This window comes from Geobacillus thermocatenulatus (assembly GCF_002217655.1).
GTDB classification, from domain to species: Bacteria; Bacillota; Bacilli; order Bacillales; family Anoxybacillaceae; genus Geobacillus; species Geobacillus thermocatenulatus.
This window is the reverse complement of sequence record NZ_NEWK01000002.1, coordinates 57672-288357: the sequence shown is the minus strand read 5'-3', so window position 1 is coordinate 288357 and position 230686 is coordinate 57672. Positions and strand designations below refer to the sequence as shown.

General features: G+C 52.7%; 217 protein-coding genes, 11 tRNA genes, 1 rRNA gene, 18 pseudogenes and 2 riboswitches (1 of these 249 running past the window's edge). Of the genes and pseudogenes, 102 read left to right on the top strand and 145 right to left on the bottom strand.

The genetic code is table 11. The annotated features are described in order from the left end of the window. Positions 1-130 carry the 3' portion of an ABC transporter ATP-binding protein gene (locus B9L19_RS10320; RefSeq protein WP_047753161.1) on the top strand. 770 nt of this gene lie to the left of the window's left edge, so only the last 130 of its 900 coding nucleotides appear in the window; its start codon lies off the left edge, out of view; its stop codon occupies positions 128-130. Further along, entirely contained in the window at positions 105-1805 is a 1701-nt protein-coding gene (locus B9L19_RS10315) for a DUF6449 domain-containing protein (RefSeq protein WP_047753160.1), read from the top strand. Before B9L19_RS10320 ends, B9L19_RS10315 begins: the two co-directional genes overlap by 26 nt. A 38-nt stretch (positions 1806-1843) precedes the next feature. Here the strand turns inward: B9L19_RS10315 and B9L19_RS19040 are convergent, their stop codons facing one another. Beyond that, a complete protein-coding gene (locus B9L19_RS19040) occupies positions 1844-2071 on the bottom strand; it encodes a YczF family membrane protein (protein WP_047753159.1) in 228 nt (75 codons plus the stop codon). Positions 2072-2198: 127 nt separating this feature from the next. On the opposite strand from B9L19_RS19040, the gene B9L19_RS10305 reads away from it, so the two are divergent. The 11 genes and pseudogenes from B9L19_RS10305 (at position 2199) to B9L19_RS19035 (ending at position 14078) form a co-directional block, all read left to right on the top strand. After that, a complete protein-coding gene (locus B9L19_RS10305; protein ID WP_047753158.1) occupies positions 2199-3818 on the top strand; it encodes a spore germination protein in 1620 nt (539 codons plus the stop codon). Next, complete coding sequence (locus B9L19_RS10300; protein ID WP_025950266.1) at positions 3815-5020, top strand: Ger(x)C family spore germination protein; 1206 nt, start codon at positions 3815-3817, stop codon at positions 5018-5020. Before B9L19_RS10305 ends, B9L19_RS10300 begins: the two co-directional genes overlap by 4 nt. 54 nt (positions 5021-5074) lie before the next feature. Next, complete coding sequence (locus B9L19_RS10295; protein ID WP_025950265.1) at positions 5075-6178, top strand: GerAB/ArcD/ProY family transporter; 1104 nt, start codon at positions 5075-5077, stop codon at positions 6176-6178. Positions 6179-6406: 228 nt separating this feature from the next. Beyond that, complete coding sequence (locus tag B9L19_RS10290) at positions 6407-7852, top strand: SpoIIE family protein phosphatase (protein WP_047753157.1); 1446 nt, start codon at positions 6407-6409, stop codon at positions 7850-7852. 12 nt (positions 7853-7864) lie between these two features. Then, positions 7865-8290 (top strand): ATP-binding protein, encoded by a 426-nt coding sequence (locus B9L19_RS10285; protein WP_025950263.1) that lies wholly within the window; start codon positions 7865-7867, stop codon positions 8288-8290. Positions 8291-8383: 93 nt separating this feature from the next. After that, on the top strand, positions 8384-8809 hold the full coding sequence (locus B9L19_RS10280) for an STAS domain-containing protein (RefSeq protein WP_047753156.1): 426 nt from the start codon (positions 8384-8386) through the stop codon (positions 8807-8809). A gap of 509 nt (positions 8810-9318) precedes the next feature. Next, positions 9319-11055 carry an ABC transporter ATP-binding protein gene (locus B9L19_RS10275; protein ID WP_047753155.1) on the top strand — a complete coding sequence of 579 codons (1737 nt, stop codon included), beginning with the start codon at positions 9319-9321 and terminating at the stop codon, positions 11053-11055. Next, positions 11039-12841 (top strand): ABC transporter ATP-binding protein, encoded by a 1803-nt coding sequence (locus B9L19_RS10270; protein WP_089113934.1) that lies wholly within the window; start codon positions 11039-11041, stop codon positions 12839-12841. The genes B9L19_RS10275 and B9L19_RS10270 overlap by 17 nt, the downstream gene beginning before the upstream one ends. A gap of 4 nt (positions 12842-12845) precedes the next feature. Further along, a pseudogene (locus B9L19_RS10265) lies at positions 12846-13157 on the top strand (IS982 family transposase); the annotation flags it as partial. Positions 13158-13493: 336 nt separating this feature from the next. After that, positions 13494-13842 (top strand): annotated as a pseudogene (locus tag B9L19_RS10255) (IS110 family RNA-guided transposase); the annotation flags it as partial. Positions 13843-13904: 62 nt separating this feature from the next. Beyond that, on the top strand, positions 13905-14078 hold the full coding sequence (locus B9L19_RS19035) for a hypothetical protein (protein WP_167372776.1): 174 nt from the start codon (positions 13905-13907) through the stop codon (positions 14076-14078). 271 nt (positions 14079-14349) lie between these two features. Here B9L19_RS19035 and B9L19_RS10250 read toward each other — a convergent pair whose 3' ends face one another. The 3 genes from B9L19_RS10250 to B9L19_RS10240 form a co-directional block, all read right to left on the bottom strand. Continuing rightward, positions 14350-14997, bottom strand: coding sequence for an MOSC domain-containing protein (locus B9L19_RS10250; RefSeq protein WP_025950257.1), 648 nt, complete (start codon positions 14995-14997; stop codon positions 14350-14352). Positions 14998-15001: 4 nt separating this feature from the next. Next, the gene (locus B9L19_RS10245) at positions 15002-16006 is read right to left on the bottom strand and encodes an LLM class flavin-dependent oxidoreductase (protein WP_025950256.1); all 1005 of its coding nucleotides are present in this window, start codon (positions 16004-16006) and stop codon (positions 15002-15004) included. Positions 16007-16266: 260 nt separating this feature from the next. Beyond that, entirely contained in the window at positions 16267-17253 is a 987-nt protein-coding gene (locus B9L19_RS10240; RefSeq protein WP_047753150.1) for a coiled-coil domain-containing protein, read from the bottom strand. Positions 17254-17388: 135 nt separating this feature from the next. Here B9L19_RS10240 and B9L19_RS10235 point away from each other — a divergent pair, with 135 nt between their 5' ends. The 9 genes from B9L19_RS10235 (at position 17389) to B9L19_RS10185 (ending at position 25845) form a co-directional block, all read left to right on the top strand. Then, positions 17389-17952, top strand: coding sequence for a thioredoxin family protein (locus B9L19_RS10235; RefSeq protein WP_013145386.1), 564 nt, complete (start codon positions 17389-17391; stop codon positions 17950-17952). 265 nt (positions 17953-18217) lie between these two features. Continuing rightward, entirely contained in the window at positions 18218-18607 is a 390-nt protein-coding gene (locus tag B9L19_RS10225) for a gamma-glutamylcyclotransferase family protein (protein WP_047753149.1), read from the top strand. Between the two features lie 214 nt (positions 18608-18821). Continuing rightward, a complete protein-coding gene (glnA, locus tag B9L19_RS10220; protein ID WP_047753148.1) occupies positions 18822-20180 on the top strand; it encodes a type I glutamate--ammonia ligase in 1359 nt (452 codons plus the stop codon). Between the two features lie 241 nt (positions 20181-20421). Next, a complete protein-coding gene (locus tag B9L19_RS10215; RefSeq protein ID WP_025950252.1) occupies positions 20422-21309 on the top strand; it encodes a sulfite exporter TauE/SafE family protein in 888 nt (295 codons plus the stop codon). A 286-nt stretch (positions 21310-21595) separates the two neighbouring features. Further along, positions 21596-22552 (top strand): MBL fold metallo-hydrolase, encoded by a 957-nt coding sequence (locus tag B9L19_RS10205; RefSeq protein WP_047753146.1) that lies wholly within the window; start codon positions 21596-21598, stop codon positions 22550-22552. 285 nt (positions 22553-22837) lie between these two features. After that, on the top strand, positions 22838-23146 hold the full coding sequence (locus tag B9L19_RS10200) for a transporter suffix domain-containing protein (RefSeq protein ID WP_425268979.1): 309 nt from the start codon (positions 22838-22840) through the stop codon (positions 23144-23146). Between the two features lie 17 nt (positions 23147-23163). Beyond that, a complete protein-coding gene (locus tag B9L19_RS10195) occupies positions 23164-23961 on the top strand; it encodes an SGNH/GDSL hydrolase family protein (protein ID WP_025950249.1) in 798 nt (265 codons plus the stop codon). After that, positions 23958-24872: an ABC transporter ATP-binding protein gene (locus tag B9L19_RS10190; protein ID WP_047753145.1), complete on the top strand. Its 915-nt coding sequence runs from the start codon at positions 23958-23960 to the stop codon at positions 24870-24872. Before B9L19_RS10195 ends, B9L19_RS10190 begins: the two co-directional genes overlap by 4 nt. Then, entirely contained in the window at positions 24865-25845 is a 981-nt protein-coding gene (locus B9L19_RS10185) for an ABC transporter permease (RefSeq protein WP_047753144.1), read from the top strand. The genes B9L19_RS10190 and B9L19_RS10185 overlap by 8 nt, the downstream gene beginning before the upstream one ends. Before the next feature lie 68 nt (positions 25846-25913). Here B9L19_RS10185 and B9L19_RS10180 read toward each other — a convergent pair whose 3' ends face one another. Then, the gene (locus tag B9L19_RS10180; RefSeq protein WP_025950246.1) at positions 25914-26381 is read right to left on the bottom strand and encodes a hypothetical protein; all 468 of its coding nucleotides are present in this window, start codon (positions 26379-26381) and stop codon (positions 25914-25916) included. A gap of 13 nt (positions 26382-26394) precedes the next feature. After that, positions 26395-27159 (bottom strand): hypothetical protein, encoded by a 765-nt coding sequence (locus tag B9L19_RS10175; RefSeq protein ID WP_025950245.1) that lies wholly within the window; start codon positions 27157-27159, stop codon positions 26395-26397. 190 nt (positions 27160-27349) lie between these two features. Here B9L19_RS10175 and B9L19_RS10170 point away from each other — a divergent pair. The 19 genes and pseudogenes from B9L19_RS10170 to B9L19_RS10080 all read left to right on the top strand — a co-directional run bounded on the left by B9L19_RS10170 (position 27350) and on the right by B9L19_RS10080 (position 41532). Beyond that, positions 27350-27423: transfer RNA gene (locus B9L19_RS10170), tRNA-Pro, on the top strand. A gap of 10 nt (positions 27424-27433) precedes the next feature. After that, positions 27434-27506: transfer RNA gene (locus B9L19_RS10165), tRNA-Ala, on the top strand. A 9-nt stretch (positions 27507-27515) separates the two neighbouring features. After that, positions 27516-27605: transfer RNA gene (locus B9L19_RS10160), tRNA-Ser, on the top strand. 109 nt (positions 27606-27714) lie between these two features. After that, positions 27715-27846, top strand: a pseudogene (locus tag B9L19_RS10155) (type II toxin-antitoxin system PemK/MazF family toxin); the annotation flags it as partial. A gap of 271 nt (positions 27847-28117) precedes the next feature. Next, positions 28118-28951 carry a pirin family protein gene (locus tag B9L19_RS10150; protein ID WP_047753143.1) on the top strand — a complete coding sequence of 278 codons (834 nt, stop codon included), beginning with the start codon at positions 28118-28120 and terminating at the stop codon, positions 28949-28951. Positions 28952-29045: 94 nt separating this feature from the next. Then, entirely contained in the window at positions 29046-29795 is a 750-nt protein-coding gene (gene nfsA / locus B9L19_RS10145; RefSeq protein WP_025950242.1) for an oxygen-insensitive NADPH nitroreductase, read from the top strand. Positions 29796-29817: 22 nt separating this feature from the next. Continuing rightward, positions 29818-31026: an MFS transporter gene (locus B9L19_RS10140; RefSeq protein ID WP_025950241.1), complete on the top strand. Its 1209-nt coding sequence runs from the start codon at positions 29818-29820 to the stop codon at positions 31024-31026. Positions 31027-31130: 104 nt separating this feature from the next. Further along, positions 31131-31874, top strand: coding sequence for an NAD-dependent protein deacylase (locus B9L19_RS10135; RefSeq protein ID WP_025950240.1), 744 nt, complete (start codon positions 31131-31133; stop codon positions 31872-31874). 179 nt (positions 31875-32053) lie between these two features. Beyond that, positions 32054-33232, top strand: a complete 1179-nt coding sequence (locus tag B9L19_RS10130) for an acyl-CoA dehydrogenase family protein (protein WP_025950239.1) — start codon at positions 32054-32056, stop codon at positions 33230-33232. Between the two features lie 35 nt (positions 33233-33267). Further along, positions 33268-34032, top strand: a complete 765-nt coding sequence (gene fabG, locus B9L19_RS10125; RefSeq protein WP_025950238.1) for a 3-oxoacyl-ACP reductase FabG — start codon at positions 33268-33270, stop codon at positions 34030-34032. A gap of 14 nt (positions 34033-34046) precedes the next feature. Continuing rightward, positions 34047-34496, top strand: a complete 450-nt coding sequence (locus B9L19_RS10120; RefSeq protein WP_025950237.1) for a MaoC family dehydratase N-terminal domain-containing protein — start codon at positions 34047-34049, stop codon at positions 34494-34496. After that, positions 34493-34897 (top strand): MaoC family dehydratase, encoded by a 405-nt coding sequence (locus B9L19_RS10115; RefSeq protein ID WP_033024253.1) that lies wholly within the window; start codon positions 34493-34495, stop codon positions 34895-34897. The genes B9L19_RS10120 and B9L19_RS10115 overlap by 4 nt, the downstream gene beginning before the upstream one ends. Positions 34898-34992: 95 nt before the next feature. After that, positions 34993-36162 (top strand): thiolase family protein, encoded by a 1170-nt coding sequence (locus tag B9L19_RS10110; RefSeq protein ID WP_025950236.1) that lies wholly within the window; start codon positions 34993-34995, stop codon positions 36160-36162. Between the two features lie 20 nt (positions 36163-36182). Continuing rightward, on the top strand, positions 36183-36791 hold the full coding sequence (locus tag B9L19_RS10105) for a TetR/AcrR family transcriptional regulator (protein ID WP_047753141.1): 609 nt from the start codon (positions 36183-36185) through the stop codon (positions 36789-36791). A gap of 27 nt (positions 36792-36818) precedes the next feature. Continuing rightward, the gene (locus tag B9L19_RS10100) at positions 36819-37682 is read left to right on the top strand and encodes a branched-chain amino acid ABC transporter permease (protein ID WP_025950234.1); all 864 of its coding nucleotides are present in this window, start codon (positions 36819-36821) and stop codon (positions 37680-37682) included. Next, positions 37682-38722 (top strand): branched-chain amino acid ABC transporter permease, encoded by a 1041-nt coding sequence (locus B9L19_RS10095; protein ID WP_047753140.1) that lies wholly within the window; start codon positions 37682-37684, stop codon positions 38720-38722. Before B9L19_RS10100 ends, B9L19_RS10095 begins: the two co-directional genes overlap by 1 nt. A gap of 2 nt (positions 38723-38724) precedes the next feature. Next, positions 38725-39489, top strand: coding sequence for an ABC transporter ATP-binding protein (locus tag B9L19_RS10090; RefSeq protein ID WP_047753139.1), 765 nt, complete (start codon positions 38725-38727; stop codon positions 39487-39489). Then, a complete protein-coding gene (locus tag B9L19_RS10085; protein ID WP_047753138.1) occupies positions 39482-40189 on the top strand; it encodes an ABC transporter ATP-binding protein in 708 nt (235 codons plus the stop codon). The genes B9L19_RS10090 and B9L19_RS10085 overlap by 8 nt, the downstream gene beginning before the upstream one ends. 122 nt (positions 40190-40311) lie before the next feature. Further along, complete coding sequence (locus tag B9L19_RS10080; protein WP_047753137.1) at positions 40312-41532, top strand: ABC transporter substrate-binding protein; 1221 nt, start codon at positions 40312-40314, stop codon at positions 41530-41532. Between the two features lie 149 nt (positions 41533-41681). Here B9L19_RS10080 and B9L19_RS10075 read toward each other — a convergent pair whose 3' ends face one another. After that, complete coding sequence (locus tag B9L19_RS10075; RefSeq protein WP_025950229.1) at positions 41682-42125, bottom strand: OsmC family protein; 444 nt, start codon at positions 42123-42125, stop codon at positions 41682-41684. A gap of 560 nt (positions 42126-42685) precedes the next feature. On the opposite strand from B9L19_RS10075, the gene B9L19_RS10070 reads away from it, so the two are divergent. Both B9L19_RS10070 and B9L19_RS10065 read left to right on the top strand, forming a co-directional pair. Next, complete coding sequence (locus B9L19_RS10070) at positions 42686-43687, top strand: DMT family transporter (protein ID WP_025950228.1); 1002 nt, start codon at positions 42686-42688, stop codon at positions 43685-43687. A gap of 2 nt (positions 43688-43689) precedes the next feature. Then, positions 43690-43941 (top strand): hypothetical protein, encoded by a 252-nt coding sequence (locus B9L19_RS10065; RefSeq protein WP_241771991.1) that lies wholly within the window; start codon positions 43690-43692, stop codon positions 43939-43941. Between the two features lie 10 nt (positions 43942-43951). Here B9L19_RS10065 and B9L19_RS10060 read toward each other — a convergent pair whose 3' ends face one another. Further along, positions 43952-44458: a QueT transporter family protein gene (locus B9L19_RS10060; protein ID WP_047753136.1), complete on the bottom strand. Its 507-nt coding sequence runs from the start codon at positions 44456-44458 to the stop codon at positions 43952-43954. A 72-nt stretch (positions 44459-44530) separates the two neighbouring features. Between B9L19_RS10060 and chrA the strand changes: the two genes are divergently transcribed. The 5 genes from chrA (at position 44531) to B9L19_RS10035 (ending at position 50736) form a co-directional block, all read left to right on the top strand. After that, entirely contained in the window at positions 44531-45739 is a 1209-nt protein-coding gene (chrA, locus tag B9L19_RS10055) for a chromate efflux transporter (protein ID WP_047753135.1), read from the top strand. 170 nt (positions 45740-45909) lie between these two features. Then, the gene (locus B9L19_RS10050) at positions 45910-46344 is read left to right on the top strand and encodes a DMT family transporter (protein WP_047753134.1); all 435 of its coding nucleotides are present in this window, start codon (positions 45910-45912) and stop codon (positions 46342-46344) included. An 87-nt stretch (positions 46345-46431) separates the two neighbouring features. After that, positions 46432-48549 (top strand): YhgE/Pip domain-containing protein, encoded by a 2118-nt coding sequence (locus B9L19_RS10045; protein ID WP_047753133.1) that lies wholly within the window; start codon positions 46432-46434, stop codon positions 48547-48549. A gap of 280 nt (positions 48550-48829) precedes the next feature. Next, positions 48830-49957 carry a nitric oxide synthase oxygenase gene (locus B9L19_RS10040; RefSeq protein WP_208615373.1) on the top strand — a complete coding sequence of 376 codons (1128 nt, stop codon included), beginning with the start codon at positions 48830-48832 and terminating at the stop codon, positions 49955-49957. After that, on the top strand, positions 49954-50736 hold the full coding sequence (locus B9L19_RS10035; RefSeq protein WP_047753129.1) for an ABC transporter ATP-binding protein: 783 nt from the start codon (positions 49954-49956) through the stop codon (positions 50734-50736). Before B9L19_RS10040 ends, B9L19_RS10035 begins: the two co-directional genes overlap by 4 nt. 35 nt (positions 50737-50771) lie before the next feature. Here the strand turns inward: B9L19_RS10035 and B9L19_RS10030 are convergent, their stop codons facing one another. Further along, complete coding sequence (locus tag B9L19_RS10030; protein ID WP_241771989.1) at positions 50772-51587, bottom strand: trehalase family glycosidase; 816 nt, start codon at positions 51585-51587, stop codon at positions 50772-50774. A gap of 113 nt (positions 51588-51700) precedes the next feature. Between B9L19_RS10030 and B9L19_RS10025 the strand changes: the two genes are divergently transcribed. After that, positions 51701-52708 (top strand): ArdC family protein, encoded by a 1008-nt coding sequence (locus B9L19_RS10025; RefSeq protein ID WP_047753128.1) that lies wholly within the window; start codon positions 51701-51703, stop codon positions 52706-52708. Here B9L19_RS10025 and B9L19_RS19160 read toward each other — a convergent pair. Beyond that, positions 52638-52856, bottom strand: a pseudogene (locus B9L19_RS19160) (transposase); the annotation flags it as partial. The gene B9L19_RS10025 and the pseudogene B9L19_RS19160 sit on opposite strands and share 71 nt — an antisense overlap. 113 nt (positions 52857-52969) lie before the next feature. Between B9L19_RS19160 and B9L19_RS10015 the strand changes: the two are divergent. Together B9L19_RS10015 and B9L19_RS10010 are read left to right on the top strand one after the other, a co-directional pair. Next, positions 52970-54220 carry an MFS transporter gene (locus tag B9L19_RS10015; RefSeq protein WP_025950219.1) on the top strand — a complete coding sequence of 417 codons (1251 nt, stop codon included), beginning with the start codon at positions 52970-52972 and terminating at the stop codon, positions 54218-54220. Between the two features lie 822 nt (positions 54221-55042). Then, positions 55043-55611 (top strand): annotated as a pseudogene (locus B9L19_RS10010) (ExeA family protein); the annotation flags it as partial. A gap of 144 nt (positions 55612-55755) precedes the next feature. Here the strand turns inward: B9L19_RS10010 and B9L19_RS10000 are convergent. After that, on the bottom strand, positions 55756-56187 hold the full coding sequence (locus B9L19_RS10000) for a trehalase family glycosidase (RefSeq protein ID WP_025950580.1): 432 nt from the start codon (positions 56185-56187) through the stop codon (positions 55756-55758). 154 nt (positions 56188-56341) lie between these two features. Next, a complete protein-coding gene (locus B9L19_RS09995; RefSeq protein ID WP_025950581.1) occupies positions 56342-56548 on the bottom strand; it encodes a hypothetical protein in 207 nt (68 codons plus the stop codon). A gap of 153 nt (positions 56549-56701) precedes the next feature. On the opposite strand from B9L19_RS09995, the gene B9L19_RS09990 reads away from it, so the two are divergent. The 5 genes from B9L19_RS09990 (at position 56702) to B9L19_RS09970 (ending at position 59986) form a co-directional block, all read left to right on the top strand. Then, on the top strand, positions 56702-56968 hold the full coding sequence (locus B9L19_RS09990) for a hypothetical protein (protein WP_025950582.1): 267 nt from the start codon (positions 56702-56704) through the stop codon (positions 56966-56968). Positions 56969-56998: 30 nt separating this feature from the next. Then, positions 56999-57253 (top strand): hypothetical protein, encoded by a 255-nt coding sequence (locus tag B9L19_RS09985; protein WP_025950583.1) that lies wholly within the window; start codon positions 56999-57001, stop codon positions 57251-57253. Between the two features lie 316 nt (positions 57254-57569). Beyond that, on the top strand, positions 57570-58322 hold the full coding sequence (locus B9L19_RS09980; protein WP_025950584.1) for an SDR family NAD(P)-dependent oxidoreductase: 753 nt from the start codon (positions 57570-57572) through the stop codon (positions 58320-58322). 74 nt (positions 58323-58396) lie between these two features. Then, positions 58397-59167: an SDR family NAD(P)-dependent oxidoreductase gene (locus B9L19_RS09975; RefSeq protein ID WP_025950585.1), complete on the top strand. Its 771-nt coding sequence runs from the start codon at positions 58397-58399 to the stop codon at positions 59165-59167. Between the two features lie 39 nt (positions 59168-59206). After that, positions 59207-59986, top strand: coding sequence for an enoyl-CoA hydratase/isomerase family protein (locus tag B9L19_RS09970; protein ID WP_025950586.1), 780 nt, complete (start codon positions 59207-59209; stop codon positions 59984-59986). 149 nt (positions 59987-60135) lie between these two features. Here the strand turns inward: B9L19_RS09970 and B9L19_RS09965 are convergent. Then, a pseudogene (locus B9L19_RS09965) lies at positions 60136-60567 on the bottom strand (protein kinase domain-containing protein); the annotation flags it as partial. 353 nt (positions 60568-60920) lie between these two features. On the opposite strand from B9L19_RS09965, the pseudogene B9L19_RS09960 reads away from it, so the two are divergent. Next, positions 60921-61169: pseudogene (locus tag B9L19_RS09960) on the top strand (IS481 family transposase); the annotation flags it as partial. Positions 61170-61370: 201 nt separating this feature from the next. On the opposite strand, the gene B9L19_RS09955 reads toward B9L19_RS09960, so the two are convergent. Continuing rightward, a complete protein-coding gene (locus tag B9L19_RS09955; protein WP_021321442.1) occupies positions 61371-61703 on the bottom strand; it encodes a DUF3967 domain-containing protein in 333 nt (110 codons plus the stop codon). Positions 61704-62181: 478 nt separating this feature from the next. On the opposite strand from B9L19_RS09955, the gene B9L19_RS09950 reads away from it, so the two are divergent. From B9L19_RS09950 to B9L19_RS09935, 4 genes are all read left to right on the top strand, one after another. Beyond that, positions 62182-62580 (top strand): hypothetical protein, encoded by a 399-nt coding sequence (locus B9L19_RS09950; RefSeq protein ID WP_021321441.1) that lies wholly within the window; start codon positions 62182-62184, stop codon positions 62578-62580. 657 nt (positions 62581-63237) lie between these two features. Further along, on the top strand, positions 63238-63801 hold the full coding sequence (locus tag B9L19_RS19380) for a DUF6431 domain-containing protein (RefSeq protein WP_011229674.1): 564 nt from the start codon (positions 63238-63240) through the stop codon (positions 63799-63801). A gap of 142 nt (positions 63802-63943) precedes the next feature. After that, a complete protein-coding gene (locus B9L19_RS09940) occupies positions 63944-65191 on the top strand; it encodes an IS481 family transposase (protein ID WP_011229853.1) in 1248 nt (415 codons plus the stop codon). Then, positions 65184-65984 carry an ExeA family protein gene (locus B9L19_RS09935; RefSeq protein WP_014196900.1) on the top strand — a complete coding sequence of 267 codons (801 nt, stop codon included), beginning with the start codon at positions 65184-65186 and terminating at the stop codon, positions 65982-65984. The genes B9L19_RS09940 and B9L19_RS09935 overlap by 8 nt, the downstream gene beginning before the upstream one ends. A gap of 458 nt (positions 65985-66442) precedes the next feature. On the opposite strand, the gene B9L19_RS09930 is transcribed toward B9L19_RS09935, so the two are convergent. From B9L19_RS09930 to B9L19_RS09915, 4 genes and pseudogenes are all read right to left on the bottom strand, one after another. Further along, positions 66443-66613, bottom strand: a complete 171-nt coding sequence (locus B9L19_RS09930; RefSeq protein WP_249044218.1) for a hypothetical protein — start codon at positions 66611-66613, stop codon at positions 66443-66445. 109 nt (positions 66614-66722) lie between these two features. Next, a pseudogene (locus tag B9L19_RS09925) lies at positions 66723-67124 on the bottom strand (serine/threonine protein kinase); the annotation flags it as partial. Beyond that, positions 67124-67321 (bottom strand): hypothetical protein, encoded by a 198-nt coding sequence (locus B9L19_RS09920; RefSeq protein WP_047753127.1) that lies wholly within the window; start codon positions 67319-67321, stop codon positions 67124-67126. The pseudogene B9L19_RS09925 and the gene B9L19_RS09920, both read right to left, overlap by 1 nt. Positions 67322-67441: 120 nt before the next feature. Beyond that, entirely contained in the window at positions 67442-69535 is a 2094-nt protein-coding gene (locus B9L19_RS09915; RefSeq protein WP_025950588.1) for a DNA topoisomerase III, read from the bottom strand. A 214-nt stretch (positions 69536-69749) separates the two neighbouring features. Here B9L19_RS09915 and B9L19_RS09910 point away from each other — a divergent pair, with 214 nt between their 5' ends. The 4 genes from B9L19_RS09910 (at position 69750) to B9L19_RS09895 (ending at position 73153) form a co-directional block, all read left to right on the top strand. Further along, the gene (locus tag B9L19_RS09910; protein WP_025950589.1) at positions 69750-71123 is read left to right on the top strand and encodes a sensor histidine kinase; all 1374 of its coding nucleotides are present in this window, start codon (positions 69750-69752) and stop codon (positions 71121-71123) included. A 2-nt stretch (positions 71124-71125) separates the two neighbouring features. Further along, positions 71126-71806 (top strand): response regulator transcription factor, encoded by a 681-nt coding sequence (locus B9L19_RS09905; RefSeq protein ID WP_025950590.1) that lies wholly within the window; start codon positions 71126-71128, stop codon positions 71804-71806. Between the two features lie 31 nt (positions 71807-71837). Then, entirely contained in the window at positions 71838-72395 is a 558-nt protein-coding gene (locus B9L19_RS09900) for a TVP38/TMEM64 family protein (RefSeq protein WP_047753126.1), read from the top strand. 191 nt (positions 72396-72586) lie between these two features. Beyond that, on the top strand, positions 72587-73153 hold the full coding sequence (locus B9L19_RS09895; protein WP_025950592.1) for a YdhK family protein: 567 nt from the start codon (positions 72587-72589) through the stop codon (positions 73151-73153). A 130-nt stretch (positions 73154-73283) separates the two neighbouring features. Here the strand turns inward: B9L19_RS09895 and B9L19_RS09890 are convergent, their stop codons facing one another. Beyond that, a complete protein-coding gene (locus B9L19_RS09890) occupies positions 73284-74648 on the bottom strand; it encodes an amino acid permease (protein ID WP_047753125.1) in 1365 nt (454 codons plus the stop codon). Positions 74649-74919: 271 nt separating this feature from the next. Here B9L19_RS09890 and B9L19_RS09885 point away from each other — a divergent pair, with 271 nt between their 5' ends. The 3 genes and pseudogenes from B9L19_RS09885 to B9L19_RS19855 all read left to right on the top strand — a co-directional run. Then, positions 74920-75402, top strand: coding sequence for a PH domain-containing protein (locus B9L19_RS09885; RefSeq protein ID WP_025950594.1), 483 nt, complete (start codon positions 74920-74922; stop codon positions 75400-75402). Beyond that, the gene (locus B9L19_RS09880) at positions 75392-76834 is read left to right on the top strand and encodes a PH domain-containing protein (RefSeq protein WP_047753124.1); all 1443 of its coding nucleotides are present in this window, start codon (positions 75392-75394) and stop codon (positions 76832-76834) included. Before B9L19_RS09885 ends, B9L19_RS09880 begins: the two co-directional genes overlap by 11 nt. 34 nt (positions 76835-76868) lie before the next feature. Beyond that, positions 76869-77009, top strand: a pseudogene (locus B9L19_RS19855) (Y-family DNA polymerase); the annotation flags it as partial. Positions 77010-77072: 63 nt separating this feature from the next. Here B9L19_RS19855 and B9L19_RS09870 read toward each other — a convergent pair. Further along, entirely contained in the window at positions 77073-78734 is a 1662-nt protein-coding gene (locus tag B9L19_RS09870; protein ID WP_025950596.1) for a coiled-coil domain-containing protein, read from the bottom strand. Positions 78735-78935: 201 nt separating this feature from the next. On the opposite strand from B9L19_RS09870, the gene B9L19_RS09865 reads away from it, so the two are divergent. After that, a complete protein-coding gene (locus B9L19_RS09865) occupies positions 78936-79571 on the top strand; it encodes a BMQ_0737 family morphogenetic spore coat protein (RefSeq protein ID WP_053915156.1) in 636 nt (211 codons plus the stop codon). Between the two features lie 95 nt (positions 79572-79666). Beyond that, entirely contained in the window at positions 79667-80242 is a 576-nt protein-coding gene (locus tag B9L19_RS09860; protein ID WP_081804141.1) for a hypothetical protein, read from the top strand. Positions 80243-80323: 81 nt separating this feature from the next. Here the strand turns inward: B9L19_RS09860 and B9L19_RS09855 are convergent, their stop codons facing one another. Continuing rightward, entirely contained in the window at positions 80324-80806 is a 483-nt protein-coding gene (locus tag B9L19_RS09855; RefSeq protein ID WP_025950598.1) for a hypothetical protein, read from the bottom strand. A 243-nt stretch (positions 80807-81049) separates the two neighbouring features. On the opposite strand from B9L19_RS09855, the gene katG reads away from it, so the two are divergent. The 3 genes and pseudogenes from katG to B9L19_RS09840 all read left to right on the top strand — a co-directional run bounded on the left by katG (position 81050) and on the right by B9L19_RS09840 (position 85296). Next, positions 81050-83254 carry a catalase/peroxidase HPI gene (katG, locus tag B9L19_RS09850; RefSeq protein ID WP_025950599.1) on the top strand — a complete coding sequence of 735 codons (2205 nt, stop codon included), beginning with the start codon at positions 81050-81052 and terminating at the stop codon, positions 83252-83254. Positions 83255-83751: 497 nt separating this feature from the next. Then, on the top strand, positions 83752-84708 hold the full coding sequence (locus B9L19_RS09845; RefSeq protein ID WP_089113931.1) for a DUF3800 domain-containing protein: 957 nt from the start codon (positions 83752-83754) through the stop codon (positions 84706-84708). 162 nt (positions 84709-84870) lie between these two features. After that, a pseudogene (locus B9L19_RS09840) lies at positions 84871-85296 on the top strand (NUDIX hydrolase). Between the two features lie 310 nt (positions 85297-85606). On the opposite strand, the gene B9L19_RS09835 reads toward B9L19_RS09840, so the two are convergent. The 8 genes from B9L19_RS09835 to hmpA form a co-directional block, all read right to left on the bottom strand. Continuing rightward, positions 85607-85801 carry a hypothetical protein gene (locus B9L19_RS09835; protein WP_011231223.1) on the bottom strand — a complete coding sequence of 65 codons (195 nt, stop codon included), beginning with the start codon at positions 85799-85801 and terminating at the stop codon, positions 85607-85609. A gap of 202 nt (positions 85802-86003) precedes the next feature. After that, positions 86004-86309, bottom strand: a complete 306-nt coding sequence (locus tag B9L19_RS09830; protein WP_025950601.1) for a M23 family metallopeptidase — start codon at positions 86307-86309, stop codon at positions 86004-86006. 10 nt (positions 86310-86319) lie between these two features. Continuing rightward, the gene (locus B9L19_RS09825) at positions 86320-87561 is read right to left on the bottom strand and encodes a DHH family phosphoesterase (RefSeq protein ID WP_025950602.1); all 1242 of its coding nucleotides are present in this window, start codon (positions 87559-87561) and stop codon (positions 86320-86322) included. A 17-nt stretch (positions 87562-87578) separates the two neighbouring features. Beyond that, on the bottom strand, positions 87579-89483 hold the full coding sequence (locus B9L19_RS09820; RefSeq protein ID WP_047753118.1) for a nitric oxide reductase activation protein NorD: 1905 nt from the start codon (positions 89481-89483) through the stop codon (positions 87579-87581). Between the two features lie 10 nt (positions 89484-89493). Continuing rightward, positions 89494-90336, bottom strand: a complete 843-nt coding sequence (locus B9L19_RS09815) for an ATP-binding protein (RefSeq protein ID WP_425268998.1) — start codon at positions 90334-90336, stop codon at positions 89494-89496. A gap of 159 nt (positions 90337-90495) precedes the next feature. After that, entirely contained in the window at positions 90496-90870 is a 375-nt protein-coding gene (locus B9L19_RS09810; protein ID WP_011231227.1) for a replication termination protein, read from the bottom strand. A gap of 109 nt (positions 90871-90979) precedes the next feature. After that, positions 90980-91882, bottom strand: a complete 903-nt coding sequence (gene purU, locus B9L19_RS09805; RefSeq protein ID WP_025950605.1) for a formyltetrahydrofolate deformylase — start codon at positions 91880-91882, stop codon at positions 90980-90982. 223 nt (positions 91883-92105) lie between these two features. Further along, on the bottom strand, positions 92106-93341 hold the full coding sequence (gene hmpA, locus B9L19_RS09800; protein WP_047753116.1) for an NO-inducible flavohemoprotein: 1236 nt from the start codon (positions 93339-93341) through the stop codon (positions 92106-92108). 171 nt (positions 93342-93512) lie between these two features. Here hmpA and nsrR point away from each other — a divergent pair, with 171 nt between their 5' ends. Further along, positions 93513-93956 carry a nitric oxide-sensing transcriptional repressor NsrR gene (nsrR, locus tag B9L19_RS09795; RefSeq protein WP_044731355.1) on the top strand — a complete coding sequence of 148 codons (444 nt, stop codon included), beginning with the start codon at positions 93513-93515 and terminating at the stop codon, positions 93954-93956. A 331-nt stretch (positions 93957-94287) separates the two neighbouring features. After that, complete coding sequence (gene speE, locus B9L19_RS09785; protein WP_025950608.1) at positions 94288-95163, top strand: polyamine aminopropyltransferase; 876 nt, start codon at positions 94288-94290, stop codon at positions 95161-95163. Between the two features lie 72 nt (positions 95164-95235). On the opposite strand, the gene B9L19_RS09780 is transcribed toward speE, so the two are convergent. From B9L19_RS09780 to treP, 7 genes are all read right to left on the bottom strand, one after another. Next, positions 95236-96414 (bottom strand): acyl-CoA dehydrogenase family protein, encoded by a 1179-nt coding sequence (locus B9L19_RS09780; protein WP_047753114.1) that lies wholly within the window; start codon positions 96412-96414, stop codon positions 95236-95238. A 104-nt stretch (positions 96415-96518) separates the two neighbouring features. Beyond that, complete coding sequence (locus B9L19_RS09775; RefSeq protein WP_047753113.1) at positions 96519-98018, bottom strand: aminotransferase class V-fold PLP-dependent enzyme; 1500 nt, start codon at positions 98016-98018, stop codon at positions 96519-96521. 117 nt (positions 98019-98135) lie between these two features. After that, entirely contained in the window at positions 98136-98585 is a 450-nt protein-coding gene (locus B9L19_RS09770) for an acyl-CoA thioesterase (RefSeq protein WP_025950611.1), read from the bottom strand. Between the two features lie 267 nt (positions 98586-98852). After that, entirely contained in the window at positions 98853-100265 is a 1413-nt protein-coding gene (locus tag B9L19_RS09765; protein ID WP_047753112.1) for a Na+/H+ antiporter NhaC family protein, read from the bottom strand. Positions 100266-100478: 213 nt separating this feature from the next. Next, complete coding sequence (gene treR, locus B9L19_RS09760) at positions 100479-101192, bottom strand: trehalose operon repressor (protein ID WP_025950613.1); 714 nt, start codon at positions 101190-101192, stop codon at positions 100479-100481. A 22-nt stretch (positions 101193-101214) separates the two neighbouring features. After that, positions 101215-102906: an alpha,alpha-phosphotrehalase gene (gene treC, locus B9L19_RS09755; protein ID WP_047753111.1), complete on the bottom strand. Its 1692-nt coding sequence runs from the start codon at positions 102904-102906 to the stop codon at positions 101215-101217. A 112-nt stretch (positions 102907-103018) separates the two neighbouring features. Beyond that, positions 103019-104437 carry a PTS system trehalose-specific EIIBC component gene (gene treP, locus B9L19_RS09750; protein ID WP_025950615.1) on the bottom strand — a complete coding sequence of 473 codons (1419 nt, stop codon included), beginning with the start codon at positions 104435-104437 and terminating at the stop codon, positions 103019-103021. 291 nt (positions 104438-104728) lie between these two features. Between treP and B9L19_RS09745 the strand changes: the two genes are divergently transcribed. Further along, positions 104729-105460 carry a MerR family transcriptional regulator gene (locus B9L19_RS09745; RefSeq protein ID WP_025950616.1) on the top strand — a complete coding sequence of 244 codons (732 nt, stop codon included), beginning with the start codon at positions 104729-104731 and terminating at the stop codon, positions 105458-105460. A gap of 106 nt (positions 105461-105566) precedes the next feature. Here the strand turns inward: B9L19_RS09745 and B9L19_RS09740 are convergent, their stop codons facing one another. From B9L19_RS09740 to B9L19_RS09710, 7 genes are all read right to left on the bottom strand, one after another. Beyond that, positions 105567-105911, bottom strand: a complete 345-nt coding sequence (locus B9L19_RS09740; RefSeq protein ID WP_047753110.1) for a PilZ domain-containing protein — start codon at positions 105909-105911, stop codon at positions 105567-105569. Beyond that, positions 105908-108352 carry a DNA topoisomerase IV subunit A gene (gene parC / locus B9L19_RS09735; protein WP_047753109.1) on the bottom strand — a complete coding sequence of 815 codons (2445 nt, stop codon included), beginning with the start codon at positions 108350-108352 and terminating at the stop codon, positions 105908-105910. The genes B9L19_RS09740 and parC overlap by 4 nt, the downstream gene beginning before the upstream one ends. A gap of 61 nt (positions 108353-108413) precedes the next feature. Continuing rightward, entirely contained in the window at positions 108414-110351 is a 1938-nt protein-coding gene (gene parE, locus B9L19_RS09730; protein ID WP_025950619.1) for a DNA topoisomerase IV subunit B, read from the bottom strand. A 154-nt stretch (positions 110352-110505) separates the two neighbouring features. Continuing rightward, a complete protein-coding gene (locus B9L19_RS09725) occupies positions 110506-110925 on the bottom strand; it encodes a CoA-binding protein (RefSeq protein WP_025950620.1) in 420 nt (139 codons plus the stop codon). 256 nt (positions 110926-111181) lie between these two features. Continuing rightward, positions 111182-111769, bottom strand: coding sequence for a CBO0543 family protein (locus B9L19_RS09720; protein WP_025950621.1), 588 nt, complete (start codon positions 111767-111769; stop codon positions 111182-111184). A 169-nt stretch (positions 111770-111938) separates the two neighbouring features. Further along, a complete protein-coding gene (locus B9L19_RS09715) occupies positions 111939-113615 on the bottom strand; it encodes an ABC1 kinase family protein (RefSeq protein WP_025950622.1) in 1677 nt (558 codons plus the stop codon). A 51-nt stretch (positions 113616-113666) separates the two neighbouring features. After that, positions 113667-113966 carry a phasin family protein gene (locus B9L19_RS09710; protein ID WP_025950623.1) on the bottom strand — a complete coding sequence of 100 codons (300 nt, stop codon included), beginning with the start codon at positions 113964-113966 and terminating at the stop codon, positions 113667-113669. Between the two features lie 374 nt (positions 113967-114340). Between B9L19_RS09710 and B9L19_RS09700 the strand changes: the two are divergent. Beyond that, positions 114341-114928: pseudogene (locus tag B9L19_RS09700) on the top strand (MBL fold metallo-hydrolase); the annotation flags it as partial. A 115-nt stretch (positions 114929-115043) separates the two neighbouring features. Here B9L19_RS09700 and B9L19_RS09695 read toward each other — a convergent pair. The 10 genes from B9L19_RS09695 to B9L19_RS19370 form a co-directional block, all read right to left on the bottom strand. Next, positions 115044-115250 (bottom strand): heavy-metal-associated domain-containing protein, encoded by a 207-nt coding sequence (locus B9L19_RS09695; protein WP_025950625.1) that lies wholly within the window; start codon positions 115248-115250, stop codon positions 115044-115046. A gap of 144 nt (positions 115251-115394) precedes the next feature. Beyond that, a tRNA-Ile gene (locus tag B9L19_RS09690) sits at positions 115395-115468 on the bottom strand. 16 nt (positions 115469-115484) lie between these two features. Continuing rightward, positions 115485-115566: transfer RNA gene (locus B9L19_RS09685), tRNA-Tyr, on the bottom strand. 17 nt (positions 115567-115583) lie between these two features. Beyond that, a tRNA-Thr gene (locus B9L19_RS09680) sits at positions 115584-115656 on the bottom strand. Between the two features lie 294 nt (positions 115657-115950). Further along, positions 115951-116043: transfer RNA gene (locus B9L19_RS09675), tRNA-Ser, on the bottom strand. Positions 116044-116060: 17 nt separating this feature from the next. Further along, positions 116061-116143 (bottom strand) — tRNA-Leu (locus tag B9L19_RS09670). Between the two features lie 11 nt (positions 116144-116154). After that, positions 116155-116226 (bottom strand) — tRNA-Ala (locus tag B9L19_RS09665). 4 nt (positions 116227-116230) lie between these two features. Beyond that, positions 116231-116305, bottom strand: a tRNA-Val gene (locus B9L19_RS09660). A gap of 8 nt (positions 116306-116313) precedes the next feature. Next, positions 116314-116430, bottom strand: a 5S ribosomal RNA gene (gene rrf / locus B9L19_RS09655). Between the two features lie 336 nt (positions 116431-116766). Beyond that, the gene (locus tag B9L19_RS19370) at positions 116767-116856 is read right to left on the bottom strand and encodes a putative holin-like toxin (protein ID WP_021322622.1); all 90 of its coding nucleotides are present in this window, start codon (positions 116854-116856) and stop codon (positions 116767-116769) included. 364 nt (positions 116857-117220) lie between these two features. On the opposite strand from B9L19_RS19370, the gene B9L19_RS09650 reads away from it, so the two are divergent. Continuing rightward, on the top strand, positions 117221-117853 hold the full coding sequence (locus B9L19_RS09650; RefSeq protein WP_025950626.1) for a DUF2238 domain-containing protein: 633 nt from the start codon (positions 117221-117223) through the stop codon (positions 117851-117853). Positions 117854-117897: 44 nt separating this feature from the next. Here B9L19_RS09650 and B9L19_RS19800 read toward each other — a convergent pair whose 3' ends face one another. From B9L19_RS19800 to B9L19_RS09625, 6 genes and pseudogenes are all read right to left on the bottom strand, one after another. Then, positions 117898-118137, bottom strand: coding sequence for a DUF6044 family protein (locus B9L19_RS19800; protein ID WP_368664520.1), 240 nt, complete (start codon positions 118135-118137; stop codon positions 117898-117900). A gap of 50 nt (positions 118138-118187) precedes the next feature. Beyond that, a pseudogene (locus B9L19_RS09645) lies at positions 118188-119567 on the bottom strand (DUF6044 family protein); the annotation flags it as partial. Between the two features lie 279 nt (positions 119568-119846). Then, positions 119847-120084: pseudogene (locus tag B9L19_RS19565) on the bottom strand (transporter, sodium/bile acid symporter family protein); the annotation flags it as partial. Between the two features lie 41 nt (positions 120085-120125). Beyond that, positions 120126-120773, bottom strand: coding sequence for a pyroglutamyl-peptidase I (pcp, locus tag B9L19_RS09635; RefSeq protein WP_025950647.1), 648 nt, complete (start codon positions 120771-120773; stop codon positions 120126-120128). A 29-nt stretch (positions 120774-120802) separates the two neighbouring features. Continuing rightward, on the bottom strand, positions 120803-121765 hold the full coding sequence (locus tag B9L19_RS09630) for a DUF979 domain-containing protein (protein WP_025950648.1): 963 nt from the start codon (positions 121763-121765) through the stop codon (positions 120803-120805). Further along, on the bottom strand, positions 121766-122452 hold the full coding sequence (locus B9L19_RS09625) for a DUF969 domain-containing protein (protein WP_025950649.1): 687 nt from the start codon (positions 122450-122452) through the stop codon (positions 121766-121768). A gap of 310 nt (positions 122453-122762) precedes the next feature. On the opposite strand from B9L19_RS09625, the gene B9L19_RS09620 reads away from it, so the two are divergent. Next, positions 122763-123377 carry a sulfite oxidase-like oxidoreductase gene (locus tag B9L19_RS09620; protein ID WP_047753108.1) on the top strand — a complete coding sequence of 205 codons (615 nt, stop codon included), beginning with the start codon at positions 122763-122765 and terminating at the stop codon, positions 123375-123377. Positions 123378-123419: 42 nt separating this feature from the next. Here the strand turns inward: B9L19_RS09620 and B9L19_RS09615 are convergent, their stop codons facing one another. Continuing rightward, a complete protein-coding gene (locus B9L19_RS09615; RefSeq protein ID WP_025950651.1) occupies positions 123420-124004 on the bottom strand; it encodes an ECF transporter S component in 585 nt (194 codons plus the stop codon). Between the two features lie 156 nt (positions 124005-124160). Then, a riboswitch (FMN riboswitch) is annotated at positions 124161-124293 on the bottom strand. 83 nt (positions 124294-124376) lie between these two features. Next, positions 124377-125594, bottom strand: a complete 1218-nt coding sequence (locus tag B9L19_RS09610) for a threonine synthase (protein WP_047753107.1) — start codon at positions 125592-125594, stop codon at positions 124377-124379. A 530-nt stretch (positions 125595-126124) separates the two neighbouring features. On the opposite strand from B9L19_RS09610, the gene pepT reads away from it, so the two are divergent. Continuing rightward, a complete protein-coding gene (gene pepT, locus B9L19_RS09605; RefSeq protein WP_047753106.1) occupies positions 126125-127360 on the top strand; it encodes a peptidase T in 1236 nt (411 codons plus the stop codon). Positions 127361-127528: 168 nt separating this feature from the next. Here pepT and B9L19_RS09600 read toward each other — a convergent pair whose 3' ends face one another. The 3 genes and pseudogenes from B9L19_RS09600 to B9L19_RS09590 form a co-directional block, all read right to left on the bottom strand. Beyond that, entirely contained in the window at positions 127529-129151 is a 1623-nt protein-coding gene (locus B9L19_RS09600) for a bifunctional metallophosphatase/5'-nucleotidase (RefSeq protein WP_047753105.1), read from the bottom strand. Between the two features lie 268 nt (positions 129152-129419). Next, positions 129420-129971 (bottom strand): annotated as a pseudogene (locus tag B9L19_RS09595) (ammonium transporter); the annotation flags it as partial. A 110-nt stretch (positions 129972-130081) separates the two neighbouring features. Then, positions 130082-130507 carry an OsmC family protein gene (locus tag B9L19_RS09590; RefSeq protein WP_025950657.1) on the bottom strand — a complete coding sequence of 142 codons (426 nt, stop codon included), beginning with the start codon at positions 130505-130507 and terminating at the stop codon, positions 130082-130084. A 176-nt stretch (positions 130508-130683) separates the two neighbouring features. Between B9L19_RS09590 and plsY the strand changes: the two genes are divergently transcribed. Then, positions 130684-131277 carry a glycerol-3-phosphate 1-O-acyltransferase PlsY gene (gene plsY, locus B9L19_RS09585; protein WP_025950658.1) on the top strand — a complete coding sequence of 198 codons (594 nt, stop codon included), beginning with the start codon at positions 130684-130686 and terminating at the stop codon, positions 131275-131277. A gap of 28 nt (positions 131278-131305) precedes the next feature. After that, a complete protein-coding gene (locus B9L19_RS09580) occupies positions 131306-132670 on the top strand; it encodes an RsmF rRNA methyltransferase first C-terminal domain-containing protein (protein ID WP_047753104.1) in 1365 nt (454 codons plus the stop codon). An 88-nt stretch (positions 132671-132758) separates the two neighbouring features. Here the strand turns inward: B9L19_RS09580 and B9L19_RS09575 are convergent, their stop codons facing one another. From B9L19_RS09575 to B9L19_RS09510, 14 genes are all read right to left on the bottom strand, one after another. Beyond that, complete coding sequence (locus tag B9L19_RS09575) at positions 132759-133334, bottom strand: YpmS family protein (protein WP_047753103.1); 576 nt, start codon at positions 133332-133334, stop codon at positions 132759-132761. Continuing rightward, on the bottom strand, positions 133331-134113 hold the full coding sequence (locus B9L19_RS09570; RefSeq protein WP_025950661.1) for an SGNH/GDSL hydrolase family protein: 783 nt from the start codon (positions 134111-134113) through the stop codon (positions 133331-133333). Before B9L19_RS09570 ends, B9L19_RS09575 begins: the two co-directional genes overlap by 4 nt. A 75-nt stretch (positions 134114-134188) precedes the next feature. Then, positions 134189-134761, bottom strand: coding sequence for an SCO family protein (locus B9L19_RS09565; protein WP_025950662.1), 573 nt, complete (start codon positions 134759-134761; stop codon positions 134189-134191). Positions 134762-135064: 303 nt separating this feature from the next. Further along, entirely contained in the window at positions 135065-135244 is a 180-nt protein-coding gene (locus B9L19_RS09560; RefSeq protein WP_025950663.1) for a DegV family protein, read from the bottom strand. Positions 135245-135349: 105 nt separating this feature from the next. Next, on the bottom strand, positions 135350-135601 hold the full coding sequence (locus B9L19_RS09555) for a YpmP family protein (protein ID WP_025950664.1): 252 nt from the start codon (positions 135599-135601) through the stop codon (positions 135350-135352). 96 nt (positions 135602-135697) lie between these two features. After that, positions 135698-136969: a threonine ammonia-lyase IlvA gene (gene ilvA / locus B9L19_RS09550; protein WP_047753094.1), complete on the bottom strand. Its 1272-nt coding sequence runs from the start codon at positions 136967-136969 to the stop codon at positions 135698-135700. Between the two features lie 304 nt (positions 136970-137273). Further along, positions 137274-137717, bottom strand: a complete 444-nt coding sequence (locus B9L19_RS09545) for a YndM family protein (protein ID WP_047753093.1) — start codon at positions 137715-137717, stop codon at positions 137274-137276. A 169-nt stretch (positions 137718-137886) separates the two neighbouring features. Next, the gene (locus tag B9L19_RS09540) at positions 137887-138381 is read right to left on the bottom strand and encodes a dihydrofolate reductase (RefSeq protein WP_025950667.1); all 495 of its coding nucleotides are present in this window, start codon (positions 138379-138381) and stop codon (positions 137887-137889) included. A 13-nt stretch (positions 138382-138394) separates the two neighbouring features. Then, entirely contained in the window at positions 138395-139189 is a 795-nt protein-coding gene (thyA, locus tag B9L19_RS09535) for a thymidylate synthase (RefSeq protein ID WP_025950668.1), read from the bottom strand. Positions 139190-139263: 74 nt separating this feature from the next. After that, positions 139264-139968, bottom strand: a complete 705-nt coding sequence (locus B9L19_RS09530) for an anthrax toxin lethal factor-related metalloendopeptidase (protein ID WP_025950669.1) — start codon at positions 139966-139968, stop codon at positions 139264-139266. A gap of 91 nt (positions 139969-140059) precedes the next feature. Next, positions 140060-140638, bottom strand: a complete 579-nt coding sequence (locus tag B9L19_RS09525) for a YpjP family protein (protein ID WP_025950670.1) — start codon at positions 140636-140638, stop codon at positions 140060-140062. Between the two features lie 21 nt (positions 140639-140659). Beyond that, positions 140660-141844, bottom strand: coding sequence for an LL-diaminopimelate aminotransferase (locus B9L19_RS09520; protein WP_025950671.1), 1185 nt, complete (start codon positions 141842-141844; stop codon positions 140660-140662). Between the two features lie 309 nt (positions 141845-142153). Further along, positions 142154-142285 (bottom strand): YuzL family protein, encoded by a 132-nt coding sequence (locus tag B9L19_RS09515; protein WP_011231272.1) that lies wholly within the window; start codon positions 142283-142285, stop codon positions 142154-142156. Between the two features lie 98 nt (positions 142286-142383). Continuing rightward, a complete protein-coding gene (locus B9L19_RS09510; protein ID WP_025950672.1) occupies positions 142384-142821 on the bottom strand; it encodes a BrxA/BrxB family bacilliredoxin in 438 nt (145 codons plus the stop codon). Between the two features lie 277 nt (positions 142822-143098). Here B9L19_RS09510 and B9L19_RS09505 point away from each other — a divergent pair, with 277 nt between their 5' ends. After that, positions 143099-143545 (top strand): NUDIX hydrolase, encoded by a 447-nt coding sequence (locus B9L19_RS09505; protein WP_025950673.1) that lies wholly within the window; start codon positions 143099-143101, stop codon positions 143543-143545. 222 nt (positions 143546-143767) lie between these two features. Here B9L19_RS09505 and B9L19_RS09500 read toward each other — a convergent pair whose 3' ends face one another. The 3 genes from B9L19_RS09500 to B9L19_RS09490 form a co-directional block, all read right to left on the bottom strand. After that, complete coding sequence (locus tag B9L19_RS09500; RefSeq protein WP_025950674.1) at positions 143768-144913, bottom strand: conserved virulence factor C family protein; 1146 nt, start codon at positions 144911-144913, stop codon at positions 143768-143770. Between the two features lie 18 nt (positions 144914-144931). Further along, complete coding sequence (locus B9L19_RS09495; RefSeq protein WP_025950675.1) at positions 144932-145408, bottom strand: glutathione peroxidase; 477 nt, start codon at positions 145406-145408, stop codon at positions 144932-144934. A gap of 61 nt (positions 145409-145469) precedes the next feature. Further along, complete coding sequence (locus B9L19_RS09490; protein ID WP_025950676.1) at positions 145470-145985, bottom strand: hypothetical protein; 516 nt, start codon at positions 145983-145985, stop codon at positions 145470-145472. Between the two features lie 119 nt (positions 145986-146104). On the opposite strand from B9L19_RS09490, the gene metA reads away from it, so the two are divergent. The 3 genes from metA (at position 146105) to B9L19_RS19030 (ending at position 147578) form a co-directional block, all read left to right on the top strand. Continuing rightward, a complete protein-coding gene (gene metA / locus B9L19_RS09485; protein ID WP_025950677.1) occupies positions 146105-147013 on the top strand; it encodes a homoserine O-acetyltransferase MetA in 909 nt (302 codons plus the stop codon). Between the two features lie 142 nt (positions 147014-147155). Beyond that, positions 147156-147251: a YjcZ family sporulation protein gene (locus tag B9L19_RS09480; RefSeq protein WP_020959919.1), complete on the top strand. Its 96-nt coding sequence runs from the start codon at positions 147156-147158 to the stop codon at positions 147249-147251. Positions 147252-147428: 177 nt separating this feature from the next. After that, a complete protein-coding gene (locus B9L19_RS19030; protein WP_167372774.1) occupies positions 147429-147578 on the top strand; it encodes a hypothetical protein in 150 nt (49 codons plus the stop codon). A gap of 40 nt (positions 147579-147618) precedes the next feature. Here the strand turns inward: B9L19_RS19030 and cobO are convergent, their stop codons facing one another. From cobO to B9L19_RS09360, 24 genes and pseudogenes are all read right to left on the bottom strand, one after another. After that, positions 147619-148164 (bottom strand): cob(I)yrinic acid a,c-diamide adenosyltransferase, encoded by a 546-nt coding sequence (gene cobO / locus B9L19_RS09475; protein WP_047753091.1) that lies wholly within the window; start codon positions 148162-148164, stop codon positions 147619-147621. Beyond that, complete coding sequence (gene cobA, locus B9L19_RS09470; RefSeq protein ID WP_025950679.1) at positions 148145-148915, bottom strand: uroporphyrinogen-III C-methyltransferase; 771 nt, start codon at positions 148913-148915, stop codon at positions 148145-148147. Before cobA ends, cobO begins: the two co-directional genes overlap by 20 nt. Beyond that, complete coding sequence (gene cobT / locus B9L19_RS09465; protein ID WP_081804146.1) at positions 148912-149970, bottom strand: nicotinate-nucleotide--dimethylbenzimidazole phosphoribosyltransferase; 1059 nt, start codon at positions 149968-149970, stop codon at positions 148912-148914. Before cobT ends, cobA begins: the two co-directional genes overlap by 4 nt. A 217-nt stretch (positions 149971-150187) precedes the next feature. Next, positions 150188-151684 (bottom strand): cobyric acid synthase, encoded by a 1497-nt coding sequence (locus tag B9L19_RS09460; RefSeq protein WP_047753090.1) that lies wholly within the window; start codon positions 151682-151684, stop codon positions 150188-150190. After that, positions 151677-153044, bottom strand: coding sequence for a cobyrinic acid a,c-diamide synthase CobB (locus B9L19_RS09455; RefSeq protein ID WP_033024304.1), 1368 nt, complete (start codon positions 153042-153044; stop codon positions 151677-151679). The genes B9L19_RS09460 and B9L19_RS09455 overlap by 8 nt, the downstream gene beginning before the upstream one ends. After that, entirely contained in the window at positions 152990-154189 is a 1200-nt protein-coding gene (locus B9L19_RS09450; RefSeq protein ID WP_025950683.1) for a cobalt-precorrin 5A hydrolase, read from the bottom strand. Before B9L19_RS09450 ends, B9L19_RS09455 begins: the two co-directional genes overlap by 55 nt. A gap of 1 nt (position 154190) precedes the next feature. Then, entirely contained in the window at positions 154191-154964 is a 774-nt protein-coding gene (cobM, locus tag B9L19_RS09445; protein WP_025950684.1) for a precorrin-4 C(11)-methyltransferase, read from the bottom strand. Next, on the bottom strand, positions 154961-155662 hold the full coding sequence (cobI, locus tag B9L19_RS09440) for a precorrin-2 C(20)-methyltransferase (protein WP_025950685.1): 702 nt from the start codon (positions 155660-155662) through the stop codon (positions 154961-154963). The genes cobM and cobI overlap by 4 nt, the downstream gene beginning before the upstream one ends. Next, positions 155659-156864 carry a bifunctional cobalt-precorrin-7 (C(5))-methyltransferase/cobalt-precorrin-6B (C(15))-methyltransferase gene (locus tag B9L19_RS09435; protein WP_047753089.1) on the bottom strand — a complete coding sequence of 402 codons (1206 nt, stop codon included), beginning with the start codon at positions 156862-156864 and terminating at the stop codon, positions 155659-155661. Before B9L19_RS09435 ends, cobI begins: the two co-directional genes overlap by 4 nt. Further along, positions 156830-157948, bottom strand: coding sequence for a cobalt-precorrin-5B (C(1))-methyltransferase (locus B9L19_RS09430; protein ID WP_025950687.1), 1119 nt, complete (start codon positions 157946-157948; stop codon positions 156830-156832). The genes B9L19_RS09435 and B9L19_RS09430 overlap by 35 nt, the downstream gene beginning before the upstream one ends. A gap of 6 nt (positions 157949-157954) precedes the next feature. Then, positions 157955-158602 carry a precorrin-8X methylmutase gene (locus tag B9L19_RS09425; RefSeq protein ID WP_013145276.1) on the bottom strand — a complete coding sequence of 216 codons (648 nt, stop codon included), beginning with the start codon at positions 158600-158602 and terminating at the stop codon, positions 157955-157957. 53 nt (positions 158603-158655) lie between these two features. Then, positions 158656-159483, bottom strand: coding sequence for a precorrin-6A reductase (cobK, locus tag B9L19_RS09420; protein ID WP_047753088.1), 828 nt, complete (start codon positions 159481-159483; stop codon positions 158656-158658). 22 nt (positions 159484-159505) lie between these two features. After that, positions 159506-160336 (bottom strand): sirohydrochlorin chelatase, encoded by an 831-nt coding sequence (locus B9L19_RS09415; RefSeq protein ID WP_047753087.1) that lies wholly within the window; start codon positions 160334-160336, stop codon positions 159506-159508. Positions 160337-160371: 35 nt separating this feature from the next. Next, positions 160372-162153: a precorrin-3B C(17)-methyltransferase gene (cobJ, locus tag B9L19_RS09410; protein WP_198527163.1), complete on the bottom strand. Its 1782-nt coding sequence runs from the start codon at positions 162151-162153 to the stop codon at positions 160372-160374. A 64-nt stretch (positions 162154-162217) separates the two neighbouring features. Next, positions 162218-163006, bottom strand: a complete 789-nt coding sequence (locus B9L19_RS09405; RefSeq protein WP_341864940.1) for an energy-coupling factor ABC transporter ATP-binding protein — start codon at positions 163004-163006, stop codon at positions 162218-162220. A 5-nt stretch (positions 163007-163011) separates the two neighbouring features. Next, positions 163012-163737: an energy-coupling factor transporter transmembrane component T family protein gene (locus tag B9L19_RS09400; RefSeq protein ID WP_047753084.1), complete on the bottom strand. Its 726-nt coding sequence runs from the start codon at positions 163735-163737 to the stop codon at positions 163012-163014. Further along, a complete protein-coding gene (locus B9L19_RS09395) occupies positions 163721-164014 on the bottom strand; it encodes an energy-coupling factor ABC transporter substrate-binding protein (protein ID WP_025950694.1) in 294 nt (97 codons plus the stop codon). Before B9L19_RS09395 ends, B9L19_RS09400 begins: the two co-directional genes overlap by 17 nt. Before the next feature lie 4 nt (positions 164015-164018). After that, positions 164019-164762, bottom strand: a complete 744-nt coding sequence (locus B9L19_RS09390) for an energy-coupling factor ABC transporter permease (RefSeq protein ID WP_025950695.1) — start codon at positions 164760-164762, stop codon at positions 164019-164021. Further along, positions 164763-165161: a (2Fe-2S) ferredoxin domain-containing protein gene (locus tag B9L19_RS09385; protein ID WP_025950696.1), complete on the bottom strand. Its 399-nt coding sequence runs from the start codon at positions 165159-165161 to the stop codon at positions 164763-164765. Positions 165162-165346: 185 nt separating this feature from the next. Next, a riboswitch (cobalamin riboswitch) is annotated at positions 165347-165540 on the bottom strand. A gap of 58 nt (positions 165541-165598) precedes the next feature. Beyond that, positions 165599-165715, bottom strand: a pseudogene (locus B9L19_RS09380) (RraA family protein); the annotation flags it as partial. Positions 165716-165723: 8 nt separating this feature from the next. Further along, entirely contained in the window at positions 165724-166104 is a 381-nt protein-coding gene (locus tag B9L19_RS09375; RefSeq protein WP_025950698.1) for a retropepsin-like aspartic protease, read from the bottom strand. After that, positions 166094-166348, bottom strand: a complete 255-nt coding sequence (locus tag B9L19_RS09370; protein WP_025950699.1) for a hypothetical protein — start codon at positions 166346-166348, stop codon at positions 166094-166096. Before B9L19_RS09370 ends, B9L19_RS09375 begins: the two co-directional genes overlap by 11 nt. Before the next feature lie 99 nt (positions 166349-166447). Beyond that, positions 166448-166933 carry a ribonuclease E activity regulator RraA gene (gene rraA, locus B9L19_RS09365; protein ID WP_025950700.1) on the bottom strand — a complete coding sequence of 162 codons (486 nt, stop codon included), beginning with the start codon at positions 166931-166933 and terminating at the stop codon, positions 166448-166450. Between the two features lie 236 nt (positions 166934-167169). Continuing rightward, positions 167170-167241, bottom strand: a tRNA-Gln gene (locus tag B9L19_RS09360). A 173-nt stretch (positions 167242-167414) separates the two neighbouring features. Between B9L19_RS09360 and B9L19_RS09355 the strand changes: the two genes are divergently transcribed. Beyond that, positions 167415-168296: a glycerophosphodiester phosphodiesterase family protein gene (locus B9L19_RS09355; RefSeq protein ID WP_025950701.1), complete on the top strand. Its 882-nt coding sequence runs from the start codon at positions 167415-167417 to the stop codon at positions 168294-168296. Between the two features lie 178 nt (positions 168297-168474). On the opposite strand, the gene B9L19_RS09350 is transcribed toward B9L19_RS09355, so the two are convergent. Together B9L19_RS09350 and B9L19_RS09345 are read right to left on the bottom strand one after the other, a co-directional pair. Beyond that, a complete protein-coding gene (locus B9L19_RS09350) occupies positions 168475-170631 on the bottom strand; it encodes a DNA topoisomerase III (protein ID WP_047753083.1) in 2157 nt (718 codons plus the stop codon). Positions 170632-170643: 12 nt separating this feature from the next. Next, positions 170644-171534 (bottom strand): aldo/keto reductase, encoded by an 891-nt coding sequence (locus tag B9L19_RS09345; RefSeq protein WP_047753082.1) that lies wholly within the window; start codon positions 171532-171534, stop codon positions 170644-170646. 93 nt (positions 171535-171627) lie between these two features. Here B9L19_RS09345 and pepF point away from each other — a divergent pair, with 93 nt between their 5' ends. Further along, a complete protein-coding gene (gene pepF / locus B9L19_RS09340; RefSeq protein ID WP_047753081.1) occupies positions 171628-173484 on the top strand; it encodes an oligoendopeptidase F in 1857 nt (618 codons plus the stop codon). Positions 173485-173627: 143 nt separating this feature from the next. Here pepF and B9L19_RS09335 read toward each other — a convergent pair whose 3' ends face one another. The 7 genes from B9L19_RS09335 to B9L19_RS09305 all read right to left on the bottom strand — a co-directional run bounded on the left by B9L19_RS09335 (position 173628) and on the right by B9L19_RS09305 (position 182681). Next, the gene (locus tag B9L19_RS09335; RefSeq protein ID WP_015374911.1) at positions 173628-175097 is read right to left on the bottom strand and encodes a nicotinate phosphoribosyltransferase; all 1470 of its coding nucleotides are present in this window, start codon (positions 175095-175097) and stop codon (positions 173628-173630) included. An 81-nt stretch (positions 175098-175178) separates the two neighbouring features. Then, on the bottom strand, positions 175179-175730 hold the full coding sequence (locus B9L19_RS09330) for a cysteine hydrolase family protein (RefSeq protein ID WP_025950705.1): 552 nt from the start codon (positions 175728-175730) through the stop codon (positions 175179-175181). 166 nt (positions 175731-175896) lie between these two features. Continuing rightward, positions 175897-176646 carry a membrane protein insertase YidC gene (yidC, locus tag B9L19_RS09325; RefSeq protein ID WP_047753080.1) on the bottom strand — a complete coding sequence of 250 codons (750 nt, stop codon included), beginning with the start codon at positions 176644-176646 and terminating at the stop codon, positions 175897-175899. A 40-nt stretch (positions 176647-176686) separates the two neighbouring features. After that, positions 176687-176956 carry a hypothetical protein gene (locus B9L19_RS09320; RefSeq protein WP_015374914.1) on the bottom strand — a complete coding sequence of 90 codons (270 nt, stop codon included), beginning with the start codon at positions 176954-176956 and terminating at the stop codon, positions 176687-176689. 81 nt (positions 176957-177037) lie between these two features. After that, entirely contained in the window at positions 177038-181195 is a 4158-nt protein-coding gene (locus tag B9L19_RS09315; protein WP_047753079.1) for a bacteriocin-processing peptidase family protein, read from the bottom strand. Between the two features lie 144 nt (positions 181196-181339). Further along, complete coding sequence (locus tag B9L19_RS09310) at positions 181340-182092, bottom strand: alpha/beta hydrolase (RefSeq protein ID WP_047753078.1); 753 nt, start codon at positions 182090-182092, stop codon at positions 181340-181342. Positions 182093-182177: 85 nt separating this feature from the next. After that, a complete protein-coding gene (locus tag B9L19_RS09305) occupies positions 182178-182681 on the bottom strand; it encodes a metal-dependent hydrolase (RefSeq protein ID WP_047753077.1) in 504 nt (167 codons plus the stop codon). A 173-nt stretch (positions 182682-182854) separates the two neighbouring features. Here B9L19_RS09305 and B9L19_RS09300 point away from each other — a divergent pair. From B9L19_RS09300 to narI, 4 genes and pseudogenes are all read left to right on the top strand, one after another. After that, a pseudogene (locus B9L19_RS09300) lies at positions 182855-186538 on the top strand (nitrate reductase subunit alpha); the annotation flags it as partial. After that, positions 186531-188000: a nitrate reductase subunit beta gene (narH, locus tag B9L19_RS09295; protein ID WP_047753076.1), complete on the top strand. Its 1470-nt coding sequence runs from the start codon at positions 186531-186533 to the stop codon at positions 187998-188000. The pseudogene B9L19_RS09300 and the gene narH, both read left to right, overlap by 8 nt. Before the next feature lie 59 nt (positions 188001-188059). Beyond that, positions 188060-188635 carry a nitrate reductase molybdenum cofactor assembly chaperone gene (gene narJ / locus B9L19_RS09290; RefSeq protein WP_047753075.1) on the top strand — a complete coding sequence of 192 codons (576 nt, stop codon included), beginning with the start codon at positions 188060-188062 and terminating at the stop codon, positions 188633-188635. Then, positions 188611-189315 carry a respiratory nitrate reductase subunit gamma gene (gene narI / locus B9L19_RS09285; RefSeq protein ID WP_047753074.1) on the top strand — a complete coding sequence of 235 codons (705 nt, stop codon included), beginning with the start codon at positions 188611-188613 and terminating at the stop codon, positions 189313-189315. Before narJ ends, narI begins: the two co-directional genes overlap by 25 nt. Before the next feature lie 172 nt (positions 189316-189487). Here narI and B9L19_RS09280 read toward each other — a convergent pair. The 3 genes and pseudogenes from B9L19_RS09280 to B9L19_RS09270 form a co-directional block, all read right to left on the bottom strand. Continuing rightward, positions 189488-189610 (bottom strand): annotated as a pseudogene (locus tag B9L19_RS09280) (hemerythrin domain-containing protein); the annotation flags it as partial. Between the two features lie 4 nt (positions 189611-189614). After that, positions 189615-190418, bottom strand: a complete 804-nt coding sequence (locus tag B9L19_RS09275) for a uroporphyrinogen-III synthase (protein ID WP_025950715.1) — start codon at positions 190416-190418, stop codon at positions 189615-189617. A gap of 208 nt (positions 190419-190626) precedes the next feature. After that, a complete protein-coding gene (locus B9L19_RS09270) occupies positions 190627-190875 on the bottom strand; it encodes a hypothetical protein (protein WP_025950716.1) in 249 nt (82 codons plus the stop codon). 398 nt (positions 190876-191273) lie between these two features. On the opposite strand from B9L19_RS09270, the gene B9L19_RS09265 reads away from it, so the two are divergent. Together B9L19_RS09265 and map are read left to right on the top strand one after the other, a co-directional pair. Continuing rightward, positions 191274-192581: an ATP-binding protein gene (locus tag B9L19_RS09265; RefSeq protein WP_025950717.1), complete on the top strand. Its 1308-nt coding sequence runs from the start codon at positions 191274-191276 to the stop codon at positions 192579-192581. 239 nt (positions 192582-192820) lie between these two features. Then, positions 192821-193570 carry a type I methionyl aminopeptidase gene (gene map / locus B9L19_RS09260; RefSeq protein WP_047753073.1) on the top strand — a complete coding sequence of 250 codons (750 nt, stop codon included), beginning with the start codon at positions 192821-192823 and terminating at the stop codon, positions 193568-193570. A gap of 174 nt (positions 193571-193744) precedes the next feature. Here map and B9L19_RS09255 read toward each other — a convergent pair whose 3' ends face one another. Beyond that, complete coding sequence (locus B9L19_RS09255) at positions 193745-194146, bottom strand: secondary thiamine-phosphate synthase enzyme YjbQ (RefSeq protein WP_025950719.1); 402 nt, start codon at positions 194144-194146, stop codon at positions 193745-193747. Positions 194147-194293: 147 nt separating this feature from the next. On the opposite strand from B9L19_RS09255, the gene B9L19_RS09250 reads away from it, so the two are divergent. Continuing rightward, entirely contained in the window at positions 194294-195304 is a 1011-nt protein-coding gene (locus tag B9L19_RS09250; protein WP_047753101.1) for an MBL fold metallo-hydrolase, read from the top strand. Between the two features lie 43 nt (positions 195305-195347). Here the strand turns inward: B9L19_RS09250 and B9L19_RS09245 are convergent, their stop codons facing one another. From B9L19_RS09245 to B9L19_RS09210, 8 genes are all read right to left on the bottom strand, one after another. After that, entirely contained in the window at positions 195348-196196 is an 849-nt protein-coding gene (locus B9L19_RS09245) for a TIGR03943 family putative permease subunit (protein WP_025950721.1), read from the bottom strand. Positions 196197-196211: 15 nt separating this feature from the next. Next, on the bottom strand, positions 196212-197075 hold the full coding sequence (locus tag B9L19_RS09240) for a permease (RefSeq protein ID WP_047753072.1): 864 nt from the start codon (positions 197073-197075) through the stop codon (positions 196212-196214). 215 nt (positions 197076-197290) lie between these two features. Beyond that, positions 197291-199159, bottom strand: coding sequence for a PTS fructose transporter subunit IIABC (locus B9L19_RS09235; protein WP_047753071.1), 1869 nt, complete (start codon positions 199157-199159; stop codon positions 197291-197293). A 26-nt stretch (positions 199160-199185) separates the two neighbouring features. After that, the gene (gene pfkB, locus B9L19_RS09230) at positions 199186-200097 is read right to left on the bottom strand and encodes a 1-phosphofructokinase (RefSeq protein ID WP_025950724.1); all 912 of its coding nucleotides are present in this window, start codon (positions 200095-200097) and stop codon (positions 199186-199188) included. After that, positions 200094-200846 (bottom strand): DeoR/GlpR family DNA-binding transcription regulator, encoded by a 753-nt coding sequence (locus B9L19_RS09225; RefSeq protein WP_025950725.1) that lies wholly within the window; start codon positions 200844-200846, stop codon positions 200094-200096. The genes pfkB and B9L19_RS09225 overlap by 4 nt, the downstream gene beginning before the upstream one ends. Before the next feature lie 179 nt (positions 200847-201025). Beyond that, on the bottom strand, positions 201026-202792 hold the full coding sequence (locus B9L19_RS09220) for a bifunctional diguanylate cyclase/phosphohydrolase (RefSeq protein WP_425268997.1): 1767 nt from the start codon (positions 202790-202792) through the stop codon (positions 201026-201028). Positions 202793-203386: 594 nt separating this feature from the next. Then, the gene (locus B9L19_RS09215) at positions 203387-204463 is read right to left on the bottom strand and encodes a hypothetical protein (protein WP_047753070.1); all 1077 of its coding nucleotides are present in this window, start codon (positions 204461-204463) and stop codon (positions 203387-203389) included. Continuing rightward, positions 204445-205200 (bottom strand): septal ring lytic transglycosylase RlpA family protein, encoded by a 756-nt coding sequence (locus B9L19_RS09210; RefSeq protein WP_053004397.1) that lies wholly within the window; start codon positions 205198-205200, stop codon positions 204445-204447. The genes B9L19_RS09215 and B9L19_RS09210 overlap by 19 nt, the downstream gene beginning before the upstream one ends. 106 nt (positions 205201-205306) lie before the next feature. Here B9L19_RS09210 and B9L19_RS09205 point away from each other — a divergent pair. Continuing rightward, a pseudogene (locus B9L19_RS09205) lies at positions 205307-206272 on the top strand (transposase family protein). Between the two features lie 916 nt (positions 206273-207188). Here the strand turns inward: B9L19_RS09205 and B9L19_RS09195 are convergent. After that, positions 207189-207785 (bottom strand): DUF5317 domain-containing protein, encoded by a 597-nt coding sequence (locus B9L19_RS09195; protein WP_047753068.1) that lies wholly within the window; start codon positions 207783-207785, stop codon positions 207189-207191. Positions 207786-208571: 786 nt separating this feature from the next. On the opposite strand from B9L19_RS09195, the gene B9L19_RS19360 reads away from it, so the two are divergent. After that, positions 208572-208853 (top strand): AbrB/MazE/SpoVT family DNA-binding domain-containing protein, encoded by a 282-nt coding sequence (locus B9L19_RS19360; protein ID WP_025950728.1) that lies wholly within the window; start codon positions 208572-208574, stop codon positions 208851-208853. Between the two features lie 20 nt (positions 208854-208873). Beyond that, the gene (locus B9L19_RS09175) at positions 208874-209296 is read left to right on the top strand and encodes a type II toxin-antitoxin system death-on-curing family toxin (RefSeq protein ID WP_021321483.1); all 423 of its coding nucleotides are present in this window, start codon (positions 208874-208876) and stop codon (positions 209294-209296) included. A gap of 173 nt (positions 209297-209469) precedes the next feature. Here the strand turns inward: B9L19_RS09175 and B9L19_RS18675 are convergent, their stop codons facing one another. The 4 genes from B9L19_RS18675 to B9L19_RS09160 all read right to left on the bottom strand — a co-directional run bounded on the left by B9L19_RS18675 (position 209470) and on the right by B9L19_RS09160 (position 212167). Beyond that, entirely contained in the window at positions 209470-209679 is a 210-nt protein-coding gene (locus tag B9L19_RS18675) for a hypothetical protein (protein WP_141104718.1), read from the bottom strand. Positions 209680-209792: 113 nt separating this feature from the next. Beyond that, positions 209793-209939: a FeoB-associated Cys-rich membrane protein gene (locus B9L19_RS09170; RefSeq protein WP_075261408.1), complete on the bottom strand. Its 147-nt coding sequence runs from the start codon at positions 209937-209939 to the stop codon at positions 209793-209795. Positions 209940-209953: 14 nt separating this feature from the next. Next, positions 209954-211945: a ferrous iron transport protein B gene (gene feoB / locus B9L19_RS09165; protein WP_089113928.1), complete on the bottom strand. Its 1992-nt coding sequence runs from the start codon at positions 211943-211945 to the stop codon at positions 209954-209956. Further along, positions 211946-212167 (bottom strand): FeoA family protein, encoded by a 222-nt coding sequence (locus B9L19_RS09160; RefSeq protein WP_025950730.1) that lies wholly within the window; start codon positions 212165-212167, stop codon positions 211946-211948. It lies immediately after the preceding gene. A gap of 226 nt (positions 212168-212393) precedes the next feature. Between B9L19_RS09160 and B9L19_RS09155 the strand changes: the two genes are divergently transcribed. Continuing rightward, positions 212394-213353 carry a bile acid:sodium symporter family protein gene (locus B9L19_RS09155; protein ID WP_047753067.1) on the top strand — a complete coding sequence of 320 codons (960 nt, stop codon included), beginning with the start codon at positions 212394-212396 and terminating at the stop codon, positions 213351-213353. A gap of 163 nt (positions 213354-213516) precedes the next feature. Here B9L19_RS09155 and B9L19_RS09150 read toward each other — a convergent pair whose 3' ends face one another. The 4 genes from B9L19_RS09150 to B9L19_RS09135 form a co-directional block, all read right to left on the bottom strand. Continuing rightward, positions 213517-214443, bottom strand: a complete 927-nt coding sequence (locus tag B9L19_RS09150) for an endonuclease I family protein (RefSeq protein ID WP_025950732.1) — start codon at positions 214441-214443, stop codon at positions 213517-213519. 63 nt (positions 214444-214506) lie between these two features. Further along, entirely contained in the window at positions 214507-216012 is a 1506-nt protein-coding gene (locus tag B9L19_RS09145) for a Na+/H+ antiporter NhaC family protein (protein WP_047753066.1), read from the bottom strand. A 171-nt stretch (positions 216013-216183) separates the two neighbouring features. Next, positions 216184-217032 carry a metallophosphoesterase gene (locus tag B9L19_RS09140; protein WP_047753065.1) on the bottom strand — a complete coding sequence of 283 codons (849 nt, stop codon included), beginning with the start codon at positions 217030-217032 and terminating at the stop codon, positions 216184-216186. Between the two features lie 60 nt (positions 217033-217092). After that, positions 217093-217668 (bottom strand): YkoP family protein, encoded by a 576-nt coding sequence (locus tag B9L19_RS09135; protein WP_047753097.1) that lies wholly within the window; start codon positions 217666-217668, stop codon positions 217093-217095. Positions 217669-217895: 227 nt separating this feature from the next. Between B9L19_RS09135 and B9L19_RS09130 the strand changes: the two genes are divergently transcribed. After that, entirely contained in the window at positions 217896-219020 is a 1125-nt protein-coding gene (locus tag B9L19_RS09130; RefSeq protein ID WP_047753064.1) for an MGDG synthase family glycosyltransferase, read from the top strand. 339 nt (positions 219021-219359) lie between these two features. Here B9L19_RS09130 and B9L19_RS09125 read toward each other — a convergent pair whose 3' ends face one another. Continuing rightward, positions 219360-219665, bottom strand: coding sequence for a MerR family transcriptional regulator (locus tag B9L19_RS09125; protein ID WP_015374948.1), 306 nt, complete (start codon positions 219663-219665; stop codon positions 219360-219362). A 180-nt stretch (positions 219666-219845) separates the two neighbouring features. Here B9L19_RS09125 and B9L19_RS09120 point away from each other — a divergent pair, with 180 nt between their 5' ends. Further along, positions 219846-220061: a Fur-regulated basic protein FbpA gene (locus B9L19_RS09120; RefSeq protein ID WP_047753063.1), complete on the top strand. Its 216-nt coding sequence runs from the start codon at positions 219846-219848 to the stop codon at positions 220059-220061. After that, a complete protein-coding gene (locus B9L19_RS19025) occupies positions 220021-220158 on the top strand; it encodes a hypothetical protein (protein ID WP_011231352.1) in 138 nt (45 codons plus the stop codon). The genes B9L19_RS09120 and B9L19_RS19025 overlap by 41 nt, the downstream gene beginning before the upstream one ends. Before the next feature lie 52 nt (positions 220159-220210). Here B9L19_RS19025 and B9L19_RS09115 read toward each other — a convergent pair whose 3' ends face one another. The 9 genes from B9L19_RS09115 to B9L19_RS09075 all read right to left on the bottom strand — a co-directional run bounded on the left by B9L19_RS09115 (position 220211) and on the right by B9L19_RS09075 (position 230678). Next, a complete protein-coding gene (locus tag B9L19_RS09115; RefSeq protein ID WP_025950741.1) occupies positions 220211-220630 on the bottom strand; it encodes an organic hydroperoxide resistance protein in 420 nt (139 codons plus the stop codon). Between the two features lie 73 nt (positions 220631-220703). Continuing rightward, on the bottom strand, positions 220704-221177 hold the full coding sequence (locus tag B9L19_RS09110) for a MarR family winged helix-turn-helix transcriptional regulator (protein ID WP_047753062.1): 474 nt from the start codon (positions 221175-221177) through the stop codon (positions 220704-220706). Between the two features lie 423 nt (positions 221178-221600). Then, positions 221601-222803, bottom strand: coding sequence for a nitrate/nitrite transporter (locus tag B9L19_RS09105; protein ID WP_025950743.1), 1203 nt, complete (start codon positions 222801-222803; stop codon positions 221601-221603). 198 nt (positions 222804-223001) lie between these two features. After that, complete coding sequence (gene nasC, locus B9L19_RS09100; RefSeq protein ID WP_033024316.1) at positions 223002-225149, bottom strand: assimilatory nitrate reductase catalytic subunit NasC; 2148 nt, start codon at positions 225147-225149, stop codon at positions 223002-223004. Positions 225150-225160: 11 nt separating this feature from the next. Beyond that, positions 225161-225463 carry a nitrite reductase small subunit NirD gene (gene nirD / locus B9L19_RS09095; protein ID WP_025950745.1) on the bottom strand — a complete coding sequence of 101 codons (303 nt, stop codon included), beginning with the start codon at positions 225461-225463 and terminating at the stop codon, positions 225161-225163. Positions 225464-225673: 210 nt separating this feature from the next. After that, positions 225674-228100 (bottom strand): nitrite reductase large subunit NirB, encoded by a 2427-nt coding sequence (gene nirB, locus B9L19_RS09090; protein WP_089113927.1) that lies wholly within the window; start codon positions 228098-228100, stop codon positions 225674-225676. Positions 228101-228445: 345 nt separating this feature from the next. Beyond that, on the bottom strand, positions 228446-228850 hold the full coding sequence (locus B9L19_RS09085) for a DnaA N-terminal domain-containing protein (RefSeq protein WP_025950747.1): 405 nt from the start codon (positions 228848-228850) through the stop codon (positions 228446-228448). A gap of 18 nt (positions 228851-228868) precedes the next feature. Then, the gene (locus tag B9L19_RS09080; RefSeq protein WP_089113926.1) at positions 228869-229270 is read right to left on the bottom strand and encodes an acyl-CoA thioesterase; all 402 of its coding nucleotides are present in this window, start codon (positions 229268-229270) and stop codon (positions 228869-228871) included. A 220-nt stretch (positions 229271-229490) separates the two neighbouring features. After that, positions 229491-230678, bottom strand: a complete 1188-nt coding sequence (locus B9L19_RS09075) for an iron-containing alcohol dehydrogenase (RefSeq protein ID WP_089113925.1) — start codon at positions 230676-230678, stop codon at positions 229491-229493. Between the last annotated feature and the right edge of the window lie 8 nt (positions 230679-230686).

Below are 230686 nucleotides of genomic sequence, written 5' to 3'. Positions count from 1 at the left end.
GCGGCGCGTAGAGGAGACGGTCCGCGCATTTCATCCTCTTATCCTTGATGTGCTGCCGCTGTCGTTGGAAGAAATTTTTATGTACGAAATGGGGGGAGATGCTCATGTCCGCGAAACGGTTGTCAGCTAACCGCGCCATGTGGACGCAAAATGTTCGCCAAATCGGCTGGATTGCCATCATTCATCTGCTGTTATGGCTGGCGGCGATCGTACTGCCGATTGGGCTTTCGTACTCGCAATATGATCCAAAAGTCGGAAATGTGCCGCAATGGAAGAACGTATACTATATATCCAACGGGTTTGAGACGCTGATTGCTTGGCTTGTTCCGATCTTGGCGGCGGCCGGTGTGGTTCGCTACATGCACGAGAAACGGTCAGCTGATTTCATCCATAGCTTGCCCATCCGCCGCACCGAATTGCTTGTGGGGCAAATGGTCTTTGGCTGGCTTATGCTCGTGGGACCGCTGGTTGTGGCAGCGATCGCCGCCATCGGCTGCCTATTGGGGCTTGATCTTCCGTGGCCGATTGGGGCCTCTGACGTATGGCGTTGGTTCGGTGAGACGTTGGTGGTGGAAACGGTCATTTTTGCCCTCGGCATTGTGGTCGGTGTCCTCGTCGGCCAATCGGTCATTCATGTCGTCTTGACCAACATTGCCCTCTTTTTTCCGACAGGCATCATGGTGTTGCTGTTTAGCAACATGCCGTTATGGTTGTATGGATTTCCGGATGGGTACTATTTATCGGAAAAGCTGATGGATTGGGCGTTGCCGATTCGTTATGCGATGCTGACGGATCAAGCGATGAGTGCGGGAGAAATCGGGATGTTGTTGCTGTTGTCGCTTCTATTTTTCAGTTTGTCCATTTGGCTGTACGAGCGGCGGCCGACGGAAGCGGCCGGGCAGGCGCTTGCCTTTACAGTGCTTCGTCCGCTGTTTGTGTATGGAGTGGCGTTTTGTATGTGCTTAACCGGCGGTTTTTACTTTGGACAAGTTGGAGATGGATGGGGATGGACGATTTTCGGATATGTCGCGTTTTCGTTTGTCGGGTATGTCATTGCGCAAATGGTTGTGATGAAAACATGGCGCGTTTTTCATAAGTGGAAAGGGTATGTCGCCTTTGCCGCTGCGATGACAGTCTTATTTTTGGCCGTGCGCCTTGACCCAATCGGATATGTAAGCCGTGTTCCTGAGCTTGCCGACATTGAGAAAGTGTATTTCGGTCAGTCGGTGATGAATTGGCAAAGCCCCAACATGATGGAAAGAGAGTTTGAAGCATTTGACCAATTTTTGCACACGAAGGACAACATCAAGGCTGTCAGAGCGCTCCATGCGCAGCTTGTGCACGATCAGCCGATCCCGTCTCGTTTTGGCAACATCCAGCCGATTGTGATCGGGTATGTTCTCAAAGACGGTACGCGCCTCATCCGCCGCTACCAAGTCCCGATCGAGGCGTACATGCCATATTTTCAACGCATCATGGGCTCAAAAGAATATAAGCAGCAATATTATTTGCTGCTTCGCCCAGGCTATTCCCCGATCCGCCAAGTGACGATCCGGAATGTCGAAACGGGGCGTCCGGTGGTCGTGCTGGCTGATCCGAAAGAGATCGAGTCATTTCTTGAGGCGATAAAACAAGACTTATGGCAGAAACCGGTTGAAAGTTTGTTAGGCGGACAAGTATGGAACGGGGAAATCGAATTTTTGCAAAGCGACGGGGATCAGTTCAGCCTTCCGATCGATCAATACAGCTCTCATGTGCGGAACTGGTTGGAAGATCGGCGTTTATGGGAGAAAATCCAAAAATAACGAACACAACGGGCAGACGGCGAGCTGCCCGTTTTCGTTTAAGAGGGCATCTTTTTCCGCCGCCAAAGCCATGCGGCGAGCAAATCGAGCACCCACAAAAGAAGGAACAGAAATAAGATGAACAGCTCAGGAGTCTCCATGACGCGGAACGGATTGAAGATGTTATGAAGCGATTGGGTCAGCGCCAATCCCATCAGCCAATCCATTCCGACAGCCGTGGTGATCAATAGCAGCGCAAAGGCGAGGGAGAGGAATATGACGTTCAATGTTAGTCACCTACCGCTTTTTCTGTTAGTGTTCACCTGTTCATCGGAGACAATGCGCCGCCGTATACGTTTTTCGCCGCTTGTCTATAATGGAGAATAACATCATGTGGAGCGAGGAGGAGGAGGCATGCTGTTTCAATGGGGGATGCGCCAGCAGAAAAAGCGAATGGACGTCAAGCAAGAAGGATCGGACTATAGCGGCGAGGCGTCGGATGTCCCGCAAGAGCCGCTTTCTGCTGAACTGGCCGTCAATATTGACATCATTCGCCAAAAGACCGGAGAGAGCAGCGATGTCATCATCCGCCGTTTTGCGTTGGGCCAGAAATGGCAAATCAAGGCAGCCATTATTTTTGTCGACGGCCTTGTCGATGAGAAAAATGTGTACGAATTTGTCCTGACACCATTGCTTCAAGCGTCGTTTCCGCTAGCGCTTGAGGAAAAAGAACGGTTTCAATGGATCGAAAAAAAACTCGCTGCGGTCGGCGGTGTGAAACATATTTCTGACTGGGGGAAGCTCTTTTTTGAGCTGTTTTCCGGAGCAACGGTCATGCTCATTGACGGGACGCCGTTTGCTGTCAGCGCGAGCACAAAAGGCGGGGAATATCGTTCGATTGAAGAGCCGCAGACGCAAATCGCCGTCCGCGGTCCGCGCGAGGGATTTACGGAGTCGTTGCGCGCGAACACCGCGATGATCCGCCGCCGCATTAGAAATCCGAATCTTTGGCTTGAGACAATGCAAATTGGAACGGTGACGCAGACGGACGTTGCGATCATGTACATTAAGGGTATTGTCAATGACGGAATTGTGAAAGAAGTTAGGGAGCGCCTGCGCCGCATTGACATTGATAGCGTGCTTGAGTCTGGTTATATCGAGCAGTTGATCGAAGACCAGACGTTCACGACTTTCCCGACAACCTATCATACAGAACGGCCGGATATTGTCGCCGCCAATTTGCTTGAGGGGCGGGTGGCTGTGTTCGTGGAAGGAACGCCGTTTGTTTTATTGGCGCCGGCGGTGTTCATTCAATTTTTTCAAGCAGTGGAAGACTATTATGCTCGCTTTGACATCGCCACCGCTCTTCGCTTTTTGCGCGTGTTGATTTTCTTTATTTCTCTTGTCGCTCCAGCCATTTATATCGCGGCGACGACGTTTCATCAAGAAATGATCCCGACCCAGCTTGTCATCGCCATCGCCGCCCAGCGCGAGGCGGTGCCGTTTCCGGGATTCGTCGAAGCGCTCGTCATGGAAGTGACGTTTGAAATTTTGCGTGAAGCCGGGGTCCGCCTGCCGCGCGCTGTCGGACAGGCGGTGTCAATCGTCGGCGCTTTGGTCATCGGCCAAGCAGCGGTAGAAGCAGGATTTGTATCGTCGGCGATGGTCATTGTCGTTTCCATTACCGCCATCGCCAGCTTTGCGACGCCGTCGTTTGCCATTGCCATTTCTGCGCGGCTCATTCGTTTCGGGCTGATGTTTTTGGCGGCGATGTTCGGTTTTTATGGCATTATGATGGGGATTTTGGCGATGATTCTTCACTTGTGCAGCTTGCGTTCGTTCGGTGTGCCGTACATGTCGCCGCTTGCGCCGTTTATCCCATCCAATGCGGGCGATACATTATTTCGGGTTCCAACATGGATGTTCCGCGAGCGTCCGCGGTTGATTAACCAGAAGAACATTGTCCGTCAGTCGGGCGATCAAAAACCGGAACCGCCAGCACCGTCGCGTCAAGAAAAAGGGGATGGGGCATGAAGAGGAGGATTGCCATCTTTGTTCTTCTTGTCGTCTGCACTGGGATGCTGGCTGGATGTTGGAGCAAAAAAGAATTGACCGATTTGGCGTTTATTATTGCCGTCGGTCTGGATAAAACGAAAGACGGCAAGTATTTGGCTTCATTTCAAGTTGTCAACCCCGGCAACGTCGCCGGCGCGACGCAACGTGGAGGTGGAGCGGCGGGTGTTCCGGTGTCCATTTACGCGTCGACGGGCGACAGTTTAGTAGAAGCAAGCCGAAAGGCATCGCAAAAGTTGTCACGGCTTCCTTACTACGCCCATACGAATTTGGTTGTCATCGGGGAAGAGGTGGCGCGTGAAGGGCTCGATGGCGTGTTTGACGCTTTAGAGCGCAACAATCAATTTCGGACGACGGCACGCCTCGTCATTGCTCACGGGCATTCAGCCCAAGACGTGCTCACAGTCTTAACGCCAGTGGACAAAATCTCTGCAAATCAGATTATCAAAACGCTCGAATTTTCGGAAATGGCGTGGGGCCAGACGATGAATGTCGACGTTTGGCAGGTGATCCGTGATCTCTCTTCTCCCGGACGCAATCCGGTTGTCACTGGCGTCAAAATCGAAGGAAACCCGACGCGCGGCAAACGGCAAACAAACGTTCAATCGTCTGTTCCAGACGCGCGCGTCAGTTTGGACGGTTTGGCATTGTTTAAAAATGGACGCCTCGTCAAGTGGGTGAATGGACCAACAGCGCGCGGTGTCGTTTGGGTGCTTGATCGCATCAAACAAACGAATGTTACGATTCCTTGGAACGGGAAGCAGGAGGCGATTGGATTTCGAACCGTGCGGGCCAAAACAGACGTTGAAGCCGAATTCAAAGGCGGGCGTCCCTCTATTTCCGTCCATATTGGAGCAGAAGGGGATATAAGTGAGGTTTTAACGATGGTGCATTTGAATGATCCCGCTGTGTTGCTTCGATTGGAAAAAGAACTGGACCGCCATATTGAAAACGAAGTAAAGCAAGCCATTGTCTCAGCCCAGCGTGTGCGAACTGATGTTTTTGGATTCGGCGACGCCGTTCACCGCGCCGCCCCGCGTTTGTGGAAGAAAATCCAAAACGAGTGGCATGACCGGTACTTTCCGGAGCTTGACGTTACGGTGACGGCAGACATTTATATCCGCCGCACCGGTTTGCGGAACAAACCGTACATGGAGAAATAGAGAGTTGGATACGAACGGAACGAAGTGGAAGGAAGCAAAGGCGGTGAGGCCTAGTTGGAGCCGATTCAGATCAATATACGTCAGCTGTTCGTTTTGATTGTGCTGTTTGAGCATGGCAGCGCCATTGTGATTCCGCTCGGCGTGAGTGCCAAACAGGACGTGTGGATTGCCATTTTGCTTGGATTGGCGCTCGGACTGCTTGTATTCTCCGTTTATGGGCGCTTGTTCCGCTGCTATCCCGATCAGCCGCTGGTCGGTTATATACAGCACATTGTTGGGGCGCCTCTTGGCAAATTGTTAGGAATCGTATATGTGACGTATTTTCTTTATATTGCTGCTCGCGTGCTGCGCGATTTTGGAGAGCTGTTGCTCACGTTTGCCTACCCGGAAACGCCATTGTTTGTCTTAAACGCCATTATGGCGTTGGTTGTCATGTACGGCGCCTATAAAGGGCTGGAAGTATTGGCGCGCACTGGCGAGCTGTTTTTGGCAATGCTGTATGTGATGGCGTTGGCTGGATTTGTGCTTGTGTTCGTTTCCGGGGTGATGGATCTTTCACAGTTGGAGCCTGTTTTGGAAGAAGGATGGGGGCGGGTGTGGAAAACGGTGTTTACGGAAACGTTGTACGTTCCGTTTGGTGAGATGATCGTGTTTACGATGTTGTTTCCATATGTAAATAATCCCGCTAAAGTGAGTCGCGCCGCCGTGATTGGCATGGCGCTCACGGGATTGAATTTAGCTGTTATTGCGGCGATTAATATGATTGTGCTTGGTCCTGATGGGGCTTCCCGCTCTTCGTTCCCGTTGCTTGATACGATTCGCCGCATACAGGTTGCCCACTTTTTCGAACGACTTGATGTGTTGTTTATGATTGCGCTCATTATCGGCGGGTTTTTTAAAATCTCAATCTTTTTTTATGCCGGAGTCGTCGGAGCGGCTCATTTATTCGGCATTTCAAAACATCAACGAATCGTTTATCCGCTCGGGCTGCTTGTGCTGCTTTTGTCTATCGCCATCGCCAGCAACTATGCAGAGCACATTTACGAGGGGTTGAAGATCGTCACCTTTTACTTGCACATCCCGCTGCAAATCATCATTCCGGTGCTTTTGCTAGTGATTGCGGCGATTCGCCGGCGGTTTGGGCCATCAACAAAATAAGAAAAACGGACTAGAAGATTTATGCGGCAGCAAGCAGGAAAAACTGCAAAAAAACACGAATACAACAATAACCTGTTCCTACGAGGAACAATGGGGCGAAAAGTGGTGCTGAACATGCAACCCGAAGGCGGGGTGGAAACAACCCGGCGCCGACGCGCGTTTTTGTTTCGGGAAGCCGGTGTCAGCTGAAAACGATGGATTTTGATTATAACGAAAAAGGGTTGAACGATGGTGAAGGCGAATGTACAGGCGATCGATCAGCTAGATGCGGAACAGTTGGGCAGCGGCATGGTGATTACCGACCGTCAACTTTCGATTGTTGCGGTCAGCGAGCCGACGCCAAGATGGCTCGGATTTGCCAAAAACGAATTAGTCGGGCGGCCGGTCGGCGTTCTGTTTTCAGCCGAATGGTCAGCCGCGTTGTTGGACGGCATCGCCGAGTTGGTAAAAAAGGACGGATGTTGGCAAGGGGAAGCGCGCCATGTGGCGAAAAGCGGGAAAACCTATACGAGCTGGATGAACGTCTATCGGTTGTCAGGCAGCGAGGGAGAATGGCTCGTTTGGCATTTTGTTGAACAAACGGCTATGCCTTCGGCTGATCGACCGACGCCGTCTGAGTTGCTCGAGGTCATTTACGATTCCGCCCCGTTTGCGGTTGTTCCGGTGGCGGCGGACGGAACCGTGCAAGATTGGGGGCTGAGTGCCGAGCGGCTGTTTGGGCGCCGAAAAGAAGAGGCGGTCGGCCGCCCGATATGGTCGCTCTTTCGTTGCGGCAGTCAAACATGGCTTCCGTTTCCTCCCAAAGAGCAGCGATGCGGCGAAGGGATGGTGCAGCGCCGGGACGGCACGGCCGCCAATGTCGCCTATACGGTCATTCCCGTGCTTCAGGCGGACGGATATATCGTCCTTGTCCAAGACGAGACGAAGCAAAAGCAAAAAGAGGCGGAGCGGCGGCGCCAAGTCGAGCTGGCCAAAAAAATTCAGCAAAATTTGCTGACGCCGCTCATTCAAAACGAGGCGGTGACGATGGATGCCGTCTATATTCCGTCGGATGATTTGTCAGGCGATATTTACGCTTGCTATCAAATCGACCTGTACCGCTATGGGGTGATCGTCATCGACGTGATGGGCCACGGCATTTCGTCGGCCTTGGTGAGCATGTTGCTCCGCTCGCTTTTGCGCGGGTTGATCGTGCGCGTCATCGACCCGGTCTCGGTGGCGAGCGAGCTGGAAAAGCATGTGCAAACGTTGTTTCCTGATGGCGCCAATGACATCCGTCACCTGTTTTCCATGATTTATTTAGTGATTGACACGAAAGAGCGAAAAATTGAATATACGAACGCCGGCCATCCGGCTGGGCTGCTCGTGTTTGACGATGGAAGCGTCCATGAGTTGGACAAAGGCGGTTTGGCGATCGGCAGCCCGTTTTCCTTGCCGTTTGAAAAAGGGGTGATTCATTACGACAGGCGGGCCCGCCTCCTTTTGTATACAGACGGCATTTTAGAGGAGATCGATCCGTCGATTTTGCAAAGCATTGAAAAAATTCGCTTATGCACGCAAATGTGCCGCCATTTGCCGGATAAACGCTTCCTTGAACGTTTAATCAGCCAAGGTCCGCCGCTCGTCAGCCCTTCCGACGACATTTGCTTGTTGTCCATCACGGTTCATGGATAGGCGGGACGCTTTGTGGTGTGTGAATGGATCGTGCGCTGCCGAGCGGACGAGGAAGCGATTTTGTTTTGCCATCTTCTTGCAGAGCAGGCTGCTTCGTTGTTTGCGGTCCGTGATGCGGAATTGTTTGTGTTGGCGGTGCATGAAGCGGTCGTCAATGCCGTCAAAGCTATTCAACGGTCGGGGATGGAGGCGGGGACGATTTCGCTCTCCTTTTTCGTCACAAGCGCTGATGTGGTCGTGGCGGTTGAAGATGAGGGCGGCGGCGTTCCGGCGGACGTGATCGAGCAGCTCGATCAAATGACGCTCTCTGATGTATTGCTCGCCGAATCGGGACGAGGGCTGCTATTCATCCGAGAAATTATGGATGACGTTATGTGGGTTGAGCGGAAGGTCGGCCGTCGGATGCTGGTCATGAAAATGAGTCGGAATGCAACATAACGGGCTTTGGTGCCATGATGCACCCATGTGATCGGAACGAATGCGGGTGGTGGCCGAGGGCAGGGCATGGCTGGTCAACGATAGGGGGATACAATGAAACAGCATCGGTTGTCGTTTGAATTGGAAATGGTTGTAGAACGCGCATACGAATGCATCAAGCTAACGGGACGGCTCGCCTATGACACGCAGCTCGCGGCGGAACAAAAATTGGCGACGGCCATGGCTGCTATCAAGCGCCGCCTTGTCGTTGTCGATGTAAGCGGACTCCAATTTTTGGATAGTACAGGACTTTCACTCCTTGTCCGCTTTTTTAAGCAAATCGTCAGCGAAAGCCGCGCCATGGCGATCGTCGTCCGGGATAACGCGGTTATTGAAAAGATTTTGCTGATGGCCAAGCTCGACCGGCTGCTGCCGATCGTTGGCGATGAACAACAGCTGTTGTCCCTTGCATTGCCAAGCTCTTTCGACCATATGAGCCAGGAGGTGCTTTATTCGGCATGGCGTCAGCGTTCGTCATAAACATGGCTCTTATGCCGAATCAACTGGAAGATTTCACGTTTCGCTGGCCCAAAAGCGTGTCGTCTATTTTTTCGACTGCTGAAGGCAAGCCACAGGCTTGCCTTCGTCGCGCCAAGGTGTGACGGGAGACGGAATAACCCCCTGCTTCACAGACCCGTGCATGGATCTGGAAGCAATATATTTAGTGAAAGAGAGGTGAGGCAAATACTTCTGGGGAGTGGCAAGCCCCCACTTCAAGCGTTAGCGAAGTGGGGGTAGTTGACCATCCGCGAATCGGGCATCCCGCTCGAAACGACTGAACAGACCCGTTGTTCCCCTATTGCCGCCGATGGCCCTCGAGCGACGAGACATCCGCTCGGGGGTTTTGCGCCTTTTAGCCGGGAGCATCTCCGCTTCTGCCAATGCATTCTCATTGTCAAATAAATATTTCGGGTTTAGAATAAAATTATACACAACGATGAACGGCGGCTGGGCCCCGCGATCGGAATGGAGAGGAGAGTGGCGCAGACATGGGGCGGGTGCTGATCTATTTGCGGCCATATGGGAAGTGGATGGCGTTAGCTTGGTTGTTTATGTTGACCGAGCTCATCATCGAGCTTTGGCAGCCGCTGTTGATGGGGAAAATCATCGATGAAGGCATCATGAAACAGGATGTTGCGGCCATTTTCACGTGGGGAGCAGTGATGCTCGGGGCGTCTCTGTTGGCGTTTGCCTCGGGCATCGCCAACTCATTTGCCGCTGCCTACGTCGGTCAGGAGTACGGATTTGCGCTGCGGACGGCGCTGTTTGCCAAAATCCAATCGTTTTCGCTTGCGCGCATCGAGCAGCTGTCGCCGGCTTCGCTCGTCACCCGGATGACGAACGATGTAACGCAAGTGCAAAACATGTTGTTTATGAGTTTGCGCATCGCCTTGCGTGCACCGCTTCTCGTCGTTTTCGGCGTCGCGATGGCGTTTGTCGTTCATGCGCGCCTGGCGCTTGTCTTGGCGGTGGCCGTTCCTCTGTCCGCCGCTTTTTTATTGTGGGTTGTACAAAAAGCGGCGGCGTCCTTTTCCGCCGTTCAACGAGCGCTTGACCGCGTCAACGGTGTGATGCGCGAAAATTTGGCCGGCATGCGCCTCATCAAAGCGTGGATGAGAAAAGAATACGAAGAGGAGCGATTTGCGGCGGCGAATGATGCGCTCATGGAGCGGACGATGGGCGTGCTGCGCCTCGTTGAAACGATCACCCCAACATTGCTGGTGGTAATGAACACCGCCATCATTGCACTGTTGTTTTTCGGCCGTCTGGATGTTGAGTCTGGGACGGCGAGCGCAGGGCAAGTCGTGGCCGTCATCAATTACGCCACAAGGGCCACGGCGGCGTTGTCGATGTTTACATTTATTACGATGGCGTTTTCACGGGCGCGCGCCTCGGCCGCCCGCCTCGCTGAACTGCTTGAGGAGCGGGAAGAGCAAAGCGGGGGGCACGGAGCCGATGGGCCGATCATCCAGCGCGGGGAAATTCGCTTTGAGCACGTTTCGTTCCGCTATCCAGACAGTGAACTTGACGCGCTTTCTGACGTATCGTTTGTCATCCGCGCCCAAGAAACAGCGGCGATTTTAGGGGCGACTGGGGCCGGCAAATCGACGCTTCTTCAGCTCATCCCCCGGCTGTATGAACCAAGTTCCGGACGAGTGTTGATCGATGGCGTCGACGTGCGCGAGTTTTCCGTGGAGAAGTTGCGCTCCTATGTTCGTTTTGTCCCGCAGGAAGTGCTGCTATTTTCCGGAACGGTTGCTGACAACCTCCGCTTCGGCAAGATCACTGCGTCGATGGAAGAGATTGTGCAGGCGGCTTGTGATGCGCAAATTCACGAAACGATCACCCAGTTTCCGGATGGATACGGCGCAAGGATCGGTCAAAAGGGCGTCAATTTATCAGGCGGGCAAAAGCAGCGGCTGTCGGTCGCCCGCGCCTTGGTGGGGCAGCCGCGCATTTTGCTTTTGGATGACAGCACAAGCGCGCTCGATGCAGAGACGGAAGCAAAGCTGCTCGCAGCGTTGCGGCGGTATGCGTGCACGACGGTGATGGTGACGCAAAAGGTGAGCACAGCGATGGCGGCGGATACCATTTTGCTTTTGGAAGACGGCCGCCTGATCGCGCAAGGAAGCCATGAACAACTGCTGGCGACAAGCGAACTGTATCGACGCATCGTCGCCACGCAGGAAGGAAAGAAGGGATCGGTGGATGTCACTACGGCATAGCCCGCACGGAGCGCGTGTTGGCGCAAGTGCGCAACGGGCGAAAAACAGCGTCGGCACGTTGCGTCGGCTTTGGGTGTTCATCTCCCCGCAAAAACGAAAGTTGTTTGCGTCGGTTGTGATGGTTGTCGTCAGCTCAGCGCTGGCGCTCGCCGGTCCGTACGTCATCGGCAGGGCGGTCGATGTGTACATCGTCGAGCGGAAGACGGACGGTTTTTTCGCGACGCTTGTTTTGCTTCTTGCCATTTATATGTCTCTTGGCGCGGCGACGTTTTGGCAAAACTATTGGATGATCGATGTCGGCCAGCGGACGGTGCGGGGGATTCGCGAGCGGTTGTTTCGCCATTTTCATGAGCTGCCGATTTCGTTTTTTGACCGCCGCCAGCAAGGGGAGCTGATGAGCCGGATTACAAACGACATCGACAATATGAGCCAGACATTTAACAGTACGGTTGTCCAGGTCGTCTCGAGCACGTTGACGTTGATGGGCGCGATCGTGGTCATGCTTTCACAGAGTGTGGTGTTGACGATCGTAACGCTTGTTGTCGTGCCGCTGATGTATGTGGGCATGCGCTGGATCACCAACCGGACGCGGGTGCGTTTCCGTGAGCAGCAACGGGCGCTCGGTGAGATGAACGGCTTTATCGAAGAGGTCATTTCCGGACAGAAAGTCGTGAAGCTGTTTTCCCAAGAAGAGCGGATGGAGTCTGAATTGGCGCGCAAAAATGCCGAGCTGAAACAAGCCGGGTTTTGGGCGCAAACGTATTCTGGCTTCATCCCGAAGCTGATGAACTTTTTAAACAACGTAAGCTTCGCCCTCATCGCCGGCGTCGGCGGATGGCTGGCGGCCAAAGGAGCGATATCGGTCGGGACGATCGTCGTGTTTGTCGAATACGCCCGCCAGTTTACCCGACCGCTTAATGATCTGGCCAATCAATGGAACACACTGCTGTCGGCGTTGGCTGGCGCCGAGCGGGTGTTGGAAATTTTAGATTTGCCGAAGGAAGAGGAAGACGAGCGGGAAGCGGTGGTCTTGGACCGGCTTGATGGACGCATCGAGTTTCGCCAAGTCGCCTTTTCTTACGACAAACAGCGTCCGGCGCTTGATGGCGTTACGTTTTCTGTCGCCCCAGGGGAGACGATCGCGCTTGTCGGCCCGACTGGAGCGGGCAAAACGACCGTATTGCAGCTGTTGACCCGCTTTTACGATCCAGATCGAGGCGTGATTTTGATCGACGGGCGCGACAGCCGGACGATCAAGCGAGCGAGTTTGCGCCGGCATATGGCGTTTGTGCTTCAAGATACGTTTTTGTTCGCGGGAACGATCCGCGACAACATTCGTTACGGCCGGCTTGAGGCGACCGATGAAGAAGTCGAGGAGGCGGCCCGCCAGGCGAACGCCCACTCGTTTATTATGAAGCTGCCGAACGGCTATGACACCGTGCTGTCCCCCGGAGGCGGCGGAATCAGCCAAGGGCAGCGACAGCTGTTGGCCATCGCCCGGGCGATGATCGCCGACCCGGCCATTTTGATTTTGGACGAAGCGACGAGCAACATTGATACGGTGACCGAAGTGCGCATTCAAGAAGCGCTCGCCCGGCTCATGAACGGCCGGACGTGCTTGGTCATCGCGCACCGGCTGAACACGATTCAACAGGCTGATCGCATCGTTGTGCTCAACGAAGGCAAGGTGATCGAACAAGGAACGCATGAAGAGCTGTTGGCCGTAAAAGGATTTTATTTTCAATTGTATCAACGCTATTGGTTGTGCGGTGTGCAACAGGCATAACTGTATGGAGTCCATCAAGACTTTGTGGAGAACATTTTTTCGGTTCACTACGGGTTTGGTTTCTGCCCAACTTTCATCGATTCAGATGTGCCCGCAACGCCGCAACCGCCGCCGTGGTCATCGCGATTCATCTTTGAGGAAAGTGGATCGGTTTTCCATCCGAACGGACATGGCATCGTTTTGTCACGGGAAATTTGTTCACAAACGGCTCGTTTCTCGAACGTTCCTAGTACAACCGCCGTTGCCGGGTGCTTGACTTGGCTATCAAATGGATCCGCTGTCGTGAGCCAAATGCGGCCAACATCATGCCTATGCCAAAGAAGAGGCTGGATTCAAAAGGTTGGTTAGCGACCTTTTGAGACAGCCTCTTTTTCAGCAAACTATTCAGTGCAAGCAGAAACAATGGAAGCAATTCCAAAGAAACTCAATAAAGCATCTTTTAAATCTGGAGCAACATTAGAAGCGGCGGCATTCACTGCACGTTCCCAAGCAACAGTCCGAGAATATTTTAGTTTTCTGTAATTTTGATAGTAATTGATAGCGGTAGAGACAAATTTGGCTGTTCCTCCAAGAGCTTTTAATGCTGACTTAACTTTTAGAATTTTGGATGGCGCCCAAGCTAACGAGACAAGCGCAACTCCTACAGCAGAGCAAGGAACAGACGGCGGTGAAAAACGCGCTCGTCCGCTGGACCGACCGGTATTTTCCGGAGCTTTGGACGGTGTTTCGCGACTTGGGAAAAATGGCGCTTTCAGTGCTGGAGTGGACGCCGCTTCCGGCCGATATGGCAGGCCGATCCGCCCAAGAGCTCATCGAGGTGCACCGGCAAAGCGAAGGGCTGAAATGCCCGCAGAAAGCCAAAATTCAGGCGTTGATCGACGCCGCGAAGGACTCCATTGGGGTGACGGAAGGGACGACGATGGCCCGGTTTGAGTGAGATCGCCGCGCTCGTCCGCCGATACCGCCAATTGGAGGCCATCGCGTCGCTGGATGCAGTGTTGAACCGGAGAAGATCCGTGATCTCCTCCATACGAACTCAAGTGCTTAAGAAAGGAAGAATGCGATGAAAAAAACAATTAAACAAAAATATAAAGATATTTTATTAGTCATTTTCTTTCTTGTTTGGTTGTTCAATGTGTTTGTTGACAAGGAACAGATTACTGTGGCGGTTAATATCATTGCCATCGTTTTCATTTCATTTGTAAGTTTTATAAAGTATTACACCAAAGAAAATTAAGAAGGTTATTGGTGTTTTCCTGAATAGAAAAATTTTTACTATAAGGCTATGGAATAGGATGTCCCAAGATACGTGGCGCCGTTTCGCTCGGCCAAGGTAAAGGGGGGCGCTCCACGGGATGTGAGGCGAATCGGCCTCCGCGAGCGCCTGTTTTACGATGTGTAACGACGTCCAAGCAAAAGGGCGCCTTTTTGATGGTTGCTTTCCGCGCCAAAGCCTTGCCCGTTCGTCCATCGGCCACTCCAAACAGACGGGACCATCGCTTTGTGCTTTACGGCCGGGACCGAGCGGTGAGGCGCTTTTGAAACGTTTCGCGCCAGCTTGCGGATAAGGCGGGATGGCTGGCGATTTGCGCCATGGCTGCTACATTGCCGCGGTCATGATAGTAAATGCGGTTGATATAGGCGATCGATAGCGCCCCGGCCCCGCGCTCCATGAGGATAAGCGGTGCGCCCGGCTCGACGACGCCTTCTTGCAAGACGCGGAAATAAAACCCGCTTTTTCCTGTCTGGCAGACGGCTTTCGGCAAATCGGGCAGCTGGTGCTTAAACGCTAGTTTCGAACACGGCTGGCGCGGCTGCGACACTTGCACGAGCGCCGTGCCGGCGGCATACATGTCGCCAAGACATACATCGTCTTCCGTCAACCCGAGAAGCGTCCAGTTTTCGCCAAACGCCCCCGCCGTAAATGGGCGGCCGTATCGCTCTTCCCAATAGGCGAAATGCTCAGACGGATAGGCGCAAATCGCTTTATCTTCTCCTCCATGATGGACCAGATCGGCTTGTCCGTCGCCGGCCAAGTTGAGCTTGCCGACGGCGGCCGGCCCTTCCACGGGCGTTTTGTCAATGCCGGTCGCAATCGGACGGCCGTCCATGTTGAGGATTTTCGGCTTTCCAACGTTGATGGAAATGATCTTCATGCTTTCACCCCCACATCGCCTCGGCGATGAGCCGGAAGCTTGCGAGTTTATCGTTGAAGTCGTATGTAATGGTCACGAGCATGATTTCTTCGGTTTCATATGCTTCACTCAGCCGGTGCAGCTCATCTTTGACGCGCGCCGGACTGCCGACGATCATCCGCCGCCGGTTGTCTTCCACCCGTTTGCGCTCATACGGGCTGTATGGATACGCAGCCGCTTTTTCCGGGCTTGGCGTGCCGTTCAGCGCCATCCCTTGCTCGATCATGAGCAGCGTCAAGTCAAGGCTTCCCGCGATCCATTCCGCTTTTTCATCCGTTTCGGCGCAAATCGCAAACACCGCGACCATTCCGCGCGGCTCGTGCAAATACGGCGATGGAACAAACCGTTCGCGGTACAGCCGCATATAATGTTCGCCGCCTTCCCCGTTGATAAACTGGGCGAACACGTACGGCAACCCTTTATCGGCAGCCAGCTTCGCTGTTTCCGAACTGGATCCGAGCAGCCAAACGTCCGGAGGCGATTGCACCATCGGCGTCGCCTTGACGCCATATAGCGGGTGGACGGGCGGAAGCGTATCATGCAAATACCCAAGCAAGTCATCGATTTGTTGCGGATAGCGGTCAACTGGACGCGGTCGGCCGTCTTGGAGAGCCATCGTCGCCCGCGGCATGCCGCCAGGCGCGCGGCCGATGCCGAGATCGACGCGGCCGGGAGCTAGACCCGCCAACACGCGGAAATTTTCCGCCACTTTATAGGCGCTGTAGTGCGGCAGCATCACGCCGCCTGAGCCGATGCGAATGCGCGACGTTTTCGCCCCGATGTGTCCAAGCAGCACTTCTGGAGATGAGCCGGCGAGGCTGTTCGCATCGTGATGTTCGGACACCCAAAAACGCTTGTAGCCGAGCTCTTCGACAAACTGGGCGAGCCGGACGGTATTTTGAAGGGCTTCTTCCGCGGTCATGCCTTCGGCGATCGGCGATTGGTCAAGAACGCTGAGCTGTAGCGGCATGATGATTTCTCCCTCTCTCTCGAAATGTTGATGTATCAAGGCTTTCTTTTCCTTGCGGTTGAATGCTCTCCCACCTGCGTTCACATGTGGAAGTGGGGGGCTTCTCGGTGCGAGATAGTCAAAATGGTTAGTTCTTATTATGGGATGTTTCGTTTCTTGTTGTCCATTGATTTGCTTCGGCCTCTAACCGCTGGCAACAAAAAATGTCCGCCGTTTCAACCGGCGGATGGCGGCAGACGCCGAAAGACCATGAACGTTTTCTACAAGTGGATCAAGTCTTTTGGTTCAGCGGCTTGGCGGTCGATTTTTTGGCTGCGCCCCCGCCCGGAAAAGAACGAGGAAAACAGTTGTTTGACGCTGTCAACGATAAAGGAGCATCGTTCATACAGTGCTTCTTTTAAGCTGTCGAGCTGGCGGGTCACTTTGTATTGCGCCGCCTCTTGCGCTTCAAGCCGCTCGATGACCGTCTGATGGAAGAAATGTTGCAGTTCCAGTTGTTCCAAAACTTTTTGATGCAGCTTTTCTTGCCCTTCGAGGCGGACGGACATTCCTTCCACCCGTTGTTCGCGTTCGGCTGCTTGCCGCTCAAGCCGGTGCATCGCTTCACTTTGCATCGTCAGCGCTTCGATGACCGTTTGGCGCGCTGCTTCTTCTTTTGCGAACTGCTCCTCCCATGCGCGCCGCTGTTCGTACTCTATCTGCTCATGAGCGTGGATCGATCGTTCAAGGCGGGCCAGTGTTTCGGCGAGCTCCGCTTGTTCTCGTTGTCCGGCAGCGAGCCATTGCTCGAGCCGGTCGAACGCTGCGGCCCATTGCTTGCTTTGCTCCGCCTGCAGGTTTTGTCCGGCATTCGAGGCATCCATGAAGCGCGAAACGGTTTCCGTTAGTTCGCGATATCGTTCCGTTTGCTCGGTTTGGCTTGCCGCCACCATCCCCTTGAGGTGGTCCAGCGCCTTGACGAGACGCCCGCTATGCTCGGCTTGTTCCGTTTGCCCGGCAGCAAGCGAACGCTCAAGCCGAGTCAAGGCATCGGCGATTTTCTCACGATCATCGGTCTGTTGCTTTCGTCCTTCCTCCACCGCCAGCTTGAGGCGAAGGAACGCCTCGTTCAATTGTTCAAGCAGCTGGATTTGCTCTTCCATCATTTGTTCCGTTTTTGCGCGTCGGTAATAAAACACCGAATGCGAGGAGGGAAGCGGAGTTGCACCGTACACGCGCGGGGTCATCTGTTTGTTCATGTAAATCAATGGAAAAAGCCTCCTTTCCGTTCGTCTATGTGGCATCATATGCCGGGCTGTGCAGTTCGGTTTGGGCGCTGTATTTGTGACATCCGCCTTCCTTTTGATATAATGAAAGAAAATATTGGAGAAAGGGTGTTGTTGATGCCAGCTGTCGAATCGAACATGTTTCCGCTTGGCAAACAAGCGCCGCCGTTTGCCCTCACGAATGTCATCGATGGCAACGTCGTTCGTCTTGAGGATGTGAAATCGGACGTAGCGACTGTCATTATGTTCATTTGCAATCATTGCCCGTTTGTCAAGCATGTACAGCACGAGCTTGTTCGCCTCGCAAACGATTATATGCCCAAAGGGGTGTCGTTTGTCGCCATCAACTCCAACGATGCTGAACAATATCCGGAAGATTCGCCCGAAAACATGAAAAAAGTGGCGAAAGAGCTTGGCTACCCGTTCCCATACTTGTACGACGAAACGCAAGAAGTGGCGAAGGCGTACGACGCCGCCTGCACCCCGGATTTTTATATTTTCGACCGTGAGCTGAAATGCGTTTACCGCGGCCAGCTTGATGATTCGCGGCCGAACAACGGCATTCCGGTGACCGGGGAATCGATCCGCGCCGCGCTGGATGCTTTGTTGGAGGGCCGTCCGGTGCCGGAAAAGCAAAAGCCGAGCATCGGCTGCAGCATTAAATGGAAGCCATCCGCGTAAACGGTTGCTTGACTTCTCGTTGTCGAATGGATATGATGAAGAAAGCGTCATTCGTTTGCTGCGGGATCATCGCAAGCCGTGCCGTTGCCGCTCATGGAGCTGGCGCGGCTTTTTCGTTGTCCGCTGTCCGCTGTCCGCTTGACAAATTCACACTGGCGCCGCCACGGAGCGGCAAGGATGGATGAGAGGCAGGGCTTCCATTGTTTTTGTTTTCTTCTTCGAGTTTTCATAATCTTTGTTATGCAAACAAAAGGAGAAACGTGAGATGGCGGAAAGACGATATCGAGTGTTTGTGTATGGAACGTTGCTGACCGGCGAGGACAACCATTGTGTTGCAGCTCCTTATGTTCGCGCCGTATGCCCAGGGAAGGTGAACGGCCGTTTGTACAGCGTCGGCCCGTACCCTGCGCTTGTGCTCGGAGAAGAAGGGGAAGTGGAAGGGGAATGGTTGACGGTGACGGAGGAAGGGCTCAAAGCGATGGATGAGCTTGAAGACTACGCCGAAGGACGGGACGATAACGAATATGAGCGGATATGGGTCCACGACGCCCACCAGCCGATCGAAGGGTACGTCTACGTTTATTTGCCGGAAAAAGCCACCGGCCTGCCGATCATTTCGTCCGGCTCGTGGCGTCGGCGTGAGGAGAAAACGTAACATCCATAGCGGATAGAAAAAGTCGGCCGAGGAGACGATTATCTCCTCGGCTGGCTTCTTTTGTATAAATATTCGTCTCATTTGAAACCGTTTGCAAAAAAATTCATTATAAAAATACAGAAAAATTGATAAAAAAGTGTTGCCAAACGGCTTCTCTTTTTCTATAATAAAAGCATGTTAGAAAAATAAACGTACGAATGTGAGGTAATGTAACATGTCAAAAACGTTCGTTTCCTCTACACAAACGGAGTTGTTGGAACAAATTAAAGAGAAGATCAAAGAAAAAAACGTGGAGCTTCTTCATTTGCAGTTTGTCGACATTGAAGGGATCTTAAAGCACGTGACCGTGACGGCTGAACAGCTTGATGATGTTGTCGAAGGGAAAATCATGTTTGATGGTTCGTCGATCAAAGGCTTCTCGCCGATCAACCGTTCCGACTTGTATCTTCTTCCGGATTTGAATACGTTTGCTGTTTTGCCGTGGACGGTCGAGGAAGGCTATGCGGAAGCGCGCTTTCTCTGCTCGGTGACCAATCCGGACGGCACGCTGTTTGAAGGCGACCCGCGCAACGTGCTGAAAAAAACGATCGAGCGGGCGGCGGAAAAAGGATATACGATCTCGGTCGGTCCGGAGCTGGAGTTTTTCCTGTTCAAAGCCGATGAAAACGGCAATCCGACGCTCGAGCTCCATGATGGCGGCGGTTATTTCGAACCGTCTCCGAAAGACTTGGGCGAACGCGTTCGCCTTGAAATTTACCGCACCTTAAAAGCGATGGGCTTTACGATTGAAGCGTCGCACCATGAAGTGGCGGAAGGCCAGCATGAGATCAACTTCAAATATGCCGATGCGCTCGGTGCGGCGGACAATGCGACGACGTACAAATGGGTTGTCAAAACGATTGCCAGCAAGTTCGGTCTCCATGCGACGTTTATGCCAAAACCGGTGTTTGGCATCAACGGTTCAGGCATGCATGTCAACATTTCCCTCTTCAAAGACGGGGAAAATGCGTTCTTTGATCCGAACGATGCGAACCAGTTGTCAGAAACAGCGTACCAATTCATCGCGGGCTTGCTGAAAAACGTAAAACACTTCGCGGCGGTTACGAACCCGCTTGTCAACTCGTACAAACGGCTTGTGCCAGGGTATGAAGCGCCTTGCTATATCGCTTGGTCTGCTTCCAACCGTTCGGCGCTCATCCGCATTCCGGCCAAACGCGGTGTCGCGACGCGCGTTGAGCTCCGTTGCCCGGATCCGTCGGCCAATCCGTATTTGGCGTATGCCATCATCGCTGCCGCTGGCCTTGACGGTGTCGAAAAAGGGTTAACCGCTCCGGCGCCGATTGATGAAGACATCTTCCATATGTCGGAAGAACGCCGTGCGGAGCTTGGAATTGACAACTTGCCGGAAAACTTAGGCGAAGCCATCGCAGCGCTGGAAAGCGGAGAAATCGGCCGCGCGACGCTTGGCGAGCACGTATTCAACGAATACGTCGCGATGAAAAAAGACGAATGGAACAGCTACCGCACGGAAGTCCACGCTTGGGAAATCGAGCGGTATCAAGGGAAGTTCTGATCGAAAGCCAGCATCCAAAAGGTGCCCCGTCGCCATATTCGGGGCGCTTTTTTCTGCAGGCGGCTGTTTGTCTTTATTTATTTTAAGGGGGATCCTCATGCAAGGGCTGTTTTTATGCTTGTTTACGTTTATCTAGCACCACGGGTATTTTTTATTTTTTAAAATTCATAGTTGACATCTATGAATAATGAGATTTAAATTATAAGTAACGCGCTCAACCATTGCAAACGGAGGGAAACCAATGAAAAAACTGATCGTTTTTGTGTTTGTAGGATTTATCGCCCAGCTGATTGACGGCTCGCTTGGGATGGCGTATGGCGTCACGTCGTCGACGCTGCTGTTGACGTTCGGCATTGCTCCGGCTGTTGCCTCGGCGTCCGTTCATTTGGCGGAAGTGGTGACGACGGCGGCATCTGGCGCTTCCCATTGGAAGTTCGGCAACGTCGACCGCAGCATGGCCTTTAGGCTCATCATTCCCGGGTCGGTCGGCGCGTTTGTCGGGGCTTGCTTTTTAAGCAACTTGCCGGGCGATTTGATTAAGCCGTATGTATCCTTATTTTTGTTGGCGCTTGGCTTTTACATTATTTATCGATTTTTAGTGTTGAACGGCCGAACGCCGTCTTCGCCCGGAAAACAGTGGTCCAATAAGCAGCTCGTCCCTCTCGGATTGGCGGCTGGCTTCCTTGATGCGACCGGCGGTGGGGGATGGGGGCCGATTGCGACGCCGGTGTTGCTGGCCAATAAAAGCATGGAAGCGCGCAAGGTGGTCGGCACCGTCGACACGTCCGAATTTGCCGTCGCGCTGTCGGCGACGCTCGGATTCGTCATTTCGCTTGGTTGGGAGCAAGTGAACTGGTACTGGGTGCTGACGCTCATGGCCGGCGGGGTCGTTGCTGCGCCGATCGCCGCTTGGCTTGTGCGCAAACTGCCGTCCCATTTGCTTGGAGTGTTGGTCGGCGGGTTGATTATTTTGACGAACGTCCGCACGCTCCTGCACGCTTGGGAGGCGCCTGCGCCGGTGTATCCGACCGTTTATGGCCTCATCGTCATCGGCTGGGCCGCGGCGGTATGGCTAGCGATCAGAAACGGACGGAAAGGAAAGGCGACTAGCAGGGAGTTGGCGTCGTAAGCATTGGGCGCGCTTGGCAAACGACGGTGTCTTTCCGTTGGCGGCAGCGTTGGATGCGATCGGGTTGAGCATCAGGGAGCTTGTTCGTGCTGCGGAGGGCAACGGTCGACAGCGCCTGCCCTCAAAAATAGCGCGCGTAGCAGTTGTTGCCCCGTTGACGACAGTTGAAACGAGAAGGCGGCTCTTGCCCTCTGGGCAGGGGCTGCTTTTTTATCAGCCCCTGTAGCGGGAAGCCAGTTTCTATGTTAAAATATTCTGCATCATCAACCAAAGGGGGAGAGGGAATATGGCACAGCCGCTTGATCTCGGCCGCCGCATTTCACTCATCGATTTGTATGATTTGCACATGCCGCAGCGCACCGGTACATACGTGCTTCACGAAGAGAACTTGGCGATCGTGGAAACAGGGCCAAGCCCGTCGGTGCCGCATTTGCTTGCTGGGTTGAAAGCGCTTCATATTGACCCGGGCGAGATCCGCTATATTATCGTTACCCATATTCATTTGGATCATGCGGGCGGCGTGGGGCTGCTTCTTCAGCATTGCCCGAATGCGATGGTTGTCGTCCATCCGAAAGGGAAGCGGCATTTGGCTGATCCATCGCGCCTCATCGCCGGGGCGAAGGCGGTGTACGGCGCGCAGTTTGAGTCGCTCTTTGATCCGATTCTTCCGGTGCCAGAAGAGCGATTGATTGTGAAAGAGGACGGGGAAACGTTGGCGTTGAGTGCGGAGCGGACGCTTGTGTTTTATGATACGCCGGGGCATGCGAACCATCACGTTTCGATTTATGATTCGTACAGCCGCGGCGTGTTCACCGGCGATACGATCGGCGTTTTTTATCCGCAGCTGCAAGAAGCGGGGCTTGCGTTTTGCCTGCCTTCAACGTCCCCGAACCAATTTGATCCCGAGGCCATGGAGCAGTCGGCGGCAAGACTTGAGGAGCTGAGACCGGAACGCATGTATTTTGGTCATTTTGGTATGCTCGATGACCCGCAGGAAGCGTTCCGTCAGCTTCGCGTTTGGCTGCCAAAGTTTGTCGCGGCCGGGAAGGAAGCGGTCGAACGAAATCCGGAAGCATCGCCCGCAGAGCAGGCGAAAATCGCTGCACAACGGTTGCGCCGCGATGTAGAGGCTTTTTTGAACGAACATGGCGTTCCGCCTTCGTCGCCGGCGCATGCGGCGATCGAGCTTGATCTGCAAGTGTGCGCGATGGGGTTGATCGATTACTGGCATAAGCGACGGTGATGGGAGTGAATGAACGGTGTCCCGAGCATAAAAGGGACACCTTTTCTTTGTCAATACGTATAACGATGATGACGAATCCGTCTGCTTGGTTTCGTGCCATGAGGCCGGCTTTTTTCTTTTTCAAAACGGTGCTCCTTGTGTTTTGGGAACAAGATAGGCGTTTGTTGGCAGCGAAGCGCACGGCTTCAGGCGCGCCGTTTCGTGAAAGGGAGGTGGATATGGTAGAGTGGAAGTGCATGATCCCGATCTTTGTTCGCAACCACGACGCCATAAGGAGGTGGGGACGTGAAGCAAGAGAAACCGGTTTTGTATCGCATTGGCATTGGCCTCATCATCGCCTCGTTCGTCGTTTGGGTGGCGGTGCCCATCGCGCCGTTTCTGCCGTTTTCAGCCGCCGTCAAGGCAACGATTGTCGCCGCGGTCATTGCGGCGGCGGAAGTCATGTTTTGGCTTGGGGTGCTGCTGGCTGGAAAAGAAGCGGCGATGAAGCTGAAAGGGTATTGGAATCCGAAGCATTGGCGCATAAATCGGCAACGGTTGGATCAAACCAATGATGTTAAGCAAAAAGAGGAACGGTTGGAAGAAACCCAATGAAGAGATGAGGTGGTGGCATGGGCCGGAGAGTTGTTTCGTTTCTCATCGTTGTTGCCGCTCTGTCTGGAGCGCTTTGGCTTGGCGGCCTGGCATTGGCGGTGCAAGACCAGTTTTTTTCGGTCGCCAAGCCGCCGACAAAAGAACAACGGCCGCCGACGGCTGAAACAAGGCAACATGACGAGAAAATGGATATTGTTGCTCTTGGCGATTCGTTGACGAGAGGAACGGGCGATGAAAGCGGCAAAGGGTATGTTGGCTATATGGTCGATGCGCTTCGCCGGCAAACGGATCGGCCGATCCGTGTGACGAATTTGGCCATCCGCGGCCTTCGCTCCGACGGGCTGCTTCGCCAGCTTGGCCAGCCTGAGATTCAACGGCAAGTCGCCATGGCGGATTTGATCGTGATGACGATCGGCGGCAACGACTTGTTTCAAGGGGGGGAAGCGCTTCGGTTGAACGCCAAGCAGCTGGATGAAGCGAAGCGCCGGTATGCAGCCAACCTAGACCACATTTTCGCCGCGCTGCGCCGCTTCAACAGCGAAGCGGTCATTTTTGCAATCGGTTTGTACAACCCGTTTGGCGATTTAAACGATGCCAAACGGACGTCGGCCGTTGTGCGCGATTGGAATTTTGCATCAGCGGAAGTGGCGGCCCGCTATCCGAACATCGTCGCGGTGCCGACGTTTGATTTGTTTGCCCTCCATGTCAATGACTATTTGTACAGCGACCATTTTCATCCAAACGCGGCAGGCTACAAGCGGATTGGAGAGCGCGTCGCCTCGCTCATCACGTTGACGGAGGAGGGTGAACAATGACCAAACAGGTGACGTTAGCGGTCAAAGAGCTGCGGAAAACGATTCGCGGCAAGGAAATTATTAAAGGCATTTCGTTTGAGTTGCATGAGGGGGAAGTATTCGGTTTTTTAGGGCCAAACGGCGCGGGAAAAACGACGACGATCCGCATGCTCGTCGGGCTCATTCGGCCGACGTCGGGGACGGTGGCGATTGGCGGGTATGATCTTCACCGCCAGTTTATCGACGCGATCCGCCAGATCGGCTGCATCGTCGAAAACCCAGAAATGTATCCGTATTTAACAGGCTGGGAAAACCTTGAACATTTCGCCCGCATGATGCCGGGAATTGGTGCAGATCGGATCATGGAAGTGGCGAAGCTCGTCGGGCTGGAACAGCGCATCCATGACCGTGTGGGCACGTATTCGCTCGGCATGCGGCAGCGGCTCGGCATCGCGCAGGCGCTGCTTGGAAAGCCGAAGGTGCTCATTTTGGACGAGCCGACCAACGGCCTTGACCCGGCCGGCATTCGCGAAATGCGCGCCTTCATCCGCTTTTTGGCGGAAACGGAAGGGTTGAGCGTCCTTGTTTCGTCGCATTTGTTAAGTGAAATTCAATTAATGTGCGACCGCGTTGCCATTATGGCGAAAGGACGGCTCTTGGCTGTGGACACGGTGGAGCGGCTGTTAAACCAACAGGCGCGCGTCGTTTGGAAAGCCGTCCCGATCGAGCGGGCGCGGGCGCTGTTAGCGGAGGAAACCGAGGTGTTGCGCGCCGATGAAGAGACGATCGTCACGCCATATGAGCCGTCGAGACTAGCCGCTTGGAACGCCAAGCTTGTCCAAGCTGGCGTCTCCGTTTCCAAAATTGAGCCGCGGCTGCCGACGCTCGAAGATTTGTTTATCGAGCTGACAGGGGGCGAAACGATTGAGTAAGCTCGTGTATAATGAAATGTTGAAAATTGTCCGCAAAAAGCGGCTATGGGTGATCGCCGCCATCATTGCGGTGCTCGTCGCCTTGTTTACATACGCTCAATACCGCGAGACGGAAGAGCTGAGAAAACGGCTTGGCACGACCGACTGGCGGACGCAGCTGCAGCAGCAAATCGTCGATTTGCAAAACCGCTTGCAGTCGCCGAGCATGTCGGAGGAATGGCGGAAATACTTGCAAATCCGCCTCAAGCAGCAGCAGTACTACTTAGAGCACAACATTAATCCGTCCGCCCCTGGAGCGCCGACGTTTATGCGGACGTTTATCGAAAACGCCATCGACTTGTTTTTGCCGCTTTTGGTGATGGTGGTGGCGGCCGATTTAGTGTCGTCCGAGGCAAGCGCTGGAACGATCAAGCTGCTTCTCGTTCGGCCGGTGAAGCGATGGAAAATTTTGTTAAGTAAATATATCGCGTTGCTCCTGTCGGTGTCGCTCATTATGCTGATGGCGGCGGTGCTGTCGTATGCCATCTCCGGACTCGTGTTTGGATATGGCGGCTTCCGTCTGCCGCTATTGACCGGATTTGTCCAGCAAGGAGAGGATCTCAATACAGCGAATGTCCACATGATTCCGCAATGGAAGTACATTTTGATCGAGCTCGGGCTGGCCGCGTTTGTGAGTGTTGTCGTCGGCACGCTGACGTTTATGTGTTCCGTGCTGCTTCGAAGCACGGCGGCGGTGATGGGCATTATGCTCGCAGCATTGATTTCTGGCGCGATTTTGTCGAACATGGTGTCGTCGTGGCATTCGGCAAAATATTTGTTTATGGTCAATTTGCGGCTGACGGATTACATAAAAGGAGCGGCTCCGCCGATTGAGGGGATGACGCTTGGCTTTTCGATGGCCGTGCTGGCTGTCTGGGGGCTTGCAGGGCTTCTTGTTGCTTTTTTTGTCTTTATGCGGCGAGATGTCTATTGAAAACGGCAGAGCGGCGAAAACCCGAGGGGGTGTTCCCTCGGGTTTTTCAGTGAAAGGGGATGAAATGCCTATCTATTCGGCTGCTTGTCGTGAACGCCGGCGAGTCCAAGTGCGTGATGGCTCCGCAGCAACTGCTCCACGGCCGGCCATTGCTGTTCATCGCAACGGATGAGAAGCACGATATCAGCGCCTGTGCGGCTTTGACGGTGCGTGGATTTTCGGTTTACCCACCATTTGAGCAAAATGCCGATTCCGATGCCTAAAACAGCCCCGATAATCCCCCAAATGATCGGACCCCATGCCAACACATAGCCGTAAATCGCCCCTAGCAGCATCAAGCACGTTCCTAAAATCGCCGCCAAGTCAAGGAAGCTGAACCCGTTGGCGTGATGGAGCGTATCAAGCAGGCGCGGCGGTTCGGCAGAGCGGTTGAGCGGGACTGCAAAAATCTGATGTTCAGCAATCCCTTTTTCTTGAAGCGCTGAAATCGCCAGTTCAACGAATAGGTGGCTCTCGAAAGTGGCAATGACAATCATGAAACGCCTCCCATCAAATCGGCCATGCGAACCGTTTCGGCTGAAAGCGGCGCCGCAAATAGTGGGCTAGTTCTTTTTCAAACAACTTGTTGTATTCGACCGCTGATACGTAAGCATCGTAAAAGATGAACGAATAAATCGATGGCAGATAAAGCGCCCACTGCATATCGATGATCTTCGTTGCACAATCCAATCGGCCCGTCAGCGTGTACGTAATCGCTTCGGGCAAGTGGGCGAAATACGATACCAAAATGGTAAAGGTGAAGATAAACAGGCCTGTGATCACTTTATGGACATACAAATGGCCAAGGCCCGGGGCGAGCACCGACCAGACCAGCGCCAGCCAAGGCTCGCGCTTGTCCAAATAATTAATATCCCATATTCCCATTCGGATGGAAGAGATCGGCGCATCTTCGCGGTCGGCGAGCAAATACAGCTTATTCATGTCGACGGAGCCGCGGTAACTGTCCCAAATGCTGTACATATAGATGGCGACGTAAAACATGAGCCATCGCTCGTCGAGCGCCGCTTTGGCCTTTTCAAAATCGCCGAGGAGCGAGTATAATATACCTGTATTGATATGGGCTTTTGTGTTGATAAACAACTCCCAGAGGATTAACATAAAGGCTGTGGCATAGCGTTGCTGCATCAAATTGCCGAAACCCGGAAACGAAAAGGAAAAAAAGGCGACGACAAGCGGATGACGCAAATGGAAATGGGTGGTTGTCAATTGCGACAAATGCGCCCGCTTGCGCCGCGCCGGCGGAATAAGTTTCACAAAGCGCCCCCTTTCCTTTACACGGTTGCTGTGTTTTTAGTATAGGAAAAAAGGAGCGACAGCTATGCAGGCCGTTTCAGAAAAAAGATGAATTTTCATCCGTTATGACGAAAAAAAGATAAAAAAACTATTGACTTTCCTTTGAGGTTTATATAGAATATGAATTGTCGCAAGGTAAACCAGCCTATATCGGGAAGTAGCTCAGCTTGGTAGAGCACACGGTTCGGGTCCGTGAGGTCGCAGGTTCAAATCCTGTCTTCCCGATCATGAATCTGGGGCCTTAGCTCAGCTGGGAGAGCGCCTGCCCCGCACGCAGGAGGTCATCGGTTCGAATCCGATAGGCTCCATTTTTACACGGAGGAATACCCAAGTCTGGCTGAAGGGGGCGGTTTCGAAAACCGCTAGGGGTGTCACAGCCTGCGGGGGTTCGAATCCCTCTTCCTCCATTTCTAACATCCGATCCTGTCAAATTATCAATCATGAAACCCTTGATGCGACTGCGTTGGCAGTCGTTTTTCATTTTTTGGGAATCCTATTGACTTTCTTCAAATGTAATTCAATCCACAAGCAGGGCATGAGCAGGCAGGAAAAAGGCCCGGCATCGTTCTATCACCAAAGCGGTTCAATCAATTGACAGGGTTTGCGGTGCTTTGCCCGATCACCCGGCAACAAAAAGGATATCCATTTTTGCACGTGGTGAACGAGCATGTCCATTCGTCCTTGAAATATCAATCGTTTTATGGTGGGGTTGGAATTCTTCTTCCACATACAAACGTCCACCTGCCGATTGTCGGCAGATTTTTTTGTTTTTTGCGAGCGGTATGGCAGCCATTTTTCAGGCAGATGACTTGCCTGTTTTTCGTTGAATTCGGTACGATGAAGGGGGAAGCGGTTTGCTGATTGAGCCGCACTCCTTCCGGCAACGGCCGGGATTGCGCAACATAAGGGAGGAGAGGTTATGGTCATTCAACGCCGCATTCGCCGCGTGAAAACCGTGCAAATGACCACCAACAGTCCGATTCATCGCAGCGGTCCGGTGCTTGAGCCTGGGAACTGGCAAGAGTATGATCCGTTTTTGCTGCTGATGGAAGACATTTTTGAGCGCGGAACATTTGACGTCCATCCGCACCGCGGCATTGAGACGGTCACGTATGTGATCAGCGGCGAGCTTGAACATTTCGACAGCAAAGCCGGCCACGGCGCGCTCGGGCCCGGGGATGTGCAATGGATGACGGCCGGCCGCGGCGTCGTCCATAAAGAAGATCCGGCGCCCGGTTCGACGGTGCACAGTCTTCAGTTATGGGTCAATTTGCCGAGCACGCATAAAATGACCGAGCCGCGATACCAAAACTTGCGCGCTGAAGAGATGCCGGTGCGAAAAGAGGAAGGAGCGATGATCCGCGTCTTTTCCGGCTCATCCAAAGGCGTCAAAGCGCCGACGAAGAACATCGTTCCGGTGACGATGGTGGAAATGACGGTGGAGCCGGGAGCGACGGTCGCCCAAGACTTGCCGGGGCATTACAACGGCTTTTTGTACATTTTAGAAGGGAGCGGCACGTTCGGGGCTGACCATACGGAAGGAAAAGCCGGGCAAGCGCTGTTTTTCAGCCGCCACGACCGCGGCGAAAAAACGGAGCTAAACGTGACCGCCCGTGAAAAACTGCGCCTCCTTCTTTACGCCGGCGAGCCAGTGAACGAACCGGTCGCCGCCTACGGGCCGTTCGTCATGAACACGCCCGAACAAATCCGCGAGGCGATTCGCGACTATCAAGAAGGGCGGTTTGGGCAATAACGGAAGGGAAAGAGCTGATTCATTGTATGGCTCTTTCTTTTTTGCTATCATGTTCACAAAAAGAAGCCGTTCGGCTGTTAAGGAGGACATAGGCATGAACCAAGTCATCGAAACGATTCTCCAGCACCGTTCGATCCGCCGGTTTGAAGACAGGCCGCTCACGGATGAACAAATCCGCACGATTGTTGAATGCGCCCAAGCGGCGTCGACTTCAAGCTATGTTCAAGCGTACTCGATCATGGGGGTGAAAGATCCGGAGAAAAAACGGAAGCTCGCCGAGCTGGCCGGAAATCAATCCTATGTCGAGCATAACGGCCATTTCTTTGTGTTTTGCGCCGATTTTCACCGCCATGAGCTCATCGGTGAAATCGAGGAAAAAGACGTGATTCCGTCGCTTGAAAGCACGGAAAAGTTTATGGTCGCGCTGATTGACACGGCGCTTGCAGCGCAAAACGCCGCCATTGCCGCGGAGTCGATGGGGCTTGGCATCTGCTACATCGGCGGGCTGCGCAACCATTTGCCGGAAGTATGTGCGCTGCTAAATGTGCCGAAGCGGGTCATTCCGCTGTTTGGGCTTGCCGTCGGCTATCCTGCGCAAACGCCGGATCAAAAGCCGCGGTTGCCCTTTGAACACGTTTATCACGAGGACGAATACGACCAAGACCGCGCACGATTCATCGAGCAGCTGCAGCGCTACAATGAAACCGTTTCTACCTATTATGAACAACGGACAAACGGCCGCCGCCGCGACACATGGACCGGGCAGATGGCTGATACGCTCAGCCGCCAAGTTCGGATGTACATGAAGGAGTTTGTAGAAGAGAAAGGGTTCAATTTGCGTTAGCTTCTTGCTTAGGAGGATAAACATGCAACTGCTGTTTAAAAAGCGCGGAGCCTTGTTTATTTTGATGTGCAATTTATTGCTCGTGTTCATCGGAGTCGGCTTGATGATTCCGGTTATGCCGGCGTTTATCGAGCAATTAGGCATTTCAGGAGGAACGGTCGGATGGCTTGTGGCCGTTTTTTCTTTGACACAGTTTCTTTGTTCGCCGGCAGCGGGCAAACTTGCGGATGTGGTCGGACGAAAAAAGTTGATGTTTTGGGGGATGCTTCTGTTTGCCTTTTCTGAATGGATGTTCGGTTATGCTGATCATGTTTTTGAGCTGTTTTTCTCAAGGGTGATCGGCGGGATAAGCGCCTCCCTCACCATGCCAGCCGTGATGGCGTATGCTGCAGATGTCACCACAAATGAAGAAAGAGCGACAGGAATTGGATATATTAATGCGGCGATTACAATGGGGTTTATGATTGGTCCGGGCATAGGGGGATACATGGCGGAGTGGGGGGTTCGCGTTCCTTTCGCGTTTGCAGCTGTAGCAGGAGTGACGGCTGCTGTCGTGACGGCATTGTTTCTTCCAGAATCTCATTCGCCTGAATCGGTTGGAACAGGTCAAAAGGAGCATGCGCTGTTTTGGGCTCAACTTTCTCAAGTTCACCGCCAGCCGTACTTTTTTAGTTTGCTGATTCTATTTGCGCTGTCATTTGGACTGGCCAATTTCGAAACGATTTTCAGCTTATTTGTTGATCATCGATTTGGATTCTCCCCAAAAGAGATCGCTTTCATCGTGACAGTTGGTTCGATTGCTGGTCCGATCGTCCAATTGACCACATTTAGCTGGTTGTTGAGACGTTTTGGTGAACAGCGAGTCGTTTCTGCCTGCTTGTTGTTGTCTGCATTGTTCATTATGACAACGTTGCTTGCGTCCACATGGGGAATGCTTTTAGCTGCTACAGTTCTTGTTTTTTTAGCGATTGATATTTTGCGCCCTGCGGTCAGCACGCAGATGTCCAAAATCGATGACAGTCAACAAGGCTATATGGCCGGGTTGAATTCTGCATTTACAAGTCTTGGAATGATTGTAGGACCGATTGTGGCGGGTGTCCTCTTTGATGTGGATATGCGCCTGCCTTACATCGTCGCCAGTGCTGTCCTCTTTCTGTGCTTTTGCATGTCGTTATGGCAGGAAAAATCTGTGATGCGCAAAGCGAGCGGCCAGGCTTCACGCGTGCCGTGAAAAAACGAAAACAAAAAGTGGATGTCATGCTTGCAAATGTTCGGTAATACACTATGGAGACAAATCATGTTCTTATTATGCCGTCAAATGGAAGGTGGAAAAACGTGGGTTCCGTCAAACGATTGGCTGAGTGGATCAAAGAAGCCGATACAATCGCCGTCCTGACCGGGGCCGGGATGAGCACGGAGTCCGGCATTCCTGATTTCCGCAGCGAAAACGGTCTTTACGCCCAAGAGGACCATGTCGAATATTATTTGTCAGAGCATTACTACAAGAAAGATCCGGTTGATTTTTGGCGTCGATTTAAGCGGTTGTTTTCATTAAAAATGATGGGCGGCTTTGCCCCGAATGACGGACATCGGTTTCTCCGCTGGCTTGAGGACATTGGCAAAACGGTGACGATTTTGACGCAAAATATTGATGGGCTGCATACGAAAGCAGGAAGCACGAATGTCATTGAGCTGCACGGCACGCTGCAGACGGCGACATGCCCGTCATGCGGCAACAAATATGATCTGTCGTTTATCAACCGTCACGAGGTGCCGCGCTGTGAAAAGTGCCAGACGATTGTCAAACCGGATGTCGTGTTGTTTGGCGGGCTTGTGCCGCATATCGAAGAAGCGTTTGCCAAGGCGGCGCAAAGCGATTTGTTTTTGGCGATGGGAACGAGCTTGGAAGTGACGCCCGTCAACCAAATCCCGTTTTACGTGGCCGCCGAATCGCCGGCGACAAAGAAAGTGTTGATCAACAAAACAGCGACAAGAATGGACGGAATCTTTGACCTTGTCATTTATGACGGAATCGGGGAAACGGTCGCTAGCGTGCGCAAGCAAATACAGGCGGAATAGATTGATAGATTCCATGCCAACGGGAGAACGCATATAGCGTTTGCCCGTTGGACAAAAATCGAAAAAGGTATTGTACTTTTCAGAACATTCTAATATAATAAAGATAACATACCAACCGGTTGGTATTTTGATGGGTGGAGTCGAACATAAAGGCGTAACGGAAAACGGAGGGGACAATCATGTATTTGCGCTTAACGGACGAGCAGCGCATGGTGCAAAAAGCGATCCGCAAGTTTGTCGAAAAAGAGTTAATGCCGCTTGAAAACGAAGTGTTGCGCAACGAGCGGGAAGGGAAGCCCGGGCTTGCGCCGGAGAAATTGAAAGAATTGCAATTAAAAGCGAAAGAAGCGGGTTTTTGGGGGATCAACACGCCGGAGGAATACGGCGGCGCGAACTTGGGCCACGTCATGCAGGCGATCGTTCTAATGGAAGTGTCGAAAACGCTCGTTCCGTTCCAGTTCGGCGGGTCGGCGGACAACATTTTGTATTATGCCAATGAGGAGCAGAAGAAAAAATATTTGATCCCGACGATCAACGGCGAGAAAAAATCGTGTTTCGCCATGACCGAGCCAGGGGCGGGGTCCGATACACGCAACATCAAAATGACGGCGGTCAAAGATGGGGATGAATGGGTGCTGAACGGGGAAAAAACGTTCATCACCGGCGGCAATGACGCCGATTTTGTCATGGTGATCGCCATCACTGACAAAGAGCGTCACCAAGCCTCGAACGGGCGTGAAGGGGTGACATGTTTTATCGTCGACCGCGAGATGGGCTGGCGCTCCGAACCGATCTATACAATGGGGCCGTCGACGCCAGCCAGCTTGATTTTCGAAAACGTGCGCGTGCCGGAAGAAAACATTTTAGGCGAGCTGCATCACGGCTATAAGCTTGGGCTTGAGTGGATCGGCTACGCCCGCTGGGTCGTCGGCGCCCGTGCGGTCGGAGCGGCCGAGCGGCTGCTGCAGATGGCGATCGATTATGCGAAAGAGCGCGTCACGTTTGGCAAGCCGATCGCCGAGCGGCAAGCAATCCAATGGATGATCGCCGATTCGGCGGTGGAAATTGAGGCGGCCAAATGGCTCGTCTTAAATGCCGCGTTTACGCTCGACCAAGGCGAGGACAACCGCCACTTGGCGTCGATGGCGAAACTGTTTGGCGCCAACATGGGCAATCGCGTCGTCGACCGCGTCATGCAAATCCACGGCGGCATGGGCTATACGAAGGAAATGCCGATCGAGCGTTGGTATCGCGAAGCGAGATTGTGGCGCATTTACGACGGCACGGACGAAATTCAGCGCCTCATTATCGCCCGCAATTTGATCAAAGGGCACGTGAAGCTTGGACAGTTCATCTAAAAAATGAAAGCGTTATCGAAAGGGAGGAGAACACGATGAGCCAACGGTTTGCAGGAAGAGTGGCGTTTGTGACCGGAGGAAGCCGCGGCATTGGCAAGGCGATTGTCACCCGCTTCGCGGAAGAAGGAGCGAAAGTGGCGTTCATTGATTTAAACGCAGAAGCCCTTGAAGCGACGGCTGCGGAGCTGCGGGAAAAAGGGTATGACGTTTACGCCAAGGTGGCGAGCGTCACCGACCGTGAACAAGTGGAAACGACGATGCAAGAAGTGGTCGAACGATTCGGCTCGCTCGATATTCTCGTCAACAACGCCGGCATCATCCGCGACAATTTGCTGTTTAAAATGACCGATGACGACTGGCAAACGGTGATGGACGTCCATTTAAAAGGCGCGTTTTACTGCGCCCGCGCCGCGCAAAAATATATGGTCGAAAAAGGGTACGGGCGCATCATCAACATTTCGTCGACCTCCGCGCTCGGCAACCGCGGCCAGGCGAACTATTCGGCGGCGAAAGCCGGCATTCAAGGCTTTACGAAAACGTTGGCGATCGAGCTCGGCAAGTTCGGCATTACGACAAACGCCGTCGCCCCGGGATTCATTGAAACCGATATGACAAAAGCAACCGCCGAGCGGCTCGGCATTTCGTTTGAGCAGCTCATCCAAGCGAGCGTCGCCAACATCCCGGTCGGGCGCAGCGGCCGTCCGGAAGACATCGCTCATGCGGTTGCGTTTTTCGCCGACGAACGGTCGTCGTTTGTCAACGGCCAAGTGCTGTATGTGGCCGGCGGCCCGAAATGTTGAAGGGGGGGCGGAGCGTGTATCAACATGACATTGGCAAACGGTCGGCGAAAGTGAAAAATGTCGTTGAGCGCGGGGCGGTAAAAAAGTTTGCCGAGGCGATCGGCGACCCAAACCCGATTTATTGGGACGAAGAGACGGGGAAACGGTCGCGCTACGGGCGCAACATTGCCCCGCCGACGTTTCCGCGCGTGTTTGACTACGGCGTCATTGAAGGGTTGAAATTGCCAGCCAAAGGGCTCATTCACGGCGAGCAGCGCTTCCATTATGAACGTCCGTTGTTTGTCGGCGAAGAGCTGTACTGCTACGCGGAAGTGAAAGATTATTACGAAAAACAAAGCAGCATGGGCCTGCTTGGCTTTTTGGTCATCGCCAACAACGGCGAAGACCCTGATGGGAATCTCGTTTTTACTTCGACCTCGACGATTATCATCAACGAGGCGGTTAGAAAGGCGATGAGCGTATGACGACGATCCGCGATTGGCAAGTAGGGCAGTCGCTTCCTGACGTAACGCTTCCCCCGGTGTCCCGGCTCGATTTGATCAAATATGCCGGCGCATCAGGCGACTACAATCCGATTCATACGATCGACGACGAGGCGAAAAAGGCAGGACTTCCAGGCATTATCGCCCACGGCATGTGGACGATGGGCAACCTCGCAAAGCTGTTTACGCCGTATTACGAAGAAGGGTTTGTGCAAAATTATTTTGTCCGCTTTCAGTCGATGGTGTTTTTACACGATGTCATCACTTTAAAAGCAACGGTGAAAGAAAAAGACGGCAAGACGATTCGGTTTGATGTCGCTGCCGTCAACCAACATGGCAAGGAAGTTGTCAAAGGCGAAGCCATTTTTGCGCTTTACGATTGAAAAAGACGGGCGGCCCCAGAGCTGAAGCCGTAAGCGGGGCAAGGGGGTCGGCCCGTTTGCGGGGATGTGTTCACAAAGAGCAAGGGGGAATGATGATGAAACGGGATGCTGTCATTGTGTCCGCAGTGCGGACGGCCATTGCCCGCCAAGGAGGCGCTTTGGCGACGCTGCCGGCGCATATTTACGGCGCGGAAGTGATCAAAGAAGCGATGCGGCGGGCGAACATCGGCCCGGAGCACGTTGATGATGTCATCATGGGCAATGTCTTAAGCGGCGGCGGCAACATCGCCCGGCTGACGGCGTTGCAAACCGGGTTGTCCTTGGAGCTGACGGGCTTGACCGTTGACCGCCAATGCGGTTCGGGCATTAACGCTGTGACGTTGGCGGCGCAAGCCATTTGGGCTGGCGACGGGGACGTCTATATCGCCGGCGGCGTGGAAAGCATGAGCCGCGCGCCGTATTTGATGGACCGCCCAGAAAAACCGTACAGCTCAACACCGCCCAGCTTCCGCAAGTCGCAGCTGTCGCCAAAAGAGATCGGCGACCCGCCGATGGGGATTACGGCGGAAAACTTAGCGAAAAAGTACGGCATCAGCCGTGAAGAACAGGACACGTTTGCTTTGCGGAGCCAGCAGCGCATGGCGCGTGCCATGCAGGAAGGACGGTTTGACGAACAAATCGTGCCGATCACCGTTCCGGTGAAAAAAGGCGAGCCATTCGTCTTCGATACGGATGAACATCCGCGTCCGAACACGACGATGGAAGCGCTCGCCAAACTGCCGCCGGCGTTTTTGGAAGGCGGAACGGTGACAGCCGGGAACAGCTCGGGGCTAAACGATGCCGCCTCCGCGCTCGTCATCATGTCAAGGGAAAAAGCAGAGGAGCTTGGCGTAAAGCCGCTTGCCGTCATCCGCGCCCATGCGGTCGCCGGGGTCGACCCGAACATCATGGGCATCGGTCCGGTGCCGGCGACAAGAAAAGTGCTGGAAAAAGTGGGGTTGACGCTTGATGAGATGGACATCATCGAAATCAACGAAGCGTTTGCCGCGCAAGTGATCGCCTGCGACCGAGAGCTTGAAATGGATCCGGAAAAAGTGAATATCAACGGCGGCGCCATTGCCCACGGCCATCCGCTTGGCGCGACCGGGGCGATTTTGATCACGAAAGCGGTGTATGAATTGAAACGTCGCGGCGGAAAGTATGCGCTGATTACGGCGTGCATCGGCGGCGGCCAAGGCATCGCGACGATTATTGAACGAGAATGAGGCAACGGAGATCATAGGGAATGAAAGATAAGTTAAGAGAAGCCGCCATTGAGTTGTTTGAACGGAAAGGATTCAAAGAAACGTCGGTGCAGGAAATCGTGGAAGCGGTTGGGGCAACGAAGGGGGCATTCTATTACTATTACAAAAGCAAAGAAGAGCTGCTTTCTGATATTTGCCTTTCTTATATGGATGATTTGCTGCGGCAGCAGGAGCGCATCCTTGAAGATGCAGGGGCGAGCTGCACGGAAAAACTGTGGGAGATCGTCTATATGGTCATTTGCAACATTCGCACGCGGAAGAAAAGCGCCCGCATTTTCTTCCGCGAAATGCGGCATTTGGCTGATGGCCACTTGGAGGAGATCCGCGCCAAGCGGCGGTTGTTTCGCAAGCGGTATGAACAGCTTATTCGGGACGGAATGGCGCGCGGCGAGTTCAAGGCGTCCCTCAACGCGGAAATGATCACCTTTGGCCTGCTTGGGATCACGAACTGGAGCTATTATTGGTTTCAGCCGGATGGGAGCATTTCAGAAAGAGAGCTGACCGAGATTTACGTCGATTTTATTTTACATGGCATTCGGACGCCTGATGGGACGGAGATAAACAAAGAGACGGATAGGCCGCTGAACTGATCTGGCGGCAAGACAGGGGGGATCGGGATGGAGTTGTTCATTCAGCAGCTGTTAAACGGGCTGACTGTTGGAAGCGTTTACAGCCTCGTGGCGTTAGGGTTGACGCTCGTTTACGGCATTTTGCACATTCCAAACTTCGCCCACGGCGCGCTGTATATGATGGGCGGTTATGTCACATTGACGGCCATGACAAAGCTCGGGATGCCGTATGGGCTCGCGATCGTCGCATCGATGGCGGCGGTCGGGCTGCTTGGCGTCTTGATGGAGCGGCTCGTGTTTTATCCGCTTCGCAATGCGCCGCCGCTCCATGATAAAATCGCGGCGATCGGCATCTTGCTCTTTTTGGAAGCGTTTGCCCAGTTTGTCTGGGGGGCGGACTATCAGACGATGCCGACCCCGTATGGCGATGTCGTCACGGTGTTCGGATTCACATTGACCATTCAACGCATCCTCATCATCGCATCCGCTGTCATCATCATGATCTTGCTTTACCTCTTCTTGAAAAAAACGTTCATCGGCGCCTCGATCATCGCGATGGCGCAAAACCGCGAAGGGGCGAATTTGGTCGGCATTAACACGAATAAAGTCGCCATGCTGACGTTTTTCCTTTCCGGCAGTTTGGCCGCACTGGCTGCGTCGCTCGCTTCGCCGATCAACCTTGTGTTTCCCGGCATGGGGCATCTCGTCATCTTGAAAGCGTTTGTCATCATCATTCTCGGCGGCATGGGAAGCATTCCCGGCGCCATTGTCGGCGGCTATATTTTAGGATTCAGCGAGAGTTTGGGGGCGACATATGTTTCGAATGACTACAAGGATATTATCGCCTTCGCCATTCTCGTCATCATTTTAACAGTCAAACCGAACGGACTGTTTGCCAAGGAGGGACGTTGATGGCCATTTTGGAAAAACGGCGCCTATGGCTTGCTGCCCTCATCGCTGCGGCGATTCTCTTTCCGCTTTTCGTTGCCAACGGCTATTACGTGCATATGATGACTATTTCCTTTATTTGGATGATTGCGGTGTACGGATTGAACTTGTTTGCCGGCTATACGGGGTATTTGTCGCTTGCCCACGCTGGATTTTTTGCGATCGGCGCGTATGCGCTCGGCATTTTGACGGTAAAAGCCGGCTGGCCGTTTTGGCTTGCTTTTGCCGCAGCGTGTTTGCTGACGACGTTGATCGGCGTTTTCGTCGGACTTGTCGCCTTGCGAACGAAAGAACACTTTTTCGCCATTTATACGCTTTGCGTCGGCTACATCATCTATTTGATCATTGACAAATGGGACAGTTTAACCGGTGGAGTGCGCGGTTTCATTGGCATCCCGGCGCCGGCTGACATCGGGCCGCTCTCGTTTCAAACGCCCGCCGCGCAATATTATTTGGTGTTGTTTTTCTTGCTTGTCGTTGTTTGGATCATGCATCGCCTTGTTTATTCGCTGACGGGGAGGACGTACATTGCCATTCGCAACAGCGAGGAGCTCGCCTTGACGCTTGGCATTTCGACGATGAAAAACAAGCTCGCCTCGTTTGTTCTCTCGGTCTTTTTTACATCGCTGGCCGGGGCGCTGTATGCATCGTTCATCCGTTTTCTCGGCCCAGACATTGCGTACGTCAGCGTTATGTTTGACTTTTTAACGTATTTGCTTGTCGGCGGGATTGGCACGCTCGCCGGACCGGTTGTCGGCACGCTCTTGGTTACATTTTTGTCCCAGCAGCTGCAGTTTTTGCAAGATTATCGGATGTTGATTTTCGGGCCTGTATTGACGTTGCTCATCATTTTTTACCCTCATGGCATTGCTGGGGGGATCATCCGTTTGAAAGCGAAGCGGGGCGAAGCGCGCCGCCTTCAGCTGGAAGCAAGACAAGCGTCCGCGGAACTGGCTGCTGCCTCGCGCCAAGAGCGGAGCGAACGATATGCCAAGGAGGGATGACGATGTTTTTGCGCGTCGAGCGATTGACGAAGCGATTTGGCGGGCTTCTGGCGGTCAACGATGTCACCTTTTCCATCGAGCAAGGGAAGATCAACGCCATCATCGGTCCAAACGGCGCCGGCAAGTCGACGTTTTTCAATCTCATCAGCGGCTTGCATCGGCCGACGTCGGGGACGATTACGTTCAAAGGGCGCGATATTACCCGCCTGCCGGCAAACGAACGGGCGAAGCTCGGCATCGCCCGCACGTTTCAAACGACTCACTTGTTTGAACAGGCGACGGTGATGGATAACGTTATCATCGGCCATCGCCTCCGCACGTCATCCAACTTATTTGATGCCATTTTGCGCACGAAACGGCATCGCCGCGAGGAACAGGCATGCAAAGAAAAGGCGATGGAAGTGCTTGACTTTGTCGGGTTGACCGATGTGGCGGATCGGATGGTGGCCAATTTGTCGCAGGAACAGAAAAAGCGGGCGGCGTTTGCGCTCGCCTTGGCGACCGATCCGGAGCTCGTTTTGCTTGATGAACCGGCAGCCGGCATCAACCCGGATGAAACGGAAGGGCTTGAGGAATTGATCGTCAACATGGTGCAAAGGGGCCTGACCGTTTGCCTAATTGAGCACAAAATGTCGATGATCATGAAAATTGCCGACCGCATTATGGTGTTGAACTATGGAGAGAAAATTGCAGAAGGAACGCCGGAGGAAGTGAAAAACAACGAGGCGGTCATTCAAGCGTACTTAGGAGGGAGCGCCATTGCTTGAAGTTGCGAACATATCGGTCCGCTATGGGAGTTTTGCCGCCATTCGCGATGTGACGTTTTCCGTCAAGCGAGGAGAGATTGCGGTTTTGCTCGGCGCCAATGGAGCAGGAAAAAGTACATTGTTCCGCACGATCAGCGGACTGCACAAACCTGTGCAAGGGGAAATCCGCCTCAACGGTGAGCGCATCGACTCGCTTCCGCCTGACCGCATCGTCGGGCGCGGCGTCGTGCAATGCGCGGAAGGGCGCAAACTGTTTCCGCGCATGAGCGTATACGAAAATTTGCTGATGGGCGCTTACGTTCATCGAAAGGATAAAGATGGCATCCGCCGATCGTTGGAACACGTATATGAATTATTTCCCATCCTGCGGGAAAAGCGCAATGAGCCGGCCGGATCGCTAAGCGGCGGCCAGCAGCAAATGCTCGCCATCGGCCGCGCCTTAATGTCGCGTCCCGCGGTGCTCTTGCTTGATGAACCGTCGGTTGGACTCGCTCCGCTCATTGTCGAGCAAATGTTTGCCACGATTAAACAAATCAATCAAGAGGGGACGACGATTTTGCTCGCTGAACAAAACGCTCATGCGGCGCTGTCCATCGCCCATCGAGGCTATGTGTTTGAAAATGGAACGATCGTTGCCTCAGGAACAGCGGAGGAGCTGCTCGCCAACGACGATGTCCGCAAGGCATACATTGGCGGATAATATCCATATTCTCCAGCAACGAAAGCAAGGAGAAGAAGATGGCACTGAAAGGGGGTGAATACCGGGCGTATCAAATATTATCTGAACATTGAAAAAATAAATCATCAATAGGGGGGAGTAGAATGAAAAAAAGAAAATGGTCCATCGTGGCGATGATGGCAGCGATCATGATGTTGATGCTGGCTGCCTGCAACAGCTCAACGACTAACAACAACGCGGGCGGCGGAAACAACAACAATGGAGGTGGAGGCGGCGCTGAAACGGGCACAGTCAACATCGGATACAGCGGTCCGCTGAGCGGTCCTGCCGCTTATTATGGCCAACGGACGCTGAACGGTCTGAAGATGGCGGCTGAGGAAATCAACAACAGCGGCGGTTTTGAGGTCAAAGGAAAGAAATACAAAATCAACCTTGTTCCGCTGGATGACAAATATTTGCCAAACGAAACGGCGGCAAACGCCAAGCGCCTTGTGCAGGAACATCATACGCCGATCATTTTCACGCCGCACAGCGGCGGCGTCATGGCACTGCAAGTGTTCAACCAAACGGACAATTTCATCATCGCGGCGTACACAAGCGAACCGAAAATTACGCAGACCGGCAACAAGCTAACCGTGCGCATTCCGCCGCGCTATGACGGCTACATCCCGACTTTTACCGATTATGCCATGAAGCGTTTCGGCAAGAAACTGGCCGCCTTGCCGACGGCGACGCAATACGGGAAAGACTGGACAGAAAAACTGTTGCCGTATTGGGAAAAACAAGGCGGAAAAGTCGTCTACAAATCATCGATTGACTTTACGAAAGACACCGACTTCTTTACGATCGTGACGAACGCCTTGAAAGAAAAACCAGATGTGCTGTTTATCGGGGGCGCTTCGGAACCGACGGCAAAAGTGGCGAAACAAGCGCGCGAACTTGGATTTAAAGGCGGCTTTATCATTATGGATCAGGCGAAACTCGATGAGATGAAACGGGTGACAGGCTCTTATGACATGCTGGAAGGCTCGATCGGCGTCATGCCGCTTGTCGAGTCGGATGAACCCGCGGTTCCCGAGTTTGTGAAAAACTACCGGGCGAAGTTCAACGAAGATCCGGGGTCAGAAGCCGCTTACAACTATTTGGCGCTTTATGCTTTCGTTGAAGCGATGAAAGCGGCAGGCACCGTCGATGATCCGCAAGCCATCCGCGAACATATGAACGATGGTTTAAAAAACATTCCAGCAGAAAAGAAAGTGTATAACGTCCCGAGCATCGGCGACGATGGCGGTTTTGAATCAGAAATCGTTGTGGCTGCGGTGGAAAATGGAAAAATTGTGCCGATTGAGTTAATTGACAAATAATCCGTCCGCCACGCAAGGAAGACAAACGAAGAAGCCCTTTCATCAGCACGGTTGTCATGCATAGCGTCTCGAAGGAAACAACACCCTCGAAAGGCTGTCTGAAAAGGTCATCGCTCGACTTTTTTCAGACAGCCTTTTCCATTTTCACCTTATGACGTTTTTTGATTCGTTATAGACACCGTAGGTACGCCCCTTAGGGTGTCTTTTACCGGGCAGACACGTTCAACGTGTTCAATCAAAGCTTGGACGTTTTTTGGATCGGAAGGAGAGTCGATATCAATATGGTAACGAATTTCTAAGAATCCAGGCCGAACGTCCGCTTTCTCCATAAAGCCATTGGGATCTAAATCCCCTTCTACGTGTACTTGAACTCCTTTCAGTTCGACCCCGTGATGGCTGGCAAACAGAGAGACCAGTACATTGATGCAACCGCCTAGTGCGGCTAGGACCAACTCTACGGGATTCGGCCCCTGATCGGTGCCTCCCAAGGCTGGAGGTTCGTCAATGATGACTTGTTTGCCGTTAATGTCAGCCACCGAGCGTACTCCTTCACCAGACCATTTGACATCAGAGGAAAAGGTAAGCTTAGGCATAAAAAACCTCCTGATAACTCACATTTCGCACCCCAGCAGTGCAGAAACAAAGGATTTTTTATTCATTTTTTTAAAATATTTTTTGAGCCAACACAACAAGCGATGGCAATCCTTTTTTTACCATCGCTCATCATTCCTTATGAGATAAATAGCATGAATTCGAACGTCCATGGTGTGGAAACTCCTTTGCTTTCCTTGTGTACCAAGGACCTATTCGACATCGGGATGAAAAAATCCTCCCGATTTTCGTCGGGAGGGTGCGAAATGTGAGTGATAAATAGGAATAATAGATAAATTAAGAATAATAAATAAATACCTATTTGACAAGTAAGAATTTAACGAAAACGGAGGTGACGGAAAGAAGAATGGATGCGGTAATGATAGGATTGCCGCCTGGCAGAACTGTTTCGGGTTGATCAATTCTTATTGTGTACTTCTTATCATAAAAAACTATGTTCTAAATAATCAAAAAAAACAAATAGAAAAATTTTCAATAATGCGATAAAATAAAACTGCTCTGCCATATGATGAATCTAATCACAAAAGGGGAGAGACCGACCATGCGGGAAATGGCCCTCGGCCTTGCCGCCTCGTTCTTTTTTGCCGTTACGTTCATCTTGAACCGGTCTATGGAGCTAGCTGGCGGAAGTTGGACATGGAGCTCGTCACTTCGTTTTTTCTTTATGGTTCCGTTGCTGTTTGCCATTCTTCTGGCACGCCGCAGCCTCGGTCCGATTTGGCGCGACATGAAACGCTATCCGTGGACATGGATCGTCTGGGGGACGGTCGGTTTCGGTTTGTTTTACGCGCCGCTCACCTACGCGGCCGCCTACGGGCCCGGATGGCTGGTGGCCGGCACATGGCAGTGCACGATTGTGGCCGGCGTTCTGCTTAGCCCGCTGTTTATAGAACGAAGAGAAACGAAAAATGGAACGGTATTGGTGCGCCGTCCGATTGAAAAACGGGCGCTCTTCATTTCATTTTTTATTTTGCTCGGCGTCGTGCTTATCCAGTTCCAGCAAGCAAGCCGCCTCACCTGGAAAGAAATCGCGTTGGGGGTCTTTCCTGTGCTGATTGCCGCGTTTGCGTATCCGCTTGGCAATCGGAAAATGATCGAACATTGCGCCGGGCGTCTTGATGCGTTTCAACGCGTATTCGGGATGACGATGGCCAGCCTGCCGTTTTGGTTCGTCGTGGCGCTGATTGGATGGGTGACAGCCGGAGTTCCTTCGGCTGGGCAAACGGCGCAGTCGCTCATTGTCGCTATCAGCTCGGGCGTTATCGCGACGACGCTTTTTTTCATCGCCACTGACCGGGCGAAAGGAAATGAGCGGAAGCTGGCCGCTGTAGAAGCGACGCAATCCGGAGAAGTGATTTTTGCCGTTATCGGCGAAGTGCTGTTATTATCGGCTCCGTTTCCGAACGGCTTGGCGTTTGTCGGCTTAGCGGTCATTGTGGCGGGGATTTGCTGGCATAGTTTTGAGTCTGCAAAGACGGTGAACCGGCAGGCCCCACCGGTTTCAGCAGCCTCGCGTTCCTATCGCGTGGGGGAAGAGCAGTGAGGATGATCCTATATGCGCTGCTGGCCTGCCATGCGGCTGTGATTTATTTCTGGATTAGCGACTGGGACGTGCTTATGACGCCCGTGGGTCTTGTCGTATGGATCGGAGGGGTTGCTGTCAGTCTCGCCATCCTTCACTTTCGCCCCAATATTCATCCCCAGTTGCGGTCTATGCTAACCACCATGACGGCGGCCTCGGCGCTCGCCGCCGTCTGTTCATTGATCATCGAATGGGCGGTTCGCTCGATGCCGTAGGAACACTTGGTCAGTCGTTGCGTCCGTCAGCAGCCCGGAAGGCTTCTAGAGCGATCCGGCGGCCGACGGCATACATGATCGGCGCGCCGATGGCCATGACGACAAACTCGCCGATGGCCGTCGTCAGCCATGTGAGCCAAAACGGAAAGCCGAGCGCTAGTTTCAGCTCGAGGGCGATGATGGCCATCGTTGCGGTAAACGACAACGTATTGACCACCATGCGCGCCCAAACGTTTTTCACGCGCCGCATGGAAAAGATCGTGATCAGCAGCGCCAGCACCGACTGGCCGACGCCGAATACAAGATCATATGCGACAATCGGCGAGAAAAACAAATTGGCAAAAAAGACGCCAAGCACGATGCCAACGGCGTATGTTCGGCGGAATACGACTAGGTGGTTTAACATTTCTGAGACGCGAAACTGAATGTTCGTAAAGCCAAACGGCTGGATGAACGCCGTCACAGCGATATACACGGCGGCGATCAAACCGTTTGTCGCCATCGTTCGAACGTTCATGGTATTCTCTCCTCTCGTGCATGATGATATGATTGTAGCATGACACTCTCGTGAACGAAAGGAGCGGGATCCATGGCTGCAAAGAAACAAGCAGCAAACCGACACGGCTCCGTCTGGGAAGTCGGAATCACGGCGCTTCGCCTTGGCTTGACGTCGTTTGGCGGACCCGTGGCCCATCTTGGCTATTTTTATGAAGAGTATGTGAAACGAAAAAAATGGATTGACGACAAAACGTATGCCGATCTTGTTGCTCTTTGCCAATTTCTTCCCGGTCCAGCGAGCAGCCAGGTTGGCATTGGCATCGGACTGATGCGCGCCGGCGTTTGGGGAGCGTTGGCAGCTTGGCTTGGGTTTACGTTGCCGTCAGCGGTCGCCCTCAGCCTGGTTGCTGTTTGGCTACAACACCATTCTTGGGGTGACGCCGGCTGGATGCACGGCTTGCTGATGGCAGCCGTGGCGGTCGTAGCCCAAGCCGTATGGGAGATGGCGCACAAATTCGCTGTCGGCCGCCTTGAGGCGACAATTGCGACCATAGCAGCCGTCGCCGTGCTTCTTGTGCCGGGCGCGTGGAGCCAAGTCGCCGTCATCGCCGCAGCAGGAGGCATTGGCGCTTTTGGATTGCGAAGCAAAAACGTCGCCCTTTCCTCATCTGTGGCAGGCATTCCGCCTTTTATTCGCCGTTCCATTGGTGCAACGCTGCTTTTGCTGTTTGCTGTGCTGCTTGTCGCGCTGCCGCTTGTTCGCGCTTCGATTTCTTCACCGCTTTGGGCGCTGTTTGACAGCTTTTACCGCGCAGGGGCGCTCGTGTTTGGCGGTGGGCATGTCGTGCTGCCGCTTTTGGAAGCGGAAGTGGTGCCGCAAGGGTGGATCACCGCCAGCCAGTTTTTAGCCGGCTACAGCGCCGCGCAAGCTGTTCCGGGGCCGCTGTTCACGTTTGCCGCCTATATTGGGATGGCCAGCTTTGGCTGGAAAGGGGCGCTCGTTGCCACCATAGCCATTTTTCTTCCCTCGTTTTTGCTTGTGCTTGGCGCGTTTCCGTTTTGGCACTGGCTTCGCCATCAGCCGCGCTTCCAAGCGGCGCTTGTCGGCATGAACGCCGCTGTCGTCGGGATTTTGCTCGCGGCGCTGTACGACCCGATTTGGACGAAAGCGGTGAACGAGCCGGCCGATTTCGCGTTTGTTCTTGGCGCTTTTCTTCTCCTTGCCGTTTGGAAGTGGCCGGCCTGGGCGGTTGTTCTCGTTTCGTTCGCCGGGGGGCTTTGGCATTCTTTTGTTCAATGAATCCGATGGCCGACTACGGCAGAACAGCTAGGAATAGAGCCTTCTCATCTGGTTTTTATTGGTTAACCAACATGCCTGGGTTTTTCGGCTGCTATGGCCAATATCTTGACAAGTTTTTTTGAACTGAATCATGATAAAGAGGAATGTTGGCGCCTTAGGGGGAATGGGACGTGAAATGGTTATGGATGCTGCTGGCCTTGGCTGCCGGAATGGCTGTTTCCGTACAGGCCGGAGTCAACGGCGGCCTGGGCAAGCGGATCGGTGTGTTTGAAGGAGCGTTCGTTTCGTTTTTGATCGGGACGGTTGTCCTCTTTTTAGTGCAATTGTTTTTGGGCAAAGGAGAATTGCTTGCCATGTTTTCCGTGCCGAAATGGCAACTGACCGGAGGTGTTCTTGGCGCCTTTTATGTATTTGTGATGGTGCTCATCGTCCCGAAAATCGGTGTTGCCAATTCATTGATGGCGGTGATTGTTGGTCAGCTTGTCATGAGTTCAATTGTTGACCATTTTGGTCTGTTCGGCGGACAGCGTATTCCATTTGACATGATGCGCCTAGCCGCTATGGGCTTTCTATTTTTGGCGCTTTGGCTCTTTTTTCGCAAATGAACAACAGGGCTGGCCAAGTTGGTTTAGTTTTCCCTGATCCGCTCATACTAACAACAGCATGATCGACTTGAAAGGAAGCGGATCAAAGTGAAACAGGCATGGCGCATTTACACAAACGATTTAAGACATCTCACAACCAACTGGGCTGCCGCTACATTGGCCCTTGGCTTGATTGTTCTTCCTTCGCTTTACGCTTGGATCAATGTAGAGGCTTCGATCGACCCTTATGCCCATACAGAGGATTTACCGGTCGGCGTCGTGAACGAAGACCGAGGGGCGGAGTTGGCCGGTCGCCGATTTCACGCCGGCGATGAGATCGTCAAGGCCTTAAAACACAACCACCAGTTGGGATGGCGATTTGTCACGCAGAAAAAAGGAATAGAAGGCGTTCGAAAGGGAGACTACTTCGCGACCATTGTCATTCCGGCTGATTTCTCGGCCAAATTAGCCACTGTAGTGCAGAAACGTCCGAAGAGGGCGGTTATTTACTATTATGAAAACGATAAACGAAACGCGATCGCTCCCAAAATCACGGAGCGCGGAGCAAGCACATTGTCAGCTCAAGTCAGCGATGAGTTTGCAAGGACCGTCAATACCGCGTTGTTTTCCTTGTTCCACCAAGCGGGAGTGACGCTCGAACAGCAGCTTCCTGCCATTCGCCGCGTGGAAGCGTTCGTGTTTCGTTTGGAAAACGAATTGCCAACGATTCAACGACAACTGAAAGCTCTCAATCGCGATGTGGAAGAGGCAAGATCACTAGTTCATACAGCCCGCGAGCTTCTGCCGGCTGCCAAAGCAACGGTGCAGCGCGGTTTAGAATGGACAGACCGCGTTGAGACGTTGTTCATGCAAGTCAATGCTTCATCGCACTTATGGGAAAAGCCGGTGGAAATGGTGGTTCATGCGCTCTATTCCGTTGCAGAGCAGCCCCCACAGTCTCTCGATACACTGGAAAAGCAAGCGCGTTGGGCGGCTCTTATCCAACAGGCGGCAACGGACGTGAACCCGTTGGTTCAGCAAGTGAGTCGAACATTGAGAACATGGGAGGGGGCGATTGATTCCTCTTCGCTTCAACCTGTGCAGCGCACCATCAGCCGTATCGAGCAGACGCTAGCGTCTATTCAAGAAACAGCGGCGCTAGTGAAACAACATCCAACAGACGTCGAAGAGAAGATCACTCACCTGCGTGAACAAATGGCCTTATTGGACGCACAGACGCAGCAACTTGATCAAGCATATCGCCAACGGCTGCTGCCTATGCTGCGGGCAAAATGGAATCAAACAGGGGAACAGGTGCGACAAGCGAAACAAACGCTTCTTCACATGAATCAAGCGTTGCATGAGGCAGAGCAATGGTTGTCAAACACAGACCGTGATTTAGCGGCTGCGCAACAATCGCTAAAGACCGCGCTGGCGCAATATCCCTTTCTTGCCCGCCAGGTTCGCGAGCTGGCCGCCTTTCTAGCGACAATCAAAAAAGAAACGAACATCGACGAGCTGATTCGCTTGTTGAAACAAGATCCACAGGCGAAAGGCGCCTTTTTGGCCCACCCGATTGACGTCAAAACGTTCCGCCTTTTCCCGCTTCCAAACTATGGTTCGGGCATGAATCCTTTTTACACGGTGCTGGCCATATGGGTAGGATGTTTGTTGCTTGTTTCCGTCTTGTCGACGGATTCTTCTTCGTTTTCGGACGCGAATGAGCGGGAACGATATGCCGGACGGCTGTTGACCTTTTGGACGCTGAATGCTTTGCAGGCGATGGTCGTGACGGCTGGAGCGGCTTTTTTCTTGCCGAATATTTTCGTCCGTGAACCGGGATGGTTCATGGCGTTTGGCCTTTTGTGCAGCTTTGTCTTTATGGCAGTGGTTTTTTCGCTTGTTTCTTTGTTCGGCAATGTCGGAAAAGCGATGGCGATTGTGCTGCTTGTCTTGCAAATTGCCGGAGCGGGAGGCACGTATCCGATTGAGCTGATCCCTCCGTTCTTTCAGCAATTAAACCCTTGGCTGCCGTTCACCTACGCCATTGACATCATGCGCGAGGCGGTCGGCGGGATCGTATGGGAACGTGTTGAGCATGATGTCAAGCGGCTTCTCTTGTTTGCCGTTTCCGCCCTTTTGGCCGGGCTTGTGTTGAAAGGCCCGTTAAGCCCATGGATGCGCGTGCTGAAAGAGAAAGCCGCCCTAAGCGGGTTGTTTCATTGAAACATTTGCTCTATTTTCTTTTGGAAGCATCTGCTACAATAAGGACGAGAGCGTTGCTTCCTGTTCAATGGCCCCGTAGGATGCATGCTTCTCGTTTTGCGAGATGAGAGAACGAATGGCGGGGAAAAGGGGAGAGAATTGTGTCGATCCGTCGACTGCTTGGTGTTGCATTCCTTTTTTTGGCGATTTCGATGTTTATCGAGCAAATGTGGTGGGTCGGGGGCATTTGCCTCTTGATTGGAATTGGAATGACGGCGAAGTGGAGGAAAAAGAAGCATATATGGTAACGATCGAGAGCGATAAGCTCAGACAGCAAGATGAGCAGTTGATGACAAAAGCGAAACAGTTTATCATGGCCAGCTATCGGGAGCTTGGAAAAAGTGAGCAAGAAATGAGGCGGCGGTTGAACGAAATCCGTTGGGAAGTGGAACAAACCGGCACGTACCGCCATACGTACGAAGAGTTAAGCTATGGGGCGAAGATGGCTTGGCGCCACAGCAACCGTTGCATCGGCCGCTTGTTTTGGCAATCGCTCCATGTCATCGATGCGAGAGAGGCGGTTACCGTAGACGAGGTTTTTTCTTATCTATTCCATCATATTGAGTTTGCGACCAATGGCGGGAAAATCCGGCCGACGATCACGATCTTCCGTCCCAATGGGGAAGTGCGCATTTGGAATCATCAACTGATTCGTTATGCGGGCTATGAAACCGAAGAAGGGATCATCGGCGACTCCTCCTCCCTCACGTTTACCCGCGCCTGCGAACAGCTTGGGTGGAAGGGGGAGAAAACGCCTTTTGACGTGTTGCCCTTGGTGATCCAGGTAGGCGGCCAGAAGCCTGTTTGGACGCCGATCCCGAAAGAATTGGTGCTTGAGGTGCCAATTGAACATCCAGAGTTTCCGTGGTTTCGCGATCTGCAGTTAAAATGGTATGCGGTCCCGATTATTTCCGATATGTGCCTCGAAATCGGCGGCATTCGCTATATGGCAGCACCGTTTAACGGGTGGTACATGGGTACGGAGATTGGAGCCCGCAATTTTGCCGATGATTATCGCTACAACATGCTTCCGAAAGTGGCCTCTTGCATGGGGCTTGACACCACCTCCAACGCATCATTATGGAAAGACAAGGCGTTGGTCGAATTGAATATCGCGGTTTTGTATTCCTACAAAAAGGCGGGCGTCAGCATCGTTGACCATCATACCGCCGCGCGCCAATTTCAGTTGTTTGAACAGCAAGAGAAAGCAGCCGGCCGCCATGTCACCGGCGATTGGACATGGCTGATTCCGCCTCTTTCTCCGGCGACAACCCACATTTTTCATCGGTCGTATGACAACACGATGATGCTGCCCAACTTTTTCTATCAGGACCGTCCATACGAACCACAAAGGGGAGGGGAACAATGACCGTCATCATCCGCATGCGCGATGTGTCATGGGCAAGAGGAGAGCGCATAATTTTGCGTGATATAAACTGGGAGATGAATGAAGGGGAGCAATGGGCCATTCTCGGTTTAAACGGCTCGGGGAAAACATCGCTTCTCAATATCGTCACCGGCTATCAGTACCCGACGCGCGGCGAGGTCGAGGTGTTGGGGTATCGGTTTGGGCAAGCGAGTTTGCCGGAGATGCGCCGGCACATCGGATTTGTCAGCAGCGCGCTCGATCAGTTTCACGACACGCTGCAAACCGAGACGGTCGAAGATGTGATCGTAAGCGGCAAGTTTGCGACGATTGGCCTGTATGATGCGGTAACCCGCGAGGACCGGGATCAAGCGGAGGCATTGATGGAATCGTTCCGCCTGCAAGCGGTGAAAGGGAAGCGATACGCGACGCTGTCGCAAGGGGAAAAGCGAAAAACGTTGATCGCCCGGGCGCTGATGGCGAATCCGAAGCTGCTGATCTTGGATGAGCCGACCGTTGGCCTAGACTTATTGGCGCGTGAAGAAGTGCTTTCCTTGATCGAACAGGTCGTGTCCCGTCCGTGCCATGTATTATACGTCACCCACTATATTGAAGAGATTGTGGGATCGATCACCCATGTGCTGCTCTTGCAAGACGGACGCATTGCCGCCGCTGGGCGAAAAGAGGATGTGCTGACCGATGAGCGGCTTTCAGCGGCGTTTCGCCTCCATATGCGCGTTCATTGGGAGAACGGACGGCCGTGGGCGTCCGTCCATCGGTAGGGCGGCCGTTGGCAGCCGTTCCTAGGCCGACTGCCTCAACATACCGTGCACCCAAGAAGGTCAACCGCTATTTTTTGATAGACCGCATTGGTCCAGCCGAACCCTTTTTGCGAAGGGTAGCGGCCGACGGTGCGGATGCTCATGTCGACCACATTATATTTTTCGTACATGTTGCCAGTTTCCAAATACACTTTGGTGCAAAGCCGAATCCATCGCCGGGCGATCTTCTGCGCCTCCTGGTGATATCTATAATTTTCCAGACCTTTAATGACGATCCAGTGAAGCGGAGCCCAGCCGTTAGGAAAGTCCCATTGAAATCCGGTTTGGATATTGGAGGCGGCCAATCCGCCGGGTTGAAGGAACAAAGGTAAATGCCGGACGACTTTCGCTGCTTGCTGTTTAGAGGCCGCCCGAGCCCATAACGGATAAAAAGCAGCCAACGAATAATAGCAGTGCTGCCGCCCGTTGAGGAAATGAAAATCAAAATACATGCCAAACGGCTCGTTCCATAAATATTGATTCATCAAGTCTTTTCGCCGCTTAGCCGCCTGCTCCCATTGTTCCGCTTCGCCGTTTAAAGCTAAAAGGCGGGCAAACGCCGCTAAATCGGTTTCGTACTTATAAAGCAAAGCGTTGAGATCCACCGGAATGAAATAGCCGCATTGCCGGTGAAAACGGCCTGTATAGTCCCAACCGGACTCCGCCTCGACCCTTTCATGCCAAAACGCAGGCGGGATATACATTTCGTCAAAATGGAGATACGCCTCCCCCTTTACCCGCAGCATCGACTCAAGTCGATCGTAATATTTATTGAGGCCGATCTGGGGATGATAGTGAGTGGTTTCGTCCATCCAGACTTCTTTGTATTCGATTTTGGCCCATTCGTAAGCGGAGCGGAGCCACTCTTTGTCTCCGCGCCATACTGTAAATTATCACTTTATTTCGGAACAAAAGAGACATTTTTTTGCATACTCCTTCAGAAAGCCCTCTCCCCTTTTCTGAAAAAAAGCTGAACAAAATCCAAAAAGAAGTTGATCGAGCCATTGAGCGCATTTTCAAGAATGGAGAGTTTCAACGATACCTAGAGGTGGTTGCGAGGTTTCCAAAGTACAGCCTTCACAATGTCATGATGATTTTATCACAGAAACCCAATGCCACGTTGGTTATGGGATACAAAGCGTGGCAGGAGCTTGGTAGGCACGTTCAAAAAGGCGAAAAGGCCATTAAGATTTTTGCGCCGATCTTCGAGAAGAAGTTGCAACCCAAAATTGACCCTGAAACGAACAAGCCTGTCCGTGATGAAAAGGGGCGAACAGTGATGGAAAAGAAAGAAATTCTAAAAGGCTTTCGCTTTGTCAACGTCTTTGATATTAGCCAAACCCAAGGAAAAGAGATGTTTGATATCCGAAAATTGATTCGTGAAGATTTAAAGGAAAGTGAACGCATTCAGTCGCTTTACAAGCATTTTCTGGCTCACTTGAATAAAAACAGAATTGAAGTGAAAGAAGAGGTATTAGACGACCCGAATATAAAGGGGTACTATGATCGAGCAAAGCACCTTATTCGTATTAATGCGTCTGTTGAAAATACTTCATTGAAATTCAAAACGCTCATTCACGAATACGCCCACGCTCAATTGCATCATAAAGACAGTGACATGCAAAAATTGCCTAGAGGACACAAAGAAGCACAAGCTGAAGCTGTTGCATTTATCGTCTCCAAATATTACGGATTGGACACAGAACCATACAGCGCTGGATATATTGCGACCTGGGCTAAAGACATTCAGTTGGCGAAACAGGCCATGAAAGAGATTCAGCATGTCGCCCAGGGCATTATCCAAGAAATCGACGAGTTGATGAAAGAACGAATCAAAGAATTGCGTCAGATACATGAGTCATCTAAAGATCAAGACAAAAACAATAAAAATGAAAAAGATAAAGATTTCGATACCCATATCCTCGCCTTTTGATCAATTTTATTTTGTTGTTGATTCCTTCCATTGAACCATTTGAGTAAGAAAAAACGATGCAAGAAAGCACTGCGTCTCTTCGGGTGATGAGTGCCTTGGCAATACTGCGTACGGCGGCACAGTCGCTAAAAAGGTACCGGTCAAACCATTGGGTCAAACGAGTTTCGGCTTGCTCTAACCAATAATTTTAATCTCTTAACAAGATTGCGGTACGATAGGTTCTATTAATATTGCAAAAAGATTCTTGAAGGAGAAAGCAAAATGATCGATAAGAAATGGTTCGTATTATATTTTATTTCTAATATATTTTCTAGATTTGGTGAGAACATATATGCGCTTGCGCTTGCATTTATTGTACTAGAAAAAGGTGAGAGTATAACTACGTTCGCATCTGTATTCGCAGTCGAGTATTTACCCTACATAATTATTGGTCCATTTATTGGAAATTTACTAGATAACATGAACAGAAGACTTTTGTTGGTATTATCTGACTCACTTAGGCTTGTTCTTTTACTTATAATACCATTATTAGATATATTTGATTTTTTTCGCATTGGAGTTATTTATGTTGTTGCTTTTATGATTACGACAGTAATCATGGTGAATAGAATATTATCTGAACATTCGATTTTGCCATATTTGGTCGAAAAAGAACAGTTAAATAAGATAAATGCATATTATACAGGTACAATACAGATCGCTCAGGCAATGGGACAAATATTAAGTGGTACGATGATTGGATTATGGGGAGCAAGTTTCACATTACTATTCAATTCGTTTTTATACGTAATACCTATATTAGTATTTTTATTTATACCAATTAAATTCCCGAATTATAAAAATAAAAAGGGAAACTCAGAAAAAGGTGTGCTATTGGATTATTTAAGTGAACTAAAAGAAGGTCTAACTCTTCTTCGTACTAATAAAACCTTGTTAGAAGTAACATCTATTAATTGGTTTACAAATCTTGCAAGAGCTTCATTTTATACCTTTTTATTTTATTATCTGGCATCGGAAAATAATTTAAGCTCGATATATATTGGAGTTATTTACAGCGCTGTAATACTACTTGGAATCATATCTTCTGTAATTGCGCCTCGAATAATCAATAAATATGAAGATTTTAAGCTACGTTTATATTCTTTTATGGTCATTTTAGCATCGTTTACTTTCATCGGAATGTTTTTTGTTCCTTGGTACTTTGTAATAGTTCTCTTTTTTATCGAATTCATGCTGACTAATATACGTTCGATGATCGGATTGAAAATCCGTCAAATAGAAATCCCAGATAATTTAATTGGTAGAACAAATGGTTTTATTAATTGTATTATTGCAATTTCATATCCATTATCTGCGCTATTATTCGGTTTTGTTGGAGATTTGTGGGGGACTAAATTCGTATTTTTGTTTATGGGGATAATACATTTTGTAGTAGGTTCCTTATATGCATATAAACATTATATCCATACGCCTAATAAAGTAAAAAGGATTGAAAATACACAGACTCACTAGTATTCCTTATTTTGCTCTAAATCATATTTATTATAGATTTAGAGGAATTTATATGTAAGGAGGTGAGAAAAATGGAAGTAAATAACAAAGAAACGCTCAAGCCACAACCACTTAAGCCAAAAGGTGTTGCAGCAATTTGTAATCACCCAACAGGTAGAATTATGGAATCAAAGATTCAGTAATTTAAAAATGGGCAAGCAGACGTATACTGTCTGCTTGTCTATTTATAGAGGGAGGATAACAATAGTAAGTAAAGGATTTCGTATTAAATGGGAACCAAATCTTAATGCTTATATTTTTGGAAATAAATATGGAATTGAGATATTAAAATTAGATGAAATCGATGACGAATACAGAGATAAATCTGAAGTTGAAAAAGTAAGACACTTAATAAAAAAGCATTTAGACTTTTTAAATATAAACCCGAGTTCGACAGTTTTGAGGCCATTTTAGGCAAATGAAAATGGTTAAAATGCTGTAATATCAAGGATTTCACGATGCGGATCCTAGAAAAAAACGCTGAATTCCATAGGCACACGAATCATTTATTTTAACTTTTAAAAAAGCTGAATATCGGTTATAATATAGGCATGTACATACGGCGAGTCACACGCAAAAACAAAGATGGAACGACCGTGGCGTATCTCCAGCTTGCTCACAACGAATGGGATCCGAAGGCCAAATATGCGAAAGGCGATAAGGAACGACGAGCGATGGTAAAAAAAGGATTGCCATCGCTTATCGTGTTGGGCCGGAAATTATTTTTGAAAAGTAAATAAAAAATCCTTTATCTTGGGATGGTCTGGATGCGAAATGTGAGCGTTATCCACCGGAGGCGTGATGGATTTTTACCGTGGACTGGCCTTGGGATTAGGAGAGGAACCGAAGTACCGCAAGGTAGACCTCTTCCGCCAAATCCAGCAGGCGATCGAGCGATTGTATCATGAACGACGGATCACGCCGGTGTTCATTTTGGACGAGATGCATTTCGCAAAGGATGCCTTTTTACAGGACATCGCCATCTTGTTCAACTTTGAGATGGATTCGACCAACCCATTTGTCTTGATTTTGGCCGGGCTGCCCCATTTACAGGGGAAGCTGCGGCTCCATCAGCACCGCCCTCTCGATCAGCGAATCATCATGCGATACCGGATGGGCCGCTGGAGAAGGAAGAGGTGGCGGGCTACATCGAGCATCGGATGAAACAGGCCGGGGCGAAGCATCCGATCTTCACTCCATCGGCGTTAGAGGCGATTGCCCTGCAGTCGCGGGGATGGCCTCGGGTGATCAACACGTTGGCCACGACGTGCCTGTTATACGGGCATCAGCTGAAAAAGGACGCCATTGACGAAGAAGTGGTGCGCATGGCCGCAGAGGAAATGAGGTATTAGCACGAAAGGGGCCGAATCGGCCTCTTTTGTGCTTTCTCTTTTCCATCGGTCCATCAGGCGCGTTGGAAATCTTCATCTGAAAGAGCGTGCAAACGTCCCGAAAGAATGTGCAAAATCTAAAACAATCCGCAAAAATTTTGCACATTATTTCCGAATCCGTCTGAAATAATTTGAAAAAGGGACTCTGAAATAATGTGCTAATTTACACCATACCTCCTCGATCATCGACGTCAATAACGGAGGCTGGGAACGGCTTAAGTGGGCCAGTTCGGAACTGTTTGGAATGATTCCAAACGTTTTCAACTCGTAAAAGAAGTTGTTGACGATGCTGCGGGCGAGTTCGTGCAGCCTTGAAATGTTCAGTCCCAATATAATGAAATAGCTGTCCCAGTAAAAGAGCTGCTGGTACACCCCGCCGGGAACGACGTATGGAAACGGAAGGGAAAACAGTTCTCCTTTGGAGTAAGGCGGGCTTGTTTTGACCAATTGTTCCCACCGTTGGTGAATGGAAGAAAACACATGCTCTACGGCTGGATCCGGGCAAATGACCGTGATGTCCGGAAGCTCAATCGGCAACGGCTGTCCCTCCATGGGAATGGTCTATATGGCTATGTATATGGCCAAAACGACCCGGTCATGCCGCCAATCGAGTGCACGGCGATGGCAGAGGAAGAAAACGGAAGCCGAGCAACAAGGGCCACCGAACAAGGACGCCCTTGTTGCCACTTTTTCAAAACGCGCGGTCAACCGACGGAAAATCGATATCATCCGTCGTTTGGCGGCTGTCAGCTGGCGTCACTTCGATCACCGGCGGCCGACCGTTTTCAAAACCGCGGGCGATGTCGCGAATCGGGCTCATTTCATCGGGAACGCCAATTCCCGGGGTATAGCGCGGCAGGCTGGAAGTGGCGCCGCGTTCTTCCCAAGGCTCTCTCATGAATCAACACCTCCATATTCTCAGTATGGCCATTGATGGATGCCGTACAAATGGAAATAAAATCCTTTTCTGCCAATTTCTTTTGTGGGGCCCTGTCATCTGTTGTAGGCATACTATGGATGACAATATGGGCAACAGGAGGGAAGGAACTCAATGCAGTTTGGGAAAGATGCGATCGAAGCGATTTGGCGCCGCCAGTGCGGAGCGTGGGAGCGGAGCGATGCGGCATGTGTCCAATCATTTTTGGTGGAATGTTTACAACATAACCTTGATCCGCAAGACGGGCTCAATTGGATCATTGAGCACCGCACCCAGCTTTCTGACGCCGATGCAGTGGTGGACGCGGCACTCCGTTGGGTGAATGAACATACGTCCACTGGCTCCCCGGTGTCAGGAATCGGAGCGGAACAACAAGAGTGAGGCGGCGAACAGGAAAGGGCGGAACAAAGGATGGTATGGGTCATCAAAACAAAACACGAAAATGACCAAGGGGAGACGGTCGGGCTGGAGCTCGAGAGCGAAGATGGCTGGCTTGACGCCAACGTTCGCTGGGACGGATGCATGGAAATTCACTTGCACTTGGTGACGGAGGAAGGCCGCGAACTGAGCGATACGCTCCATACGTGCGATTTGCAGGGGCTGATCGAGCGGTTGCAGTCATTGGATTCCGTGTGTCGATCGTTCTTTTTCCAAATTTCAAGATAGGGGAGATGATGAAGGCCGAACCGCCAGCAGCGCCGCTGACCTTATCGATGGATGAACGAGGAGCCAAAACTGCGGCTCCTCTTTTTTCCTTAACAGCATGGTGTTCATTGAAGGGAGGAGACGCGTCAGGAGGGGAAGCATGCTCGATTGCCGTTGGCTTTGTCTTTGTTTGGAAGTGCAGGCTTTTCCGATTAGAGGTATAAAAATGTTTAAAATATTCTAAATGTGATGTATAATAAAAGAAACAACATACTAACCGGTTGGTATATCATCTGTTGAAAACGGATTCAGAAGCGGATCGAAAGGCGGGAAGATCATGAGGCTAAAAGGAAAAGCGGCGATTGTCACCGGCGGCGCGAGCGGCATCGGCCGGGCGACGGCAATCCGCTTTGCGGAAGAAGGCGCCAAAGTGGCGGTGAGCGACATTGACGAGGCGGGAGGGGAAGAGACGGTCCGCCTGATTCGGGAAAAAGGAGGGGAGGCGATTTTTGTCCAGACGGATGTCGCCGATTCCAAGCAAGTGAGCCGCCTTGTCCAAACGGCGGTTGATGCCTTTGGCGGCCTCCATATTCTCTTCAACAATGCCGGCATCGGCCATTCGGAAGTGCGGAGCACCGACTTGTCTGAAGAAGAGTGGGACCGGGTCATTAACGTCAACTTAAAGGGCGTGTTTCTTGGCATCAAATACGCGGTGCCGGCACTGAAAGCATCCGGGGGTGGGGCGATTGTCAACACGGCCAGCCTGCTCGGGCTGAAGGGAAAAAAATATCAAGCCGCCTACAACGCATCAAAAGCAGGTGTCATTTTGTTAACTCAAAATGCCGCATTGGAATATGGGAAATTTAACATTCGCGTCAACGCCATTGCGCCGGGGGTCATTGATACGAACATCATCACGCCGTGGAAACAAGATGAGCGCAAATGGCCGATCATCTCGAAGGCGAACGCCCTCGGCCGCATCGGGACGCCAGAGGAAGTGGCAAACGCGGTGTTGTTTTTGGCGTCCGATGAAGCGTCGTTTATCACCGGCGCAACATTATCGGTTGACGGTGGCGGGCTGACGTTTTAGCGGCCGAAGTTTGAAAAAAGAAGGGCACGCCCTAACCGCTAGGCTAGCAACAGAAATGAGGGGAGAGGAAAACGATGCGTTTTTTGAATACCGTGGCCGTGGTCACAGGAGGAGGCAGCGGCATCGGCAAGGCGGCGGCTCTCCGTTTGGCGAAAGAAGGCGCCGCTGTCGTGCTTGTCGGCCGTACAGCAGCGAAACTGGAGGAGGCTGCAGAAGAAATCGCACGTCTCGGGACGCCGGGGGGCGTTGACCGGTTTGCGGCGGATGTCACCGACCGCGAACAAGTGCAAGCATTGGCCGAGTATGTCCGACAGCGGTACGGCGACTTGCATGTGCTTGTCAATAACGCCGGCATCTCCACTCATGCGAGATGGCTTGAGTTGACGGAACAAGAGTGGGATGACGTCCAACGCATCAACATCAAAAGCGTGTTTCTTGTGTCGCAGGCGTTCGCTTCGCTGATGATCGAAGGGGCAAAACGCGAGCGCGCCAATCGGGCGATTGTGAACGTAGCGTCATTGTCCGGCCATCAGGCCGGGGCGGAAATTCCGCACTACAGCGCGGCGAAAGCAGGGGTCATCAACTTGACCAAATCGCTCGCTTTGGAGCTGGCGCCGTATGGTATCCGCGTCAATTCCGTCTCGCCCGGTTTTGTCGAGACGCCGCTTACCGAGCGCGGACTGCAAAACGAGCGGTTTGTGAAAGCCATCGAGCGCAACACTGCCTTGGGGCGAGTTGGGCAACCGGAAGAAGTTGCGAACGTCATTGCGTTTCTTGCCTCACCGGAAGCGTCGTACATGACCGGCTCTGATGTGTTGGTGGATGGCGGATGGCTCATCAAATGAAACGGAAAAGTCCAAAATGGAAAGGGAGAGCAAAGGAATATGGAAACCTCGCATTTGCTTGTGGAACAATCCGGTTCTGTATTATGGTTGACGCTGAATCGCCCGGAGCGGCTCAATGCCTTCAGCCCGGAGATGATTGCCGGACTGACGGATGAAATCGAACGCGCCGCGGCGGATGATGCCGTCCGCGTCATCGTCTTATCCGGCGCTGGGCGGGCGTTTTGCGCCGGCGGGGATGTAAAAACGATGGGGCAATCAAGCGCCTCGCAGGCGTATGAGCATATCGGCCGACTTAATCGGCTCATTCTGACTATGCAACGATGCGAAAAACCGATCATGGCCGCGGTGCACGGATTCGCTGCCGGGGCGGGATTTAACCTCGCGCTGGCGTGTGATTTGATCCTCGCGGCCGAAGACAGTCAATTCATTTTGAGCTTTGCGAAAGTCGGCCTTGTCTCCGACGGTGGCGGGTCGTATTGGCTCCCGCGGCTTGTCGGTCCGCATTTGGCGAAACAGTTTTTCTTCACCGCCGATCCGATTCCAGCCCGTCGCCTGTATGAATTGGGCGTCCTAAGCGAGGTCGTCCCAGCTGAGAAACTGCGCGAGGCGACAGAATCGCTCGCCTCGAAGCTGGCGTGCGGGCCCACGAAAGCCATCGGAAAACAAAAACGGCTGATTGAGCACGCGCTGACCGCGACACTCGAGGAGATTCTCGAAGAAGAGCGTCTCGTTCAAGGGCTGATGGTGGAAACCGAAGACCATCGCGAAGGGGTGGCGGCGTTTAAAGAGAAACGGAGCCCGGTGTTCCAAGGAAAATAAGCGAGCGGCAGTGCCAAAAGAGCGCTGCGCCCTGTTTCTCCATCAGCGAGAAACGGGGCGTATTTTGTTTTCACTTCGCCTCAAATGAAACAGCCCCCTTTCCAAATGGGGAAAAGGGGTGGCTGGTCGGGGAACGGTGCGATCAAACGTCAAAGCGCCCCTGCTTGATTCCGGATGGGTTCTGCGAGCAACTGATCCACGTCGTCGATCAACTCGTCAACATGGTCATACGGCGCATCCAGCTGCAGCATTTTCCGCAAGATCCGACGAGCGTTTGGCGATAAATCGAGCTCTTCTTCCCAGCTTTTTTCCTCGTCACTTGTCGGTTCATAGGTAGAATACAATAAAAACAAGGTGAAGTGTCCAAGGGCATAGAAATCGCTCCGTGGATGCGGTTCGCGCCGCAGCCGCTTCTCAAGCGGGTCGTCATCGTGGAAATCCACTGGCTCGCCGATGCGGCAGGCCAAGCCGAAATCGATGATCACCGCCGCTCCATCGCGCCAAATGATGTTCGGGATGCGCAAATCGCGGTGGACGATGCCGAAAGCATGGACGTTCCGGACGACCTCAAGCACCTCCCTCTAGAAATGTTGATCTATCAAGGCTTTTCGGCCTCTCAGGGGTGTCCAAAAAATATTTTTCGACAAAATCCCTTACATCCTTTTTCAGTTTTGTGGATATCTTACAGACCTAGGGTGCGTTTGCATGACATTTGCTTTTTTCTACCGCGCTTCGCTTGGTGGCCCCGACGAGTGTCGCGAACAAAAGTTCGCAACCCTCGTCGGGGATCATTTCGGAATGTCACCCACAAATATTTTACTCACACATAATAATGATTGAGCAATAGATGATGTATAAAATTTTGTGTGAAGCATTTTACTTAGAGCTGATTATGCGAGAAGAAATAAAAAATTTCCTCTAAATAAAAAGGTCGGAAGGAAAACATTTCGCGTACTATCAGGTCAATGAGCTCTGGCAAGATGATTTGTCCCATGGCCCGTTGATTCGTGTGAATGGCAAAACACAAAAAACGCTTTTAATTGCCTATATCGATGACTGCTCGCGGGTCGTGCCGTACGCTCAGTTTTTCTCTTCCGAGAAATTTGACGGGTTGCGGATCGTGACCAAAGAAGCGTTGCTTCGATACGGAAAGCCGAAGCGAATTTACTCGGATAACGGCAAACATTGGATACTACGATAATCGGGCGATATTCGCCTTACTCTGCTCCGATATTTTCTCCTAAATTTTAAGGGTGTCCTCAACTTTGGGGACACCCTCTTTAATTGTGTCGCTTATAGCGTTATATCGCCGTTATGGTATTTGATGCGAGTCCGCAATTTGCGGATTCCAGACCCTAACTATTCATCAATTTGATGAACAGACTTATTTACCAAACAGACGGGCCCAAAACCCTTTCTTTTTCCCTTCTTCCTCTTTGGCCGCCGCGATCATTTTGCGTGTCTCCATGGACTCCTTTAGGGACTGCATAAGAAGTTCATCCCTTTTCTTTAGGTTTTCCTCTATGTATTTTTGTTGCTGATCCAGCCTCATCATGAGTTCTTTTAGCAACTCGTTCTGTTTGGCGACCATTTCTTTTAGCGCTTGTATATCATCGTTATAACGCTCCGATTCCGTTTTTTTCTCTATAACGCTGACCGCCATATTAGATTGCCGAACCCATGCCATTACTGCTTCCGCCGCTTGTTCGAGCGTCATATCTAAAATGATACGCCCTGTCAGGTCAGAAAGGACGGGGACAAACGGATCCCTCTTTGTCGGATCAAGGCTAATCGCTCTTTGACATAGGAGAAAATCATTGGGATCGTGTATTGGAAATAGGGAAGGAGAAAGGGGGGAGTACCGTCCCTGGCATTCGGAACACCAATAACGGGGGAGCCAAATGCAATACGTTTGATCTCTTACAACGGCATTCTTCTCGTAATATCCATGGCGATGAAGGAGTTCGTTCACACCGTTTATGCTATAGGATTTTCCTCACTTTTTTCAATAAGAGTAAATATGATCGACAATTTTAAGTTATGCTTGGCTTCAAATCCTATATCGATAGAGAATTGGTATCTAATAGTAAAATATTACTATTTTTCGACATAATACAAATTGTAACAAATTTCGACATAGTTTCCATTGTATAATTATTTAAAAAATAATAAAAAAAGAAAGGGGATTTGGCAAAATGACATTTAGCAAGAAGAAAAAGAATCTACTAATTATCTTAGCTTCATTAGTTCTTTCGATCATTACAATTACTAGTGCCTATGCCGCAGTTTTAGTTGAACAATCAGGACTTAATTTACGCGTAGGGGAAAGTAGCGCAACTACTTCTCGAGTAACAGTTGAAAGTGGACAAGAGTTACATGTGGGCATTTATTATTACTATAATGCTCCTCGTAAAAGTACGACTTATAAGATATTTAAAAACGGTGTCGAATGGTATAAGGGGACAATTAGTGGAAGTGAGCGGTATGTTGAGAAAGTATTTAAGCCTGGACCAGGTGAATATTCTGTCAGACACTATAATACGCCTGAAAAAGATGTAAGTTCATATGGTGGAATTCAAGTTTATAAACCATAATTTCCATTTTATAAAATCGCAGTTGTTTAATTTTACAACTGCGATTTTTATTGTGTGCCGGGTAGGTCGATGAACTAGGCGGTGAAAGTCCTCTATGGGCGTCGGGGGATGTTGGGATATGTGAATCATCAGTCAAAGGCAAGGGTGTCCATGGAGAAGCGAAATCTGAAAGAAACCCTAGACAAACCCTTGAATCCAACGAAATACATTCGAGGTTGCGATTTCAGGATGGGGTTGCAAGACAAAACGAAGTCCCCAATTGATCGATCGTTGCCTATTACTCCATGTAAAGTTGGTGCAAACTAAATTCTCTGTAAATCTCTGTGCTTTTATTTCTCAATAAACATTGGAACTATTCTAAGCTGATTTCATGTGGATGAATCGATCGGAAAGATAAGACTGAAGAAGCCCTTATTGCTTCCTCGATTTTATATGCTAATGGAACGAGCTTGCGAGTGAATCATATTAATAAGGATTAATTTGGTAAAACGTATGCCTATGAAAGTGTAAATTATCACTTTATTTCCGCACAAAAAAGACTCTTTTTTGCACATTCCTTCGGAATATCCCTCTCCCCCTTTCCGAAAGAATGTGCTAAATTTTTTGTGAATTATTTCGGAATGGGACATGGGTGATTTCCAGAGGGGGGACGAGGACGTGATTCGGTTTCATGACTTTCAGGTCGATGTCCAGACATATGCCCAGCGGGGAAAACAAAACGACTTTCCCCTTCTTAAGCGGTGCCCTCATTGCCAGGCAAAACGCCCTCTTTATCGCCATGGGTACTACGAACGAAATGCCGTGACGTCGCATCAGTCTTATCGCATTTGGATCGCTCGGTATCGCTGCCCGGAGTGCAGGAGGACGGTGGCCGTGTTGCCTTCATTTCTTCTCCCTTATTTTCAGTATACGTTGCCCACCATATGGAGAGTGGTGAAAGAACGGTTGGGCCTGACTCCGAAACGGGGGATGGAGGAGGCTCCACTCCTTCCTACGGATGAAGGGGTTTTATTTTATGTCCGACGTTTATTCCGAAATTTGAACCACCTTCATTGGTTTTTTGCGGAGCGCTGGAGAAAAATTGGTCCTGCCATCGCCCAAGCGAGAGAACGAGCCCTATGGTGGATCCAGACGATGGAGGAGATCGGCCTCTTTTTCGTCATCCAAGAGATATGGGAGCACCGATCGACGCATCTTTTTGCACGTACATTCAGTTCCTGATTTTACTTATATCCCCTTATATGGAATCATTTATAGATTCCACAAACCTTTCCTCTCGACGGTCGGGGGAATGATCCGATAGGATAGAGACAGGATGGACCGATAAGGTCCTAGAATGGGATGAACGAAGGAGGAGATCGAAATGAATGAGTCGATGAGACAGGAGATCGCTTTATTTCGGTATGGATTGATCGCTCCATTGGTGAATGGACAAGTCGATCCAAAAACGTACTTGAAGGAAGTAGCGGAACGGATCCATCAAGTTCCCCACCATGGAGAGAAACGCATCGCCGCCAAAACGATCCTCGACTGGTGCACGCAGTACAAAAAAGGGGGCTTTGAGGCACTGAAGCCGAAACGACGGTCGGACCGTGGCCATTCCCGGAGGCTGTCACCTGAAGAAGAGGATCACATTTTAGCCCTGAGAAAAAAACACCCCCACATGCCCGTGACGGTGTTTTACCAACACCTTATCGAGCAGGGGGAAATCCAATCCATCTCTTATTTCACTATATACCGACTTTTAAAAAAATACAACCTCGTGGGGAAAGAAATTTTACCGATTCCTGAACGAAAACGATTCGCGTACGATCAGGTCAATGAGCTCTGGCAAGGTGATTTGTCCCATGGCCCGTTGATTCGCGTGAATGGCAAAACGCAAAAAACGTTTTTGATTGCCTATATCGATGACTGCTCGCGGGTCGTGCCGTACGCTCAGTTTTTCTCTTCCGAGAAATTTGACGGGTTGCGGATCGTAACCAAGGAAGCGCTGCTTCGATACGGAAAGCCGAAGCGAATTTACTCGGATAACGGCAAGATTTATCGGGCGGAACCCTTGCAGTACGCCTGCGCGGAGTTAGGGATCACCTTGATCCATACCCAGCCGTACGATCCGCAAAGCAAAGGGAAAATCGAACGATTTTTCCGCACCGTACAGACGCGGTTTTACCCGTTGCTCGAAATGAATTCACCGAAGTCGCTCGAAGAGCTAAACGAGCGATTTTGGAAGTGGTTGGAGGAAGATTACCATCGAAAACCGCATGCCTCGTTGAACGGGAAGACGCCACATGAAGTGTTTCAATCGCAAGTCCATTTGGTGTCGTTCGTCGAGGATTCGGATTGGCTCGACTCGATCTTTTTGAAACGCGAATACCGTAAAGTGAAGGCCGATGGTACGGTCACGTTGAACAAGCAGCTGTATGAAGTTCCGCCCCGGTTCATCGGACAATCGATCGAACTCCGTTATGATGAACAAGGCGTGTATGTGTACGAAGACGGTCAACGGGTCGCCGAAGCGGTCCTTGTTCGCTTCGAGGACAATGCCTATGTGAAACGCCATCGGTCACCGTTTGCGGCGGTCCCGGTAGAGGGAGGCGAAAACGATGTATAAAACGTTTTATTCCCTTTCCCGAGAGCCGTTTTCGAAGGAGACGAATCCACCAGAGGCTTATCAAGGGGCCTCGTATCAAGAGGCCCTCGCCGCTTTGGACTACGTGAAACGAACAAGAGGGATCGGGCTATTGATCGGTGAACCAGGGGCCGGCAAGACATTCGCCCTTCGGGCGTTTAAGGAATCCCTGAATCCGTCACTGTATCACGTCGTTTATTTTCCATTGTCAACGGGAAGCGTGATGGACTTTTATCGCGGCCTTGCCTTCGGGCTCGGGGAAGAGCCGAAATACCGCAAGGTCGACTTGTTTTATCAAATCCAACAAGGGATCGAGCGCTTGTATCTTGAACAACGGGTAACGTCAGTGTTCATCCTCGATGAAATGCATTTAGCGAAGGATGCCTTTCTGCAGGATATCGCGATCCTGTTCAACTTTCACATGGACTCAACAAATCCGTTTGTCTTGATTTTGGCGGGGCTGCCCCATTTACAGGCAAAACTACGGTTGAATCAACACCGTCCGCTTCACCAACGAATCATCATGCGATACCAGATGGGGCCTCTTGATAAGGAAGAAGTGGTAGGATATATCGAACACCGCCTGAAACAGGCGGGGGCGAAACACCCGATTTTTACCCCAGCTGCCTTAGAAGCGATCGCCCTGCAGTCGCAGGGGTGGCCGCGGATCATCAACAACCTCGCCACCACTTGCCTGTTATACGGCGCTCAATTAAAAAAACATATGATTGACGAAGACATTGTGCGTATGGCAGCCGAAGAAATGGGGTACTGACACAGCAGGGGCTGATCGGCCCCTGTTATGTTTCATCCCGATCCATCCTCATTCTAGTTAATCATCCGAAATAATGTGCAAATGTTCGGAAATAATCTGCAAAACCTGGAATAATTCGCAAAGATTTTGCACATTATTTCCGAATCCGTCCGAAATAATTTGAAAAAGGGATTCTGAAATAATGTGCTAATTTACATTCTAGACTAGTAATTTTCAAACCCTCAATAGAACAGGATTTTTCAAATTTTGTTTTCCTAAAATGGACTTCAAACTGTTGAACTCGGGAGAAAAAAATTAATGAAACACTCGAAAATAAAAATCGTAGCTATCCTCACATTTCGCACCCTAACAAGGTCAAAACAAAGGATTTTTTATTTAGTTTTTCAGAATAACTTTTTGACCAACACAACGAGCGATGGCAATCCTTTTTTTACCATCGCTGGTCGTTCCGTATGACGTTACACGTAAATGCTCTCATCCAGCCCCAACCCCTGCAGAATCCTTCGCTGATCAGGGGTAAGGGAGCGATCCAGTGAGCGTTGGATGCGCCCATCCGGCAGCTTGAACAGGACGACGTTCACATATTGAAACAGCTGAAAAATCGCCTGTCCCGTCGGTTTTGTGTACAATTCATCTGAAGTCCTCCTTGGCATGATGGTAGGTGTTGTTTGACACCCCTGCATCATACCAAGAGGGCTTTTTTTGATCAAGTCCCCGGAAAAGCTCCTAACGGGAATGCTCCTTTAACAATCGAAACGCCTCTTGTTCCGTGTACTTGGCTTCCAGTTTGAAAATCCGGTCTTCCACCGTTTCTCCGTCGATATACTCCATCACGAGATGCGGCTGTCCACGCTCCACAAACCGATCATACAGCCTCGGAATTTGCGGGTGGCGCAGGAGGGCGAGCACGTCAGCTTCGCGCTGAAGCAAGCGGCGGCCGTCTTCGCCTTTTGTCCGCCGCGCTTGTTTGATGACGACAGGACGGCCTGTCAGGTGATCGCGCCCTTTGTAGACGATGCCGTAACTTCCCATCCCGAGCTCTTCGATGACTTCATAGCGGCCATGAAGTATAGTTCCGTTCCGATGCGGCCGGTCAAACCAGCGGGCGATGAGCGGATGGCGTTCGAACAAACGTTTCATCAGCTGCCGAAGAAGCTTGAGAAGAGGCTGCCGCTATGATGTTTCTTTTTGTAGTGATGGTGTCCGTACTGGGACGGGTGATGGTGCGAATGATACGTCGGGTTGTAATAATGGTGGTCGCTGCTGCTGTAATGTTTATGGTAGTGCGACGGATGATGGGGATGGCCGAAAAGTGCTTTTAGCCATTTTTTCAACATCGTGATCGCTCCTTTGCGATAGATTTATCTATATATACGAGGCAATGAGAGGGAGGTTTCAGATTCAAAGATGAAAAAGAAACCGCCAGGGGCATTAGCCCCTAGCGCGGTGTGGCAACCTCATTCCTTTTTTTCGTTCAACGCCTGCTTGAGCAGCTCCCCTAAACTCGTGCCAAACGATTCGTTGGTCGGACTGTATTTTTTGAGAAGCGCCCGTTCGCTTCCTTTTGCGGCGATGCGTTTGGTCTCGTCCGCTTTTTCGACAATATTGCACGGGCGGCATTGGAAATAAAGTCCTGCTTTTCCTTCATGCATTTCCATACGCCGGTGGCATTGCGGACAACGGCGGTTCGACAGTTTCGGGTCGCGCCGGCGGCGGTAGCGGCACGCTAAGTTCGAGCAGACAAGCATCCGTCCGTCTTTCGTTTTCCGCTCTTTTAAAAGCGCACCGCATTCTGGGCATGTGAGATTCGTGAGGTTTGGCGCTTTGTATACCTGCTCGCTTTGCTTGATTTCGGCAACGAGCTGCTGCGTTTGCCGGCGGATGTTGGCCAAAAATTGTTGTGGATTTCCTTTCCCGCGGGCGATCGCCTCCAGCTCCCGCTCCCAGCGGGCGGTCAATTCCGGCGATTTCAGCTCTTCATTGACGAGCTCAATCAGCTGTTTTCCTTTTTTCGTCGGATAAAACCGTCCGTCTTTTCGCTCGACCACTTCGGTTTCGACCAGCCGTTCGATGATGTCCGCTCTTGTCGCCGGCGTGCCGAGCCCGTATTTCTCCATTTGCGCGAGCAAATCAGCTTCCGAATAACGGGCGGGCGGTTCGGTGAACGATTGTTCCTTCTCAAGCTGCACCGATGGGAGCGTCTGACCTTCTGCGAGGTGTGACAACGTCGGTTTGGCATCCGTTTCTTCTTTGCCGAGAACCGCTTTAAATCCGAAGTTCACAACCGCCGTCTCCTTGGCGACAAACGTCTCGCCGCCCACCTCTAAAACGGCGGTCACGGCTTCGTATTCGTACGGTGGGTAAAAAAGCGCCAAAAAACGGCGGGCGATGAGATCATACAGCTTACGCTCATCGGTCGACAGCCTGCTAAGGTTGAGCCGCTCATCCGTTGGAACGATGGCGTGATGATCGGTCACTTTGTCATCGTTAAATACCCGCTTGGCTGCTTTGGCTTTGCCTTTGGCGAGAAGCGGAGCGATGACGTCCTCATAACCGGATTTCATCGCCAACAACCGCTCGGTCATCGTCGCTTCCATATCGCTTGGCAAATAACGCGAATCGGTGCGCGGGTACGTGACGAGTTTGTGTTGTTCATACAGCCGCTGCAACACCGAGAGCGTCTTTTTCGCCGAAAAGCCAAACCGCTTGTTCGCGTCCCGCTGCAGCTCGGTCAAGTCATACGGCAGCGGGGCGGGCTCGCTTTTCCGCTTCCGCTTGATCGATGTGACGCGCGCCGGCTGGCCTTTGAGACGAGCCATCAGCCCGCTGGCCTCGTCTTGGTCAAACAGACGATGTCCGCCATGCCGCTCCCATACGGCCGTGATGGAACCGATCTTGGCCCGAATCGTCCAATATGGCACGGGAACGAACGATTGGATCTCGCGTTCGCGCTCGATGATCATCGCAAGCGTCGGCGTCTGCACCCGCCCGGCCGAAAGCGGATCGTTGTATTTGGTCGTCAAAGCGCGCGAGACGTTTAACCCGATCAGCCAGTCGGCTTCGGCGCGGCAGACGGCCGATTGATACAGGCGTTCAAACTGCACCCCGGGCTTGAGTTGGCGGAAGCCGTCGCGGATGGCGCGGTCGGTTTGCGACGAAATCCATAGACGCCAAATCGGCTTCGTCCAACCGATCATCTCTAAAATCCAGCGCGCCACCAGTTCCCCCTCGCGGCCCGCGTCGGTCGCGATGATGACATCTTTCACATCCGGTCGTTTTGCCAACCGTTCAATGGCGCGAAACTGGTGGCTTGTTTGCCGGATCACTTTCAAACCCATTCGCTTGGGAATGATCGGCAAGTCCTCCAGCCGCCATGTTTCGTATTTCCGGTCGTAGTCTTCCGGCATCTTCAGCTCAACTAAATGGCCGAGCGCCCAGGTGATAATATGCTGCTTTCCTTCAAAATAATGTTTATGCGCTTGCTTGCAACCGAGCACGCGGGCGATGTCGCGGGCGACGCTCGGCTTTTCCGCTAACACGAGCGATTTCATCGATAAACCCCTTTCTGTCGTCTCCACATGAGCACAGTCTGCTTCTTAGTATAAAGGAAGAATGAAAAAGACGCATCCGCCAAGGTTTGTCTCCTTGGCGGGTAAGACACTTTGGCGCGGCGCAAAGCCGCATCTCCACACTTTCTGCACATTTGCCAAATAAAATAGTAAAATTGAAATGACACTCGGGCTTGATGGATGAGGAGAGGAATCCGTGCGAAAACTGTCATGGAAACTCGGAATGCTGTTTTTTGCCTTTGTCTTGGCCATTGAAATGGTGCTGTTCGTTTCCCTCTACGCTACGCTCGTCCATGCGCGCATCGAGGAAGAATTCGCGCAACTGATAGCGCGGGGAAACAGCCACCGCAACGTCTTGGAGAAAAATAACGATCGAACGACGTTGGCGCATGTCGTGATGATGGAATCGGAGGCGGAAACCGATGTCGCCATCACTGACGCCCGGCGCCGAATTGTATCGGCATCTAGCGGCATTGTTCCGTTTGCCAAGCGCATCATTCCTTTAACGAACGGCCGTCATATTCCCCGCCGGGGAATGATGGTCGAAACCGACTGGAAGCGGGCGTCGCATATCGCTGCCGTCAGCCCGATTCAAATCGGGGGGGAAACAAGGGGATATGTGTATATGTTTCAAGACACCCGCTCGATCCGGACGATGGTGTATAAACTGAAGCATCATTTTATTGTCGTTGGCGTGCTGTCGGTGGCGATCACCGTGTTGACCATCGCCTTTTTCTCCCGCGCCATCACGATGCCGCTCCTTCGCATGAAACAGGCGACCGAGGCGCTCAGCCGGGGGGATTTTTCCGTCCGCCTCGAGATGAAAGGCAACGACGAGCTGGCGCAACTCGGGAGAGCGATTCAAACGCTGGCCAACGATTTGGCGTATTTGAAACAAGAGCGGAGCGAATTTCTAGCGAGCATCTCTCATGAATTGCGCACGCCGCTGACGTATGTGAAAGGATACGCGGACATTGCCCGACGTCCGCATCTGTCTGAGGAGCAACGGGCGAACTATATGGCGATCATTTACGAAGAAGCGGAAAAGATCGAAAAGATGGTCAAAGATTTGTTTGAATTAGCCAAACTGGAGCAACACTCGTTCCAGATTGAAAAGCAGCCGACGAATCTTTGTTCGTTTTTGACAAAATTGTGTGAAAAACTGCGCCCCGCGTTTCAGGAAAAATCGCTGTCGCTTGTGTGCCAGTGCCCCGGTTCGGTCATGGCTGCGATCGATCGGCAGCGGTTCGAGCAAGTGATGATCAATGTGCTTGACAATGCACGAAAGTACGCGTTTTCCGGCACGACGGTGGCCGTCGCCGTTCACCTTCAAAAGCAAGGAATCGTCATTGCCATATCCGATGAAGGAACCGGTATTCCACCGGAAGATGTGCCCCGGATTTTCGAGCGGTTTTACCGGGTTGACAAATCGCGGTCGCGGACAAGCGGTGGGACCGGACTCGGTTTGGCGATTGCCAAAGAAATCGTCGAGGCGCACGGGGGAACGATCGCCGCTCGAAGCGAACAAGGAAAAGGAACGACCATCCTCATTACGCTGCCGGAGGGATAACGATGTATACCTTGCTGTTGGTTGATGATGAAGAGCGGATGCTTGATTTATTGGAATTGTATTTAGCGCCGAACGGCTACCGTTGCGTGAAACGGCGTTCAGGGGCGGAAGCCATTGACTATTTGCGGCGCCATCACGCCGATTTGGTGTTGCTTGATGTCATGATGCCAGAACTCGACGGATGGGAAACGTGCCGCCGCATCCGATCGTTTTCGAATGTGCCGATCATGATGGTCACCGCTCGCGATGAGACGGCGGATATTGTCCAAGGATTGAAAATCGGAGCGGACGATTATGTGACGAAACCGTTTGACGAGGCGGAACTGCTTGCTCGCATTGAAGCGGTGCTGCGCCGTACAGTCGGCGGTCGTTCCGCCATTCGCGCGGCCGGGCTTGTATGGGACGAAGAGGAACATACGGTCCGCTACGAAGATAAGCCGATTGCGTTGACGCCGAAAGAATTTGCCATTTTGGGGCTGCTGTTAAAGCACCCGAATCAGGTGTTCAGCCGCGGGCAAATCATCGCATCGCTATGGGGCTATCTCGCTGATACGGAAGAGAGGACCGTTGATTCCCACATGAAAAACATCCGCGAAAAATTGCGGAAAGCGGGGTTCCCAGCGGACGAATATTTGCAGACGGTCTGGGGCGTCGGCTACAAATGGGAAGGGCGCAAGTCATAACCATTTTCGGAAAGAGAGGCGTTTGGGCCAAATGGAAGAACGGATGATTGAGTTCCTTCAAGCATACGGCGGAGCGGCGTACTTCTTGAGTCTAGCCTGCAATGTGGCGATCAGCGTGCTCGGGGTCGTCCCAAGCGCCTTTTTAACTGCCGCCAATTTGACCGTTTTCGGATTTTGGCCCGGCTTTTGGGTGTCGTTTGCCGGCGAAGCGATCGGAGCGGTCGTCTCGTTTGTCTTGTATCGAAAAGGACTTCGCCGATGGAGCGAGACGACATGGCTTTCCCATCCCAAGGTGAAGCCGTTGCTTCATGCAAGTGGCAAGGAGGCATTTGGACTTATTTTCGCGCTTCGACTGTTGCCGTTTGTGCCATCAGGCGCGGTGACGTTCGTTGCTGCCATCGGCCGCACGTCTCTTCCTGTGTTTGCAACGGCTAGCTCGCTCGGCAAGCTCCCAGCTTTATGGATGGAAGCGTATGCCGTCCATCAATTCCTCGAGGCCGCCTGGCCGGGTAAACTGATGCTCGCTGTTGCATCGATCGTTCTTTTGTGGTTCGTCTGGAGAAAGATAGGGCAAAAAGCAGCGGGGTGAAACAGCCCCGCCCAAAAGGGAGTTCAGCCTAGGCGCCATACGGCCTTTAGCGGCAAATGGCCGGACGCCGTCGGCATGATCGTCACGACTTGTGCGCCCGCCGCGATGGCGGGGAATGGAAACAAAAGCGGTTTCTCCACAAAATCTGCACAAATGTCGGGTATGCTAACAAAGCAAGGAGGGTGAAAACGATGAAAAACTGGAAAATGTTGTTAGGTACAACTTCGGTCATGGCAGCGCTCTTGTTATCGGCCTGCACCGGTGCAAACGACAACAAAGCGCCAAAGGAACATACGGCTTCTCACACCGGGCATGAAGGAATGAATCACTCGGGCTCCAAAGAGGTGCCGGCCGGATTGAAGGAAGCGAAACATCCAAAGTATCCGGTCGGAAGCCAAGTCATCATCCACGCCGACCATATGCCGGGGATGGATGGAGCCAAGGCGACTGTCACTGGTGCCTTTGACACGATCGTCTATACGGTCACATATACCCCAACCACAGGCGGGAAACCAGTGAAAAACCATAAATGGGTCATCCACGAGGAAATCGAAAACGCCGGTGACAAACCGTTCCAGCCGGGCGACGAAGTTGTCTTGAATGCCGATCACATGGAAGGGATGAAAGGCGCCAAAGCAATCATTGATTCGGCGAAACAAACGACGGTGTATATGGTCGATTACGTCGATACGGAAACTGGTCAAAAAGTGACCAACCATAAGTGGGTGACCGAAGATGAGCTGTCGCCGGCCAACTAACGAATCATCATCGGTGTTTCCGCAAAACGCACAGCCATTTCCCTTGGAGCGGAAAAAGGAAGACGGGCGCCATCCATGATGAAAGAGCGCCCGTCTCTAGCCGTCGCCCGAGCGAAAAGAGGCGGTTTGGTTACGCCGTTCGCCCGGGCGCTTTTGTTGCTTGATGTTGCTTTTCTTTGACAGTGGAATAGATGGATAAGAGAATCAAGACGGCCACGCAGAGAAGCGAACCGATCCGATGCTCTCCTTGAAGCAAAAAGCCAAGCCAAATTGCCCCGAGCGCCCCGACCGCCGCCATCGTTGTGTACGGAAATCCTTTCGTTTGGAAAAACGGCTTCGTTTTGTAGTGCGGCCGCAGCTTCAGCTGAGCGGCGCCGATCATCATCCAAACGATGAGCACCGTAAATCCAGGGATCGTCATCAATTCTCCGATGATCCGCCCCGGCGCCAAGTAGGCGCCGGCCACACCAGCGGCGATGCAGACGGCAACCATGCCCATCCCGTACAGCGGAACCCCGTGTTTCGTCGTCCGCTGCAAGCGGCGGTTCGCTTCTCCTTGTTCAGCCATGGTGTAAAGCAGCCGAGAAGTCGCATAGACGCCCGTATTGGCGGCTGATAAGACGGCAATAAGCAACACCGCGTTCATGACATGGGCCGCTCCGGGCAACCCGACGGCTTCCAACACTTGGACAAATGGGCTGTTCGTTTCCGAAACGGTGTTCCACGGCATGATGCCGCAAATGATGGCCATCGGCAGCACATAAAAGCCGATGACCCGCCAAATCGTTGTGCGGATGACGCGCGGCATCACCTGCTCGGCGTCTTTCATCTCCGTCACCGCTACCCCCATCAGCTCCGCCCCTCCATAGGAAAACATGACGACAAGCAAGGCGCTGAGCGTTCCGGCAAACCCGTGCGGAAACCATCCGCCGTTGCCCGCGGATGGAAACGAACCGCCTATGCCGTTTGGGATCACGCCAATCCATACGCCCGCTCCGAGCACGATAAACACCACTAGCGCCGCCACTTTCAGGCCGGCCAGCCAAAATTCCGCCTCCCCGTAATACTTCACAGGGAAAAGATTCAACCCCATGATCAAACACGCGCATAGGAGGGCAAGCAGCCATAACGGCGCAGACGGAAACCAATAGCTTAGGAAACTGCCGGCAGCCAGCAGTTCGACCACGGTGACCAACGTCCAGTTGAGCCAATACAGCCAGCCGACGATCCATGACAGGCGAAAGCCAAACGCCCGGCGGATCAAGTGCTGAACGTTCGATCCCGGGTACGCGATTGCCATCTCGGCCAGTGCAGCCATAATCCAAAACAACAGCGCGCCGCCGATCAAGTACGTGAGCACGACGCTTGGTCCAGCGATATGAATGGCCTCGGCGCTTCCTTTAAAAATGCCGGTGCCGATCATCCCCCCTAACGCGATCAGCTGAACGTGGCGGGGCAATAGTCCTTTTTGCAGCTGGGGACGGGATTGTTCCATGTTGACAACAACCTTTCTGTTCTGATGTTGATTCATAGATGTGCTTTTTCGCTTTTATGCGGTTAAGCAAAAAAGATAGTTTCAGAATATAATAGTTTGGTCGTTCTGTCAACGATTTGCGAAAAACGACTTCGTCAACATGGAAAACCTTTGTTATACTGGAAATGAAGTTGATCTCAAAAAAAAGTCTTCATGAGCAAACCTTGTTCCTCGCCCTTCAAGTATAAGACTGAGCAAGGCGCGTATTTTCACAGAAAAGGAGATTGGAAGAATGTTTCATGACAGCGGAAAACCTATTTCGGCCAAAGCGGTCACCGTGTGGCGCTTGACTGGAACGCTTGGGGCATTGGCTTCCGGTGTGGCGATCGGGGGAGTCATGTGGCTGCTCTCGCAGTTCCATGCTCCTCCTTGGTTATTGATCGTGTTGGTCGGCGTTTGGGTGGTGCAAGCCATTGTATGGGTCGTCTGGCTCCCGCCGTTGCGCCAAAGACGTTGGCGCTATGACATTCGCGAAGAAGAGATTGACATTCAGCGAGGAGTCTGGTCCACGAGACGGACTTTGATCCCGATGGCTCGCGTTCAGTACGTCGATGTGCGGCAAGGTCCGCTTCTCAAGCGGTACGGGTTGGCTTCCATCGCGGTGTTCACAGCGGCGGCTGCCCATGAAATTCCCGCTCTTCCGATGGAAGAAGCAGAGCAGCTTTGCCGCTTGATTGCCGAGTGGGCGAAGGTGGTGGATGAAGATGACGCCTAGACGCCGCCTTCATCCCGTTGCGATTATGGCGGGAGTCGGAAAAGAACTGAAAAACATGGTCGTTCCACTCCTTTTGATCATGGTGGCTGGCAGCCTGAACCGCTTCTCTTGGCAGGATTTCATCGTGCCGCTGGCGGCTGTCGTATACACGGTGGTGATGGGGGTTCTGTCTTGGCTCCGTTTTACGTACGCTTGGGATGAAGACCGCTTGCTCGTGGAAGAAGGCGTGTTTGTCCGCAAAAGACGTTCGATTCCGCTCGAGCGCATCCATGGGATTTCAGTGACAGAGGGGATATGGCAGCGGATGGCGGGGGTGGTTCAAGTACATATTGAGGCGGCGGGCGATGCCCTCGGTGAAGCAGAAGTGACGCTTCGGGCCATATCAAAGGAAGAAGCCCGCCGCCTGCAACGATGCGTGGAACAGGCGAAACACAAGGTGGAAAACGCCGCCCATCCGGAACCATCCGCGAACCGTCCACATCGTGCACTGTTTACCTTATCGGCGAAAGAAATCGGGGTGGCTTCGTTGACAAGCGGTGGAGCGCTTGGCGTGGTTGCCGCTTTATGTGGGTTTTTGTCGCAATTAGGCGACTTCATTCCATATGAGGCGCTGATCCGCGATCTTCAGTCGACATGGAACGGACATGGACGATGGCTTATTGCTCTATTCATCTTGTCGCTTCTCTTGACCGCCTATGGAGTGGCCATCGTACAAAACATGATCCGGTACGCTTCGTTTGTCGTGCGGAAACAAGAGGACACGATTGTCATTGCCCGCGGATGGCTGGAACGAAAAGAGGTAGCCGTCCCAGCTGCCCGCGTCCAAGGCGTCGTGATTCATGAGAATTGGCTGCGCCGTTTGTTTGGCTACGCCTCTGTGTCCTTGATTCATGCCGGTGGGAGGCTCGATGGCGGCGGAGCAGGGGATGTCGTTCTTTGTCCGCTTGTTGAAAAGCGGAAAGTCGCGTCGATCATGCAAGCTTGTTTGCCCGAGTACGATCTCGGCGTTTCCTTTTCTCCATTGCCTAGGCGCGCGAAACGCCGTTACATGCTTCGTCCGCTTGTTTGGCTCGTGATACCCGCCATCTTGGCGGCATATATGGAACGTCCATGGGGGGCGGCTGTGTTGTTGGTGTTGCCGCTCGGGGCATGGATCGGCATCCGCCGATTTCAAATCGCGGGATGGGCACTTTCATCGCAGCAACTGGCGCTTCGAAGCGGGTGGTTTCGGCAAACGACGACGTATGTCTTGAAACGTCACGTTCAATCGCTCGAAACATCAGCGACGTGGTGGCAAAAGCGAAAACAGCTGGCGACGATTTCCGCTTCCGTCATGCCGCTCGGCACCCGCGCCCGCGTCGTGGATGTGGATGAAGAGGATGCGGCTTCGATCTATCGCTGGCTGCAAAGGGAAAGGAGGAAGCAACCTTGATGAGAGCCTTTTTTCATGGGCTCATCAACAGAGTGTGAATCTCCGCGGATGGATCATTTTTCATATCGACCGCAACTCGTTTTTCGCCAGTTGCGAGATCGCCCGCGACCCGTCGCTTCACGGAAAACCGATCGTCGTGGCGGGAGGTGCAAAAAAAGTGGAGGGGATCGTGCTGCGGCCAGTTATGCGGCGAAACAGCAATTCAAAGCGAAGAGGCGGTAGTGTTCCCGCCTCTTCGCTATTGAGATGTTTTCGTCTTTTTGAATAGAGACCATAATCCCCATTTTGACGGTTTCCCTTCTGCCATCAAAGAGTCTTCTGCATGAAGGATGGCGTCTTCTTGGATCAAAACGGAGGCGGAAGGAAGGGGTGCCGCCGCTTCATAGGTTTTGAAATCTGATTGCTGCCCGTCGGTCGAAATGCTGGATGCCGATGTTGGATCTTGCATCAGCGCCTCTTGGCCATCGGGAGAAACTAGAGATTCCTGATTCTCTGTGATTTCCATGTTCGGATCTGCTTTTTTAGGTCGTTCATCCTCGTTTTTTAACGGGTCCGCCGCTTTAGGGGTGCTTTCAAACTTTACTTCATCTGTCTGTGTAAACAACTGGTGGTCCTTTTTCTGTTCCAGCCTTGAAGCGTCTGAGCGTTTTCCTAGATTTGAAGCAGTATGATCGTTTTGAACGCTGATATTCAATCGATTGTCCTCATCCTCTGCAGGAGAGAATGGGAGCTGGGATGGATGGCGATGGTGGGAAGACGGATGTTCCATTCGAACGCGTTTGATTGGGATCGATTTTTGCGAATATAGATGGGATGCATGCGTTTCTTTGCGTTTCACAGGTGAGACGACAATAGGTTGATTGGTGCCATCCATAAAATCCTGTAATTTCAAAAAACTGTTGGGGAATAACGGTGTTTTTCCCGGTTGCATGTCTGTTGAAAAGGGAATGGCTGATTGGATCGGTAATGTTGCTGGTTCTTTCGATTTCTCATCAGAGGATGCCGTTAACCGCTCCATGAGTTGGGACAGCATCTCCTTCAATTCAATTGTATCGTCATTTGGCGATTCCTTGGGTGGGTCATTCCGCGATCGGGTTAAGTCGGCGATTTGGTTCGAGAGATGTTTGATCTCACTGGCAAAACTCGTGACCTTTTCCATCATCAACTCCAGCTCCATTTGTTGGGTGAAAATATGTTTTTGCAGCGTCAAGGAGTCTTTTTGTCGTTCGATCTCGATTTTGGATAGTTTGTCTTGGATTTGTTGCATTTGCTTCGTAAACACTCCGATGTCTTTTTCCAATGCTTCAATTTTCGGGATGTTGCTTACATTGTTTTGCAGGTTGGAAACATCTTTGGCCATTTTCTCTATTTGTCCCTTCATCGTATTGTAATCTTTTTCTAGTCGCTCTAGCCAAGATGCCCATGAATCGATCGATTCGTTCATAAACGAAAGGGTCCCGTCCTTTCGCACTTGATGTTGTTCTTTTGTTTTTTTTCGTTCTTCATTCCATTTTGTTTCCTTTTGTTGAAACGCCTTCAATGTCTCGTCTAAAGACTGGATGTGTTTTTGATTGGCTTCCGCTTGTTCTTGCCAGTAGGCGCATTCTGTTTTCCATTGCTCCGTCTCCTGTCGCAACAATTCCTTTTCTTCCTTCATTGTTTTCAATGTTTCCGATAAGCGCTCAATCTCACTCGTTTGCGCGGATAGCATCTCTTCATAACGGCGGCATTGTTCGATGAGTTCATCATGCTTCGCCTGGAGTTCATCCTTTTCCATGTGAAGACGCTCCCATTCTTCTTGAGAGCCTAATGAAGCGAGCAGTGCTTTGTATTTGTCCAATTCTGATTTCAGGTGGATGATTTTCTGCTGCAATTGGGTGGTTTTTTGCTCCTTGCTCATGTCCATCACCTTTTTCCGCATGTCATGGTAGCCATTATATGCAGACATCGAAAAATGGGTGCCCTGCTTGCTCATGCATGAGTCATATCATTTTTGTTTTCAAAAATGAATAAAAATAGTTGTTTTTACTATAACTTGTATTTATCCCCATCATACTATAGAGTAGCCTGACAAAAATTCATGAAAGAAAGGATTGGTTCTATGCCTATCAATTTAGAGCAATTTGCTCAACAATTTGATCCAGAGTGCATTCAAGTGTGCAAAGTCTATGACTGGACGACACACGTTGTACAGCTGGCGCAAGACATCACATTCACATTCCCAGCTGGTTCTTTAGATGGAGTCACGGTTTCCCAAGTCAGCTGTTCGGTCACATTGTTGGAGTGTGGGGAAGACGCCCCTCGCCGGGATATTGAGTGCACGGTCGGCAATCAAATTGTGACGCTGCAAGCCGTCACCTTAAGCAAAACGATTCAAGTCGTGTTGGAGGTAACGGGAACGAACGCAACGGGCGCTCAAGTAACCGTCGTCAGCAACCCCGCGTTAATCACAACCAGCGAGGAAGTCATCCTTTGCGCTCCAGAAGGCACAACGGTGTGCTGCAATGCTGTGCAAAACACCTTTAATACTTGTCGCGTCGGGGCGTTTACACAAAGCGGAAACAGCATTACCGCCAATATTTCCATCCGTATTTGCCAAAGCATCGTTGTGACGTTTGAAGTCATTTTGGAAGTTGCCGCAAGGTTCTGCCAACCCCGCCCTGAAATCATCTGCGAAGAAGAATGTCCGGTGGATGTCTTTCCGCCGCAATGCCCCGCTGTGTTTCCGGCTATGTAGAAACGAGGTTTCCATTTTATGCGAAAAAAAGAGGAGATGTTCTCCTCTTTTTTTCATACCTATAGAATGCATAGAACACAGAAGGGGGAAGGATGATGGATCGGATTCCAGAGTTGGAACAGAAAATACAAGCGATTGAGCAAGAGCTTCGCATGGTGAAGCAAGTGGTTGCGGAAATCAAACGTTTGCCTCAACAGGTCTTGTCTAATGAAATTTGTGTCGTTTGCTATTTCACGTATTCCTTATTGCTTCCAAAGACAGAGGGGCAGAAAGGGATGATTGCGGGGAACTTCGTGATTCGCAATCTGGGATCTTCTCCTTTAGAACATCCTTACATTTGTCTGCGCGTTTCTCCGAAAGAACACATGGCGTTATCCGCAAAGTTAGGAGGCGGCATTCAATACGATCGCCGTCTCAATCCGCTCGTCATGGAAGCGTGGCAATATATGAATGAGGAGGCCGAGAACATCGCGGAGGAGAAGGGGGAATTTTGGCTAAAGCCGATTCATGTGTCACGCATCGAGCCAGGGCAAACGCTCTCTTTTTCTAATTTCCAATTTCAAGTCGGTATGCGTGAAGTCGCCACCACCTACAAAATGGACGGATTTTTTTTCTGCCAACAGCTGCCTAATGGAGTGCGAGCGTTGAACCATATTGTTGTCCATACTTGACAGCCTGAAGACCTATGCGCCATAAAGCAAAAACAACCGGCTCAGAGGGCAATCGCCTTTCGCTGAGCCGGTTTTGCCGGGTTATACGTTGCGAACAACAAGAGCGTTCAAGGCGCGAGTTTCCGCTGTAATGCCGCTTAGCAAGGTGGATAAAATCCCACCGTTCGTTTCAATGACAATGCGATAGACATGCGTCCCTACGCCCGGTGCGTCGACCCATGTCAAGTTCGGGAAAAGTGTTGTATTCGCGGCGAGTGAGAGTACGGGTAGAAGGGATTCGACATCAAGTGACGCAATTGGGACAAAAGCTCCTCCGTTTGTTGACCGTTCCAGCCGATATGTGATTCCTGTTAAAGTAGCACCGGATAGAAGAGCTAAAACAGCCAGTTCCAACTCGACCATCGAATCAAGCTTGACGCGATCGCCGCTGAGGGTCGTAATCGGCTGCAAACGAAGCACTTCCGTGACGGCAGTTCCGGTCAGAGGAATGGTAATGGGCAAATCCGTTGAAGACTGCGTAAAAAACAATTGGGGAAACAATCCACTATTGCACACACAAACCATTCGTCTATCATCCTTTCATAAATTTTTAGATTTGATACTACTGTATTAAATGATGATGCTACAAAAATGGATTCTGACGAATAACTATTTTTTTAAAAAATGAGAGAGAAACCTATAATCAAGGGTCATTGCTTTGATCCAGAAAATTCGATCAAAAATATTGTTTTTCCTTTACAAATAAATATTAATTTATTATAATTCTAATGTACTAATCATTATCAATTGTAGAAAGGGGAAGAAATAATGGGGAACCAACAAAATGCTTCCAAATGCCCGTATCACGGCAGCGTCACAAGCTACAACTCAAACCGAACAACCAATAAAGACTGGTGGCCGAACCAGCTGAACTTAAGCATTCTCCATCAACACGACCGAAAAACGAATCCTCATGATGAAGAGTTCAATTATGCTGAGGAGTTTCAAAAACTCGACTATTGGGCGCTCAAAGAAGATTTGCGCAAACTGATGACCGAAAGCCAAGACTGGTGGCCGGCCGATTATGGCCATTACGGTCCGCTGTTCATCCGCATGGCGTGGCATTCGGCGGGGACGTACCGCATCGGCGACGGCCGCGGCGGCGCTTCGACCGGCACACAGCGCTTTGCCCCGTTAAACAGCTGGCCGGACAACGCCAACTTGGATAAAGCGCGGCGGCTATTGTGGCCGATCAAGAAAAAGTATGGAAACAAAATTTCTTGGGCTGACTTGATGATCCTTGCCGGCAACGTCGCCATCGAATCGATGGGCGGCAAAACGATCGGCTTTGGCGGCGGCCGAGAAGACGTATGGCATCCGGAAGAAGACATTTATTGGGGCGCGGAAAAAGAATGGCTCGCTTCAGAACGTTACAGCGGGGATCGCGAACTTGAAAATCCGCTCGCCGCGGTGCAAATGGGGCTCATTTACGTCAACCCGGAAGGCCCTGACGGCAAGCCGGATCCGAAAGCGGCGGCGCGTGACATTCGCGAAACATTCCGCCGTATGGGAATGACCGACGAAGAAACCGTCGCTTTAATTGCGGGTGGCCACACGTTCGGCAAAGCGCACGGCGCAGGCCCTGCTTCACACGTCGGTCCAGAGCCGGAAGCCGCCCCGATTGAAGCGCAAGGATTGGGATGGATCAGCTCGTACGGAAAAGGAAAAGGCCGCGATACGATCACAAGCGGCATCGAAGGTGCGTGGACGCCGACGCCGACGAAGTGGGACATGTCGTATTTCGATATGCTGTTTGGCTATGACTGGTGGCTGACGAAAAGTCCGTCTGGGGCATGGCAATGGATGGCGGTTGATCCAAAAGAGGAGCATCTTGCGCCAGATGTCGAAGATCCGTCGAAAAAAGTGCCGACGATGATGATGACGACCGACTTGGCGCTTCGCTTTGATCCGGAATTCGAAAAAATCGCCCGCCGTTTCTATGAAAATCCTGAAGAGTTTGCGGATGCGTTCGCCCGTGCCTGGTTCAAACTGACGCATCGCGATATGGGGCCGAAAACGAGATACTTAGGTCCGGAAGTGCCGAAAGAAGACTTCATCTGGCAAGACCCGATTCCGACGGTCGACTATGAATTGACCGATGCCGAAATTGAAGAAATCAAAGCGAAAATTTTGAACTCGGGCCTGACCGTCAGCGAACTCGTCAAAACCGCTTGGGCCTCAGCCAGCACGTTCCGTAACTCCGATAAACGAGGCGGAGCCAACGGCGCCCGCATCCGCCTTGCGCCGCAAAAAGATTGGGAAGTGAACGAACCAGAGCGGCTCGCCAAAGTGCTTTCGGTGTATGAAGACATCCAGCGCGAGTTGCCGAAAAAAGTAAGCCTCGCCGATCTCATCGTCCTTGGTGGCAGCGCCGCGGTCGAAAAGGCGGCGCGCGACGCCGGCTTTGATGTCAAAGTGCCGTTCATTCCAGGACGGGGTGATGCGACGCAAGAGCAAACCGATGTCGAGAGCTTCTCGGTGCTCGAACCGTTCGCCGATGGGTTCCGCAACTATCAAAAGAAAGAGTACAGCGTCGGTCCGGAAGAATTGCTTATCGACAAAGCGCAGCTTCTAGGGTTGACCGCACCTGAGATGACCGTGCTCATCGGCGGTCTGCGGGTATTGGGCGCGAACTATCGCGATCTCCCGCACGGAGTTTTCACTGATCGCGTCGGGGTGCTGACGAACGACTTCTTTGTCAACTTAGTCGACATGAACTATGAATGGGTGCCGACAGACAGCGGCATTTATGAAATCCGCGACCGGAAAACGGGCGAAGTGCGGTGGACGGCCACCCGGGTTGACCTTATTTTCGGAGCCAACTCGATCCTTCGTTCGTACGCTGAATTTTACGCCCAAGACGACAACCGCGAAAAATTCGTCCGCGACTTTATCAACGCATGGGTGAAAGTGATGAACGCCGACCGCTTTGACATTCATTTGAAACAAGCCAAAGAGTCGGTCACAGTTTAACCAGCAAAAAAAGCAGCTTGTCCGTTTAAGGGGCAAGCTGCTTTTTTATATTCATATCCAGGGATTCTTTCTTAGACTTGTTGTGGATCAAAAGGGAAAGATTCGTTGAAAGGAAACTAGAGCGCTCAATTACCTGTTTTTATGCTTATGTGTCAGAGATTTGCAGAGAGAAAAGAGCCTTCGGAGAATCTTTGAGAATAGTATGTATTTTATTGACAAATTATGTGTTTTTCAGTATGATTGCGGCAGAATCAAATCAAGATCAAATAGCATAGGGAAAGGGACAGGACAAACGTTCACGTCAAAATAAAAAGATAGCTCAGCCCTGCCCAACGGTGGCGGGGAAAAGCTATCCTTCCGTACGTTGAGATGTTATCAGCCCTGCCCAGCGGCGGCGGGGAAAACAACACCTTCTTTTTATGATTGTAAGGTATAAACGTGTTTTAGTCAACACAAAATGAATTTATGTATGGAAAGTAAAGGAGTTTACTTTAAATATGCACTACTTAATCTATTTTGATGAGAGCAATAAACTCGACCAGTTTAACGCTGACTATTCTTACTATGGGGCTTACGGAGGAACCGATGCCGCAATGGCAAGGGTTGTTAAGCAAGTTCGAAACATTTTTAAACAGTGTAATTCTTTTAGTGAACTTCATTTTCGAGAGTATACGAAAGACAACCTTGTCAAAAAATATTTTCAAACTCTTCATACGGTTATTAATGAGAATGTACAGATTAATATTCTAACCGTTAATAATAGGGATGCTTTGTATGCGGCACAGAAAATCGGATTAACGGCGACTGAACTAAGAAACTTATTCTATATCAAAATACCGGAAAGATTATTTTATGGAATGACTCGGGATTTATCAAGTCAAGAATCTGGAACGATTAAGGTGAAGATTAAGGTAGACCAGAATGATGAGTATGATAAGCTTTTTCTTGAAACGAAAATCATTGAACAGATGAATGCACATTCGGCTTATCGCAATAAAAATTACCGCGTTGTTAATGTCCTTTCTCAAAACTCTGTTAAATCAATACCTTTGCAAATAGTGGATACATTTATGGGGATGGTTATATTTTTGTTGGAACAAAATTATCTTGAATCGTCCAATACTGCCAAGATAAAAAGTGATTTAATATACCGGTTCCTTATTGAAGGAAATAACTTAATGAAGTTTCAACAGCAAATCAAACTATATAAATGGACGGGACACGAAGAACTCACCTTTGTCAATATCAGCGACTATGTATCACCTTTTATGGCTTATAAAGCAGCATATGATTCACAAGAAATAATACGAATTCAAAAGATCATGGTTGAGAATCCAGCGATGCCTCTAAAAGAGCTTAGACTCAAGACAGGCTATCCGAATACCATGAAGAACACACTGATCGGATACAAGGATCAGATTGAAGGGCGGGGTAGGAATTATTCTATTTTATGATTCTCTTAGTTAGTTTTTTATCAATAAATATGAATCTTTGACACACAAAGAAAAGAAGGAGTTTTCCCATCATGGACGTTCGAATTCGGGCCATTTATGAAACCCGAGTTCGGCAGTCATGGCCGGCTGCATCTGTAAAATAGATCTGGAAAGGAGCGCCCGATGAGGATACGCAAATGTGCTAGAGCAGTGATCATCAATGAGCGAAACGAAATTCTTCTTCAGCAATTTGAATTTCGGGACGTGGCAGGAAACAAAGCGTTATGGGTTACTCCAGGAGGGGGCATTGAAGAAAACGAGACCCCAGCTGAAGCTTTAAAAAGGGAATTATACGAAGAACTAGGCATAGTGGTTGATCTTCTCGGTGAGCCCATATTCCAACTGGATGTATGGATTGAAGGAAAACAAGGTTCTTTTATTAGCCGGGAAATTTATTATCAAATCACGATCCAATCCGATACGGTGTTGTCTATCGAACATATGACAAAGAACGAAAAAGACACACTGAAAGGACTCAAATGATGGAGCAAAGACGAATTGCAGAAAATCGACAACTTTGCGCCTCGTGAAATATTGAACTACATATAGTTTTCTGCTTTTCACTGCGCTGCGGTTGCAAGCGAGTCGAGGGGGGAGTAGAGGGAATCGTGACGTTCCTTTCTCTCTTTTTCCCATCTTAAGTTAACATAATATAAATTATAAGAAGTTATGAAAGAGTCTGTTTCGATAACAAGTAATCTCATAATAGTGAGACAAAACAAAAAAACGCCCATCGACACGCCCACCTAAAATAAAATAAAATAAAAACGCGCAGCCTCTTGATTCTCATTCAAGAAGCTGCACGTTACCCACTGCGCGTCGGCAGCTGCAGGGACCGCATGATCTCATCCTTTTTCGTTTAGGCAATATCCGTTTGACGATAGCGGACGCCTTTATACCGAACGCGAACTGGCACGCCTTTTTCTTGCTTATGCTTCACCAGAAGCCGTTGGGCTTTTGAAAAGGCTTCCATCATCCCAGATGCCGGAATGGCCTCTTCCCACACAATCGTTTTCCCTTGGACTGTGTAGAAGGAAAAGACATACTGTTTCACCGTCTTCACCTCCCTATTATTATTATAATCAAAGACTGTTTTTCCTAAACACAAAAACTGTTACAATTATGTTAACATTTTCTCTTCGGCCTTTCCGCAACCAATAAAGGTGTTCCAATCCTTCCTAAAAGAGATCGGAACACCTTTTTCTTTTTGCGCATATGTGGCTGTTGAACCTTGCGGGTTGTGATGATCTTGCCGGTTAGTGCCGCAATCCGTTTTGTTCCCAATATTTTAGGTATGGATACGGATTGATCGCATTCCAGTTCGCATCATACAGGCCAACGTGCAAGTGCGGGGCGAATTTTCCAGTCGTGCCGACCGGACCGTAGCCAGAGTCGCCGACAAAGCCGACGAGCTGTCCTTTCACGACAGCTTGTCCTTCCGACAGATTCGCCGCATATCCTTGCAAGTGGGCATAATAGAGAAACAGCCCGGCCTTTGTCCGAATGGTCAGCCGCCAGCCACCGAGTTCACTCCACCCATACCGAACGACCGTGCCGTCCACAGCGGCGGCATCATGATTCCATGCCGGTTTGTTGCTTGTATTGTTTGACAGCCGCTTTATAGTCGGCTTGAATGGCATCTTTGTCTCGTCCGAGCCGAACGCTTAAAAAGTCGAGCACGGCTGCATCATGGGCAAGGCCAGCGGCAAACTGCCGCTTCAGCCAGCGTTCGCCGGCGATTTCCTCTGGGAACGTATGGGTCTCTCCCCCATCGGCATACACGCTCCAACCTTGAGCGGTTTTGCGACTCAGCCACCATTGTCCATGATGATTGGTCCAAAACACTCCTTCGGCCTCGTCTTTTTTGTTCAATTGGTTTTGTTCCGCATCACCGTATACCGGCAGAAGCGGGAACGTCTCGACGACAAACAGCGGAAATGTTGTATCATCGATCAAACAGCCGGACGCCTTGGGATGGCCGCCGCCACCGAATTGCTGGGCAAACTCAGCGACGTTGACGTCATCATGAATGGTGCGAAAGCCAATATGTTTCGTCCCCATGTTGACTAAAGCGATCAAGTCAAGATGAGGATAACGCTTGGATAACGCATTGCCCAATTCCGACAAATGGCGCTCGGCAAAGACGACGCCGATGCAATAGTCACCAAGCCAGCGCTGAACAAGCTGTTTTTGCTTTTGCCGAATGTAACGCTGAATTTTCTTCTCTTCCATATCGAGAAGCAGCTCTTCCGTCTCGGTCAAGGAGAACGGTTCTCTGGAGGAGAGCCGCTCGCTCATCGTCTCCCAAAAGCCGTCAAGCCCGAAAATCGTCAACAAATCATTCAGCCGCTTCGCTTGCAAATTCCCATTCTCTTCCCATTCCCACGTGTCGTATTGGCGGACGAGCTCGACGAACCCATCTAGCGTTTCATTAGGTGCGAGTTTTCCCTCGCGGACGAGATAGTCGTAAAAGAGCGAGGTGGCGCACGTCTTTTTGCCATCATCCCTCACCGGCACCACCTGTCCCCACGGGTAGTCATTGAAATGAAGCGCCGTCACGTGGTGGTCGATCACTTGCACATGGCCGCCGCGCGCCGCCCGTTCAGCGAGTTGCTGTTCCACTTCCTTGCCGACGGCCAAGTCGGTGATAAACAACATGGCGCCGTTGGCCTCGTCGCTTTGCAAGAATTGGACGACCCGTTCATCCAAATTGCGATAGGAACAAAACGAAATGTTCACCTCGGCAAACGCCAGCTTCGCGAGCAATCCGCAGCCGATGCCGTCTAGATCGCTGTCAGTGAATAATTTGATCATGGGGTCCCACCTTTTTGTCACAAACTTTTTTGCAACCACGTTTTCAAGAGCGGCAACAGCCGATCCGGCAACGCGCTCACATGCGGAACAAAGACGCGGAAACGACCATAGATGTTTTCAATCGTCCGCCGCGTTGACTCATCGTCGGCCCCGTGGCCTAAAAAGAGATTGACGACCTCAATGCCGCGGCGGCGCGCTTCGGCGACTGCTTCGTGCGTATCGATGATGCCGTTTTGTTCATATCCGTACGCGGCGGGTTCGCCGTCAGAGAAGACAAGCAGCACTTTTTGTGCTTCCGGGCGCTTGAGAAGCTGTTCGGTCATCCAGCGAATCGCCAATCCATCGCGATTATCTTCATGCGGCTCGAGCTGCAGGATCGCCGGGCCGCTCGACGGCTCAAGCGAGCGATGGAATGAGACCGCCATCTGCAAATAGTTCGGCTGACGCGAAGCGGTTGCTTCGTTCGCATCTTCCCAAAATCCGACAATTTGGTGCGGCACGCGCAACGTTTTCAGCACCTCATGGCAAAGAACGAGCCCGGTTTTCGTCTCTTCCATTTTGTCATGCATCGAAGCCGAGCAATCGACAAGCAGGCCGAAGACCGCATCAAACCGCCGCGTCGGCTCGCCTTTTTTGTAAAACAAGCGCGGCCGCTCATCAGTGAAAAACGACACCAATTGTTTGCGCAGCCGACCGACGGGCAAGTTCGTGCGCCAAGCGGAGCGCTGGTGTTCAAGCCATTGTTCCATGATGCGCACAAGCCGTTTTCGATACGGCGCCACCGCCGCCTGTTTGGCGCGGTATTGCTCAAGATGCGCGAGGTTTGGCGACGAAGGAAGAAGCACAAGATCGGCTTGGCGGTTGGCCTCGCCATACGGCGCACTGTTTCCAGCCGGCGGCTGTTCGCTGAAGGATGCTTGCGCTTCCAGGCCATACTCGTTTCGCGCCGTCGGCCGAGACGTTCCTTTCACGACGGCCAGCGCCTGATCGCCGTCTTCACCCGGCCTCGCCTCATCGCTGATGATCTCGGTGCGGCTGCCTCGTTCGAGCTCAAAGCGGAGAAAGCTTCCACCCGCTCGGCTCGTTTCCCGATGCCACGTTGGCAGCACTTGCCGCTTGGCCTCTCCATCCGCCTCTTGAAGGGTATCGCGGTTTTCCAATGGGTTGGTCCGTTTGAGATCTTGAAGCGTCATCGTGTTCTCGTCCGCATCATCCTCAACGATTGGCAGCGATGTATAGGCATTGACCATATCATGAGGCAGCACGTCCTCCATCAGTTCCACAACGGCGAACGCCCAGTCCGCCACCTCGGCTGTCGAGGAAGCATCAAAAAATTGCGGCCATAACGTTTCAAGGCGCGCCTGCACCGCTTCATCCACCATCGGAGCCAGCGGCGCATCATCAAGCGGCGAATCGGCCGTGAGCCGCAAATACATCCCCGCCAAAAACTGATCCGCCCAAGCACCGCGCGTCCTGTTTGCTTGCCATTGCTGAGTGAAGTAGCGGCGGTACATGCGGCGGCGCGTGTGGAACCATCGCTTCATCCCGGGGCGTTCCCGCTCGCAGACGGCTTCCAAGCGAAGATCTTCAGCGAATGTAAACAGTTGTTTGGAAAGCTTGGAGAGCGGCCGGGATTCCACCGCATGTCGGAAGGCGCGAACCGCCAATGGATCGGTATGCCGCCGCGTGCCGATGATGCGCAAGCCGACGTCGCTTTTCATCGCCGTTTCCCGCTCCAATGGTGGATACCCATCCCAAAAATGGCTGACGTAAACGACCGGCTTGACAGAATGCACGCCGGAATGGGCGGCGAACTGGATGGCAACGTCGCGGCGGCGCATGAGCGTTTGGGCGAGGTCAGACAGCTGCATGACCAAACTCGAGTCGACCGTTCGGTCATTGAACATCATAAACCGCTCCATGCCGAGCCTCCTATTCGTCAAACCACGTTTCAGCGATGTTGCGCACTGCGACCTGTTCCCGTTCATCGTCGAGCTTATCGACGATGCTTCGTTCAATGGCCCGCAATGGCGGCATGTACGCCGCCAAATCGCACGCATCCACCAAAGCGCGCACCGAAGCCGCTTCCTCGGCGATTTGTCCGTTTCGCACCTGCACAAGCAGATCAGCCGACAGGGCGACGAAACGATCGATCAACGTTTCATCCGTTAATGTAGTTTGCGCCAACAATACCGATTTTAATGTTTCTCCTTGCACATACGGCACATTGATGACGACAAACCGGTTTTTGAGCGCCTCATTGAGCGGTACGGTGCCAATATAGCCTTCATTGATCGCGGCGATGACGCCAAATGTCGGTTTCGCCTGTACGATATCGCCAGTCAGCGGATTGGTGAGCCGACGTCGGTAGTCAAGGACGCTGTTTAAAATCGGCAGCGTCTCTGGTTTCGCCATATTAATTTCGTCAATGTATAGCAAATGCCCTTTTGTCATCGCCTGGATGACGGGTCCGGGCACGTACTCGATTACCGCCTGGCTGTTTTGGTGCACGATCGTCTTAAAACCGAGCAATGCTTCGGCGTCTAAGTCCACGGAACAGTTGATGCTGTGCATCGGTTGACCAAACAAAGCGGACAACGTTTCAGCAAGCCGCGTTTTTCCCGATCCGGTTGGTCCTTTTAAGAGCACGTTTTTCCCAAGCGCGAGCGCAATGGCGGCATCGTGCACGATCGCCTCATCTGCCGCCTTGTACCCGCCCGCTCCAATCAACGCGCGATCCGGATCGCGGCGGAACAGTTCTTTTCGCTTTTCCATTTCTTTCGTGACCGTCAACGGCCATGTTCCCATCTTCTGACTTCCTCTCTGTGGCGATCTTCCCCTCTCATTCTACTAGATCGCCCGGCAGGACGCAAAACAAAAGAATTAGACCATAAATATATTATGTAAATTTAACAAAGAAAAAACGAGGCGCTCTCAACCGAAGTTGTCCTCAATCGCCTTGCGAATGAGCGCCGCGCACCGATCAAGTTCCGCCTTGAGCTGGCGTTTGTACAGCTTCGCCTTTTCCTGTCCGCCCTCGGCGAACCGATAGTAGACGACTTCTTGGTACTTCATTCCCTCTTTTTTCTGCTTCACTTGCTTTAAAATGCCGTCTTCAATCAAATCGTGCAGCGCCTTATACACTTCGGAGTGGTTCGGCCGGTAGCCAAACGGCTTGAACTCTTGGCGCAATACATCAAGCAGCTTCAGTCCGTACAGCCGCTCCTGTTCGGTGAGCGTAATCAAATACAATTTTAAAAACGCACGTTGTTTTAACAGAAAACCGCTGGGCGTCCGTTTTTCTCCCATAGGCTTTTTCCCTCCTTCCCTACGGATGAAATTTCGCTCTTTGGGCGGCGAAATCCTGCTTGTCTTCATTATATCAAGCGGGAAAGGAAAAATCCTCTCCCGCTTGGTTTCAATAAAACACGATCGTTTTATTTCCGTGGATGATGACCCGGTCTTCCAAATGCCACCGAAGCGCCCGGGCGAGCACCGTTTTTTCAATCAGTCGGCCGATCCGCTTTAAGTCGTCCGGATGGTGGCGGTGATCCACGCGGGCGACGTCCTGCTCAATGATCGGCCCTTCATCCAAATCGTCGGTGACGTAGTGCGATGTGGCGCCGATCAATTTGACGCCGCGCTCATACGCCCGCTCATACGGACGCGCGCCGATAAAGGCGGGCAAAAATGAGTGGTGGATGTTGATGATCCGTCCCGGGAATTCAGCCACAAACGCCGGCGACAAAATTTGCATGTAGCGGGCAAGCACGATCGTGTCGATCTGATACTCACGAAGCAGACGAATTTGTTCGGCTTCGGCGTCCGCTTTCGTTTCTTTCGTCACCGGAATATGCACATACGGGATGCCAAACGACTCGACCGTCTCGCGCAAGTCGGGGTGGTTGCTGATGACAAGGGCGATGTCGGCGATCAGCTCTCCCGCCTGCCATTGCCAAAGAAGTTCAAGCAGACAATGCTCGGCTTTGGAGACCAAAATCGCGATTCGCCGAATATCGTTGTGCAGCCGAAGCTGCCAACGCATCTGAAATTCAGCCGCGATCGGGGCGAACGCCGCTTCGATCTCTTCTTTTCGCTCGGCGATGTTCGGACAGTCGAACTCCAAGCGGAGAAAAAACGTCCCTCCCTCAGGGTCAGTCGAGTATTGGCTCGATTCCACGATATTCGCCCCTTGTTCGTACAGAAACGACGTCACCGCCGCGACGATGCCCGGGCGATCTGGGCAGGAAATAAGGATTCGAGCGCGCTGCTCGTAACCTTGCAAAAATGATTGCCAGCGATGTTGGCGAAATGTCGTCATGCGTTGTCTCTCCCTTTTCTTGCTTTTCCTTGCCATTCATCATACAAAAAATTCATGAGCTTGCCAACAGGGAGATAACAAAAGAGCGTGTCCCAAAAGGATCAGGACACCCTTTCTTATTGCCGTATATAGGTATAAGATAATCATTAAGAAACAATATGTTGTGTTTTGTTAAGGAAAATGACCCTTTTGGGTCAGCTCCTTGGCAAGCGAAAAACCTCTCTCAGTCTTTCGTCAAATCGCCGGCCGGGCCGAAAAATTCGTAATGGATGTGCTCCTCTGACACGCCCCATTGTTTTAGAGCGCGATAGACGGTTTTCATAAACGGCACCGGGCCGCAGAAATAAAAGTCTGCGTCTTTCGTCGGGATCACGGATTGCATCCATGCAAGGTCAATCCGCCCTTCTTTGCCAAAATGCGGATGGCGGCGGTCCTCGTCGGACGGCGACTCATAACAAATATGATACGAAAATGACGGGCGTTCCGCCAACATCTGAAGCTCCTCGTCAAATGCGTGTACGCGGCCATTCAAAGCAGCATGCAAAAACGTCGCTGGGCGGGCCGGTTGGCGGATGGCCAACGTATGCGCCATGCTCAAAAGCGGAGTGATGCCGACGCCGCCGCTGATGAACACAACCGGCGTCGTTTTGGACAAATCAAGCGTAAAATCGCCGGCTGGAGCGCTAAGATCGAGCACATCGCCCTCTTGGACATGATCATGCAAATAGTTGGAAACCATGCCGGCCGGCTTGTCCTCTGTAGCTGCTTCCCGTTTGACGCTGATGCGGTAATACCCTTTTCCAGGTGCATCCGATAAGCTGTATTGGCGAATATGCGTATACGTCTCGCCCGGAATCGACAGTTTGACGCTGACGTATTGGCCCGGCCAATAATCACTGATGGCCTTGCCGTCTTCCGGCTTCAAATAAAACGAAGTAATGACGCCGCTTTCTTTCACCTTTTTCACGACGACAAATCGCCGAAAGTCACGCCAGCCTCCATGTTTGGCCGCTGCCTCATCGTAGAGCTCTTTTTCCACTTGAATGAAAACGGACGCAATGGCTTCATATGCTTCCGCCCAAGCCGTGATCACTTCGTCGGTGGCGGCGTCGCCGAGCACGTCTTTGATCGCCAGCAACAAATGCTTTCCGACGATCGGGTATTGTTCTGGTTTGATTCCTAAGCTGCGGTGTTTATGGCCGATTTGCCGCACAACCGGCAAAATCGCATCAAGCTGGTCGATATAGCGCGCTGCCGCATACACGGCTGCGGCCAAGGCGCGTTGCTGCCGCCCTTGCTTTTGGTTGGCGTGGTTGAAAATATGGAGCAGCTCCGGATGGTTGGAAAACATGAGTTCATAAAACCGTTTCGTAATTTGTTCACCATGTGTTTCCAAGACAGGAACCGTTGATTTTACCATTTCAATCGTTTTTGGATGCAATTTCGTTGTCGTTGTCATGATTTCATCCCCTTAAAAAACATGTATTTTTAATACATCTTTTATTCAATCATGAGCACTACGAAAAAGCAATATTTCAAATACATCTTTAATAAATTGTTCACAATTCTCCGTTCGAATCAGGTGTGGTACAATGGGATCAAGAATGCCGCTTAAAGGTTGTGAATCACGGTGCAGTTGACGAACTATACGGAATACGCCTTGCGCGTCCTCTTGTTTTTAGGCGCGCTTGATGAAGAAGAAAAAACAAACATCAAAGACATTGCCGCTGCCTTTTCCATTTCAGAGCATCATTTAAGCAAAATCGTCCATGAGCTTGGCAAACTCGGCTACATTGAAACGATCCGTGGGCGCAACGGTGGAATCCGCCTGGCGAAACGCCCCGAGGAGATTGTCATCGGCGCGGTTGTTCGCGAAACGGAGGAAAACTTATCGCTTGTCGAGTGTTTTGCCGCCCATGGCAATGAGTGCGTCTTAACGCCGGTATGTCGGCTTCGCTTCGCACTTCACGAGGCGTTAGAGGCGTTTTTGCGTGTGCTGGATGCGTATACGCTCGCCGACTTGCTTGAAGACCGAGCGTCGCTTCGTTCTTTATTGAAAGAGCGGCGCGGTTGAGAAAACTTTCTGGCTATAAGCTGGAGAGTTTTTTGGCGTTTGGCAGGCACACGATCACCAAGCATCGCGCTACGGAAGGAAGACGCGGGATGATGCGAAACCGATGGCGGCCTTGGCGGCGATTGGCACCTTGGCGCTCGGCCTTTGCGCGGGATGTGGCGGCAAGAACGATCATCAATTGGAAAAAAGAAACCAGTCGTCAAACATGGGCGGCGGGATGAATACGTCCGTCCGGCACCGGCCGATCACATCCCCTTTGTTTGCCACAAGACGAAGAATATATTAAGATTAGAAAGGTGTGAAAACATCTGCATGACTAAAGGAGGTCACAATGAAACACGAAAGAAACGCTTTGCCACCTTACTTGCATATGGACAATGGAGAGCTTTGGCTCACCGAAGATGATCGCGACAACTTAAAAATCAGCTATCGAATCAAAGAGGTGATTTTTGCCGAGCCGTCCGAGTACCAGCATGTGATGATTTTGGATTCGTACGATTTTGGCCGCATGCTCGTACTCGATGGCGTCGTGCAAACGACCTCGATTGACGGCCATATTTATAACGAAATGATTTCGCACGTGCCGCTGCAGTTTCATCCGGAAGCGAAGCGGGTGCTCATCATCGGCGGCGGCGACTGCGGCGCAGCTCGTGAGACGGCGAAATACGCTCATCTTGAAGCCATCGACATGGTGGAAATCGACGAAAAAGTCGTCCGGGCGTGCAAAGAGCATTTGCCAGCTGTCTCCGGCAACTTATCGGATCCGCGCGTGCGGTTTGTTTATGATGATGGCGTCGTGTTTGTGCAAGGGAAGGAAAGCGTCTACGACGTCATTATGATCGATTCATCTGACCCTGTCGGCCCGGCGGAAGCCTTGTTTTCACCGGAGTTTTACGCCAACGTCCATCGCGCCTTGAAAGCGGACGGGCTGATGGTCTGCCAAAGCCAGTCGCCGATTTTCCACTTGGATATTTTGAAACGGACGTACCGCAACATTCGCGAACTGTTCCCGCATGTGCTTGTGTACACCGCTGTGGTGCCGACGTATCCAGGCGGATTGTGGAGCTTTACGATCGGCTCGAAACGGCCGCTCGTTTTCCCGGCGCAAACAACCATTCCAAACGACACGAAATACGTCAATGATGCGGTCTTTCGTCAATGTTTCGCCTTGCCCGAGTTTTTGCGTTCGGCGCTTGAGGTGGAATAACCGCTTGGCATCAAAAAAGCTGTCCCCCACAAAGCCGGGACAGCTTTTTCGTGTTCTTGAGTCCGTTCTGTTTTATGGAGCAGGTGGGTTGTGAGACAATGCCCGCTTGGCAAGCCATTGAAACGTCAAGTCATCCGCCGGCGGGTTGTAGAGTCCAGCGCGGACGTCACGGTAATGCCGCTGGAGCGGGTTGTCAGCAAACAAGCTTTGTCCGCCGACAATGCGCATCGCCCAATCGACGACTTCAAGCGCGGTATTGGTGGCGACCAATTTGGCTGTTGCCAACTCCTCTTTCATTTCCATCCGTTTTTCCGGATAGCGATCCCATAAATCGGCGACCGCGTACAGGAAATGGCGCGCATGGGTGAGGCGCCATTCCATTTCCGCGATTTTCCGCTGCACTTCTGGCGTCGAGGCGATTGGGTGAGGCAGGGTATTAGGCTGGTACGTCTTGGCAAAGCGAAGCGCCTCATTGCGCGCCGCAATGGCGATGCCTAAGTAACAAGCCGGCACGTGCAACAGCCATCCTTGCGCCGGAGCGGCTTCATTCGCTTCTCCGAGCGTCTCGACGAGCGCCTCTTGGTCGACTTCGACCTCTTCAAGAACAAGATCATCGCTGCGCGTCGCCCGCATGCCAAGCGTGTTCCACGTCGGCTCGATGCGGATGCCTGAAGCAGACATCGGCACGAGAAATTCACCGACCCGACCGTCTTCCATCGTGGCGGAAATCAATACGTAATCGAGCGCAGGGGCTAACGATGCAAATGTCTTTCGCCCTCGAAGCACAAAGCGGCCATGGCGAAAGACGGCCGTCGTTTCCGGTTTACCGCCGCGCGCCGGGCTGCCAGTTGTCCGTTCAGAGTGGGCGCTGTTGATGAGCGCGTGGCGGCAAACGACTTCTTTCGCCAAATGAGTGAGCACCGATTCTGGCCAGCGGCGAAGCAAAAATAAACGCATGAGAATGCTTGCGTGCCAGCCGAACGCCAAGGCGGTTGCCCCAGAGCCTTGGGCGATCGTTTCTTGCACGAGCACGAGCTCATAAAGCGACGCCCCTTGGCCGCCGTATTCAGTTGGGACGGTCAAGGAAAGGAATCCAGCCTCTTTTAAATCGGCAAAATCGGCAAATGGAAACGTTGCCTGTTCGTCATCATGCGCCGCCCTTTCCGCAAACCGTTCCGCAAGGCGACGCGCTTGGTTGTACAATTGTTGCTCCCGATCGGTTCGCACAAGCAAATGGTACAATTCGTTCATCGGTTCTCCCCTTCTTTTGGTCAAGATGCCTTTATTGTACCGAGTTCTGGCTAGGACTGAAAACAAAAACGCATGAAAAAATGACCGTCCTTGCTCTCGGAAGCTTAAAAGAGAAAGAAATGCCGAATGTACCGATCATCGTCACGGTGGACGAACTCATTTTTCCCAGCATCGTACTCGTATTCCTCCTGCCAGCGGCGGCCATAGCGGGCGATTTGACGGATGGCGTGGATGATCGCATACACTTCTTCGTTCGTCATCGTAGGATGGAGCGACAGACGCACCCATCCTGGTTTGGCGAGAGGATTGCCGTTTTTGACTTCTTGAAGCAACATAGCGGATTGTTCCTTGTCGATGCCAAGCAAATAGTGGCCGTATGGTCCGGCGCAGGAACAGCCGCCGCGTGCTTGAATGCCGAAGCGGTCATTCAGCAGTTTGACAACAAGATTGTAATGCAATCCATCTATGACAAATGAGATGATGCCAAGACGGTCGTCCCGATGTCCTTCAAGCACGCGGACGCCGGGAATGCTTTTGAGCGCCGGCAAAAGAAGGGAAACAAGTTCCTTTTCGCGGGCGCGCATCTGTTTTACGTTCATTTGCTCTTTCAGCTGGATGGCCAACGCTGCCTTGATGGTTTGCCAAAACGGCGGTGTTCCGCCATCTTCGCGTTCCTCAATGGCTTGGATGTATTCATAGTTCCCCCACGGGTCAGTCCAGTACACCGTCCCGCCGCCGGGGTGATCCGGAGCGTGCTGATGATAAAGACGGCTGTTAAAGAGAAGCACGCCGGCGCTTCCCGGCCCGCCGAGAAACTTATGGGGGGAGAAATAAATGGCATCAAGCTGCTCCATTGGGTCGTCCGGATGCATATCGATGCGGACGTACGGAGCGGAAGCGGCAAAATCGACAAAGCAAAGGCCGCCATGCTCGTGCATGATTTTCGCCAGCTTATGATATGGGGTTTCCAACCCCGTGACGTTCGAGCAAGCAGTAAAGGCACCGATTTTTTGCGGCCGATCTCGGTAGCGCTCCAGCAGCTCGCGCAAATGGTCAAGATCGACATCCCCGTTCTTGGTCGGCCGGACCGCCACGACTTCCGCGATGGTTTCCACCCATGGCAATAAATTGGAATGGTGCTCCATATGGGTGACAAAGACGACTGGCCGCTCCTCATCATGAAGGGACAAGCGGTGCTTCCATCGTTCCGGTACGCGCAAGCCAAGCAGACGCTGCAGCTTGTTGACGGCGCTTGTGGTCCCGGCGCCTTGCATGATCAAGACGTCGTTTTTCCCGGCATGAACGTGCTGTTTGATGATTTCTTTTGCATAGCGATAGGCAAGCGTCGTTTTCGTTCCGGTTACATTCGATTCCGTATGCGTGTTGCCGACAAATGGACCGAGCTCATGCGTCAGCTTCTCTTCAATCGGCCGGTACAGCCGCCCGCTTGCCGTCCAGTCGGCGTAAATAAGCCGCTGTTTGCCAAACGGCGTAGAAAACGGATGAAAGCGGCCGATCGTTCCATCGCGAAACGGCTGAAAATACGTCTCAAGCTCCCCGCGGCATGTATACACCGCATTGCCGATCACAGCGTGAATGGCCATGTTGATTCCCCCTTTCCGCCATTTCGTCTATTTACAAAGTATGTCGCCTTCGGTGGTTCGGTCCAAAAAACGTGGGAAAGTTGAAAATGAAAAATCCGCCGTACAGGCGGATGGTATTCACTCCCTTTTTTTGCACGATGCCGGCGAAATCGTTTCCCCCACGGACGGCACAAGGTATTCGGCAAGCATGGTCCGCAAGTCATCGGGCAATGGTTCGCTCGTTTGGGTTTGGAAATTGAAATGGACGACCGCTGCCTCTCCAATGGCGATCAGTCTCCCTGTTTCCTCTTCCATGATGCGATGAATGCATTGAAAGCTTTTATTGCCAATCCGGGAGACATTGGTTTCCACGCGCAATCGTCGTCCGAAGAATCCTTGGTTGATAAAATCGCACTTGGTGGAAGCTAAAATAAAATGCCAGTCGTCCGTTCGCCCGCCGTAACGCCATTCATCAAACAGGCGGGTGCGCGCTTCTTCTAAATAAATAAAATAGCTAATGTTGCTTAAATGTCCAAGCGCATCCGTTTCACAAAAGCGTGGGTTGATGGTAATAATGTGCGTCTTCATTTCTCCCTCTTCCTTTCTTTCCTTTTTTTGCCCCTTTCGCCCACAATATTCGTTTGGGTGAGCATGGGGCGTGGCTGAGTTGGATTTGCAGCTACCAACTAGTCAGTATGTTATTTTTATCATACTCTGGTTTGTTCTTGTTTTCAATTGTTGATTTATTGATTATTTAGAACATTTTTTATAATTATAAAATGAGACGGTGAACATCCCAACCTGTTCACCTATTAGGAAGCTTGAAAAGACCGGCCGGCGGCGCGTTCCGCTGGTTCATGGCATCCAAAGCGGCAAAAGAACGTATCCTGCGAGCGACGCGCCGGCGCAAAGGAGAGAGAGGCGCAGTTTATATTTCGCATAGCTCATCAAGTCCATATCCATAATGGCTGCGGTCGTGATCGTCGTATCGCCAAGCGGAGAAGCAAAGGCGCCAAACGTCCCGCTCGCAAACACGGCGCCGACTGTCACTTCGAGCGGCGCTCCGGTCGCATGGGAAAGCGTGACGCCAAGCGGCATCAAAATGCCCCACGTTCCCCATGAAGAACCGATAAAGTAGGATAAAAACGATCCGACCAAAAACACGGCCGCTGGCACGAATGCCCCCGGCAGCCATGTGCCGAACGTCGACGACACGTACTCCGCAAATCCTAGTTCCCCCGCCACCGCCGAGACCGCCCATACGAGAACGAGCATGCCGATCGGCGCCATCATTTCGTTACCTCCAGCAAAAAAATGGTATGTCAGCTCTGAAAGCGATTGTCGACGCCATAAATAAAACGCCATCGACAAAAGGATGGTCACAAACAACGCCAACATCATCGCCCATGTCGCATCGGCCGCGGAAAACGCCTCAATCCAGCGGTTTGCTCCGCGCCGCCGACCGTCATAGACAAAAAAGGCAAACGTCAAGCCGAGCAACAGCGCCAACGGAACGAATAAATGAAGCGGCTCTCCGTTGATCAGCGCCAGCTCCTTGCGCAACCCGAGTCCGTGCAGTTCATTCGTTTCCCCTTCCTCTTTTTTCGCTCGCGGTTTGCCGATCCGGATGTTCAACATCGTCGTCAACACCCCGACGGCCAGAGCGAAAATCGCAAACAAGTTGTACGGCAGGCTGTGCAAAAACACGTCATACGGCGATTCGTGAATGTCGTTTTGCTCAAGCGCCGCGGCGACAACGGAAGTCATAAAGCCGACAAATGCCGTTGCCGCCGGCAAAAGCACGATGATCGGTTCGGTTGAGACATCGATCATGTACGCCATGCGGCGGCGGTCGATGCGAAACTGGCGAAGGACCGCTTTCATCACTGGTCCAAGGAGCATAATGCGAAACATCGGCATAAAAAACGTCACCGGCACCGTCAGCCAAACGAACAACAAAATCCCCCGCTTCGAGCGGATGCGGCCGGAAAGTCTCTCGACAACCCCTTTGATCCCGCCGGTAATTTGCATCATGCCGACAAGAGAGCCGAACAAATATAAGAACGCCGCCACTTTCATATGTTCCGAATCCGTAAGAGCGTGAAGAATGGCGGAAACAGCGCGCTCAATCGCGCCAACAGCCGACCGCTCAAGGCAAAACGCCCCGACGAGCAATCCGGCCACGAGGCCGGGTAAAATTTCTTTCAACCATATTGCCAATGGAATGATGAGCAAAAAAGGCAACAGCGACCACCATGTTCCTTCCACGTCGGCGCCTCCTTCACGTACTGTTGTTACCAAGAAGGATAGCCATAATGTAGGTTTTTTATGATTTTCATTGATGATTTAGAACATAGTTTTACTTATAAAATTTATGTTGCCCGCGCAAACAAAAAAAGCCGCGCTGCAGTTTGCAGCGTGGCCCACACTTCCATCCGCCCCAGACTGGCTCACAAACAACCTGGGGCACAGAAGGCGTTGTCATTTCCGGCGCGCAAAATCGACAAATCGGAACTTGTCGAGCCGGTGACGCGATTCCGTGTATTGAAACAATGCAGCATCGCTTAAATACACGTAGTTTTTGACGACCACGACGCGGTCATCGCCGTTTAAGTCCAAATAGCGGTGATCTTCGTCCGTCGCCCCATCAATGGACATTTCCTTTTTGGCAAAGCTGATGGGCAAATGCAGCTTCGTTTCCAAGTATTCATAGATCGAGTCTTCGCAAATCTCTTTCGTCAATAGCGGCACATGCTTCTTCAAAAAGAAATCCTTATCCAAAATAATCCGCTCTCCGCCGATTTCCCGGACGCGCACGACTTTCCACACTTCGTCTTTGCTTGAGGCGCGCAGCTGCTGCCTGAGCTCGCGATCCGGCTTGATGATCGCCAGTTCATGCACGATCGTCCGCACCGGCTGCTTCATCGTCTGCGCCAGTTCTTTAAAGCTGACCAATCCGGATACGGGAAAGTCATATTTGCCGACGTCAAGGACGATCGATCCTTTTCCTTTCATTTTTTGGATATAGCCGTGCTCGGACAACAAATGGAGCGCTTTGCGAATCGTCTCGCGCGATGTCTCATACCGGGCGGCCAGCTCGTGTTCCGATGGCAGCTTGTCGTACGCCTTCCATTCTCCGCGGCGGATGCGGGAAATGAGGTCATGGTAAATGGTTAAATATTTGTTTTCATGCATAAGAATCACCGCTTGTATTGTATCACGGCCGGCGCAAAAGATAAACAACCGATTCGTACGGGCGCAGCCGCATGCGGCGAAAATCGGCCGGCGCGTCCGAATAATTGGCAAGCAGCAGTTCTCCCGTATAGCCATCGGCTCCCGCTTCTTTCGGCAGCGTGAACGTCGTTTCGACTGGATAAAAATTGTTGACAACAAGTAGCTTTTCTCCATCGCCATGACGCATATAGGCAAAAATATGCGGATCGTCCGCCAGCAGCAGCTCATAGCGGCCGGTTGTAATGATATCATACTGTTTGCGCAGCTCAATCAGCCGCTTATAATGGTAAAAAATCGAGTCCTGATCGGCGAGCGCCTGTTTCACGTTAATGCGCCGGTAGTTGTCGGCGACGCGAATCCACGGCGTCCCGGACGTGAAACCGGCATGCGGGCTGTCGTCCCATTGCATCGGCGTGCGGGAATTGTCGCGCGATTTTCGCTGCAAAATCTCAAGCACTTCCCGCTCGCTTTTGCCTTGCGCTCGCAAAATCCGGTGCATGTTGAGCGACTCGACATCTCGATAGTCGCGAATATCGGTGAATTTCGGATCGGTCATGCCGATTTCTTCGCCTTGGTAAATGTATGGCGTCCCTTGCATCAAATGAATCGTCGTCGCCAACATTTTGGCTGATTCTTTCCAATACGCCCCATCATCGCCATAGCGCGACACGATGCGCGGCTGATCGTGGTTGCACCAAAAGAGCGCATTCCAGCCCCCGCCTTCATACATCCGGACTTGCCATTCGGACAAAATGCGTTTTAAGGCAAAGAAATCAAATGGGGCCACCGCCCATTTTTCCCCATTCGGGTAATCGACTTTCAAATGATGGAAGTTAAACGTCATATGGAGCTCGTGGTTTTCCGGGTTCGTGTAGCGGATGCAATGATCGATCGTCGTCGACGACATTTCCCCGACCGTCATGACGTCATATTTCGAAAACACTTCACGGTTCATCTCTTGCAAAAATTCATGAATGCGCGGTCCGTCTGTATAAAAGCGGCGCCCGTCCCCCGGCGGCACCGAACCGTCGTCATCCGGGAAGCGCTGGTCTTTTGACAACAAGTTGATGACGTCAAGCCGAAAGCCGTCCACTCCTTTTTGGAGCCAAAAATGCATCATGTCATAAATGCGGCGGCGCAGCTCTTCGTTTTCCCAGTTCAAGTCCGCTTGTGTCACATCGAACAAATGCAAGTAATATTGGCCGGTTTGTTCGTCGTATTCCCACGCCGAGCCGCCGAATTTCGATTGCCAGTTGTTCGGCGCTCCGCCGTCCGGCTTCGGGTCGCGCCAAATGTAAAACGAGCGGTATGGGTTCGTTTTCGAGGAGCGCGCCTGCTTAAACCATTCATGGTCGGTTGAGGTATGGTTGACGACCATGTCCATCACCAGCTTCATGCCGCGCGCATGCACTTCGTGAAGCAGACGGTCAAAATCGTCCATCGTTCCGTATTCGTGATGGATGCGGAAATAATCGCTGATGTCATAACCGTTGTCGCGCTGCGGCGACGCGTAGATCGGTGTCAGCCAAATGACATCAACGCCCAGTTCTTGTAAATAATCGAGCTTCTCGATCACGCCCGGCAAATCGCCGATGCCGTCTCCATTTGTGTCGCAGAAGCTTTTCGGATAAATTTGATAAACGACCGCTTTTTTCCACCAAGGGATTGCTGGCATCTCTCTTCACCTCGTTCGTCAGGATAAAAACATACCATTGGCATCGGCGGCCAATGGTATGGTGGTAAATGGATGATTTCGCACATCGCTCCCTTGCTTCCACACACACTAATCATGAGCGGGCGGCTTTGCGCACTTTCCCAAAGACAAACGTCAGCGCAAACGGCACCACAATCGCGATCGCCATGCCGATAAAGAACGGCGTCCACTTTTGCGGCACGATCGACAAGAAACCCGGCAGGCCGCCGACGCCGATCGACGGAGCGATGACTTTATTGAGCGTAATAAACATGCCGGCGATTGCCGCCCCTGTCATCGCTGCGATAAACGGGAAGCGAAAGCGCAAGTTGACCCCGAACATCGCCGGTTCCGTGATGCCTAAATACGCGGAAACAGCCGACGTAAACGACAAACCGCGCAGCTTTTCCTCCTTCGCGACAAACATCATCGCCAACGCTGCCGAACCTTGGGCGATGTTGGACATGACCAAAATCGGCCATAAGAATGTGCCGCCGGTATTGGCAATCAGCTGCAAGTCAACCGGCAAGAACGTATGGTGCATTCCGGTGACGACAAGCGGCGCATACAACGCTCCATACAACAATCCTCCAAGAGCCGGAACCGTGTCAAAAATCGTGACAAACAAGTGGGTAATGGCATTGCCGATCGCAAATGTGACCGGCCCGATGGCGATAAACGCCAAAAAGCCCGTAATGAGCAACGCAAGCGGCGCGACAAGCAACAGCTGAAACGCATCTGGAATGCGCTTGCGCAAAAACAGCTCAAGCTTCGCCAGCACGTAGGAAGCCACCAGCACCGGCAGCACTTGTCCTTGGTAGCCGACTTTTTGCACTTCAAAGCCGAACAAGTTCCAAACCGGAATCTCTCCTTTTTCTTTCGCCGCTCCCCAGCCCCAAGCGTTGAGCAAATCCGGGTGGACGAGCATCAAACCGAGGACAATCCCTAAAAGCGGGCTGCCGCCGAATTTCGTCACCGCCGACCAGCCGATCAAACCGGGCAGGAAGACGAATGCCGTATTGGCGATCAAGTTGATCATGTTCGCCAAATCGGCCCATTCTTTGTGCACCTCGATAAACGATTTCCCTTCGTAAAAAATGCCTGGTCCTGTCAAAACGTTGTTCATCCCCATCAACAAACCAGCTGTGACGATCGCCGGCAAGATGGGAATGAAAATATCAGCCAGCGTCTTAATCGCGCGTTGCAGCGGATTGAGCTTCGCTTCCGCAGCGTCTTTCATCTCCTGCTTTGTCGCCCGGCCGATGCCCGTCAGCTCGATGAGGTCGTCATACACTTTATCGACAAGCCCTTGGCCGATGACGACTTGAAACTGGCCGTTTGCGGAAAACGACCCTTTGACGACATCGATGCGCTCAAGCGCTTCCTTATTGACTTTTCCTTCCTCTTTGAGCGCAAACCGAAGCCGTGTCACACAATGCGTGGCGGCGACGATGTTTTCTTTTCCGCCAATGGCTTCCACGATTTGCGCGGCTGCTTGTTGGTATGCCCCCATGATGAACGCCTCCCTTTTCTCACAATCGCTACTCTTAAGCTAAATCGCTTTCAGCAACCGGTTGCAAACAAACTTGTATATACAACTCACCTTCATTTTATCCTGTATATACAAGTTTGTCAATGTTTTTCGACTAAAACCGCGATATTTCGACATTTCTTGTTTGTTTTTTTCTATTTTTCACTTCTTTTGTTATGTTTTGTCAAGCGGCAGGAAAATCAACGACCGAGTAGGAAAATAAAACATAACGCAAATCAATGCCCAAAAGACGAGAAAGGATGAGGGAATGCGATGAAAACCTATACACTCCGCGAAGCAGCGAAAAAAATCGGGGTCACCGCCCGTGATTTGAAACAATGGGAAAAGCAGTTCGCCGGATCGATTGCCGTCCCACGCACAACCGAGGGAGCACGCATGTACACCGACGAGCTGATCGATCGGTTTCGCCATATCCGCACTTGGCTTGAGGACGGCCGCCATCCGCACGAAGTGGCTGAAATGATCAGGCAAATGGACGGACAATCGGTAGATCGAGCCAACGAGACAGCCGCTCAAGTGGAAACCGCCGTCATGGAAGGGGAAATCATTGATGTGCCCCGCCTGCTGCATCAAGGGATGCCATACATAGCCGAGCAGTTGGCGGCCCGCTTAAAAGACGATATCGTCGACGCCTTGAAACAGGAAACGACAGCCACGGTCCGGCAAGCGCTGGATGAGGTGAAAGGCCGCCTCGACTACATCGAGGAGCAAACGACGGCAGCTGCCGAAACGGTGCGCCGTTCACTCCGCGATTACGAGGACGCATGGCAGCAAAAAACGGAACAGCTGCACGAACATTTGGAAACGGTCGTTGCGTTTTGTCACGAGGAAAAGGCAAGGCAGGAAGAGGAGCGAAAACAGCTCGAATTGCGCATTTTAGAACGGGAAAAAGCGTTTCGCGAGCTCGTGTTGTCGTTTCGGCAAACCGCTGCGAGCACGAGCGCTGCTCGAACACGGGCAAATAAATGGTGGAAGTTTTGGTGAGACGATGTTGGCATCCATGTATGTAACAAGGGCACCCGTTTTGCATGCGCCATCCCTCCGTCAAAAATCAAAAAAGGGCCCCGCCAAAACGCGGGCCCTTTTTTGGTCATATTCGGCGGCTCTCGGCTACATGCCGTTTGATGGCTTCGATCAAGCGCGCTTCTTCTTGTTTGGCGGCATAGAGGCGGACACCGTAATAGTGGATGCGGGCAAACGGCTTTTCCCATACAAGCTGGCCGCGGAACGCAAAGGAAGCGCCGCTCAGCGCAAATGACACTTCCACCAACGGTCCGTCGTGGGAAAATGGAAGATGGATTGCCGCTTCCAACTTCATTCCATGCGGACTTATATCATGAATCAAAACGCTGTAGTGTTGATCAGCTATGCGCAGTTCAGCCGGGAGCGGCCGGCCAAACTGATACCGGAACGGTTCTTGACGTTTAAACCTCATCCTTCTTCCCCTTTTCCAAGCAGTTTCGCCGGCTCTTTCCAGACGTCCACCACCACCCCCGCTTCGTCAGTGTCAACGACAAACGAACCCGTGCTGTATCGGTCAGAGGGACGAAGGGAAGCGGCTTCGATCGTCTCGACCACCCCTTTTTCCGTCCGCAATCCGACCATTTCCTCGTCACCACGGACAAAGACGGCGCCGACAACTCGGTGCGGATTGGATTTCACCTCACGGACGACCACAACGCCGCGCTTCGCCCGTGAAGACGGCTCAAACTCACCAAGCGCCACTTTTTTCACCGCCCCGCGCTGCGTGACGATGATGAATGAGCCCCCTTCTTCTAGGCGAACGGGGCACGCAGCGGCGACAAAATCCCCTTCCTTCAATTGAATCCCTTTCACGCCAGCCGCGCGCACGCCGACTAAGCTGATCTCCTCCTCGGCAAACAAGAGCGCATGTCCATCATGCGTCGCAAGCCAAAGATGGCCGCATCCATCCGTCGCATAGACGGCGATGACATCATCATCCTCTTTCACATTAACGGCCACAAGCGGGCGGGTGTAGCGCTGCACTTGGTATTGAGCGAGCTCCGTTCGCTTTACGAGCCCTTGTTTCGTCACAAAGATGAGCTGCTCCCCGGTGTTAAAGGAAGAGACTGGAACAGCGGCGACGAGTTCATCGTCGCGTTCAAGCGGAATGAGATAGGAAATGTGCTGGCCGACCTCTTTCCAACGGATATCAGGGAGCGTATGCACCGGGCAGTATAAATAATAACCGCGGCGGGTGAAAAGCAAGAGCACATCGGTCGTATTCATCTCGAGCTGGGCGAGCAGCCGATCCGTTTCCTTCATGCCCATGTCTTGACCGTTTGAGGCGCTGTAGGAACGATAGCTCGTCCGCTTCACATATCCTTCTTTTGTCACGGTGACGATCACATCTTCCGCCGGAATGAGCGCCTCCACCTTCACTTTCAGCTCTTCAATCTCCTCTTCAATCGCCGTCCGCCGCTCATCGGCGTATTGCTTTTTCATGGCTTTTAATTCTTTTTTAATCACGGACAACAGCTTTTTCTCATCGGCCAAGACCGCGGTCAACTCGGCGATCGTTTTGTCGAGCTCATCCGCTTCTTGGCGCAGCGCCGTGATGTCAGTGTTCGTCAAACGATACAGCTGGAGCGTCACGATCGCCTCAGCCTGCGCTTCGGTGAATCCGTAATGAGCCATCAGCCGATCTTTCGCATCGCGCTTGTCGCTGGACGCCCGAATCGTCGCGATCACCTCATCCAAAATCGAGAGCGCTTTGATCAACCCGTCGACAATATGTTTCCGCTCGTTCGCTTTTTTGAGCTCAAAATGCGAACGGTTCGTGACGACGTCCTTCCGGTGGGCGATGTAGGCATCCAACAGCTCCGGCAAGCTCATCAGCTTCGGCCGGCGCTCATGGATCGCCACCATGTTGAAGCTGTATGGCACTTGCAAATCGGTGTTTTTGTATAAATAGTTAAGGATCGCCTCGGCATCGGCGTCTTTTTTCAGTTCGATGACGATCGACAGCCCGTTCCGATCCGTTTCATCGCGGACGTCAGCAATGCCGTCAAGCTTTTTGTCCAAACGAAGCTCGTCAATTTTTTTCACTAAATGCGCTTTGTTCACTTCATACGGCAACTCCGTGATGACAATGTGCTTTTTCCCGCCTCTCGCCTGCTCGATGGCGGCTTTGGCGCGGATGATGATTTTCCCGCGGCCGGTCTCATACGCCTTGCGGATGCCGTCTTTCCCCTGGATGATGCCGCCGGTCGGAAAATCGGGTCCGGGAAGGACGGTCATCAGCTCCTCAACGGTGCAATCCGGCCGGTCAATCCGCATCAGGACAGCATCGATTACCTCGCCAAGTGCATGCGGGGGAATGTCGGTCGCATAACCGGCCGAAATCCCGGTCGAGCCGTTCACCAACAAATTCGGAAACATCGCCGGCAAAACCGTCGGCTCCTCCGTCGTATCGTCAAAGTTCGGCACAAACGGAACCGTTTCTTTGTCAATATCGCGAAGCAATTCGGCGGCAATCGCCGACAGGCGCGCTTCCGTGTAGCGCATCGCCGCCGGCGGGTCGCCGTCGAGGCTGCCGTTGTTGCCATGCATTTCAATCAGCACGTTGCGCAGCTTCCACTCTTGGCTCATCCGCACCATCGCCTCGTACACTGACGAGTCGCCATGCGGATGAAAATTGCCGATCACGTTTCCAACCGTTTTCGCCGCCTTGCGAAACGGTTTATCAGCCGTGTTGCCATCCATGTACATCGCATACAAAATGCGGCGCTGCACGGGCTTCAGCCCGTCGCGCGCATCGGGCAGCGCCCGGTCTTGGATGATGTATTTGCTGTAGCGGCCGAAGCGGTCGCCAAGCACGTCTTCTAACGGCAATTCCAACAATCGCTCTGCCATCATACCTCTCCTTTCCTACAAGACATCGGCGCAATCATGGCGGCGTCTTTTCGCGCCGCCATCAGCCGATCCACCCTGGCTCTTCCTCAAGCCCAAAGGCAACATGCGTTTCAATCCATTTGCGGCGCGGCTCGACTTTATCGCCCATCAGTGTCGTCACCCGCCGCTCGGCGCGAGCCGCATCTTCAATGCGCACGCGGATCAACGTGCGCGTTTCCGGATTCATCGTCGTTTCCCACAATTGATCGGCGTTCATTTCGCCAAGCCCTTTGTAGCGCTGAATCGTATAGCCGCGGCCCATTCGTTTCGTGATTTCCCGCAATTGCTCATCCGTCCATGCGTATTCGATGACTTCCTTTTTGCCGCTTTTTTTGCTGATTTTGTAAAGCGGAGGCAAGGCGATGTATACTTTCCCCGCTTCAATGAGCGGACGCATGTAGCGGTAGAAAAACGTGAGCAGCAGCACTTGAATATGGGCACCGTCCGTGTCGGCGTCGGTCATAATGATCACTTTGTCGTAGTTGACGTCTTCGAGCGAAAAATCAGCGCCGACGCCGCCGCCGATGGCATGGATGATCGTATTGATTTCCTCGTTTTTCAAAATATCGCCAAGCTTCGCCTTTTCCGTATTGATGACTTTTCCGCGCAGCGGAAGGACCGCCTGGAAGCGGCGGTCGCGCCCTTGTTTCGCCGAGCCGCCCGCCGAATCGCCTTCGACCAAATACAGCTCATTTTTTTGCGGATTGCGCCCCTGCGCCGGCGTCAGCTTGCCGCTTAAGAGCGCCTCTTTCCCTTTCCGCTTTTTGCCGCTTCTCGCCTCTTCACGCGCTTTGCGGGCCGCTTCACGCGCTTGGTACGCCCGGATCGCTTTTTTGATGAGCATCGTGCTCACGTCCGGATTTTCTTGCAAAAAGTACGTCAATTGCTCGGAAACAACCGCATCGACGGCCGAACGCGCCTCGCTTGTCCCGAGCTTGCCTTTCGTCTGCCCTTCAAACTGCAGCAAATGCTCCGGAATGCGCACCGAAACGACCGCGGACAACCCTTCGCGAATATCGGATCCTTCGAGGTTTTTGTCCTTTTCTTTGAGCAAGCCGACGCGCCGGGCGTATTCGTTAAACACGCGCGTCATCGCCGTTTTCGCACCCGCTTCATGCGTGCCGCCGTCTTTGGTGCGCACGTTGTTGACAAACGACAGCACGTTTTCCGAATAACCGTCATGAAACTGGAACGCAAACTCGACTTCAATGCCGTGTTGCTCGCCAGAAAAATACACAACCGGGTGGAGCACATCTTTCTCCTCATTCAAATAGGCGACAAACGCTTCAATTCCGTTTTCGTAATGGAACACATCATGCATACCCGTCCGTTCGTCAACGAGTTCGATTTTCAGCCCTTTTAACAAAAACGCCGATTCACGCAGCCGCTCGCTCAACGTCTCATAATCGAACACCGTCGTGCTGAAAATCGTTGGGTCCGGCTTAAATTGAATGATGGTCCCGGTTTTGTTCGTTGTGCCGATTTTCTCCAGCGTCGTCACCGGTTTGCCTCCATGCTCAAACCGCTGCCGGTAAATGAAGCCATCGCGATGAATCGTGACGACGAGCCATTCCGACAAAGCGTTGACAACCGACGCCCCGACCCCGTGCAGGCCGCCGCTCGTTTTATAGCCGCCTTGCCCGAATTTGCCGCCGGCATGAAGCACGGTCAAAATGACTTCCGGTGTCGGCTTGCCGAGCTTATGCATCCCGACCGGCATGCCGCGCCCCTCATCCAAAACCGTGATGCTGTTGTCTTTATGTATTTGCACCAAAATGTAATTTCCGTATCCGGCCAACGCTTCATCGACCGAATTGTCGACAATTTCGTAGACAAGATGATGCAAGCCGCGGCTGTCGGTGCTGCCAATGTACATCCCCGGCCGCTTCCTGACTGCCTCAAGCCCCTCCAACACTTGAATGGCATCTTCGTTATATTCGTATGTCGCTCGCTTTGCCACAAGGCCACCCCTTCCTGCTAAAACAAGAACATCTGTTTCTATTGTACCATAAACTTCCCAACTGTCCATTGCCTTTTGACATCCCCCGACAAATTCGGACAAGTGCGACAAAAAAACGAAAGGACCATCTCGAACAAGATGGCCGTTTCATGGATTAAGAACGCTTGGTGAGCGCATGTTCCACTTTAATGCAGCGGTCCATAATGACCGTGCAGCCTTTTTCTTTCAAAAAGCGATACGCCTCCTCATTGACGACGCCAAGCTGCGCCCAAAACACGTCGGCGTCGATTTGCACAAACTCGCGGGCGAGCTCCGGCAAATGCTCAGGGCGGCGGAACACATCGACGATGTCGACATGGCCTTCGATATCGGTGAGTCGATCAACCGCGGGAATGCCTTCCCACTCATCGATCATCGGGTTGACCGGAATGATGTCGTATCCAGCGTCTTTCATCGCCTTCGCCACCATATATGACTCGCGCTCCGGATTGTTGGACAACCCAACGACGGCAATCCGTTTCGCCTTGCGCAAAATGTCACCGATTTCTTCCCGGCTTGGGTTGACAATGGACATCGAGGTCTCTCCTTCCTTTATTCTCCTTTTTGCTGTACTAGTTTCGCTCCAGCCAGATCAAAATCCTGCCCAACCAAGAATAATGATGGAGGAAAAATCATCGATCTTTTTTCGCACGGCGCCCACACATCCTAGGCCGGACACAACAGACGCAAACTTGAACATCGTATTTATCGCCTACGCATCGATCCGCTTTCTCGTCCGCATCCAGACATTTTGTTTGCTGGCTGTCCGAACATGGATGATCTGCTGCCAGTTATTTTATGTTCCACCCGGCATATACTCCAGCTAAAAAAACGGTCGTCATGGCAATCGCATGGACGATCATCCATCCCCACCGGCCGTAGCGGAAAGAAGAAGACGCAAGGGGGGAGCGGGCCTTTGGGGGGACGATTTTTCCGCCCACCCACTCAAAGAAAAGCAAATACAGCCACCAGGCGGTGTACGAATCCCACACATCCCACTTCTTATAATCAATCAGAGAGAGCGGCGATACAAGCGCAACCAACTCGAACAACATAATCAACTGCACCATCGCAAAATAAAAAGGGAGCTTCCATGCCCAGCTTTCCGGACTGTACTTGACCCCAAACAAAACGAAAAACGGAATAACGGTTGCCATTTCCACGAGCGGAATCGGTGTATAGGGAACGAGCTTGACAGGAAAGGAGTAAAATCCGGCATAGACAAACGCAAGGCAAAGAACAATGCCTGTCACCGCGCTGAATGCATACAAAACCGCATATGTTCGTACATGCTGCTTGGCAATCCAAAAACTTCCTACGACACTCAACGTGACCGCTAGAAGTTCCACCGCCCAAACGACAGGTAGAGAAACGATCATCATCGATCCTCCCTAAAATCCATTTTCCACTCCTTAAACGCAGTGAGACAGCACGGTTAGTATCATTCAATGCGCGGAATTTATACCGAAATCCTTGACAACAAACATACTTTGGCGTTTGGACACCCTCGGTGAATCCGAACGCGGTGAAATCATGGCGCCCCAAACGCTAAAACTTTCCCGAACGAAAAATCGAGTAAAGCAGCCAACCAAATAGAAAAGCGGACGCACCTAATCCGATTTCGACAGCAGGAATCTTCCACAGCAGCGTCGACGGACGCCCCAATGATGAAGCGATCATCAGTCCGGCGAGGACGATGCTCAGCGAAAGAAGAACGATGCTAAACGACAGCCGGTTTGTAATCTGGTCGAGCTTCTTTAGCAGCGCTTCCAAATCAGGAGCCGTGATTTCCAATCGAAGCTTGCCATGCCGCATCATTTTCGTCCATTCCTTTACGCCCTCCGGCAGTCGGAGCAGCCATTCACCATAATCAAAAATCCGCTTCCACGCTGTTTCTGCCACGCGATCAGGCCGAAGACGCTCTTTCATCAGCTTTCTCCCAAACGGTTCGGCAACGTCCATGATGCGAAACTGCGGGTCAAGCGTCTCCACGACCCCTTCGACCGTCAACAGCGCCTTTCCAAGCAAGGTCAAATCACTTGGAATACGAATGCCGTAGCGAAACGCCACCGAAAGCAAATCCTCCACCGCTTCCCCAAGACTGATCTCACCGAGCGGGATGCGGTAGTATTTCTCCCGCAGCTCGTCAAGATCATCACGCAGTTTTCCTTCATCGACTCCGTCAGGAACAATCCCTAAGCCGTAGATCGCACCCAACACCCCATCCGTGTTTTGACGCATTAAGGCGATGATGAGGGAAGAAAGATGATGTTTGACATGGGGGCGAAGGCGGCCCATCAAGCCAAAGTCAATGAAGGAAAGCGTTCCATCATCAAGAACCAATACATTGCCAGGATGAGGGTCGCCATGAAAAAATCCATGCTCAAACATTTGTTTAAAGGTTGCTTCAGCCAAACGCTCGGCGATCGTTTTTAAGGAGTGGCCATTCGCTTTCAGCCGCTCGAGCTCCCCAAGTTTCATTCCTTCGACATATTCCAGCGTGAGCACGGTTTTCGTCGTATAATCCCAAAACACCTTCGGGACATACACCGACGAATCGTCGGCAAACTGCTGTGCAAACCGTTCCGCATGGCGCGCCTCGACGGTATAATCCAGCTCCTGCTGTAATGAACGCGCCAGTTCATCGACAATCTCAGACAATTGGTAGGTTGCCGCCCAATCGAGACGACGTTCCGCCAGCACGGCCAAATCTTGCAAAATGTCCAGATCCGTCTCCATCCGCGCAGCGATGTGCGGACGCTGCACTTTCACCGCCACGGCTTGTCCGGAAGGAAGAACCGCCCGGTGCACCTGCCCAAGCGAAGCGGCCGCGAGCGGCGTTTCGTCAAATGAACGAAACAAGGTTTCAAGCGAGCCCCCAAGTTCTGTTTCCACCCTCCGGCGAACGTCGGCAAACGGAAACGGCGGAACTTGGTCTTGCAGTTTTTCGAGCTCGCTGATGATCGGAGCGGGAATCAAATCCGGCCGGGTGCTAGCAATTTGTCCGAGCTTCACGAACGTCGGGCCGAGCTCCTCAAGCACAAGGCGGAGCCGCTCCCCAACCGTTTTTCCTTCCTTTTTCCCTTGCTCCGCTCTCCATCGCGGCGGCAAAGAAAGAAAAGACGAAAAGCCGAGCTCATCGACGATCATCCCGAATCCGTGCCGAAGCAAGGCAACGGCGATTTCGTGATACCTTCCGATATGGCGCATCCGTTTTCCGATCATCGGGACATCTCTCCTAAGGCGGCAAAAAGCGAGCGGACAGGCCGCATCGGTTTACTGCCCGCTTTGTTCCTTTTCTTCAAGACGGCGGATTCGCTCTTCAAGCTGCCGCACGTCTTCTTTTGTTGCCAATTCAAGCTTGTCGATCACTTGTTTGATTTGCTCGCGTACAAGCCGCTGCACTTCCGTTTTCCGCGCCTCGGTCTGCTGCTTCCATTGATCGATCACTTCCTTCGATTCGTCAAGCGACAATTCGCCTTTTTTGACAAGCTCGTCAATAATCTTTTCCACTTGTTCTTTGCTTGCAATCGCCAATCCCAGCCCGAATGCCAATCCTTTTTTCAAAATGCTCATTCGTTTGCAGCCTCCTTGTGCCATTGTGTTTTCCTTATTGTACCATTCTTTGGCGATCCATGTCGAGCTAGACGGCAGCTCTTTTGTATAGGAGACAGGTCGATGCGGCATGCTATCGTTGGACAATGATTCAAAGGAGGGGGATTTTAACATCTTTCCGAAAGAAGTCTCCCACTTCTAAACGAAGTGAAAGTGGGAGATGAATGTCGGTTGGCGTTAGCCAACGAGTATGATAGAATATGGCTAGAACGGACACCTTCGGAACGAAGGGAAGCGTAAAGGGTTCTTGTGTGTGGCTTACCGTTCGGCGAACACACACAAGTCGCTTGAAGCCCCCACCTCTAAGCGAAGCGTAGGTGGTGGGTAGTTCACCCCACGGCCACTTTGACCACGTCGGAGCATTAATTGAACTCATCCGGGAATGGAATGTGCCGGTGTACGCCCACAAAGACGAACTGCCGTATTTAACCGGCAAAGCGCGCTATCCCGAACCGGACGCGTCCGTTGAAGGCGGACTTCTCGCCAAAATCTCGCCGTTTTTCCCAAACGAACCGATCCAGCTCGGCAACCGCGTCCAGCCTCTCCCTGAAGACGGCACCGTCCCGCACTTGCCGGAGTTCCGCTGGTTGCACACCCCCGGGCACACACCGGGCCACATCTCCTTATTCCGTCCTCGCGATGCGGCCTTAATCGCTGGCGATGCGTTTGTCACGGTCCGCCAAGATTCACTGTATAAAGTGTTGACCCAGCAAACCGAAATTACCGGCCCGCCGCGCTACTATACCACCGACTGGGAAGCCGCCCGCGAATCGGTGCGCAAATTGGCCGCACTCTTTCCATCGGTTGCTGTCACCGGACACGGCGCCCCAGTGGCAGGAGAAGAATTGCGCGCTGGGCTGACAAAGCTCGCCCGTGATTTTGACCGCATCGCTGTCCCGGATTATGGAAAGTACGTCCATTGACGGAACGATTCCACCTGCACTTACAAATGATCAGCGACAGGCCGTTGCTAAGAAAAAAGGGTGTCCCGATTGGACACCCTTACACTGTCAGACAGCGGCCACCAAAGGCGTTTTGCTACTGGAAGCGGAATCCATGCTGCTGCAACGTCAAGATGATGCGTTCCTTCGAAATCTTTTTTTCATCAAATTGAACCTTCACTTCCCCATCTTCCGTGTCGACGAGTGAACGCTCCACACCGTCGAGCCCGCTGAGAAGACGTTCAATACGCGCAATAGGCTGCGGCGACGTCGCCCCATCGATATAAAAGGTGGCTTCGGCCATCCTCTTCCCTCCTTCCGCAAAAACATGCCGTTCCCCGCCGCTTATTTTGCCCGATTCCCGCCCGCATAAACAGGCCCATCGCTCCGTTAGCGATGGCATAAAAAAAGATGGCAAGAATTGCTCTTGCCATCTGTCATAAAAAAATGGGCCTAAGTGGACTTGAACCACCGACCTCACGCTTATCAGGCGTGCGCTCTGACCAGCTGAGCTATAGGCCCGTTTATGGATAAAATATGGAGGGGGACGGATTCGAACCGCCGAACCCAAAGGGAGCGGATTTACAGTCCGCCGCGTTTAGCCACTTCGCTACCCCTCCATAATAAAAATAAAAAATGCCGACTGCAGGACTCGAACCCGCAACCTACTGATTACGATTCAGTTGCTCTACCAATTGAGCTAAGTCGGCATAAAATAAATACAAGAAGGTGGCTCATTGTTGTGCTCTGTGCCTCTTCCTCTACAAGCTGTTTCGAGGAAGCAGGATGCGTCGAGGCAACTCGAAGCCAACTCGACGAAGCAGGTGCTCGTCTCTACCAATTGAGCTAAGTCGGCATGATAGAAGTAGACCGTGACTCCTTGGCTTCTGTTGTGTCCCTTCCTCTCCCAGCCAATTCGAAGACGCTGGATGCGTCGGGACAACTCGAAGTCGATTCGACGAAGCAGATGCTCGTCTCTACCAATTGAGCTAAATCAATATTTATGGCGGAGGAGGAGGGATTCGAACCCCCGCGGGCTGTGACACCCCTATCGGTTTTCGAAACCGACCCCTTCAGCCAGACTTGGGTACTCCTCCATAGCTGTTTGGAGCGATGCGGTCGAGAGGACTTGAACCTCCACGGGGTTGCCCCCACTAGGCCCTCAACCTAGCGCGTCTGCCATTCCGCCACGACCGCATACATAGAAGTGGAGCGTAGGGGATTTGAACCCCTGACCTCTTCGCTGCCAGCGAAGCGTTCTCCCCCTGAACTAACGCCCCATCATGGTGGAGTATACTGGGATCGAACCAGTGACCCCCACGCTGTCAACGTGGTGCTCTCCCGCTGAGCTAATACTCCACGCAATTGCCTAGCAGCGACCTACTCTTGCAGGGGCGCTGGCCCCAACTACCATCGGCGCTGGAGGGCTTAACTTCCGTGTTCGGGATGGGAACGGGTGTTTCCCTTCCGCTATCACCACTAGGCAATGGCGACGATACTTATTATAAAACAATCAAACAGTTTGTCAAGGATTTTTTGTTTCCGTTCCTTCAGAATCGGAACGACAATGTAAAATTTACTATAAAAAAACGAAAGAGTCAACCCTCTTTTTCATTTTTTTTCGATCTTCACTGTCCCTTTCTCGAAAGTTCTTGTCATCCCCTTCTTTATACGCGTATAATAAAAAGAAGAAGGAACGTACAATAAAGCAGGGCATTGGCGGCCACCAATGCCCTGTCCATACACAGCCGCTGCAAGAAGCGCAGTGGCCCAAGCCTCGGGCATCGTAACCTACCCTCGCCTCGGCCTAGCAGGGTGGGTTACTTTTTGTCTTTGGATACGGCGATCACCGCGACGATGAGTGACGCAAACGCAATCATGAGCGTCAGCGCGTCGGCAATCGACATCATCAGCACCACCCCCTTTCGTTCAGGGAGTGGCCACTGCCCACCCTGCATTTGGCTGTGCATGTTTCATTATACCATCAAATCAAACAAATGCGAATATACATTCGCATCCTCGTTGAAAATTAGGAATGTTTCCCTATCCATGGAGGAAACGCCTCTTTTCTCGCTGCTTCCACAGTGGCTCCTATAACCGCTGAAACTCCGGCGTTTTCATCAGACATTCGAAAAACTGTTGTTTCGCTTGTCGATATTCTTTTCAACACAAACCCGTTCTGCCCCTTCTCCGCATGAAATTCATTTGTATAAAATCCGCGTTTTTCCGAATAATGACCATAGACAAATCTCGCTGTTCCAAGGAGGAAAAAAGGTGGAACAAGCAAGGCAAACCCGCATTCATGGGCTGTTGTTGCTGATCGTCGCTGCCGTGTTCGTTTGGTCGGCCATTCGTCCAACCAGCTATGCGGTGTGGGCGCTTGAGGTCGCCCCAGCGCTTGTGGGGCTTGTGATCGTGATGGCCCTGTATCAACGCTTCCGGCTGACAACGATGTCGTATGTCATCATCGCCATGCTGGCGGTTCTCATGTTGATCGGCGGCCATTATATTTACTCCAAAGTTCCTTTTTTTAACTGGATCAAAGATGCGTTCCATTTCGAACGCAACCATTATGACCGGTTTGGCCATTTCCTCAAAGGGACGTTCGCCCTCGTCCTAAGGGAGATTGCGCTGCGGAAAACGCCGCTGTCGCGCGGCCCTTGGCTTTTCACGATCGTCACAAGCATGTCGCTCGCCATCGCCGCCCTGTATGAAATCATCGAATGGCTCGTCTCCATCATCTCCAAAGGAGGAAAGGCATCGAAAGACTTTTTGGGCACGCAAGGCGATATTTGGGACACGCAATGGGATATGGTATGCACATTGATTGGGACAGTGATTGCCCTATGGCTGCTCTCGAGGTGGCACGACCGGCAGCTTGCGCGGTTGGATCAGCCCCGTAGCTAGGCTCGTAAAACAGCGGCTTCTCTTTTCAAGAGAAGCCGCTGTTTTCAATTCACCTTATACAAATAAATCGTCCACGCCGACTCATCGGACGTGAATACACGGTCCAACACGAGTCCATTTTCCGCCGCATTGTCAATCGGAACCGCCGAGAAAATATAGCGGCCGCCCATTTTTTCAACTGTTCTGTATTCAGCTGCAAGTTCTTCAGCCGCTTCTTCGAATGTTTTGTGAACATGTACCGTTTTCCAAGTTCTTCTGTAAAAATATAGCAGCGCCCGCCCCATTCGTCAAAATATGTGCGGATCGTTTTGCTTTTTTCCAGTTCACGCTCAATGATTTTGCGGAACTCGTATTTATATGACAGCGGATAAAAGTTGTTGTACGTATCGAGCGTATAAAACCCGTTGTATTGCGCGATGGCGGGGTGAATGCCGATGCTGACGACGCGGTAATCGGCTACGGGAAGCCCGATGTATTCTTTGATTTCTTGGAACTGTTTTTCCGCGTAAAATTGCTTTACCGTCGGCTCATAGCGGAAGACGATTTCTTCATTGATCAAAAACACGAAGATCACTTGAGCCGCTAGCAGCCGCTTCGCCCACCTTCTCCCGTTTTCGCTATATTGCCACATGATTTTCAACGCCAGCGCAAACTGCACATAAATGATCATCGGGCGCAAAAAATGAAAGCGGGCAAAGTTAAACGTGTCTAAAAAATGAAACCGCTCCGTAAGCGGCAGCCACCCTTTATAAAACCAAAAGGCATACCACGCCGACAGGGCGAAATTCAGTCCGAATAGGAAAAGAAATAACCGTTCTTGCTTCCACCGTTTTTTCACGAAAACGAGATACAACGCCACCAACCAGCTTGGCAAAATAAAAAACGTATGCTCGGTCATGACATGATGGTGCCCGAGGAGAAAGTTTTTCCACGTCAAGCGGACGCAATGCCAAAACGACAAACGGGCATGGAAGTACTCATCCCGGCTCGTCGGCTCGTCTTCCCATAAAAACGAGTAGACAAGCCTGTACTCGACAAGCAAATAAAGCAGCGTCATGTAAGCGATGGAAGTCAAAAAGCGGATGTTCCACCCCTTTCCGCGCAGCACATCAACAAGCCAAAAAACGCCCATGGCGGCAAGAAAAAAGAAAAATCCGAGCACAAAGCTGGAATAAAACGGGAGAAGCGTAAGTGCGGCGTAATGTCTCCATTTCCCCTCACCTTTTCGGATGCTCAAAAACGCCCAAAGCGCAAGCGGCATGCCCAGCGTGCTTAACATCCCCGACGGCCAAAACAGCATCAGGGCAAATGCGAGCGCCACGCCGATGCGGACGGCCATCCAACGCGGCTCGGGCAGGAAATGTGTTTTTAACAACCAATACATACCGACAAACGCCACCACCCTCGTGATCGTTTGGCTGAGCGCATAAGCAGTCATCGTGGGAAATAACGCGTGCAGCCAGACGATGCCGGTCAGCTCCGAGCCGAGGGCGTTTCTTGACAACTGGCCGTTAGCAATTTGCGGAATGTTCGCGTCAAGCGGTCCGGTGATTTTTCCACTTTCGGAGAGCACCTTATACCAAGCGATATTGGAATCCAAATTATCGTGGACGCGAATATGGGCGTTTTCGCCAAGGAGAAAGAGCGGGGACACGTAAAGGGCGATGACGCCAAGCGCCAAAAGGAAAAATCGCCGCTCGCTTTGTACGTCCATCGGCATGACGCTCCTATTTCCAAGTTTCTATTGGATACGATGTGCAATTAGGAGAAAATTATTCCTAAGGACGGTCGAAGAGGGTGGTGATTTATGAAAAGGGGGGCTGCGCGTTCTTCTCAATCCCCTCTTCATTCGCATTTTTTGCCCCTTCTATTTTCTCTTATGCACACCTATCTTAAAATATTAAGGACAACTTATGATAGATAGCTTCCCCACTACAATACAAAATAGAAAACAGCGGCCTCTCTCTTACGAAACCGCTGTTTACACCTGCTTCTACACCCTTGACTTTTCCTTTAATCCTATCAGATGGTCCTTCTCTTCCCTCCGGCTGAAAATCGCCGCGAGGATCGCTTCGGATATATATATTGTTGTGCCACACGCTGAAAATCGCACTTGGAACAGCCGCCAAGGGTGAGAAATTGGCTGTGGCGATCGCCACGCCCAATCCGGAGTTTTGCATTCCCACCTCCATGGCAACCGCTTTTTGTTTAGCCAAATCCATGCCGAGCAGAAGGGACAGGCTGAAGTCAAAGGCAACTGGACGAATCCGCCTTAACAAATGTGCCCGCCAACCGCTTGGATATCTTCTTCACGTTCGACCGCCACGTCAATGGCAAGACGCAGCCCTTCCACGATCGTCTCTAATGCCATGCTGGGCTGCCCGGGATGCCGGGCGGCTTGTTCCGGCAAATACGGAATATGGATAAATCCGCCGCGAATGGGCTTCTTCGATTGGGTGATGTAATGCATCAATCCATAAAACACATGGTTGCAGACGAACGTTCCCGCTGTATAAGAGACAGAGGCTGGTATGCCGTGACGCCTCAACGCCTCGACAATCGCTTTGACCGGCAAGGTTGACCAATAACCGACAGGCCCGCCTGCCACAACAGGTTCGTCAATCGGCTGCTGGCCTTCGTTGTCGGGAATGCGGGCATCATTGATGTTCACCGCCACTCTTTCAACAGAAATATCCGCTCTCCCTCCTGCCTGTCCGACGCAAATCACCACATCGGGATCCACTTGCATGATTGCGTCATGCAAGATGGCTAATGATTTGCCAAATACGGTTGGAATCTCCCGAACTTCAACGATATACCGATCGGTTTTCCATCCAGCTGCTTGCTTGGCCGCCTCCAGCGATGGATTCACCGTTTCTCCTCCAAACGGATCAAATCCGGTCACGAGCACTTTTTTCATCGCATCTCCATCCTTTTTGATGATGAAATTTATAAATCTATGAGTGTAACCACATACATTGCGGCGATGTTGAACGCCAACAGAATCAACGCTGTCGGCACTTGCACGCGAATCACATGGTTTTTGTCTTTCAAATCAAGCAGGGCAGCGGGCACGATGTTGAAATTCGCCGCCATCGGCGTCATCAAAGTGCCGCAGTAGCCGGAAAACATCCCGAGAGCCGCCACATGATTCGCGTCGACGCCAAATTGTTTTATCAGCAGCGGAACAGCGATCCCCGCCGTCATCACGGGAAATGCCGCAAAAGCGTTGCCCATGATCATCGTAAACAAAGCCATCCCGATGCAATAGGCGGCCACAATCCAAAACAACGAATGAGTCGGAATAATGGCTTTCACCAAATTGGACACGGCCACGCCCACCCCAGCGGTCGTAAAGATCGTCCCTAATGTCGCCAGCATCTGCGGCAAGAGAGCAGCCCAACCGATTGTTTCCAGCAGCCTGCGCGATTCTTTAACCGCCATAAACGGCGTCGATCGAGTCATCGCCATGCTGACGAGCAAAGCCACAAACGTCGCTAGTCCAAGAGACACAAGGGTCACGTTTTTCGGATCGAAAAGATACGCGTTCCCAACCTTGACATTTTTCAGCCATGTCACACCGATGACCGTCAAAATGGGAATCAACAGCGCCGGGATGAACAGGCGGTGTTTCAAGCGATCGCGATGCCGACTTCTCTCTTCCCGGGTCGCCTCTTGATAGCTTCCTAGTTTCAAGCCTCCCGTCCCGACAATGGCCACCATGACAAGCACAAGCAACCCGGTGTAAAACGGAGGAATGATGCTGCCGAACAGCAGTGTCACACCATAAAGGAAATAAAACACCCCTGATGTGAAGCGCTTCGGGTTTTGACGATCGGCAAAGGTCCACATGCTTCCTAGCACAACGACAATGCCTAAAAATATGTACACCGTTTCAATAGACAGCCACATTTACTTTTCCCCCTTTCCATTCTCCCGATGAAAGAGCTTGTGAAGCGAGCGATCAAAGCGATGCAGCCGGATGCTGTGAACGATCAGCGCGGCGACAGCGGTTGGAATCGCCCATAGCGCCATATGAAGCGGATCGGAAGGAATGCCGTTTTGATCAAAAAATCCTTTCATCAACAAAATCGCTCCGATGGCGATAAACACATCCTCGCCAAAAAACAGCCCGATATTGTCCACCGCTGCGGAATGAGCGCGAATATCATCCCGCACATGATCCGGCAGTTTTCCGTATTTCGCTTCCGCTGCTCCTTCTGCCATAGGAGCGACGAGCGGGCGAACCATTTGAGCATGGCCGCCGATGGAAGTAAGCCCAGCCGCGGCTGCCGCTTCCCGGATGATTAAATAGACCGTCAAGATTCTCCCTGTTGTCGCCGCCTTGATTTTCGCCACGACACTCTCCGCCTGTTCCCGCAGCCCAAAGCGTTCCAAAAGGCCGATGACGGGTAATGTAGCAATAAACACCGCCATATACCGGTTGGTCGTAAACGCCGTTCCAAACTGTTCAATAATGTCATACAGCGATTGATGAGCGAGCAATCCTGTCGCCAATCCAGCCGCTGTCACGACAAGAAGCGGATTAATGCGAACGATAAAACCAATGATGACAATCAACACGCCAATGAGCACCATGTTCCCTTTCTCCTCTCCCAACATCATATTGGCATTGTGATCCGTCCATCTCGCTGCCTTATTCCTCCACCGACTTTTCCTGCCTCCCCCCTTTTCCTTCAATCGTTCCGTATTTCGGAACAATCGTTCCAATTTCATCATTTTCATTATATAATTAAGAAAAGTCAAAAATCAATCAATATTTGGTGGAATTTGTCCTCGCTGAACACCGCCGCAGCAACTGAACCGAGCCCCTTTTTATTGCATCCCCTTCCCCTATTTTGTATCATGAATAATTAAGAGAAATTTAGCAGAAAAAGGAGTGCCTCCCATGACCAAACAACTTCCTCCCGGCCAATTCGAAACGGAAAAATGGCCGATTTTGCATGAAGGCGATGTGTACCAGTTCGATGAAGCGGCGTGGAATTTCCGATTGTTCGGCGATGTGAAAGAGGAAGTGACGCTGTCGTATCAGGAAGTGATGCGGCTGCCGAAGACGATTTCGACCGTGGATATGCACTGCGTGACGACGTGGTCGAAATTTGATACGACGTTTGAAGGCATCGCTTTCCGCGAGTTTTTGCGCTTCGTCGATCTCGATCCCGATGTGAAATATGTGAAAATTTACGGCTACTTAAACGGCGACCGGTTCGGCTATTCGGCAAACTTGCCGCTTGAGGCGCTCATGGGCGACGATGCCTTGTTTGTCTATCGATGGAAAGACAAGCATCACGACTGGCAGGACATCTCGCCGAAGCACGGCTATCCGCTCCGGTTCATCCCGCCAGCGACGTTTTACTTATGGAAAGGGGCAAAATGGACGTCGGGCATCCGCTTTATGAAGGAAGATGAGCCGGGCTATTGGGAGGAGCGCGGCTATTCGATGACCGCCAATCCGTTTAAAGAGGAGCGGTTTGCCGACTGGGTGCCGCGGATTCGCTTTTGACAAACGCAAAAAAGCGAGGGAAAAACCCTCGCTTTTTGTTCATCAAGCGGCTTGGCGGGATGCCGCTTGTTTCTCAAGCCAAGCACGAAGGCGCCAAAAGAGAAGCTGAAATACGATGGCCGCCATCGCTCCTTTGACGGCGTTAAACGGCAAAATCGCCGATACCACCAACGCCTTCGCTTCCGGCGCGCTCATCTGCGGAGCGCCGAGGAAAAGCGTGTACGCCGGCAGAAAGACGTAGTAGTTGAGCACGCTCATGACGAGCGCCATCGTCACTGTTCCCGCCGCCAGCCCCAGCAGCAAGCCTTTTTTCGATGCGGCTTTCCGATAAATATGGGAAACCGGCAAAAGGAACGCCACCCCGGCAGTGAAGTTGGCGATCTGGCCGACCGGAACGCCGGTCGCACTGCCGACGAACACGTAGTTCAGCACGTTTTTCAATAGTTCGACCGCCACGCCGGCGAGCGGGCCGTACAACAAGGCGGCGATGAGCGCCGGAATGTCGCTGAAATCAACAAGCAAAAAGTTGGGAAACGGCGGCAGCGGAAAGTTGAGCATCATCAGCACATGCGCCATGGCGCCCAACGCTCCGATGCCGACAAAGGCGCGAATGGAAATGCGTTTCATGCTTGTTCTCCTCCCCTTCTCGTGATTCATCCTCACAAGAAGAAGGCTGCCGCCGTGAGCGCCAACAAAAACTCCCTTAAACCGGACGAGGCTTAAGGGAGAAAAAGGGTGTGCGCAACTAGACGTTCGCATGCGCCAAAACGAACGCCGGCAAACCTTCATCTTCTCCCATCCAGACTATACTGTCGGCTCCGGACTTGCACCGGATCCTGCCTTGCGGCTCGCGGGCTGAGAGGCGAAGCGCCTCATCACCGCCGGTCGGGAATTTCACCCTGCCCCGAAGATGAATCGTTTTTCATTTTTGATTATTCTGATGAGTTTAGTATACAATCCTGTTTTCGATTTGTCTATGTTTTTTTGCTCACAGCTTGATTATTCCCGCATCGGAAGCGAATCTCCCGGTTCGAGCACCGGTGGGGCGACTTGAACCAAATCGGCGTATTTCAATCCCGTCCCCGTGTTGAGCACGACGACCGTCTCCCCGTCGCGAATCCAGCCGCTCTCGCGCAATTTTCGGGCCGCCGCAAACGCCGCCGCTCCTTCCGGGCAAATGAACGCTCCTTCGAGCTCCGCCACCGTCCGCTGCTCGGCCAAAATCGCTTCATCGCCAATGGCAACCGCGCAGCCGTCTGTCTCATATACCGCCTCAAGCACCAGGAAGTCGCCGAGCGCTTTCGGCACATTGATGCCAAACGCCACTGTATGAGCGTTCGGCCAAAACTCGGACTCGCGTTTTTTCTCCTGCCACGCCTTCACAATCGGCGCGCAATGCTCGGCCTGCACAGCAACAAGCCGCGGCATGCGGCCGTCCACCCAGCCGAGCGCCTGCAATTCTTTGATCGCCTTGTAAATGCCGATCAACCCAACGCCGCCCCCGGTCGGATACAAAATGACATCCGGAAGCCGCCATGAGAATTGTTCGGCGATCTCAAGCCCCATCGTTTTCTTTCCTTCAATCCGGTACGGTTCTTTCAACGTCGACGCATCGTACCATCCGTATTCGCGGATCGCTTTCGCCACAATTTGGCCCGCATCGCTGATCAAACCGTTGACTAAATACAATTCCGCTCCTGCGATGGCGCATTCTTTGCGCGTCAATTCCGGCGCGTCAACCGGCATGACGACCGTCGCGCGGATGCCCGCCCGAGCCGCATACAGCGACCACGCCGCACCCGCGTTGCCGTTTGTCGGCATGACGAGCTGTTTGACCCCTAATTCTTTTGCTTTAGAAACGCCGACAGCCGCTCCGCGCGCTTTAAACGTTCCGGTCGGAATGACCCCTTCGTCTTTCATGTAGAGCGCTTCAATGCCGATTTTACGGCCGAGCCGCGGCATCGGCACGAGCGGCGTCATCCCTTCGCCGAGCGACACGATATGTTCAGGATGCTTTACCGGCAGCAACTCATGATAACGCCATAAATTCGCTTCACGTTCCCTCAGCACATCCCTCTTGACTTTTTGGCGCATCGACTCCAAATCATACGCGACCAGAAGCGGCGACCCGCATTCGCAAGGTTGATGAATGTGGTCGACATCGTATGTACGTTCACATTTCGGACAATACAGATGAGACACGTAGCTGAATGACATGGTTTGGCTTCTCCTTTCTGTTCCGCTCATCTGCACAAGGCAGGAAGCAGCTGCGTTCTCATTTTGGACGAGGCCCTTGCTTTTTCATTATATCATAACGCTTCTCTTGGCCGCCTCGCCCGCCGTGGAAAAACTCGTGCGCCGCATGGCGCGTGTGAGTAAAATATTTGTGGGTGACATTCCGAAATGATCCCCGACGAGGGTTGCGAACTTTTGTTCGCGACACTCGTCGGGGCCACCAAGCGAAGCGCGGTAGAAAAAAGCAAATGTCATGCAAAAAAGATGAGGGATGAGAGTCCGAAAGCGCTTACGATATCAATTCCTGAAAATGGTTCGCTAACTAGTGATTGACAACACCCGTAGTGAACCGAAAAAATGTTCTCCACAAAGTCTTGACTGACTCGCATGGCGCCCCCTCTTTCCCTGTTGGAGATCGCATATGATAAAATAAACACGGAACCTCTCCGCTGCATTGGCGGAAGCGATTCGCGGATTCACCCAACACTCATACATAAAAAGGAGATGAACCAATGAAACAGGAACTCATCGAACGCTTCATCCGCTACGCCAAAGTGAATACCCAGTCCGATCCAGAAAGCAGCACATGCCCGTCGACTCAAGGGCAATGGGAGCTGGCAACCATGTTAGTTGAAGAGCTGAAAGCGATCGGCATGGAAGACGTCACAGTCGACGAAAACGGCTACGTCATGGCGACGTTGCCGGCCAATACGGACAAAAACGTGCCCGTGATCGGCTTTTTGGCTCATATGGACACCGCTCCGGAGTTTACGGGAGCCAACGTCAACCCACAAATCATCGAACAGTACGACGGCGGGGACATCATGTTAAACAAAGAACAAGGCATCATCTTGTCGCCAAACGATTTCCCAGAGCTTGCTGGCTACAAAGGGCATACACTCATCACGACCGATGGAACGACGCTGCTTGGCGCCGATGATAAGGCCGGAATCGCCGAAATTATGACCGCGATGAACTACCTCATCCAACATCCAGAAATCAAGCACGGCAAAGTGCGCGTCGCCTTTACGCCGGATGAGGAAATTGGCCGCGGGCCGCATAAATTTGACGTTGCCAAATTCGGCGCCCAATTTGCCTACACGGTCGACGGCGGGCCGCTTGGCGAATTGGAGTATGAAAGCTTTAACGCTGCCGAAGCGAAAATCACGATCAAAGGAAAAAACGTCCATCCGGGCACAGCGAAAGGAAAAATGATCAACTCGATCAAAATCGCCATGGAATTCCAACAACAGCTGCCAGCCGATGAGGCGCCTGAGCATACGGAAGGATACGAAGGGTTTTACCATTTGCTTTCGTTCCAAGGCAGTGTAGAGGAAACGAAGCTTCACTACATCATCCGTGACTTTGACCGCGAACAGTTCGAGGCTCGCAAAGCGAAAATGAACGAGATCGCGGCTTCGCTTGCGCAAAAATATGGAAACGACCGAATCACGCTCGAAATCAACGACCAATATTACAACATGCGCGAAAAAATCGAGCCGGTGCGCCACATTGTCGACATCGCCCACGAAGCGATGACGAACTTGGGCATTGAACCAAAGGTGAAACCGATCCGCGGCGGCACGGACGGGTCGCAGCTGTCGTATATGGGGCTGCCGACGCCGAACCTTTTCGCCGGCGGCGAAAACTTCCACGGCCGCTACGAATACATTTCCGCCGACAATATGGTGAAAGCGGCCGAAGTGATCGTGGAGATCATCAAGCTGTTCGAGCAAAAAGCATCTTGATCTACGGAAAACCTCTCTTGAACGATCTTTTTCTATCGTCCAAGCACAAGCGGCTGCAAGCCCGCCCGTTAGGAGTAAAGAAAAGGTGTCCCGAGTCTTTTGGGGACACCTTTTTCATTAGATAAGCGACCGTTCGCCCTTCCATCCTTTTTCCTCAGTCGACACCTGTTACGGAAGCCGGTTGATCCGCCCCTCGATCCGCGCTGAGAACGGTTGCTCAAGACCGCGAATATACGAAACAAGAGCATCCAAATCGACCGGACCGACCTCGCGGTTTGTCCCATGCGTCAACACCGTGAACCCGTCGCCGCCGTCGGCGAGGAAGCTGTTGACCGTCACCGTGTACTCGGCGTCCGGTTTTAGCGGTGTGCCACCAGGAAGCTGAATGTCAATGACTTTTTCTCCGACCGGCTTGCTGGCGCTCCATGTATAGCGGAGGCCGGAGATTTGCAGCATGCGCGTTTGGGTTGGCTGCCATTGTTGGTTCAAAAGCTGGCGGATTTGCGCGCCGGTGAGCGTCATGCTTACAAGCTGGTTGTTGAACGGCTGAACGTTGTACAGCTCGCCCCACGTTACTTCGCCTTGTTCAATATCAGCGCGAATGCCGCCCGGGTTCATAAAGGCGAAATCGGTTTTCATCGCCGCCCGCTGGGCATCGGCGATCAAATCGCCCAAGGCGGACTCGCCGCTTTCATTTTGTTCATCGGTGATCGTTTCGGCCGCTGCGCCAATGACTTGGTTGACAAGCGGCGCCACTTTCGCTTCATATTTTTCAATGAGCGTCCGAATTTCCGGGTCCGGAGTGATGCCGTCATGATAGGTCGTCACGATCTCCGCTTTTTTGGCGACGACGTCTTTCGTACGCGGGTCGATTTTCAAATCGACATCAGAAAACGCCGTGCCGTACGAATACGACTGAACGAGCAGCTTGCCGTCCACAACCGCATTTAAATAGGCATGATTATGACCGGCGAAAATCACATCGACTTCATCATCGATATTTTTGGCGATATCGACAATTTCCCCGCTGGCGTTTGTCCCATCCGGATTGGATGCGCCTGGGTTATGGGCGAGAATGACGATCGTTTGCACCCCTTTTTTCTTCAGTTCTCGCACCGCTTTGTTAATCGCTGTTGCCTCATCGATGAACTTGACTCCCGCGACGCCACTTGGCGTCACAATCGTTGGTGTTTCCGTGAGCGTGACGCCGATCAATCCGATCGGTATGCCGTTGACCCGCTTAATCACATATGGCGGGAGAATCGGCTTTCCCGTTTGCGCATCAACGACGTTGGCGCTCACGTACGGAAAATCCGCTCCGGCGAAATCGCCGGTCGCCGGGTGGTATCCGCCATGGATCAAGCGGAGCATTTCCGCTACTCCTTCATCAAACTCATGGTTGCCAAGGGTGCCGACGTCAAAGCCGAGCTTATTGAGCACTTCGATCGTCGGTTCATCTTGCAGCAGCGCTGATACCGGCGGGCTGGCGCCGACCGCATCGCCGGCATGGACGAGCAGCGTGTTTTTGTTTTCCGCCTCCCGCTGTTTCAAATAGGCGGCCAAATAGTCAGCCCGTCCGACTTCCCGCCCGCCGACTTTTCTCGTCACATTCAACTGGCCGTGGAAGTCGTTCATGCCCAATAACTGCACCTCAATATAACGGTGCGAGGAAGCAGGCGGCTTCCCCTTGCTTTTCCCGTTCCCTGCCGCCCCGACTGGAGTGGCGGCCAGCACCGCTGCAGCGGCCAATGCGGATAGCACCCGTCTTCCCCATCGTTTGGAATTCTTCATTCCCGGTTCCCCTTTCTCTCGCCTTCTCGTTCACTCCCATTATATCCTTGCGAGTCCATACAATCATAGAGCAGAAAGGGTGATTTTTTTGTAAATATTTTGTAAATTCACAACTAACTGTTGAGAACAACAGAAACAAAAAAAGACCGCCCGATAGAGTCTGTTGATCGGACAGCCTTTCCTTGTTTAGCTCGGTGGACAGCCAGCCGTGGGGCGGGTGTTCCCAAGAATCTCCCACCTCGAAGCACAAGCGTAGGTGGGAGAGCGTTCAACCGACCGCGTTTTTCTTGTTTAACGGAGCAACGCGAATGCCGGTCGTCTCCTCAAAATCGTACAACCCGCCCGGGAGATCGGCAAACCGCTCGAGTTCATTGTAAGCCGGAATGCCGTGGTACGCCATATCGAGTCCTTCTTCTTCCTCACGCTCTGTCGCCCGGAGCCCGACCGTGCTGTCGCACACATTCGCGATGAGCGCACCGCTGACGAAGCCCCAAACGATGACCGTCAACGCGCCAAGCAGTTGGGTGATGAACAACGACGCATGACCGGTCGTCAACAATCCTTGCGTCGAGTCGAACAAGCCGACGGCGAGCGTGCCAAACACCCCATTAAACCCATGAACCGCCACCGCACCGACCGGGTCGTCAATTTTCAACGCATCGACCAACAGCGTCGCATAGACGACGATGACGCCGCTCACAAGACCGATCAGCACCGCGCTCCATTGCGAAACGAAGGCGCAACCGGCCGTAATGGCCACCAGACCGGACAATACACCGTTCATGACCATGCTTGGATCGGCTTTTCCGTACTTTTTCAGTTCGAACACAAAAAAGGTGTTCCGCAAACGATCGGAACACCTTTTTCATCGTATTGTCATTCAGCGCTATGCCACGCGAAACGGCCATGAACGTCAAGCCCTTCTCCTTGTTAGATCGTCTCCTTCCCGCGCACGCCGTTGATCGAATAGCTCGCTGTAATGGCGGCATTTAACGAATGGGAAACGGAACAATATTTTTCTTTTGACAACCGAATGGCGCGGACGACCTTGTCTTCCGGCAAATCGCCTTCGAGCGCGTAATGAATATGAATGTCGGTAAACCGCTTCGGATGGTCATCGGCGCGCGTTCCTTCGACTTCCATCGAAAACGCGCGGACATCAAGCCGCATTTTCCGCAAGATCAAAACGATGTCAATGCCGGTGCAGCCGGCTAAGGCGTGAAGCAACAGCTCCATCGGCCGAGCGCCTGAATCGTTGCCGCCGACGTCTTTGGCCGCGTCGATCGGAATGGTGACACCGGAAGCGCTTTGGCCGCTGAATGACATGTTTCCGTTCCATACAACCGTCGTTTTCATCATGGTCGCTCCTTTCTTCATCGGTCCGGGGTCGGACGGACGTTCCGACAGCCCGTTTCTTCTTTTCAGTTTAGCGGCTATATTCTTGAAATGCAAAATTCCTGTCTACCGTTTTCGCTCGTGCATGTTAAAATAGAAACATGCACAAACTTGTTGAGTAAAGGGTGTTTGATTCGATGACCGCACTCATTTTGCTTCTTGCTTATCTTCTCGGCTCGATTCCGTTTGGCCTTCTTGTCGGGAAAATCGGCTACGGGATCGACATCCGCGAACACGGGAGCGGCAATCTTGGGGGAACAAACACGTTCCGCGTGCTTGGGGCGAAAGCGGGAACGATCGTCATTGTCGGCGATATGCTAAAAGGGACGCTGGCGGCGAGCTTGCCGATGCTTTTTTCCGTCCCCGTGCATCCGCTTTTGGCCGGGGCGGTGGCAGTTGTCGGCCATATGTATCCGGTGTTCGCCAAGTTCCGCGGCGGCAAGGCGGTGGCGACATCGGGCGGGGTGATGCTGTTTTATTCGCCGTTGTTCTTTTTGTCGCTCATCGCCGTGTTTCTTGTCGTCTTGGCCATTTCACGCTACGTCTCGCTGTCATCGATGGCCGCGGCGCTGTACGCGGTCGTGTACACCGTCTTTTTCACGGACGACATTCCATTGACGGTGGCAGTGTTGTTGCTGGCTTCGTTTATCTTTTATCGTCATCGCGCCAACATCAAGCGCATCTTGAACAAAACGGAGCCAAAAGTGAAATGGCCAGGCAAACGCTCATGACGACGGACGGAGAAAGGAGTTTGTTGCGTTGAGATTGCCGGAAGCATTTGTCGCGAAAATGAAGAAGCTGCTTGATGAAGAAGCAGACGAGTTTTTCGCTGTTTATGAAAACGAAAAAATCAACGGCTTGCGCGTCAATCCATTGAAAACCGACCCGGGCGCATGGGCAAAAACGGCGCCCTTTTCCCTTTCCCCGGTGCCGTTTTGCCCGACCGGGTTTTATTATGAGCCGGACGAACAGCCGGGAAAGCATCCGTACCATGCGGCCGGCCTGTATTACATTCAAGAACCGAGCGCGATGGCGGTCGCCGAAACGTTGCGTCCCGCCCCTGGGGAGACAGTGCTTGACTTGTGCGCCGCCCCTGGCGGAAAAACGACCCAGCTTGGAGCGATGATGGAAAACAAAGGGCTGCTTGTCGCCAACGAAATCCACCCGAAACGGGTCAAAGCGCTCGCAGAGAACGTCGAACGGTTCGGCTTGACGAACACCGTTGTCGTCAATGAAACTCCCGAGGCGCTTGCCGAGCGGTTTCCGGGCTTTTTTGACAAAATTTTAGTCGACGCCCCCTGTTCCGGCGAAGGCATGTTTCGCAAGGATGAAGACGCCGTTTCCTTTTGGAGCCCGGCTTATGTGGAAGAATGTGCGGCCAGACAGCGGCGCATTTTGGAAAGCGCCTATGCGATGCTGAAAGAAGGCGGCATTCTCGTCTATTCCACGTGCACGTTCTCTCCGGAGGAAAACGAGCAAACGATTGAATGGCTGCTTGAGGCGCACGATGACTTGCGGCTGTTGCCGATCGCCAAAGCGGGAGGGCTTGAGCCAGGGCGTCCAGAATGGACGAAAACCAATCGATCCGATCTCGTCCACGCCGCCCGCCTTTGGCCGCACCGTCTGAAAGGGGAAGGGCATTTTGTCGCCAAACTGCAAAAGCAGCGCTCCACCTCACCTTGGCGGGGGCGGTGGGCGAAATCGAGCGCGCCAAAAGCCGCGATCCGCCTGTATCGCCAGTTTGAACAAGAGGCATTGCGGACAGAGCGAGACGGCACGTTCATGTCATTTGGCCCCCATTTGGCTATGTTGCCCGAACGCTGTCCGGATTTATCCGGCATGAAAGTCATGCGTGCTGGATTGCACTTGGGTGAAGTAAAAAAGGAGCGGTTGGAGCCGAATCACGCCCTCGCGCTATCGTTGCGGACGGAAGAAGCACGACATGTGCTCGATCTGGCAAGCACAAGCGAGGACATCGTCCGCTATTGGCGCGGCGAGACGCTTTCCACCGGCGGCGACCGCGGTTGGCTGCTTGTGGCCGTGGATGGATTTCCGTTCGCCTGGGGGAAAGAAGTGAAAGGAACAGTGAAAAACTTTTATCCAAAAGGGCTGCGCCTCGTCTAAAACGTCGGAAAAGCAGATGGCAAAGGAGCTCCCAATCGCAAAAAAGGGGCTGACCCAAAACGCGGGTGCGTTTTAGGTCAGCCCTTTTTTACTGATGCTGCTTCGTCGGAATCGTTAACGTAAACACGATCTCATCGGCGGCCAAATCGATTTTTTTCGCCGCCACTTGATAGCCGTTGCCAAAGCGAATGTCCGTGAGCGCGACGTAGACGCGGGTGTGCTCCGGGTCAATCGCCACTTCATCCGGCAGCGGAGCGTGCTTTTGCAAGTAGCGAAGCACAGACGTCACCGGCAGCTTCCAATCGCCAAGCGAAATCGTCGGCTCGGTGAGCTCGACATTCCCCCCTTTGACGACTTTTGGCACAAACGAGACGACAAGTTCGACCGAACGGCCTAAAATGGGGATTTCGCTTGAAACATAGACGCGGTCGGCAAGCCAGACATCGTACTGGAGCCGATGGCCTTTCGTTTTTTCTGTCAAATAGTCGTTTATGACGGCGTTCAAATGCTCCTTCTTCGAGTATACTGTAAACGAAGCTCCCTCCATATTGGGGCGCGCTGGCCGCTTCACCGGTGAAGCGGGTTCGAACAGCCAAGCGACAGCCCAAACGAGAACCGCGGCGTTGACAGCCGCCAACATCCAAAACGCTCGTTTCCAATTCATTGCAGCAAACTCCCTATCCACCATTCTTTTCGTTCTTTTAGCGCTTCATACACCCGCATCGCCATCTGTTCGTATCCCGCAGCATTCGGATGGAATTCATCGCGGTAGAGCAAATCATCACGATCGGCAAAGATGTCTTGAATATCCACGAACATCGTCCGGTCATAACGGGAAAGCACCGCTTGGCTTGCCTTGTTCCACTCGGCAATGACATCATCGATTTCTGGGATGTTCGGCAGCGTCGTGGAAAACGGGTTGTATAAGCCAATAAGCAAAATGACCGCATCGGGATTGATCGTGCGAAGCGCGATGAGTAGATGGTCCAATCGGCCAGCGAATCGCTCCGCGGCTTGCTGAAACCGCTGGCGCGACAAGTCGAAAAAATGTGAGCGTACGACGTTCATCACATCGTTGCCGCCAATCGTCAGCAAAATCAAATCCGCTCGTTGGAGCTCGTCTTGATGAGCGTTGATCACCGGCTCCAGCTCCGCGATGCGCCGGCCGCGCTTCCCGAAATTCGCTACGGTGACGGTCCGCACCCCCTCTTCTGCCGAAAGGAGCGGGACAAGGCGGCCGACATATCCGCCTTTCCCTTCGCCGTCCCCCACTCCTTCCGTCAATGAATCGCCCAAAGCGACCAAATGAATATCTTTCGGAAGCGGCTTTGCTTCCGTTTGCTTGACAGCCGCTTCAGGCAGGCGCTCCGGCTTTCCGTCCGCCGCAAGCGACATGCATCCGGCGAGCAGCCAGCAGCACAACAACCATCCCCATCGTTTCATCGTTTGACACCTGCCTTTTGCCGCAACAAGAGGAAAGACGAAAAGAAGGCAAAAAAGGCGGTAGCCGTTTTTGCCTCATTGAGACGACTGCACGATTTTGATATGCTCTAAAATTGTATCGTACGGCACATCTTGCACGCCGCTGTACGTTTGGACCACCTTGCCGTCTGGACCCACAAGATAAAAGCTTGTGCCATGAATGACTTGATCATCATTGGCCGGCTTTTGCACGATCGTTTTAAAGCTTTTTTGCGCCAGCTCGCTGATCTCGGCCGGGCTGTATCCGGTCAGCAAATGCCAGTTTGCTAGATCATCTGTAAATTGTTTCGCATACGCCGCCAGTTTTTCCGGCGTGTCGACTTCCGGGTCGACGCTGAAGGAAACAAACTCGACATCCAGTCCTTCTTTCTTTGCCATTTCCTTTAGTTTGGCCATATGGGCGGTCATCGGCGGGCACACCGTTTCGCAATTCGTAAAAATAAAATCGGCGACCCACACTTTTCCTTTCAAGTCGCGAAGTCCAAACGGCTTGCCGGTCTGATCGACAAACGTAAAGTCCTCCACCGGCCAATTTTTGGCATCCGGAATCGTTTTTCCGCACGCAGCGAGCAACAGAACAACGAGAAAAAGCGCGATTCGTTTCCACATCATCGATAGGTCCTCCCTCTAGAAATGTTGATCTATCAAGGCTTTTCGGCCTCTCAGGGGTGTCCAAAAAATATTTTTCGACAAAATCCCTTACATCCTTTTTCAGTTTTGTGGATATCTTACAGACCTAGGGTGCGCGTTTTGTGTACAATTCATCTGAAGTCCTCCTTGGCATGATGGTAGGTGTTGTTTGACACCCCTGCATCATACCAAGAGGGCTTTTTTTGATCAAGTCCCCGGAAAAGCTCCTAACGGGAATGCTCCTTTTCGACCAAAATATGTTGATGCCGTCAACAACGTCGTTTATTCATCAAGCACCGCTTTCATTTTCGCCATAAATTGTTCCGGGGTGATCGTCACACGGTCGATCAACGCCTCCCCATCCACTGTCAAATGAAGCGGAACGACTTCAACGCCGTGCTCCGCAAGTACAGAAAACGGCACATCGACCGTTGAGTCGGTTACAATTTTGATTGATTTCATTCGTTCACTCCTAATACTGATGATCTCGTTTCCATTATATAATGAAGCCGGCGAAAATCCCACCAAAAAAAAGTTGTTTTGCCGCCAAGGACAAAACAACAGCAATCATGCATTATGTTTTAACGCCGTTTCTTGAAAGATCTGCTCATATACCGGCCATTTCAGCACTTTCTTCAAATGTTCGCGGAACGAGTAAACGGAACGGTTTGTTCTCGACCGATACACTTTTGCAATAAACGCCTCCAAGCGCAGTTGGATCATGAATCGGTATGTGTTCTCTTCCTCCAATACAGGAATTTCGATAATCTTGACCTTCTGTCCATATGCGTTTTTGAACTCGAGGCTTTTGAATAGCAAAATATCAATCCTCTTTTTCACCGATTTACTTTTATTATACACCAATCCGGTGAAAAAGTATGTCGGAATGCGGCGAATTTGTTCCAACTTTTTTCGTCAAATCAATAGATGGAACAAGTTCGGGTCTTTGTTGACCTCTTGGAACGGGAAGCCTTTTTTCTTCATCCGCTCGATGAGCGGCGCGTAGTCTTCGCGCCGTTTCAGCTCGATGCCCACAAGCGCCGGTCCGCTTTCTTTGTTGTTTTTCTTCGTGTATTCAAACCGGGTGATGTCATCGGTCGGCCCAAGCACTTCATCCAAAAACTCACGCAACGCCCCAGCCCGCTGCGGGAAGTTGACGATGAAATAGTGCTGCAGTCCTTCGTAAATCATCGAGCGCTCTTTGATTTCCTGCATCCGGTCGATGTCGTTGTTGCCGCCGCTTATGACGCAGACGACCGTCTTGCCGCGGATTTGTTCCTTGTAAAAATCGAGTGCGGCGATCGGCAGCGCCCCTGCCGGTTCAGCGACAATGGCGTTTTCGTTGTACAGCTCCAAAATCGTCGTGCATACTTTTCCTTCCGGAACGACGACGATGTCATCAAGCACCCCACGGCATAAGGCGAATGTCTTTTCCCCGACCGTCTTGACGGCAGCGCCGTCAACGAACTTGTCGATTTCATCGAGTGTCATCACATGTCCGTGCTCGAGCGCCGCTTTCATCGATGGGGCGCCAGCCGGCTCGACCCCGATGACTTTGGTGGACGGAGAAATGCTTTTCACATACGTCCCAAGTCCCGCCATCAATCCTCCGCCGCCGATGCTGGCGAACAAAAAGTCGATTGGTTCATCGCAGTCGTTGAGCACCTCGACGCCAATCGTCCCCTGTCCGGCGATGACGTATTCATCATCAAACGGATGGATGAACGTCCGCCCTTCCGCCTCGGCGCCCTTCACCGCTTCGTTGTAGGAATCGTCAAACGTGTCGCCGACAAGAACGATCTCGACCATGTCTTTGCCAAACAGCTGCACTTGCGACACTTTTTGCCGCGGCGTCGTCGCCGGCATGTAAATTTTTCCGTGCACCCCAAGCGCCCGGCATGAATAGGCCACCCCTTGGGCATGGTTGCCGGCGCTGGCGCATACCACCCCGTTTTTCCGCTCCTCATCGGTTAAATGCTTCATCCGGTTGTACGCCCCGCGCAGCTTAAACGAACGCACGACTTGCAAATCTTCGCGCTTCAAATAGACGTTGCATTCGTACCGTTCGGACAAGAGCGGATTTTTTTGCAGCGGCGTATGGAAAACAACATCCTTCAGTGTATGATACGCGATCAAAATGTCCTCGACGTATACTGCCCCTTGCTTCCGTTTCAACTGTTGTTCCATGTTCTCGTTCCCTTTCTTTTCTAAGTTGTCTTTGATTTGTAGATTATATCACAAATTCGCAAAAAGAAAAGGGAATTTTCGAAAAGTTTTATGAAGATGAAGGGAAGCGGGCTCGTGAACATCGCGATGGCCCCAATTTACCAGATACTGGACGCTTCCGCCGGCCAGATTCGCGCTTTTGGCCTGACGCCATCCGATGAGCGCCGTCCTTCCCGCTTGAAACCTCTTCCCAGCTGTCTTGCCAGACGGCAATGCCGCAACTTGGGCAGCATAATCCACAAGCAGACAGAAAAAACGACCGGTGCTATGACCGGTCGTCCTCTTTTTTGAACTCTTCTTCCTCGGCAAATTCCGTCGCCCATCTTCCTTCATCATACCAGCGGTGCGCTTCTTCCCTCCTTGCCTCTTCGAGAACATGGTTTTCCATATACAAGTGGAAAAACGCTTCAACCGCCCCGATCGCCAAGGCGCTGAAAAACGCGCCGTATGCCATGTTGACGGACGGGGCAATGAGGGCAAAGCTGACTGGCCAAATCAGCAAGAAAGAAAGCGGCACGTCAAGAGCGGCAGCGACAAAATGGCCGACGCGCGGCAACACGAACAGATCGCCGATGATATAAGAAACAAGCGCCGTCACGATCGTCATGAGCGAAATCAAGGCAAGCGGGGCATCAAAGATCGTAAAGATTGAAAACAAGACGACGCTCCAAGCAGCGAGCTTGACGGCAAACGGAACGATATGTTTCATCGTCTTCCTCCATTTCCATTGTGGTTCTATTGATTATCGTTCCATTTTCGCCCCGCTTCTATGCAGAAACACGTTCGGATCTCAAACAAAAAGACGCCCCGTTTTTGGGGGCGTCTTGACAAATGTTTCGTACGCCGACGACAAACGCATGTCCATGCCCGTGTGCCGTCTATTTCGCCTTTTTCCGCTCATAAATGACAAAGGCGTATTCATACGGATTCTTTTCATCTTTCCCTCCTGGCGTATAGGAAACGATTTCCCATTCATCGTCAGAAATGGGCGGATAAAACGTATCGCCAGGAAAGGAAGCAAAAATGTTTGTCACATACAGCCGGTCGACCATCGGCATCGTCGCCCGAAACAGTTCGGCCCCGCCGATGATAAACACTTCATCAGCGCGCGATGCGATCCATTGCTTGACTTCTTCGAGAGAATGAAGCACAAGGCAGCCTTCCGGGCGAAACGAGCGGTTGCGCGTGACGACGATGTTTTCCCGGCCGGGAAGCGGCCGGCCGATCGCTTCAAACGTTTTGCGCCCCATCACGATGGCATGGCCCATTGTCACCCGTTTAAAATACGCCAAATCGGCCGGCAAATGCCAAGGCAAGCGGTTGTCTTTGCCGATCACCCGGTTTTCATCCATTGCCACAATGTGCGAAATCATCGCGTCCTCTCCTTTACACCGCCACCGGTGCTTTAATCGTCGGATGCGGGTTGTAGCCGACAATTTCAAAATCGTCGTATTCGTAATCGAAAATGGACGGCGGCTTCCGTTTGATCACGAGCTTCGGCAGCGGGCGCGGCTCGCGCGTCAGCTGCAGTTTCGCCTGTTCGAGATGGTTTTTGTACAAATGGACATCACCGCCGGTGAAAATGAGTTCGCCGACATCGAGGTCGCATTGCTGGGCGATCATATGCGTCAACAGCGCGTAGCTGGCAATGTTAAACGGCAACCCTAAAAACGTATCAACGGAGCGCTGTTGCCACATGCACGACAGGCGACCGTCCGCCACATAAAATTGAAACGCATAATGGCACGGCGGCAGCTTCATCTCGTCCAATTCCGCTACGTTCCAAGCGCTCACAAGCAGCCGGCGTGAATTCGGATTTCGTTTGATCTCTTCGACGACCCACGCGATCTGGTCGATTGTTTTCCCGTCCGCCCCTTTCCATGAGCGCCATTGCGCGCCGTAAATCGGGCCGAGGTCGCCGTTTTCATCCGCCCATTCGTCCCAAATCGTCACGCCATTCTCCTGCAAATAGCGGACGTTCGTATCGCCTTTTAAAAACCAAAGCAGTTCATAAATGATGGAGCGGGTATGCAATTTTTTCGTTGTCACGAGCGGAAATCCATCTTGCAAGTTGAAGCGGAGCTGGCGGCCGAACACCGACAGCGTGCCGACGCCCGTGCGGTCTTCTTTTTCGACGCCGTTTTCCAAAATATCCTCCAAAAGCTGCAAATATTGCCGCAATGTTCTCACCTCACGCTCTATCATACCATAAAGCAACGCATGGTGAACCACTTGTCCATAAAAAAACGAGCCTTTTACGAGGCCCGTTCCGCCAATCCGCGGATCAACGCATATGTTCTCGGCGCTGCCGCCCGCAACGTTTGCCGCGTCTTGCCGCTTGCATAATAATAGGCAAACGACTCGGCAAAATACTCTTCCGGATAGGTCAAAAAATAAGATTCGCCAGGAAAGAGCCGCGGCGCCTCCTCCCGCCAAATCGCTTGAAATTCGTGCGTTTCATGAATGCGGTCAAATACGATGTAATCGAGCGAATGAGCAAACTCATGCAGCTCCAAATTGACCGAGCCATGCCCTTTTCCTTTTTCGCTATGGCCGAGGCGGACAAGCACTAAATGCGACCCACCGATGCCCGGCACCTCGTCCCACGTCTTTGAACCCGGCATGTAGCCGCGCGGCGTTTTTCCGCGCAAATGGCGGGCCGTCGGCTCATCGGTGATCGGGCCGGTCAACAGTTGAATGTAAATATGGTGGTCCGCCGCCTGCTCTAAAATCGTGCGATCAATGCGGGCGAGCGTCCGGATCATTTCATTCGCTTCAGAGGCGGAAAACTCCGTCTCCGGCACGATGATGATGCGGCCAAGCACATCATGAGACGGAACACCCCTAAGGCCAAGGCTGCTTTCTTCAAGCAGCACGCCATGGGCAGCCGGATACGGCGAGAACGACAGAAGCGGAATGGCGAACAGCGCCGCCAGCAAACTAGTGAACAGCCGTTTCATCGTGGTTCCCCCACTTCTTTCAATCTATGAAAATCATATCATAGAACGAAGCGGGGAAAAACGCGCAAAATCAGGAAAGAACCGTAGGCGATTATGTACGCCAATTCGGCGGCGTATTTTTAGACCAGTAGATTTTCCCGAGTTCATGATGGGCTTGAAACCCATCATCGCATGTATGATAGTGAAACTGAAACCAATATCCGTCTTGCGGCGGATGCTCGCGGCGGACGTGAAAGCGGACGAGATCTTCCCCTGTGTCCATGCGATACAAATGAAAAATGCGTTCCCCTTGCCCGCCGGACGGATTTTCCGAAACAGCCAAATAGCGGAGCTCCTCTTCCGGATAACGATCGGCAAGCTCAGCGATCACTTCTTCCATGCGCGGCAAAATGACGGCGCGAAACTCATCTTCAATGACCGGAGCGATTTTGCGGCCAAATTTTTCATGGGACTGGGCAACGGCCTTTTCCATCGTCCGCTCAATGAATTGAGCTCGCGTCAACGAAACCGCTTCCTCGGCACGACTTGTTGGACTGTGCTGCCAGTCGGAAGACGATGCATCATCTGACGGCGGCTCTTTGGCCGCGAGCAACGAAGCGGGCGGTGTGACGAGTCCAAACGTGCAGACGGTAATGGCGGCAACAAGCGTTTTTCGAAGCCAAGACGGCAGCTTCATCGCCTTCACCTCCCGCTACCGCCGATCAGCGGCCAAAGACGCGAACAAGCCGGTCGCTTTTAATTTGGCGACCGCTCGGCGCAACACTTCTTCCGGCTGGACAAGGGCGATGCGCACATACCCTTCGCCGCTCGGCCCAAACGCGTGCCCAGGCGTCACAACGACGCCGGCTTGGTCGATGAGCGCCTTCGCAAACGAAAGCGATGTAAAGCCGTCCGGAATTTTCGCCCACACGAACATGCCGGCTTGCGGACGGTCAACCGTCCAACCGATGTCAGCGAGTCCATCCACGAGCACATCACGGCGCGCTTGATACATCATGCGGCTCTGGGCGCAAAAGCCGGCGCCATGGCGGAGCACTTCCGCGGCCGCTTTTTGAATCGGCCAAAAAATGCCGTAATCCAAATTGGACTTGAACTCGGCAAACGCACGAATCACCTCGGCATTTCCGCACAAGTAGCCGACCCGGCAGCCGGCCATGTTGTAGCTTTTCGACAACGAATTGATCTCAACCCCGACATCTTTCGCCCCCGGGACGGACAAGAAACTCACCGGTTTGTTTCCATCATAATACAGCTCGCCGTAAGCAAAATCGGAAACAACGAGGATATCGTACCGCTTCGCAAACTCGACCACTTCGCGATAAAATGATTCTGTCGCTACAGCTGGAACCGGATTTCCAGGGAAGTTGATAAACATGATCGTCGTCCGTTTGGCGATGTCCTCCGGGATCGCACGCAAATCCGGCAAAAAGCTGTTTTCCTCCCTCAGCGGCAGAAAATACGGCACCGCTTCCGCCATCGCCACCCCCGCCGCATACGCCGGATACCCGGGATCCGGCAATAAAATGACATCCCCCGGGTCGGCGAACACCATCGGCAAATGCACGAGCCCGTCCTGTGATCCGATGACGTACGTTACTTCCGTCTCCGGATCGAGCACGACGCCATGCGCCGTGCGATAATAATCGGCGACCGCTTCATGAAACTCGCGAATGCCCCTTAATGTGTAGCCGTACGCATTCGGCTCGCTGGCGTAGCGGGCGATCGCCTCACGCACAAACGGCGCCGGGGGCAAATCCGGGCTGCCAACGCTCAAGTCGATCCACTCATCATGAAGGTGGCGCTGCTTTTGACGATACGCCGTCAACTCGGCGAAAATCGATGCCGAAAACGCGTTCATTCGTTTCGCTTTTTTCATTTCGTCTTCCTCTCCCTTGACAAGACCAAAACGGCATTTTCTTTTTGCTTTTGTTGATATATACTATGGTTATATGAATAGTGTATCATATGTTCTCGGGGAAAATATAGACAGAAAGGCGGGAAAACGGAACGTGAACACAGTCTTTTTTGCAGCCAGCCTCATTACATTGCTTTACTTTATTTATAGTTGTATCGCCAACGCCTAAACGCTCTTGGCGATCCATCCAGCTCCCTTGGCATTCTGTTGGATGCGAAGGGAGTTTACGCGTGAAAACGACAAAAGGAGCCCCGCATCGGGAGCTCCTTTTTAATCGATTTTTGTTTTTTTGCGGGCAGAGTCAAGCTCGAAGGCGCCTGTCTCCGTCTCCGTCGTGCCTTGCCCTCTGACATCTGGAGCGCTGACGCCCGTTTTCGAACGATCTTTTTTCCGCTTCGGCACGCCCGATCACCTCCGACCTTATCGTTCCCGCCAACGCGCCGTTGTATGCGGAACGAAAGCGAATCAACGCAAGCGGTTCGCTCCTCGCTCGCACCGCATCAGCCGCAATATTGGTCAAACGCAGCCAAAATATTTTCCATCACGTCCTCCATCGAGTGAAACTCGATGTCTTCGCGCGGAATGAAGTGAACGATTTCTTTCCCCTTTAAAAGCGCCATCGATGGCGAAGACGGCGGATAACCGACAAAGTACTCGCGCATTTTCGCTGTCGCTTCCTTATCCTGGCCAGCGAACACCGTCACCAAATGGTCCGGCTTTTTCTCGCTCCTAAGCACCGCCTGCGTCGCGGCCGGGCGCGCCAATCCAGCGGCGCAGCCGCACACTGAGTTGATAAAGACAAACGTCGTTCCTTCCACTTGTTCCATAAACTGCTCGACTTCCTCGCTCGTGCGCAATTCGCGGAAACCGGCGCGGACGAGCTCATCCCGCATCGGCTGCACGAGCTGGCGCATATAGTCTTCGTAAGCCATTGACATAACCATCATCCCTCCACCCTATCATCGTTGTGCTATCAGCATACTATACTTCGAACAAAAAAATCAACGAAGACGCTGCCGGCGGCAAGTGAAGAGCGATGGATGGGGGAAGACGCCCCTCCAAAGCAGCATCGGCTGGGAAACAGCCGCAAACCACGAAATTCCTTGCCAACGTCGCCCTTTTCTTTTCCGTTTCTAGCAACTGCCGCGACCATCGGCTGCCATTCGACATATACTGAATCGTGAATGGCACGAGGAAGCGAAAGGAGCGCAGTCGATGGGGTACATTGAAGAGTTGCGTAAAATCGTCGGAACCCGGCCGCTCATTTTAGCCGGTGTCGGCGTCGCCGTCATCGATGACTATGGGCGGATTTTGCTGCAAAAGCGTCGAGACGGGCTGTGGGGAGTCCCCGGCGGCTTGCTGGAGCTCGGCGAGTCAACCGAAGAAGCGGCGCGGCGGGAAGTGTTGGAAGAAACGGGGCTGGAGATCGGTGAACTTGAACTCATCGATGTGTTTTCCGGCCAAAAATACTTTGTTCGGCTGCCAAACGGCGACCAATACTACCCGGTCACGATCGTCTACCGCACCCGCGATATTCGCGGCGGGAAACTGGGAGAGGACGGGAAAGAATCGCTCGAGGTAAAATTTTTCTTTCTTCATGAATGGCCAAACGAGCTTTCTCCACTCTTTCAAGATCTTGTTGAGCATTATTTTGGCAGCTGACGGACAAAGCCTTGGAGAATCAACCCCAAGGCTTTGTTGCGGTCAGTGACTGCTGCGCAGAACATTTCGAAGTCGTTTTTGATTGTAATAAATGGGAGAATAATCGGCGCCCCTTTCGGCGGCGGTTCGGCTGTTTTCCATGTCAGCTTCCCCTTTTCCACCTCGTACAGCCTCGCTCCGACCTCGAGCGCAACCGCGTCGACTTACCAAGAAGCGATTTTTTTATTTCTCCGGCTTGTTCTCTTTTTTTCGGCTTTCCGTCATTTGCTTCCAGACGGATCCTTTCGCTTCTTCGCCGCCCTCAATCCGTTCGATCGCCATTTTCACTTGCAAGCTGACCTCAAATTCCGGATCGTTTTCCGCCGCTTTTAACGCCGGCAAGGCCGATTCATCGCCGACTTCGTACAAAAACATAGCCGCGCGCCAACGAACGAGCTTGCTTTCGTCCTTTAGCGCTTCGATCATGGCCGGAATGGCCTCCGGATCGCCGATGTCGGACAAACAGTCGCCGGCGGTGCGGCGGACAGCGACAGCAGGATCTTTTAACGCTTCATACAAATACGGAAGCACCTTTTTGCCGCCGATCATGCCGAGATACGCTGTTGCCAGGCGGCGGATGGCCATTTTTTCATCCTTGAGCGCCTTGGCCAACACTGGGATATCGTCCTCGGTCGGCTCGGCCATCTGTTCGAGCGCGGCATACCGTTTGCGCCAATCCGGGTCATCGAGCATCTCGCTCGTCACTTTGAGGCTTGGACGCTTTTGCACCGTTTTTTCCTGCTCACCGCGGCGGAACATGTTGACGATCCGCTCCAGCCGCTCGAGCGGATAGGCGGCCGACAATTCCTCGACCATTTCGCGGCCGATTTCCTCAAACGTGCCGTAGCGCACTCCTTTTTCGACCCATTTGCGCTCAAGCACAACATTTCCTGCGTATTTTTGCGCCTCAATGACCGCGTCCATAAACGGTTTCGGCAGCCCGACGCGGTGTTCGCGCTCCCCATCGACAAGCTTCACTTGCATCGGCAGACCGTACAGCATTTGCACGAACACTTTCACTTCGCCGAAATGTTCGTTTCCTTTCGGCTTTGCCTCGGCGCCGTCATCCGCTTTCTCGCCGAACACTTCGCGCACTTTCGCCAAAATGTCGCGCCAGTCGTATTTCGGATGGCGTTCAATCGCCAAAAAATCAGCGACATGGTAAATGCCTTTCACTCCGTCAATGCGCATCAATGCTTGAATAAGCGGCGGCGCTTCGCTCATGTTGTCCGGTTTATAGTTATAGCGTGCGCCGAAAGGCAATTCTTCATCAAGCAATATTTTCATCGTGTTCGGGCTTGGCGTCGGCTCAATCGCTTGAATGCGCAAGCGTTACCCCTCCTTGCCTTACAGCAGCTTTTCAATTTCCTTTCTCAGCTCGCTTGGCTTTGTTTGCGGTGCGAAACGAGCGACAACCTTGCCGCTGCGGTCGACCAAAAACTTCGTGAAATTCCATTTGATCGCCTTTGTTCCCAATGCCCCCGGCGCCTCTTCTTTCAAATATTGAAACAGTGGATGGGCGTTATCGCCATTCACATCCACTTTCGCAAACAGCGGGAACGTCACACCGTAATTCAACTGGCAAAATTGCTCAATTTCCTCTTCCGTCCCCGGCTCTTGGCCGCCGAACTGGTTGCACGGAAAACCGAGCACCACAAACCCGCGCTCGCGGTATTCGTCATACAGCTCTTGCAATTCTTTATACTGCGGGGTAAATCCGCATCGGCTCGCCGTGTTGACAATCAACAGCACGTTCCCTTTGTAGGCGGACAACGGTTGCTCCTCGCCACGAATCGTTTTGGCGCTGAATTCATATACACTCATCACGTTCTCACCTCATCCTCATCATAACGGATTTCTCCGTTTGTTTCCACTTTTTGCTTCGTTATTCGCCAACAAATGGCTGCAGCTGTTCGAGCGAGGAAATGATATACGGCACCATTTCCGGCAAATCGACGGCGTTCTCCTCGTAAATGAGGCGGGCGAATTCGACCGCGGCTTCATTTTCATACGGGCCGTTTTCATGCGGAAACGGAAAGCGGAGCGTTTGCCGGATGATTCGCTCCTTGCCCCAAATCGTCCGCAGTGTTCCTTCAATGAGCTCACAAACGGACAAACGGCGAACCGGAAGGGTAAACAGAAGAGAGAGCCGGCAGCCAGCCCGGCCGTGCTGGAGACGTTCATTCACCAATTCAGCAAAATCGATCGCAAGCCGCACCGTGCAGACGACTGGCGGCTCAGGCGCCCCCGCTTGTTGAAAGGAAATGACGTACTCGCGTGACAGGCGAGCCAAATCGGCAAGATCGCGGCGATCGACCACGGCAATGCGCCCTTGCAAGTCCGCGTCATATATCGCTCCTTCCAACACCGTTTTTAAATTGTCAAAGGCGGTCGGATCCAATCGGGATTCCCCCTTTTTGTTCACCAGCTGTTTTAAGGTCAAAAAATCAATTGAAGAATGTTGACAAAGTTTTTATAATTAAGGTATTTAGTAACGAGACAGAAACGGAGGGGACACCATTGCCAATCAACATTCCAAAAGACTTGCCGGCGAAAGAAATACTCGAACAAGAAAACATTTTCGTGATGGACGAAGAACGGGCTTACTCCCAAGACATCCGTCCACTCAACATCGTCATCTTAAACTTGATGCCCGAAAAAGAAAAAGCAGAGACACAGCTATTGCGGTTGCTCGGCAACTCGCCGCTGCAAGTGAACGTCACCTTTTTGCGCCCGGCGACCCATGAGCCGAAAACGACAAGCAAACATCATTTAGAACAATTTTACACCATTTTCCCGCATATCCGCCATCGCAAGTTCGACGGGATGATCATCACCGGGGCGCCGGTCGAGCAAATGCCGTTTGAAGAAGTCAACTATTGGGGAGAGTTGACGGAAATAATGGAATGGACGAAAACGAACGTCACGTCAACGCTGCACATTTGTTGGGGGGCACAAGCTGGCTTATACTATCACTACGGCATTCCGAAATACCCATTGCCGGAAAAATGCTTCGGTGTGTTCAACCATACGGTGGAAGTGAAAAACGTAAAACTATTGCGCGGTTTTGACGATGTGTTCCGCATGCCGCACTCCCGCCATACAGACGTCAAACGCGAAGACATCGAAAAAGTGCCAGATCTCACCATTTTGTCCATGTCTGACAAAGCCGGCGTTTGCCTCGTCGCATCGAACGACGGGCGCCGCATTTTCTTAACGGGCCATCCAGAATATGATGCGACAACGCTCAAAGAAGAATATGAACGCGACTTGGCGAAAGGGTTGTCGATTCACATCCCGGAATCATACTTCCCTAATGATGATCCAAGCCAGCCGCCGCTGAACACATGGCGCTCGCATGCGAATTTGTTGTTTGTCAACTGGCTGAACTATTACGTGTATCAGGAAACGCCCTACGTTTGGGAATGAAAGGAAAATATCATTCGACAATAACGCCTTTGCTTTTCCTAGCAAGGCGTTTTTCTTATTTTGTCATTTTCCGACAATTGCCCCGTTCCTTCGTGCAATGAATGGCATACCATATAGTAGATTTTGCAGGGAGGTGAACGGGATGGGCGCTTGGCATGGCAATGGCTTTGCGCTGATCGTTGTCTTGTTTATTTTGCTCATTATTGTCGGGGCTGCGTTCGGCGGCTACGTTTACTAAACCGTAATCCCTTTCTCCGGCCGCCGTGTTTGCCAGCATCCGGCCGGCGTGCAGCGGGAAAGCGGGAACACGAACGCTTCCCGCTTTTTTATGCTGGGCTGTAGACAACCATGCATAGGAATGAAGGCATCGTCCATGCTAAACGTATGACAACGGCAGCCAAAGGAGGTGGAGCTCATGACGAAACGCCCAAACAACGGCAGCCGCAATCAAAACGCGCCAACGCAAGATCCGATGACCTTGCTCCGCGGTCCGGTTTCCGGCGATAACAGCAAAGGACGGCGGCCAAACAAAATGCAAAACGACAAAACCGATGAACACGCCTGACTCGCAAACACGCGGCCAAGACACGGCCGCGTGTTTGCTTCTAAAATTCAATCCCTTTCATCGCGGTTCTTCCTTGTTCATAGTCATGCTTGATGAGCTTCATTTCCGTCACAATATCGGCAGCCGCCATCAGCTCTGGGCGCGCGGATCTCCCGGTGATGACAAGATGAAGCGACGGCGGGCGCGTGCGGATCAGCTCGAGCACCTCGCTGACTGATACGATATCTTCAACGGGAAAGCGGTCAATGGCCAACACATTGTTCAGTTCATCGAGCACAATCATATCATACCGTCCGGAATACACATATTCTTTGGCCACCGCCCAGGCACGCTTCAACGCTTCGCGGTGGATGTCCGGCGTTTTTGTCCAAGTGAAGCCGGCGCCGAGCTGACGGACGTCGACGCCAAGACGCTCTAGGACCAACTGCTCGCCGTATGTCCGTTCCGGCGATTTCACAAACTGCAAAACCGCGACGTTCATTCCCCGGCCGACGGCACGCAGGGCAAGCCCCAATGCGGCCGTCGTTTTTCCTTTTCCGTCGCCCGTATACACGATGACACGCCCGCTACGACGAGGCGTCGGCATCGACCACGCCCCCTTGCCGCTCCGGAAACCATTGGAGCGTCTCACGCAGACGAACGACATCGCCGATGATGATGATGGCCGGATGGGAAATGCCCGCCTGTTCCGCCTCGTCTGACAGCGTCGAAAGCGTCGCCGCCACCGTGCGCTGCCGCTCAGTCGTCCCCCATTCAATGATGGCCGCTGGCGTATCCGACGGCTTTCCGGCCGCCATCAACCGGCCGCAAATATCCGGCAAATTGGCCGCTCCCATGTAGACAAGGATCGTATCGCATCCTCGAGTCAGCGCCTCCCAATCGATCCGCTCACTCCGATGCCCGCTGACCATCGCCACCGAGGCGGCGTAATCACGGTGGGTGACCGGAATGCCGGCGTACGCGGGCGCAGCGATGCCGGATGTCACCCCAGGAACAATTTCAAACGGAATGCCGGCTTTCGCCAACACTTCCGCTTCTTCGCCAACGCGGCCAAACACACACGGATCGCCGCCTTTTAAGCGGACGACCGTTTTGCCTTGTTGCGCATGACAAACGAGCAGCTCGTGAATTTGTTCTTGAACGGTGTCATGTTTTCCCGGCTCTTTGCCGCAGTAAAGAAGCTCAGCGTCCGGCTTCGCGTAGCGCAGCAGCTTCCGGTTGATGAGCCGGTCGTAAATAATGACATCCGCCCGCTCTAGGCATTCGCGGCCGTAAACCGTGATGAGCTTTTCATCACCCGGCCCGGCGCCGACTAAATACACTTTGCCGACGGTCATCGCCCCTTCTCCCCTTTCGCATTGGCCGTGGAAACGCCCGCCGAAGCGAATGTCGCCATTTCGTTCACCATCGCCATTGCTGAAATCAAGAGCGGAAACGCTACCGCCGCGCCGCTTCCTTCGCCAAGGCGCATGCCAAGATCCAAAAGCGGCTCTTTCCCAAGCAAGCGAAGGGCTATGCTGTGCCCCGGCTCTTCGGAACGATGGCCGGCAATCATATAGTCTGTGACGTTCCCGGCAAACTGGCGGGCCACAAGGGCAGCCACCGTGCAAATAAAGCCGTCAAGCAAAATCGGGATGCGCCGCTCGGCGGCTGCCAGCATCGCCCCGGCCATAGCAGCGATCTCCAACCCGCCGATTTTCGAAAGCCATTCAAGCGGCTTCGCCGGATCCGGCCGATGAAGCAAGAGCGCCCGTCGGATCACGTCCTGTTTATGGGCAAGCATTTCCTCCTTAATGCCGCTTCCTTTGCCAACGATGCGCTCAAGCGGCTCATTGGCGAGCGTGGCCAATAAGGCGCTCGCGGCGGTCGTATTGCCGATGCCCATTTCACCGACAATGAGCGTGCGGACGCCTTGTTCAATGATGAACGCCGCCTGTTCGTAACCGACATGAAGCGCCTGTTCGGCCTCGGACGGCGTCATCGCTTCCGTTTTGGCGAAATTGTTCGTTCCCGGGCGAACCTTTTTCTGAATGACGCGCTCATCAGCAATTGGCACGGCGACACCGACATCAATCACCTGAAGCAACGCGCCGATTTGCCGGCTGAAGGCGTTGATCGCCGCTCCGCCGTTGGCAAAGTTGTACACCATTTGCGCCGTCACTTCGGCCGGATAGGCAGACACCCCTTCTTCCGTGACGCCATGATCGGCCGCAAACACGAGCACTCCGGGCGGAGTGACGCGTGGAAGCAGCTCCCCGGTCATGCCAGCAAGCGTTGCCGCCACTTCTTCAAGACGGCCGAGGCTGCCGGGCGGTTTGGTCAATTGATCGATATAGGCACGCGCTTGTTCAACCATTTCACGGCGGATCGGTGGGATGGAAACATTCATCATGGGCGCACCATATCCCCATCAAGCGGGAATAGGCGCTTCCTCCTTTCTCGTCTATGATTGAGAAGCAAACATGCAGGGCCCCTCCTGTCAACAGAAGGGCCGGACACCCCCGCTTTACAGGAGAAATTCGCAGCCCCCAAATCGAGCCAATCGCTCGGCAAAAGAGCGTCATATCGGCCGTTCTTCGATACCGCCATGATCGCTATATCGATCACGGCTACTGAAATTCACCCATCATTCGCTCAATCCGTTCAACGTCCACATGTTCCCGAACGTGGGCGGCAAGCCGGTCGAACGCCTTTTCTTTGAGCAAGCGAAAGAGTCGGACGCCAGAAGGAGCGATTCCTTTTTGGCGACGAATGCTGTTGAAAAACGCGGTGCGGAACGCATCGTTATGAAACAAATCGTGCATGTACGTGCCCAGCACCCGCTCATCACTGTGCTTCGCCCCTTCATGACGGCCGTCCGCCTCAATAAGCGGCGCATAGCCAGGAAGCGGCGCCGAGCGGCCCATATGAATCTCGTATCCTTGCACCGAAAACCGCTCGCCCGCCCACGTAAGCATCCCTTCCGTACGGATCGTGATTTTCGTCCGCTCAAGCGTCGTTTCAATCGGCAGCAAACCAAGCCCTTTTACTTCCGGGAGCGGTGTCTCGACTCCATACGGATCGCGGATGACGGCGCCAAGCATTTGATAGCCGCCGCATAAGCCGACGACTCTCGCTTTTCCTTCATTGACAAGCGACACAATGCGGGAAGCGAGTCCTCTTTTCTTCATATAAATCAAGTCTTCGATCGTGTTTTTGCTGCCGGGAAGCACGATCACATCCGGCTTGCCGAGTTCACCCGCGTGCGTCACCAACCGGACGCGGCAGTCCGGTTCAGCCAAAAGGGGGTCGATATCGGTGAAATTGGCGATTTTCGGACAGCGGATGACCGCGACATCAATCGCTTCCTCTCCCCCGACAGATGAAGCAAACCGCTCAAGCGACAGCGAATCTTCCGCATCGATCGCCAAATCAGGCAAATAGGGAACGACGCCGAGCACCGGCACACCGGTGTGCTGCTCAAACCAATCAAGCCCCGGTTTAAGCAGCGACACATCGCCGCGAAACTTGTTAATGATGACGCCGATGACCCGCTTTCGGTCCTCAGGCTCAAGCAGCGACATCGTTCCAACGAGGCTCGCGAACACCCCGCCCCGTTCAATATCGCCGATCAACACGACCGGAGCGTTGGCGAGGCGGGCGATGCGCATGTTGACGAGCTCGCGGTCGTTTAAGTTTACTTCCGCCGGGCTTCCCGCTCCTTCAATGACAATCCGGTCATACTCATTCATCAACGTTTCGAGCGACTGACGGATGACAGCCAACCCTTGGTGGAAAAACTCGTTCCGGTAAGCGAACGCCTGCATATTGCCGTACGGTTTGCCAAGCACAACGATTTGCGATTCATGCTCGCGGCTTGGCTTAATCAAAATCGGATTCATCTCGGCGCGCGCCGCCACTCCGGCTGCTTCGGCCTGAATGCCTTGCGCCCGGCCGATTTCTTTCCCGTCCGGCGTTACATATGAGTTTAACGACATGTTTTGCGACTTAAACGGCGCCGTCTTCCAGCCGTCTTGGGCGAACATGCGGCAAAAGGCGGTTGCGATGACGCTTTTGCCGGCATCGGAATGGGTGCCTTGAAACATGATCGGCAGCGCTCTAGCCATCGCGTTTCACCCGCTCGCATGCGGCGAGCCATCGTTCAGCCATCGCCGGGGCGGACGCGAAATGGAAATGGACGTAGCCGGCGACAAGCCGGTGCACTAGACAACCGTCCGGCTTTGTTCCTTTCCGGCCGCTCGTGTCATAAGCAAACGGCGTCTCGCTCCGCGGTTCGTACACCGAATAATGGAATTCATGTCCGCGCGCTGTTTCTCCTTCCGGCAATAGAAAATTCCCTTTCCGCCCGCGCACTTCGCGATAGCCAAGCGCCGCGAGCTTCGTCTTCATCACGACCTTCCCCGGAATGACGCCGACCATGTCGTACGCCTCCCCGCTCGTCGTCACAAGCTGTTCGGTGAGAAACATAAATCCGCCGCACTCAGCCAGCGTCGGCAAACCGGATTCAATCGCCGCCCGGATCGACTGTTTCGCCGCCGTCTGCCGCGCCAGCTCAGCGGCAAATTCCTCCGGGAAGCCGCCGCCGATATACAGCCCGTCGGCGCCTTCCGGAAGCGGCTCGCCGGCGAGCGGGGAGAAATAAACAAGTTCCGCGCCATAGGCGGCCAATATCTCCAAGTTTTCTGGATAGTAAAAGTGGAAGGCGGCATCCTTCGCCACCGCGATGCGCACCGGATACGTCCGGCTTGGTTGGACAAGCGGCGCAGGCGCCTCCAGAGGCGGAGCGGACTCGGCGATCTGAAGCAACGCCTCCCAATCGACTGTTTCCGCTACTTTTTCCCCAAGGGCGGCAAAAAAAGCATCCAATTCGCCGCGCTCCACCGACGGAACAAGTCCTAAATGCCGCTCGGGCAACGTCAGAGCCTCGTCTTTTGGCAAATAACCGACCGCCGGGATGCCGCACATTTGCTCGATGGCCGCCTGAATCAGCCGGAAATGCCCTTCGCTCCCGACGCGGTTCGCAAACACGCCGGCAATGCGGACGTTGGGGTGAAAGGTTTGAAACCCGTGGACGATGGCAGCAGCGCTGCGGGCCATGCCGGCGGCGTCAATGACAAGCAGCACCGGGCTTTCCGTCAATGCCGCAATATCGGCTGTCGATCCCTCATCAGACAGCGGCTGCTTGCCGTCAAACAGCCCCATCACCCCTTCGATGATGGCGAGATCCGCCCCTTGGCAGCCGTTCGCCAACATTTGGCGCACGTTCGCGCGGCCGGCCATCCAGCTGTCCAAGTTGCGCGCCGGTCGGCCGGTGACCGCCGTATGGTACGTCGGATCAATGTAGTCCGGACCGCATTTAAACCCTTGCACCGTATATCCTTGCTGCCTCATGGCCGCCATCAACCCAAGCGTCACGGTCGTTTTGCCGGCGCCGCTTCCCGGTGCGGCGATGACAAGCCGTCGCATGCCTCTTTCCCCTTTCCCTGCATGGTTGCTTTCTTTTGATGATCGATGAGCGCCACGGAAATCGTCACATTGCCGGACTTCTTTTTCACCAGCGCCAGCCGATCGGCCCCGCTGTACAATTTCGCCGCGGGCTCGCTCACCCCATACGCGCCGGTGTAGCGGTACACCGTTTCCGACGGCGCTTCGATCGGCACTTCGTTTAACTGTTCCGGCGTGTACGTCACAAATTCCCATCCGTATTTGCCGACAACTTCCCGAAGCCCCGGCTCATCTTTTTTCAGTTCGATCGTGCATACCGCCTTGACGCTTTTGAGCGAAAAGCGAAGCGCACGAAGCGTCTCGCGGATGACCGCTTCAATTTCCTCGGCTGTGGTGCCGCGGTTGCAGCCGATGCCAATCGCGATTACTTTCGGGCGATACAAAACGCCGTTTTGCAAAATGGCCTCTTCTTCCGGCGCAAGCAGGCGATGAGTGACCACAAGCGCCGCCGTCGGGCGGGCGGCCAGCGCCTCCGCGATCGAGCCGTACACGGTGATGTTTTTCGGCAGCGGGCGGCCCGCCGGCCACCAATTTGGTTCTCCTGACTCTTGCACAACGGCGACTGGTTCTTCATTGACAACAGCCGCGCTCACCGGCGTCAAGTTGTCATCCGACTCCCATTCCCAGCCGAATTCGCGGCCGAATAGATCAACAGCGATCGTCTGCTGCACATCGGAAGCGGTCGTAATGACCGGGCGGGCGCCCAATATGGCGGCCACACGCCGCGTCAGTTCGTTGGCGCCTCCTAAATGGCCGGATAATACGCTGATGACATGTTCTCCTTTATCATCAATGACGACAACCGCCGGATCGGTCTTTTTATCTTTTAACAATGGAGCGATCATCCGGACGACCGCGCCGAGCGAAATGATGCAAATGAGTCCGTCGTAGCGGGCGAACAACTCCGGCAGCAACATCTTCACGTTGCCGGAAAACAAGCGGATCCCGTGCTCGGCTTCATCGCCGCGGGCGAATTTATCCGTATAATAAACGTCCGCTCCCGCAAGAGCGCCGCCAAGGCGTCGGGCGATCTCGACCCCGTGTTTCGTAATGGCCACGACCGCATAGGCGCCGTGTCTTTCGTTGTTTATGGCAGCAGCCCCCACCTTACGCCTCCCCCTTTCGATATCCGTGCGTAAACGCCGGGTCATACAGCTTCGAACGGTAGCCGCGCTCATGAATATGGGGATCGAGCGCCCAACCGGCCAACATGATGGCGTGCTTCGTCACGCCATGGCGCCGCATATCGTCAGCCATTGTGGCAACGGTGGAACGAATCACGATTTCATCCGGCCATGTCGCCTTGTAGACGATCGCGACAGGCGTATCACCGCTCCAGCCCGCTTCAAGGAGCGCCGCGCTTACTTTTTTGGCAAGCGTCGCGCTTAAAAAAAGAACGAGCGTGCAATGATGCCGCGCCAGCTCCCGCAATTTCTCACGCGGCGGCATCGGCGTCCGCCCCTCGGCGCGGGTGAAAATGACCGTCTGCGTCAATTCCGGGACGGTGAGCTCCGCCTGCACGGCGGCCGCGGCCGCAAACGCCGAACTGACGCCGGGGACGATTTCTACTTCAATTCCTTCTTCTTTCAACAAGGCGATTTGCTCAAGCGTCGCCCCGTAAATCGATGGATCGCCGGTATGGACGCGCACGACAAGCCGTCCTTGTTTCACTTGCTTCGCCATTGCCGCGGCCATTTCTTCTAAATGCATACCGGCAGTATGGAAAACGTCAGCACCCGGCTTCCGGTAGCGCTCGATCAATTCCGCGCTCACTAGCGAGTCGGTGTAAAAAATGGCGTCGGCAGCAGCGAGAAGCTCGGCGCCGCGAACCGTGATCAAATCCGGCGCTCCCGGCCCCGCTCCTACGATATACAGCTTCACTTTCTCACCACCATCAATGTCAAATATTCGAGCTCCGCTCCGTCGAGCTCCTCGACCTTCCACACGACTTCCTCGCCGGACGTCACTTTCGTCACAACAGCAGCGCGGTGAAGCAAATCGAGTTCCCGCAACAGACGAACCAGCAAATCGATCACTTTCGCCACTTTAAAAAAGACAACGCAATCGTGACGAAGAAGCGCCGCTTTCATCGCTTCGTAATCATCATGCGCCGGCACGATCGCCACGGTTTCATCACCATCCGCCAGCGGCAGACGAAGCCTAGCGGCAGCAGCGTTGGCCGAACTGACGCCGGGGACGACTTCAATCGGCGCTTCCGGATAGCGTCGCTCCATCACGTGCATCAAATGAATGAACGTGCTGTACAACAGTGGATCGCCTTCAGTCACAAACGCGACATCGCGCCCGGCCGACAACTCCGCCCAAATGGCGTCCGCCGCCTCGTTCCATTTCGGTTCAAGCACGGCTCGGTCTTTCGTCATCGGAAAATGCAGGCCGAGCCGCCGTTTTTCCTCCGGGGCAAAATAGGCGTCAATAATTTGTTCGGCATAGCTTTTGCTTTGCCGCCCTTTTTTTGGATAGGCGATGACATCCGCTTCTTTTAGGCGGCGGTATGCTTTCACCGTCATGAGCTCCGGATCGCCCGGGCCAACACCGATGCCATACAACGTGCCGGTCATTCGTCTCCCTCCCGCTTGGCTGTCATGATATACACCGGATTGAGCGCCTCAAAGCGCGTCAAGTTCAAAATCGGTTTGCTTCGCGACACTTGCGCGAGCGTGATGTCGACATGAAATCCGCGTTCGCCGAGCTCGCGGCTCGCTTCGGAAAGCGTCTCGATCGTCGCTGCATTGATGACGATGCGCCCGTTTCGTTTCAAGCGGCGGCAGCACACGTCCAACAGCGGAGCCATCGCGCCGGACGTGCCGCCGATAAAGATGGCATCCGGGTCAGGAAACTCATCGAGCCGATCGGGCGCCCTGCCGTGCACAAGCGTGATGTCAACGCGGAATTTGCGCAAGTTTTGCCGGCAAAGTTCGATGTCCTGTTCATTTTTTTCAATCGCAAACACGGCGCCGTCGCGGGCGATTTTCGCCACTTCAATCGCGACCGAACCGGTGCACGCCCCAATGTCCCAGACGACGCTGTCCGGGCGCAAGCGCAAGGCGCTTAGACTTAAGACGCGAATTTCTTTCTTTGTAATCAGCCCTTTGTCTGGCTTGCGTTGGAAAAATTCATCATCGTCAATGCCGAGCGGCCAAACCGGACCGGGAGCGGTTTGCCGCAAAATGACTATATTTAATGGAAGAAACTCGGTTTCTGCCATTTCTTCTAGCTTGAAAAACCGGCATCGCTCGTTCGGCCCGCCGAGCTCCTCGCCGACAAACGCTTCATACTCGGTCATGCCATACTCGAGCAAATAGCGGGCGATGGCGGCCGGCGAGTTCGTCTCATCGGTTAAGATGGCGACCTTGCGCCGCCCGTCGATCCGCTGAGCCAAGCCGGTGAGCGGCCGGCCATGGACGCTGACAAACGCTGCATCTTGCCAGGACTCGCCCATTTTCGCAAACGCCCATTGCACCGAGCTAATGGCCGGATACACCTCAATCGGCAATTTGCCGGCCAAATAGCTGCCGATCCCATAAAAGAGCGGATCGCCAGACGCCAGCACGACCGTGTTGCGCGTCTCATGCCGAAGCCGCTCGACCAGCTCCGCCAGTCCGCGGCGGATGACGATTGTTTCTCCTTTGTATTCCGGAAACATCGCCAGCTGCCGTTCGCCGCCGACAAGCAGCTCGCTTTCATCAATCCAGCGTCGATACAGCTCAGGAAGGCTTGCTTGCCCATCAGCACCGACACCGATCAACTTCATCGTCCCCATCGGTCTGCACCGCCTTTCCTAATCGTTGTCCGTTCATCGTGTAAATGGACGTGGCCACCGTCAGGCCGCCTCCCACTTCGTTGAGCGCTGCCCGGCAACACGCCTCGCACAACAGCTCGAAAAACTTCGTGCAACCGGCCTCTTGCATCATGTCGCCGACTTGCGCCGCCGTATTCGCGCCGCGCACCGCGGCCGCCAGTTCTGGACCAGCACCTGCCTGCTCGGCGATGGCAGCCAAAAAGCCAAAGTCGACTGGGGCGCTTTTCGAGTGCACCATCATCACTCCTTGAGCGACTTTCGAAAACTTCCCCATCATGCCGACCATCGACACCGTCTTGATGCCAAGCCGTTTGCATTGTTTCAGCGTAAAGCCGACAAAATCGCCCATTTCGATAAATGCTTCTTCCGGCAAATGCGGATACTCTTGCATGGCGTATTTCTCGCTCCGCCCCCCGGTCGTGATGACGACATGACAGCAGCCGTTCGCCTTCGCCACTTGAAGCGCCTGCACGATGCTCGCCCGATAGGCGGCGGTGGAGAACGGAACGACGATGCCTCGCGTCCCTAAAATCGAAATGCCGCCAATAATGCCAAGGCGCGCATTTAACGTTTTTTTGGCGATTTCCTCGCCGCCGGGCACAGAAATGACGACCTTCACCCCTTGATGTAGACCGTATTGCGCCAATACTTCGTTGACTGCTTCGCGGATCATTTGCCGCGGCACTGGATTGATCGCGGCTTCCCCGACCGGCACCGGCAGCCCCGGTTTCGTGACGCGTCCGACCCCTTCACCGCCGTCGATATGAACGCCCGGCGACGAGGTCCACGAGACAGTGGAAACGATGAGCGCGCCGTGCGTCGCATCCGGGTCATCACCGCCGTCTTTCACCACAGCCGCGGTCGCCGTTTCGCCATCGAACGAACAAGAGGCAAGCGAAAAGGTCACCACCCGCCCAATCGGAAGGCGGATCGTCGCCTCCGCCTGCACTTGGCCAGTGATGAGCGCCGTGAGCGCGGCTTTCGTGGCCGCTGTCGCGCACGATCCAGTCGTATATCCTTCACGCAGCGTTTTTTTCGTTTCCATCGTTCGTCACGCCCGCTCGGCAAGCAACGATAAAGCATTCAAGGCGGCGACCGTCACCGTGCTTCCTCCTTTGCGGCCGCGGTTGGTGATGAACGGCACATCGAGCTTCGCCAACTCTTCTTTCGATTCGGCCGCCGAGACGAATCCGACCGGCAAGCCGATCACCAATCCCGGCCGCGCCTCTCCTTCTTTAATGAGGCGAATGAGCTCCAATAACGCTGTCGGCGCGTTGCCGATGGCAAAAATGCCGCCTTCCGCTTCTTTCACCGCTTTGCGCATCGCCACGATCGCCCTCGTCGTATTCAACCGTTTCGCTTCCGCGATCACGTCTTCATCAGAAATATAGACGCGCACCGCGCTGCCGAACTTCGCCAGCCGCGCTTGGTTGACGCCGGCTTGCACCATTTGCACATCGGCGACGACAAGCTTGCCGCTGCGGATGGCATCAATGCCTGAGCGAATCGCATCTGGGTGGAAAATGAGGCTTTTGCCCAGCTCAAAATCAGCCGATGCATGGATGACGCGCTGAACAATTCGGTATTGTTCTTCCGTAAACGAATGCTCGCCGATCTCTTCATCAATGATTTGAAAGCTGCGCGCTTCAATTTGTTCCGGCTGGACGGTGGCCGGACGGAACGTGGTATGAAACTCCATCTTTCACTCGCTCCTTTTTTCGCTTGATGTTCAGTGAAATCCCGTTGCCTCAATCATCCGTTTCGCACGCCTTCGCTCGGCGTCATGGAGGAATGTTCATTCGTTTCCCCCGTCGGAAGCGGGGCATGCTGCTTCAACGACTCAAGCACGCCGGCAAAATCGTGGTGCACGATGCTGTATGACAGCCGCGGGCGGCGGATGACGATGACCTCGATGCCGAGCTCCTCGGCGGCGGCGATTTTCTCATCCACAAACCCAACTTTGCCGCTTTCTTTCGTGACGACGACCGTGACGCCGAAATGGCGGTACAGCGCCCGGTCGAGCTCTTGGGTAAACGGCCCCTGCATCATGACGATTTGCTCTTGCGAAAACCCAAGACGCTCGCATTTGTCCAAATTGTCTTTTCTCGGGAGCATCCGGGCGATCACCTTCACGTTTGGGCGATTGAGCAGTTTGGCGGCGAAAATGTCGAGCGTTTTGCTGCCGGTCGTCAGCATCACGACGCCGCCTTTTTTCGCCGCCAGTTCGGCGGCTTCTTCATAGCTGTCGACAAATGTCACCTTCTCGAATGAAAGCGAAGACGCCTGCCGCTCATAGCGGATGTACGGCAATCCGGCAACAGCCGCCGCTTGCATGGCGTTTTTCGACGCCTCTTCGGCAAACGGGTGGCTGGCATCGACAATCGCTTTGGCTCCCTCAGCTTTGGCAAGCTCGGCCAGCTGGGACGCATCCATGCGGCCGACATAGGCGCGAATGCCGGATGACCGAAGCTGTTCGGCCGCGTGATCGGTGACGACCGTTGCGGTTACCGAATAGCCGGCTTGTTGAATCATCACCGCCAATTCGCGGGCATCGCTCGTCCCTGCCAACATCAAAATCATCAGCGCTCCCCCTTTTTGCTTTTTAGTGATGATGATGGTGGTGGTGGTGATGGTGAGAAACGTGGAGCCGGTATTGACAGACGTCGCAGTTCATTGAAACGGTTTGATCGAGCACTTCTTGCAAGCGGTCAAGCACGATATCGATCAGTTTCGGGTGAAAGCCGAAATAATCGGCCAGCGCAAATGAGACGTGCGGATGATCGAGGCGGTATTGCGCCACTTGCCGTTCAAGCCGCTTGATGAGCACGCCGGTGAACAAAAAATACGGCAAGACGACGATCCGCTTCGCCCCAAGCATGAGACAGCGGCGGACGGCGTCATCAAGCGACGGCGTCGTCACGCCCATAAACGCCGGTTCAATGAGCGCATAGCCGGTCTGCTCCCAAAAGAGGCGGGCGATTTTGTACAAGTCGCTGTTCGCATCCGGGTCGCTTCCGCCCCGGCCAAGCAAAATGACCGCTGTGCCGTCGTCCGGCTCTTCCGGACGCTCACCGATTTCTTGCAGTCTCTCTTTTAAAATCGCAAACGTCTCTTCGTGAACGCCGATCGGCCGTCCATATCGAAACGTGATGCGCGGATAGCGTTTTTTCGCGTCATCGATTTCCGCCGGGATATGCAGCTTCGAATGCCCGGCCGGCAATAAAATAAGCGGAATGACCGCCACTTCCGCCGCTCCGGCCTCAACGCACCGATCAATTCCTTCGCTGATCGACGGGCGGCCAAACTCAAGAAAACACGTTTCAACATGGAAAGAAGCAGAAAGACGCGGCCGCAGGCGGTCGACAAACTGCCGCACTTGCTCATTCCCTTCCGGGTCGCGGCTTCCATGGCCGACAAACAAAATGGCTCTCATATTCGTTCTCCTCTCTTATATCGCTCCATCCGAGGTTACTCGCCGCATGCCGGCGTTTCGATCTTCGCCGCTGTCTTGGCCTCCTCGTACGAAAAGCGGCCGATTTGTTTCACACGGGCAAAAAACTTATGAAATCGTTCGTTCGGATGAGCGTGTTCTTTGTACTGTTCAATGATGTCCGCCACAATAGCCACCATCTCTTCCGGCGGGATGCCTTCCGCAACGAGCCGGCCGGGATGGGCGTTGCGGCCGACCGTTTTTCCGCCTAAAAACAAGTCAAATTTCCCTTTCCGGTACACAAGCCCAATGTCTTCGCGCACCGCGCCGTAGCATGCCATGCCGCAGCCGTTGATGCCAAGCTTCAGCTCTTTCGGCAGCGCCATGCCCCCAAATCGCCGCGCCAATTCCTCGGCATATGGAATCGCGTCTTTTTTCTCCCCGTCGCAAAAGTCGCATGCCTTCAACGTCAGCACATCACCGACCGGCATCACCATCAGCCCGGCGGCAGCGAGCCGATCGACAAGCCCTTTTGGATCCTCTGTCACCCGCTCAATTTTGATATAATGATCCGGCGTGTACGTCATTTTCCCGTCCGGTCCGACCGCTTCGGCGAGCGCGATGAGCTGCTCCGGAGTAAACTGCTTGTTGGCCACCCCTGGGCTCACCGCTGCTTCGAACAGCACGGCGGACGCCTTCTTTGTCGTTCTTCTATCCAACGCTGCAAGCGCGTCCTCCGCTGTTTCTCTCACCCGATGCAACAGAGCGGATGACGGCCGGTTTTCCGTTTGGACGAATGGCTCCTCCGACAGCGGAAAAGCGGAAGCTGCCGGCGCCAATCCCACTTCCTTCGCCGCCACGTCCACAGCCGGCGGCCAAACCGCCACGGCGGCCAAACCGCGGTCTTTCTCGTCGCCGAAAGCGGAGGCAGCCGCAGCAAACGGCCGAAACGCTCCTCCGTTCCCTTCATCCAGCTCTTCCAGCGGTTTTGTCTGATCAAGCGCCCATGGCTCCGCCTCTTTGCGCAGCCGCTCATGCGGCTTGAGCGGCTGGACGTCGGCCGTCAACTGATATTTGCGCTGGTAGCCGCGCGGCGTGATCATGAGCCCATCGTGAACAAAAGTCGTCGAGTTGCCGATAATGACCGTCGTCAACATGCCAATTTCATGGTCCAGCATATGCGCCAAGTCGGTGAGGACGATATGCTGCCGTTCTCGGTACGCACTTTTCACGAGTCCAACGGGTGTTGTCGGCGCACGATGGCGGAGCAGGATTCGCTGCGCTTCCACAATCTGCCGAGTACGCCGCCCGCTTTTCGGATTGTACAGCGCGATGACAAAATCGGCCGCGGCGGCGGCGGCAATCCGCTTTTCAATCAGCTCCCACGGCGTCAAATGGTCGCTCAAACTGATCGTACACGCATCGTGCATAATCGGGGCGCCAAGCAAAGCGGCGCACGAATGAATCGCGGAAATGCCGGGGATGACTTCGACTTCAATCGGACTCGCTTTCGTCCACCCTTTTTCGATCAGCACTTCATACACGAGCCCCGCCATGCCGTACAACCCGGCGTCGCCGCTGGAGATGACGGCAACCGTTTTGCCGCGCTCGGCCCACTTCACCGCCGCTTGGGCGCGGCTCACTTCTTCGGTCATGCCGGTGCTGATGATTTCCTTTCCAGCAATGAGATCGCGCACAAGTTCGATGTACGTTTTGTAGCCGATGATGACGTCGCTTTCTTCAATCGCTTCCCGAGCCCGTTTCGTCATATGGTCGACGCTTCCCGGGCCGAAGCCGACAATGAGCAATTTGCCGCTCATCATGATCCCTCCTTTTGCCGCCTAGCACCCATTTTTCACACTCCATTCGCCGCTCATGTCCCTTTCACGGCGCAACACATCGGGGGACGATCTTTTCCTCTGGCCGCCATGCTTGCCAAAGCCGCACGAACAGCGGAACATCCAAGCGAATGTCCAACAGCCGCTGGCGGTCGGCGAATACGTCTTCGGGTGCCCCTTGCATCACGATCCGTCCTTCGTGCATGACCGCGACGACATCCGCCCACTGCCAGACGAAATCCATGTCATGGGTGGCGATCAACACAGTCGTCCCCGCCTGGTGAATGGCGTCAATTTGTTTGAGAAACTGCTTTGTCTGATGCTGATCCAAATAGGCGGTCGGTTCGTCCAATACGAGCAAGTCCGGCTTGGCCGCCATCGTACAGCAGAGCGTCAGCCATTTTTTCTGTCCGAGACTGAATTGATGGGTCGGGCGGTCCAGCCAAGATTGAAGGTGGTATTCCGCCGTAATCGCGGCAAGCGCCTCCCTCATTTTTTCTCGATCGATTCCGGCATGGACTAAGCTGATCGCCAATTCATCACGCACGAGCGGAGCAAGGATTTGATGCTCCGGGTTTTGAAAGACGATGCCGACTTCACGCCGCCATTGCGCCCAATCCGCTCCTCGTTCATACATGTTGCGCCCTTTCCAATACACTGTTCCTTCCTGCGCCCGCAGCAGCCCGTTCAAATGAAGAAACAACGTTGTTTTGCCGCAGCCGTTTGGCCCGATCAATGCGCATTTTTTTCGCTCTGGAATTTCCCAATCAACCCCATTTAGCACATACCGTTCCGCCTGGTAAGCGTATTTCACTCGTTCCATCCGCAGCAGCAACGTTTTCACCCCTTCCGCCATGCCCAACCAAGCAGCAAGGCCATAATGATGCCGGCCGCAATATCGGCAAGAGGCACATGCGCCTTTTCCTGCTGATGCCTGTACCCGCACGACACGACGCCTCCACGCGCCGCAAGCGAACGGCTGAACGATTCATACGACTGCCACGTTTTCACCCACAGTTGGTACATCAGCATCCCACCATGCCGCCAATGCGTTCCCCCACTGCGGGCTCGCAGCGCCAGCATCAGCTCTGCGGCCGCCTGCTCGAGCAAAAAGATAAAACGATACATAAGAAAACAAAGTTCCACAAGCGCCGCCGGTAGCCGCATTCGCTTCAGCAACGCAATCAAGTCCGGCGCCGGCGTCGTAATAAGAAGGAAAAACAAACACGACCAGGCAGCGAGAGAGCGGACGGCGAGCTTTGCAGCCGGCTGCAGCTGGCTGTCGATGAAAGTTATTCGAAAAGGAACCGACACAGACACAACAAGCGTCAGCAGGCTGATCCCTAAAAAAACAGATGCCGCCAGCATCGCTTTTCCATATACGGAAAACGGCACTCGTGCGCGAGCAACAATCCAATACGCCATTCCGATGAGCACAAGCCATTGCTCGCGCCAGCCGCCCATCATAACAACGGCAAGCATAACAAACGCCACGATAAGCTTCCACTCCGCCCGCCATGCCCGCAGCCGGTTGTCATACGCCCAACGGTCAAACTCGCGAATCATGGCTGTTTTTCCGCTCCGAACGCCCTTTGTACAACCCGACGACGTAGCCGATCACGCCGGCGCCAAGCGCGGCCTGCAGCGAGAACAGAAGCGTTTCGACTTCGCCGCCTGGAGGGGTAAAGATCGACTCAAACCACGGCTGGTAATGCGGGTCGAGCGTTTGAATGGCTTTTTCCGCCTGATCGTCCGTTCCACCAAACTCTGATCCGCGCGCCCACCAAAGCGGAATGATGACAAGCAAAGCAGCCAGCAACACGAGCAAGCCATTTTTCTTCATCGCATTACGCCCCCTTTTCCTTTTTGAACAGCGGAGAAGCTTGATAGGAAGCAAGCCAGTTCCAGACGATCACCGTTATGATGCCTTCCGTCACCGCCAACGGCACTTGTGTAATGGCAAAAATGCCGGCGAATTTCAGAAACGAGGCGATGACTCCCCCATCAGGAGAAGGGAACGCCAAGGCAAGCTGCAGGGACGTCATGACATATGTGGCCAAGTCAGACAAACAAGCGGCAAGAAACAAAGCCGCTCGATTGGATACCGCCCCTTTTCGGCACAGGTGATACACTCCATACGCGACGAACGGGCCGACGATCGCCATCGACATGGCATTGGCTCCAAGTGTCGTCACTCCTCCGTGGGCAAGAAGCAGCGCTTGAAAGAGAAGAACGACTGTGCCGATCACCACCATCACCCACGGTCCAAACAAAACCGAGCCGAAGCCGATCCCGGTCGGATGGGAACTGCTGCCGGTGACGGATGGAATTTTCAACGCCGACAATACAAATGTAAACGCGCCAGCTAACGCCATCAGAAGCTTATGTTCGGGGTGCTGCTTCAGCGTATGCACAAGCCGCCGCAATCCGAACACAAAGAACGGCAAAAACAACAGCCACCAAAACAGCGCCCATTTGACAGGCAAAAATCCTTCCATAATGTGCATGGCATACGCTTCATTTTCATTCGTCAACAAAAAATAGAAAACGAACAAAGCCGCCATTCCGCTCCATCGAACCGCTCTCTTCATTTATCCCTTCACTCCTTTCGCAGCATGTTCCGTTTTCCGTTTTCCGCTTGGCGCCTCCCGTTCGCCAGCTGGTGTCAACACCAATTCGTCTTCATATTCATACGTCGCCCATTTCAAAAGAGGCAACCCCTCATCCAAATGAGCGCGCACAACCTCCTTCGCCCGCTCCGGCGTCATCTGTCGATACCAGACGCCTTGCGGATAGACGATCATCACGCACGCGTCTTGGCATCGTCCGTTGCAGCGCGTCCTTGTTGTATGGACAGCGTCGTCAAGCCCGAGGCGGGCGATCTCCTCGCGCACCGCCATTGTCACGTCATCTCCGCCATGGCGGAGGCACGTCCCTCCGTTGCAAATGAGCACATGATGCTTCATTCCCCGCAAATCCCATGTCGCCACCGAATCCCCCCTTTTTGGCTAGAATGATAGAATTTAGACGCAGACAGACGGGCAGGTTTTCGGCAAAAGAAAAAGCACCTCTACAGCAGAGGTGCAGAAAAATGTATACGAAAGCCGTAAACGGCCCAAACAGGCCTAATGCAGCCATCATTCTCCCGCACGTCTGCCTATAGTCCCGTAGGCATCCGTCCGATCCAAACAAGGCAGGTCTCCTGACTGAGGATCATCGCTTGGCGGCGTCTTCCCGAAGCATCCTTCAGTGACTTGCTGCCGCAAAGCTCCCCATCACAGTGGCGGGCACCGTGCCGGACTTTCACCGGGCTTCCCTTTTCACCCAAGCCTTTAAGCAGGCTTAGGCACCTTGTTTGTTTCTCGCCTATTGATCTTGTCATGGAACAAGCATCCGTTTTCATCGTAGTACAACTTGATGGCGGCCGTCAACCGTTTTTTGCTGACAAATCTTCACGGGCCACGACAACGCCGTCGGCATCGGCGTACACGTATGCGCCCGGCTCCCAGCGGACGCCGCCGAACTCGAGCACAACGTCGCGGGCGCTCCATTTCAACCAGATCGATACATCTCCAACTTGTCTAGGTCTAAGACAAATCCAGCGTCCAGCAATATGTCCAATCCTAACAAACCGTTAATCCCTTCATAGTCCATCCCGCTAAAATCAATCTCATACTCTCTTAGCTGGAAAGAATCTAGCTGAATACAGTCTAGTTTTTTTGTAAACGCGTACTCTTTCCCACCGATTCCGTAATAAGCCACAATACGATCGCCTGGCTCTACCCACAAATGGATGTCCTCTACTGCATTTTGAGAAATCACTGTTTTCGCCGCACCAGTATCAATCACCATGTTATGAATCAACTTAGACCTTCCTTGATAAACGATTTCGATCGATGCAAACAGCAATCCATCACGATATTCAATCTGCATCGTGAGCTTTCCCTCTCAGGCCAATCGCTTTCCGAACTTTTAAAACAATTTCCTTGTGGCTCGTGTGATAAACAAGCTGATTCCCTTTTGATTGCAACAACTCCCGAGTTGCATCCTCATTCGAAACGGTTCCCATCACATCCACTTCTTCAATGATTTCTCGGTCCCCCTGTAAGCGGGATTTCAATATCTGTACTTTCACGAACTGGTTTGGATACGATGAACGCACCTCCTGCCATTTCATCTCGATCACCTCAACTTGTTCTTTGTATCCGTTATATCACTGTCCAAACATCGAAACGCCTTCGTACAATCACAGTGTAACTCCCTTATATGACGACCATCAATCGCTTTTTAGACGGACATCTTCACGAGCAACGACAACCCCGTCGGAATCGGCGTACACGTATGCGCCCGGCTCCCAGCGGACGCCGCCGAACTCGAGCACAACGTCGCGGGCGCCTTTTCCTTCTTTTTTGCTTTTCACCGGGCATGTGCCGATCGCCATGACCCCAAGCGGCATGCGGCCGATTTCCGCCGAATCGCGGATGCAGCCGTGGATGATGACGCCGGCAAGCCCCCGGTCGCAGGCGATTTGCGCCAACCGGTCGCCTAATAGCGCGACGCGGCGCGAGCCTTTTCCATCGACCACGAGCACCGTCCCCGGCGGCACCGTCTCGAGCGCTTCGCGGACAAGAACGTTGTCCTCAAACACGTCGACCGTCGCGATCGGCCCAAAAAACATCCGTTTTCCGCCGTACGATTGAAACGGCAACTCGCAGACTTGCAGCTCATCTAAACATTGATCGCATAAATCAGCTGTTTTCATGACCCTCTCCCCTTTCGCTTTTTTCATTCGCCGCCATTCGTCAAAATCCTGCCGACTCCACATTTTTTGCCGCGCTGTTTCTGCTCGGGAATCGGATGCGTATCCTTGCGGGACCGCTGAAAACGATAAAAAGATGTTCTCGTCCCCGCTTTCCGGCGAACGAAAAAACGGCCCCGCACAACATGGCGGAAGCCGTTTGGGCTGCCGGGACGAGCGGACCCCGTCCGGCGATTCAGCTGGGCTAGCTGGATTCGAACCAGCGCATCACGGAGTCAAAGTCCGTTGCCTTACCGCTTGGCTATAGCCCAACGTTTTGTTGTCGTTTACAGTATGCGGCATGATAACGCACTTTATGCATCAAACTGAATATCCCTTTGTTTGATGTGCGACACTATCGGTACAAACATCCTTTCCCTGCTATATCCCCTCGTTTTCTCTCGCACTTGTTTTCCCGATATGATACTGGAAGGGAGAGATGTCTATGCGCCAGATCATGGTTTTTCGCTTCTATCTTTGCGCATTGTTTTGGCTATCGCTGCCGATCGTCTTAGCGGCCACAGCTGCCTGGCAGCCACCCAGCCAGCCGAAAACCGCCGTCATCGCCCACCGCGGCGCGTCCGGACACGCGCCGGAGCATACGCTCTCATCCTACCGCCTCGCCGCCCTCATGAATGCCGATTATATCGAAGTCGATGTGCGCGCAACGAAAGACGGGAAGCTCGTTGCCCTGCATGATGCGACGCTCGCCCGGACGACAAATGTCGAAACGGTTTACCCGCACCGCTCGCCATGGCGGGTCAGCGATTTTTCATTGCGTGAGCTCAAAAAATTGGATGCCGGATCGTGGTTCGATCCACGCTTTGCCGGCGAACGCGTTCCGACGCTTGATGAGGTGGTTCGGATGCTGAAAGCGGAACGTGTAAACGTTCCGTTGTACGTCGAAACGAAACAGCCCGGCATCGAACGGGCGGTCGCCCGCCTATTGCAAAAACACGGCGTTCTCCAGCGCGGAAGCGTCATGTTTCAATCGTTCCATCCAGAAAGTTTGCAGGCGCTCCGGCCGCTCATCCCGCGCGGCGTCCCGCTCATTCAATTGGTCGGCGAAAAGGAAGCGCGAAGCGGCCGCGACGAGCTGTTGCAACAAATCGCCGTCTATGCCGATGGCATCGGCTTGCCGCTCTCAGCCGTCACCGAAGAGTGGGTGCGCGCCGCCCATGGCCGCGGACTCATGGTTCATGTCTATACCGTCAATGAACCACACGATCTCGCTCGCCTATGCGCCATGGGCGTTGACGGCCTATTCACCGATTATCCAGACCGCCCTGGCCGCATTGCCGCCTGCCGCCGCCCTGCCATTGATTGACCTGCGGGGAGACTGTCGGAATTTGAGTTTACATAACATTATTATGGTTTTCAAAACAAAACTGTTCCCATTTGACCCGATTCGGTGCATCATTTGAGAAAAAGGAGGCCAGATCGGGGGACCGCCATCGGTCCGCCTTTTTCGCCAAGCCTCCCGTCCCCAACGCCTGTTGCCTTCGTCACCGCTTCGGAAATTGAAACGACAATTTCTTCTCATTTTCATCCCAAACGAGAATAGCGTCAAACGTTTTCTCGCCTTTTTTGAATCCTTTGATGACATTCGTTTTTCCTTGAGAAAGCAGTTTTTTCACATTGGCCGCCGAAATCGATTTGCCAAGAATTCGTTTGGAGATCGTAAACGAGCATTTTGTTTTCGCGTACTGGTCGCAGCCGTACAACGTTCCTTTGTCGACGACGGTCCCGCCGCAAAGCGGGCACGTCCCAAGCTTCTCGCCCATCGTTTTTTTCTTCCTTGTCCGCTGGATCGAGGCGGTGTCAACCCCTCTGAAATTCCAATTCGGCGCGGCGGCGATGGCGTCAGCGACCACTTTTTGCGCCAACTTTTTCACCTGTTCCATAAAGGCGGCTGATGAGGCGCTCCCTTCGCCGATTTCGCTTAAGCGCTGCTCCCATTTCGCCGTCATTTCCGGCGAGGCGAGAATCGTGCCGCCAAGCGCCTCGATCAATACTTTCGCCTTGTCGGTCGCATATACGAGGTTCTTTTTCACTTCAATATACTTCCGCTCTTTCAGCATGGTAATGATCGCCGCCCTTGTTGCTTCCGTGCCAAGCCCTTCCGTTTTGGCGAGCACTTTTTCCAGTTCTTCGTCATCCAAAAATTTTCCCGCTGTTTTCATCAAAGTGATGAGTTCGCCTTCTGTATACCGTTTCGGCGGCTCGGTCTTCCCTTCTTTCACCTTGACAGCGGCCGCTTCCCCCACCTCCCCTCGCTCAAGGGGAGGCAGCGCAGCATCTTTCTCCTCCTCATGCGGGCGGATGACCGCGCGCCATCCTTCCTCGACGACTTGTCTTCCTTTCGAAACGAAGCGAGCCCGACCGTCAACGAGCGTCGTGACGGTCGTATAATCGATGACCGCCGCCTGATGGTGGGCGGCAATTAGGCGGCGGACAACCAAATCGTACACCTTCCGTTCGTCGGCCGACAGCTTCTCGGGATCCACCACTTGCTCGGTCGGGATAATGGCGTAGTGGTCGGTGACTTTTTTCTCGTTTACATAACGCTTATTCTGTAAAATCGATGGCTGCGGCAACGGAAAATACGGCGCGTACGCTGGAAACGATGACAACTTTTGTAAAATCACTGGGAATGTTTCCGCTTCCCCTTTCGTCACGTGCATCGAATCGGAACGAGGATACGAAACAATCCCTTTTTGGTAGAGCGATTGCAGCACATCAAGCGTCTTTTTCGGCGAGAAGCGGTACAACTTGTTCGCTGTCGCCTGCAGGGTCGATAAGTTGAACAGCAGCGGCGGCTGATACGTTTTCCGCTCCGTGCGGACGTCGGCGACTTCCGCCCGTTTTCCTTGGCAAAAGGCAGCGATCTTTTTCGCCATCTCCTCGTCCCCAAGACGCGTTTGGCCGTTTTCATCCGTCCATTTTCCTTCATAGCGCTGATCGCCGATGACAAACGAGGCGACGACTTCCCAAAACGGTTCAGGGCGGAACTGTTCGATTTCCCGCTCACGCCGGACGATCAGCGCCAATGTCGGCGTCTGCACGCGCCCGACGGAAAACACATCGTTCATCCCGCGCTCTTTCAGCAAGAGGCTGTACACGCGCGAGGCGTTCATGCCGACGAGCCAATCCGCGCAAGCGCGGGCGTACGCTTCCTCATAGAGCGGGCGCGTCGTCCGTTCATCAAGCAGGCGGCGGAACCCTTCCTCGATCGCCTTCGGGGTCAAGGACGACAGCCAAAGCCGCTTCATCGGCTTGTTCACGCCGCTTAGGCGGATGATGTTGCGCACAATGAGCTCCCCTTCGCGCCCCGCGTCGCCGGCATGGATGATTTCCGTCACTTCCGGCTTTCGCAGCAGTTCTTTCACAACCTTGAACTGTTTCGCCTTCGCTTTTTCGATCTCATACTCAAACCGTTCCGGGATGATCGGCAGCGCCTCGAGCGTCCACCGCTTCCACTCCGGCCGATACCGCTCCGGCGGGGCGAGCTGGAACAAATGCCCGATCGCCCATGTCATATACGCCCCGTCCGGAAACAAGTCGTTCGGCTTAATTTCGATATATCCTTGCCGCTTTTGATGCGGAAAAATAGAGGCAAGCGTCGCCCCTTGGTCCGGCTTTTCCGCGATAATGACTTTCATCGTCCTCTCCCCTTACGGCACATCATGCCCCATGGAGCTTTGCAAGATGGCGAACCATTGCTCGCGGGAAAGCGACAAAGACAGCGCCCGCACCGCCCGCTCGATGCGTTCTCGTTTCCCCGAGCCGACAATCGGCATCATCCGCGCTGGATGAACGAGAAGCCACGCATACAACACTTCGTCGATCGTCTCAGCGCCCACCTCACTCCGCACTTGTTCAAGCGTCCCGCGCAGCCGCACCGCCCGGTCATCGTCAGCGGAAAAAATCGCTCCACGGGCAAGGGGCGACCATACCATTGGCGGAATGCGCTTCTCAAGGCAAAGGTCAACGGTGCCGTCTTCAAGATTTTCCAACCGATACGCCGATACTTCGATTTGGTTGGTCACGAGCGGAAACGGCAAATACGACTGAAGCATTTCCCACTGCGAACGCTTAAAATTGGAAACGCCAAAATAGCGCACTTTCCCATCTTGCTTTAACCGAACAAACGCCTCGGCCACCTCTTCTGGATTCATGAACGGATCCGGGCGGTGAATCAGCAGCACATCAATATAATCGGTGCGGAAATGGGCGAGCGACTGCTCGACCGAGGCGATGATATGGGTTTTGCTTGTATCATATAATTTCATCCCGTATTTTGACGGCAGCTTGATGCCGCATTTCGTCACGATCTCGATCTGACCGCGCAAGCTTGGCTTTAACGCCAGTGCTTCGCCAAAGCGCGATTCACACGTATAGTCGCCGTAAATATCAGCATGGTCAAACGTCGTAATGCCGCGCTCAAGACAAAATTCAATGAGCGACAGCAGCTGCTCGCGCGAATAGCCCCAGTCCGCAAGCCGCCAACAGCCGTGAATGAGGCGGGAAAAAGTCAAATCGTCCGCCAACCGGATTCGTTCCATTGATCGTCTCCCTTTCTTTTTTTGGTTTTGGCTAAAATCGTTCCGCTTGCGCATACTACCAACAAGAGGAAAAAACGGAAAGGACGTGATGATATGAAGCGCTGGCTTCTTGGGCTCGCCGCCGTGCTTCTTTTGGCCTCCCCATGGCCGACATCAGCCGCCGAAACCGCATACGAATGGAATGTGGCCGACATTTACCCATCCGAACACGAATGGATGCGCGACTACAAGGCGGTGAAAAACGCCTTGCCGAAACTGGCGGCGTTTGAAGGGAAGCTTGACGATGCAAAGATGATCGCCAAACTGTTCGCCCTAAACGAACAAACGGCCCGCAAGCTCGAAAAACTGTCGCTTTACGCCCATTTAAAACGCGATATCAACATTGAAGATGAAACGGCGGCCCGGCTCGGGGCAAAAGTGGAAGCGCTCGCCGCCCAATATGCGGCGAAAACAGCGTTTATCGAGCCGGAACTGCTCGCCCTTCCAGACCGGACGCTCAGGAAGCTCCAAAAAAGCAAACCGCTGAAGGCGTACCGCTATTACTTCCATGAGTTGCGTGAGCAAAAGCCGCATACGCTCACGAAACGCGAAGAACAGCTGCTCGCGAAACTATCGCCGGCGCTCGGCGAAGCGGAGAACATTTATGACCACGCCGCCCGCGGCGATTACGAGCCGCCGTCTGTCAAGATGCCGAACGGAAAAACGGTGACATTGACCGACGACCAATACGCCGCCATGCTCGAGCACCCGGACCGCCGCTATCGAAAGGCGGCGTTTGAAGCGAAAGCCAAAAGTTATGAAGCCATGGAACAAACCGCAGCCGCGACGCTGTATGCCTCGGTCAAAGCAGATGAATTGTATGCGAACGTGCGCCGCTATCCATCCGGCCTTGCCGCGGCTCTCGCCGCCGACGATGTCCCGAAGGAAGTGTTCGACAACTTAATCGCCGCCACCCGCCGCCACTTGCCGGCGCTTCACCGTTATGTCGAACTGCGGCGGCGCGCGCTCGGGCTTGACCGCGTCCATAGCTATGACTTGTACGTGCCGCTTGTCGGTGAAACAATGAAGCCGATTCCGGTCGAAACAGCGAAGACGTTGATTTTGGAAGGGCTCAAGCCGCTCGGCGCCGACTATATCAAACAGGTGCACCGAGCGTTTCAAGAACGATGGCTTGATGTCTTCCCGCGCCCGAAAAAATATACCGGCGGCTACAACACGGGAGCGTATGACACCCATCCGTTCATCTTGCTCAATTACAACGGTTCGCTTGATGGCGTATTGACAATGGCCCACGAGCTTGGGCACGCCATGCATTCCGTCTACACGAACCGTGCGCAGCCGTACCATTATTCCGGCCATTCGATTTTCACCGCCGAAGTCGCCTCGACCGCGAACGAATGGCTCATGCTCGATTATTTATACAAACAGGCGAAAACAAAAGAAGAAAAACTCCGCCTGCTCATCGAACAAATCGAGCAAATCCGCGGCACGTTGTACACGCAAGTGATGTATTCCGAATTCGAGAAGATGATTCATGACAAGGTGCGCCAAGGCGGCAGCTTGACGGCGGACGAACTGAACCATCTTTGGCTTGGCCTGCTGAAAACGTATTATGGCCCGGCGTACGCCGCCGATCCCGGCGCCGCGCGCGGCTGGCTGCGCATCCCGCATTTTTATGACGCCTTTTATGTATACAAATATGCCACTTCGCTCGCCGCATCGTACGCCATTGTGAGCGACATCCAAACCGATGCAAACGGCGGGGCGGTGAAGCGGTACAAACAATTTTTGCGCTCCGGCGCATCCGATGACCCGATCCGTCTGCTCAAACGTGCCGGAGTAGATATGACAAGCCCCGAACCGATCGAGCGGGTCTTAGGTCATTTCGCCGAACTCGTTGACGAACTCGATCGACAGCTGCCAAGCCAAAACCGTCAGCGGTCTACATGAAAGAGGTGTCCCGCGCCGTTCGGGACACCTTTGTTATTGCGGCGGAAAAAAGAATATCGCTTTGCGTTGCAACGCGCGGGACCGGTTAAGGCGGTCGATCGCGCGCAAAGCGACACCATGCGCTTGCCCCGCAGCCAAGGCGGTTATTCACTTAAAGATGCGCCTGCAATTTTTTCTTTCACCTTGCGGATGTTTTCCATCTTATTGTCCCAGCACGCTTGGCTCAAATCGACGGGATATTGCTCGGGATTGAGCGTCCGTTTGTACTCCTCCCAAAACAAGCGCAAGCTTTCTTTCGCGTACGCTTGAATGTCCGGAAGCGGGGGCGACGTATACACAAGCCGGCCGTTGTCGAAGATCGTCACATGCAAATCACGCGCTTCGAAATTGGTGACGAATTTGCTGATGAACGTGTACACCGGATGGAACATTTTCAGCCGCTCTTCTTGCTGCGGGTTTTCGCTCTCTAAGGCGATGTAGTCGCCTTCCGCTTTATGGTTGATTTTGTTGACGATGCGGTACACCCGCTTCAGCCCCGGCGTCGTCACTTTTTCCGGATTGCCGCTGATTTTGATCGTATCGACCATCTCACCGCGTTCGTTTTCGATCGCCACCATTTTGTACACGGCGCCGAGCGCCGGCTGATCGTACGCCGTAATGAGCTTTGTGCCGATCCCCCACACATCGATTTTCGCTCCTTGCGATTTTAAGTTTAAAATCGTATCTTCGTCCAAATCGTTCGAGGCGAAAATTTTCGCGTTCGGAAATCCGGCTTCATCGAGCATTTTTCGCGCTTCTTTCGACAAATAGGCCAAATCGCCGCTGTCGATGCGGATGCCGATAAAGTTGATTTGGTCGCCCAGCTCCTTCGCGACGCGAATGGCGTTTGGCACCCCCGACTTCAACGTATCGTACGTATCGACAAGAAAGACACAGTCTTTGTGGCGGCGTGCATACTTCAAAAAGGCCGTGTATTCATCCTGGTACGCTTGAATCATCGAATGGGCATGCGTTCCGGCGACCGGAATGCCAAACAGCTTCCCAGCGCGCACGTTCGATGTCGCCTCAATCCCGCCGATATACGCCGCGCGCGCGCCCCATAGCGCCGCATCCATCTCCTGCGCCCGCCGGCTGCCAAACTCCAAGGCCGGTTCGTCCCCGAGAATATGCTTAATGCGCGACGCTTTCGTGGCGATGAGCGTCTGGAAATTGATGATGTTTAAAATAGCCGTTTCGATGAGCTGCGCCTCCGCAAGCGGCGCCTCAATGCGCATAATCGGTTCGTTGGCAAACACCACTTCCCCTTCGCGCATCGAACGGACCGTGCCGGTGAAGCGAAGCGTCCGCAAATAGTCTAAAAAATCGTCGCGGTAACCAAGTTCTTGGCGCAAATAGTCGATGTCGCTGTCAGAGAATCGGAACTGCTGCAAAAACTGAATGACACGCTCCAACCCAGCGAACACCGCATAGCCGTTGCCAAACGGCAGCTTGCGGAAAAACACTTCAAACACAGCGCGGCGCTCATGCATACGATCTTCCCAATACGTCTCGACCATATTGATTTGATATAAGTCCGTATGAAGCATCAAACTGTCATCAGCATATGTCTTCATGAATGTGCAACCTCCAACACACGAATGACGGCGCCGCCGAATAAAACAATGTTCATCGTCTATTCTATCACGTTTTCTCCATTATTCCACTATTTCCGCGCCTAGCGTATGGCGAAAATGGCGAAGCGCCCATTCATGTCCCGCCGCGTCGAAGCTCGCCACCGCCCGCCGGTGGACGACGATGCGAAATCCTTTGTTGTACGCATCGACCGCCGTATGAAGGACGCAAATATCGGTGCAGCAGCCGACCAAATGCACCTCCGTGATGCCTCTCTCGCGCAATTTCAGCTCCAAATCAGTCCCGGCGAACGCGCTGTAGCGCGTTTTGTCCATCCAATACACATTGTTTTTATGCCTGTTCGCCTGATACACCGCCTCGAGCTCCCCGTACAGCTTTCGCCCCTCCGTCCCTTCAATGTTATGCGGCGGAAACAGCTTCGTTTCCGGATGATAGTCGTCTCCCGCCGCATGCTTGTCAATGGCAAAGACGACAAAATCACCGTTGTCAATAAACTGTTTCGTCACCCGCACGAGCTCTTTTTCAATCGCCTGACCCGGCTTCCCGCATGTGAGCGCGCCATGATCAGCGATGAAATCGACGGTGTAGTCGATGTTAATAAGCGCCTTGTTCATTCCCATTCACTCCTTCTCCTCTTCCTGCACGGTTCGGGTTGCTGCTTTTCCATCTCGCCTACATCTTGTTGGACTTTTCTACCATTATACCATATCAGCATTGACAGCAGACAAGACAACAAATCCCCTGCCTGCTGGAAGCGGACAGGGGATTGTCGAAGTCGTTTCAGCTGTTTTCCGCCGCTTTGGCCGCCTTCATTTGAGCACGCAAAATGAGCGACTGGATGATCGAGAAGCAGCCGCCGACGACCCAATAGAGCGACAGCGCCGACGGAACGGAGCTGGCGCCGATAAAAATCATCACCGGCATGATGTACGACATCATCGCCATTTGCGGCATTTGCTCTTCAGCCATCGACGGCGACAGGCGGAGCGAGATGAACGTCGTCAACGCCGCCAAAACGGGCAAAATGAAATACGGATCGCGATGGCCGAGTTCGACCCATAAGAACGAATGCGTTTTAATTTCCTGCGTCCGCGAAATCGCGTAATACAGCGCCATAAAAATCGGCATTTGAATGAGCACCGGCAGGCAGCCGCTCGCCGGGTTGACGCCGTGCTTTTGATACAGCTGCATCATTTCTTGCTGGAGCTTGCGCTGCGTTTCCGGGTCTTTGCTTTTATATTTTTCTTGCAGCTTCATAAGCTCCGGGCGCAGTTTTTGCATGGCGATCGATGCACGGAACTGCTTCAAAATGAGCGGCAGCAAGCAAAAGCGGACGATGAGCGTCAGCACGATAATGGCGATGCCGTAATTGTCGCCAAACCAGTGCCCAAGCGTCAAAAGAAGCTTCGACATCGGGTAGACAAAATAATGGTTCCAAATGCCTTGGCTATGTTCGTCGATCGGTTCGTTGCGGTTGCAGCCGGCAAGAAGCAAAACGGCGCCAAGCAGCACCAATCCCCATTTTTTCATGAAAAGCCCTCCTTTGATCATGTTGCAAAATCATGCCGTTTCAACATAAAGGAAAGGGCCTTCCATCCTCATCCGTTCGGCTTGTCCGTTCCCGAACGGGAATTTTCCGCCGCTGCGGCAAAAACAGCGGGCGCCATGGAAGCGCCGCCCGTTCGGCGCCTCCCTCTGCTTCATGCTCGCGAACCGCGGCCAACGCCGGTTCATAAAACAGCGAACCTGCCATCCGGCGCGCGCTCGTATGTCCTTTCATGATGATCCATAGCGCGCCGACAAGCGACATATAGACAAGCAAATCAATAGGCGCTTCCATGCGTCCACCTCCCTTTCGCCTGTCGATTGTTCTCTTTCCATACAATAGCAAACTTTCAACCGAAAGAAAAGCAACAATTGATCACATCCGCTCCAAGCGGTGAAATGCCGGCTCGTCGGCTGCCAAGACGGCCAGCTCCCCGCTTTCATCGGCCGCCAGCGCCGCCCGAAGCTCTTCTTTCGCCTCATCGAAGCGTCCAAGCAGCGCGAGATAGCGGGCTCGTTCGTAGCGAAGCCGGGCATCGTTGGCCATATGGACGCACCGCTCGATGGCCGCGAGCGCTTGATCGATGCGCCCCGCTTCTTCATAAACAGCCGCAAGCTGCATATGGAACTCTTCATTCTCAGGATACCAATCGGCATAGCGCTCCCAAAGCGCCGCCGCTTCCTGGCAGCGGCCCGTTTCCATATACTGTTCGCCAAGCAACATGAGCGCCTCACGGGCGAGCAGTTCTTCCGCCACGATCGCCTCGAGCTGCCGCTCGGCTTTCTCGCGCTGTCCTTCTTGAAGCCAAACGACCGCCTGCAGCACGCGCAGGTCGACATCATCCGGGTCATCAGCCAGCAGCCGCTCCAGCCAGCGCTTCGCTTCCTCGCGTTTTCTTTCCTCATCGGCGGCCAATAAATATTCCACAAATTCTTGCGCCAAAGACGGATCCCAAACGCGGGCGAGCGCTTTGCGCCACGTTTTCACGGCATCGCTGTCCAATTCGAGCGCGGCATATAAGCGGGCGAGCCGCCTGTAGGCTTCCGCATCGCTGCGGTTGAGGCGAATCGCTTCGTCGTAGAAATCGGTCACAATCGAAAACAAGACAACGGTGCCGACCCATTCTTTCGCTTTTGTCCACCATCGCACCGGTTCGTCATGCCCCCCCTGCTCCTCGCCAAAATACGGGAGAAGAGCCGAGGCGGTGTTCCGATACATCACGCTTTTCGCCTCGCGGCTTGCCTTTAGCCGCTCGAGTCGATGGCGCAGCTTCCCTAAGCCGCGCATCGTTTTCGGAAAGAGAGCAACATACAACGGGTACAACGATTCATCATCCGGATGGCGCACCATCAACTGTTCGAGCAGTTTCGCCGCCTCTTTTTGGGGTCCTTCCGCGATCAGCACGATCGCCCAATGGCGGAGCACTTCAGGATGGTCCGGGTCAAGAGCAAGCGCCTTCTCGACGGCCGCCTTTTCTTGATCGCGCCGGCCGAGCGCTCCATAAACATATCCAAGGCTGTCGTAATACCACGCCTCCCCTGCATGCGGACGGGCGTCAGCCAACGCGCGGAGAAGCGCGGAAGGCTCCACGATCGCGGCAAGCTGCTCCATATCGACGCGCTTCGGGGCCAAGCGCACCGCCTCAAGCAAATGCGCGTGCTGCCGCTCTTCGTTTCCTTCCGCCTCATAGAGTGAAGCTAAGCGAAAATGGCAAAGGACAAACGATGGATCGGCTTTGAGACAAGCCTCATACTGTTGTTTCGCCTCTTCGTGGCGTCCAAGCGAGGCGCACAGCTCCGCGAGCCGGAAGAGGGAAAGCGCATGGCCCATGGCGGCAGCTTCTCGGTAAAACGTCATGGCCTTCGACAGCCGGCCTCGCCGCTCATAAAGGACGCCGAGAGCGGAATGGGCCGAAGCGAGTGTCGGGCGAGCCGAGACAAGCTGCTCTAAAAACGCCCGGCCGCGTTCCTCTAAAGACGGCGTTGCCAGCTGATCAAGGTAAAACTCGTACGCTTCTTCCGCCTCAAACTCAGCCAGACGCAACCCTTCTTCCAACCACGACAGCGCCGTCTCGCGTCCTTCCTCCTCATCGGCGAACCCATGGGCGACAAGCCATCTTCCCGCGTTCAGCCAATATTCGCTGTTGGCGGCAAAACGGGCGCGCTGCTCGATCACATACCGGCGTGCCTCATCCATATCCCCGCGCTCCGCAAGGGCAGACGCCAAGCCGAGATGGGCGAACACGTCATCGCGGTCATGACGGACCGCCTCTTTATAGCACGAAACCGCTTGTTCCGCCTCCCCTTCCTCCATATAGAGATCGCCAAGACGGACGTAAAGCGGCGCCAAGCGTCTAGCAGCGGCCAGCCCCTCTTCCAGCACCGCTTTCGCTTTTTCCCGATCGCCGTCGTCATCATACAAGTCAGCCAACATCAAATACGGGTGCGGTTCCTGCGGGTCGAGCGCTTTGGCGACACAAAAGCCGCGTTCCGCCTTGCGCCGGCGGCCAAGCTCCATGTCGCAGCGGGCCCGCTCATACCAAAGCTGGGCATCCCGCCGTTCGCGGCGCACAAGACGATCAAACCAGGCGCGCGCTTCGGCGAACCGCTTCGCGTGGAACAACAGCACACCGTGGTTCGTTTCGATAAACAAATCGCCCGGATACAGGCTGACCGCCACGCGCGAAGAGATGAGCCCTTTTTCGATATGACCGGCGTACGCCGAGGCGAGCCCGAAATAGCTCCACACTTCCGGCTGGTCTGGGTCCAACTGGAGCGAGGTGCGAAAATAGCGGGCCGCCTCTTCGTAGCGGCTGGCAAAAAACGCAATGCGGCCGCGCAAATAATGGTAGAGCGGGCTTTGCGCCTTTCCTTTCACCCGTTTGAGAACGTCTTCGGCCTTCTCCATTTCTTGCGTGTAGACGTACGCTTTCGCCGCCATCAGCAGCAAGTCGTTATGTTCCGGATACTCGTTCAAGACTCGTTCCGTATACTCCAATACAAGCGGCTTCGTCTCATCGCTGCTAAAATGCTTCATGACATACAGCCATGTGTACGGGATGTGCTCATGCTGGCGCAAAAAGGCGACAAACACGGCGAAATGCGCCTGTTCGTCCTCGTCCATCTTTTCAGCCAACGCGTGCAATTCGCGGAAATAGCGGTCTTCCTCTTTAGGGAGCTCGGCGGCGAGCGCCGCTTTTTCCCGGGGAAGCACCACAATCGACAAATAATGCGTCCCTGCATACCATTTGGCAAGCTCGTCCTCGGAAACAACAAACGGATCAAATAGATTCGGGTCTTGCACGTACAACGCCCCAAGCCGCTCGTCATAGCCAAACAACACCTGCACGTGCGATGACTGTTCATAATCGACGCTTAACAGCACCGGAACGCCCTCATCAATCAGCCGCTTCCAACGAAGCGGCGAGCCGACGAAAAAGCGGCAAACAAAGCCAAGCTCTTCCAAATAATGAACCGTCGTCGACAATTTCGATCCGCGCACATCAAAAATATGTTCGGCCACTTCATCCTGCGTGCGGGGGGAGCCAAGCAATCGAAGCATCATTTCCAAACTCGCCGGCACGCAATAGTTATGCTTTTGCACGACCGGCACAAGCGGCAGCGCCACCGACCGTTTCCTTTGCCGCCCAAGCGCTCGGGCGTACGGCGTTTTTTCAAGCTGCGGCTCCGCTTTCACAAGCGATTCAAGCTTCTCCCATTCGTCAAGCTGGTAATACAGTTCGGCGCGCAAATGGGCGAAATAACGGCGATGCATATGAAGCGGATTCAGGCGGTCAAGTTCATCCATCGCCGCGAGCGCCTCGCGGTAGGCGCGCACATCGCGCAAGCGGCGCACGCGCTCAGCGTAAAACGCCATCACTTGCGGAAAACGCTGCCCTCCTTCCTCCAGAACGGCAAGCGCCTCGTGGTGGCGGCCATCGAGCGCACACAAATCGGCAAGAAGCAAATAGCACATGTCGCCGCGCTCCGGGTCGTCCAACCCAGCCCGGATCGCTTGTTCCGCTCGCTTCCGGTCGCCGGTTTCGATATAAAAATAGCCCCACTTGTCATGCATCGGCACCGTCTCATAACGGGCAACCACATCCATCCATTCCCGCGCCTCATCGATCCGCTGCATATCCAATAAAGCGCGCACCAACGCAAACGCCGCCCGGGCGATCGCTTCCCTCGGCTCCTCCACCCGTCCTTCGAGCGCGGCGGTCAGGCGCGGAGTGAGCGCCTCCTCCACATCGAGCGGCCGGCGTTGATCGAGCCATTCGTCGCACAACCACGCAAGCGTCTGCAGCGTGTTGAACTTCCGATGGGCGTACCGCGCAACCAATCCGCTATGCCGGTACATGAGCGCGTAATCAAACAGGCGGACAAGCGTCCGAAACGGTTCAATCTCGTCCCAGGACGCCATGAGCGGCCGCCACTGAAACGGGCCGGTCTTCTCAAGGTATGGCCGCACCCCGGCGAGGGCGTCGACGATTCGTTTTTCTTTCACAAGCGATGCGATCATTTCTATTTTCATATAACGAAACTCCTTCATTTCATCTTGCTATCTAATAAGTTTAGAACAATCCTTCGGAAACAGCCATCTATTTTTTAAGAAAAATAACGACAAAAGAAATGACCCATCCCGTTCTGGCCGGAATGGGCAAAACGTCGGGTCCGGCTATTTCGAATGCTTGGCGAAAAAACGGAGCGACCGTTCAATCACGAGCGGCTGGTCATGATCAAGCGTCGCGACATGATAGCTGTTTTTCAGACGAACGATCTCTTTGTCTGACGATCGGACGCCGCGAAAAATGATGTCCGCGTTCTCAGGCGGCACGACATGGTCTTCGTTCGAGACGAAAATTAAAATCGGGCATGCCACGCGTTCCAGCTCGCCTTTCACTTGCTCCATCAGCCTAGCCAGCTGAAGAAGCGAAGCGGTCGGCGTTTTCTCGTACGCCAGCTCTTTCACATCCGGATTTTTCAAGTCGGAACCGATCGAATCGAGATATCTCGGCAGCTCGTCCCCCGCCGCCAGACCAGCGCGAATGGCCGGAATGTCAATCGCCGGATTGATCAGGACGATGCCGCGGATGGACGGGTAACGTTCCGCCATATAAAGCGTCAGCGTCCCGCCCATCGACAGCCCAGTGACAAAAATCGTCCCGCACCGTTCCTTCAGCCATTCGTACCCTTCCTCGACCGAATCAATCCAGTCACGGAATGTCGTCCGCTCCATATCTTCATAATGCGTCCCATGGCCTTTTAAACGCGGCAGACAAACGGTATACCCCGCTTTCGCATACGCCTCAGCGAGCGGGCGCATGCTATGGGGCGTGCCGGTAAACCCGTGCACGAGCAGCACCCCGGCCGGCCCGTTTTCGGCGTAAAACGGCTCCGCGCCAGGCAGTACCGGATATTGTTCGTTCATCTTCCTCTCCCCCTTATCTAGTCAATTCGTTCCTTTCACCATATTCGCCGCCGCGCCTCTTTTTTCCTTTTCTTATCGGTCGCCGTTACCACATCGCCAACCATGACCGCCACCATTCGTAAAACAAGCCGTTGACGCCAAAGTAAACGAATCCGGCCAATGCCATGTACACAAGCGCTTTCTCCACCCCTTTTCCCGTCCGATAGAGCGGCACTTTCCACCGCTTGGACGAAAACGGCCAAAACAGCGGCACTCCCTGGACGGAAAAAAAATCTTCCACAATGTGAAACAAGTAGCCGAGCACAAGCCCCATGGCAAACGGCGACGCCGAGTCGCGCCAGACGAGCACGGCGAGCACTCCCCAGGCGATGAGCGAATGGGTCATGCCGCGATGGCCGAACGCTTCTTTGATTTTGTCCGAAACGCCAAACGAACGGCGGCCGACATACGACGACGGCTCATCAATGTCAGGAAGAAGGCTGCCGATGACAAGCCCCGCCGTATAGGCGGCGGTAAACGGCAGCGTTGTATGCGCGGACACCGCCGCGCCGAGACATAATGAGGCAATGACATGACTTGAATACCGCACAAAAATCCCCTCAAACGTCTATCGTTTTCCCCCATTATACCACACGAAAGAATATTTGTTCGTTTCTTTGACGAATTTGTGACAATGCCGCGAAGTGTGACAAAGTTAACATCGCGTTATTGACATCATGGCTATCGTTAAAAGTACAAAACGCGAATAAGGAGTGAACGATAATGAAACGAAAACGCCCCCCGCTTGCCAACCGTTTCCAATATATTCGGCCGATTGAGCGCCAAGCCGACGGCCACAGTGAGACAACTTACGGCGACCGCGCCTGGGAAGACGCCTACCGCCGCCGCTGGCAGCACGACAAAGTCGTCCGCTCGACCCACGGTGTCAACTGCACCGGGTCATGCAGCTGGAACATTTACGTCAAAAACGGCATCGTCGCCTGGGAAGGGCAGCAGCTCGATTACCCGTCGACCGGGCCGGATATGCCGGACTTTGAACCGCGCGGCTGCCCGCGCGGCGCGAGCTTCTCCTGGTATATGTACAGCCCGCTGCGCGTCAAATACCCGTATGTCCGCGGCATCTTGCTTGACATGTGGCGCGAGGCGCTCGCGGCTCATCCGAACAATCCGCTTGAAGCGTGGAAAAGCATCGTCGAAGACCGCGAAAAAGCAAAACGCTACAAACAGGCGCGCGGGAAAGGCGGTTTCGTGCGCGTCAGCTGGGACGAAGCATTGACGCTTGTTGCCGCTTCTTTATTGTATACGGTTGTCAAATACGGCCCGGACCGCAACGTCGGCTTCTCGCCGATTCCGGCGATGTCGATGGTCAGCCATGCCGCCGGGTCTCGGTTTATGCAGCTGATGGGCGGCCCGATGTTAAGCTTTTACGACTGGTACGCCGACTTGCCGCCAGCCTCGCCGCAAATTTGGGGCGATCAAACCGATGTGCCGGAATCAAGCGACTGGTACAACGCCGGCTACATCATCACGTGGGGCTCCAACATTCCGCTCACCCGGACGCCGGACGCCCACTTTTTGGCCGAAGTGCGCTACCGCGGCACGAAAGTCGTCTCCATCAGCCCGGACTACGCCGAGTCGACGAAATTCGCCGACGACTGGCTGTCGGTGAAGCAAGGAACGGACGGCGCCTTGGCGATGGCAATGGGGCATGTCATTTTAAACGAATATTATGTCAAACGAACCGTCCCGCATTTTGAACAATATGCCAAAACGTACACCGACTTTCCGTTTGTCGTCACGTTGAAACAAGATGGCGGCACATGGACGCCCGGCCGCTTCCTCTTGGCGAAAGACCTTGGCAAACCAACCGGAAACGCCGAATGGAAGCCGGTCGTCTATGATGAAAACACCGACTCGTTTGCCGTGCCGAACGGAACGATCGGCGCGCGCTGGGAGGATAAGGGGAAATGGAACTTGCGCCTCGTCGACGAGGAAACGGGGCAGCCCATTGAACCGCGCCTGTCGTTTTTGGGAAGCGAAGATGAGGTCATTTCGATAAAGCTTCCGTATTTCACCGCTGAAGGCGGAAAAACGATCGAACGCGCCGTTCCGGCGAAAAAAGTGCACACCGAAGCGGGCGACGTGTATGTCACGACCGTCTATGACTTGATTTTGGCCAACTACGGCATCGACCGCGGCATCGGCGGTGTCGTTGCCCGTTCGTACGATGACAACGTTCCGTTCACCCCGGCGTGGCAAGAAGCGATCACCGGCGTCAAGCGCGAACTTGTCATCAAAATCGCCCGCGAATTTGCCGACAACGCCATTGACACGAACGGCCGGTCGATGGTGATCGTCGGTGCGGGAATCAACCATTGGTACAACTCCGATACGATTTACCGCGCCGTGTTGAACTTAGTGTTGTTCGTCGGCGCCCAAGGTGTCAACGGCGGCGGCTGGGCGCATTACGTCGGGCAGGAAAAGCTGCGGCCGGTGGAAGGGTGGCAGACAATCGCCATGGCGCGCGACTGGATCGGACCGGCGAAACTGCAAAACGGCACATCGTTCTTTTACTTTGCGACCGATCAATGGCGCTATGAAGAGCGGCCGGTCGACGAACTCGTCTCGCCGCTGGCCAAAAAAGTGCGCTATTTGCATCCCGGCGACTACAACGTCTTGGCCGCGCGGCTCGGCTGGCTGCCGTCGTACCCGACATTTAACAAAAACGGCATCGAGCTGTACAACGAAGCGGTCCGCCACGGAGCCCGCACACCGGAAGAAATCGGCGCCTATGTCGCGAAACAGCTGAAAGAGAAAAAGCTGCAGTTTGCCATTGAAGACCCGGACAATGAGGCCAACTTCCCGCGCAACTTGATCGTCTGGCGCGCCAATTTAATTTCAAGCTCCGGCAAAGGACACGAATATTTCTTAAAACATTTGCTTGGCACAACGAACGGCTTGTTAAACGACGACCGCGACAGCCTGCGCCCGGAAGAAATCCGCTGGCGCGACGAAGCGCCGGAAGGCAAGCTCGACTTGCTCGTCAACCTCGACTTCCGCATGGCGGGAACGGCGCTTTACTCGGACGTTGTTTTGCCGGCGGCGACTTGGTATGAAAAACATGATTTAAGCAGCACGGATATGCATCCGTTCGTCCATCCGTTCAACCCGGCGGTGCCTCCGCTTTGGGAAGCCCGCTCGGACTGGGACATTTTCAAATCGCTCGCCAAAGCGGTATCCGATGTCGCGAAACAAGCCGGCTTAAAGCCGATGAAAGAAGTCGTCGCCACCCCGCTGTTGCACGATACGGCGCAAGAGCTGGCGCAGCCGTTCGGCGAAGTGAAAGACTGGAGCAAAGGCGAAACCGAACCGATCCCGGGCAAAACGATGCCGAACATTCACGTCATCGAGCGCGACTACACGCTGATTTACGATCAAATGACCGCCTTAGGCCCGAATGTGGCCCGCCAGCCGATCGGCGCAAAAGGGATTGCCTGGTCAGCGAAAGACGAGTATGAACAGTTGAAACACCGGCTCGGCACCGTCCGGCGCGCTTCAATCGCCGACGGCTGCCCGGACATTGGCGAAGCGAAAAAAGCAGCGGAAGCGATTTTGACGCTGTCATCAACCACCAACGGGAAAATGGCGGTCAAAGCGTGGGAGGCGCTCGAGAAAAAGACGGATTTGGAGCTCGCCGACTTGGCGAAAGAACGCGAAGAAGAGTGCTTCACGTTCGAACAAATCACCGCCCAGCCGAAAACAGTCATCACCTCGCCGGCGTTCAGCGGCTCGGAAAAAGGCGGGCGGCGCTACTCGCCGTTTACGACGAACGTCGAACGGCTCATCCCGTGGCGGACGTTGACCGGCCGGCAGTCGTTTTACATCGACCATGAACTGATGCACGAGTTCGGCGAAACGATGGCGACGTTCAAGCCGGTGTTGCCGCACCGTCCGTTTTCAAACAAACGGCCGACGGAAAAAGGAAAAGAAGTCGTCCTGAACTATTTGACGCCGCATAACAAATGGTCGATTCACAGCATGTATTTCGATTCGCTGCCGATGTTGACGCTTTTCCGCGGCGGGCCGACCGTCTGGATGAACAAAGATGACGCAGCGGAAGCCGGCATCAGCGACAACGATTGGATCGAATGTTTCAACGAAAACGGCGTCGTCGTCGCCCGCGCCGTCGTTTCCCACCGGCTGCCGCGCGGCATGGCGTTCATGCATCACGCGCAAGACCGTCATATTAACGTGCCGGGCACAAAGCTGACGAACAACCGCGGCGGCACGCACAACAGCCCGACGCGCATCCATGTGAAACCGACGCATATGATCGGCGGATACGCACAATTAAGCTACGGATTCAACTATTACGGACCGACGGGCAACCAACGCGACTTGTACGTCGTCATCCGCAAACTTGAGGAGGTTGATTGGCTTGAAGATGAAAGCGCAAGTCGGCATGGTCATGAATTTGGACAAATGCATCGGCTGCCACACGTGCAGCGTCACATGCAAAAACACATGGACGAACCGCCCCGGTGCTGAATACATGTACTTTAACAACGTCGAAACGAAGCCAGGGATCGGCTACCCGAAACAATGGGAAGACCAAGAGAAATATAGAGGCGGCTGGGAGTTGAAAAACGGCGAGCTGCGGCTCAAATCCGGCTCGAAAGCGATGCGGCTCGTCAATTTGTTCTACAACCCGTACCAGCCGACGATTGATGACTATTACGAGCCGTGGAACTACGACTATGAAACATTGACGAACAGCCCGCCAAAACAATACCAGCCGGTCGCCCGGCCGAAATCCAGCATCACCGGCGAATGGATGGAACTGTCATGGGGGCCAAACTGGGAAGACGACTTGGCCGGCGCCCATGTCACGGGCTTAGTCGACCCGAACGTCATCAAAATGGAGCAATCGATCCAAGCGGAATTTAAGAACGTATTTATGATGTACTTGCCGCGCATTTGCGAGCATTGCCTCAACCCGTCATGCGTCTCAAGCTGCCCGTCAGGCGCCATGTACAAACGCGACGAGGACGGCATTGTCCTCGTCGACCAAAACGCCTGCCGCGCATGGCGGTATTGCGTGACAAGCTGCCCGTACAAAAAAGTGTATTTCAACTGGCAGACGAACAAAGCGGAAAAATGCACGCTCTGCTTCCCGCGCATCGAAGCCGGCCTGCCGACGATTTGCTCGGAAACGTGCGTCGGCCGCATCCGCTACATCGGCGTCATGCTGTATGACGCTGACAAAGTGAAAGAAGCGGCAAGTGTCACAGATGAGAAACAGCTGTACCACGCCCAGCTGGATATGTTCCTTGACCCAAACGATCCGGCCGTCATCGCCGCCGCGAAAGAAGCCGGCATTCCGGACGAATGGATCGCCGCCGCGCAGCGCTCACCGATTTATAAAATGATCGTCGACTGGAAAATCGCTTTGCCGCTCCATCCGGAATACCGGACGCTGCCAATGGTATGGTACATTCCACCGCTGAGCCCGATCATGAATACAATCGAAGGAAAAGGAAGCAACGCCAGCGCTGACGACATTTTCCCGGCGATTGACAACATGCGTATTCCAATCGAGTATTTGGCAAATTTGCTGACGGCGGGCGATACGGCACACATCCGCACGACATTGAAAAAAATGGCGGCGATGCGCTCGTACATGCGGGCGAAACAAACGAACAAACAGCCGGACATCCGCCTCGTCGAATCGCTCGGCTTAAGCCGCGAGGACATTGAAGAGATGTACCGTCTGCTCGCGATCGCCAAATACGAAGACCGGTTCGTCATTCCGGCGTCGCACCGCGAAGAAGTCGCTGACTTGTACGCGGAACAAGGCAGCTGCGGGCTGGCGTTCGCCGGCGTCCCGGGCGTTTGCGGCACGCTGTAAAGGGAGAAGGCGGGGCCCCCGCCCCTTTCTCCTTGAACAACAAAAATGGAGGATTCACAATGAACAGCGAACAACAGCAAACGGTCTTTTTGTGTGTGTCGTATTTGTTGTCTTACCCGGACGAACAGTGGGCGGAATCGCTTTCCGACTGCCTCGAAGCCATCCGTTCGCTCGAGGATGAAACCGTCCGCAAGCCGCTTTTGGCAGTGGCCGAACAGCTCGCGGTCACCCCGGCTCGAGAGCGGATGGAGCAATATGCCGAAACATTTGATTTCGGCAAAAAAACGAATTTGTATCTTACGTATATGACAAACGGCGAGCAACGGGAGCGCGGAATCGAGCTCGTCGTCTTAAAAGCGCGCTACGAGGCGTCTGGATTCGCCGTCTCCGAACATGAGTTGCCCGACTACTTGCCGCTGATGCTCGAATGGATGGCGTATGCGGATCAAGAGCATACAATCGCCTTACTCGCCGATTATGTCAGCCATATCCGCGAAATCGGCGACCGGCTGGCAGCGGCAGGCAGCCCGTATGCACAGCTGTTTGACGCGCTCCATCACACATTCACTCAACTCGGCGTGACGCCGATCCCGAAAGGAGGTGCAACGGCATGGTCAGCCAATTTCTCTGGGTGATTGTTCCGTATTTGGCGCTTGTCCTATTTGTCGCCGGCCATATTTGGCGCTACCAGCGCGACCAGCTCGGCTGGACATCGAAATCAAGCGAGCTGTTGGAGAAAAAACAGCTGCGCCTTGGCAGCCTGCTCTTCCACTGGGGCATTTTGTTCGTGTTTGTCGGCCGCGTGATGGGCATTCTCATTCCCGAGCCGTTTTACGAAGCGCTTGGCGTGACGGAAGAGACGTACCACGTCATCGCCTTAGCCGGCGGCATTCCGGCCGGCTTGGCCGCGTTTGTTGGATTGGTCATCTTATTCCGCCGCCGCCTGGCGGTCAAGCGCGTGCGGGCGACAAGCAGCATCGGCGACTGGATCGCGCTCGGATTTTTGCTCGTCGTGATCGCCAGCGGGTTGTCATCGACATTTCTGAACGTCGATTCGCACGGGTTTGACTATCGGACGACGATCGGTCCGTGGTTCCGCGGCCTCCTCACATTCCGTTCGAACCCGTCCTATATGGAAACGGTGCCGCTTTGGTTCAAAATCCATATTCTCGCCGCGTTCGGCTTGTTCGCCGTCTGGCCGTTCACCCGTCTCGTTCACGTATTCAGCTTCCCGCTCCGCTACTTGCAGCGCAGCTACGTCGTCTACCGGAAGCGGATGCCCAAATCCGTCGACTCGCTTGACCGCGCCCAGTAATGCGGAAGACAACCTAAATCTCGCAAACGAGCATCGTCACGGAAAACGGGATGCCGTTCATCCGCCTCCCGTCCCCCTCCGTCACGGATCGGCGCCAACCCGACTCATCCGCGCGCCATGAAGAAAACGGGATGCTCCATACAAAGAAGCATCCCGTTTTTCCATTCCATCGTCACTCGTTCATGCGTGCAAACAGCTCCTCTTTCTCCCCGTCCGACAACAGCCGCTCGGCCATCGGGAAGAGCACGTTTTCTTCTTTCATGAAGTGCTCATCCAAAATATGATGCGCCTCAACCCTCCTAAAGGGCTTGGGCATCAAAATACCGAGCGAGCGTCACGATCATCGCTCCCATCCGCTCATGTTCCGGGGCGATGACGCGATCGACTCCCTCTTCTTCCAATGCTTCTTTTGTCACTTTGCCGACAGCGCAGGCCACGACATCGGTGCGAAACGCGTCAAGCAGCGGTGCGATTTCTTTTTTCTCGCGGGCAAACGAAAAGAAAAAGCGGACTTGCATGGCCGACGTAAAACAGACGGCATCGACCTCACAACCGACAACTTCATTGTATAGCGTCTCAAGCGTCTTCTCATCCGGAGCGACATGCCGGTATGGAAGTAGTTCCGTATAGGACGCGCCACGCTCAAGGAAAAATTGCCGAAGCCTTGGCGCAGTGTCGCCATACAGCTGTACAACAACGTTTTTTTCCGCAAAGTCGTGCCCATAAAGAGCAGCAATCAACCCTTTCGTCGTCCCGTCCTCGCTTACTGCCACCGGAGTGACGCCGATTTGTTTCAACGCCGTCACCGTTTTATAGCCGCGGGCAGCCACGTTCGCTTCCTTGATCGTTCGATGCCATTGGGCAGCCATTCCCTCCCGGTCGGCCGCTTCCAACAGCGCCTCAAAGCCGATTCCCGTCGTAAATACGATCCAGTCCGGCCGCATGGCGATGACGGTTCGCATTTCTTCTCCCAGTTCGCTTCCCTTTGAAAAGACGGTCCCTTGCGCTGGACGAATGATGGCCGTTCCTCCTTGCTTTTCAATAAGCGTTGTCATTTCGTCCAGTTTGCGTGACGCGCACAAGGCAATCCGTTTGCCATGCATGTCCCTTCCCCCTTATGGTCAGTCGTTCGTCCTTTCCATTCTAAAAGATGGTCTTTGCCGATGCAACCAAAACCATCCCACTCGCTGGCACATCGCAACGCGAATGCCGCCTTCATTGGGTATAGCGCCCAGCGCAACAGAACAGACCGCAGGCAGAAACAGCCGACCGCCATCAAAAAACACGCGCCCAAAAACGCGTGCCCTCCGTTCAACGAGTATGTACCATGGCCTCTTCTCCCCGACGGTCAAAGGAACCGATGATACGCGTCGGCTCGACGGAAATGATCCAGTCCAATGGAATATTCATCAGCCGCATTTGACGGTTGTAAACGAACAATTTGCGCGTGTCCTGATACAGCTTAACCGGCAACACGACCACTTCCCCTTGATAGGTTTTTACACGCACCGGTTGCTTCTCGGCAATCCAATCCGACAGCTGTTGATATAATCCTTTCATTACATTCGCTCTCCCTTCTCACTCATCCCTATCCATGATTATATAAAGAAATAGACGGAAGGGGGAGTGAAGAAAAATCAACAAATTCGACGAGCGGATGACAAACCGTGTCTGAGCGACTGACAAACCGTGTCGACATGGGATCGATCGTTTCTTCAAAAAACACCTCTCTATATGTCCAATTGATAGAAAACCTCAATGATTTGGAAAGGGAATTTTTCGCTAGAAATGCAACGGTTCTTCTGCCTATGTTTGTCGAAAAAACGAGATTTATAGCAAAAAAAGACTATCAATTTCACCTTAACAGAACAGTGATGTTCCGGTTACAATGTAATATATTCGCAGTTTTTGTAGAAATTCTGGTTATGCAGCTTGACGATGGGAAAGAAGGTGCCGCGATGCTGAATATTTTCAAAGACTTTTTGCTCAACTTGTTTTTCATCCTTCTGCCGGTGTTCCTCGTTCCCCTCTGTACGGATCAGGAGAAGGGAGGACAACGGAGCCACCTTTATTTGCCGACCATTTGCTACGCCGTCGTCATCGTATTATGCATCACACTTCCAGTCGGAGAACGGAGTGATTTTATCTTTGATCTACGACAAATTCCGTTATGGCTTGGCAGTTTGTACGGCGGAGCAGGGGCAGCCGCTTTTTTGGCGCTGACATCGATCGTTTACCGCTCGCTGTTTGGCGGAACTGGCGTCGTTGTCACCGCCGTCGTTTCCATCGCCATCGCAGCAACAAGCATTGTATGGACAAAACGGTTTTTGCGAATGGCGGCCAAGCAACGGGCACTGTTTGCCGCATCCCTTAGTTTTGGTTCTGGTGTATTGACGGTCATCCTGACGGAGTGGATGGCGGGGGCCACTGTTTCTCCCCCATCTTCAGTCACACTTATTTTTCTGCTTGTACAGCCGATCAGCATGCTGGTCGTTTGTTCGTTTTGGGAGATGATGAATCATAGCATCGCGCTGCGCAAACGGGTGATTCGCGCCGAGAAAATGGAAGCCGTCACCCATTTGGCTGCTTCCATCTCCCATGAAATTCGCAATCCGCTCACCGCGGCGCGTGGGTTTATCCAACTGATTGAAGAGCAGACGCTGACTGCCGACAAACGCCGCCAGTATGCGCGCATCGCCATTGAGGAGCTTGACCGAGCGGAAGCGATCATCACCGATTACTTGACGTTCGCCAAGCCGGCGCCCGAGACGCCGGAAAAGCTGAACGTCAAGCTCGAGATTGAACGGGTCATTGACATCCTCCGCCCGCTCGCCAATATGAGCTGCGTCGATATTCAGGCGACGCTTGCCCCTTTTTCCGTCATCGGTGAGCGCGAAAAATTCCGTCAATGTTTGCTCAACGTAATGAAAAACGCCATCGAAGCGATGCCTAACGGCGGGACGGTGCAAGTATACGTCTCCATTGACAACGGACGCGTGCTCATCCGCATCGCCGATACCGGCGTTGGCATGACGAAAGAACAGCTCGAACGGCTTGGCGAACCGTACTTTACGACGAAAGGCGTCAAAGGCACGGGGCTCGGGATGATGGTCGTCTACCGCATCATTGAATCGATGAACGGAACGATTCGCATCGAAAGCGAAATACATAAAGGAACGACGGTGTCGATTTATTTGCCGCTCGCACCGTCTCCTTCTTCCTCAACGATTTCTGATAAAGAAAAACAGCTGTTTGCCGCCTTGTGACATAGCAGAGACGAGCCAGAAAAGCTCTTTGCAGGCAAGGATCAATCAAAGTTCTGTATGCCCCCATCAAAGGGCCTTTCTGTTTCCTAGGCATCTTCGCCTCTTTCGCATCCTATTTTGAGGTGAAATCTTGGAATCGATCCGCAGTTCAGAATGGATTGCCGCGGTTTCACATCACCGTTCTTTTTGCTACAATACTTATCGAAGCGAAACACATCAAGGGAAAAGGAGACAGTTGCATGATTCACGTCAAAACGGAACGGGAAATTCAATTGATGCGCGAGGCGGGGAAACTCTTGGCCGCCTGCCATCAAGAGATCGCCAAACGCATCGGACCGGGCGTCACAACGATCGAAATCGACCGGTTCGTTGAAACGTTTTTGGCCAAATACGGCGCCAAACCGGAACAAAAAGGATACCGCGGCTATCCATATGCCACGTGCGCCTCGGTGAACGACGAAATTTGCCACGGGTTTCCGCGCAACGAGCCGCTGAAAGAAGGTGATATCGTCACGATCGACTTTGTCGTCAATTTGCGTGGAGCGCTCGCCGATTCCGCCTGGACGTACGCCATCGGCGACGTCAGTGAAGACGTGGAAAAGCTGCTTGACGTCACCGAGCAGTCGCTCTATAAAGGAATCGAGCAAGCCGTTCTCGGCAATCGGATCGGCGACATCGGCCACGCCATTCAAACGTACGTCGAAGCGCGCGGCTTTTCCGTCGTACGCGATTTCACCGGACACGGCATCGGCCCGACGATTCACGAAGAACCGTATGTCCCTCACTTCGGTGAAAAAGGAAAAGGGATGCGTCTAAAGGAAGGGATGGTCATCACGATCGAACCGATGGTCAACATGGGGGCATGGCAAAGCAAAATGGATCCGAACGGCTGGACGGCGCGCACCATTGACGGCTCTTATTCAGCGCAATATGAACATACGATCGCCATTACGAAAAACGGACCGCTCATTTTGACGACGCCGGCGTAAGGATGCAGATGGTTCTTGTTCTCAACAGCTTGATTTTTTCGACATTCGAAAAACCCGGGTACACGTTTGCCCGGGTTTTTCGTTCCCTTCTCTCTATTCCCGTCAGACCGTTGCGGTCGCTGTGTTGCCATTGCTTTCTCCTGTTTCTTTGTTTACATAATATAATTATGGTTACTACCCTTTCAGCACTTTCACATAAAATGTCCGATGGCGCGGCCCATCGTACTCGCAAAAATAGATGCCTTGCCAGCGGCCAAGCAGCAACCGGCCTTCATGAATGATAACATGTTGCGATGCGCCGACCGTGCTTGCTTTCATATGGGCGGCGCTGTTTCCCTCTATATGACGGTCAAGCGGATGCTCCCACGGATACGTTTCATCAAAGCGTCGCATCATATCGCGCTTCACATCAGGATCCGCGTTTTCGTTTATCGTGATGCCGGCTGTCGTGTGCGGGCAATAAACGATCGCCACCCCCTCTTCTACCCCGGACTGGCGCACCGTTTCTTCGACAAGTGACGTAATCTCCACCATTTCATCGCGCTTTGTCGTGCGAAGCGAAAAGGATTGAAACATATCTTTCACCTCCCGAACAAACATTTTGTAGAACAAAGCAAAATTTGCTACCCTTTAATTATAACGCATGGAACGGTCTCCCACCTGCCATAACCGCATGGAAACGGGAGTATCCTAGCAAAGATGATCCATTGGGGTGAAACTGCCGTGCCGAAACGATACACGAATCTCGACAACGTCTCGACACACAAAACATGGGCCGATTTTTACCGCTGGCAGCGGGAGCGAAAACAAAAACAAAAAGATTTGTCATACGTTGTACCCCGCATGGAGCCGCCGCAATCCGACCGGCTTCACAAGCCCGGCGGACGGCCCCAGCTTTGCTGGGTTGGCCACTCGACCTTTATCATGCAGCTGGCCGGCGTTACGATCGTCACCGACCCGGTTTGGGCGCAGCGGATGGGCACGGCCAAACGCTTGTCAGCTCCGGGCATCGCGCTTGAGGACATGCCGCCCGTGGACGTTGTGCTCATCTCTCACGGCCACTATGACCACTTGCATATCGGCAGCCTCCGCCGCTTGCCGGGCGACCCGCACGTGTTCGTGCCCGAGGGGCTCGGCCGTCTGCTCCACCGCCGCGGCTTCCGCCATGTCACTGAGCTGTCGTGGTGGCACAATGCCGAATTCCGCGGCGTGACGCTCACATTCGTTCCAGCCCAACATTGGACACGGCGGACGCTGTGGGACACGAACACGTCGCATTGGGGCGGATGGGTGATCACATCAAACGGCGCCCCCACCATCTACTTCGCCGGCGACAGCGGCTACTTCCGAGGCTTTCGCGACATCGGCGACCGCTTTTCCATCGACTATGCGCTCTTGCCGATCGGCGCGTACGAGCCGGAATGGTTCATGGGGCCGCAGCACACGACCCCGGAAGAAGCGGTGCAGGCGTTTTTGGACTGCCGCGCCCGGCTGTTTGTGCCGATGCATTATGGGGCGTTCCGCTTGGCCGACGATACACCGAAAGAAGCGCTCGACCGCCTATGGGCTGAATGGCGGCGGCGCGGGTTGGAAGAGGAGCGCTTGCTTTGCTTGAAGCTCGGCGAGGTGATCGATGCCGCCCAAGCGTTGACGACCCTTTCCCCATTCGACAATACGTTCAGCCAAACAGACGCGGTCACCACGGAGAAACAACAAGCATGGCCAAAAGAATGATCGCAGCATGGCCGAAAAGAGCGAGCCAATCCACGGCCCGCTCTTATTCATTGAATTGGCGGTATACGTACGGCTCCTTCGGTTTGGCCACCCGCTCCCATGACGTCACGTTTACATAAGGAATCGTCATATGAAACGGCTGATAATACATGGTAGATAGCGTTCCTTTCACACGAATCCATTCATCATTATGAACCGGCACCGTCTTTGGAAACTGAAGGAGCAGCCCGTACACCCCTGAATCCGCAACACAATGAATGATTCCAAAGCGAAGGAGAAACGCCTCATTGGCGCGCGCTGTTTCCTCCCGGTAGACAAACCCGGTGAATTCGATGCCACGGGCGGCAAATTCGCCAGGAAACTGATAAATCGTTTCCATGGCATTTAAATAATTTTGGTCATTCAACTCCAAGCGAGCGAGACGGCTGTATTTTTTCAGCTCTTTTTCCATGGCATTTTGATAATCGTCGCGCCCATAATACATGCTCGTATCCGGACGCAAAAACTGCCGCTGGGCAAACGGATCGCTGCTGTCAGACGCCATCCCAGGAACATGAATCCCTTTCGCCTTCACAACTTCGGAATTGAGCGTCGCAACGGGAAACAAGAAGGCAGAAACAAGCGGAAAAACAAAAATAAGGTAATTCAACGCCCGCTGCCAGCGCGCGGACGGTTCATGATGGTGATGACCGCAGCACTCCTCCCCATGATCATGCGGCTCCTCGCTGCGGCTTGCCAGCACAAACTGCACGATCGTGAGGAAAGCAAACACAAACATCGCACTAAACGAAATATACGCATACCGCATATTAATGTATTGGCTCAACTCTCCCGTAATATACAAATGGAAAAACAAAAACGCAAACCCAAGCAAAATATACATGCGAATCATGCCGCCACCTCCTTGCTAGATCAATAGCGATCCGACAAACACAAACAACGTGATATAGGAAATCAGTTTCCACACAAACCGGGCGCGGAATGACTGAAACAACATGAGCGTATTTTTCACATCGAGCATCGGCCCGTAAACGAGAAACGCTGCCAGCGCGTGAAACGGAAATGTGCTTTGAAATGACGAGGCGATAAAGGCATCCGCCTCGGAACAGAGCGACAGCACGAAGGCGAGCGCCATCATGACCAAGGAGGCCGCCACTTTCCCATTGCCGATCGACACAAGCGCCGACGTTTTCACATACGTTTGCATCGCCGAAGCAATGAACGCCCCAATGATCAAATATTTCCCGGTCGCAAAAAATTCATCGATCGTATGGCGCAGGGTGCCGACCATTTTCTCTTTCCACGTACGAGGCATCATCGAGATCTCGCGCCTCTCATGGCGCAGTTCGCTTCCTTCATGCCGAATCGCGATCACCGTACCGATCGCAACGGCAACGGCGCAAGCGAACAGCGCCCGGTACAATACCATCGTCCAGCTGCTTCCGAAGGCGATATACGTCGAAAACAGCACAACCGGATTGATGACGGGCGCCGTTAACATAAACGGCACGGCCGCGTAAAGCGGCACCCCCTTGGCGACGAGACGGCGGGTGATCGGCACGATGCTGCATTCGCACGAAGGAAACAAAACCCCGATCAACGCCGCATACACAATTGCCAAGCCCCGGTTTTTTGGCACCCATCGTTGCACGGTCTCTTCACTGACAAACATTTGAATGACGCCGGAAACAAACACCCCGAGCACGACGAACGGCAACGATTCAATCAGGATGCTGATAAAAATCGTGTTCAGCTGCAAAAACGTGTTCATCGTAGGTTCTCCTCTCATTTACAACCGTTCATTTTACCATGAGAAACGACCATTGTCATGAAAATTTGGTAAAAAAAATAGAAAACGAGGCCGTCCCAAAAGATCGTCTCTCTTTAAGAGAGATACAATCTATCGTGTCACCGAAGTGGTTTGTCCCTGCATCTTGTCATGAAGAAAGGGTGTCCCGTCGCTTTCGGGACACCCTCCTTTCTCTGTTATTCTTCCACTTCTTTTTTCCACAGTCCGACCATCAACGCCGTCACGATGGAGCCGATCAAAATGGCAAGGATGTAAAGCCATGCGCTGCCTTTGACGATCGGAATGACGAAAATTCCGCCGTGCGGCGCCGGCAACCCGATATGGAACCACATCGTCAGCGCCCCTGCCACAGCCGAACCGACAATGATGGACGGAATGACCCGCACCGGATCAGCTGCCGCAAACGGTATCGCCCCTTCGGTAATGAACGAGGCCCCCATAATATAGCACGTTTTGCCCGCCTCGCGCTCGGCTTTTGTGAACTTTTTCTTAAAGAACGTTGTCGCCAGCGCCAAGCCGAGCGGCGGCACCATCCCGCCGGCCATAATCGCCGCATGCGGCGCAAAGTTGCCCGCTTCAATCATCGCCAGCCCAAACGTATACGCCGCTTTGTTGATCGGTCCGCCCATATCGACCGCCATCATGCCGCCCAACACCGCGCCAAGCAGCACTAAATTCGCCGTCCCCATGCCGGAAAGCCAATGTTTCAACCCTTCATTCAACGCTTTCACCGGATCAATGACCACATACATCATGATGACGCCGGTGAGAAAAATGCCGAATACCGGATAGAGCAACACCGGTTTAATCCCCTCGAGCGACTGCGGCAAACGGCTGAACAGGTTGCGCAGCCCGACAACCAAATACCCGGCCAAAAAACCGGCGATCAATCCCCCCAAAAACCCAGCTCCGCCGTTCGCCGCCAGAAAGCCGCCGACCATCCCCGGCGCAAACCCCGGCCGATCGGCAATGCTCATGGCAATGAATGCAGCGAGCACAGGGACCATCAACGCGAACGCATTGCCGCCGCCAATGTCCATTAACAGTTTGGCAAACGGATGATACGACGGATCGTTCGGGTCAAACGCTTTAATGCCGAACGTGAAGGAAAGGGCAATCAAAATCCCGCCGCCAACGACAAACGGAAGCATATTTGATACGCCGTTCATCAAATGCTTGTAAAAACCGATTCTCGGTTTCGCCGCTCCCACGCTGTCCCGTGCCGCACCGCTTGCTCGATAAATCGGCGCGTCTTGGCGCAGCGCCTGCTCGATGAGCTTCTCCGGCTCGCGGATCGCACGGGCGACCGGCACTTGAATGACATGTTTGCCGTCAAAACGGTCCATCTCGACTTGTTTATCCGCCGCCACAATGATCGCCGTTGCTTCTTCAATCTCCTTCGCCGTCAACTCGTTTTTCACTCCATCTGAGCCGTTTGTCTCGACTTTGATCGTCACACCCATTTCCGCTGCTTTCGCTTTCAGTGCATCAGCGGCCATATACGTATGAGCGATTCCGGTCGGACAAGCGGTCACCGCCAGCACTTTCCTCCCGTTCTCTGCCCGTGCGGCTTGCCGAGGAGCTTCTTGCTCGCTTTCTTTCTCAGCAAACAAACGGACAATCTCCTCTTCGCTTGAAGCGGTTTCAAGCTGAGCACGGAACGACGCATCCATCAACATCGACGACAAGCGGGCAAGCGCCTCAAGGTGCGTCTGTTCCCCGCCTTCTGGTGCGGCGATCATGAAAAACAAATGGCTTGGCTTGCCATCGAGCGACTCATAATCAATGCCTTCCGCTGAACGGCCGAACGCCACCGCTGGGCGCTTGACCGCCGCCGTTTTGGCATGCGGAATGGCGACGCCATCTCCAACGCCGGTCGTGCTTTGTTGTTCGCGCGCCCAAATCGCTCGTTTGAACGCCTCCACATCGCTGACCGCCCCCGCTTCGGCGAGCTTTTCGGCCAGTTCATCGATGACTTCGCCCTTTGTCTTGGCTTGAAGCGCGAGAATCATCGTTTCGTTTGTCAACAAATCCGTAATCTTCATTGGTCCAATCCCCCTTCATTTTCAATTTATAAATGCACGATATGGACGCGGTCGACGAGCGCTTCCACTTCCTCTTTCGTGCACAAATCTTCCGAAAACGCGGTCGCACTCCCAGCGGCGACACTGTAAGCGAATGCTTCCTCAATCGATTTCCCGTTCGCTTGGGCAGCCAAAAATCCAGCGACCATCGAATCGCCCGCCCCGACCGAATTTTTCACTGCGCCTTTCGGCGCTTCGGCAAACAGCGCCGTTTCCTCATTGAAGTAAAACGCCCCGTCGCCGCCCATTGACACAATGAGATGTTCCACTCCCTTTTCCACCAGTCGTCGTCCATACAACACGATGTCTTCTCTTGTCACCATCGCAACACCAAACAGTTCGGCCAGCTCATGATGGTTCGGCTTAGCCAAAAACGGCCGGCAGGCGAGCAGCCTCTCGAGCGCCGGACCGCTCGTGTCAACAACAAGGCGAACGCGCCGCTTCACCGACTCAGCCGCCAATCGCTCGTACATGTCCGCCGACAGCGACGTCGGCGCGCTTCCAGCGAGAACAAGCACATCGCCAGCTGAAAGCGCTCCGACTTTCGCGATCAATTGCGCGGCATCGTCATCGGCAATCATCGGGCCTTCACCGTTAATTTCCGTCTCCCGCCCCGCTTTCAGTTTGACGTTAATGCGCGTTTGCCCTGGGACATGAACAAAATCGCAGGCAATGCCTTCTTTCCGAAGTTCGCTTTCAATGAACCCGCCGGTAAATCCGCCGACGAATCCAAGCGCCGTGCTGTCAACACCCAAGCGCTTCAACACACGCGACACGTTGATCCCTTTCCCGCCCGGAAATGTGAACGTTTTCACCGAACGATTCAGTTCGCCAACATGAAGCTCATCGAGATGAACGATATAATCAACAGATGGATTCAACGTACATGTGTAAATCATGGAGCCACAACCTCTACTGTTGTTTTTGTTCGATACAAATCGTTCCACTCTTCATCCAATTCATCGGTGATCAACACCGCTTCATGCAAATCCGCAATTTTTGCGAACGCGCTTTCATTCAACTTCGAATGGTCTGCAAGCACATACGCACGCTGCGCCAGCTGCATGGCCGTATATTTCACCAGTGCCTCTTCCGGGTCCGGCGTCGTATAACCATAGTCGTAATGAACACCGTTCGCGCCGATGAAACATTGGTCGAAGCGGTACTGCCGCAGCGACTCGATGGCGCCGCGCCCGATCAACGCCTTCGTTTTCGGCTTGATCATGCCGCCGACCAAATACGTCGTGACGTTATGCTCAAGCAGCCGCTCGACATGCATCACGCCGTTCGTCACCACAATGACCTCTTTGCCAGCCAAATGCGGAATCATTTCCCACGTTGTCGTTCCCGCATCCAAATAGATGCAGTTTCCTTTTTGCACCAAGCTGGCCGCATAGGCGGCGATCCGCCGCTTTTCTTCGATATATTTCAGCGATTTTTCTGACACGCTTAACTCTTCACGTTTTTGCTGCAACAAGGCCGCCCCGCCGTGCACGCGGCGCAGTTTCTTTTCGGTCTCAAGCTGCGTCAGATCACGGCGAATCGTCGACTCCGACGCCCCGGTCGCCTCCACAAGCTCCTGCAGCTTGACAACCCCTTTTTGCGTCAACTGCTCCAAAATGAGGCGATGGCGTTCTTCGGTCAGCACACTCCCACCTCCGATCACCGGGGATATCGCTTACAACTCTATCATATCCCAAGACAACGAAAAAATCAATCAAAAACATTCATTTTCTATCAATATCATTCAATAAAGGAGAAAAATCATTCAAAAACATTCAAAACCAAAATAAAAAACACTTGCCATCGGCAAGTGCCTTCTTTCACTTAATTCAGTTGCTCCATCTCGGCAAGCGGCAAATAATGCTTCCGCACAAACGCGATAAACTTCGCCGCATAGACCGGATCAAACTGCGTTCCTGCGCAACGCCCGATTTCCTCAAGCGCCTCTTCAAACGTTTTCGTCGGCTGGTACGGCCGCTCGGTCGTCATGGCGTCAAATGAGTCGATAATACACAAAATGCGGGCCAATTTCGGGATTTCTTCCCCCTTCAGCCCGTACGGATACCCTTTTCCATCATATCGTTCGTGATGCAGCTCGACAAGCGGAAGCAACTCATCAAACCGCTTCTCCGCCGCCACAATCTCGCGCCCCCACGTCACGTGCTTTTTGATGATCTCCCATTCATGCTTCTCTAACTTTCCCCGCTTATTTAAAATATCGCGCGGCACTTCGATTTTGCCAATATCATGGATGAGCGCCCCTAGAACGAGCGTCTGCCGCTCATGATCGGTCAACTCATCAAGGCGGTTGCCAAACTCGAACGCGTATTTAAACACCCGTTTGCTATGGCGGTATGTATAGACATCTTTGGAAAGAAAAAACTTCACTTGCTGCTCGAGCGCTTCCAAATCTTGCTTGAAGCGAATCTCGTCCAAACTCATATTATGTTTATCATACAGCTGGACGTTGTTTTTCCCTTGCGCCTTCGCGTAATAAAGCGCCTGATCGGCGCGGTGGATGAGCTCATCGCTTTCATGCATATCTTTTTCCATCTCGGCGATGCCGCACGAAAACGACAGGCAGCGGTACGGAATATGCTCGACGCCGTCAAAATATGTATCGTTCACTTCTTTGCGCAGCCGGTTTAAAAACGCGTACGCGTCTTTTTTCGTCGTATTGGGCATTAAAATGGCAAACTCTTCGCCGCCATAGCGGGCGACCGTAAAATTCGTCCCGTCCACCGCTTTTTGCAGCAGCTTCCCAAAAAAAGCCAACAAACGATCTCCTTGCAAATGCCCGTTCCGGTCATTGTATTTTTTAAAATCGTCCAAATCCAGAAATGCCAAGGTCAACGGCTGTTTCAACAGCTTGCAGTCGGAAAACTGCTCCTTGAGCGCTTCTTTGAAAAAACCGTGGTTGTATAGGCCGGTGAGGTGGTCTCTGTTGGCGCGGTTGGAGACTAGTTGGTATAATTCTAAGAATTTCCTAAAAACAATGGACAATATCGTTACTAAAATAATAAATAAGGACAAGCCAAAATATTTCTCTTCCGACAATAAAATGGCTAAAACCATTGAAAGAAGCAATGTTACTGAATAACCAACACACGCCTCTTTTAAGACACCTAACTCTAGAGCGCCTTTAAATATTTGTCCAATGAAATAGAAGAAAAGAAAAATCAATAATACATTAATACTGAAATAAACTAACAAACTAATCAAATAAGGGAATAGATGATGGACATTTATCTTCCCAATATCCCCATCGAAGAATAAAAATGAGTAATAGGCACCTGATATCATCAAACAATACATTGAGAAATTAAATAAATGTCTCCATGCAGACATTCGTTGATTACGATACAATTCTATCACACTAAAAATAAAAAGAACCTGTAACGTAAAGTTCAATCCATATAAAAACAGAGTAGCCAAGTAAACAGCAGAATCCATTGAAAAAGAATTAGCTTTAGGGGGCAATATAATGGGAAAAAGATTCAACAAAACGACAGAGCCAGTCAATATATATACTAAAACCCAATCTTTTAAAGATTGAGAATGGATATCAACCTCTGTAGCAAATATACACATCCCTAAAAGAGAGACAACAACAGTATATAGTTTTTCTTTGTTTTTTAACCGTTCAAAAACCATACAAAATCACTCTCAGCTAAAAAATTTTAAAGAAGGAGTATCGCCTCCCTCTTTTTATATCAATGCACCTTAAAAAATTAACTTTTCGATTACGCAGCCCCCCGCACAGCACGAGTTCGGAATGGTCGAGAATATAAGAGGCTACTTTTTTCCGCCGGTGAAAACCGTTCCATTTGCTGTTTGATTTTCGCTAAAAGGACGATTTCATTCATCTTATTCTCCCTTTCCGCACATCATTTTTCTTTCATCTTATCATGGAAAGCCCCCTGTTTTCCATACTAAATGTTATGAACCAACTGGCGTCAGCCATGCTTTTGGCCAGTTTGTGGTTCTGTTGTATGTTACGCCCCCGCCACTCCTTCCGACAGATCACTTTGGTTTTCGCAAATCATCTGGGTGTTGCGAATCTTCTCATGCAGCCGGTCGGAAAAGAATGCGTTACCAGCGTTTCCGTTTCTTTTTGTGTTTTTACAGGTGCCGGAGATGGAGTGGGATGAATCGTGATATTTCCATAAAATAACTAAATATCCTTTATATCCCGTAAGATATGCTCATTTTCGTAATAAATGTATTTTTTTTCTCAAATATTTTTCGCACTTTCTGTTTGTGCAGATCATATTCAAAGACAGCGTTTGGGTATGCTTCAATTCCTTCACCAAATATCAGTTTTCTAGCGTGTTTGGGAATACCGCTAAACCACAGTTTTGTTTCATTCCCACTTAAATACCCAGCGATAGGATAACCAAACTGTTCAACAGGAGTATCATTCATTTTCTTTAACATGCTTTCAGTCAAGAGTGGCTTGATTACTCGATAGTCCAAATCGAACTTGTATATACCTGTTTCTCCCCTTCTGCTCACAGAGTTTAAATACATATGACTTGCACCAAAAACAATGACGTTTTTACCCGGCACATAACTTATGGATTGAACAGATCCCGCTTTGAACTCCGTCACTTTCTTGTATTTCTCAGTTTTTAAGTCGATCATGTAGATTGTATGTTTGATAGCATCGACAGTCGATGGATTTTCAAACATTTTCTCTTCATCTTTAGATGAATATGCAACAGCCAAAATATGATTTTGATCAATCGCCTCAATCTTATCAAATACTAGATCATCGTTTATCGGATGCACCATTTTCGCTTTTTTATGGTCAATATCAAAAATCCATATTCTTGGCTTAGGAGAGCTCAATCCAACCCTTGATACACCTATTTTTAAAGGTTGCTCATTGAGAATTTCGATATCGATTTCTCCAGCTTGATCATTATTTGTTAATTGATATATTTTTTCTTTTTTTAAATCTTTCACAAAAAGCTCCCAAGGACCCGTTCCAATGGCATCTGCATAAGCCAACCACTTCTCGTTAATTGAAATGTCACCAAATATCATCACCTCCCTGTTTTTAAGGAGCAAACGTTCTGTTTTTTTATTAGGTAAGAATTCCCACATACTAGACTTTCCGTTTTTTTTATATACTGGAATAAGAAGTTTTTCAACCAACACATTTTCTTTCGCCGCTCTTCCTTTATAGTTGTAAAACATAAATGACAAAGATAGTAACAATAAAATCGCTATAATCCACTTTAATTTTGAATAGGCCATTGGATTCTCCCCTTAAAAAGCCCTTTTCTTGTGTTATGAATGTTGGAAAATGCCGTTTCTACCATATCAAGTATTCTACCCTGTATATATGGTCCTCGATCCAATATTTCTACTATCGTGCTTTTTCCATTTTCCAAGCTAGTTGTTTTTACTTTTGTATAGAAATCAATAGTTTTATGAGCAGCGCTTTTCCCATTCAGCACAACTCCTGCTGCTCCTTTTTTTCCTTCGCCATCATACCATGATATGTAGCCGGTTTCAGTTTGCAATTGCGTCACATTTGGTTGCGATGTATTGCGATTATCTTGTAGTCCATCCTTATTCATCTTGTTTTCATCTAACCTTATTTCTTTCCATTTGATTTTCAGAGATTGATCTTGCCCTTGATGAATTACAACTGGTGCACCTAGTGCGTCATATACTACTACCATTCCAGGTTCTATTTCAGGCAAATCTTCGTCAGTCATATACCGAAATGTTTCGGCTACCTCCTTATCTTTTGGAGAGAGGGAAACGATTTCGTCCCTTCCCTCAGACAAAATAATCGCCTTCCCCATCTCATCGAACGTGACCATAGTTCCCGGTTTCATGAAAGAAGGAATCTTACGGTCAAAAACTTTATCTGGAATAAAATGCAAATCATTCATAGCAGCAACGACGCCCCTATTCATAAACAACAAAGACAATGCTGAACAAAAGGCAATAGCCTTTCCAAACTTTCTTCTCTTTCCTTTCATCTATTATCCCCCTCATATAGTATGTAAAGATTCCTGACTATAGATGAGCAAATACGCTAACATAAATTTACCATTCAACATAAAGAAGAGACATGAACCTGATTCCTTGATTAAAATAGATGTGTTACCAAACCATTCACAAGGAAGTTCATGTCTCACGAGTAGATTAGCACATCATCAAGGAATCCACCAGTTTCTCTTCGGGTGACGCTGCAACTTTCCAAACCGGTCTTAAAGCATCTTGTTCATCTTGTCGATGCCTTGACCATCAAGGGATTCTCGGGAATGCTGACGGATCTCCATCACTGGAGTTTTCATCCCCATCATCGAACGACACTCACCCATTTTTTCACGAAAAACCTTTGGGATGAGGAAAGGTTGCTTGGGAAGCTTCAAACGTGGATCTTTTGTCGGGTCGAACGCCTCACCGAACGGAAGAATCAGCCCCTTTTCCTTTCAATCGGTGATTCAATCGATGATCCGATTGGCCAAAAAACGAAGCCTTTGTCACGTGCAACGCACGCCATTGAAAGGGTGCGACTGGCACTACTCGCATAAGGATCATCAATCGGTCTGGGGGCATTCGCTCGTTTGGGTGATGGTACACACCTTCACGCAGGCGTTTCTGTTCGCGTCCCGCTTATATGACAAGAAGACCGGAAAAAGCAAGATCGACCTAGTGATCGAGATGCTTTCCTCGATCAAGGGGAAGCTGACTCAATCGATGTATGTGCTGATGGACTCCTTCTTAGTTCGAAGCCTTCCGTCTCGTCAAGGTGGGGCAGGAGCGTTGCTGCGTGTATCGTTATGAGGGGGGATCCATGGCCTCTATGACGCGATGGTGTTGCTGGCTTGGAAGATGGACCAGCTGATGGATCAGGGAATCCTCATGTCGTCTTGAGCACCGATCGGGAATTGGACGATGAAGACATCTTACCCGGGAAGTGAAACGGTATGGGGCGATGGTACTCTCCGCCTCTGTGTACAGCATCGCCAAATCCCAACAAACCTTTCCGCTGGACTGGAGCTACTTCTGGACTGGCAAGGACACAGCGCCGTCGAGTTTATTTGAACCGAAATTCCCGTTTGGATATGTCCCTTGACCATTGTATATGCTTGAGTGATTTTCCAACGGAGGGAGGGGTACTTCCCCCCTCAGTGGATCGCACAACAACATGGTTGGACTTTTCGCAACGTTCTTCGATAATGATCTTGGGGATCATGGGGGATACTCTTCCCTTTCCTGTAGCTTTGACTACCTGAAAAGTCTGTCTCCCCCGCTTCTGTGCAGGAAAATCCCTGTATGTTTTTCGGCTCTTCACTACAAAGTGTACTTAATAAAGAAAAAATGATCATGATAAAGAAAGTCAAAACAACATTTTTCCTTTTTATACCTCATAACCCTTTGGGCAACATGATTATCGTGTTTGTCTGTGAGCTACCTACCACCTACGCTTCGCTTATAGAGGCGGGGGCTTCAAGCGACTTGTGTGTGTTCGCCGAACGGTAAGCCGCACACAAGAACCCTTTACGCTTTCCTTCGTTCCGAAGGTGTCCGATCTAGCCATATTCTATCCTATTCATTGACTAACGCCAACCGACATTCATCTCCCACTTTCACTTCGCTTCGAAGTGGGAGACTTCTTTCGAAAGAAAGATGTTAAAAGTCAAGTACATCTTTTGGTGATGAACCAGTTTTTCTATATACATGCCCAAATTAACATTGGTCTCCTTCTGCAACTAACTTCCTCCGTGACTCAGCTTGCAGATTGAACCTGCAGGATCTTTGGAGAAAGTGCTGTAACGCTTAGGGTGTGCAGGAAAACGGAGAGGTTAACTCTTCATGTTGCATGTATATAGGTCAACATTATTGTCTACTCAATGAGTTTAAACCCCGACGTCAACGCCACAATCACCGAACCGAGGATGAACAAATTGATCAATACTTGTTTTGCTTTGAATTTCATGTCCTTTTCCCCCTTAAAATTTTATTTATTGATCGCAGGAGCACCCGTTGTTTCTTCAGCATCGTCTGCCCCATGCCGCGGTGCGCTGAGCATCAGATGCTGGATGAACAAGAACGCCCCTACGTTCATCACGAGGTCGCCGATGCTGATGACTTGCTGGCGCGGATACGGCGGAGACAGCGGAATGATGTCGCCGAGAAACGGCAGAAGCGTATCCGATGTGATCGCCTGGTGCTTGCCGTACAAACCGGCTTTTAACGCTTCGATGTATTCGCGGCCGAGAAATTGGGCGGCTTCGATCGATACCGGCATCCGTCCGCCGTTTACAGCCATGACGATAAAGTTGAGCAAGACGCCGGCGAAGATGACCAAAAACCCTGGCTGATGGCGGTTGAGCCATAGAAACGCGAGCCCGGTGATGTAGACAAGGAGAAAAATGCCGTTGCTCATGTTCGAGATCCATACGACCCGCTCTTGCAAGAAAAAGACCGCAAACTGCACGGCCAATAAGATCGGGAACAACCAACCGCCGCGCAATTTCATGTTGGCCAACCCTTTCAGGCTTCCGCCGCGAAACCAGCCGATCAACAACGACAAAATGATTCCATCGTAAACCATAATGCTGTCCCCTTGATAAACAGAATTTTCTCTTTTTTCTAAACTGCTGTCCTCACTTCTATTTTTACCGTTTTTTTCATTCCATGTAAATAGTCCGTTCGTCCTAACTGTAAACAAATTTTGATGAATATCGTTTCCTTCTTTTCATTTTCGCCATTCTTCGAAACAAGAAACGACAAAAACAGCGGCATGTATATCCATTGAATAGTGAAAAAGAACCTACCCTCAATGGAATGATCCCCCGACTGCGCAAACACTTAGCGGCAGGAGATTCTTGGGCGCGCTTGCCCACAGCCAGCAAGCCGTACTCGCTCATCTCACCGTTCCGCTTCCGCGCTTATGGGGATTGGCTTCACGGCGCAAGATGACAAACGGATGATCCGTCGCAACAATGAATATTCCTCATTCCTCCGGCAAGACAAAGGTATTTGATAAACCCACTAAATCCCCCCAAGCAATAATAAAGATAGCCGTCGTTGATCCGTTCCGTGGCGCGGCTGTTTCATGTTTCACTGCTTGACGCTTCCGACCTCACTATGTCCGGCATGGCATAACACACAGACGGTATATCCGTACAAGCTCACTTTATGCGCCACTCCTCTTTCCCTTCTAACGACATCGATTCTAAAAATGCGGCATGCGTTTTTCTCGTTCAAAGACAAAAAGCCTTTTTTATTATTCCGTATTGCTTTTCGGAAGATTATTGTTATAATTGTTTATACAGTAATAGTTTTATGGATAAAAACGTCCTTTTTGTCCATATTATGGAAAGGAGATGGAAAAGAAATGGACGCGGAAATGTTGGGAAGCAAGGATGACAAAACGTATACACGTCGGATTAACCAAGTCGGGAATAGTTTGTCCGTTAGCATCCCGAGAGATTTAGTCACGATGCTAAACCTAAATAAAGGCGATGAAATCGAAATATATTACGACAAGGAACGAGGGGAAATCGTGATGAAACGCGCAAACCGAATTCCAAAAGGAGTCCGTCCTGAAGTCGCGATGGCGATGAACCGCGCGATCTCCAAATATGACGAAGCGCTGCGCAACTTGAAATATCGATAAAGGAGCAGCTGGAGGAAAACATGGTTTATTATTTGACAGCGGAAGAAATCCTATTTATCCATTACACGGTCATGGAAATGTACGACGACGCAGAACAAGCGGGGATCCAATTCCCCGATAAATTCGCGTGGATGTTGGAAAGGCCGAAAGCGAAATTGTTCGGGGAGGAACAGTTCCCTTCGATTATCGAAAAGGCGTGCTGCTATTACCATTCCATCGCGACAGGTCATATTTTCCACAACGGCAATAAGCGGACGGCTTTAACCGTATTCGTCACGTTCCTTGATTTGAATGGATATGAGTTCACGATGACCAATAAAGAAGCGGAAAATTTCACAGTGTACCTTGTCGAGGATGCCAAGTTCCGAGGAAATGATTGCATCCAGCATCTTGTCCACGAATTAGAAGGTTACATCCGCCCCATCCAAAAACGAAAAGAATAAAGAATGAGGAAAAGAGTGGGCCAAAGCCGGGTCAAGTTCAATTATTGCGTGAAATTCCATCGCCAACCCAGTAAACTTGGATGACAGGACCACAACGTCGTTTTTTGCTGCTTTGTTTTTACGCAACTGTGCGAACCTTGATCCAAAGCCGCCTTTTCGCTATTCGCAGCTTTTCATACTTTTACCTTGCGGCAGGTATTGGGTATTGTCAAAAGTTTATCCTCCACACTCACGGTCTTCCCTTGAGTTTCAACGGTTGAACGAAAAAAGCTTTCTACCCCCGGTGTTTCGGCCATCATTGAGGCAACAACACCCAACAGCCAAAACAAAGAGCGGCCTGATCTTTTGTCCTCCAGAGCCCGTTGAAACGAAAGTTTACCCATTGCATCCCCGCTTATTTTTTGGCTATCCTACAACCATGGAAGCGAAAGTCTTTCGTCGGAAAATGAAAAAACGGATTCCGATGATCGTCAGGAATCCGTTTGTCTTGAACGGATTATCTCTCCGTCCCGCAGCTGCCTCGGCAATGGTCCGCTGCATGGCATGACGCGCACGCCCCTTTGGCGCTTTTTTTCACGTGTCGGACCAGCGTCCAGCCGGCGTAGGCAAAAATCGCTCCGCCAATGATGATATTCGCCATCATCATATTCTCTCCTTTCATGGAAAACCTACTATCTTTCCAGCTTGGTAGACAAGAAGTGAAATCATATAAGCAACCGTTAAGGCGATGCCAATCGACAACAGCGTCCATTTCCACGATCCGGTTTCTTTGCGGATCGCCGCCACGGTTGCCAGACACGGAGTGTAAAGCAAAACGAACACCATAAAGCTGAACGCCGACAGCGGCGTAAACTGGGCAGCAATCACTTTCTTCAGCCCGCTTGCTTCATGAACGTGGTAAATAATATTCATCGTCGACACCACAACTTCTTTCGCCAAAAAACCGGTGATCAACGCGGCGCCTGCCTGCCAGGCGCCAAAGCCAAGCGGCGACAACAACGGTGCGATCAACCCGCCGATCGCAGCCAGCAAACTGTCATCCATTGGAACGCCAACCCCACGCGGCCCGACATACGTCAGCAGCCAAATGGCGACCGAACCGCCGAAAATAAAGGTTCCTGCTTTGCGGATGAATCCTTTCCCTTTTTCCCATGTGCTCCGCCATAGTGTGAGCGCCTGCGGCACGCGGTATGGCGGCAATTCAATGACAAACAGCGAATTTTCGTTTTTCAAGAGCGTCGATGAGAACAACTTGGCAAGCCCCAAAGCCACTACAATGCCAAGCACGTAAAGCGAAAACACGACAAGCGCCTGCTCGCGGGCGAAAAATGTGCCGGCAAACAAGGCGTACACCGGCAAGCGGGCGGAACATGACATGAACGGCAGCGCCAAGATCGTCATGAGCCGCTCTTTCGGCTGCTCAATCGTCCGCGCCGCCATCACTCCAGGAACGTTGCAGCCAAAGCCAATGATCATCGGGATAAACGCCTTGCCGTTTAACCCGATCGCTTCCATCATCCGGTCCATCACCATCGCCACGCGCGCCATATATCCGGAGTCTTCAAGCAAAGAAATGAAAAAGAACAAAATGAAAATTTGCGGCACAAACACCAACACCCCGCCGACCCCAGCAACAACGCCGTCCAAGACGAGCGCCTTGATAAACGGCGATGCCCCTGTCCAATGAAGAAGACGGGACAGCCAATCCGTGAGCGGTCCTGAGAAAAACGCGTCAAGCCGATCGGCAAGGGGCGTTCCAAGCCAGTTAAACGTCAGCATAAACACCACATACATCAGCGCCAAAAAAATCGGCAGCCCAACGTAGCGGTTCGTCACCACCGCGTCGATTTTTTCCGTTAGCGTCAGCGGTTTTTGCTCAAACTCGATGGCCGTCACAGCAATCGCTTCACTGATCCAACGGTCACGCGTTTCATAAATATGCTTGGCTGCCTGATAGCCGAGCGCCTGTTCCGTCTCCTCACGGATCGCCGCCAGCGGTGACAAATCGAAACGTCCGTGCAAATAGGCGGCCATGCGCTCGTTTCCCTCAAGGAACTGCAACGCCGCCCATCGTTTGTTTCCAGGCACATCGTCCGGCAGCTGCTCGGCAATGCGTCTGATGGCGTTCTCCACTTCGGCGCCGTAATCGATTGCGATTGCCGGGTGCGGCTTATCTTTTGCCGCCAAAACGGCGTGAACCAATTCGTTCGTTCCTTTTCCGGTTCGGGCGATGACCGGGATAACAGGAACGCCAAGATACTTCGACAGTTTAGCGGCGTCCACTTTCACGCCTCGTTTTTCCGCCACATCAACCATGTTTAGCGCGATGACAACGGGACAGCCAAATTCCAGCAGCTGAACGGTCAAATGCAAATTGCGGCGCAACTGCGACGCGTCAACGATATTGACAATCGCTGAGCACGGCTCGGTCAATAAAAAATCGGTCGCCACTCCTTCATCGCGAGACAGTGGCTGAAGCGAATACACGCCGGGCAAATCGACGACCGGCACCCCGTGCTGGCGAAGCACCCCCACCTTTTTCTCGACCGTCACCCCGCTCCAGTTGCCCACATATTCATAAGACCCAGTTAAGCAGTTAAACAATGACGTTTTGCCGGTGTTCGGATTGCCAAATAGAGCGACATACATTTATCTCACCTCAATCGACGCCGCCTCTTTGCGCCGCAAGCCGATTGCCTGCCCATCGACTTCGACCATCACCGGTCCGCCAAACGGCATCGCCGCTTTCAACCGCACCATTTTTCCTTCTTTCACCCCTAGATGAAGAAGACGCTGTTTCAGTGCCTCCTGCTCAATGGCCAGACGGACGACGACCGCTGTTTCCCCTTTATACAAATCAGTCAGCACCATGATCATTTCCCCCTGTTTTTCTATCCGCTCTCCTGTGGTTCAATAATGATTCTTCTTCTCAATTTCAATCATACCATAAGCTAAGAAAAAAGGAGTGACATTTTTCACAATCATTCCTCATTGTCACCATTTCTTCAAAATTCGCCACCTCATCAGTTGAATTTTTCTGAAAAGTGTATATAATCTTTTGTATATCTTTCCCATCTTTGCTCAAGGAGGAAGCTCAATGAACACACTAGGAAAAATCAGCAACTTTGTCGGCAACACCTTTGCCATCTGGGTGCTTCTGTTTGGAGCGCTCGCCTTTTTCGCTCCCAGCGCATTTACGTGGATCGCTCCGTATATCGTGCCGCTTCTAGGCATCGTGATGTTTGGCATGGGATTGACGCTGTCAGCGAATGACTTCAAGGAAGTGTTCAAACGCCCGCTTGACGTGCTCATCGGTGTCGTCGCCCAATTTTTGATCATGCCGCTTGTCGCGTTTTTGCTCGCTTATTTCTTGCCGGTTTCGCGTGAAGTGGCGCTTGGCATTATTTTAGTCGGCTGCTGCCCGGGCGGAACGGCGTCCAACGTCATGACGTATTTGGCGAAAGGGGACACGGCGCTGTCGGTCGCCGTCACCTCGGTTTCGACGATTTTGGCGCCGATTTTGACGCCTTCGCTCATCTTGCTTTTAGCTGGAAAATGGCTGTCCGTATCCGCTGCCGCCTTGTTTTGGTCGATTGTCAAAGTTGTGCTTATTCCGATCATATTAGGGCTCATCGCGCAGGCGTTGTTCCAAAAGCAAGTAAAAGCGTGCATCCCAGCGTTGCCGCTCGTTTCGGTCATCGCCATTGTAGCCATCGTCGCCGCCGTCGTCGGGCAAAACCAAGCCGCCATTGCCAAAAGCGGGCTTCTGATTTTTCTGATTGTAGTCGCTCACAACGGATTGGGGCTGCTGCTTGGGTATTGGTTTGCCAAACTGTTTCGCCTGTCGTCGCCGAAGCAAAAGGCGATTTCCATTGAAGTGGGCATGCAAAACTCTGGGCTTGGTGCGGCCTTAGCGACCGCCCATTTTTCGCCGCTCGCCGCCGTTCCAAGCGCTATTTTCAGCGTCTGGCACAATATTTCCGGTCCGATTGTCGCAACATACTTCCGCAAACAAGCAGACCGCCACGCGGCGGACGAACAAACCATTTCCGCTTGATCTCTTTCACACTTTGTCTAGCAGCAAGGCAAAAAGCTGTCCCCGAAAGACGGTCGTTTATTTCGGGAGACAGCTTTTTTGCCATCACTCTTGTTTCTCCACTTCCAAGCGATTCAGATGCGCTTTGGAAACAAAAAAGCCGATATTCGCCTTCAACCTCATTTCACAACGCCCCCTCAAACGGAAACACCATCCTTCCCGCTAGTTCCGGGAAATCAATGAACGGATTGCGGTTGCCTTGGATGAAAAAAATCGCGCTGTTGCGATGATGCTCATACACTGTCGGCGGAAATTGTTCGTGCCAACGGACAAGGAGCGGAATATCGATTTTGCGCCGAAACGACTTCGCGATTGCCTTCGGGTAGCGAAGCAGAAAGTACAGCATCGCCCTTGCCGCCGTCCCTTTGCCGTATTCCGGCTCGAAATAACCGTTATGGACGACGCCGCAGCGGTTTTGGATTTGTTCGTCGGGATCTTCCGGATTGTAAAACGGGAAATCCGCGTACGGAAAATTCGACCGCATCGTATTGCACTCCGGCTGGCAGACGAACAAATGATGCAAATCGCCTTTCATCGGTTCACGCGCGCCAAACCACGACTGCGGAACGACATGTTCCGCATTGAATTTCCATTGCTGCTCGATCGTGTTCACCCGCTCGTGCACATCGCCCCATCCATTTTTCGTCCTTTTCAACAGTTGACGAAACTCTTCATAACGCCGCTTCATCGTTTCCACATCTTGAACGATCAGTGTTCTTGGATCTTTCCGCTCGCCGGAATACAAGCTGCGCACCGTTCCGTCCGGCTGCAAGTCGACCCATGTGTACAAATACTCATCCTTGCTGAAAAAATACGGCAGCCGCCGCTTATGGGTGCGCGCCGCTAGTTCATGATAGCGGACAAACAACATCAATCCATCCCCTTCAAGCGGCAGATGGCGGTAATACCGTTCGCGCGCCCGCTCATCTTCTGCGGCCCGATAATACGCATCCTCCACCGCGAGCCGCTCATTCAGCTGCTCGAGCCGTTCTTTCGGATCTTCCTCCCGCCATTGGCCGAGCTCCTCAAGCCGCCGTTCCGCCTCTCCCATCAGCGTTCCCCTTTCTTTTTTCTTTTAGTGTATCACGGAAGGCGAAAGAGGGCGATAACGGCGTTAATGCAAAAGAAACGATGTCGCGCCGAACAAAACGGCGGCGATGCCGGCGGCGATCAACGACGGAATCAGCTTCGTTCGCGCGTATTCCATCACCGGCAAATCCAAAATGGTGCAAAGCGTCACCGTATTGTCGCTAAGCGGCGACGCAAACGCCCCGAACGTCCCGCTCGCAAACACCGCGCCGATGACCGGCAAAATGTTCGTTCCCGACTGGCTCGCCAGCGTCACACCAAGCGGCATCAACATCCCCCACGTCCCCCATGACGAACCGATGAAGTAGGAAATAACGGCGCCGAGCAAAAACAAAATCGGGGCGACAAAAAACGATGGAATCCATTGTTTGACATGGCCCGTAATGTATTGCGAAAACCCTAAGTCCTCAGCCACAGCCGACAGCGCCCAAATGAGCGCCAGCATTAAAATGACGGAAATCAGCTCATTGCCACCTTTGACAAAATGAGTCAACAAATCGTTCAATTTGAATCGCTGCCAAAGGAAAAACACAACCGTCACGATGACGGTAAACAACAGCGCCTCCAACATCGCGCCGAGCGCATCGCTTTGCAAAAACGCCTGCCAAAACGTTCTTGCCCCTCGGCGGCCGTCCCACCAGCTTAAAAACAACGTCAAGACAAGCACGATCGAAAGCGGAACAATCAAATTCCATGGCTTGACCGGCGTTTCTCTTTGGTAGGCGCGCGGGCACGTCTGCATCGCATCTCCCTCTTCCCCTTGCGCTTTATTGGGTTCATGGTCAGCCGGCCGCTGTTCTTCCGCCATTTCAAGCGCCAACCGCTCGTTCCAGCTCCGAATCGGCGCCTCGTTCCGCTCTTTGTTTACTGCTGCTTGTTTTTGGCGCGAATAGACAAAAAAACTGTAGTAGAGCCCGACGGCAATAATGGCATACGAGAAAAAGTTAAACGGAATGCTTCGGACGTACACGATGTACGGCTCCGCGCCGATGCCAGCCGTATCAAGCGCCTTGTCGATGACCGACACCATATAGCCGACAAAGGCAGTGGCAATTGGGATGAGCGCGACAACCGGGTTGGATGTCACCTCAATGGCAAAGCCGATTTGCTGGGACGACAGTCCGAGCCGTTTGCGCAGCGCCTTCATGATCGGCGCGACGGTGACGATGCGAAAATCGGGGTCGCTGAATGTCACCATCGTTGACATCCACGTCAAGAGCATAGCAGTTTTCGCCGATTTCACTTTTTGGCTGACGAGATGGACGAATCCTTTGATTCCGCCGGTGTATTTGATCATGCTGACAAGACCGGCGAACACATACAAGAAGATGATAATGCGGATGTTGTTCGTCTGCATTAAGTTGTCAACAACGTAATGAAGCATCGTCCGCAGCCCGCCAAGCAAGGACGGGGTCATCAAATAACTGCCAACCAACAGCCCGACAAACAGCCCCGGGATGACTTGCTTCGTCCAAATCGAAATCGGGATGACGACGAAAAATGGCAAGAGAGCTTTCCACGACGGTTCCATTGGCCATTCACTCCTTTCTTTAAAAAGTATGGCGATTGTTTCTCTTGTCTATGCAATCTGCCGTGAACCTTCATCCAACAACACGGAAACGGCTGCGAAAAAAAGCCGTACAAGATGGCATACGCGTACAAAACCGCTTTCCTGCCTAATAAAAAAATAAAAAGCTGCCAATTAGACAGCTTTCACCGCTTCTCTGCGAGACGAGAGCGCCAACAAGTGGAGCGTCACTTCCGGCTTCGAGCCGATCCGGATGTTCACCCCGGTTTGCCCGAGCCCTTCGTTAATGTAAAACGGTTTCCCGTCCCATTCGTGATAGCCTTTGATCATATTCCGTTCGGTGAGCGTTTTGCTCATTTTCGCCAAATGGTACGGCTTTGGCCAATGAATTTGTCCGCCGTGGAAATGGCCGGACAGCAAGTAGTCAAAATGATAGTCTTTCATATGCGGCACGATGTCTGGATCGTGCGTCAACACGAGGTTAAGGCCGTCTTTGACGCCCGCATACGCCTTTTCAATGTCGCTGCGCCCCGTGTAAAAGTCATCGATGCCGATGATATTGACGGTTTGACCGTTGACGGTGATCGTTTTCGTCTCGTTTTGCAAGACGACGCAGCCGTGCGCCTCAAGCGTCGCTTTCAGGCGCTCGAACGACTCGCCTTGCAGCACGTAATCGTGGTTGCCAAACACGGCGTACATGCCATATGTCGGATTCAACTGTTTCAACGCCGTCAAATACGGACCGAGTTTGACAATGCTTTCCTCACGGTCCAAAAAGTCGCCCGTCAAAGCGATCAAATCGATCGCTTCCTCTTTCAGCTTTTCGTATAAATCGTCCGGGGTGATCGACAGTTTTTCAAGATGCAAATCCGATAGCTGCAAAATCCGAAGGGCTCCGTCTCCATCCTCTGAACGGCCGACTTGGACTTTATGCAAAACCGCTTCATACGTGTTGCGGTGGGCTTTGCGAATGGCCAAAGCAAGCAATGACAAGATTGCCAAAAAAACAAAAAAGAATGTCATCGTCTTCTCTCCTCCCTCGATACCCATTATAGTGAAATAGAGGAGAGAAGAAAGAGGGAGTTAGTGGATGAGATGGCAGCCGTACAACGAAAACAATTTTTCCTTTGACATCACCAAATATTTCGGCGGGCGACTAAACGGCGACATGCAAGATTTTGCCACCGTCATAAGCGGCAGCAGCGAGACTGTTTTGAACCAGCGATACAGCGGATTGGCAATATCTACTATTTCAAATCCGAGCCGCTCACAGCCTTTGTTCAACATCGTAATGCCAATAATTCCTTTCATGCGCGCCGATTGTTCATGATGATAAAGATGGTAAGCAACATACGGCAGCCCGGTTTTCACTTGCTCAAAAATATACCGCCCTTTTTTAATGTCGCTCTTGCAATGGAGCAATTCCCGAACGAGGCGGACGTTATGGAGATGAATTTTCAACAGCCAGTCGTTCGCTTCAATCGTCGTTCCATCCGAAAGCCGAATGGTTTCGCCTCTATACTGAAGCGGACGAACACGGAAAATCGAGCGGCGCCCATCCGCCTCCTCGCCGGCATATTCCAGCGGGGAACAGGCGTAATAAATGGGATCAACAGCCCCCCACATCGCCAACAAGCATTGTACCGCTTTCTCTTTCATCATCTTTGGCAAGAGGCCCCCACTTCAACGGCCAAAGGGAGGATAAGCAGGGGAGGAGTCGCCTTTCCTCCTTTCTGTTCGTTTCGTTAGTGCTATGCATTTACATTGTGAGACATTCGCCGGTGCATTATAAATGGGGAAAAAAGGAGAACTGCGCCGCCGCATAACCGATTACAGGCCGCACATACTGAAATCGAACTCCAAATTTGGCCTAGGTTGTGATCGTCATGAAAACCGTGCTTTTTCTCCCCCTTCTTCAGCTTCCGTCCGGCCATCATCGGGCCGCTGAGGCGCTGGCGGAGGGGCTGCGGTCGGTTGACCGCGCCGTGGCGTGCGAAAAAATCGAATTGCTTTCCTCACGGCTCGGCGCCAAGGAACAGTGGGTGTCCCGCCTTTATTTACGCTGCATTCGCCACGCACCGCGAGCGTATAGCGCCCTATACCACCGCTCCGTTTTGCGTCCAAGCCCAAAACCGCTGTCTTTCCCGCCTTACGAGTGGCTGTTTGCCGATCATCTAAAGCAGCTCATCCGCCGCCTCAAACCGGCGCTCGTCGTTTGTACACATGCGTTTCCATCGTATTTGCTCGACCTTCTGAAGCGGCGCGGAGACATCGACGTTCCAGTCGTCAATGTGTATACGGATTATGTTGCCCATAACTTATGGGGGAAAACCGCCATCGACGTTCATTTTGTCGGTCATCCGGCCATGAAGGCAACGCTCGAGCAAAAAGGGGTTGCCGGCGAGCGAATCGCCGTCACCGGCATTCCCGTTCATCCGGCATTCGCCGCCCATCCATCGGCGCCGCCGGCCGCGCGCCCTTGGCCTATCGGACTCATTAGCGGCGGGAGCCTCGGCCTTGGCGATTGGGAGCGTCTCTTCAGCAAAATCGCGCCGAACGACCCGGTTGACTATTATGTGTTGTGCGGCACAAATGAACAGCTGTATGAGCGATTGAGGAAGAAAAACCATCCGCGCCTTCTCCCGCTCCGTTATATTTCATCGCCTGCAGCCATGAGCGCCCTTTACGACAAAGTGGATTTTGTGCTCACGAAGCCGGGCGGCGTCACTTTAAGCGAATGTCTTCACAAGCGGAAGCCGGTGTTCATTTACGCCATGCTGCCGGGGCAAGAGGAAATGAACTTTCGCCTTTTGTGCGCGGACGGCCTCGTTTTCGATTTTCGCCATTGGCGGTCGTTGCCGTCGCTGTCGGAAGCCATCCTCTCCATCCTCCGTTCGCCGGCGCTTGCCCGCTGCCTCGCCAAGATGGACGAATACCACCGCACCCTTTCGCTCACCGACCCGGCGCTTGCCCTGTATGAGCGGTTTTTAGCCGCCGTGCCGGTTCGTTGAGCATCAGGGGCAAGCCGAGGGGAGCGAGCCCAACAACGAATGCGCCCGCCTTCGCGTTTCAAGAAGGCAGGCGCCATTTAGCGGCGGGTGCTTACCGTGACGAATACGAATTTGTCATACCGATGGCGCTGTCTTCCTATTCTGCCGGTCTCCACAGTCATACCATTGTTCAAACCTTCCTCATCCTTTGCTTTCCCTACATCCTTAGAAGGCCGGTGACAAACTGCTGTCACGAGCAAATCAACGGTATTTCGCCAAAAAAGAAGGCTGATTCCACAGTTTTTCTCTAATTGCGAAACATGTGAAGCTGGCAGTATTTTGTACTAAATCACCAACCTTTCAGGAACGCATCCGAAAATGCGCATTCATTTGCCCTTTCAACATCCGCTCACGCAGCTCTTTCGTCATTTCCTGACGGATTTCCCACGTCGATACCCCTTCCTCGCGCTGATTGGCGATTTTCATCAACTGCTCCACATCGGCGAACGAATATTTGCGAATTCCTTTGGAACGGTCAGGGAACACAAGCTTCCGTTCCTCGTAATAACGAATTTGCCGCTGCGACAGCCCGGTCAGTTCGCTGACAACCCCGATCGAAATGACTTTTTTGTATTTGTAGTGATCTTCTTGCGGATGAGCTGTCATACTCCTCACCTCAATACGTTATATTTTCTAACGTAATTATACAAAAAATGATGTTAGCTCGCTAACTTTTGTAAATAAAATTAACATATTTTTTAAATTTCCTGTAAATGTGCTTAACACATTTGCTGTATGCTGAAGAAAAAGATGATATGGTAAAGGTAAAAACAGGGAGGGAATCGAATGGGGACATGGATGAGAAGCGCCGTGCGGAAGAAAAAGCAATTTTACATCGAACAGCTCGTACGGTTCGGCTTAGCCGCCGACCGCGAGCGGCTTGAAGAATGGACAATGGCCGAACTGCGACGCGAATATGAACGATTCCACCCCGCCCAGACGATCAAAGGAGGACGCCGCCATGGACAAACAAGCCCTCGAACTGGCCAAGCGCATCATTGAGCTCGATCTGGAGCGCGATGCGATGTTTGAACAGTTGATCGCCCTCATCGGCAACCGAGCAGATGAGCTGCTTCGATTTTTGCAAAATCGATTATAAAACGATCATGAGAAAGTGCCCTGAATTTCTTCACGGGCACCTTTTCTCATCATCATTCTTGAATCGACAGGGTTACATCAATATTGCCGCGGACAGCTTTGGAGTACGGGCACACTTGATGGGCTGCATGCACAAGCTCTTCAGCGGTCTTTCGATCGACCCCCCAAATGCGCACCTGAAGAACAACGGCTAACTGAAAGCCGCCATCCGCCTCATCTTTTCCGAGAGTCACTTGGGCGGTCACTTCCGTTCCTTCTACCTTGGCCTTTCTTTGACGGATGACCAAATTCAACGCACTGTCAAAACAAGCGGCATACCCAGCGGCAAACAACTGTTCAGGATTCGTGGCTCCTCCTGATCCTCCAAGCTCTTTCGGCATTTTGACGTCTAACGAAAGCACCCCATCGTCAGACACCACTTTCCCATTCCGCCCACCTTGCGCTTTCACTGCCGTCTGATATAGTGGTTGCATATTTCGTTTCTCCTCCTCAAAATTAAATTGTGTACAATTAAATTTTACAAAATATAATAGAAAAACACAAGATTTAATTTGACCAAGAAGAATGTTGTTCATCATTCAGCCGCCCAAGCAACGACCGCAGCAACATCAACAATTCGCTCCACTCTTGATTGGAAAGCCCTACTCGTTTGACAATTTCTTCTGGTATGCATTGTGCCTTTTGTTTGATTTTCTTGCCCTGCTCTGTTAAAACAACGCGCACAACCCGTTCGTCTTCTGGCGATCTCAACCGTTGAACGAGACCATTCTCCTCCATTCTTTTCAACATTGGCGTCAGTGTTCCGGAATCCAAATACAATCGTTTTCCCAGCTCTTTCATTGTCGTCTCCCCTTGCTCCCACAACACGAGCAAAACAAGATATTGCGGATATGTAATCCCTATTTCTTCAAGAAAAGGACGATATAACTTCGTCAACTCACGAGAACAAGCATAAATGGCAAAACAAAGCTGATGGTCTAAACGCAGCGCATGATCGTTTGACACGTTTTCTTCCTCCATTTCTTTTCAAGGTTTGACACCTTCCTCCTCCCTATTATATCGATCTCCCTCTTCGTCTGAAACCCGTTGGAGGTTTTCTGAAGGAAGATCGCCCGTTTCTTTACAGACATGCGTGCAAGAAAGGAGGCTGACCCAAAAGCACGCCCAGAAGCGGACTTTTAGAGTCAGCCCTCTTTGTTTTTTTACACATTTTGTTAAACGAAGAAAAATTCTATCTCTGTTCGCGCTCTAATTGATGATACTGCGGAGTGTCAAAGAGGTGAGAGCCTTCCGAAATCAGCGCCAAGGCTGGAAAAACTTAAGAAACGCCGCAAAATCGCCCCCTCTTTCTCAACCTAAAGAAAGAACTGTTTTCCACCAGCGTTTTTCGTTCAATCAAACGATTTCCTTTGAAAGTCTCCCACATCTTTTTAGGTGCACCATTCATTCTGCTGCTTTTTGAGAGAACGATTCGATCGCAACCGTCGTCCCTTGAAGGCGACGAGCAGTCATCACCGCGACCATGAAAACGAAGGCAAGCATCCAAAACCCATACGCCGAAGAATCAGTCCACTGCTTCATCACCCCGAGCACGTTCGGCAGCAAAAACCCTCCCAGTCCGCCAGCGGCGCCGATGATGCCCGTCAACAAACCGACTTCTTTCGGAAACCATGTCGGAACAACCTGAAACAACGCGCCGTTCGCCGCGCCGAAACAAAGAAAGAGAACAAGCATCAAGCCGAACACGACAAACAGAGGGGGCAAGGCGCCGATGCAAACGAGCAAAACCGCACCAGCGGCAAACAACAAGGAAAGAAGCCGCATTCCACCGATCCGGTCGGCGATATAGCCGCCAATCGGCCGGATGAAACTGCCAGCGAACACGACGGCGGTGACGAAATCGCCGGCCGTGACTTTGCTGACGCTGTATTCATCAAAGAAGAAAATGCCCAAGTATCCCGTCAGCCCGACAAATCCGCCGAATGACAAACTGTAAAAAAAACAAAACAGCCATGCTTCTTTTCGCTGGAGGACGGCTCGGTATTCACGCAAGGAAACGGGCTTCGCTGCTGTTGGACATTCACGCGCCAGCCAAGCGAACAAAAGGAAGACGACAACAAGCGGCACGAGCGCCAATCCGAACACCGCGTTCCATCCGTACGCTTCCGCCAGCCGCGGCCCAAACAACGTCGCCAGCACCGTCCCGCTGTTGCCGGCCCCAGCGATCCCCATGGCCAGCCCTTGATATTCTTTCGGATACCAGCGGCTCGCCAGCGGCAGTGCAACGGCAAAACTTGCCCCGCCCACTCCGAGTAAAAATCCAAGAGCATACACATCCGACATCCGGTCCGCGAACTGCCACCCCCACACAAGCGGCACAGCTGTCACCGCCATGCCAAGCAGACCGGCCCGCTTCCCGCCCCAGCGGTCGGCCAAAAGCCCCATCGGAATGCGAAGCATCGCCCCGCCGAGCACCGGCACGGCGACCATCAACCCTTTTTCCGCCGGCGTGAGCGCAAACTGTTCGGCGATAAACACCCCAAGCGCCCCAAGCAAGTTCCAAATCATAAAGCTGATGTCAAAGTACAAAAACGACGATAAAAGCGTCGGCGCATGCCCGACGCGCCAAAACGATTTCCTCGCCATCTTCCCCCGACTCCCCCTTGGCACAGAATGTTCATTATGTTAAAATGGAAATGAAAGCGATTTCTCCACCTACTTCCCGCCGTATTGCCGGGAAGTTTTTTTCTTATGGCGCGTCTCGGTCCGCGCGCCCCGCTGGGGATGATTCCCCGCCGCAGACGGAAAAGAGAGCGCTTTTTCCGGCGAAATGAACCACACAAGTCAATTTCTCCTCAAATCGACCACCGGCCGCACCCGAGCCGCACACCGCTTAAACGCCGGCATCTGGCAATGCGGATCGAGCTCATCGGACGTGACGTTGTTGATTTGTCCGAGGCCGCTCCAGTGGAATGGGACAAAAATGGTATCCTCGCGAATTTGATCATTGTAACGGCTGCGGACGACCGCCGCACCGCGCCGCGTTTCAATGCGCACAAGCATCCCTGGGCCGATCCCGTATCGTTTGGCCGTCCTCGGATGGATCTCAACGGTCGCCTCCGGCTGCCGCGCCGAAAGCGCCGGGCTCCGCCGCGTCTGCGTTCCGCTCAAATAATGGGCGAGCACCCTTCCTGTCGTTAAATAAAGCGGATACCATTCATCCGTCTCCTCTTTCTCCGGCCGAAACGGCAAAACCGCAAACCGAGCCTTGCCGTCCGGATGAGCAAACCGTTCCGTAAACAACCGAGGAGTCCCAGGATGATGCGCATCGGGGCAAGGCCAGTAGACACGTTCGCGCCGAAGCCGCTCATACGTCACACCGTAATAATCCGCTTTGCCGCCGCGACTCGCCAACCGCAGTTCATTGAAAATCTCTTCGGCTGACGTGAACGGGAAGAAGCGGCCCTTGCCAAGCTTGTGCGCAATCGCGCATAAAATTTCCCAATCATGTTTCACCTCCCCAGGACGCTTCCGAGCCGCCGGCCGAAAGCACACCCGTCCTTCGACGTTCGTCACCGTGCCTTCGTCTTCCAAATACGACGAAACAGGCAGCACGAGATCGGCCAGCTCGGTTGTTTCGGACAAAAACATATCCGCAACGACAAGAAATTTCAGTTTTTGCATCGCTTTGGCCACAAACGCCGCATTCGGGCCCGAGACGACGGGGTTCGACCCCATGACCAACAGCCCGGTGATCTCGCCCGCCTCGATCTTTTGCATCATTTCATACGCTGACACCCCCTTTCGCGGCAGCTCATCCGGCGCAACGCCCCATACGCTTGCGATATACCGCCGGTGTTGCGGATGCTCAATGCTTCGATAGCCCGGGAGTTGATCGGCTTTTTGTCCATGCTCGCGGCCTCCCTGCCCGTTCCCTTGCCCGGTGATCGAGCCAAACCCGGAGCCAGGGCGACCGATTTTCCCCACCGCCAGCACGACGTTGATCCACTGTCTGACCGCCGCATAGCCGTCCGCCTGCTGCTCCAAGCCACGAGCGGTGAGCACGATCGCATCGGCCGCCTCCCCGAACTTTCGCGCCGCCAAGCGAATCTTCTCAGCCGGCACGTCAGTCATGCGGACGATCTCATCCATCTCCACCGCTTCCATGTGCTGTTTCCATTCGGCAAACCCAACCGTCCGCTCGCGCACAAACGCTTCATCGATAAATCCTTCGTCAAGCAGCACTTTCCCGATGCCGACGGCCAGCGCCGCGTCCGTTCCAGGCTTGAGCGGCAGGTGCAGATCCGCCAACGCCGCCGTTTTCGTTTCCCGCGGATCCACCACGATGATAAAAGCGCCGTTCTTCTTCGCTTCATAAAAATACGGCATCAACGTCGGCTGGCATTCGGCGACATTGGTCCCAGCCAAAATGATCGTCTGGGCGAGTGGAATGTCGGAGAGCGGATTCGTCAACCCGCGGTCAAGACCAAACGCGTCGTTCATCGCGGCCGCGGCCGCCGACATGCAAAAACGGCCGTTGTAATCGATGTGCCGCGTCTTGAGCGCCACGCGGGCAAATTTCCCAAGCAAATACGCCTCCTCGTTCGTCAATGATCCGCCGCCGTAAACAGCAAACGCATCGACTCCATCTTTCTTTTGAATGGAGATGATTCGTTCCGCGATTAGCGAAAGCGCCTCCTCCCAGCTGACCCGCACAAACCGGCCGTCCACTTTCGCAAGCGGAAACAACAGCCGCTCGGGATGCAAAGCGTGCTGGTGGGCGTTCATCCCCTTTAAACAAAGGCGGCCGTTGGACGTCGGGTTGTCGGTTGGGACCGCCTTGTAGCGGCGCCGCTCTACAATCCGCTCCTCCACCAGCTGAAGCGTGCACTGGACGCTGCAAAACGGACATTGCGTCGCAGCAGCCGTTTCTGACGCCCGTTCTTTTTCCTTGGCGCGAAAGTAGCGCAGCAATTCATTCGTCATCGCCATTCACCCACTTCCTACAGCTCGACGTATACCAAGCCGTCTTTCACCGCCGCGCGGTACGTTTTGACACACCCTTCATCCGGCGCCTGCACCCGGCCGTCTTTCAGGCAAATTTTCCAATCATGGAGCGGACAAAACACAAACTCGCCGCTCACAATGCCTTGTGACAGATCGCCGCCTCTATGCGGACAGCGGTTTTCGACGGCAAATACTTGATCGTCACCCGTCCGGAACAACGCCAGCTCACGATTCCCGACCCGCACGCATTTTCCGAGCCGCTTCGGCAGCTGTTCCAATGTTCCCACTTTCACCTTCATCCTCTCTTCGCCCTCCCCGCATCGATGTCTGAACCAAAACCAGCCTGTGTGACCATTCCTTTACAAGCTGAGCAAGATTTCATGAACAACAACGTAAAATCAGCGTTTCAAAAACGAACACCTCATTTCTCGACTGGACTACGGTCACCACCCTTCTCTTCGTTCAAAAATAGTCCGGACGGCGGAGCATCGGACTTTTCCTCCTCCCCTTCATTCCACCGGCACCGGCTCTTTGTCGCCGATATCACGGAACAACGTTTGTTGCAGCGCCTCGTTTTCGACGATGTCCCGCCATGGATCTTTTGTCGCCGAAAGGGCTTTATAAAGCCGCTCAAGCAGCGCGCGGCGCGTTTCCACATCGAACAACACTTCGCGGATATGCTCGAGCCCGACGCGCTCCACCCATTTGGACGTCCGCTCCAAATAATGCGCGGACTCGCGGTAATATTGCAAAAAAGCACCGGTCATCTCGATCACTTCGTCTTCCGTCTTGACCGTGCAAAGCAAGTCAGCTGCACGCAAATGGGTGCCGCCGTTGCCGCCGACATAAATCTCCCATCCGCCCTCGACTCCGACGATGCCGACATCTTTAATGCCCGATTCCGCGCAGTTGCGCGGGCAGGCGGAGACGGCCATTTTCACTTTATGCGGCGTTTTCAGCCGCTCAAATGTTTGTTCCATCCGAATGCCAAGCCCGGTCGAATCTTGCGTCCCAAAGCGGCAAAACTGCTTGCCGACGCACGTTTTCACCGTCCGAAGCGCCTTGGCGTAGGCGTAGCCTGACGGCATGCCGAGATCGGCCCAAATGCGCGGCAAATCTTCTTTTTTCACCCCAAGCAAGTCAATGCGCTGCCCGCCGGTGATCTTAATCATCGGCACGTTGTATTTTTCCGCGACATCGGCGATGTTCCGCAGCTGTTCGGCTGTCGTCACCCCGCCATATATGCGCGGCACAACGGAGTACGTGCCGTCGGCCTGGATGTTGGCGTGCAGCCGCTCATTGACAAACAACGATTCCGCTTCTTCATCGTACTCGCCCGGATAAAGCATGCCCAGGTAATAATTGAGCGCCGGACGGCATTTCGAACACCCTTCCTCGTTTTTCCATCCCAATACGCTCATGACCTCTTTGACCGTCATCAGCCGTTTTTCTTTAATGGCCGCAATCACTTCCTCGCGGCTTAGGTCCGTGCAGCCGCAGATCGTTTCTTTCACCGCATACCGATTCGCTTCTTCACCGAGCATATGCTCAAGCAGCTCGGCGACAAGCCCTTTGCAGCCGCCGCACGAGCGAGACGCATTCGTATAGTCGCGCACCTCGGCGACTGTCTTAAGTCCGTGTTCGGCAATCGCCTGACAAATCGCGCCTTTTGTCACCCCGTTGCAGCCGCAAACCACATCGGCATCGGCCATCGCCGCCGCAAGACTTCCCTTCCCGCCTGAAGCGGTTGGGGCAAACAGCGACAGCGAGAGCGCCTCAACCGAATCGCCGCGCTGGATCATATCGAACAGCTTTCGGCCCTCGCTCGTATCGCCAAACAGCACTGCACCAACGATTTTCCCTTGGCGAACGACGACTTTCTTGTACACCGAGCGTGCTTCGTCATACAGTTTGATCGACTCCGTCCCTTCGCCATCCATAAATTCACCAGCCGAGAACACGTCGACACCGGACACTTTCAGCTGAGTCGCAACGACCGATCCTTCATACGGCTTTCCTTTTCGGCCGCAAATCGCCTCTGCCAGCACTTTCCCCTGCTCATAAAGCGGAGCGACGAGCCCATACACAACACCGCGATGTTCCGCGCATTCACCGACCGCGTAAATGTGCGGCACGCTCGTTTCCAAGTAGTCATTGACAACGATTCCTCGATTCACTTCAATGCCGCTTCTCCGCGCTAAATCAACATTCGGACGAATACCGACCGCCATCACCACCAAGTCGGCGGCAATGGACGTACCGTCCTTAAACCGCACTCCCTCCACACGGCCGTTGCCGAACAATTCGGCCGTCTCCTTGCGAAGCAAAACGTTCATCCCTTGTTTCTCCAGCTCCCGCTGCAGCAGCTTGGAAGCGGTCGGATCAAGCTGGCGTTCCATCAAATAGTCGAAAATATGGATGACATCGACATCCATCCCTAAGTGAAGCAGGCCGCGCGCCGCCTCCAAGCCAAGCAAGCCGCCGCCAATGACCGCCGCTTTTTTGTACGTCTTCGCATATTCGATCATCCGCTCGCAATCTTGGATATCGCGAAACGCCGTCACCCCGGGCAAATCCGCCCCCGGCACCGGCAAGATAAACGGATTCGACCCTGTCGCGAAAATCAATTCATCGTATTCGACTACCCGCCCACGGTCGGTCCGGACAAGCCGCCGCTTGATGTCGACTTCCGTCACCGTTTCGCCGGCAAACAGCCGAATGCCGTTTCGTTCGTACCATTCCCAACTGTTCAACGTAATGTCATCAAGGCGCGTATCTCCTTGCAGCACCTTCGACAACAAAATGCGGTTATAATTCGGATGCGGTTCGCTGCCAAAAATCGTGATCTCAAACGCCTCGCGGTCAAGTTTTAAAATCTCCTCGATGCAGCGAACCCCCGCCATGCCGTTGCCGATTAACACGAGTTTTCGTTTCATATCGTCATCCCTCCATACTTCTTGTCATCGATGCAGCCAAAGCCGGATCGTCATCACCAGCATCTCCCATAATCCGACCGTTCTTGTTTTCATCACCCTCACATTCCCCCTTTGCCTTGGTTGTGCCCATCATATCACGTCAAAAACGAAGTGCGCATTTTTTATGTTAGATTATATAACATTATTTTAACAAAAAAATATGAACGATCGCATAAAAATCAGAGGGAATATACGGTTTCACCACAATTGCGTAACTTTTTATAACATAAAAGATGCACAAAAAGCGGCCTCCCGGCTGATGGCGCGGAGGCCGCTTCTTATTGGAGGTTGCTCATTAGGGGATCATCAGTGAATCGGACGGGATTCCAGCAGTTCATCGATGATGCGCGCGTAGTGGTCAATGCGCCGCTCCAGCTCCTCCATCTGCCGCTCAAGGCGGGTGACGTATTGACGGAAGGTCATCGGAGCGCCGAATCGCTGTTCGAGCCGCTCTTCGATTTTCTGCCGCTCGCCGTGGACAGAGACGAAGATGCGCATCTCGCGGCCGAACACTTCGCGGACGGTTTCACTGATGAGTTCGCCGTATCTTGTTTGCAGCCATTCACATTGAATGTCGTTGAGGCATTCGATGATGAGCCAATCGTCATCCACCGTCGCGGACGTCGAAGCAAACCAAGTGTCAAACGACGGGCCGGACAGCTTTTGCGCAAGCTTCGTTTTCACTTGCTCCCAAAGATGATGCTCCTTCACACTGTCACCTCCTTTCATCTACTCTCTTGGTTGCCATACATGTTCGCGCAATTTCGCCCGAATGTCATCCGGAATCGGTTCGGGGCGCCCAGTGTCAAAATTGAAATTGACATACACCGCCCGTCCTTTGGCGCACACCACCCCGTTTTGGTGGATTTCTTCATAAATCGTCAGGCTTGTGTTGCCGATGCGTTCAATGCCGGTATATACGGTCACATCGCGCCCATAATACAGTTGGTTGACGTAGTCAACCTCCATACGGATGATCACCATCCGCCAACGTTTGAATGACAAATCAGGCGTAAACAGCTTGAAAATTTCATGCCGCCCCGCTTCAAACCAAACGGGCACGGTCGTATTGTTAATATGGCCGACGCCGTCGGTTTCCGACACGCGCGGCGTAATGACAGTCGTAAACATGAACGCTCCCCCTCAACGGAACTGGAATCTTCTTTTGTCGAATTTCGGCGGCTGATGTATATGGGTTCGCCCCAACGTGTGGAAATTCCTGCTTCTCCATCAAGAAAACGTGAAAAACGTCGCCCCTTGAGCGGAAAGGGGATCCAACCTGAGAAGCCGGATCCTAATTCCCAACATCCAAAGAAAAAACAGGAGCCTGAAGCAGCCCCTGTTTTTCTCCTCATTCGTTGTTCGGTTCGACGATCGTGCCGGCGAACGCGGCTTGATAAATCGTGCGGATGTCGTCTTCCGAAAGCGGCATCGGGCTGCGGGCGAGCAGCCGTTTTTGCTGAATGGCGTCTTTTGTCAAGCTTTCTAACGCACTTTCCGGAATGCCAAAACCGCCGAGCGTCTTCGGGATGCCGACATCGGCGACGAGGCGCTCGAGCTCCTCGACGCAACGGCGCGACGCCTCCTCCTCTGATAAAAAGCTTGAGTTGCCGCCAAGGGCGTTTAACATGTCCGCCATTCGTTTCGTGCAGCTTTGGCGAATGTAGCCCATCACATACGGCAAGAGCACGGCGTTCGATTCGCCGTGGGCGATATGAAACTGCCCGCCGAGCGGATACGCGAGCGCATGCACGCCCGCCACGCCGGCGTTGAAAAACGCCAAACCGGCCAAATAGCTGCCGTTCGCCATATCGATGCGCGCCTGTTTGTCCGCTCCATTTTCCACCGCCTTGCGCAATGAGCGGGAAATGAGACGCATCGCCTGAAGCGCCAAGCCGTCCGATGTCGGGCTCGCATTGACCGACACGTACGCCTCGACCGCATGGGTAAGCGCATCGATCCCAGTCGCCGCCGTCACCCGCGGCGGGACGGAAACCGTAAGCTGCGGATCGACGATCGCCACATCGGCCAACAAGTAGTCATACGTCACGACGTCTTTTGTCGTTTCCAACGACAAGACCGAGATGTTCGTCACCTCGGACCCGGTGCCTGATGTCGTCGGAATCAATATTTTCGGCAATCCTTTTTTCTCAAGCGTTCTCGTTCCCGTCAAGTTTAAATAATCAGCAACCGGACCTTCGTGCACGGCCAACACAGCAGCCAGTTTCGCCAAATCCATCGCGCTGCCGCCGCCGACGCCGATGACGAGATCAAACTCTCCGCCGCGGACAAACGCCACCGCCTTCTCCCCCGTTTCAAGCGGCGGCTCCGGCACGACGTCCGTATATACATGCACGCTGCACCCTGCTTGCCGGAGCGGGGACGTCACTTGCTCGACGAGGCCGATTTTTTCAAGCGCTGGATCGGTGATCACCAACACGTGTGCTGCCCCAAGCCTTTTTACTTCCGGAACTAACTGCGTAAGCGCCCCCCAGCCGACATAGCTGAGCGGCGGAAAGACGATGCGAGATGCGGTCATGGTTTCCT

Bases quoted from the DNA above. Each gene is read 5' to 3' on its own strand.
- pfkB (WP_025950724.1), bottom strand. From the start codon at position 200,097: ATGATTTACACATGTACGTTGAATCCATCTGTTGATTATATCGTTCAT.
- B9L19_RS09990 (WP_025950582.1), top strand. From the start codon at position 56,702: ATGCAGTTTGGGAAAGATGCGATCGAAGCGATTTGGCGCCGCCAGTGC.
- B9L19_RS09625 (WP_025950649.1), bottom strand. From the start codon at position 122,452: ATGGTGCTCATTGGCGTGTTGATTGTCATCATTGGTTTTATCGTTCGC.
- B9L19_RS09175 (WP_021321483.1), top strand. From the start codon at position 208,874: ATGGTTTATTATTTGACAGCGGAAGAAATCCTATTTATCCATTACACG.
- B9L19_RS10090 (WP_047753139.1), top strand. From the start codon at position 38,725: ATGTTTTTGCGCGTCGAGCGATTGACGAAGCGATTTGGCGGGCTTCTG.
- B9L19_RS09895 (WP_025950592.1), top strand. From the start codon at position 72,587: ATGAAAAACTGGAAAATGTTGTTAGGTACAACTTCGGTCATGGCAGCG.
- B9L19_RS09615 (WP_025950651.1), bottom strand. From the start codon at position 124,004: ATGAAACGCATTTCCATTCGCGCCTTTGTCGGCATCGGAGCGTTGGGC.
- B9L19_RS09080 (WP_089113926.1), bottom strand. From the start codon at position 229,270: ATGTTTACGACTGTCATTACGCCGCGCGTGTCGGAAACCGACGGCGTC.
- B9L19_RS09275 (WP_025950715.1), bottom strand. From the start codon at position 190,418: ATGCATGGCAAACGGATTGCCTTGTGCGCGTCACGCAAACTGGACGAA.
- B9L19_RS10070 (WP_025950228.1), top strand. From the start codon at position 42,686: ATGCGGGAAATGGCCCTCGGCCTTGCCGCCTCGTTCTTTTTTGCCGTT.
- B9L19_RS09740 (WP_047753110.1), bottom strand. From the start codon at position 105,911: ATGAGGTTTAAACGTCAAGAACCGTTCCGGTATCAGTTTGGCCGGCCG.
- B9L19_RS10300 (WP_025950266.1), top strand. From the start codon at position 3,815: ATGAAGAGGAGGATTGCCATCTTTGTTCTTCTTGTCGTCTGCACTGGG.
- nfsA (WP_025950242.1), top strand. From the start codon at position 29,046: ATGAACCAAGTCATCGAAACGATTCTCCAGCACCGTTCGATCCGCCGG.
- B9L19_RS09320 (WP_015374914.1), bottom strand. From the start codon at position 176,956: ATGGAAGCGCCTATTGATTTGCTTGTCTATATGTCGCTTGTCGGCGCG.
- B9L19_RS09885 (WP_025950594.1), top strand. From the start codon at position 74,920: ATGTTTCATGACAGCGGAAAACCTATTTCGGCCAAAGCGGTCACCGTG.
- B9L19_RS09820 (WP_047753118.1), bottom strand. From the start codon at position 89,483: ATGGAGCGGTTTATGATGTTCAATGACCGAACGGTCGACTCGAGTTTG.
- B9L19_RS09135 (WP_047753097.1), bottom strand. From the start codon at position 217,668: ATGAAAGAGAAAGCGGTACAATGCTTGTTGGCGATGTGGGGGGCTGTT.
- B9L19_RS09115 (WP_025950741.1), bottom strand. From the start codon at position 220,630: ATGCAACCACTATATCAGACGGCAGTGAAAGCGCAAGGTGGGCGGAAT.
- B9L19_RS09880 (WP_047753124.1), top strand. From the start codon at position 75,392: ATGACGCCTAGACGCCGCCTTCATCCCGTTGCGATTATGGCGGGAGTC.
- B9L19_RS10105 (WP_047753141.1), top strand. From the start codon at position 36,183: ATGAAAGATAAGTTAAGAGAAGCCGCCATTGAGTTGTTTGAACGGAAA.
- B9L19_RS10095 (WP_047753140.1), top strand. From the start codon at position 37,682: ATGGCCATTTTGGAAAAACGGCGCCTATGGCTTGCTGCCCTCATCGCT.
- B9L19_RS09570 (WP_025950661.1), bottom strand. From the start codon at position 134,113: ATGAAACGATGGGGATGGTTGTTGTGCTGCTGGCTGCTCGCCGGATGC.
- B9L19_RS19035 (WP_167372776.1), top strand. From the start codon at position 13,905: ATGAAAAAAACAATTAAACAAAAATATAAAGATATTTTATTAGTCATT.
- B9L19_RS09140 (WP_047753065.1), bottom strand. From the start codon at position 217,032: ATGACATTCTTTTTTGTTTTTTTGGCAATCTTGTCATTGCTTGCTTTG.
- B9L19_RS10245 (WP_025950256.1), bottom strand. From the start codon at position 16,006: ATGCCGCTACAGCTCAGCGTTCTTGACCAATCGCCGATCGCCGAAGGC.
- B9L19_RS09345 (WP_047753082.1), bottom strand. From the start codon at position 171,534: ATGGAACGAATCCGGTTGGCGGACGATTTGACTTTTTCCCGCCTCATT.
- B9L19_RS09970 (WP_025950586.1), top strand. From the start codon at position 59,207: ATGGAAACCTCGCATTTGCTTGTGGAACAATCCGGTTCTGTATTATGG.
- B9L19_RS09905 (WP_025950590.1), top strand. From the start codon at position 71,126: ATGTATACCTTGCTGTTGGTTGATGATGAAGAGCGGATGCTTGATTTA.
- B9L19_RS09150 (WP_025950732.1), bottom strand. From the start codon at position 214,443: ATGGGAGAGGCGGAACGGCGGCTTGAGGAGCTCGGCCAATGGCGGGAG.
- B9L19_RS09575 (WP_047753103.1), bottom strand. From the start codon at position 133,334: ATGAATTGGAAACGAGCGTTTTGGATGTTGGCGGCTGTCAACGCCGCG.
- B9L19_RS09995 (WP_025950581.1), bottom strand. From the start codon at position 56,548: ATGAGAGAGCCTTGGGAAGAACGCGGCGCCACTTCCAGCCTGCCGCGC.
- pepF (WP_047753081.1), top strand. From the start codon at position 171,628: ATGAAGCGCTGGCTTCTTGGGCTCGCCGCCGTGCTTCTTTTGGCCTCC.
- B9L19_RS09770 (WP_025950611.1), bottom strand. From the start codon at position 98,585: ATGAAGACGCACATTATTACCATCAACCCACGCTTTTGTGAAACGGAT.
- katG (WP_025950599.1), top strand. From the start codon at position 81,050: ATGGGGAACCAACAAAATGCTTCCAAATGCCCGTATCACGGCAGCGTC.
- B9L19_RS19360 (WP_025950728.1), top strand. From the start codon at position 208,572: ATGGACGCGGAAATGTTGGGAAGCAAGGATGACAAAACGTATACACGT.
- B9L19_RS10305 (WP_047753158.1), top strand. From the start codon at position 2,199: ATGCTGTTTCAATGGGGGATGCGCCAGCAGAAAAAGCGAATGGACGTC.
- B9L19_RS09400 (WP_047753084.1), bottom strand. From the start codon at position 163,737: ATGATTCGCGAGTTTGACCGTTGGGCGTATGACAACCGGCTGCGGGCA.
- cobK (WP_047753088.1), bottom strand. From the start codon at position 159,483: ATGATTTTGATGTTGGCAGGGACGAGCGATGCCCGCGAATTGGCGGTG.
- B9L19_RS09600 (WP_047753105.1), bottom strand. From the start codon at position 129,151: ATGAAGAATTCCAAACGATGGGGAAGACGGGTGCTATCCGCATTGGCC.
- speE (WP_025950608.1), top strand. From the start codon at position 94,288: ATGAAACACGAAAGAAACGCTTTGCCACCTTACTTGCATATGGACAAT.
- B9L19_RS10035 (WP_047753129.1), top strand. From the start codon at position 49,954: ATGACCGTCATCATCCGCATGCGCGATGTGTCATGGGCAAGAGGAGAG.
- B9L19_RS09860 (WP_081804141.1), top strand. From the start codon at position 79,667: ATGGATCGGATTCCAGAGTTGGAACAGAAAATACAAGCGATTGAGCAA.
- B9L19_RS10215 (WP_025950252.1), top strand. From the start codon at position 20,422: ATGAAAAAACTGATCGTTTTTGTGTTTGTAGGATTTATCGCCCAGCTG.
- B9L19_RS09240 (WP_047753072.1), bottom strand. From the start codon at position 197,075: ATGAACACGTTTTTGCAGCTGAACACGATTTTTATCAGCATCCTGATT.
- B9L19_RS10065 (WP_241771991.1), top strand. From the start codon at position 43,690: ATGATCCTATATGCGCTGCTGGCCTGCCATGCGGCTGTGATTTATTTC.
- B9L19_RS10290 (WP_047753157.1), top strand. From the start codon at position 6,407: ATGGTGAAGGCGAATGTACAGGCGATCGATCAGCTAGATGCGGAACAG.
- B9L19_RS09920 (WP_047753127.1), bottom strand. From the start codon at position 67,321: ATGTTGAAAAAATGGCTAAAAGCACTTTTCGGCCATCCCCATCATCCG.
- B9L19_RS10075 (WP_025950229.1), bottom strand. From the start codon at position 42,125: ATGCCTAAGCTTACCTTTTCCTCTGATGTCAAATGGTCTGGTGAAGGA.
- B9L19_RS09975 (WP_025950585.1), top strand. From the start codon at position 58,397: ATGCGTTTTTTGAATACCGTGGCCGTGGTCACAGGAGGAGGCAGCGGC.
- B9L19_RS09565 (WP_025950662.1), bottom strand. From the start codon at position 134,761: ATGTGGAAACGAATCGCGCTTTTTCTCGTTGTTCTGTTGCTCGCTGCG.
- B9L19_RS09355 (WP_025950701.1), top strand. From the start codon at position 167,415: ATGCGCCAGATCATGGTTTTTCGCTTCTATCTTTGCGCATTGTTTTGG.
- B9L19_RS09425 (WP_013145276.1), bottom strand. From the start codon at position 158,602: ATGGAGTTTCATACCACGTTCCGTCCGGCCACCGTCCAGCCGGAACAA.
- chrA (WP_047753135.1), top strand. From the start codon at position 44,531: ATGGCTGCAAAGAAACAAGCAGCAAACCGACACGGCTCCGTCTGGGAA.
- B9L19_RS19800 (WP_368664520.1), bottom strand. From the start codon at position 118,137: ATGGGGCGGGCGCTGCTATATTTTTACAGAAGAACTTGGAAAACGGTA.
- B9L19_RS09480 (WP_020959919.1), top strand. From the start codon at position 147,156: ATGGGCGCTTGGCATGGCAATGGCTTTGCGCTGATCGTTGTCTTGTTT.
- B9L19_RS09315 (WP_047753079.1), bottom strand. From the start codon at position 181,195: ATGAAAATAGAAATGATCGCATCGCTTGTGAAAGAAAAACGAATCGTC.
- B9L19_RS09745 (WP_025950616.1), top strand. From the start codon at position 104,729: ATGAAAACCTATACACTCCGCGAAGCAGCGAAAAAAATCGGGGTCACC.
- B9L19_RS09370 (WP_025950699.1), bottom strand. From the start codon at position 166,348: ATGAAATGGCAGGAGGTGCGTTCATCGTATCCAAACCAGTTCGTGAAA.
- B9L19_RS09520 (WP_025950671.1), bottom strand. From the start codon at position 141,844: ATGAAAAAAGCGAAACGAATGAACGCGTTTTCGGCATCGATTTTCGCC.
- B9L19_RS09775 (WP_047753113.1), bottom strand. From the start codon at position 98,018: ATGGCCATTCACGCTGTGATCGGCAATGCGGTGTATACATGCCGCGGG.
- B9L19_RS09350 (WP_047753083.1), bottom strand. From the start codon at position 170,631: ATGAAAGTCATTATCGCGGAAAAGCCGGACCAAGGGGCGACGCTTGCC.
- B9L19_RS09725 (WP_025950620.1), bottom strand. From the start codon at position 110,925: ATGTCCATTGTCAACCCAAGCCGGGAAGAAATCGGTGACATTTTGCGC.
- B9L19_RS09330 (WP_025950705.1), bottom strand. From the start codon at position 175,730: ATGAACAAGGCGCTTATTAACATCGACTACACCGTCGATTTCATCGCT.
- yidC (WP_047753080.1), bottom strand. From the start codon at position 176,646: ATGAAAAAATGGGGATTGGTGCTGCTTGGCGCCGTTTTGCTTCTTGCC.
- cobO (WP_047753091.1), bottom strand. From the start codon at position 148,164: ATGCCGACGCCTCGTCGTAGCGGGCGTGTCATCGTGTATACGGGCGAC.
- B9L19_RS09215 (WP_047753070.1), bottom strand. From the start codon at position 204,463: ATGGCCTATTCAAAATTAAAGTGGATTATAGCGATTTTATTGTTACTA.
- B9L19_RS09950 (WP_021321441.1), top strand. From the start codon at position 62,182: ATGACATTTAGCAAGAAGAAAAAGAATCTACTAATTATCTTAGCTTCA.
- B9L19_RS09170 (WP_075261408.1), bottom strand. From the start codon at position 209,939: ATGATGGCGAATATCATCATTGGCGGAGCGATTTTTGCCTACGCCGGC.
- hmpA (WP_047753116.1), bottom strand. From the start codon at position 93,341: ATGACAACGACAACGAAATTGCATCCAAAAACGATTGAAATGGTAAAA.
- B9L19_RS10130 (WP_025950239.1), top strand. From the start codon at position 32,054: ATGTATTTGCGCTTAACGGACGAGCAGCGCATGGTGCAAAAAGCGATC.
- B9L19_RS09460 (WP_047753090.1), bottom strand. From the start codon at position 151,684: ATGGCTAGAGCGCTGCCGATCATGTTTCAAGGCACCCATTCCGATGCC.
- treP (WP_025950615.1), bottom strand. From the start codon at position 104,437: ATGGGGGCATACCAACAAGCAGCCGCGCAAATCGTGGAAGCCATTGGC.
- B9L19_RS09710 (WP_025950623.1), bottom strand. From the start codon at position 113,966: ATGAGCATTTTGAAAAAAGGATTGGCATTCGGGCTGGGATTGGCGATT.
- B9L19_RS10315 (WP_047753160.1), top strand. From the start codon at position 105: ATGTCCGCGAAACGGTTGTCAGCTAACCGCGCCATGTGGACGCAAAAT.
- B9L19_RS10030 (WP_241771989.1), bottom strand. From the start codon at position 51,587: ATGGACGAAACCACTCACTATCATCCCCAGATCGGCCTCAATAAATAT.
- B9L19_RS09630 (WP_025950648.1), bottom strand. From the start codon at position 121,765: ATGTGGCTGTCTATTGAAACGGTGTACATATTTTTAGGCATTGTCGTT.
- glnA (WP_047753148.1), top strand. From the start codon at position 18,822: ATGTCAAAAACGTTCGTTTCCTCTACACAAACGGAGTTGTTGGAACAA.
- B9L19_RS10235 (WP_013145386.1), top strand. From the start codon at position 17,389: ATGCCAGCTGTCGAATCGAACATGTTTCCGCTTGGCAAACAAGCGCCG.
- B9L19_RS09540 (WP_025950667.1), bottom strand. From the start codon at position 138,381: ATGATTTCGCACATTGTGGCAATGGATGAAAACCGGGTGATCGGCAAA.
- B9L19_RS10150 (WP_047753143.1), top strand. From the start codon at position 28,118: ATGGTCATTCAACGCCGCATTCGCCGCGTGAAAACCGTGCAAATGACC.
- B9L19_RS10195 (WP_025950249.1), top strand. From the start codon at position 23,164: ATGGGCCGGAGAGTTGTTTCGTTTCTCATCGTTGTTGCCGCTCTGTCT.
- B9L19_RS10015 (WP_025950219.1), top strand. From the start codon at position 52,970: ATGATCGATAAGAAATGGTTCGTATTATATTTTATTTCTAATATATTT.
- pcp (WP_025950647.1), bottom strand. From the start codon at position 120,773: ATGAAAAAAGTGCTCGTGACCGGATTTGATCCGTTTGGAGGAGAAACG.
- B9L19_RS09720 (WP_025950621.1), bottom strand. From the start codon at position 111,769: ATGATCGTTTCTCTACCTGTCGTTTGGGCGGTGGAACTTCTAGCGGTC.
- B9L19_RS09145 (WP_047753066.1), bottom strand. From the start codon at position 216,012: ATGGAACCGTCGTGGAAAGCTCTCTTGCCATTTTTCGTCGTCATCCCG.
- B9L19_RS09530 (WP_025950669.1), bottom strand. From the start codon at position 139,968: ATGAAACGGCTGTTCACTAGTTTGCTGGCGGCGCTGTTCGCCATTCCG.
- B9L19_RS09120 (WP_047753063.1), top strand. From the start codon at position 219,846: ATGGGGACATGGATGAGAAGCGCCGTGCGGAAGAAAAAGCAATTTTAC.
- B9L19_RS09270 (WP_025950716.1), bottom strand. From the start codon at position 190,875: ATGAAAGGATTATATCAACAGCTGTCGGATTGGATTGCCGAGAAGCAA.
- B9L19_RS10080 (WP_047753137.1), top strand. From the start codon at position 40,312: ATGAAAAAAAGAAAATGGTCCATCGTGGCGATGATGGCAGCGATCATG.
- B9L19_RS09510 (WP_025950672.1), bottom strand. From the start codon at position 142,821: ATGTCAATGGCTTACGAAGACTATATGCGCCAGCTCGTGCAGCCGATG.
- treC (WP_047753111.1), bottom strand. From the start codon at position 102,906: ATGCCAGCAATCCCTTGGTGGAAAAAAGCGGTCGTTTATCAAATTTAT.
- B9L19_RS09890 (WP_047753125.1), bottom strand. From the start codon at position 74,648: ATGGAACAATCCCGTCCCCAGCTGCAAAAAGGACTATTGCCCCGCCAC.
- B9L19_RS10270 (WP_089113934.1), top strand. From the start codon at position 11,039: ATGTCACTACGGCATAGCCCGCACGGAGCGCGTGTTGGCGCAAGTGCG.
- B9L19_RS09610 (WP_047753107.1), bottom strand. From the start codon at position 125,594: ATGTCATTCAGCTACGTGTCTCATCTGTATTGTCCGAAATGTGAACGT.
- B9L19_RS09940 (WP_011229853.1), top strand. From the start codon at position 63,944: ATGAATGAGTCGATGAGACAGGAGATCGCTTTATTTCGGTATGGATTG.
- B9L19_RS09110 (WP_047753062.1), bottom strand. From the start codon at position 221,177: ATGGAGGAAGAAAACGTGTCAAACGATCATGCGCTGCGTTTAGACCAT.
- B9L19_RS09985 (WP_025950583.1), top strand. From the start codon at position 56,999: ATGGTATGGGTCATCAAAACAAAACACGAAAATGACCAAGGGGAGACG.
- B9L19_RS19030 (WP_167372774.1), top strand. From the start codon at position 147,429: ATGACGAAACGCCCAAACAACGGCAGCCGCAATCAAAACGCGCCAACG.
- narI (WP_047753074.1), top strand. From the start codon at position 188,611: ATGGTCAGCCAATTTCTCTGGGTGATTGTTCCGTATTTGGCGCTTGTC.
- B9L19_RS10275 (WP_047753155.1), top strand. From the start codon at position 9,319: ATGGGGCGGGTGCTGATCTATTTGCGGCCATATGGGAAGTGGATGGCG.
- B9L19_RS09160 (WP_025950730.1), bottom strand. From the start codon at position 212,167: ATGGTGCTGACTGATTTGTATAAAGGGGAAACAGCGGTCGTCGTCCGT.
- B9L19_RS09310 (WP_047753078.1), bottom strand. From the start codon at position 182,092: ATGAACGAACAATATCCGGTACTGCCTGGCGCGGAGCCGTTTTACGCC.
- cobA (WP_025950679.1), bottom strand. From the start codon at position 148,915: ATGACCGTCGGCAAAGTGTATTTAGTCGGCGCCGGGCCGGGTGATGAA.
- B9L19_RS09075 (WP_089113925.1), bottom strand. From the start codon at position 230,678: ATGACCGCATCTCGCATCGTCTTTCCGCCGCTCAGCTATGTCGGCTGG.
- B9L19_RS09375 (WP_025950698.1), bottom strand. From the start codon at position 166,104: ATGCAGATTGAATATCGTGATGGATTGCTGTTTGCATCGATCGAAATC.
- B9L19_RS09505 (WP_025950673.1), top strand. From the start codon at position 143,099: ATGGGGTACATTGAAGAGTTGCGTAAAATCGTCGGAACCCGGCCGCTC.
- B9L19_RS09780 (WP_047753114.1), bottom strand. From the start codon at position 96,414: ATGAACGAATTGTACCATTTGCTTGTGCGAACCGATCGGGAGCAACAA.
- B9L19_RS09815 (WP_425268998.1), bottom strand. From the start codon at position 90,336: ATGGAAAAGCGAAAAGAACTGTTCCGCCGCGATCCGGATCGCGCGTTG.
- B9L19_RS10110 (WP_025950236.1), top strand. From the start codon at position 34,993: ATGAAACGGGATGCTGTCATTGTGTCCGCAGTGCGGACGGCCATTGCC.
- B9L19_RS19025 (WP_011231352.1), top strand. From the start codon at position 220,021: ATGGACAAACAAGCCCTCGAACTGGCCAAGCGCATCATTGAGCTCGAT.
- B9L19_RS10250 (WP_025950257.1), bottom strand. From the start codon at position 14,997: ATGAAGATCATTTCCATCAACGTTGGAAAGCCGAAAATCCTCAACATG.
- B9L19_RS09390 (WP_025950695.1), bottom strand. From the start codon at position 164,762: ATGAAGAGAGCGGTTCGATGGAGCGGAATGGCGGCTTTGTTCGTTTTC.
- B9L19_RS09810 (WP_011231227.1), bottom strand. From the start codon at position 90,870: ATGGGAGAAAAACGGACGCCCAGCGGTTTTCTGTTAAAACAACGTGCG.
- B9L19_RS09545 (WP_047753093.1), bottom strand. From the start codon at position 137,717: ATGAAACATATCGTTCCGTTTGCCGTCAAGCTCGCTGCTTGGAGCGTC.
- B9L19_RS10060 (WP_047753136.1), bottom strand. From the start codon at position 44,458: ATGAACGTTCGAACGATGGCGACAAACGGTTTGATCGCCGCCGTGTAT.
- B9L19_RS19370 (WP_021322622.1), bottom strand. From the start codon at position 116,856: ATGATGTCGATTGCCGACGCGCTGACGCTCATGATTGCGTTTGCGTCA.
- B9L19_RS09235 (WP_047753071.1), bottom strand. From the start codon at position 199,159: ATGAAGATTACGGATTTGTTGACAAACGAAACGATGATTCTCGCGCTT.
- cobT (WP_081804146.1), bottom strand. From the start codon at position 149,970: ATGATGAATGTTTCCATCCCACCGATCCGCCGTGAAATGGTTGAACAA.
- B9L19_RS09870 (WP_025950596.1), bottom strand. From the start codon at position 78,734: ATGAGCAAGGAGCAAAAAACCACCCAATTGCAGCAGAAAATCATCCAC.
- treR (WP_025950613.1), bottom strand. From the start codon at position 101,192: ATGCATGAAAACAAATATTTAACCATTTACCATGACCTCATTTCCCGC.
- parC (WP_047753109.1), bottom strand. From the start codon at position 108,352: ATGGCAGAGCGATTGTTGGAATTGCCGTTAGAAGACGTGCTTGGCGAC.
- B9L19_RS09395 (WP_025950694.1), bottom strand. From the start codon at position 164,014: ATGAAGAAAAATGGCTTGCTCGTGTTGCTGGCTGCTTTGCTTGTCATC.
- cobJ (WP_198527163.1), bottom strand. From the start codon at position 162,153: ATGAGCGGCAAATTGCTCATTGTCGGCTTCGGCCCGGGAAGCGTCGAC.
- B9L19_RS09210 (WP_053004397.1), bottom strand. From the start codon at position 205,200: ATGAAAGGAAAGAGAAGAAAGTTTGGAAAGGCTATTGCCTTTTGTTCA.
- B9L19_RS09900 (WP_047753126.1), top strand. From the start codon at position 71,838: ATGGAAGAACGGATGATTGAGTTCCTTCAAGCATACGGCGGAGCGGCG.
- plsY (WP_025950658.1), top strand. From the start codon at position 130,684: ATGACCGCACTCATTTTGCTTCTTGCTTATCTTCTCGGCTCGATTCCG.
- B9L19_RS10140 (WP_025950241.1), top strand. From the start codon at position 29,818: ATGCAACTGCTGTTTAAAAAGCGCGGAGCCTTGTTTATTTTGATGTGC.
- B9L19_RS09130 (WP_047753064.1), top strand. From the start codon at position 217,896: ATGAAAACCGTGCTTTTTCTCCCCCTTCTTCAGCTTCCGTCCGGCCAT.
- B9L19_RS09265 (WP_025950717.1), top strand. From the start codon at position 191,274: ATGCTGAATATTTTCAAAGACTTTTTGCTCAACTTGTTTTTCATCCTT.
- B9L19_RS09715 (WP_025950622.1), bottom strand. From the start codon at position 113,615: ATGATCGGAAAACGGATGCGCCATATCGGAAGGTATCACGAAATCGCC.
- B9L19_RS10280 (WP_047753156.1), top strand. From the start codon at position 8,384: ATGAAACAGCATCGGTTGTCGTTTGAATTGGAAATGGTTGTAGAACGC.
- B9L19_RS10190 (WP_047753145.1), top strand. From the start codon at position 23,958: ATGACCAAACAGGTGACGTTAGCGGTCAAAGAGCTGCGGAAAACGATT.
- narJ (WP_047753075.1), top strand. From the start codon at position 188,060: ATGAACAGCGAACAACAGCAAACGGTCTTTTTGTGTGTGTCGTATTTG.
- B9L19_RS10100 (WP_025950234.1), top strand. From the start codon at position 36,819: ATGGAGTTGTTCATTCAGCAGCTGTTAAACGGGCTGACTGTTGGAAGC.
- B9L19_RS18675 (WP_141104718.1), bottom strand. From the start codon at position 209,679: ATGGGTAAACTTTCGTTTCAACGGGCTCTGGAGGACAAAAGATCAGGC.
- B9L19_RS10205 (WP_047753146.1), top strand. From the start codon at position 21,596: ATGGCACAGCCGCTTGATCTCGGCCGCCGCATTTCACTCATCGATTTG.
- ilvA (WP_047753094.1), bottom strand. From the start codon at position 136,969: ATGGAACAACAGTTGAAACGGAAGCAAGGGGCAGTATACGTCGAGGAC.
- B9L19_RS10180 (WP_025950246.1), bottom strand. From the start codon at position 26,381: ATGATTGTCATTGCCACTTTCGAGAGCCACCTATTCGTTGAACTGGCG.
- rraA (WP_025950700.1), bottom strand. From the start codon at position 166,933: ATGAAAACAGCTGATTTATGCGATCAATGTTTAGATGAGCTGCAAGTC.
- B9L19_RS09435 (WP_047753089.1), bottom strand. From the start codon at position 156,864: ATGGGGACGATGAAGTTGATCGGTGTCGGTGCTGATGGGCAAGCAAGC.
- B9L19_RS09155 (WP_047753067.1), top strand. From the start codon at position 212,394: ATGAACACACTAGGAAAAATCAGCAACTTTGTCGGCAACACCTTTGCC.
- B9L19_RS09695 (WP_025950625.1), bottom strand. From the start codon at position 115,250: ATGGCCGAAGCCACCTTTTATATCGATGGGGCGACGTCGCCGCAGCCT.
- B9L19_RS09105 (WP_025950743.1), bottom strand. From the start codon at position 222,803: ATGGCGAGGAAATCGTTTTGGCGCGTCGGGCATGCGCCGACGCTTTTA.
- B9L19_RS10225 (WP_047753149.1), top strand. From the start codon at position 18,218: ATGGCGGAAAGACGATATCGAGTGTTTGTGTATGGAACGTTGCTGACC.
- B9L19_RS09430 (WP_025950687.1), bottom strand. From the start codon at position 157,948: ATGGAAACGAAAAAAACGCTGCGTGAAGGATATACGACTGGATCGTGC.
- feoB (WP_089113928.1), bottom strand. From the start codon at position 211,945: ATGTATGTCGCTCTATTTGGCAATCCGAACACCGGCAAAACGTCATTG.
- cobI (WP_025950685.1), bottom strand. From the start codon at position 155,662: ATGACCGGCACGTTGTATGGCATCGGTGTTGGCCCGGGCGATCCGGAG.
- nirD (WP_025950745.1), bottom strand. From the start codon at position 225,463: ATGAAGGTGAAAGTGGGAACATTGGAACAGCTGCCGAAGCGGCTCGGA.
- B9L19_RS09955 (WP_021321442.1), bottom strand. From the start codon at position 61,703: ATGACGCTCGAACAAGCGGCGGAAGCAGTAATGGCATGGGTTCGGCAA.
- fabG (WP_025950238.1), top strand. From the start codon at position 33,268: ATGAGCCAACGGTTTGCAGGAAGAGTGGCGTTTGTGACCGGAGGAAGC.
- B9L19_RS10040 (WP_208615373.1), top strand. From the start codon at position 48,830: ATGGTAACGATCGAGAGCGATAAGCTCAGACAGCAAGATGAGCAGTTG.
- nirB (WP_089113927.1), bottom strand. From the start codon at position 228,100: ATGAAACGAAAACTCGTGTTAATCGGCAACGGCATGGCGGGGGTTCGC.
- B9L19_RS09620 (WP_047753108.1), top strand. From the start codon at position 122,763: ATGACCAAACAACTTCCTCCCGGCCAATTCGAAACGGAAAAATGGCCG.
- B9L19_RS09845 (WP_089113931.1), top strand. From the start codon at position 83,752: ATGCACTACTTAATCTATTTTGATGAGAGCAATAAACTCGACCAGTTT.
- B9L19_RS09335 (WP_015374911.1), bottom strand. From the start codon at position 175,097: ATGAAGACATATGCTGATGACAGTTTGATGCTTCATACGGACTTATAT.
- B9L19_RS09560 (WP_025950663.1), bottom strand. From the start codon at position 135,244: ATGAAATCAATCAAAATTGTAACCGACTCAACGGTCGATGTGCCGTTT.
- B9L19_RS09855 (WP_025950598.1), bottom strand. From the start codon at position 80,806: ATGGTTTGTGTGTGCAATAGTGGATTGTTTCCCCAATTGTTTTTTACG.
- B9L19_RS09495 (WP_025950675.1), bottom strand. From the start codon at position 145,408: ATGAGTGTATATGAATTCAGCGCCAAAACGATTCGTGGCGAGGAGCAA.
- B9L19_RS09125 (WP_015374948.1), bottom strand. From the start codon at position 219,665: ATGACAGCTCATCCGCAAGAAGATCACTACAAATACAAAAAAGTCATT.
- B9L19_RS09825 (WP_025950602.1), bottom strand. From the start codon at position 87,561: ATGATCAAATTATTCACTGACAGCGATCTAGACGGCATCGGCTGCGGA.
- B9L19_RS09590 (WP_025950657.1), bottom strand. From the start codon at position 130,507: ATGAAAACGACGGTTGTATGGAACGGAAACATGTCATTCAGCGGCCAA.
- nasC (WP_033024316.1), bottom strand. From the start codon at position 225,149: ATGGCGATGACGAATGAATTGCTGCGCTACTTTCGCGCCAAGGAAAAA.
- B9L19_RS09415 (WP_047753087.1), bottom strand. From the start codon at position 160,336: ATGAGAGCCATTTTGTTTGTCGGCCATGGAAGCCGCGACCCGGAAGGG.
- purU (WP_025950605.1), bottom strand. From the start codon at position 91,882: ATGACGACATTTCGCCAACATCGCTGGCAATCATTTTTGCAAGGTTAC.
- B9L19_RS09935 (WP_014196900.1), top strand. From the start codon at position 65,184: ATGTATAAAACGTTTTATTCCCTTTCCCGAGAGCCGTTTTCGAAGGAG.
- B9L19_RS09980 (WP_025950584.1), top strand. From the start codon at position 57,570: ATGAGGCTAAAAGGAAAAGCGGCGATTGTCACCGGCGGCGCGAGCGGC.
- B9L19_RS10115 (WP_033024253.1), top strand. From the start codon at position 34,493: ATGACGACGATCCGCGATTGGCAAGTAGGGCAGTCGCTTCCTGACGTA.
- B9L19_RS09245 (WP_025950721.1), bottom strand. From the start codon at position 196,196: ATGATTCGCATGTATATTTTGCTTGGGTTTGCGTTTTTGTTTTTCCAT.
- B9L19_RS09455 (WP_033024304.1), bottom strand. From the start codon at position 153,044: ATGCGACGGCTTGTCATCGCCGCACCGGGAAGCGGCGCCGGCAAAACG.
- B9L19_RS09255 (WP_025950719.1), bottom strand. From the start codon at position 194,146: ATGTTTCAATCCTTTTCGCTTCGCACGACAAAGCGCGATGAAATGGTG.
- B9L19_RS09865 (WP_053915156.1), top strand. From the start codon at position 78,936: ATGCCTATCAATTTAGAGCAATTTGCTCAACAATTTGATCCAGAGTGC.
- pepT (WP_047753106.1), top strand. From the start codon at position 126,125: ATGAAACAGGAACTCATCGAACGCTTCATCCGCTACGCCAAAGTGAAT.
- B9L19_RS09915 (WP_025950588.1), bottom strand. From the start codon at position 69,535: ATGAAATCGCTCGTGTTAGCGGAAAAGCCGAGCGTCGCCCGCGACATC.
- B9L19_RS09220 (WP_425268997.1), bottom strand. From the start codon at position 202,792: ATGTGTATATTTGCTACAGAGGTTGATATCCATTCTCAATCTTTAAAA.
- map (WP_047753073.1), top strand. From the start codon at position 192,821: ATGATTCACGTCAAAACGGAACGGGAAATTCAATTGATGCGCGAGGCG.
- B9L19_RS09195 (WP_047753068.1), bottom strand. From the start codon at position 207,785: ATGGTTTACGATGGAATCATTTTGTCGTTGTTGATCGGCTGGTTTCGC.